This is a genomic window from Bacillus sp. RE35, from assembly GCF_052146655.1.
Lineage (GTDB): Bacteria > Bacillota > Bacilli > Bacillales > Bacillaceae_G > Bacillus_A > Bacillus_A cereus.
In genome coordinates this window covers 3,335,580-3,566,265 of the sequence record NZ_CP197377.1, presented here as the reverse complement: position 1 = coordinate 3,566,265, position 230,686 = coordinate 3,335,580, and the positions used below count along the sequence as shown (strand labels likewise).

Sequence of the window (230,686 nt, the reverse complement as noted above, 5' to 3'; positions counted from 1 at the left end):
TCATAACATTTTTCTATATTAAATGCTTTAACTGCGATTTTAGTTGGTTATGTAAATATGAAGGTAACTAATTAAGAAAAAGGAATGAAACTAGTTGGATAAAAAGAGTTCTTCAGTTGTTTCCGTCGTTTTTTCGTGTTACTATTAATCGAATTTTTCATAAGGAGAGAAAGCGATGAAATGGATTTATTTTCTTATTATTAACGTTATAGCTTTTAGCCTTATGGGGCTTGATAAACGAAAAGCAAAGAAGAAACAGTGGAGAACGCCAGAAAGTACGTTGTTTTTATCGGCGGCAGCTGGAGGAGCAGTTGGAGCTTGGATCGGCATGTATATGTTTCATCATAAAACTCATAAAAAGAAATTTGTTTTCGGCATACCGTTACTTGTTGTAATAACGGTATGTTTATTATTCGTTGTATGAGAAATGTCGAAAGAAATGCAGATTGATTATTGGTAAAGTGAGCATGTGAGACCGTATAATGGAGAAAAAATGAGAAGAGGAGAAAAAGGAAGATGGGGAGTCAATCAGCAGAGCAAAAAAAAGGGATACTATACGCGGCTGGTGCTTACACGATGTGGGGAATCCTACCGATTTATTGGAAATGGGTTGAGGAAGTTCCAGCAGATGAAATATTAGCACACCGCATCGTTTGGGCATTTGTTTTTATGTTACTCGTATTAGGTGTTACGAAGAGGTTTCGTCAGTTTATTGGGGAATTTGTGAATCTTTTTAAACGACCTAAATTATTAATGTCATTAACAATAGCTTCAGTCTTGATTAGCGGAAACTGGTTTGTTTACATATGGGCCGTTAATCATAATCATGTTATTGAAGCGAGTCTTGGCTATTATATTAATCCGCTTATTAGTATTTTACTTGGTACAGTCGTTTTAAAGGAAAAGTTAAACTTCTGGCAATATGTTGCAGTTGGTTTAGCTGGAGTGGGGGTTATCATTTTAACAGTGCGTTTCGGATCTATTCCGTGGGTTTCTCTTTCACTTGCCTTTTCATTTGGATTATACGGATTAACGAAAAAACTGTTAAACTATGATGCTACAATTGGACTTACGATGGAAACGATGTTAGTGACACCGCTTGCAATCATTTACCTTGTTATGACAGGCGCCCATGGTTTCGGCTCATTTGGATCTATTTCAATGTTATCGACATTACTATTAATAGGAGCAGGTATTGTTACAGCTCTACCACTTTTTTATTTTGCAAAAGGAGCCCAACTTATTCCACTTTATATGGTAGGTTTTTTACAATATATTGCACCAACAATTAGCTTAATTTTAGGTGTATTCGTATTTGGTGAACATTTCACATCTACTCATATGATTGCATTTTTCTGTATATGGGTTGCATTATTTGTATTCTCGGTAGCGAAGACTAAGTTTTTAGTGCAGAAACAACCGAAATTTATAAAAAATAAATCAGCAAAAGTATCATAATGCGTAGTATTTTCTACGCATTTTTCTTTATACTTATATTATATAGAATTTCCATTATAGTCAGTAAGGAGCTGAGAACATGGAAACAATTTTACATAATGATCCGCTTATGGCAGCTGTAATTTCATGGTTTTTACCACAATTAACGAAAGTAGTCTTCAAATTAGTTAAAACAGGTGAATTTGATTTTGCAAAGTTTTTTGCTTCAGGTGGGATGCCAAGTTCTCATGCTTCAACAGTTACAGCGCTTGCTACAGGAGTTGGAGTAGTGGAAGGTGTGGAAAGCTCGATGTTTGCGGTTGCTACAATTTTTGCCATTATTGTTATGTATGATGCTTCAGGAGTAAGGCTTGCAGTAAGTAAACAAGCAAAAATATTGAATGATTTTTTTCACGGTAGAGAAACAGAATATAAGAAGTTAAATGAACTTGTTGGGCATACACCGTATGAAGTAGTAGTCGGTGCTTTATTAGGGATTATTGTCGGAGTAGGGTATTGTTTATGAGCAGAACATTTTATATGTTCTGCTTTTCTTTGTTTTTATACATATTCAGCTACCTTTTTGAATATCGTTATACGGATTTCGAAAGGGTGGGTGAGCAACTTGTTATTATATGAAAAAGTGCATGAAGAAATAGCGAGAAGAACAACTGCACTTCAAACAATGCAACGGCAAGATGGTACGTGGCGGTTTTGTTTTGAAGGAGCGCCACTAACAGATTGTCATATGATTTTTTTATTAAAATTATTAGGTAAAGATAAAGAGATAGAACCGTTTGTAAAAAGATTAGCATCACTCCAAACAAATGAAGGAACATGGAAATTGTATGAAGATGAAGTGGGTGGTAATTTATCTGCTACAATTCAATCTTATGCTGCCTTACTTGCATCGGAAAAATATACAAAAGAAGATGTGAATATGAAGCGAGCGGAAATGTTTATAAATGAGCGCGGTGGGGTAGCGCGTGCTCATTTTATGACGAAGTTTTTATTAGCGATTCATGGAGAATATGAATATCCTTCTCTCTTTCATTTGCCAACACCAATTATGTTTCTGCAGAATGATTCCCCTCTCAGTATTTTTGAACTGAGTAGCTCAGCACGTATTCATTTAATTCCGATGATGTTGTGTTTAAATAAAAGATTTCGAGTAGGGAAAAAGTTATTGCCAAATTTAAATCACATTGCAGGCGGGGGCGGAGAATGGTTTCGGGAGGATCGGTCTCCAGTTTTTCAAACGTTAGTAAGTGACGTGAAGAAAATTATAACGTATCCACTTTCTTTGCATCATAAAGGATATGAGGAAGTAGAACGTTTTATGAAAGAGCGTATTGATGAAAATGGAACATTATATAGCTACGCAACTGCCTCGTTTTATATGATTTATGCTTTACTTGCATTAGGACATTCTATTCAATCACCAATTATTCAAAAAGCTATAACGGGAATCACATCTTATATATGGAAGATGGAGAGAGGGAGCCATTTGCAAAACTCTCCATCAACTGTATGGGATACAGCTTTACTCAGTTATGCTTTGCAAGAAGCTCAAGTTCCGAAAGCAAGTAAAGTGATTCACAATGCATCAGCATATTTACTAAGAAAACAGCAAACGAAGAAAGTAGATTGGAGTGTACATGCACCGGATCTCTTCCCGGGTGGTTGGGGCTTTTCGGATGTGAATACGACGATTCCAGATGTTGATGATACAACTGCTGCGTTAAGAGCATTGGCGCGAAGTAGAGGGAACGAAAATGTAGACACTGCTTGGGAGCGAGCGGTTAATTGGGTTAAAGGATTGCAAAATAATGATGGTGGTTGGGGGGCTTTTGAAAAAGGGGTAACGAGCCATATATTAGCAAATTTACCAATCGAAAATGCAAGTGATATGATTACAGATCCTTCTACACCAGATATTACAGGAAGAGTATTAGAATTTTTCGGAACGTATACGCAAAATGAATTGCCCGAGAAACAAAAACAAAGTGCGATAAATTGGTTAATGAATGTACAAGAGGAAAATGGATCGTGGTATGGGAAATGGGGAATTTGTTATATATATGGTACGTGGGCAGTGTTGACTGGTTTACGGTCACTAGGAATACCATCTAGCGATCCATCAGTGAAACGAGCAGCTTTATGGCTTGAACATATACAGCATGAAGATGGTGGCTGGGGAGAATCTTGCCAAAGTAGTGTGGAAAAAAGATTTGTTACTTTGCCATTTAGTACACCATCCCAAACAGCATGGGCGTTAGATGCCCTCATTTCTTACTATGATAAAGAAACGCCAGTCATTCGAAAAGGTATTTCATATTTGCTCTCCAACTCTTATATAAATGAAAAATATCCTACTGGAACAGGTTTACCAGGTGGGTTTTATATTCGTTATCATAGTTATGCTCATATATATCCATTGCTTACTTTGGCTCATTATGCAAAAAAATATAGAAAATAAACCGAGAGATGTCTCTCGGTTTATTTTGTTGGGTAGTAGGTCCCTTTTGAAAAGAATAAGGTTGTGATGTACCTTATTTTTCGGTTGATTGGCGCTTTTGACGTGCATCAGCGGCATTTGCACGTGCGTTTGCTTCTAAGTCATTGTGGTCAGCGAGTTCGCGAGAGAACTCAACATCAATGCCATCAGTTGCTTTGCTTTGTTTGAAATTCTTTTTGTTCATTCGACACAATCTCCTTGCGTTTATGCGACGTTGCAAAGTTAGTTTGACACAAATAGACTTTTTTATACAAAGAGGAATTGGAAAGCAAGGAGCCGAAATATACAGTATAAGTAATAGAAATGGGGGATAGGAATGGAGTTTTTAAATGGGAAAACAGCTGTTGTAACAGGAGCTGCACAGGGAATTGGAAAAGAGATTGCAAGGGTTTATGCAAAACTAGGGGCGAAAGTATTAATTAGCGATGTAAATGAAGAAAATCTACAAAAAACGACACGTGAGTTATCAGATGAAGGATATGAAGTGTGCTCATATCGATGTGATGTGAGTAATCAAAATGAAGCAAAGTCGTTAATTGAATATGCGGTTCAAAAATTTGGTACATTACATATTTTGGTGAATAATGCTGGAATTACAAGAGACGCAATGTTACATAAAATGGAGAAGTCTGCTTGGGAACAAGTATTACAAGTGAACTTAACTGGAGTTTTTTATTGTATGCAACCCGCGCTTCTTTACATGAGACAACAAGGGTATGGACGCATTATTAATATATCTTCAATTAGTAGAGAAGGAAACATAGGTCAAGCAAATTATGCGGCTACAAAGGCAGGAGTTGTAGGATTAACGAAAACAGCAGCGAAAGAAGTTGGAAGTTTCGGTATTACTTGTAATGCGATTTGTCCGGGGTTTATGGATACAGATATGACCAAAACGATACCAGATAAAGTGAAAGAAAAGATGGTTGGCGCTATTCCAGTTGGTAGAATTGGAACGCCAGAAGATATTGCGAACGCAGCAGCCTTTTTAGCATCAGAATACGCATCTTATATTACAGGTGAAGTATTAAATGTGAGCGGAGGACTGCAAGTTTAAAGGAATACATAATGAACAGAACCTGACCAGGTAGGTCAGGTTCTTTCTCATTAATTTAAGTTAAGCCAAACGCTCTTTACTTCTGTATAGTTATTTAATGCGTAAGATCCCATTTCACGGCCAAGACCAGATTGTTTAAATCCTCCAAATGGAGATGCTGCATCAAAGACGTTATAACAGTTTACCCATACTGTACCTGCACGTACTTTACTTGCAACATAGTGTGCTGTTTTAACATTTTCTGTCCACACACCAGCCGCTAAGCCGAATTGTGATTTATTTGCACGTTCAATTACTTCATCAATATCGTTAAATGGTATTGCAGAAATAACTGGACCGAAAATTTCTTCTTTTGCGATCGTCATTTCATCATTTACGTCAGCGAATACTGTAGGAGAAACGAAGTAGCCTCGATTGAATGGATTACTTCCTCCGCAAAGGACTTCAGCGCCTTCTTCAATCCCTTTTTCAATGTAGCCCATTACACGTTTTTGTTGTTCTTCGGAAACGAGAGGGCCAATTGTTGTTTCAGGGTTAAGACCGACACCTTGATTTAGTTTTTTAGAATAGAGGACGAGATCAGCCATGACATTATCATACATTTTCTTCGGAACAAATAAGCGTGATCCAGCAGAGCATACTTGTCCTTGGTTAAACATAACACCAGAAAGTGCACCAGGAATCGCGCGAGATAAATCAGCATCTGGCAATATGATATTTGGTGATTTACCGCCTAATTCAAGTGTAACGCGTTTTAATGTTTCGGATGCTTGTCGCATAATTTGTTTACCGACAGGAGTAGAACCGGTAAATGCAATTTTATCAACGAGTGGATGATTAACGAGAGCTTGTCCAGCTGATTCACCGAATCCAGGTACGATATTAATAACACCTTTCGGGAATCCAGCTTCTTCAATTAATTCAGCTAAGTATAGAGCAGATAGTGGAGTTTGTTCTGCAGGTTTTAAAACGATTGTACATCCTGTAGCAAGCGCTGCTCCCATTTTCCACATTGCCATAAGAAGCGGGAAGTTCCAAGGGATAATTTGACCAACGACACCAACAGCTTCATGGCGTGTATAGTTAAAGTAATCACCGGAAACAGGAATTGTTTGACCAACGATTTTCGTAGCCCATCCAGCGTAATAGCGCATATGCTCAATTGCAAGTGGTATGTCTGCTGCCATTGTTTCACGGATTGGCTTTCCGTTATCTAATGTTTCGAGCTGTGCAAGCTCTTCTTTATGTTCTTCCATTAAATCAGCTAACTTGTACATGAGACGGCTTCGCTCAGCGGTGCTCATACGAGACCAAGGACCTTCGTCAAAAGCCATACGAGCTGCGACTACAGCTTTATGAATATCTTCGCGACCAGCTTCAGAAACGACGGCAAGTGTTTCACCAGTTGCTGGGTTAGGTGTTTTAAATGTTTTACCGGAAGCGCTTTCAATGAAAGATCCATTCACATATAACTTTTTTGTACCTTGAAGAAATTTCTCTACCTTTTCATGAAGATTTACAGCTAGTTGACTCATTGTATAACCCCCTTGAAAATATAATGTAAACGCAGTACGAGACGGCGCTTATTCCGAAATCAAGGATGTGGAAACTAGATGGAAAGCCTCTAATTAAAATCATAATTAAGAAATACTGAAAATTCAAATTTCATTTGTGTTACAATTGTAAAAAATATGTAATGTAAGAGAATCTTCTATATGATTATAAAAAATCCTGCTTGTTTTTGCTTTCTAGTAGGAAAAACTAGAAGAACAATGGTACAATAATACATCGTGAGAGGAGGGGTAAAAATGAAAGATTATCATGATGATCCACGCTTTCGAATAGCCCATAGAGAAGCGTTAATTGGTCTTGGACTTGCTATTATTAATTTTATAATATGGTACGGATTTGCTTATGGGCTTGGTAGTAAAAATCCGAATGAATATACATATGTATTAGGTTTTCCCGCATGGTTTTTTTATAGCTGTATCGTTGGATTTATCGTTATGGTTATTTTACTTAGTTTAGTTGTTCGTTTTGTATTTCAAGATATTTCACTCGATGAGGAAGAAAAAAGTGAGGAATAATAGATGAATTGGTATGTAATCATTCCAATGATAATTTCGTTTATCGTTGTATTTTTAATTGGTGTATATGCTTCAAGACGTGTGCAAGCAACTGCTCATAATAAATTTTTACAAGAATATTTTCTTGGTGGGCGTGAGCTAGGCGGTTTATTATTAGCGATGACAATGATTGCTACGTACGGTAGTGCAAGTAGCTTTATTGGTGGCCCTGGTATTGCTTACAATATGGGTCTTGGATGGGTACTGTTATCTGCGATTCAAGTTGTAACAGGCTATATCGTTTTAACGGTTATCGGTAAAAAGTTTGCAATTATCGCTAGGAAGATGGAAGCAATTACTCTTATCGATTATTTAAAAGGGAGATACAATAATAAAGCAGTTGTTATACTTTCTGCGTTATGTATTATTATCTTTTTATTTTCAGCGACAGTAGCCCAGTGGGTCGGTGGTGGACGATTAATCGAGTCACTAACTGGTCTATCGTATACAACAGCACTATTTTTATTTACTTTTTCTGTACTTGTGTACGTATTAATTGGTGGATTTCGTGCAGTTGCTCTATCAGATACATTATTAGGAATCATTATGTTAGTTGGAACGACAATCATTTTAATTGCTACTGTCATTGCTGGTGGTGGAATTGAAAAGATTATGCAGGAACTTGTTCAAATTAATCCAAAGTTAATTACACCATTCGGAGCAGATGGCAGTTTAACGAAATCATATGTTACATCATTTTGGATTTTAATTGGAATTGGCGTTGTCGGCTTACCGCAAATTAGCGTGCGTGCCATGTCTTATAAAAATTCAAAAGCGATGCATCAAGCTTTAATAATTGGAACCGTTGTCGTTGGCACAATTATGATCGGTATGCATTTAACTGGTGTATTTGCAAGAGTAGTACTTCCAGGTATAACGGTACCAGATAAAGTAATGCCGCTACTTGCGATGGAAGTGTTACCTCCTTGGTTAGCTGGAGTTTTCTTAGCTGCACCGATGGCAGCGATTATGTCTACAGTAAACTCTTTATTATTACTTGTAAGCTCGTCAATTATTAAAGATATATATGTAAATTACATAAATAAAGATGCAGCAGACAGTACGATAAAAAAAGGAAGTTTGTGGATTACTGGTATTGTAGGACTACTCGTTTATGCAGCGGCGATTAAACCACCAGATTTTTTAATATGGCTAAATTTATTTTCTTTCGGTGGATTAGAAGCAGCATTCATTTGGCCAATCGTATTAGGGTTATATTGGAGGAAAGGAAATGCTACAGGAGCGCTTGCGTCTATTTTAGTTGGGGTAGGCTCATATATGTGTATTCATCTTTTCTATCCAAATCCGTTCGGTATACATACAGTTGTCTTCCCGATTTGTTTTGCGTTTATCGCTTATGTTATTGGAAGTATGAGTGCTGTAAAAAAAACAGTATAGGTTAGCTGAAGAACGTAGTCCTTATAAGACTGCGTTTTTTCGTATGAATTTGTTCTTTTTTATTCTGTATATCCACGGTTATTCATAAATTAATAACAACTGAGGGGATGGAGTTGAGGTCGATGAAAAAAGTGTTATTTTTAGGAGACCCAGGAATTGATGACTCTTTAGCAATTATGTATGGATTGTTGCATCCTGATATTGATATTGTTGGTGTAGTAACGGGATATGGAAATGTAACACAAGAAAAGGCGACAAGTAATGCCGCATATTTATTGCAAATGGCAGGACGGGAAGATATACCTGTTATTAATGGTGCGAAAATTCCTTTATCCGGAGATATTACGACGTATTATCCAGAAATTCATGGGACAGACGGTTTAGGGCCAATTAAACCTCCAAAAACTTTTTCACCAAATATAAAGCCTTTTTGTACATTTTTTGATCTTCTTGAAAAATATAAAGGAGAATTAATAATAGTCGATGCTGGTAGATCAACAACATTAGCGACAGCATTTATTTTAGAAAAGCCGATGATGAAGTATGTGAAAGAATATTATATAATGGGCGGTGCTTTCTTAATGCCTGGCAATGTAACACCAGTCGCAGAGGCGAATTTTCATGGTGATCCCATTGCGTCACAATTAGTTATGCAAAATGCCAAAAATGTGACATTAGTGCCACTTAACGTTACATCTGAAGCAATTATTACACCGGAAATGGTAAAATATATTACGAAACACTCTAAAACGAGTTTTAATAAGTTAATCGAGCCGATATTTACGTACTATTATAAAGCTTATAGAAAGTTAAATCCGAAAATAAAAGGAAGTCCAGTACATGACGTCGTTACAATGATGGTTGCGGCAAATCCATCCCTTTTAGATTATGTATATCGTCGTGTCGATGTAGATACAGCTGGAATTGCAAAAGGAGAGAGTATTGCTGATTTTCGGCCTCAACCTGATGCAAAAGCATTAAAAAATTGGGTGCGAATTGGTTGGTCGTTACATTATAAAAAGTTTCTTGAGGATTTTGTGAAATTTATGACGTAGACATAATAGGAGCATACAAGTTAAAATAATGGAGATGGTTATGTAAATGACCATCTTCATTATTTTGTTTTTAAATGATAAATAGAGAAGAGTTACACAATAGGAGAGGAATTTTACTTGAAAAAAACTATAGTATGCGCAGTAATTGTGGGTATTTTTGTTTTGCTAATATCGGGTAACTTTTTAGTGAAAAAAGTGTGGAGTTCAAATAATGATGATGCACAGTATATTGCATCTTTTATTGAAGAACATAAAGATGAAAAAAATAGTGCGCTTCTAGTAAAGAGAAATGATAAAGTTGTTTATTCTGTAAACCCAAATGTTGTATTGCCAGTTGCTAGTACGATGAAATTAATTGTGGCGCTTGAATATACGAAACAAGTTACTGAAGGGAAAATTGATTCTTCTAGTTTCGTGTCGATTAATGATGTGAATCGCTATTATGTGCCGAATACAGATGGTGGTGCACAAGATAGATGGCAAAAGTATTTGGAGAAAACGGGCAAGATAACTGAAGGAGCGGTTTCTTTAGAAGAAGTGGCAAAAGGAATGGTTAAGTTTAGTTCGAATGCAAATGCTGAATACTTAATGGAATTGTTAGGATTAGATAACATCAATCGAAATTTACAAAGTTTATCACTTCCTGCACATCAACCACTATTTCCAATCGTTTCATCTTTGTATATCCCGGGATATTTGCATAAAGAATTACATGTTCCAAAATATAAAATAGAGAAAAAGTTAAAAGAAATGTCTCAAGAGCAATATCGTGAATATGCGATGATTATTCATGAACGCTTAAAGAAGAAGGGACCATTATTACAGAAGGAAATTCCGCTTTATTTAGAGGAACGTTACGACAAAATTTGGTCAGATAGATTACCAGCAGCTTCTGCAAATGATTATATGGTATTACTTCAAAAGGCAAACCATAAAGGTGGCTTGACAGAAGCTGAAGAAAAAGTGTGGGCAAATATCGTTGAAACAGACATGAGTGCCAAGAAATACCGTAAAACATTTAGACATGCTGGGCAAAAAAATGGTTATACACCATGGACGGTTACAAAAGCAGTTTACGCTATGGATAAACGTGGAAACTGTACGGAGATTGTGTTTTTGGCAAATAATTTAAATGAAGACGATAGTGCAGAAATACGGAAACATTTAGCAAACTTACATTTCCAAGTGTTGCAAAGTGATAAGTATGATGCGACTTTTATTAAATAAACTCGGTGCAGAGAGCACCGAGTTTATTTTTATGTACAAGCACTTTTTTTCTATCTCTGGGTATGATGGGTAGTAATACTTAGGTGAGAGGGGAAAAGGTGATGAAACAAAGTAAAGAAGAGTTTATAAAGAGTGAAGGCGCTGATTTCCCTGGGAAAACATATGTGGATTGTGTATTACAACATGTATTTCATTTTCAAAGAAATTACTTATTGAAAGATATGTTTCAAGTGCATAAAGCACATATTACGATGCTGACGGAAGAAAATTTAATGAAAAAGGAAGAAGCTAAAGTTATATTACACGCATTAAAAAAGGTAGAGGGAATTCCAGAAGAGCAATTGCTCTATACAGAGCAGCATGAAGATCTCTTTTTTTTAGTCGAACATTTAATTTCTCAAGAAGCGAAATGCGATTTTGTAAGTAATATGCATATTGGTAGAAGTAGAAATGATATGGGCGTAACGATGTATCGCATGAGTTTAAGGCGATATGTATTACGATTAATAGAACATCATTTGTTATTGCAAGAAAGTGTACTGCAACTTGCCGTTGATCATAAGGAAACGATCATGCCAGCTTATACACATACACAACCAGCACAGCCAACAACATTTGGTCATTATACGTTAGCAATTTATGATACGATGCAAAGAGATTTAGAACGAATGAAAAAAACGTACCAGCTTTTAAATCAGTCTCCAATGGGGGCAGCTGCACTCTCTACAACAAGTTTCCCGATTAAACGAGAACGAGTTGCTCATCTACTTGGATTTACAAATGTAATTGAGAACTCATATGATGCTGTTGCTGGAGCGGATTATTTATTAGAAGTTAGCTCGCTACTTATGGTAATGATGACGAATACGAGTAGATGGATTCATGACTTTTTGTTGTTAGCAACGAAAGAATATGACGGTATTACTGTTGCAAAGCCATATGTACAAATCAGTAGTATTATGCCGCAAAAACGAAATCCGGTTTCAATTGAACACGCTCGTGCAATTACAAGTAGTGCTTTAGGAGAAGCATTTACAGTATTTCAAATGATTCATAATACACCATTTGGTGATATTGTCGATACGGAAGATGACTTGCAGCCATATTTATATAAAGGGATTGAAAAGGCAATTCGTGTTTTTTGTATGATGAATGCAGTGATCCGAACGATGAAAGTAGAAGAAGAAACGTTAAAAAGTCGTTCCTATAAACATGCAATAACGATAACGGATTTCGCCGATGTTTTAACAAAAAACTATGAAATTCCATTTCGGCATGCTCATCATGCAGCAAGTGCTATTGCAAATATGTCATTGGAGCAGAAAAAAGAACTACATGAATTACACTTCAAAGAGGTAAATATGTACTTGCAAGAACATTTTAAAATAAATTTATTAGAAAAAGAGTGGAAAGAAATTATATCGCCAGAAGCTTTTATTCAAAAAAGAAATGTATACGGTGGACCGAGTAAAAAAGAAATGAATCGTATGATTAAAAATCGACAAGAGTCATTTCGAAAAGAAGAAGATGTATTTGAAAAGGAAAAACAGAGAATTTTACAAGCTGAAAATGCTTTGAATACATTAGCTTTGAATATTATTGAATCGTAAAAGAGGGATTTAATGAATTAATCGCCAATACTTAATTAAAATATAAATAGAGAGAAGAGATTGTCGATGATTCAATTACATGTATATGAAGAGATTTTTCATTTTAAAGAAGATGTTACACCATTTCTAGAAAAGAATGAGCAGGAAAACAATCTCATATTAGGTGTATTACAAATGGTCCAACAACCAACATTTATGGGGATAGCGAAACAAGGAGAAGAAATTGCGGTTGTATTTCTGCAAACAGAAGAGAAGAAACAAATCATTGTTGCAACTTCTGAAATTTCGGGAGTAGCTATTGAGGAACTTGCAAAAGAGTTAACGAAAGTATATCCGGATATTCCTGGATTGATCGGTAATAAGAAAATTGTACAGAAATTAGCGGAAGAGATTGCGGTATTAGAAAATAAGAAAATGAATGTTGCAATGGAGCAAGGTGTGTATGAGTTGAACAGAGTAAAGAAGAAGTGTAATGCGAATGGACTTTTTCGAGCGGTAAATAATGATGAATTACCATTAATAGAACAGTGGATATATCAATTTTGTGAAGATGTAAAGCTTCCTACTACGAAAGAAGAAGCAAAACAAACTGCATATACATTAATAACTACAAATCGACTGTTTGGTTTGGAAGTGGATGGGAAACTCGTTTCTGTAGCTGCAAAAACGAGACCAACTAAAAATAATATAACAGTTAATTTTGTATATACGCCGAAAGAAGCAAGGAAAAAGGGATACGCATCTAAGTGTGTAGCGGCACTTAGTCAACGTATGTTAGATGAAGGGTACAAGACGACTACGTTATATACTGATTTAGCGAATCCGACATCGAATAAAATTTATCAAGAAATTGGTTATGAGCAAATTGCGGAGTCTGTGCTTATATTTTTAGAGAAGTAGAACAAAAAGGCGTGCTATTTTAGCACGCCTTTTTGTTATTCATCGATTCTAATAACCTCGCCTTGAGGGAAGTCCTCAGTTTCTAGTAAGTTACGAATAGCTTTCGCAACATATTCAGGTGATAATAGTTTTCCTTCTTCTTTTAATGCAATGAAGCGGTCCAAATTTATGAAATCTTCTTTATTTGTTTCGCGAATTTGTGATTGCATATTTGTATCAACAACGCCAGGTGCAAAAGCGACGATTTTTACTGGATATTCTTTTTCCACTTCTTCAGTTGCTACGCACTGTGTAAACATATTTACACCAGCTTTCGTTGTACAATAAGCGCCCCAGCCAAAGTAAGGGTTTTTTCCTGCACCAGATGAAATGTTAATAACGCGTTTATCTACTTTCCAGTCTTTCGTATGTTTCATAAATGTAGATGTAAGAATCATAGGTGCAAGTAAATTAATGTGAACGTTCGTAATGAATTGTTCACTTTCAGCTTTTTCAATTGGCTTCATAGGTGCAACTGTACCCGCATTATTAATTAAATGAATAGAGGATACATTGTCTTTTTTAATAGATGAAATGATCTCTTTAAAGTTAGTTTCTAAGTTATGTACATCTTGAAGATCTAGGGAATGAAAAATGCAATTGCTGTTATATTGCTCTGCAAGTTTTGTAAGCTCTTGATTTTCTCTTCTAGAAATAGAGATGACAGTTGTATTTTTTTCTAATAATTGCGTAGCGATTGCCTCACCTAAACCTTGTGAAGTTCCTGTTATGATAACGTAGCGCATAGTTTTATAAACCCCTCTCATATGTGCGGAATTTTGTTGGACAACGTACATTGTATAGTTTGTCTACATTTTATAGTATAGAGCACTTTTTACTATAATTGAAATGAGATGATTGTGTGCCTTTTATAAATAGGTTTACGACAACAGTACCTGGTGCCGTCACGTTTACTGGGAATACGCTGGGACTTAGCCCTACATCACCTGCACCAGGTAATATTTTTGGTACACTTGCTGTGTTTACGACAGTAAATACAGCATTGCAAGTACCAGGGTTCCCAGCAGGGACAACAGATGAATGGCAATTGAATTCTTCAAGTGCAATTTTAAATCTTCCAGCGGGAAGCAGTGTATTATATGCAGAATTAGTTTGGGCTGGTACTTTCCGGACTGATACGGAAGATGTGTTACCATTTTTAAATGATAACATTACATTTACAACGCCAGCAGGGACGTTTTCTGTTACGCCAGATCCTGCTACCGCGCAGCAAGGTTCAGTAGGAAATCAGTTTTATTATGCTCGCTCTGCCAATGTAACAAATCTTGTTAGTGCAGGTGGAGCAGGCACATATACAACGGGTGCTGTGCCAGCTGCAAGAACTTCAGCCGACCCGACAATCAGTCGTTCAGCTGGATGGACGCTTGAGGTTGTGTATCAAAATGCAAGTTTACCACTTCGAAATTTGTCAGTATATGCAGGTCAAGAAATTATCGATGCTTCATCCCCGCCAGTTGATGCTACAATTTCAGGTTTTGCTACGCCGGCAACAGGAGCTGTTACAGGAAGAGTGCTCGTAACTGCTCAAGAAGGTGATTCTAACATTGTTGGAGATCAACTTCGCTTTGGGCCGAATGCAAATGCTACAGTTGCATTATTCGGACCGAGAAATCCTGCGAATAATTTCTTTCAGTCACAAATTTGTAATGATAGTGGAAATTTAGATACGAGCGGCACGTTTGGAGATTTGAATCAGCCGTTAGGGGTAGCTTTGGCCGTCCGAAGACAAGGGTGGGATATTACGAATGTAGATGCCTCCTCATCTTTAGTAAACAGTCAAACATCAGCAACGGTTCGATTTGTTACAAATGGAGATGGATACGCAGCAGCTGGTTTTGGTGTTCAAATTGATGCAACAGGTCCAATTATTAATCCTGTTAAATCAGTTAATAGAACAGTCGCAGGGGTAGGGGATACCCTCACTTATACGATTACGGTCCCAAATACAGGAACAGGAAGTGCAGAAAACGTTGTATTACGTGATAGTATTCCGAACGGAACGACGTTTGTTGCAGGTAGTGTTACGGTAGGGGGAGTAACACAGCCGAATGCAAACCCTTCTAATGGAATTAATTTAGGTACAATCCCAAATAACACGCAAAGAATTGTTACATTTCAAGTTCGAATAATATCATTCCCGAATCCCAATCCTATTTTAAATCGTGCAATGGTGTCATATCAATTTCGTCCTTTCGTTGGTAGTCCTCCTATTACAAGTACGTCTTCTTCAAACACAGTACAAACGACAGTGAATCAAGCAACTATAAGTATGCAGAAATCTGTAGATTTACAGACGGCAACGCTTAATGATGTATTAACGTACACAGTTAATATCACAAATAATGGAAATGTCACTGCGAGCAATGTTATTTTTGTTGATAGTATCCCTGCTGGAACAACATTTGTCGCAAATAGCGTTACGGTAAATGGAGTAGCGCGTCCAGGAGCGAATCCAGCAAGTAGTATTAATCTAGGAAGTATTAATGCTTCGCAAACGACTGTAGTGCGCTTTCAAGTTCGAGTAACATCGAACCCTCTTGTCAATCCAATTCCAAACCGTGCAAGTGCAACATTTACCTTTACTCCAGTGCCTGGTCAACAACCAGTTTCAGGGCAAGCGACAAGTAATACTGTAGTTACGACAATTAATATAGCTGATATAACAACGAGAAAAACAGTGGATAGAGCTTTTGCAACGGTTAACGATGTTCTTACGTACACGGTAACAATTCAAAATACAGGAAATGTACTTGCAACGAACGTTATTTTTCAAGATCCAATACCAATTGGAACGACATTTATAGCAAATAGTGTGACTGTGGATGGGGTTTCACAACCTGGGGTAAATCCAGCGACTGGGTTTACAGTAGCAAATATATCTCCCGGCGGAAGTAGGACAGTGACTTTTCAAGTACGAGTGACATCAACGCCATCAGGAGGCACAATTGCGAATCGCGGAAATGTAACTGCTAATTTCGTCGTTATTCCAAATCAGCCACCAATAACGATTAATAGACAAACGAATACAGTTGTGACACAAGTTAATACAGGCGGTTTAAATGTAATAAAAGAAGTGAATACAACGCAAGCGGCAGTAGGAGACACTTTAACATACACAATTGCCGTTCAAAATACAGGGAATGTTCCGTTAACAAATGTATTTTTCCAAGACCCTATTTCTTCTGCTGTTTCATTTGTTGCAAATTCTGTAACAATTAATGGAGTACAGCAAAGTGGACTAAATCCGAATACAGGATTCTCTCTTCCGAATATTCCTGCGGCTCAAACGGTTGTAGTCACATTTGACGTAGTAATTGTACAGAATCCAGAAAATGAAGATATTTTAAATCAAGCAAATGTAACAGCAAGCTTTCAAGTGAATCCGAATGAACCACCAGTAACAATCAATGTACCGAGTAATGTTGTGAATACGACAGTACAATCAGGAAACTTTGAAGTTGTGAAAGCAGTCAATACGGATGTTGCAACAGTAGGGGATATTTTAGTATATACAATAGAAGTCATAAATGCAGGTAGTGTACCAGCTACGAATGTATTTTTCCAAGATTCAATTCCCCAAGGGACATTATTTATTGAAAATAGTGTAGTTGTGAATGGTGTTTTACAAGAAGGGGCAGATCCAGAACTTGGATTCCCATTAAATAATTTGCCTACTGGCGCCAGTGTTATTGTTACATTTGAAGTATTAATTGATGAAATTCCCCAAGGAAATAATGTTGTAAATAATGCGAATGTAACTGGAGATTTCCTTGTAAATCCAACAGAGCCGCCGATTACTGTAACAGTACCAAGTAATACTGTTATGACGATCGTGAATTCTTCAGGGTTAAATGTAATGAAAAGTGTAAGTGCTACTGAAGCCGGTGTAGGAGATACGTTAACGTATACAGTTCGTATACAAAATAGTGGAACGGTGACAGCGACAAATGTATCATTCCTTGATCCGATTCCAGTTGGAACCACTTTTGTAGCGAATAGTGTAACAATAAACGGGACGCCTCAACCAGGTTTAAACCCGACAACTGGATTTCCACTTGCTAATATTCCAGTAGGAGGAATGGTGACGGTCACTTTTCAAGTGACAATCACGAGTGTACCACCAAATAGAGTTCTTCCGAATAATGCGAATGTCACTGCTGATTTCCAAGTAAGTCCTCTCCAGCCACCAATTACAATTGTAACGATTAGTAATATTGTTGTGACGCGAGTGAATGTAGGATCACTTAATGTAATGAAGAGTGTAAATACACTACAAGCCGGTGTAGGAGATACGTTAACGTATACGATTCTTATTCAAAATACAGGAACTGTTCCTGCAACGAATATTGTTTTTCAAGATCCAATTCCGTCTGGTACTGCCTTTGTAGCAAATAGTGTGACGATAAATGGAGTCGTACAGCAAGGCGCGGATCCTATGCTAGGTTTCCCGGTACCAAATATTCCGGTCGGGCAAACGGTTACGATTACGTTTCAAGTTACAGTGACGAGTGTTCCGAGCGGTGGAAATATAAGAAACCAATCGAACGTTACTGCAAGTTTTCTTATAAATCCAGCAAACCCTCCAATAACGACTGTTACAAATAGTAATTTTGTAGTGACGCAAGTAAACACAGCACAGTTAAATATACAAAAATCTTCATCTGTACAACAAGCAGCACTTGGAGAAACTTACACGTATTCTGTTGTCATTCGAAATAACGGTACAGTAACAGCAACGAATGTCTCTTTCCTTGATCCAATTGCTTTAGAAACAACTTTTGTAGCAAATAGTGTAACGATAAATGGAACGCCACAACCTGGATTTGACCCAAATGTTGGTTTCCCGCTTCCTAATATTGCAGCTGGAACATCATTGACAGTAACGTTCCAAGTTACGGTAGTTGCACCGTCTACACGTGGAGCGGTATTAAATACAGCATCTGCTACAGCCACTTTCTTATTAAATCCTTTACAGCCACCTGTAACAACAACGAATTCAAGTAATACAACGGTAGTTACAATACCGTTACCTCCTCCTGGTGAAGTAACTGCAACAAAAACAGTTGATGTTGCAACTGGGGCCGTTGGGGATGTATTAACGTATACTGTGCTCATTTCAAACGTAGGAATTATCCCTGTTACAGATGTGTTCTTCCAAGATGTCATACCAGAAGGAACGACGTTTGTTGACAATAGTGTAACGATAGGTGGAGTGCAGCAACTTGGTTTAAATCCAGAAATAGGATTTACAGTTACTCCATTATTAATCGCTGGTGGAAGTATTGAGGTCACATTCCAAGTGACGATTACAGAAATTCCAGATAATGAAGTCATATTAAATGATGCAGATGTTACATTTACTTCACAACCAAATCCGCAGGAACCACCGATTACGGAAACGATATTAACAAATTTAGTCGTTACGACAATTAATATAGCCTTTATTTTTCCGTTGAAACTAGTAGATAAAGAAGTAGCGACGGTAGGAGAAATATTAACGTATGATGTATTGATTTTTAATTTCGGAACAGTGCCAGCGACGAATGTTCAATTTATCGATACTACTTCCGCGGGTGTAGCATTTGTACCAGGAAGTGTGAGCATAAACGGGGTACCAGCACCAGGATTAGATCCTTTCATTGGTTTTACAGTTCCAGATATACCTGTCGATGATTTTGTACTTGTCACATATCAGGAAGTGGTTACAAGCATACCAGAAGGTGGAACGATTGTTAATTTTGTAGACGTTACAGCTACATTTGCTGTAAGTGAAACAGAACCGCCTATTACGGAAACAACGACAAGTAATACGACATTAACAGAAATCAATGAGCCTGGTTTGAATGTTTTAAAATCAGTGAGTCAGCCGGTTGTTGCAGTAGGCGATACAATCACATATACAACAGTAGTTCAAAATACAGGAACAGTGCCAGCAACGAATGTTCAATATAGTGATGTATTACCTTCCTCTATAGCATTCGTGCCGAACACTGTAACGATAGACGGTGTGTTACAACCTGGATTCAATCCGAATAATGGATTCCCGCTTCCAGATATAAACCCAGGTGAAAGTGTAGAAGTCATCTTCCAAGTAACCGTTGTTAGTGCGCCATCAAACGGAACAATTGCCAATACGGCAAATGTAACTGGAAGTTTTGTATTAGTACCAGGAGAACCACCAGTTATAGTAACAGAGCCGAGCAATACAACACTTACAACTGTAAATAGAGGGCAATTTAATGTTATTAAACAAGTAAATAGGGTTGCTACTCTCGTTGGAGATATATTAACGTATACGGTTCAAATAACAAATACTGGAACAGTAACAGCTAATGCTGTTCAGTTTGTTGATACCATTTCAGCAGGGGCGTCATTTGTACCAAATAGTGTAACGATAAATGGAGCCTCGCAACCAAACTTAAATCCGATTACTGGATTTGGAGTTGGAGATATCCCAGTTGGTGAAACAGTTATAGTGACGTTTCAAGCGACAGTTACAAACATCCCGTCATCAGGAACAATTACGAACGTTGCAAATATAACAGGAAGCTTTACTTTAGTGCCAGGAGAACCACCAGTTGTAGTAACAGAGCCGAGTAATACGACGATAACTAGAGTGAATAGAGGACGATTCAGCGTTATAAAATCTGTAAATAAAGAAGCGACACGATTAGGAGATACGTTAACGTATAGTGTGCAAGTTACAAATACGGGAACGGTAACAGCAACGAATGTTCAGTTTATCGATGTTCCATCACCTAGTTTAGAATTCGTTCCTGGAAGTGTACAAATAAATGGGATTCCGCAAGTAGGTTTAGATCCATTTGTAGGTTTTGCATTGCCTGATCTTGCAGTAGGGGATAGTGTATTAATTACATTTGAAGTAAATGTAATCGCAGTTCCGCCTTCTAGTAGCATTATGAATACAGCAAGAGTAACGGGTGATTTCGAATTGATTCCAGGAGAACCTCCGTCTACAATTACAAATTCAAGTAATACGACGGTTACGCCGGTAAATAGAGGTAGCTTAGATATGCTAAAAGAAGTAGACCATTCAGTTGTTGGTGTAGGAGAAACGGTAACGTATACTGTTCGTATATTAAATACTGGTACTGCTGATGCAATGAATGTTCAATTTATCGATGTGCTATCTCAGGAAGCTGATTTCGTTCCAAATAGTGTAACGATAAATGGGGTTCCGCAACCGGGGGTAAATCCGCAGATTGGATTTACGATACCTGATATACCAGTTGGTGAGACGGCACTTGTAACATATGAAGCTACGATTACAAGTTTTCCGGATGGTGGTACAGTAGTGAACGTTGCTGGGGCGTTAGCAGAATATATTTTAGTACCAGGGGAGCCGCCAGTTACAGTGATGGATACAAGCAATACAGTTATAGTGACGGTAAATACTGCAATCTTATTTGTTGCAAAAGGAGCAAACTTTGAAGTAGCAATGATAGGGGATGTTGTCACTTACGGAATCGCTGTTATAAATGATAGTACAGTTCCTGTGACCAATATTGTGTTAACAGATATCATTGATCCGAATACGCTATTTATAAATGGTACGGTAACTGTAAATGATGTACCTCTTCCATTTGCTAATCCGAATACTGGTATTCCGTTAGGTGATTTTCAGCCAAATGATGCAGCAATTATTAATTTCCAAGTTGTAATAATAGGAGGGCAAGTAAATAATTTAGTTACAAATACTGCTACAGCGAATGGGCTTGCAACTGTAAATCCGAATGAGCCGCCAGTAGTAGTTGAAGGTGATAGTAATACAGTTGTTATCCCGTTTATTCCTCAAAATGTCTCAACGACAGTCGTAAAAACGGCAGATTTACAGGTAGCAACAATTGGAGATGTCATTACGTTTACGACAGTCATCACAAATACGGGTGATACTGTAATGCAAAATATTCGTTTTCAAGATATGTTAGATAGTAGTGTTCGATTTGTTCCTGGAAGTGTAACGGTTGATAATACGCCAGTGCCGAATGTAAGCCCGGCAGTAGGGTTTCTTATCGGAAGTTTAAATCCTGGTGAAGCAAGGACAGTTTCGTTCCAAGTAGCAGTACAGAGCGCGCCAAATGGTTCAGGAAATTATATAAATCAAGCGAGTATTCGTTTTGAACATCAAGTAGGCACAGTATTGCCACCTGTTACACAAATAGTAGAAAGTAACATAGTTGTCATTCCATTTGTTCCAACGATTGAACAAATTTGCGAAACAAACTTTAATTGCTTAGATAAGATTCCATTTCAATGTTCTCCGTGTAATCATTTGCATGGACATAAAAAATAAAAACAGAAAGAGCATCCTGAAAAATAATTGGATGCTCTTTCTGTTTTAATCATATAGATTCATTTTCGGGCGAGGTGAAAAATTCGTCGATTTTGTCGGAAAGTAGTAATGGAATAGCTCCTTTTATAACAGAAATGTCCCAGTCCCACCATGCAAGATTCTCTAGTTTGTCAATTGTTTCTTGCGGGAAACGATATCGAATAAATTTTGCTGGATTACCAGCCACAATTGCATATGGAGGGACGTCTTTTGTAACAACACTTTTTGCACCAATAATGGCACCGTTACCAATTGTAACACCAGATAAAATGCAGGATTGATAACCAATCCATACATCATTGCCAACTACGATATCACCTTTTGAAGAAGGGTGACCAGTAATATGTGCTCCTTCATCAAAAAGTGCATTAAATGGATAAGTTGTTATCCAGTCTGCGCGATGTTCACCGCCAAGTATGAAAACGACTTCTTCTGCTAATGAACAAAACTTACCTATTTTCAATTTTGTTTCATCGTTCCAAGAAAAAATGGTTGGCCCTACTTTACTATAAGTATAATCACCAATATCATATTTATTATATTCAGGTTTTTGATTTAAATATAACATGCTTCTTCAGCCTCCTTTCTCAATTAAGTGATACGTATGGAATATTATATGCAAGATGTAGTAATGTGAACTGTATTAATAGGTGAAATGAACAAAAGGGAGTGGGATGTATGCGATACGAAATGGGTTTATATAATAAACCGTTTCAGTCAATTCGATCAGGGAAAAAAGTATATGAAGTACGCCTATACGATAAAAAACGTCAACTAATAAACAAAGACGATGAAATCATATTTACGAATCTTAAGACAACAGAAATGATGACGGTAAAAGTAACGGAAATAAAGCGATACGAGAGCTTTAAAGCTATATATGAACAAATCGATAAAAAATTATTGGATTGTGAAAATGATAGTTTAGAGGAAATGTTAGAAAGTACATACAAAATATATACGAAAGAACAAGAAAAAGAGTGGGGAACAGTTGCGATTCGTATTGAGGTAATAAAATGATAAGAAATCGCGGAGCCGCTATCATTGTACAGGAAGGAAAAATCGCTCTTATAAAACGTATTCGAGAAGAGGAAAGATATTATGTTTTTCCTGGCGGAGGGATTGAGGAAGGTGAAACGCCTGAAGAGGCAACGAAAAGAGAGGTATACGAAGAATTAGGGGTACATATACAAGTGGAGCACCTTATTGCAAAGGTAAAATATAAAGGAAATGAATATTATTATGCTGCCTATATTACAGGCGGAGTGTTCGGAAGCGGAACAGCTGAGGAATTTCAGCTGGAAGGTAGGGGGAATTATATTCCGTTATGGCTACCGATAAACGAGTTGGAAAAGTGAATATAAAACCTTATGAAGTGGTCAGAAATATATTTAATCATTATAAAATATAACGTCTGACAACATACAAAAAAAACCATTGACATAGTCTTCTGATTTAAGTATTGTATTCGAGTATGTTTATAATCAGGAGGTTTATATGAGCAATCAAACTACTACACATCATGTGAAAATGACAACAGCGGATCCATCTGGAATTGGTCTATTTGGATTAGCGATGGTAACACTTGTAGCATCATCTCAAAAGTTAGGCTTAACAGATGGCGTTTCACTTGTATTACCGTGGGCAATCTTTTTAGGAGGATTTGCACAAATCTTTGCTTGCATTCATGATGCAAAGCATAACAATACATTCGGTACAACAGCATTCGGTGCGTACGGTCTATTTTGGCTAGGTGTTGGAATGACTTGGTTAATTCAACTTGGAGTATTTGGCGAAAAATTAGCACAAGCTGCAGATTCAAAACAGCTTGGTGTAGCCTTTATCGGATATTTGATTTTCACAATCTTTATGACAATTGGTGCAATGGAAACACATAAAGTATTATTTATGATTTTCGTCCTTATTGATTTCTTATTTATCGGTCTTTCATTAAGTACTTTAGGTGTTATGCCGCATGCAATGCATAATTTAGCAGCATATTCTGAACTTCTTATTTCATTATTATCTTTCTACGGTTCAGCTGCAGCAGTGTTAAATACACACTTCGGAAAAGTTGTTTTACCAGTAGGAAAGCCTTTTGGTATTTTTAAAAAATAATAAAAAAGCACAGATGATTGTATAGTCATCTGTGCTTTTTTATTTATTCCGCTCTTTGTGGGTTGTCTGAAAAAGCCTGATTGGTGAGGACTCATTAAACTTTCACTTTATCCCGCTATTTGCCGGGTAGTAAGCCCCCCGCCTCAAAATTCAGCGGAAACAAAGAAGTTAGGTGGGGGATGAATACCCTCACTGATTAAAGTTTCACCTTATTTGAAATAAGTAATGTGAAATGTAAATAAAAGTAGAAAAAATCAATTGAAATTGATTATCATTATTAATATAATGAGAATGAGAATCATTTATTGTTAGAGGGGGATGCCAAAGTGGCAAAAATTTTAATAGCTTATGCAAGTATGTCAGGAAATACAGAGAGTATTGCTGATTTAATTAAAGTTAGTTTAGATGCTTTTGATCATGAAGTAGTATTGCAAGAAATGGAAGGCATGGACGCTGAAGAATTATTAGCTTATGATGGAATCATTTTAGGATCTTATACGTGGGGCGATGGTGAATTACCATTTGAAGCGGAAGATTTTCATGATGACTTAGAAAATATAGATTTAGCTGGGAAAAAGGTAGCGGTATTCGGATCGGGTGATACAGCGTATGAACTGTTTTGTGAAGCGGTAACGATATTTGAAGAACGTCTTGTGGAACGCGGTGCAGAGCTTGTACAAGAAGGGCTGAAAATTGAATTAGCTCCAGAAGATGAAGAGGATGTTGAAAAATGCAGTAATTTTGCAATTGCATTTGCTGAGAAGTTCTAAGAATGGGAGTGTCAACGTGGAGACAATGTTAAGTGCAACTGCTATTACAAAGTTAAGAGATGGAAAACTGCTGTTAGCTACTACATATAATGGCTTATTTGTTGAACAAGACGGAGAATGGAAACGAATTTTAAATGGTTTTCAAAAACGAATTAGGGATTTACATAGCGAAGATAATGTAGTTTATGGTGTAGGTGACGAAGGGATTTTTATTCGCAGTATGAATGGTGGAGAGAACTGGACAATTCAGCGTTTTCCAACAAAAGCAACGAGTTGGAATGTATGTAGCAATGTACAAGGAACTGTTGTTGCTCATGGAGAAAAAACGCTGTATCTTTCTAATAATTTCGGTTTGACATGGGAAACTATTCATCCGTTTCTTGAGTATGGCAGTGCGGCACCGTCTATTCGATCATTATTTTTATATAAACATTACTTATTTATTGGTACGAAAATACATGCTAAATATGGTGGTGTTTGGCTCTTTGATTTGAAGACACGTAAATTAAAGAGGATTAAAATTGCGATGAATCAAATGATCTCCGCGTTGACTTTACACAATTCTTATTTAGTAGCGGCAAGTGGATCGTGCAAGGGAGTTAGCGGAAATATTTCTTATTGTAAAATAGATGAAAGTATTGCAAGTGAAAAAATATATTGGCATACATGTCAAAGTGAGCAGAAAGCAAGTAGTTATTTAGACTTAAGTGTAGATCAACATGTTTTATATACAACTTCAACGCAAAATAAGGCGGGGATTAGTAGTGTGTGCCGTGTGCTTCTTGAAGAAGGTATTGTTACAGTATGTGATTCAGTTAAAGGGCACGGATGGCGCATTGTTAATCAAAAAGATGGTTATGTAGTAGCCGGATCAGGTGAATTAAAAGCAATGCAGTGGGAACAAAAAATAATTTAAGAAAAAAACTTTACTTTTATTATATTGATATGATATAGTATATTTAAACCATTTTACTTTTAATAATATAGAGATTTAAATGAGCTGTAACTTCCGAGGAGGATAGCAATGTTAAATCTCCTCAGGGGTTGCAGTTTTTTAATATCTGGCTTATTATTGTAAGGTGGTTGAAAATGAATATGTACATATAGGTACATTGTAGGAGGATTTTTTTCATGCAAAACGGTAAAGTAAAATGGTTTAACTCAGAAAAAGGTTTCGGTTTCATCGAAGTTGAAGGCGGAGAAGACGTATTCGTTCATTTCTCAGCTATCCAAGGCGAAGGCTTCAAAACTTTAGAAGAAGGTCAAGAAGTTACTTTCGAAGTAGAACAAGGTAACCGTGGACCTCAAGCTACTAACGTAAACAAGAAGTAATTTTTGAAAAAAGAAGGGCTCGCCCTTCTTTTTTTTGCATTTTTATAGATGTCCTCCTACTTACATATCATAACAAGACTGAATTTTCATTTATTTATTCGGAGTATTTTTGTATAAAGTACATGAATAAATAAATACTGAAAATAAAGTGTTTGTGTGAAAAGGAATTTAGAAAGAGGTAAATAAATTGAAAAACGCTACACATTTCATTGTGTTTGATATTGAAAGGAATTTCAGACCGTATAAATCAGAAGATCCATCAGAAATAGTTGATATCGGAGCTGTAAAAATAGAAATAGGTACAATGAAGATAATTGAAGAATTTTCGGAGTTAGTAAAACCAAGTGCACGATTAACTCGTCATACAACAAAATTAACCGGTATTACGAAAAAAGATTTAATGGGTGTAGAAAAATTCCCTCAAATTATAGAGAAATTTATTCAGTTCATCGGCGAAGGTTCTATATTTGTTTCATGGGGAAAAGAAGATTATCGCTTTCTATCTCATGATTGTACATTATATGGTGTTGAATGCCCAAGTATAGAAAAAGAAAATAGAATTGATTTGCAAAAATTTGTTTTCCAAGCATATGAGGAATTGTTTGAACATACGCCAAGTTTACACTTTGCGGTAGAACAGCTCGCTTTAACGTGGGAAGGAAAACAGCACCGTGCTTTAGCAGATGCTGAAAATACAGCAAATATACTTCTTAAAGTATATAGCGAGAGAGATATTAATAAGCGATACAAAAGACATGGTGAACTTGAACTTGTAAAAAACGGAAAACTAACAGAAAAAGCGAAAAAAAAGATGCGAAAATGGGTATTTAAAGAACTAAAGAAAAATACAGAACGCCCTTTTGAATGGAGTACATTTGAAAGTAGTGACACGTGGGAAAGTATAACGGAAAGATATTATATAAGTGAAAATACAGTAGAACTCCTGAAAAAACATTTTCGTACAGCAGTGAGAAAAGCGGAACGGCAGATTAGGTATTTGGCTGAGATGGAGGAGAATACAGAGGTTAAATGAATTTCTCCTCCGCCTCTAACTACATACATGTAATAACAGCGTATTGATATTAAATAGGCATCAACTTGTTGTTGTGATTGTGCATTATAATTGCTTTGGGAGTGTTAAGACGTAATAAGAGCTTTAAACCGTATTAATAAAATAAATATATATATAAAGAAAAGAGTGTAGTTTAATGGAAACAATCTTTAACATTTTAACTGTTTTAGTTTTTGGGATAATATTTACCACACAATTAGCATTAACTACACTTTCTTTTATAGTAAAGAAGAATTGGAAAAAACTTAATATCTCTTTAAGTTGTGGTGTATTAAAGTTTAAAATAGAAGAGTAAGATTGAGCTTTGTACAAGGGAGGTGTGATAGTGGTAGACTTGGATATTAAAGATGTCACAGTAAAGATGGAATTAAACGGTGTCTTTTGGAATGAGGATCGGATTGCTGAAATGAAGGTGACTACAAAAGAAGAGCATTCTGTTATTCTTCGTCTAGTAGTTGATTTAGAAAGTAAAACTATTAGGGCGACGAGTGCGGAAATAGTGAATGGATTCTGCCCTCTGTGCAAACAGAAAAGGGACGAATGTAGTGAACTTAATGACTTGCAAAACAAAATGGAAATTTTAGAAGAAGCCTACGATTGGGTGAGAGAACATCCGGAATATCGTTTTCAATTATCTTTTTACGAGTACAATAAATTTGAGGTAGTAAAGTGAAATTTGCATCTTAACAACTTATAGAAGGACTTGGTCAAATAGAAATATTGAAGTAGATATTTCTAATGGAAATAAGCTTGTATAACAAGGAAGGGATGTATTTGATTCTGCAACAAATGTCATCTTGCATCAAAAAAATTTGAAAATAAACATGTTTTATTATAAAGCAGAAAAATCGATTCTTAGTAGAATCGGTTTTTAATATAAACAAAAGAGCGCTTATTATAAGCGCCCAGTAACAACAGTTATATGGAAGTATTTATCCCGTAAAAGCCCGATTGGTGAGGGTTAATAATTAGTGGGGGATGAACAAAACCCCACTGATTAAAGTTTCACTTTATTCAATACCGCTCGGATCAAACGAATACTGCTGCTTATTCTCAATCCGCTCAATCACATCTTGCAGCTCATCTGGCTTCAGAAACTCAATAGGAGAGAAGCCTTTTTCAAATGTAAGTGTGTCTGCTTCAATCATAAGTACATATCGATCATTTACCTTCGCAATATGTATTTGATCCCCGAAATCAGCAAGCAGGGCCTTCACAGAGATATGATCTGCTTTTAGTTTTAATTCGACTTCAGGAGCATGCTCGACGATTTGAGCAGTTGCTTCCATTACTTCTTCGGTTGAAAATTGTTCCATAATTTCGCGTTTCGGACTGGCAGCCCATACTTCCATCGCTTGGTCGAATTGTTCGCGTTCTTCCGTACCTTCTTCAAATACATCTTCAATTTGGTCGTATACCATGTCCATTACTTGTGTTTTCATAATTTCAGGCATAGAGCGTTCGTATTCGACGAATTTTAAGAAGTCTTCAAAGTAGCGGGCATGTGATGCTTGGTGTATTTTTAGTTCGCCTACTTCAACCATACCTTCTTCAGGCATGTACGGATATTGGATAGATTTCATATTCTTTGTTGTGATGGCCATTTCAACGTTACGAATCAGTGTTGATTCATCAGAAATAGAAGCAACCTTTGGTTCAAAGTCGCATTTCATTACGAATACGAATGGATCATCAAAGTATTTGCGTAGTTTTGCCTGAGCAATTAAAAATACACCACCACGTACAGCGCTTGTGTCAAGATATGTATAAACGAGAGGTTCGCTCATATCTTTAAAATTGTCCTTTGTTTCTGCAAAGCGAATACGATTAAAAAGGTTGTAATGAGGGTTTGAATCAAGTTCGTGCCCTTCTTCTACAATAAAGCGACCAATTTTTGTTGGGGCTTGTTCTGTTTTTGCATGACGTTCTACTTTTCGCTTCGATATTTTTAATAACTCACCATTCAAAAATTCTTTTAAGGAACTATCTTCATATTCTTCAGCGTCTAAAGTTTGAAAATGTTTGTAGCGTTTATCAACTGCTTCACCTTTTCCTTCTACTTGTACAACATAAAAGGAAAGATAATTTATTTCAAAATCCATATTTATCACCTTGTTTCATTTCATTAACTCTTATCAGTATAGAGATGGAAAAAACTTTCGTCAATTTATATAAGGAAGGGGAAGCCCCTTCCTTTATATAATCTTTATTTTCTCGATTAAAATCCGTCTTCTAATGCTGCGAATGGAATGTTTAGTCTGTTTTCTACTGTGCGTAAACGTTGGTTTAAGCGGTTTAGTCTACGTGTATGGCGCTCAACTGTATTTTCTAGTTGACGAACTCTTTGTTCAAGCTCATTTACGCGTCTTTCTAATTGACGATTTCCAGTGCCAGGAAAAGAGATTGGAAGTTGGAATTGTCTATTTTGGTCATATGGATTCGTGTGCTCTGCTTGATCTATATAAGATTGATATTGTGTTTGTAAGTCATACTGTGGTTGTTGGTACGCATATTGATTATATGGATCATATGGATTGTAGGGATACATAATAACATCCTCCATTTCTTTAAAATAGGTTGAATTCACCATAATGTATGTGCAAAAGCGGAGTGGTGGCACGGCAAATACCTATTTATGTTGACGGGATTTCTCTTTATCCCGCTATTTGCTGGGCAATAAGACCCCCATGTCAAAATTCAGCAGAAACAAAGAAGGTCGGGATGCCCGTAAAACCCCCACTGATTACAGTTTCACTTTATAAAAAATAGCTTGAGGGTTTTTGATTTGTATTTCTTTTGCTTAATGGTATATACTGGATAAAAGAGAGAGTTTACATAAAAGTTACAATTCTATCAAACTCAAACTTTTATGTAAATATGTATAGACATTTATAAAAGAAAAGAGTAATTTATATAGAGTGAAAAATAACTTGTAACATTTTATAAACATATTGTAAAATGATTGTAACAAAACATACATAAAAATGAAATAAATACATAATAGTGATGTTGGGGAAAGGGAGAGAGTATATTGTTCCGTAAAGTAAAGGGTATATTGGTTGGGGTGTTATGTGTAGCTATAATGAGTGGCTGTGGTGCAAAAGTAAGTGATGTTGCATTGGTAAGTGATATTGGTGGGCATACTGTAGAGGCTAAAGCAGAAGTGCAGGATACTATTAGTTTAGTTGATGGTCGAACTGGTACTGAAGTGAAAAAATTAGATTTATCTAGTTTAGGCTATTTTGAAGATGAAGCGAAATTTAAAAAGTCTGTAACAAAGGTTGTTGGTGAGGTTGGAAAAAGCGTCGACAAAAAAATGGTTCCTTCACGTATAGCACCTGATGGAAGTTGGCAAGAAGGAAAACCTTCTTATGAATTAATGGAAAAAGAATTAGTAGATAAATTGTTAAATGTTGGTATGTGGGATGCTACGTATCAGTTGCCGATCGTGGAGAAAAAACCAGTCGCAACATTAAGTGATGCGCAAGGAAATGGTACGGTAATTGGTAGATATGAAACGAACTTAGGTGGTTCAACAGGTGGCCGTATTGAGAATATTCGTTTGTCAGCAGCGAGCATAAATGGAGTTGTGTTAGCAAAAGGAGACCGTTTCTCTTTTAATTCATTAATCGGTGATACAACACCAGATAAAGGATATCAATTAGGGAAAGAAATAGTTGATGGTAAATTAGTAGATGGATATGGCGGTGGTGTTTGTCAAACATCTTCAACTTTATACAATGCAGCAGATCAAGCTGGTCTGAAAATGGTGGAGAGAACTACACATTCTAAAACGGTAGGTTATGTTCCACAAGGAAGAGATGCTACAATTGCATATCCATACTTAGATTTAGTATTTGAAAATACGAATGATGCACCTGTGAAGCTTTATATGGGCATTCAGGGTGGAAAGCTAGTTGCTGAAGTACATAAAATGAGATAAGAGTTAAAAAGCCATCTTTTCTAAAAGTTAGAAAAGATGGCTTTTTATTATGAAAATAAAAATGTATGTGAATTCTGACTTTTCTTATTTACATAGGATGATTTTAGTTGTATCCTTCATAGTAACGGTTATATGTAATGGGAAAATATAGGGATAAGGAGATGAAGTTATTCATGGTAAAAATTCATCCGAAAACACGTATTGGTCATGTTGAATTTAAAGTGAAAGATTTAGAGCGTCAAATTGCTTTTTATGAGAATGTTGTAGGATTAGAGGTAATTAAGCGAGAGGGGAATAAAGCATATTTATCTGGAAAAGGTGGAAAGAACGCGTTACTTGTTCTTGAAAGGTTAGAGGACGGGGTACTGCAAGAACCGCGTACGACTGGTATATATCATGTAGCCTTTTTAGTTCCGACTCGTGAAGCTTTTGCTTCTGCGCTATTTGGGGTTCTTCGTAATAAGAATGTAATTGACAGCCCGGATGAGCAAGAAGGGCGTTATACATATTCAAATGAAATTTTACCAATTTCAAGGTTTAATAGTGCAAGTGATCATACATATAGCGAAGCTTTTTATTTGCAAGATTTAGAGGGGAATGGTATTGAAATTTATGCAGACCGTCCGCGTGATCAATGGGGAGAAGGGCCAGGAGGAAGTACACCACTTGATTTAAAAGAATTGGCAACACTCGTTGATTATGAGTTTGATGGTTTGCCTGCTAATACTGTCGTTGGGCACGTACATTTACGAATAGCTGATGTAGAGAAATCACATGAATTTTATGTGGAAACAGTAGGTTTTGAAGTACAACAGCGTGAAGAGGATTGCTTATTTATTTCAGCAGGGGGATATCATCACCATATTGGTGCAAATACGTGGAACGGAGTAAACAATCCACACCCACCAGTACATGCAACTGGGCTAAAGGTGTATACGATTGTACTACCGTATAAAGAAGCGTTAGATGAAGTGAAAGAAAGATTAATAGAAAAACAACATGAAATAAATGAAACTACAAATGGGTTTGTGGTGGTAGATCCAAGTGGTATTACAGTGCAGTTTGAAATAGAAGCAGTGTAAAATAAGCGAGAAAGTGTATAATCACTTTCTCGCTTATTTGTGATCATTCATAGCTCAATCCAATATCTTCTTACTACATTCCCATCTTCCTCAGTGAAATCATCATCACGAAGCCCGCCGTTATGTAAAATCGTTTTTTCAGAAGCGGTATTCACTGCGTCGCAAACGACAAGTACTTTCGTGATGTCTAATTCCTTCGTTTTTTCTAATGATAATGCTAGTAACTTCGTAGCATAACCTTTTCTTCTTTCAGAAGGGCGAATGCCATAACCAATATGACCGCCAGCGTTAAATAAATGTTCGGTTAAACTATGACGTATATTAACAGCTCCCACAATTTTATTTTCATCTGTAACAAGCCAATATGTAGAGTCTGGTACCCAAGTTTCAGGGATATTTATTCCGTTATGCGCATCGAGAAGTTCTTGAACCATAGCTGGGAAGTTGGCAGGATTTTTTGAGATAACCCACGGGATCATTGTTTCACCGCTATCTTTCCATTCGTTATAGAAATCTAAGTATTCTTCTTGTAAATCAGTAGTAGGTGTAAGTAACGAGACGTTCATTGTTAGTAAGCTCCTTTATTTATGTATTTTTTATAAAAAATTATGAAACAAAATGAAAGCGTTTTCTGGAATTTCTCAACCTAATTTCATGCAATCCACCTTTGGTTTTTTAGAAAATTAGTGAAGGTTTAAAATCAGGAGTTATTTATTTTATGTTAATATTTAAAATATTAACATAAAACAGTCGGAGTATTAAGTGTATTTTAGTGGTATTCTTTCATGGTGATAAATGGATGTTTGTGATAATTTTTGTTTTATCTATCTATAATGAATGAAAGGGGGAAGTGCCCGTGAGTGTAGATTTTGATTTTATTATACGAATCGGTGTTGCTGGCTTGTTAGGAGCAATGATTGGTATTGAAAGAGAAATTCGATCGAAAGAAGCTGGATTAAAGACTCATTTCCTCGTAGCGGTAGGAAGTGCGTTAATAATGGTTGTTTCGAAATATGCCTTTTCAGATATTGTGTATGAAGAGCATACGTCTCTAGACCCAAGTCGGATTGCAGCACAAGTCGTTAGTGGAGTTGGTTTTTTAGGTGCAGGCACAATTATTATTCAAAAGCAGGCGGTGAAAGGATTAACGACCGCGGCTGGTTTATGGGCTACTGCCGGTATAGGATTAGCAATTGGAGCGGGAATGTATGTAGTAGGCATTGGAGCGACGATTCTCGTTTTAATTGGTTTAGAAATTGTAAGTCGTATTTTTAAGGTGCAATTTCTATTTCCACAAAATATAACAGTGCAAATGTTTGTAAATAAACATGAAGCGATACAACAAATATTAGAAACACTACAAGTGAAAGGCATCCCAATACTCTCATATGAGGTGGAAGCTTCACAGCAAGGTACAGAAACTGTTTATAAGGTAGGAATGCAGCTGAAAAATATATCGTCAGAAGAAAAGAATGAGTTTATTCAGCATATGCAAACATTACCGGAAGTTACGTTTATAAAGTTAAAATCATAGTGTTGAAAACGAGGATAGATGTAGCAGAAATTTTGCTATTATCTATCTTTTTTGATATAAAATGCACGGAAAGTCAAGCGTTAATTTTACATGGAATGGATACATGTGTGAACGTTACCTTATTTTTTCTCAATACAGGACAAAAAGTGAAAATAGTAAAATAATGGAGCGGGACACTATAAATGTAAGGTAGGGGAGAGCATGAAAGGCTATTCAAAGAAAATGTTAGTAGGGGTAAGTTTTGCTAGTTTAATGTTAGGGAGTTTTCAAGGGGTCAGTTTGGCAGAAGATACTAAGGGAGAGCAAGTTTCTTATCGAAATGTGCTCAAAATGGAGCCAGTCGGTGTACAACTACCAGTACAAGAATTAGCTCATTCATCGAAAGTGCTCGAAAGCGAGTCTTTTGAGAAAAGGTTACAATTTGCCGATTTATCACAAAGACCACCTGAGATGAAAAAAGAAAGTAAGCAATTAGCTGTAGCGAAAACTTATACAATTGCTGAATTAAATCAATTAAGCAATCAGCAGTTAGTAGATTTACTTGTAACAATTGATTGGGAGCAAATTACGGGGCTATTTCAGTTTAATACAGACAGTCTAGCATTCTATCAAAATGATAGTAGGATGCAGGCGATTATTGATAAATTGAAGCAGCAAGGACAAGCCTATACGAAGGATGATTCAAAAGGGATTGAGACATTAGTGGAGGTATTGCGTTCAGGATTTTATTTAGGATTTTATAATTCGGAACTTAGTAAATTAAATGAACGGAGTTATCATGATAAATGCTTACCTGCATTAAAAGCGATAGCTAACAATTCAAATTTCAAGCTGGGTACATTAGAGCAAAATAGAGTGGTATCATCATACGGAAAGTTAATAGGAAACGCTTCGAGTGATGTGGAAACGATAACATCAGCTGCAAAGATTTTTAAACAATATAATGATAATTTTTCTACATTAGTAGATAATCTTTCAGCTGGAAATGCTATTTACGATATTATGCAAGGTGTTGATTACGACATTCAATCGTATTTGTACGATACGAGGAAAGCACCGAAAGATACAGTATGGTATCAGAAAATAGATAGTTATATTAATGAACTAAGTCGTTTTGCATTAATGGGAACGATTACAGCAAAAAACGGTTGGCTTATTAATAATGGCATTTATTATACAGGTAGACTCGGTACATTCCATAGTACAGGAACGAAAGGGTTACAAGTTGTAACAGATGCGATGAAAATTTATCCGTATTTAGGGGAGCAATATTTCGTAGCTGCTGAGCAAATCGCAACGAATTATGGCGGAAAAGATGCAAATGGTAAAGTGGTGAATTTAGATCAAATAAGAGAAGATGGAAAGAAAAAATATTTGCCAAAAACGTATACGTTTGATGATGGGGCAATTGTTTTAAAAGCTGGAGATAAAGTGACAGAAGAAAAAGTAAAACGTTTATATTGGGCGGCAAAAGAAGTGAAGGCACAATTCCATCGTACGGTTGAAAGTGATCAACCTTTAGAAAAAGGAAATCCTGATGATGTACTAACGATGGTTATTTATAATAGCCCAGCAGAATATCAATTTAATCGTCAATTGTACGGTTATGAAACGAAAAACGGTGGTCTTTATATAGAAGGAACAGGTACGTTCTTTACTTATGAGCGTACGCCAGAAGAAAGTATTTATAGTTTAGAAGAATTATTCAGACACGAGTTCACGCATTATTTACAAGGTAGATATGAAGTACCAGGGTTATGGGGACAAGGGAAAATATATGAAAATGAAAGATTATCTTGGTTTGAAGAAGGGAATGCTGAATTTTTTGCAGGGGCAACGAGAACGGATAATGTTGTACCGAGAAAGAGTATTATAGGAGGATTATCTTCAAATCCAGCAGAGCGTTATACGGCAGAGCGAACGTTAAATGCAAAGTATGGAACGTGGGATTTCTATAATTATTCCTTTGCTTTACAATCGTATATGTACAATAAGAGATATGATATGTTCGATAAAATACATGATCTTATTAGGAAAAATGATGTAACAGCATATGATGCATATCGCTCTACATTAAGTAAAGATGCGAATTTAAATAAAGAATATCAAGACTATATGCAAATGCTAGTTGATAATCGTGAGAAGTATAATGTGCCATTAGTATCAGACGATTATTTAGCGAATCATGCATCGAAGCCAGTTTCAGATATTGCAGCAGAAATAACAGCGGAAGCAAAATTGAAAAATGTATCAGTGAAGAAAAATAAATCACAGTTCTTTAATACATTCACACTACAAGGAACATATACAGGAACTGCAGCAAAAGGAGAATATGAAGATTGGAAAACAATTACACAAAACGTTAATGATACGTTAAAACGTTTAAGTGTAAAGGAATGGACAGGCTATAAAACAGTAACAGCATACTTCGTAAATTATCGCGTGAATGCATCAGGACAATTTGAATATGATGTTGTGTTCCATGGTATTGATACGGAAGAAGGGGCAGAGAATAAAGCACCAGTTGCGGTTATAAACGGTCCGTATAGTGGAAATGTAAATGAAGCAATTTCATTTACAAGCAACGGATCAAAAGATGAAGATGGGAAAATTATTTCATATAAATGGGAGTTTGGTGATGGAGCAGTAAGTAATGAGCAAAATCCAACTCACGTATATACAAAAGAAGGAGTGTATACGGCTAAATTAACAGTAACAGACGATAAAGGAGCAACTAATACTGCTACAGCGACTGTAACTGTTCAAAAGAAAGAAGATAACAGTGTAGAAAAAGAACCGAATAACTCATTCCAAACAGCAAACAAACTGCAGTTAAATCAAGTTTTACGTGCTAGTTTAGGAAATGGCGATACAAGTGACTTCTTTGAAATTAATGTGGAGAATGCTAAAAACCTTCAAATTAACGTAACGAATGAAAATAATATCGGAATGAACTGGGTACTTTATTCTGAAGCAGATTTAAATAATTATGTTACGTATGCTCAGCAACAAGGGAATAAACTAGTAGGTAGTTACTACACGTATCCAGGGAAGTATTATTTACATGTGTATCAGTATGGTGGTGGAACAGGGAATTATACGGTGGAAGTGAAGTAGTAAAAAGGGAGTTGTCTTTTTCAATGAATGGCACAAGGTCTGTACTTTAATGAAAAAACAACTGCAGGAAATGTCCCTAATGATAATAACAAATTAAGTATCGCGAGATATTATATTTACATTAAACAAATCTAATCAGTAAATGAGATAAAATCGATGAACTAGTATTTCATCACGATGTAAGAAAAGTTATAAATATTAAGTGTTTTTAATTGAATTAAACTAAAGGATCAGAGTATATCTGTAACAATAGATAAGATCTGATCCTTTTATGTAATTAACTAAATAGAAAATTGTTATCACGTTAGCAAGGGATACTAATAGAAAAACGTGTCCCTTTACCTAATTCACTCTCTATCTCTATATCTCCGTTTAATTCTCTAATAATACTATAAGCAATCATAGTACCAAGCCCAGTTCCTTTTTCTGTTGTTGAATAGAATGGCAAAGCAATTCGTTTTATTTGTTGAGATGACATCCCAATTCCTGAATCAATAATATCAATTATGATATTTTCTTTTACTTTTTGTATATTTATTTGTAATAATCCACCATTTTTCATAGCCTCAATTCCGTTTTGGATGATGTTGTTTAGACAGAGTTTGAATTTTTCGGGGTCCCCATTTATATAAAAGGAATCTGTACTATTTTGTTTGATTTCAACTTTGTATGACAGAGCGAGTGGTGAAATAGTATCTTTCACCTGATTTAAAATGTGATTAATATCTATTTTCTCTTTTAGGGTGTTCTGTGGTTTGGTTAAAGATAAATAGTTATTAATAGTAGATTGTATTTGCTGCATTTCAATTAACATGATTTCTAAGTATTGCTCCTGAGATAGCTTAGAGGCATGTTTTTCATTTAATAATTGAGTGAATCCATGTACCGTGGTTAGTGGGTTGTGGATTTCGTGTGCAATTGACGCTGCTAGTTCGCTAGCTATATAAAATTTTTCAGCCCGTTGCAGTTTTTCTTTCATTTTATATTTCTCAATCATTTCCTCTATAAAATAAACTGATAATAATACTGTGAAAATATTAATGACTATATAATTTAATAAAAATTCTATGAGAGTAGAGTCTATTTTACCTCCTGTATTTATTTGAGTTACAATACCGCAAATAGAAAGTGAAGCTGTACATACTAAAATAAGAAGTAAGCTTAATAATATCTTTTTTTCTTTAAAATACATAGGTAATAAGTAACGAAAGAGCATTGTTATACCCAAAATAATAGTGAAGATAATAAATGATGGAAGAACGCCATTTCCTCCTAAGTAAAACCGGTAAGAAAGATATAAAATTCCTATAAAAACAATGTTTTTTGTATTTCCATATAGAAAAACTAATATAATAGGAATAAAACGTAAATCATAAATAAATCCCACATGTAAATGAAAAGGAAAAGTCATACAAAAAATAATAGCAATGGAGGAAAGGATAGAAAATAACATATTATTACATGTTATTTTTTCTTTAAACTCTAGCCAGAGTACGTGATAGCTAAGGATACAAATTATTATAATAAAGGTATTTAATAAAAGAGTAGAAATTCCCATAGTTTTGCATCTCCGATAGTTTGTAAGTAGAATTATGTATGAGTTGGACAAAGATGTTTAGTATTAGTAGACTTTTTATCTAAAAAGGAAGGGTACTTGAAAAGTGCTGTTATATTACTCGTATTAAAATCGATAAGGAAAATAGAAAAAATAATAGATAAAAAATCTATTTAAATTCATGTGCATATGAAATTATAAACTAACTTTTGTATAGGTAAAATTGGGATTGAGTTACTGATAAAATAAGGTCCTTTAAGTATGAATATTCTGTGAAAATGATATGTGTGGTGACTCCTGTTTTGTAGCCTTCGTTATATTAACATGGAATATATCAAATTACAAAGTGAAATTTTAGAAAAATTTTATTAGTACATTTTATCTGAAATAGAAATGCTATTTATTTGAGTATTTTGGTACTTCCTCGTATAAAACTTTGTTAGAAAAAGATTTTAAAATTTATAAGTTTTTTATGAAGTGTAATATTGTAGCTTTATCTATGTGGCTTTCTCAATAACTATTAAGGCAGAAAGTTAAAATATATAGGTTTATAGATATGAATTATTACATAAAAACGCACTTAAAAAAGGATGTATGATGGTAATAGAATACAAACATCAAGGGGGAACTTAAAATGAAGTTAAATAAACTAGTGCTTAGTTGTGGAGTAGTTTCAGCATTAACACTTGGTGTGTTAGGGAATAATACTTATGCTGAAGAAGTACACAAAACGAATGATCCAATTCATGTAGTTGAACATGTTTCTGCAGACTTATTATTAACCCAAACAATGGATTATAGTGGCGAGGCTGTAACTTCTTTCGTATATGATGGGAGTACTGACTTAAGCTTTTCTATGAAAAATAATGGTCAAAATACAATGGGATATAGTGTAAAAGGTCCAAATACAGAGCTAATTGTTGGTGGTTATATAAAACCTGGAGAACAACAAATTAATGTTACAAATGTACGGAATGCTTTATCTCCATTGCCGAATGGAACATATAAAATTTACGTTTCAAATGATGATGGTTCTAAGGGGCAATTCCAAGTTTCAGTAAGATCTATGAATTAAATTTAAAACGCTTTGTTTTTAAGTTAATTTAATCTTTACTTATTGGAAAGAAGCTAAAGTGAATTGAGAATTACCGATAAAAATGAAAACGAGCACCTTATCTAATTGTGAGAGGGTGTTCGTTTTTTGCTATTAAACAGAAAATAATTATAAATATATTTTGATATTCCCATTGCTAACCTACTAGATTGTGTCAACTAGAGAATGTCTACTATAAAACATATTAAAATAAAGATGATGTAACATTCCGCTAAATTATATGGGGAGATAGAAAAACCACCCTTATATGAGTGGTTTTAGTAATTATTTTTAGGTTATACATTTAAAATTAGGCTAAGTTATAGAAATAATAAACATTTAATCCGTTGTTATTATTTTGGTTCTGGATAATGATTGTAGTATGAGATTCTAATAAATTCTTGGTAGACATTTGTTAATTTTGCATCTCTAAGAGCATCGTTGAATTTTTGCATACGTACACTCCCTTGAGCGTAGCCTCCACCTGGAGTATAAGGGTTTCTTGCTTCAAAGTCATCCAAAAATACTTTTAATTTTTTATAGTCTTGAGATTGATAGAAAGCCACGGCCTCTTCAGGAGTGACATCAAAGTAAGAGGATGACGTTGAGTTATAAGAAGCTGCTTGAGCAGTAGGTGCCTCTAGCATAGTTGCAGCTCCACCGAACATAGTAAGCGCCATAGAAGATACAATAATTTTTTTAAACATAATAAAACCTCCATGTAGAATATTGGATTAATAGTAACCCTGTAATCATTATAGTTACGGTGAAAATGATTATCAAATGCAATATTGCATAATATATTCCGCTATTTTTGGGCAGTAAGACTCCCGCCCAAAAATTCAATGAAAGCAAGGAAGTTAGATGGGAATCGGGAGGATTAAAGTTTCACTTTATTCTTTGAACGAGAAGTCACCTTTATATTTAAATGGAGGAGTGTAATAGATTAGAAGAGGTGTATAAGTTACTCAGGTTAACAAGAAAATGAAGAAGATATTTTTAATAGGGGAAAGCTTAATAACTGGAGTAAAGGAATTGCTATTTATATATTTAACATACATATTTGTCTTTTAAATTGTAGACGTGTTTTAGAATTTGTATATAGTAAATTCGTTAAAAAACTTGATAAATAATAAAATGTGTAAATTTTTTGACTATTTTATTAAAATTATTTAATATTTGTAATTTATTGTTTTATAATGATAAATGGGTCGATCGTGAATGTTTTAGATATTGCGATATATACTCGGATTAATTTATTCTAGGGAGGTTACAAAATTGGGTAAGAGAGTCATTATAAGAGTTTTTACATTATTATCAGTACTGGCATTATTCCTTAATGTATTTTTACCTAGGGCTAGTGCAGAGGTTATGACGCATGAGAAATATTCAATGGACTGGAGTTATAGTAATAGTCTAGGTAAGTACATTCGCACTGAAATGATTAAAAATTCAAGTGGTCAAATTGCTTATTGCTTAACCCTTGGATTAAAATCACCAAATGGTGAAGATCTTCCTGAAATGGGGAAAACAGATAATGTAGTATATAGAGTCTTATTAAATGGTTTCCCGCAAAAAAGTGCTGAACAGCTGGGAGTGGCTAATAAAAATGAAGCGCATTATGCAACGCAACTTGCGGTTTGGAATGCATTAGGTCAACTCGATGTAAATGAATTAAAACATGAGAATAAAAATGTTGAAAAAGCAGCTAAGGCTATTATTAGTAATGCTAATAATAGTGAAGAGACTCAAGATGTTTTTATGAATGTGATTCCTGCTGAAAAGCAAAAAGCAGAATTAAAGGGTGAATTCTTCGAAACAAATCTATATTCAGTACAAACAAATGCTAAGAGTGGTTCTTATAAGGTAGTAGCGAAAAATGCACCTAATGGAGTTAGAATTGTAAGTGAAAATGGAGAAGTGAAAGATCAGCTTTCAGTTGGAGAAAAATTTCGTATCCAAATTCCTAAGAATACAAAAACGGGTGAATTTAATTTAAGTGTTGCTGCTAATTTAACTAAAGTTCAAGCAATTGCTTACCGTGGTACGGATACTGTTCAGAATGCTACAGTACTATTAGAGAGAAATGAAGAAAAGCTTAGTAGTGATCTTGCAGTAAATTGGGAAGCAGCTGGTTCTTTAAAAATTAAAAAGGTTGGAGAAAATGGAGAAGTTTTAGCTGGTGCAGTATTTGAGGTCTTTAATGTAAATAATGAATCAGTCGGAAAAATCACGACTGGTGCTGATGGTATGGCAGAATTAAACAACTTACCAATTGGTACTTACACATTAAAAGAAATTAAAGCACCAACAGGCTATGTTTCAGATGATAAACCACAAACTATTGAAGTTAAGACAGGAGAAACAGGAGCTGTCCAAATAGTAAATAACAAAGTAAAAGGTAGCATCGAAATTAAAAAGCTTAGTGATTCAGGAAAGATTTTACCAAATGTTGAATTCACAGTCTTCACTGAAGATGGAAAAGAAGTGAAAAAAGTAGTAACAAAAGAAAATGGAATTGCAAACGTTGAAGGTCTTACGTATGGTAAATATTATTTCTTAGAGACAAAAACACCTAATGGATATATTGGAAATAAAACAAAGTATCCTTTTGAAATTAAAGAGCACAATAAAACACTTACTTTTACAGTGGAAAATACCGAAGTGAAAGGTAGTGTAAAATTACTAAAAGTAGATAATGAAGATATTAGTAAAAAATTAGAAGGTGCAGCATTCGAGCTAAAAGATGCAAGTGGAAAAGTAGTTGGGGAATATAAGACAGATAAAAATGGTGAGATTAACGTCAAAGATTTAGCGTATGGTAAATATTCATTTGTAGAAAAGGCTTCTCCAAATGGTTACGTTCTTGTTAAAGAACCGATTATGTTCGAAATAAAGGAACATGGAAAGATTATTGAGCTATTGGCAGTTAATCATCTTATCAAAGGTGATCTAGAAATTACAAAGGTAGATGTAGCTGATGGAAATAACAAGCTTCCAAATGCAGAATTTACGATTTATAACGAAGCAGGAAAAGAAGTAGTAAAAGGAAAAACAGACGATAAAGGAATCGCTAAATTTGAAAAGTTACCATTTGGAAAATACACATATAAAGAAACTGTTGCACCAAAAGGTTATGTATTAAATGAAGAAACGTTCTCTTTTGAAATTAAAGAGAATGGTCAAATCATTAAACACATTGTCAAAGATGAAAAGATTCCTTCAATAGAAACAAAAGCTACTGATAAAACAGATGGTACAAAAGAAATGCACACGTCTAAGTCTGTAACAATCCAAGATAAAGTGGAATACAAAGACCTACAAGTAGGCAAAGAGTATACTTTAAAAGGTAAATTAATGAATAAAGAGACTAATAAACCATTAGTTGTAAATGGTAAAGAAGTAACTGCTGAAACGAAGTTTACACCAAAAGAAGCAAATGGTTCTATTACACTAGATTTCACTTTTGATGCAACTGGTTTAGAAGAAAAAGAAGTAGTAGTATTCGAAGAGTTATTGAAAGACGGAAAAGTTGTTACGACACATGCTGATATCAATGATAAAGGTCAAACAGTTAAGTTCGTTAAGCCATCAGTAAAAACGACAGCAACAAACAAAGCTGATGGTGGAAAAGAGATTCATTCAAAGGATTCTATCACAATCCAGGATAAAGTGGAGTACACTAACTTAGTTGTTGGTAAAGAGTACACTGTAAAAGGAAAATTAATGAACAAAGCTATTAACAAACCATTACTAATTGATGGTAAAGAAGTAACAGCTGAGACTAAATTTACTGCAAAAGAAAAGAACGGTTTTGTAACATTAGACTTTACTTTTGTTGGTGCTGAACAGCAAGGAAGAGAAGTAGTTGTGTTCGAAGACTTATTACATGAAGGGCAAGTAATTGCAACTCATGCTGACATTAACGATGTAGGTCAAACAGTTCGATTTGTAGAACCTTTTATTAAAACGACAGCAACAAACAAAGCTGATGGTTCTAAAGAGTTAGATGCTTCTAAATCTGTAACAATCCAAGATAAAGTGGAATACCAAGACTTAATCGTGGGTAAAGAGTACGTAGTAAAAGGTAAACTAGTGGATAAAGCAACAAACAAGCCATTATTAGTTGATGGTAAAGAAGTAACAGTAGAATCTAAGTTTACTGCTAAAGAGAAGAATGGTTCTATCACATTAGACTTCACTTTCAATGCTTCTGCATTACAAGGTAAAGAAGTAGTAGTATTTGAAGAACTGTATCAAGATAATATATTAGTAGCTATTCACGCTGAAATTGAAGATAAGGGACAAACAGTGAAATTTAAAGAGGGAAAATCGGAACAACCAAAACCAGAACAGCCAAATTCAGGTAAAAATACGACAACACCAGAGCAACCTAACGAGCAAGTAAAAGAACAACCACAACTTAAGAAAGAAATTCAATCTAAAATTGGATGGTTACCGCAAACAGGTACTAATCTTACAAGTTGGATCTCTATGGCTGCAGGAGCATTACTGTTAATTGTTGGTGGAGTGATTTTCTTAAAACGTAAAAATGCATAGAAATTAAAAAATAAGCACATCTGTTTTTATAACAAGATGTGCTTATTTTTATCATTTTAGCCAAGAAGACTCCTATATTTAAGCGTGAATGGCATTTAAAATAGCAACCATATTTTATAGGTAATTTTGAACAGTTAAAAGAAATATTACAGGAGGGTGAAAAGCAAGGAGTTTTTCATTTCTTCTCCATAAATCATACAATACATTGGATCACTTCTATTGTTTTATTTCCAAAGTTTAAAAAGTTTATTGATTTTTTAGGACCAAATGAAACGAATGATACAAATCATGAATGGATGCCAGAAAACTTAGTGGACAGGATTGTTACTGCATTAACAGATAAACCTAATGTGTAAATTATTCAGTGTTTATGAATTCTATTATTACTATTTAAAGCCTAATTTCTCAATGTATTGTAGAGAAATTAGGCTTTTTTTATCAATTCATTAAAGTTTTTATAATTCAAGGACTCAAGTTAATGATTATATTTTCAAGTATTCGTTTTGAGCTATATAGATATAGTTTTCGTTGCAACTGTTTGTTGAAATATTTTATCATGCTCAACAATAACCATTGTGGGATTAAATTGTTGAATAAGTTCTTCAATCTGCATGCGGGAATAGATATCTATAAAATTTAGTGGTTCGTCCCATATATATATATGAGCTTTTTCACATAAACTTTTAGCGATAAGCAGTTTTTTCTTTTGTCCACCAGAATAATGAGATATATCTTTTTCAAATTGAATTCGGTCAAAGTCCATCTTACTTAGGATGGACTTAAATAAGGTTTCATCAATCTTGTGCTCTTCAATAAAGCCTGATAGCGATCCCTTCAAATGAGAAGTATCTTGTTGGACATAGGAAATGATGAGTCCTGTACCTAAAGTAACTAAGCCTGTATGCTGTATCGGATGTCCTAGAATTAGTTTTAGGATACTACTTTTTCCGCTCCCATTCGTTCCATCAAGTACAATTCGGTCACCTTGTTCAACTATGAAGCTAATCGGCTCATTCACAATTTGATCATTATACTTAACGGACACGTCAACTAAAGTAACCAATTCATTTGATTTAAATTGCAATTGTTCCAATTTTAATGACTCAGTTTTTTCCACATTTTTTAGTAATTTTGATTTTTCCTCAATAGCTTTTTGTTGCCTTGATTCAAGGTTTTTTGCTCTTTTCATCATCTTGGCTGCTTTATGTCCTACAAACCCCTTATCCAACTTAGAGCCTGAATTCCTCGTTCCATTTTTTGAAGCTTCCACGTCATTAGACCAACTTGCTGAACGTTTGGAAGACTGTTTTAATCGCCCTATGTCTTTTTGTAGACGCTCATTTGTAGCCTTCTCGTGTTCTTGCTGTCTATCAAAATTTAACTTCCAAGAAGAATAGTTACCACTTTGAACTTCAATATTTGCTCTATTAATAGATAGGATATGGTCAACGCACCCATCTAAAAAGATTCTGTCATGTGAAATTAAAATAAATCCTTTTTTCTTCCTTAGATAATCGGAGACTATCTTTCGTGCATCTGTATCTAAGTGATTTGTTGGTTCATCAATTAATAGAAATTGACCCGCATTTAAAAACAGTGCAGCAAGCAACACTTTTGTTTGTTCCCCATTTGATAATGTTTTAAATGGTCTGTACATGACCTCAGCATCAACATTTAAATAGGATATCTCACGTAGAAGTTCCCAATCTGCGGCTTGGGGACAAATTTCTTCAAGGATTTCATGAGTGAATTTGTTCTTATCTGAAACAGAGTAGGGGAAGTAATTGAATTCTACTGAAGCAAGGATTTTCCCGCTATACTCATAATTCCCTAACAATAAATTAAAGAATGTCGTTTTACCTCGTCCGTTTCTACCAATAAATCCTAGCTTCCAATCCGTATCTATTTGGAAGTTTACACTTTCAAAAATATTATCAAAGCTACCTGGGTATGAAAAAGTTAAGTCTTGGACCTTTATCATTGACATAATAATTCCTCCTTTATATATCGAAACGTTTCATATAAAGTCGGAGCATCCATCCATTTTTTAATTCCTCTATATAAGTTTGATGGATATTAACGACTTATATAGAGCATTACATGTGTAACAATAGTATCTGAAGTACTCATTTTTCTCGCTCCTTTATTTGTGAAGTACATTTAACAATTAGTAAGTTTCAACTAAGACAAACGGGAATAAAAAAATCCCCCAATTTGTAATCGGAAGGATTAGTCTTTCGTCTATACTTAATAAGTACTTATTAATCATTTGAATCATGACAAATAAAGTATGAACTGAATTTTAAAAATGGATAGACTAACCCTATATTTTGTAGTTTGAAGTTATAAAATTCAACTTAAAATATAAATTAGTTAATCATTATTCATCCATCATTCCTTTCATAATTCTATTTTTAGAGTAACATTCTTTTTAGGGAGATGCAATATTAGCTTCAATTTCATCTAATTCTAAATCATTTATAATTCTTTGAGTAAGGAGATAAAACTTTAACGCCCTTTTTATAAACATCACATTTTTGTTCAATAGGTCATGTCTTTTGTCCGTTAAAAAGGGAGGATATGAAATTGACATCAACTTTTTGTGTAACTATAATAGTTACGGTTGGTTTCGTAAACTAATTTGAATTTCTATTTTAATGATAGTATATTTTCATTCCTTTTTAAGTGTGACAGATAGCAACTATAATCCAATAGAGGAGTAGATTCTATCTCATATGTAAAGAGTAGATAAGTTGTACCCGCCAAATTTACGATGCTCAAATACTTAAAAAATTACATTTTTCAGCTTATCCTTTTTAGAATCCTCAGTATTGATAATTGTAAACATCTACAAAAAGTTAATAAGATTGTTGTGTGTAGAAAGAAATCTTTTAAAAAGGTCATAATATGGATAATAGGTAGCACACATTTTAATTAGTAGGACTTGTGCCACCATCAAGTCATTTTTTAATAAAAGTATAGAAAAATCAAGAAGGTGAATCCATTGCGTAAACATGTATATGTGCAATTTTATGTATTGATATTGGCTTTAATAACTTATATAAGCTTTTGCTTTATATTTTTATTTGTTTTTCCGAATCATTATTTCGTATCAGATTTTAATATCCGACTATCATCTTTAGTCGTTGAAACTACTGTATTTATCTCATTACTGTATTCTATATTATCCCAAAAAATTAAGTTAGGAGTATTCTGGGTTTGCATTACTATTGCAATAGGGTGTTTTTTGATAGGGAATTTCATATCCGCTTTTCAAGTACTTAATGTAGAATTACCAATACAAAATTTTAATATTTCTGATGTATTTCTACTGTTTTTCTTATTTTTCTTTCTCTTTGCGTTCTTTTATAAAATCATGATGGAATGTAACAAATGGGAGAAAGCATATTTACTTTGTGATTTATATATTGTTGTTACTGCTATTTTTACATTAGAGTGGTACCTATTTAATAAACCATCTGCAAATATCTTATTCTTATCAATTGGAGATGTTTTTCTCTCATTTATTTTTCCAATTATAGATTTATTACTTCTATTACTTGGAGTTACACTAATCTTTCGACCTGCTATTTTCAATGCAAAAAGTAAATTGTTTATTTTTATCCTAGTATTAACTGGATTGGCTATTACGGACTACTTGTATTTCTACTTACAGGATGATTTGTCAGAGCGTTCAGTTATATTTTTAAGGTGTTTGTATAGAGTTTTCCTATTATTTATCGCTATTGCTGCTACAATCCCAAAGAATACTTCTTCTAAAAGAAATTATTTTATTATTAATCCGACATTTGGAGAGAAACTTCTTGGTATATTCCCTTATCTTGCAGTTGCAGTCTTAATTGGTTTTACTTTGAAAGAGCAAACTTCTTCAGCTACATTAATTACGGGAAATTGTATTGCTTTTGTATTTGTACTGATTCGTCATACAATCGTACGAATGCAAAACAAAGAGTTAACTAAAACATTAAAAGTGTTTAATAATCAATTAGAACAAACAGTATCTCAAAGAACAAGGGATTTAATAAATAAATCTAATGATTTAGTAAAAAATCAAGAGAGATTTAAGTCATTATATGAGTATCATCCGGATCCTATTTTAACGATTGATTCAAACGGTATCGTATTAAATATAAACCAGGCTGGAAGTATGTTATTAGGAAAAGAAAGTGCTGCATTAATAGGGAAAGAGTGCTTCTCTATTTTTTTAGATGAAGATAAATCTGAATTGGAAGCAGCTATAAAGAAAGGGAAACGATGTAGTTCATCTTCACTACAGTTACGTGTGAAAAATAACAATGAGAAGGATATACTCTTTTGGTATGTCACTATAGTTCCTATTATGATAGAAGGACAAACCTTTGGGAGCTATGTAATGGTAAAAGATATAACAAGGATGAAACAACAACAGGAAGAGATAAATTACCTTGCATTCCATGATACGGTGACGGAGATTGGAAATCGTATATTCTTCCAACAAGAATTAGATAGATCTATTAAGCGTGCACAAAAAACGCAGGATAAGTTTGGGCTCCTGTATATTGATTTAAATCGCTTTAAGACTATTAATGATACATTGGGTCATTCAATTGGTGACAAGGTTTTAAAAGAAGTTGCCAAACGTTTTAGGACATGTCTGTCACCGACTATTCCTCTAGCAAGAATAGGTGGTGATGAGTTTGCGATCATTGTCCATAACCAAACAGAGCAACAGCTATTGGATTTGTGTAAAACTCTATTTCGTATAACTGAAGAACCATTTGTAGTAAATCAGCATAGTTTTTACTTATCTCTTAGTATAGGAATAGCGGTGTATCCATTTGGAGGAATAAATACTACTACACTTTTACAACACGCTGATATCGCTATGTATAGCGCAAAGGAAAAAGGTAACAATGCTGTTTGTATGTATGACGAGACATTATCTCAAAAAGTAACTCGTCGATTACGATTAGAACAGGATTTACCAAATGCAATTGAAAATAATGAGTTGTTTTTATTGTATCAACCACAAATTGATAGTAAGGCAGGTAAGGTTATTGGTGCAGAGGCTTTAATACGTTGGCAACATCCAGAGCTTGGGCTGATTTCTCCTTTTGAGTTTATACCTATCGCAGAAGAAACGGCGCAGATTATTTCAATTGGAAAGTGGACGTTACAGAAAGCGTGTCGACAACTGAAAGAATGGCATTCTGCGGGTTTTTCAAATCTAAAGATGGGGATAAATTTATCAGCTATAGAGTTTGAACAGAAAGATTTTGTTCAAACAATGATATCTACTATAGAAGAGATAGGAGTACCTGCTAATTCGATTGATTTGGAATTAACAGAGCGAATTGCAATGGTAGATGAAAGAGAAACTTTATCAAAGTTAAAAGCATTAAAATCATTTGGTGTACATTTATCAATTGACGATTTTGGTACAGGTTATTCTTCACTAGCGTATCTGCCTCTTTATCCAATTGATACTTTGAAAATTCCAAGAGAATTTGTTAATAGGATTGGAACTTCTACTGATGGAGATGAAATTATACAAACCATTATTTCACTTGCTCATACTTTAAACATGAAAGTGATAGCAGAAGGGGTAGAAACGAAGGAACAATTAACAGTGTTACAACGTAATGTATGTTATCTAATTCAGGGCTATTACTACAGTAAACCTGTAAATGAAGATGAATTTATGGATTTCTTAATTGTAATGCAAAATGAATAAGTGAAAAATTGATATATGTATGAAGTAAAGTGAAAAGACGTTCTATCCATTTGGAGTAGAACGTCTATTTTATGTTTATTTTCAGTAGTTATGCAGTTATGTTTATGTTTCAGCCTTTGAAAGTAAAATAAGTATCTATATTCCTTGTGTTAGGGATAATTTTAAAAATATTTTATTTATAAAAATATGATGTTCATTTGTAGAAGATGGATAATTAATCAAGGGGCAAGAACCTCATTAGATAGGTGTTGGAAAAATAGTCCATATAAGATGCTACACGAGTTGTGTCCAGGGAAATTTAAAGAATGGGAATTCAGGTTCCACATAGACCCTAGTTGATTTATATAGTTGCACAGGTCTAGGTCTAGATAAGGAAAACGTCCATAGCAGGTGATTATTTCTTTGTTATATAGAAAATACACATTAAACGTGTATGTGAACAAAATGAACATTTGGTTAAAAAGAGTATATAAATAGAAAGCACCTAATTATTGGATTCATATTTTAGTCTGAGAGGCACAAATTCGATGCGACGTGAAAAGGATTTGTTGAAATAATGGAAGGCTGATCTGCAAGCTGTTCAAGAAGAGAAGAGGCTGAAGAAGAAGGCTAAGAAAAAGAATAAGAAATATAGCATTCCTGGTAATACAGCTGACTTCATGAATGGAAAGAATATTTTTCGTAGAGAGAATGGGGTATGGAAGCAAAGAAATAAATGATATGAGAATCAATAGTTTTGATTAAATGTATAGGAATTGTTGTAAGCGCTACTGCGGATTGGGTGGCGTTTTGTTTGTTGTTAAGAGAAAGTAAGGTGTGAGGGGATGGGGGTTTATGCCAACCTTCCTTTTGAAAAAAGATTGGCATTGTTGTTGCATACGTAATTTAATAAAACTTGTCTTAAGTGGTATAATTTCCACTATTACTTTTTCTAAAATACTATCTCTAAAATACGAAAATCTCACCGTACGAATTCCAAGAGAGTTATTATAAAGTGTAAGGCTCATTTAAGAGTTAAAAAACCATTTTGTTGAATCTCTTTCCAAAATGGTTTTATTATTAATTTTGTGAAAAGCGGGTATCAAGGTTACAGATTTTAAAGTAAAAGATTATTTATTTGCGTCTGGCAATATCATCTGCTAAACGGATTAATTCCTCCATAGTAATCTTTCTCCGTAACTTATCCTTTATGACTTTCTCCATTTCCTTTGTAACAGTCAATCCCTCAATTGCTAAGGTCGCCTTTGCTGCTTCAAAAGCTTTTTGCAGCTCTTCCTCATTTTTAAACATAATTTGTATCATCTCTTTCAATTTTAATTTATTTTTAATTGTTATTTCTGCCTACTAAACCTAAAAATATATAAAAATTAGTTGAATGGGGGTTGTGCCATTACAACTTTGTGAAAATAAAACGGGATTCAATATTTAATCATTAAAAGGATCAAGTTATATATATAGAATCTAAAACAGAGATATCTAGTACGGAATTATATTATGAGAACAGAGCATATCAAGTTGAAAAGGATGTATCTATGAAATTGCTTTTCCAGTACGTAAAATACAGGGTACTACATGTTTTTTGTCTGGTGGTAAATGTAAGAAGAATAAATCGTTTGTTAATAAGCGGGAATTTCCGGTGATTCATTACTTTCAAATGATAAAACAAGCACCCATTCGAGTGCTTGTTTTATCACGATTTAGAAGTTTCCTCATAACCATGATTTCTATAACTAGGATTTACTCCATCCCTATTTGAGTTTTACTTACTGCTAACTTTTGACCATCTTTTTCAATGAAACTAACGGTGAAATTAGCTCCTGTGCCACCTTTTGCATTTTTACTCCAACTAGCAGTATACGTTTTTACATTTTTACTTGTAGAATCAGATTTGATGTCAGGTTCGCCATATTTAGCAACTAGATCCTCGTATTTATCTCCACCTTCACCAGTTACAGGATCACCAGTTTTAATAGTATCCACATCGGCAACCGTTATCTTCTTTTTATCGTCCTTTTTCGTTTCTTGTTTTTGGTCTTGTTTTGCTTCTTTCTTAGCCTCTTGTTTTGGTTCATCTTTCTTTTCTGTAGAAGCTTTGTTTGACGAATCATCACAAGCAACTAGACTCATCGCTAAAGCACTTCCTAATGCAATGGTACTCAACTTTTTGAACATGTTTAATTCCTCCATTTTGAAAATTGTAAAATTCCACAGATGATTATACCAAATTAAGGTAAATGGTGATGTCGTATTCTGTCGAGATAAGAAAAAAACCATAACGCAAGTTCTACCGTTCACTCTAATTGGTAACGAACCGTTATTTGAAGTGTATTGGAAATACTACTATATATTGTTTTTTCTAAATGTTACAATATATAAAAGGGAGGTTTTCACATGGGAGATGTAATCGGTGATGTATTAGGAGGACTCTTTATGTCCATCCCTTCAAAAAGGGAAAAAGTCATTCGTAAAAATTTTAAGCTTTTGGAAAAAGAAGTGTGGTTTAAAGAAATAGAGCATAGATATGGTAGTTTAATGGTTTTTAACCATTCTATTAGAGATTTTGTAGCAAATGAGAACCTAGAGGATATCTTAAAGGATGTTGAGAAAACTCATACATTTCTTCATGAATTAGAAAAACTACTGCAGCAAGAAAAGATTTAATTGACGTAGTAGTGAAGGAATGTTTTATCCGTAAAGGATACTTCAAGCGTAGAGGTCTAAGGATATAGGTTTAGATGAAACAAGAAATCAATTATATGAAAAATTGCTTTATTGATTGATATATTCAGCTCTTGGAGAATTATTTCTTGTTTAGTGGATAGAATGATTCAATTTGCATGAACATCGTCAAATAGAGAAAATTAAAAAGGGGAAATTGTTTTGTGAAGTTGGAAGTGAAAATCATTGTCTATTTTTTGAGCCATTTAAAATAGCGTCAAGTTCTTACGTAATATATTAGAAGCTTGGTACTGATCTATACAAAGAAAAGACACCAAAGGCGCCTTTCTCCGTATGTAACCATCTTAAGTTTAATGTTATGGATAAGATTCCTAACCAAAATGATTGTTGCAATTTAATATATTTTGAATACATGGATGTGTGCATTTCTATGACAAATAGATTATGCACTATCATGCTAGTTCGTATATTATTAATAATCATTTTCATCTGAGTTACTATTATAACTAGAATTATAAGAAGGACTATCATACTTAGAGGAATCTTCATTTTTGTAACTAGAAGTGCTGTTATAATTGGAGTTACTATATGAACTTTCGGAACTTGAACTATTAGAAGAGCTATAATAGCTAGGGGAACTGTAGTCGTCATAATAGTTGTTAAAATCATCTTCATCATCCAAATCAGAATTTACAACTTTATTTGTATTTGCTTTCTTTCCAACTGATTGAACTCTATAAGACGCACTCCTTTTTTTATTTTGTTTTCTTTTTCCATTTCCTTTAGATTGCAATGGAGGTGTATACGTTATAGGTATTACTCTAGATAATCCCCTTACAAATAATCGAACAATACATACTAAAATCCACATGCAAATAATAAATACAAAGACATAAAGAGCAATGTTGTAAATCATATTGTTTATTGTATCTATCATCGCACCCTTTGAAATATTAAACATAAAATCAATCACCGCCATTTTTCTATAAGTTTTATATCAAAAACGCAATATTAATCTAAATAGAATTATAAAATATTTTTTCCGTTTTTTGTATAAAAAATATGAATTTGTTACTGCGGATTAGAATTAAGAAAAAGACACCCTGAGGTGCCTTTCAATGACCTTAGTATCATTTTTTAGTGTGAAAAGGCAAATTGTATACAGTTTGATACTCTCGCTGGATTATTTCATTTGTATATAAATTATTTTAAACTTTTTCTCATTTTCATGCATTTGAAATTTAATATTGAGGGATACCGCTACATGCCCATCAACTTAAGAAAAATAAATGTCCCAAAAATTATAAAAGGAACAAATTAATTTACTCCTTTTTTACTTGAATTCCACATGACATTTAGTATCAATGATTCCAAAAGCAACTTTACATGGGAACGGATTTTTTCCTATTGAAGCAGCGCGCATACATGAAAGCACCCAATCATCCAATTCTAAAGGTAAACGGAATACTTGGATACTACTATCATCGTTTTTTACTGTTACGATTGGTGTATTTACCCTATTTGTAGTGAAACCGTCAGTTGTTATCATTGCTACTGCATCATTATTATGAAAACCAGCGCTTAAAACCTCGTAAATTATTCCATCATTCTCATTGATAATCATAGGTATATTTAAATAGGGATAGTTATTTATATCATTATGAATAACTGTTCTTGCTGCATTCTTTTTTATCTGATTCCCTTGCATTTTATACACTCCTTTATAACAATACAAACGTTTAAATCTATTCTATTTTACATCCAGTATATCCGAAAATTGTAGTGTCAACTTATTATAAAAAGCATCCGTACATATGATAGCGCTATTTAGCGGATCTATATCGATGATGGTCATATAGTTAGTAAGTAAATAGCCGCCTTCATAATATGTAATTAGTATTTCTTCTTCGGACAATAAGGAACATAAAAGCATGTTCTTAATCAGTTCCTTTTCTTCAGAGGTTAAAATGGGAGATGCTACTTTATTTTTCTCTTTGATCATTTCACGAATTCCGGCGAATTGCGCCCATTTTACCATTCCTCGGCCTTGTTGCATATTAGCGTTGTTCATGCTTTGTGTCCCCCTAACAGTGTGTTTCTGTATCTTGCTGTTGCATTATTTGTATACGAAATTCCTCTTAATATGCTATTCTCTCCAAATTTTGTGCGTATTTCATCCGTTACTTTCGTTAGCTTTATTTCTTGTTCTCTTTGCGTGACATTATCAAAAAGTGAAATTTGTTCTTCTCCTTCTTGAAGTAGGTTTGTTAAGGATATGTTTGTGCTACGAATGGTTTCGCCAGTATATTGCTGATTTGAACTATCTCATTTTTACTTCGTTTAGAAGAAGGAATTCCTAAGTAAAGAGTTCTATCGAACTCTAATTTATTAGGCTAGTTCCACAGTTCTTGCGGTTAGAAGCCTTATCGTTGCATTCTTTAGAAGGAATCATCTTGGTTAAAATGATAAAAAATGTGAAAATCGACATCTAAGATGACCCTATTCAGTAGGATTAAATAATTGTACATTGTAATTCTTTTTAAAAACAAAAGAACATTAGTTCTCATTATACACGAACATTAGTTCTTTTATAAAGAGGTTTAAAAAATTTTTTAAAATTAATTTTTTTGTTAAAAAGAATATGTAACAAAGGGGTAAAATCCCTAACAATAAAAAAGTAGTGGAGAGATAATGATATTGATATAGCATATTTAAGAGACATAACTTTAGGAATTTTTAAACGTTTTATGAGTTCAGGAGTTGGTAGATATGATTCATATAGATATTGATATGTTGATTTATCAAAAAGTTCAACAGTTCATTAGCTCCAAATTATACATAAAGGAAAGATAATATTTTGTTCTGATGAAGAACGAAAGTTCGATTTTGAAATGCAGGCTTTAAAAATGTATTTAAAATTGAATGAGGAATAATAAATTAACGGAGCAACTTCCAGTGACTTCATAAAAGATGCACTAAGAGAAATTCCATTTACGTATGTCTAAAATACAGAATTTTACTTAAAGATTGTGAAAAAGTGTCTTTTTATTTTCTCAACTGTTGAATTGCTATAGAACAAGAACTCTTCCTATAGCAATTCATGAGTTTAGAGGAGAGAAAAGTATATAAATAATTAAAGTTAAATATTATAATAATATAGTGAAAAGGACCTCTGTTTCATTAAGAAATGTGTATGTTCTGATTTGAAATTTAAGATGTATGAAATAGCCACTTGTATATTGAACGGCGTTGAAGTTACGCAAGTAATGAAAGCCAACTTAACTTATAGGTGAAATCTATTTAAAATGAAGTTAGGTTCATACATAAGTTATTTGGAAGTGCGTCATAATCTGTCATTAAATAGGCTTTATTGGGTCTATATTTCTATCAAATGTTTTTTGCAACTGAACCCTTTTTTAATTTGCTTCAAGCCAATTGTAAGAAGAAAAATGAAAAGTGGTTTCATGGGTTTGTTGGTTTTCTATCTTTTTCAGTTTTTTTACTTCGTTTTGACGCTTAAGAGTATTCTCTCTAATACGGTCTACAAGATTATTAGCGAAAAATGCAGGTTCATATTCAATTACTTCGCCTTGGGATAAATACTTTTTGACGTTCATAGCATGTTTACCTATTGCATTTAATACATCTACCTTGTGGAATGTTGTAATTCCAGCTTCTGCAAGTATTTTCTTCACAACATTAATTGCCTTTAGATCGGGACAGATCCCAACTTGTTCAAGGATAGGATTTAATAAGGCATAATTATTCTTTTGTAAAACAATATTATTTTTAAGTTCTTCTATTGGTTCTTCATCTATTTTTGTTTTAGAAGATTTATTTGGATATGTATCATTCTCGTTGGGATAAATCTCACTAAGGTCAAGATAACTAGAATAAATATTATTAGGATGTACTTTTTCCTCCCCTAGGGGTGGAGTTTTCTCCTCACTAAGGGGTGTACTTTTTCCGGTACTAGGTACCGGGATTTCTCCTTCCCTAGTACCGGAATTTTTCTTATCTACTTTTTTTACACCGTATTTATCTATGGCAGTAGCTATACACTCTTCTAATGTTTTTAATGGTTCTTTCTTCTTTTTCTTACGCATCTTAACATGTTTGTAGTATTCTTTTTCACCTAGGAAATGTGCTAATGACGCTCCACTAGGATCGGGTTCATTCAAGTAGATTCGATTAGCGCCTCCATCTACTGATTCTGTGGATACAAGTTCTTCAGCTATAAGCTCTTCCATGAACTTCGTAACAGTTTTGTTTGAAATATTTAATGAGAATTCGATTTCTTGATTATCTAAAATACAATAAATATCACCTTTTTCATCTACGAAGGCAGGCGTGTCGTTTCCGTTATCAACTGAAATTTGTGTTGTATATATAGATAAATTAAATCGATCTCTTATTAACATGTATAGTAATTTCGCACCGATACTTAAATTCTCACGATATTGTTTTTTCCAAATGAAAACTTTAGGTAGTTTATAGAACTCTTCGTTTGGTATATCTTTTATATTAATTCTCTTTTTTAACATAAAAAAGCCTCCAGATTCATTGGTAGTATAATAGTTTGCAAAGGACAAAAGATTAAAAAGATAAAGAGCAGTATCTTTGTATTATTAAAGATGATAGATTTTCATAATAGAACAAATACAAATTGAAATATTAATTTACGCATTCCAATTTTAGACTCAAAACGAAAATATAAGTGTTCTTACTTTTAAATTTTGTCCTAGGCTCGATGTGGCGAACATCGCAGCCTATTTTTTAGGTTAATTTTTATGAAATGTCTCGAAAAGGTATTGACAAATCGGATTTAATGATGTTTATTTTTCTTGGTTTTATCATACAAGGGACAAATAGCGATTGCAATCACCTTTTTTACAAATACTAACTTTAGTTATTTAATGACAAAAATGTTATTTTAACTAAAAAACAATATTAACTTTGTTAATCTAGTGTTTATTCAACAAAATAGGATATATTTTTATTTGTTACATGAATGAAATATGTCGATAATGTCATTTATCTGAAAGATAGGAAAATTAAGTGAGATATGGTTTTTGTAATTAAGTAGGGGCTAAAGCTCCTACTTTTCTTGTGTTTTTAAAGTTTACAATTTTTTTCTGAAATGAAGTGGTGCTTTTGATAAAATTACTAGCATTTTTTAAATCAAGTGTTTATGTTACCTACATTAAGAAAACATTAGGAGGAATTATTTTTGAAAAGCCTTAATATTACTATTTATACAATTAACAGTGCAGAAGGAGAAAGGGTTGCAGAAAAATTAGCCAAGTACGATTTAATGGCGACAAATAAACATATTGTACGAGATCGTTTTACTTTTACCGAGTTCAAAGCTTTGTTAGCGTTAACAGACAACGGTTTAGATGACTTATTAACTCAACGTGGTAGTACAATTGATTTTCTTACTGAACAAGGGATTGATCTTGATGACTTAACGTTACGTGAAGCATACAATGTCATTCTTCAAAATCCGAAGTTGCTAAAAACAACTATCTTGACAGACTGGAATAGGATTGCATTTGGGTTAAACGGTACGAAGATGTTCCTTCCACGACATTTAAGAAAGCAAGAACAACGGAAGATGTACTTAAAACCAGAAGCACAAATCGAGTACGAGGAAGCTAGTTGAATATAAAAGTTACTAATCATATGTAGTAATTTTAAAAAAATTTCGACTTAACTAAAATATTTTAGTGTATTCCTAATACTAGTAGGGTTAAAGATATAATTAATCACCTTGTTAGTTATATAACATTACATACATTAAGAATTCATAAGGGACAAGTTAAGTGTGAAGATTAGTATGGCGAATTCTTGAAGAATATACCAAGTTTTTAGAAACAATTGCAATATTCTTTTGCATTGTATTGTCAATAAAGATTTTAACCAATCCTTAGTATGTGAAGGTTTTCTAATTATCTATACAGAATTGAAATCATTACCTAATAGGAAGTATTAGGTCTTTATTATTGGCAGGGTAAAACGGATGTTAGAAAATATTTCAATGGCAAAAGAACATGTGGTACTTCGGGACATATTAAGTGTAGTAACGAACTTGCTGTGATTGAGGGATTGACTAATGTAGTAAGTAGACTGTAATTACATACTTGATTAATAAGACATATTTAGCATTTGTTCGCAATTTTCAATGCATATTTGAAGTTATTAATTGGAGTAATAGATTGTAAAGGACCTGTTTTGATTGAATGAGAATTGACTTCTCGAATCAGTGGTCTTTTTTTATTTTTAGTGGATTCTACTGTATTCCTCTATAAAAATATAATCTAATCTATTGAAAAAACAAAAAACTATGTGATAAAGGATTTTTCAAATGACAAATATACTAAAAGAAATTTATGTAAATAACGAACTAGATGTACTAGTAGATACTAATACGGAGGTGTTAGAAGCAGCAAAACTAATGAAGAGACTACAATCTCATATTAGCGAATTCTCCTACAATTTAAAATCTAGTGGAATGCAGGAGAAGGAAATTGTTTGTGGTGGACAGATTCAGAGTATTGTAAACATGAATAATCTAAGTGATACTGCGGGTGCTAATATTGTCTATGTAACACTTAATGATGGTTTTGGTGAGCTATTAATTGTGGTACCAGTAACTTTATGGCAGAAACTCAGTGCTAAAAAAGGTGATGTTGTAATTGCGAGTGGGAAAATGTTTGCCTTAAAAAGAGATTGTAAATTCAAATCAAAGGCAAATACAGATATTATTGTTTCACATGGATTTGAACCTTTTCGTGTGTTAGTGAGAGAAATTAAATTATTACCAGAATAAAGCGTTGGATAACGTCTTATTGATTTAATGAAAATTACAAGTGTACAATTTTCTTCTGACCTATTGACTTTTTGTTCTCAAATGGTTTTGTTTGTACATGCAAAAAAATATAACGTCGAATCCTCTTAAAGCGACTCAAAATAAGAGGTAAGATGAGGTGGGCTGATGCACTTCATAAAATACAGTCTGTAGTCTTAAAGAATTCAAAAGGAATATGAACAGATTGACAACAGAAGAATTAGGTCCGGTAGAAGGTAGTGTTCTGGATGCAGTACCAGATGTAGTTGTTCCTCACGTATCTGGTTTTCTAGTTAGAGGAATTATACATTAGATTGCATTACATTAAAAACAAAAGAAGATTTCTTAAACACTAATGAACACCTCTTAATTAGAGTGGATTTTCATATTTTTGAAATTGCAGATAGCGAACGCTATATAAATCGAGTAACAAATAACTAAGCAAACTAAGACAATACAGGAGGATTTTAACTATGCAAAAAACATTAGCTAAAGAATACATTGAATCTGTAGCAAAGGCTTTATTAGAAACATCTCCAAGAGAGGTAATAGAATTTAAAACAGTATTAAATTCACACCCACAAGGTAATGAAACTCATGCAGGGATAAACGAAGTAATTTCTCGTATTTTCACTGATCCATTATTGACAGAACTCTTATCTATTGTAGGAATTGAATCTGAAGAGAAAACAATACAAGAACCAATTCTTGCTAGCTTATTAGCTTCTCAAATTTCAACTCAACAACTTTCTAAACAAATTCGTGAACAAGTAGCGAAAGTAGATATGGATTCTTCAGTAATGATTCCTTACATGAAATTAGAACCAAAGGCTAATCTTGCAGCTTTCATCAAGGAACAAGCTGCTTTCAAAAAACTTGTAGAAGATATAAAGGCTCAATCTGAAGTGAATACCAAAGAAGATTTTGCTGCAAATATTAAAAATCAAGTAGAACAACAAAGACCTGCTAAGACTACTGAGGGAAAAATAAAAAGTATCCTTGATGAAGTTGTTAACGAAATTATTGAAGACGGAGCTGCTAGTCAAACAGTCTGCTTAGACCCTAGTGGAATTAAGGTTTACGAAATTCTATTTTCTTCTGTTTTTTATAAAAAGGCAAATATGTTAGGTTTTAAAGAGTCTGTAGAGTACAAGCACGAATACACAGCATATATCCTAAGTGAACTTGCTACTTATTTAGTTGAAGAAGAAGGCTTTAAACTATCCTTTGAGGTGGTAGAAGATAAGGTAGTAGCAGGTTTAGCTTAATAGCCTGGTATTAAAGAGAATATAGGATGGAAAAGGCTACCCTTATTTTCTGGAAATAGTGTAGTAGACAAATGGTAAAAACAGTGCGGTACAGAAAAAAATAGACATATCAGTTCTCTTCATTTAGGAGCGCTCAATAAAGTAGATTAAGTTTAACCTTGAACTAAACATAGGAAGTGGTTAATTTAGTCGTGCATTTTAATCTATACGGAGGTGTACGACTATGGCCATTCCAGTTATACAAAATCTTGTGGCTGCAAGTAAATATCCAATCAAAGCTCCTTATTCTATGAACGCAGAGTATATTACAGTGCATAATACGTATAATGATGCTCCTGCAAAAAATGAAATAAATTACATGATTGGAAATAACAATGAGGTTTCATTTCATTTTGCAGTAGATGATATTGAAGTTATACAGGGTATTCCAGTTAATCGTAATGCTTGGCATTGTGGAGATGGCGGTGGGAATGGAAACCGAAAATCTATCGGTGTTGAAATCTGTTACTCGTTGTCTGGTGGTCCAAGATACGAAAAAGCTGAAAGTTTAGCAATTAAATTCGTCGCTCAACTGTTACGAGAACGCGGATGGGGAATTGATCGTGTGCGTACTCATAAGAGTTGGACAGAGATTGGTGTTCGAAACGGTAATTCTAGAGCAGTTAAGAATTGCCCACACCGTATCTTAGATGAAGGGCGCTGGAATAGTTTCTTAGCAGCAGTACAAGCTGAACTTACTGGTACGGGTGCAACTATAGCACCACCAGTAACTCAACCCCCATCTTCAGATGGTATTGGTGTTGTTGAGATTCTTGTTCCAGAACTTAATGTAAGGGAATTTGCTAGCTTTGATTCACGAGTTGTTAAGACAGTGAAAAAAGGTGAAATGTATCAAACTTGGGGACTATCTAATGGTCTATACAATGTTGGAGGAAACCAGTGGGTGTCAGCAGGTCCTGCTTATGTTAAGTTTACTCCTGCAGGAAGTTCTAATGGAAATCCAGAAAATTTAGCTGGAAAACGTGATCCAATTGGGAAAATTACAACTACTGCAAATCTAAACGTTCGTACACAATCTTCTACAGATGGGGATATTATTCGTACTATCCTTAATGGAGAAACGTGGAATATTTACGATATTAGTGATGGATGGGCGAGAGTGCATGATGGTTGGGTTTCTCTATCTTATGCAAAGCTAACAAGATATTAATTTCCAAAAAAGTAGGCACATGTTGTGTCTGCTTTTTTATTTAGATAATTTAAAAGTTATTATTGACTTTATTTGATTATAGGGTTTTATTAATAATCCAGCAAATATATTTAAAATTAAATTAATAGATTTTAGGATGGTCTTCGCTGTGAGGAAGAAGACCCTAGTATTCAATACTAGATTAGGGGAGTGGTAGGAGCCCTTAATTTAAATATAAAAAATAAATACCGGAAAATAAAAGAGAAGTACTTATGATTTTAAATATTATTTCTCTTTCGCTTAGCTGTTAGAGCGCTTATCTTACACACATAGAGTTACAGGTTCAAGTTTGTCATTTTAAAAAATTATAGTTCTATAGCTCTGCATAGCCTATGCGGTAGCACGGATTAAAATACCGTTTGGGTCGTTTGTTTTTAATAAAACGAAAAGGAGTTTGATATTAGTTGAAAACATTTTTAAGCAACTTAGTCCCCAGGGTTTATAAGACTAGAAATACAATAATTATTTATTGGCTAGGTTATGAATTAGTACTAGGTAACTAATGTAACGATAATACTACAGATAGATATACTAATGGTCGAAGAGGATTACTAGCTAGGTGGGTAGTAGTTGGTAAGGTTTACGCGATTTTGTAACCTGTTCTTTCTGGTAACTTATGATTATTCTCTCGCTCGTACTATTAACAGATTAGATATATTTAAAATAATATATACGCCTAATGTAAAGAGTTTACTTGTGTAGAAAAAAACTACGTGGGAAAGCTCTTTTTTTACCTTGATTTTTAATTTTTAAGTGCTTACGTTTTGAGAGGAGTTATTTATTAACAACTCATAAAAGCAGTTTGATGTTGTTTCATTAAAAACATTTTACTATAACATGAAATGTTTAAGAAGTACTTCTATTTTCATAAATCATGACACTACTAATGATAATCATATTTTAATAGAAATATGTAGGTACTTCTTTCAAAAAGATAGTAAATAAACTATCAACAATCTCCTTTTAATAAACTTATAGAGAAAAATTGGGGAGAAATGTAATCTTCACGTGTCATAAATAGAAGTAAAGTTTTTATACAGGATTTTAAAGAAAAGTAAAATCTCCACTAAATTGGCTGTATTTCTGTTGTTAAAACAGCTTCATGACCATGTGGCAAATGAAACATTTTTACCAAATTAATTAAACATTAGTTGGAGGTAATTTATTATGCATCAAATTATTACAATTACAGGTCGCTTAACTCGTGATCCTGAGAGTAATACGTATGGTGAAAAGACAGTTTGTCGTTTTGCTGTAGCAGTAGATGATGGGTATGGAGATAAAAAAACTACTGATTTCTTTAATGTATCTGTTTGGGGGAAAATGGGTGAAAAGGTACAAAGATACCAAAAGAAAGGTTCTGTTGTGCAAGTAATCGGTAAAATGAAATCTTCTAAGAAGGATAAAACTACGTACTGGGAATTACGCGCAAATAACATTGTATTTTTTACCTTTGATAATAATAGTAATCAACAACAAAATAACTTTGAAATGTTCACTGGTGACATAAATATCAGTGATGATGATTTACCATTTTAAAGTAGGTTATTTATTGGTGGAGGTGATTATATGAGTGATCAGAGAAGGTTACGGTCGGAGTTAAAACAAGGGCTCCATCAATTTACGATGACCCTTTATAATTCTTATAGACAAACTTTATCGCATGAAAAATCTGTAGAACAAATATCCAACTGTTTAATAGAAGAGTATGAATATGTAACTAAACAAGTCATGAAACAAGAACAAACTTTTAATCTTGGAAGTCTTGTTGAAAAGGTGGAAAAACGTGCTAAGGATGAAAAGGACCCCGTAAAACAGTTTGAGTTGTATGAAGATGTGGAAATTCTATTGCGTGCACAGGAACTTGTTACAAAATACGAAACGGGGAAGGATAATAAATGAATATTGCAAAATTAATGTGTGTAATTAATAAGTTTTGGTTTTGATAATAGAATGTTTTGTCGATTAAAAGATGATATGACCCATTTCATATCAACAAAGAAAGATAAATTTATTATGAATTATAAAAATTTTTTTACTCAGTCACAAAACATTAAAGATTGATTTAATACAGTACTTCCTATAAGAGAAGCCAATACCTTTGAAAATAGATTATTTCTATTTAATAGATGTAAAATTTGTTTTTGGAGGATTTGATTATATTCAATTTAGGGGTGAACAATTAAAGGATAAAGATTTTGTTGTTATTGTTAGTCAGCAAACTTATAAATTGTTCCTACCAATAGTTTCTCATCTTTATTCTACGCGCATTCATAATACACACAATGAAGTAGATTCATACTTTCCTATGTTAGACAGTTCGGAATGGTCAACTAAAATACATTTCTATTATAAAAAAGTGAGGATTACGACCATTCGTTCAGTATATATTTTTTGAAAGGAAGGGTTAGCTATGCTAAAGAATCGTTCATGTTCATGGTGTGATAGCACCGGTATTACGGAGAAAGGATTTTGCTGTATGTGTAAAGGGAAAGGGTATATGGAAGTAATTGATCAAGCAGTGTTTGCTGCAAAACAACAACCTAACTTATCATGTCTTATCCGCGCTATTTCTAAGCATACGACTCCGGAGCAATTTTCAAACATCATGAATGATTGCTAAGTCTTAGCCAATTAGTTCAAGAGCTCCTTGAAAGAGGCTCCCTTTTTTTAGAGTTAATACCCTTAACTAAAGTAAGGAGAAAGGTAAATGTACTAGGGTTAAGATGTTTGTAAGTCACTTGTTTGGTTTATATATGTATACAAGTTTAAATTTACCAGTTAATCATGATTATAAGGAACAAGAAAGGGTCTAACCTGGCCTCCTAAAATTATTAACAACAGCAATATTAAAAACCGCTACATTGAAATCCCTCGATTAATACTCTAAAGAGATGTTTGAAAGAGGGATTTCAAATTAGGGGATGAAGCTGTATCAGAGGATATAGTTCATAAGTTAATAGAAGCTTAAGAGTAATTAAAAATTCCTACTAGCCTTGAGAAAAATAGTGGATTTAAAAATTGTAGAACTTGGATATGTGGTTAAGGTAAATTATGATAATCGTATGCACCAATGAGTGAAACCTAAATAGCAACAATAATAGAACTTGTTTACTCTCCCTTAAGAACATGATTTTGTAAATGTGATTTAAGTTGGGAGAAGAAAAAGTAGGATATGGCTCTAATCTCTGTAATTCGTTATGGTGATTAAGTACCATATCTTCTTTTTTTGGGGTGTTGCATATGTTTAAAGATGTTTTAATGGATAATAAGGGGGCATTAATTCGAATTATTGTCTTTGTACTAGCTTGGTTGAATCAGTATTTGACTTCTAAAGGCTATCAACCTTTACCTGTATTAGGTGAAGCAGAAGTTGCTGCTGTTGTTACATTTATCGCATCGGTGCTGACATTGATAAATGATAACAAGGTAACGTCAAAGACAAAAGAACTTAAGGAATAATGTCATCTTGTAAGACGGGCTTAAATGCTCGTCTTATTTTTTTACCGACTTATTGACGTTTTCAAATTAACTGCTTACGTTTCTATTGAGAGTTGTGAATAGGGGGGATTTGCATTTATGAGTACTTACATTACCAAATGAAAATACAGCATTTAAATTGTAGCCACCAACTATAATAAATGTGAAAGTTAGGCGTTAAATCCATTTGAAGAAGTTGAGAGTTGTGAAGAAAATTTAATAGAAAATCAATTAGATAGAAAATATTTTTGTATAACCGAAAGGGGAAGCTCAAGATGATAATTACATAACATGCCGTCAGGAGGTATAAGCAACGTGTTGGAAAAAGAACTGCTTCTAAGAAACGTGTTGTAATGCAAATTAATCGAGATCTTGCTCGTGATGTAAAATACCGCAAACCTTCTAAGGTTAAAAATCATTATATATTAGTAACATCTAGATACCAAGCTGTTTGTTACAAATCTAGAGTTGTTACTATCACTGGTCCGAAAGATGATGTTACCAACTACAAGTATACCACTCGTTGTGATCAGGAGTTGGGTCTTGTTGCATAAGTGTAGTAAGAAACAAATGGCGAATATGAGAATGTAGCAATTTGTAATTATGTAAATAGATTCAGCTTTATAAGAATACTAAAGGAAGGGGCTAGAAATTAGAAACCAGAAAGAAAAGCAAACGGCTGGGAATGTCGTGTAGAAAAATAGAGATTTAAAACCCGGGATTACTTAATGGTAAAAGATAAAAAGGCTATAAATACACATTTTAAAAAATAATTATTAATCCTAAGTATTTGTTTTTAAATATACATTTGAAGTGTTTTGAGAAAATTGACCCCACTCCGTTATTTCGTTTTGATGAAAAATATCTACTTTATTTATCTAGTGAGATCATTCAATCAAGAAATAAGAAAATCCAAGAGGAAAATGAAAGGATAAATTAGTGAGAATGTTTAGAAAGATGACAATGATTTCATTGAATGTTTATGTAAAGTTAATTGGTATCTTAAAATGGAGTATGGCAAAATTATTAGAGTGTAATGCATATGTTTTTATATCTTAGGGGTGAAAAATTTGAATTCAGCAAACTTGGGTTGGTTTATTTTATCTCAAACAATTTTGGGAATTGGCAGTTATGCAATTATGTGCGCTATATTCTGTTTAAGGTTCCATCGAAACATTACGATAATTTCTCTACTTTCATTTTTGACTAGTATTATTAATTACTCCATCTACTTTAATAAACAAGAAGGTATTGGTTATTTAGTACCGATTATAGGAATGCTGATAACTTTCCTTTATTTAGCTGCTATAGAGAAGCTTTCTATTATTTGGGCACTTGTAGTGACTGTTGCAGGAGGTGTCATTATACCTCTTATTATTCAAATTATGATCATATTTGCTTCACTTGGATTTTTTAGTCCTTCTGAATTGAAAGAGCATATTTGGAGGAATTATGCAATGGATATTACATCTGGTTTTAGCTATGCTTTATTAGCATTTGTTCTTTATTCTCAAGAGTGGACTTTTAAATTTGATTTCGAAAAAATACGTTTTAAATATGAGAAATATATAGTGATAGGAATTTCTCTTGTTGCGGCAATTGTTCTACCTGCTTCAATGTTTATGACACATGTAAAAGGTACTGATTTGAATTTAATATTTTTAACTATTAGCTCAACTTTAGTATTTATTCTACTTTTAATATTTTCCATAAGAAAAGAACGGACAGAAAAACAGTTTGACAAAACAATTAAGGAGGTAAAAACGAATGCTCAAAAAAATGATGTTTAATCTTTCAATGGCTGCAACTAAGATGTCTATTACTAGTAGTATTTCTTGGTGGTGGCAATAAATAATTAATGAAGAGGGCAGGCATCTTTATGATGATGGCTTTCTTTTTATAGATAATAATCAGATTTATTTGTAAATAAATAAAATGTCATAGAATCTTCATTCTAATTTAATTAGTTTTTTTATGTATAATATGGGAAAATTAAGTGGTACCAGTAATTATATCCATGGGATAATTTTACAATAAATGTAAGCGGGAATGTCTATCTAAAAAAGATGTCCATGTGCTTATAATTTTTAGACAAGGTTCAGTTGGAAGAGTAGTAGGTTTTAATAATATTACTGAAAGAAGCCGAATTCACCATACTTATTCATATAACAAGGGAGTAGTAAATAAAATGTCAAACAAAGATAAATCAAATATATTTGAAAAAACATTTGGTGAACTACTAGAAAACAACAAAGAAGAGAATGATGCGGTGATTTATCAATCGAGAGATAAATTACAAGAGGTCTTGTTAAGAGCAGAAGGGAAAAAAATCTTATCGCATGAAGATAGGGAAAAATCAACTGAGGGGTATATTTCTCCTTCCATTAAAGATGAAAAGTTGGAAGAGTTTGTAGGTGAAATGCCATTACCTCCTATTAATAGAGAACAAGAATCAAGGGCTGTATCTATTGGTTTACAAGAAATTCGGGAAATGAAGGAGTATATGCTGTATATTCATCGTTATATGATTAATGAATTTAATCGAATTTATGCTTCATTTCCAATTCTGTTTGCAAAAGACTTTGAAGATAAATTCGGCACTGCTCATAAGGAATTAGCCACAATAATGGAAGATATCGAGCATTTCATTATTGGAGATATTTATAATGTAGAGGCAGTGAAAAATGATTTTAAACTCGTTCAAATCCTCGAAGGAAAGCGGCTTTCAATCCTCTATGATTTTTTAGAATATCAAAATAATAAAAAATACAATAAAGACTTGTAAAATCAAGTGTAAGTGCTTATATTCTGTTTGGACATTTTATATTATGGTGTAAATGATTTTTAAGGTAAAACAACTGTTACAAATTTTGCATAGGGATGAGGTAGTTTATATGGAGAACAAACAAATCGTATCATATAATGCACAGTCAAGAGGTCATAAGACAAAGGGGAATACATACAAAGAACGTTACGTCGAGAATACATGCCCGGAGTGTCAAAATCCTCGTGCATATAAAGATGAATGGAAAACAAGGATTAAGTATACATGCTTAAAGCGTGCTTGCCGTCATCAGTGGTTCGAAAAGAAAGAGTTTCCTGAAGTTAAAGAATAAAAATAATGTATAAAGAGTCCGTTCTTTTAGGAGGGCTCTTTTTTATTTTACTTCTCTATAAAAACTTCTAACCTTCTCACTACTGTAACAACAGAAATATAATAATGAGAGGACTTGATTCAAAATGAAAACAAAAATCAAAAAGGGAAAAATAATACAGAACTGTTTAAAAGTCACGGCAGCAACCGTAGTGGCTAGCGGTGTAGGATTTCAATTTTATGAGATTCAAGAGTTAAACAAAGAAGTGAAATCCTTAGAGAAAAACCATAAACAAACTGTCCTAGAATTAAAAACCGCGAATGAAAACAACAAAGTATTAGAAGAACAAAAAAAACAAATTGCAGCTAATACAGAACAGCTTTCTATTGAATTAGAAGAAATAAAAAATGAAAACGAAGCTATGAATGAGGGGAAACATCAGTCTCAAGAAGAGAATCAGAAACTTCAAGCAGAGAATGCAGATTTAGCTAAGCAATTGCGCGAAGCGAAGGAATCTGCCAGGCCAGTGATGCCTGAAAAAACATCATCAGACGAATCTGATCCTCCTACTGCTAAAGATACTAGTGTTTCTAAAACGATTATGGGGATTGGTACTGCTTATACATTAAACGAGTCAGGAGTTACAGGTATAACAGCTTCAGGTAAGACAATACAACCAGGTATGATTGCAATGGATCGCTCGGTTCCAATGGGAACAAGAGTAAGAATTACATGTGATTCTTATCCATATATTAACGGAATTTACACTGTCGAAGATCGAGGTGGTGCTATAAAAGGAAACATAGTAGACATTTATATGACAGATGCTGACAGAATGAATGACTTTGGACGAAGAGATATCAAGATAGAATTTCTTAACTAGTTGATGATATGGATATCATTGGGCACGGTTGCTGAGAAAATCAGGAGAACATTAGAAGGAAAAACAATTTTGGTATAACTATTATTTAGGTAAACAAACTGAAAGAAGTACAATGAATAGCGTAATACTTTATATTAAGAAAAATAGAATTAAAAAAGTTTTATAAAAATGGCCCATTGTATTATTTGATGGGCCATTTTTATGCATTCTTCAAAGAACGCGAAGTAAGTAGGAGAAGATGAGTTTGTTTCGGACAAGAGATGACAGGAACCATATTAATTTTTCCACGTACATAAAGTGGTACTATATACCGAATGTACGTTTGGTGTATAATAGACCTATATCGAAATGGAGGTGAAAGAAATGAGGCGCAATAAAGTATCTAAATTTTGTATCTAACCAAATTAAGCACAGGCACTGGTAACTAATAAAATAGTTAGCTATTTACATGTTATAGTCAATCACTTTCTATATTCTCTTTGGGATAACGTATACAAAGATACAGGGAAAGGTTTGACATATGGTATATGCTTTCATAAACTTTCTGCCATGAAGAAAGTGTTTATTTTGCAAAAAGAAGTGGATAGTATTGCGATTCAGTCGCCTATTTGCAACATTGCGGATGCAAATACACTTTTTTTCAAAAAATAAACAGTATCCTGGGTTTCAAATCTAATAAGAACGAAGGAATCTTCTCATTAAAATAAACAGCTAGTAAAGGTAGCTAGAATTGATTAATATATGGAAAATTATTTGGACAAAGTCTCAAATTAAAGAATGAAGCGATAAGGTTTCTAACTGCATGGACTGTGAAGATGGTCTAATAAATTAGAATTCTAGAGAAATCTTTATTTAGGAATTTTCTCTTCTAAACGAAGTGAAAGTGTAGGCAGTTAAGTATAGTATGTAACATAAATAGGAAGGAAAACGTTTTTCGACTAAATGAAATAAAAGTCTATACATCAGAAGAATTGAAAGATAAAATGGAACTTGACCTAAACCAACATTTAAAACAGGTAGTTGAAATGCCGACTATGCTAGGTGTTTCACTAAGAATGGATTATGAAAGTATTGCTTCTATTTCAGATTGGTATGTAAATAAGAAAAAGCTATCGATTATATGGGCAGAAATACTGAATTAATTAGATTTTTTCTATACGATGACGTACTTAAATGTAGGATTAAATTCATTCGTGGCAAATATGTCGTGAAAGATGATTGAAGTGTGTAAACATTTATAAGTATGCTTTCAATCTTGAATAGGTAGGGCAGAATTTTAGGAATACGACAAAAGTGAGAAAATGAAGCACAATGTAGAATTACTCCAAGTTTTAAAAGAGGATTTAAGCAGAAAAGTTAATGTACATGTAGTTATAAAAAGTGTTTCACGTATAAAGGTTAAAAAATAATATGAGGAATTTGGACGATACTTACAAGATTGAACGTTACTCGTAAGTAGTACCTTTTACAGACATTAATTGCATTATGTACAAAAAAATTATGGAAAGATAAACGAATTCACTGCTTAATTTCGCCTTCTAACAGGGGATTTTTTGCGTTGTTTTCAAACATTTCGCACTTAAAAGACCCGTGGGAGGGAGAAAATTGTACAGATTATTATTACTTGAAGATGAAGTTGAAATCGGTAGCACACTTGAAATGATTTTAAGAAGCGAAAATTATCATATTGATTGGTTTACTACTGGTGATGAAGCAGTGAATGCTGCTGTATCTAATGATTATGACTTAATGATATTAGATGTCATGTTAAAGAAAACAGTGGGAGAGTTAAATACTCGTATTTCAAATGGCCTTGAAGTTGCAAGGTTAGTGAATCAAAAAAAGAAAATTCCATATTTACTCCTGACATCAAGAAGCGAACCGCTAGATATTATGCAAGGCTTAGATATGGGAGCAGAAGACTATATAACAAAACCATATGACTTAACGGTGTTGCTTGCGAGAATCCGAACAGTTTTAAGAAGAAGTTGTAGTAACGATATTTCTAACGGAGGAATTACTCGATGCGGTAATATTGAGATTAATTTATTAACGCACAAAGTAATTGTTGAGGGTAAGCATGTTCATTTAACTAAACAACTTTTCGAATTATTACATTACTTCATCATTCATAAGGGACAAATTATTTCTAAAGAAGAATTATATAAAAATATTTGGGGATATGATCCTTCAGAACTTCAAGAAACAAATACTCTGGAAGTAAATATCCGTAGGTTAAGAAATTCACTTGATATTGATATAATCAAAACAGTTCGAGGTAAGGGTTATGTTCTTGAAGTCTCTAGTTGCTAGAAGGATAAAAAATAATAAATTACATATGAAGATAATGGCGGTGGCAGTCATTGCTGTTACCTTAATTACAATACCCATTCAGCTACTATTTTTTATTTCTGTTGTTTTAAAAAATGGGGAAGAAGCGTTTAGTCATATCAAGTACAGAGCGATTCAGATTGAAAATGAAGCTTGGAGAATTGGCGGGGTTGATAAGATACATCAGGAATTTTTTGATGGAATTCTATTAAAAGGTGAAGAAATAAAAGTTTCATCTGCAGCAAAAAACATTGAATACACTTTCTACATTAAACAAAACGAAGAAGCAATAAGTAGTGTAGATAAATATTTTGCAGCCTTTTTAATAGAAACTTTAGTTAAAAGACATCAAAAAGAAATAAATAAATTAGGTAACATATCAATTCGTAACGATGAAACAAATGGCCTTTATTATATGACTTATAAGCATACTTTTAAACATGGAGATAATAATGAAACGATTATAGTAAAAAGAAACGTAACACCAATTGTTATAAAGCTAATAGAGAAATATCAAAAAGAATTTTTTATTTACTTATTGTATTTCATTATTGCTATAAGCATATTTATCTATTTTGGGATTGGCCTAGTATTTCGCTTCTTTGGGAAAGCTCTTGATAAATCATTTGTGGAGTTAAAAGAAAAGGATTACAAGGCTAGAATAGACATAAAGGATAGTTATGGAAAAGAAATAAGCAATGTTCAGCATCAAATCAATGATATTCTTGAGCAAATGCAAAATCATATTGAAGTTAATATAGAGTCCATGCAGGATGTTTCACATGAGGTAAACAATAAGTTAACCTCAATTAAACAATCTATTGATGTGCTACGATTTTACGGAACAAATAATAAACTAATTGTAGAACAAAAATTAAAGTCAATAGATGATAATATTGAACAAATTACAAAAGTTATGTCTACATTTCTCGATCTTGCAAAATTAGACCGGGGAATTCATATGGATGCTACAAAATCTCGGGATGTAAAAGAAATGATTGAGAATTACCTACAATATATAAAAAAGGTTTTTCCTGATTTTGATTTTATTGGTAAATATGATGTAAGCTCGCCAATTATTCATTTTAATAAAGAACATTTTGTATTAGCCTTAAATCCTATCATTGAAAATGCAGTTAGGTATTCATTGCATAGTAATGAGATAGTCATTCATATTCGAGAAGGTAAATATTCAAACTATGTATATATTGATATTATTAATTGGGGTATTCAAATTGAAAAAGAGGAAATCCCACAGTTATTTAATAGATATTACAGAGGGAAGAATATTGAAAATTCAATGAAAGGGTTCGGAATGGGTTTAACAATATCCAAAAAAGTGATGCATTTATATAAGGGGAAAATTCATGTAAAGAGTTATGAAGATGGCAAAAACATTTTTACATTAATCATACCCTTGCATCAGGAATCGAGAGGTGATACCTAATGGGAAATAAGATTAGGAAATTTCTCAATAATTTTGTGAAACGTGATAAACTACGTGTGCAAGTAGTTTTATTAACCCTTATACTTGTTCTTGTTTCAGCAATACCAGTCAATTTATTTTCTATTTATAATGAGCTACAACTAACAACTCAAAGAGAATTTGAATCTATGTTTTCCAGGGTAGAGAAAATACAGGACAAAATAGTTTCTTCAGGAATAGGTGCATCACAGGAACTTGATTCTGAGTTCTTTAAGCAGATTAGCTATCCAGGTGAATCAATGAAAATTCGCATGGGTGAACAAGGAGCACAAGATTATCATTATGCAGCTGAGTATGAACAGAATGATAAATTTGGTATGTTTGAAGCTCAAATACTGACCTTATTCGTCCCAACCTTTTTTGATTCTATTAAAGCACATATGAAATCACTAGATGCTACTGCTGATAAAGATAGTTATAGTTTTTATATTGATGAAAAAAATAAAGCATATGGTGAGATTTTACATTCTTTTAAACATAAAGGTCATTATGACACGATAATCATAAAAAAAGATATAACACCTAATTTGAAGATGCAAATGGTTAATAGCATGGAAAACTTCTTATATATGTTCATTTGGTTTTTCTTCTTTTCAGTTGTGTCAGTATTAGTATGTTTAAAATTTATTTTTAAACCATTACAAAGTGCAATCGATTCAAGTTTTGAAAATGTAGTAGATAATAATTATCAAACAAGGATTGAAGATCCTTTGTATGGAGAAGAAATATCAAAAATTGTTCATCGTTTTAATGCAGTGTTAGACAGGATGCATGAGCTTGTACAAAACAATCTTAATTCCATGCAAGATGTATCGCATGAGATAAAGACATATCTTACGGCAATCAAACAATCTGTTGATGTTATTAAAATATATGGAAAAAGTGATGATAAACTAGTTGCTGAAAAACTAAATGCTATTGAAGATAATATAATTAGGGGAACGGCCATTATATCAACTACGCTGGAACTAGCCCGTTTGAAACAAATCCCAAATATTGATAGTGCCAATTACTATGACGTGAAATATTTAGTAAATTTCTTGTTAAGATTTAAGCAAGAAACCTATCCGAGTTTTATTTTTGAGACAGACTATGATTCTGAAGAAGTTGAGATATTTATAGACAGGAACCATTTTTTCTTAATGATGAATCCAATTCTTGATAATGCTGTTAAGTATTCAATGAATTCAAATATAGTTAAAATAGATACCATTTCTAAAAGAACTGATAATATGGTATATATTTCTATCACCAATACGGGGGTTGTTATTGATCAAAAAGAGATTCCTTTTCTCTTCGATCGTTATTATCGTGGGAAAAATTTGGGGAATTCAAAACAAGGATCTGGTTTAGGCTTGACCATAGCTCAAGAAGTAATGAATCTGTATAAAGGTCGAATAACTGTTCATGGCACAGCAGATGGAGTAACATCTTTTATATTAAGTTTTCCAAAGGCCATTAGAAGAGAAGACTCAGGAAATTTATCCTGAGTCTTTTTATTTTGATGGTGAGAAATAATAATTATATAGATACATTAATCTTAGGTGGCAAAGTATTTGTTAGAGTAATTTGAAAAATAATTTTTTGGGATTATAACTAGGGTCTGGACTATTTCTACCCCAATCTACTTCAAACTTGCTGTACATTCAAACAATAGAGATTGAATGTATTCATCTTGTGGAGCTTTAACGCTCGTATTTTTTTAAGTGGGCTAAGATATACTCCATTTTTGCAGTTGAGTTATTTGAATTTTGTTTGCGTTGGTACTCTGCAATTTCTTGGAATAGGCTTTCTTCAAGAGCTTGAATGTCATCTCTATTATAGTTCATTATTTCATCCATCTCCAATGTATATATGAGGTTGAGCAAGTCATCAATTTTCTCTTCATCTACTATAAGTCTGGAGAATTCTTCAAGAGATAAATCTACCCCTATATTACCACGGTAAATCTTCAAGCAACCACACCTCCCTTATGTAAGTCTACAAATACCTAACATAGACAGCATCTCTGAAATCATTGTATCTCTTAATTTATAGATGAAAATGATTTTATAGGAAGTGTCTTATTTCTTTACTTTACCGGTACTATAAAAGATTTTACGCTAACTAATCGTGTAGATAGGTTCTATCTCAGTCCTATATTTTTTTATATTCTCCAAAAGAGTATCAATTCACTCAATTCTTCTGTATTTTCTTTTTAGAGAGTTTTTAAGAAGAGAATTTTTAAATCTTAATTCAAAACGGTTATATCGTCGTTATCTGTCATTTCTATAACTTTTCACCTCAAACGTTAATAAATTTAAGCACAATAATTCCTTCCTGGACTAACTTATTTTAAGAATTTGAACCATTAGAAATGAGGGTGTAAAGTATTATCTCAAATATTTAAAGGTGAGTTAGCTCAATTTAGCATTTATAAGAAAAGGTACCTTTTAGCTTTTTAGCAAATGTGGTATAAAGGAAGATGGAGTGCTTGAGGGAGGAATTAGTCATGAATAAGCAAGAAGCGATAGAGATCATTAAGAATTCTTTTTATCATTTAATGTTCGAAGAAAATGTTAAAGTGGGTTCAATTAATGTTCTTTTGTATTTTCCATCTATAGGCATAGCAGTGTTAGAACCTAATAAAGATCGAAGACACTTACTTACAGAGGATAATATTGAAGATATGGATGAACTCTATATTAAAAAAGAATTAAAAGCTAAACCCATTTATTTAGATTTTGAAAACGATGAATTCAATATTGGATTTGTTATCAATGACATACTGTTGGAGGCAAGATTTGCACCAGCAGAGAATTTTTTGGAGAGTAGAGGTACCTAAGAGAAGGGGGTTAATTATTACATAACTCTTTTTGAAAGTCTCAAAATTTAATTATTGAGTCCTATTATAGGAGTATAAGACTTATCTTTCTTGATATGTACCTCACTATAAATGAACTATACTTGAAAGAAAGAGACGTATTTACGTCTCTCTTTTATTTTGAGGAAAATATAAGGTTTGTGAATTTCTGATATAACTCTAAGTTAGAATGTAACGTTTTAAAATCAAAAAGAGCTTGTTCCTCTTAATTATTAAATTGAAAAGTTAGGCGAACAAGTTAATTTACTAGAAGAAAGCACAGTGTTTTATAATCAAGTCCAACAGAGTGTGTTGTAATAAAATGTTTAGGTAATAGGTTTAAATATTTTATTCATTGTGAAATTAAAATAGTGGACACAGTAAAGAAGACTATGCTTCAAAAGGATTAAGAAAATTTGTATTCATAGAGTTTTTCCCTTCTTTAGAACATCTTAAAATTAAAGAGAGAAAAGAAATTTAAATTTTTATTTATTTGGTAAAAAATATCAAAATTTTGTTTTAATTTCTTATTATTTTTTATATAATAAGAACATCAGTTCGTAAAAGGTAGAAAAATCATAAACTAACAGAACAAGAGGGAATAGGAAAATGAGAGAAATGAGATATGGGTTATCGGGATATTTAGCACCGGATGGTATTTTCTATGAATGTGACTACGGTAAGCATAGCGAACTTGCCAATGAGCTTATTGAAAAATATAAAATAAAAAATAAAACGAACTATAACGAAATTGCAACTAGAGGAGAATTTTTAAAATTTGGCACATATCCTTGGTCAAGTAAAGAGGGGTGTAGTGGTTGCCACGTTTTTAAAAGTCTATTCCACCCATTATCTAATAAGCAATCTATATGGATAAATGAGAATTTGGATAAACTTACTGACAAGCAACGTTCTGAATTGAATAGATTACTTGATCAAGAAGAGCTCATAAGAAATAAATTAGCTATGGAGAGTAAGAAAGATGTGGAAAAAATACAGATTTCATATAGAGTTGGTACAAGATTATCAGCTGTTGGTGTTTAACGCTAACATTTTTATTAATTTTACTTAAATAGATAAAAAGTATTAATTAAACAGTTATTGATGCGGTCTTCGGAGTTAATAAATTTAGGGAAATGACAGCCTAGAAATACTAGGTTTAATCAAAAGGAAATTAAATTGTGGGGATAAGAACAATTAGAAAAGGAATTTGACTTATACTTTTCAGTTGATAACACTTGCTTGTTTAAAGCACATTAACTTTGTGTATTGAAGTAACTTTGAGGTTTCGAAATAAAATGTAACCGTAATGGATAACAAACTCATTTTGGTGCATTTACTAAAATTTTTGAATTCGATGAAGAAGTTTATGTTCCAACATAGCATAAATAACATATAGACGTGTATTTGACGTGGTACTATATGAGCATCATATAAAAAGAAAACACGTCAATTAAAAACATATTATAGTTAATCTAATGATATTAATTATTTCAGGTGTATACAGTAGATGCCAGAGGATATCTTCTCAAGATACGAGGTATTTGGGGATTTTTTAAGAACCTATTAAATGATTCCAATCTACATATCGATTAATTATGCTGGTGATGATGTATTTCTTTCGTATCTTACAATAGTGTATAACCTGTTTATAGGATTTGAGCTAAATCCTTAATATAGTATTACAATTCTTTGTATAAATGCAGGCCGTTGAGTTTGCGGACACGATCATATTCAAGGTAATTTTGGAAAAGAAGATATTTAATTTCATATGAATATAATTGGTTGCCCGAATTATTATTCTAATTACCTTAAAAAAATGTAATACCAGAAGGGGTGAAAAATGAACACAAATCATTTGGTATTAAAGCATTTTATAATTTAGGCATAATAAAAAACCACGATTACTCGTAGTTTTCTTTTTTACTAACTTTAATCTTAACACTTTCAATTTCTTTCTCTAGATAATCAAAGTTTTGAGTGACTTTGTTTTCTAAGCTAGTGAAATTGAATTGTACCTCTTTTAATGTTGTAGCAATACCTTCAAGCTGTTGGGTGTTCTTCTCTAAGTTTACGAATAATTCTCTTTCACGATTGTCAGAGCGAAGCCGATCTTCCGCTATCATTTTATAATGGTCTTCACGCTGTTCTTTCATGTTTTCATTCATAGAGGTGATTTGTTCCTTGTGACTATCACTAACGCTACGAACATATCCCATAACCTTTATGGACATAAAGATAACAAATAGCATGATAATCGCAAAGAGAACCATAAAAGGTTTATCACCCTCAGTAATGCTAACAAAAATCTTTTCGATAATGCCAATTTCATCCGGAGTCATGCAGCGACTACCTCCTTATCTGGAGCTAAATTTGTAATCCGTCGCAGTAGTTCATCATGGGGCAAGGTTTGCACATGAAACTTCACCTGCTTTTTTCGGTACGAACTCCTTTTAGTACGCCCTTAAGGCGTTTTGCTTTATTCTCGTCTCTATATAAAGACAAATGTTTATCTGTGCAATGTAAAAATAAAAAAATTAATCAAGCTTAGATTAGAATAGTTCATAAAAAGGATAATAGTAGTTACTCGTAGACTATGTTTGAGGGGGAATTTAGAGGAAGTATCTGTTTTGTTATTGTTGATTTTAAAATAAATAATTTGAATCAAGCAATAATTGTGTGATTCAATTGATGAACTTTCCAATCAGTTTAAATTCGTCTGTTAGGAATAGGTTGTCTTAAATGGGAATAGTTATTTCGGGATATCTATGTTTTCTTTGTAGAAAACATAGATAATTTCTATACCCGGATTTAAAATCTGTGATGTTTGTTGTTGGTTTATTCATATACGTGAAGGGAAGAAGTGTCTAATTGCTTCAAAAATCAAGTAATATTGGTACGTATTTTTTTTCAAACTATTCAATCGTATCTTCACATTGTTTTACTGTTGCTTCGTAATCAATCTCGCTCATCTTTTGTTCTTCTTCTATTAATGAAGAAATAGATTTTACCAATTTTTTAGCTAGTAAATTGTCGGAGTTTTTGAGTCGATACAATAATCGAACCTTGTTTTGAAAAGAATAGTTCGCCCATTCGTCTTCTCCAATATATATATTAACTTGTGGTTTATCTGAATTATTGTTTTCAATGTATTCGCTCATTTTTTAAGCGCTCCAATTGCTATATTCACTTGCGGGATCTTCATGAGCATAAGAACCACAAACGGGGCAACCTTTTGTATCTCGCTCATCAATTACATACTCAATTACGTACTCTTGGGAACAGTTTAAGCATTCTACCCATTTTTCTGAAAATTCATATTCTTTTCTTTGACTTTTCAATTTTTATCACCTCTCTTACACGTATACAACAACCTTTAGTAATGTATATTGTCAATTTCTTGTTTGGACAATTCCTAACTGTAGTTCATGTTTAGTATTGATTTTTTAATAAAGGAAAGGTTGTAATAAGTTATTGTAGAGAGGTGGTGTTGAAAATGAATTATATGAAGAAGCTTGATGAAGCGATTGAGTTATTCAAAAATTTAATTAGTGCAACTACAAATGAAGCAAAGTCGGCTGTTCTTGCAACTAACCAGGACAACGAGATTGCTGATAAACTTTTAGTTCTTTTAAAGAATAAAACGTTATATCTTCCAGCTCTGACTTTGTTGCCGTCCATTACTAAGAATGACAGCAATAAACGTTTAAGGAATTATGTTAGCTTTGTTAATGCTATTGATAAGTTAGAAGGCAAAAAGCTAAATGCATATGTCTTTGATTACGTACTTCGTCATATTGATGAGGAAGAATTGAAAATGTACAAAGCTATTTTAACGAATGCTGACTTAGTACCAGTTGTTAAAGAACCAGTTGATGAGACTGTGTTAGAAGAAAAAATTCAAGAAGAAGTGGCTCAAGGAGAAAAGGTTCAAGAAGACGTTGAGTCAGCATAATTCTATATTTATGAGAAAACAAGTGGATAAGAGTTTCGGCTTGTTTTTTTCTTGACTTTCTTCTAAAAAAGGTTATGTTACAAACGCTCCTGTGAGAGAAGCAAGACGTGAGACCAAAATGAATAATCAAATGCTTGTCCTTGCTCTAATGGTTATGGATGAAATTGTAAATTTAAAAAATCCTCACAGAAAAAACAACTATGACTCTAATCATGAATAATAAGTTATTAATGATATTGGAATTCGGCAAAATGAGTAGGGTTCAAGTGAGCAGGTGAGCGTTTCTTAAATCTGAATAGGAGGCATTTTTCTCTTTAAAAGCGTGATATAGTCTCAATTTGTGTAGTGAAATGTGGCTACACGTAATGGTGCGGGTTAGATGTAGTGAATCTACCTCAAGATAGTGGAATCCGTAAAGATTCTATATGAAGTAAAATTTGTAATGTTTTGCTACAAAGAAGTGTCTTGCTACGTGGTCAACAATCAATAGGTTATTAGCTGCGACCTGAAATCAAAATAAACAATCAGTTTATGAGGTTCATATTATTAAAAATAATTTAAGTAGTTTTGGAGAGAGACTTTTCTTCGAATTCATACCTAAAATGGCATATTTAAGGGAAGTTTCTGGAGCAGGAGATAAGCAACTACGCTTAAATGGTAAATAGAGAGAGAGGAAGAAATGAAATATGAAGAAATTTATTGAGTCATTAAAAAAAGAAATAAAAGAGATTCTTGACTGCTGCAAGCAACCTTTATGGAAATTAAGATATTTCTTTTATGGATGGGCATTGGGGGGAGTTATAGGTACGGCTTATTTTTACAAAATTGGTGAGCTAGATGAATATGGAGTGCTTCTTCGTATAACCGCAGCCATAATTTTGTTTATTTTCCCATTGGCTTATGGAGAGAAAAATGAGGTAGGGCCTGGTTGAATCTATTGTTTAATGTTAATTCTAATATCAAGACAATGGAATCATTTATGTAACAAAAGATGATTTGTGAGGCAGGCAAAGAAGTACTGTAGAGGAACTATAACAAGATAAAAGAATTTCCAGGCCATCTTTATATACATGCATTGGGATTGACAAGATTCCAAGAAAGAAAAATGGTATCTTTGTTAAGAAACAAAGAGTAATTCTATACCGCAGTGGTGCATAAGCACATTACTTGAAAGGTTTTTGAATTTTTAAATGGGTGACCTAAAAAGGAAATAAAAAGAATATATGATGAAGAAAAATATCATCACTTTAATTTGCATAGGTTTAGTTGCTGATGGAAAAGGGAAGAGAACCCTTCTTTACTGGGATAATATTGTCGACGTTATCCAGTCGAGAGCTCGTGGTTTAGAAGATTGAGTGTTATATAGCAATAGCTTATATATAATGTAGCGTTCATCATATGATTTTAATCCTCATATGTGCTTGTTATGTTATTTACTCCTTTTTACTTCTCTCTTTTCTTGGGGGCCTCTAATTAGAGGTCCCTATTTTTTTGCTAAAATTGGAAAGGTGGTTTGCAATATGATAGTAGGCGATATTATTGTCGTAAGTGGAAAGTCTCTTATCTCAAAGATGATTCAAAAGGTAGCAGGTTCTAAGTGGACACATGTAGCTTTGTATATTGGTGGAGGATATATCATAGAGATAGATTGGAATACTAAATCCTCTATAGTAAGGGAGACATATTCTATTAGTAATTTAGAATGCATGGTGTTAAGAAATAAAAATGCGTTAACGAAAGAACAACAAGATATTATTATCTCTACAGCGGTTTCATATCAGAAAAAAGGTTTTCAATATGATTGGCTCCGATTAATTTCTCTATATTTAAAGTCGAAATTTCCAAGTAGCAAACTAATAGATAAACTAGATAGAAGGAATAAATTTATTTGTACAGAACTGGTGGATGAGATTTTAAAAGAAGCAGGTATTGATCTTTTTCCAAACCAAGGTGGGGATATTTTCCCTCATGACTACCTCACTTGTGAACAATTAATAGCGTTGAACAAAGTTAAATGGTCGAGTTATAAAAAGGCTAACTGAATCTTTTTACCCAAGTAGTTGACTTGTAAGTTGCTAACTATTTATGTTTTATTTTTACTTTTGATGTTACTTTCTTAATGTTAATGACAAGAAGACCATCAATTTCAAGGTGCTCCTATTTATACTTTTATCTTGTAATGAAGTAGTTAGGAGATAAAATACTTTCCTATTGAACCTTCTAAAAAAAATGGTTATCTTTAGTAACTATTATAATTATAGGGGGATTTCAATGAAGTTTAAAATCCAATCAGATGTAATTGATATTCAATCAGTGGCACCTATACAAGTAATTGATTGGGGTGTTAATTTGATTCAAGCTCCTCAAATGTGGTCAATTACAAAAGGTGAGGGGATTAGGGTTGCTATACTAGATACGGGTATCGATGCTACCCATCCGGATCTTGCTGCCAATTACAAAAAAGGAATGAATTTTACTACAAATAATTTTACTGACATAATGGATAGGAAGGGGCACGGCACGCACTGTGCAGGTATAATTGCTGGGTGTGACAACTCAATTGGTATCATTGGGGTTGCTCCTAAAGCTGAGCTTTACATTGCTAAGGTATTAGCAGACGATGGTTCTGGTTTAGTTGAGGCAATTGTAAAGGGAATTGATTGGGCTATTTCTGAACAAGTAGATATCATTTCTATGAGTCTAGGTTCTTCGAATGATCCTGGTCCTGTCCTACATGATGCAATTAAACGTGCCCATGAGGCAGGTATTATTATTGTTGCTGCTACTGGTAATGAAAATACTCATGTTGGGTGGCCAGCATCATATGATGAGGTAATTGCAGTGGGAGCGATTAATAGAAATCTTGATAGAGCCACCTTCTCTAACTTCGGCAGTGAAACAGATGTAGCTGCTCCAGGTGTAGATATTTATAGTACATATCCTGTCAATCGCTATGCAAAACTATCTGGTACGTCTATGGCTACACCAATGGTAGCGGGGGTAATCGCCCTTATTCTAGCTTACTATCGTGATATTGGCAAAAAGTTAACTCCTGATCAAATCATGCAACTAATTCGTGAGCATTCGGTTGACCTTGGAGAAAAAGGTGTCGATGATATGTTTGGTAATGGACTAGTAAATGTTTGTGAATTAATGAAAATTAGTTGAAAAGAGGGGGCTTCGGCTCCTTTTTTTGTTTTTAAAATTTATTTCTAGATTTTATAAGAACCGTTTTATGTTATCTCAAAATTATCATATATCATAAGAGATGTAGTTTTAGTGTAAAAATATTTGAACCCTAACATAGACGGAATTACTTCTTTATAAAGGGATTATCGTGTTCTACGATGTGTTATGGATTTGAAATATAAAAAGGCTGCAAAGCTTTCCTGAAAAATCGCTTTGCAGCCTTTTAATTCGTTGTGTTGTTTAGGGGAAAATTAATTGTATTTCCTTTCGAATTAAGAATATCAAACAAATATATCTATTAAACTTTCACTTTGACATATGTTTCTTTCATTCTCCAAGAGTCATTTGTTTGAAGTGACGACGGATACGTTTATCCAATTCAGGTTCATGCTGACAATCTTAATGTTACCTATATAATTCATATTTATATAGGACCGGATCCATGTAACCAAGTTGTTCAAGTTTTCTATAAGATGCCGCAGCCTTTTCATAGGAAGAGTAGCGATGAGATATGTATTTTAATGTCATCCATGTATCAGAGTGATAGAATTGCAGTCCTATATAATAGGAACTATCATTCACTTTGATAACGTATACTCTCGTTGGATAGTTTTTCATGTAATCATCTTTCTATGTGTTTGTATGACAATTTGTTATTTTTCATAGTGACAGTAATGAATTCGTTCATGATAATCTCCTTCTATTTAATAGACGATTTAACCTAACCCTCTCACTGGAAAAATTATAGACTTGTAATATGGTTGAGAATGTGATATTGACATGGGAATTGGTAGTTATGTATTAAAAAAAGAGAGTGGTTATTCTTTAAATCTTAATTTTGTTTCACACCAGACGTTAGCTTAGTCCACATTTGTTTAATTGTTTCAATATCTTCCTTAAAAGTTCTAACCGAGAGTTATCCTCTAATGGGATTTCTGCTTTATATAATTAAGTTGAAAATAAAAAGAACGCAATCTGTTGAGAATGCACTCTTTGTTGTGAATTCATAGTGGTGAACTTGTTCAGTGCAAATTCCGTATACCATTTTGTAATTCAAAAAGTACAAAAGATTCGCCTGTGTACCAAGTTAGGTATAGGAGATTCGGTGATAAAGCTAACAGTATTTGATTGAGAAAATATGACAAATTGGTTAGGTTATGCCTGAAGTCATGAAAGGAGGGCGAGGACATGGAAGGACTTAGGTATGAACGATTTGAACAAAACTTACTTGATCATTGGGTGAAACGTAAGGAGTCAGCAAAGGTAGGACTAAAGACTACAGTTGTTTGTCTTCAAATGAACAATGGATTTGAAGTAGTTGGACAATCAGCTTGTATGAATCCAGATGAGTACGACTATGAACTAGGTGTCTACTATGCTACAAAAGACGCGCTTAAAAGAATCGCTGATATTGTAGCTTACATTGAACATGAAGGTACCTTTTAGGTGTTAAGTCAGACGAGAAGCGCGTGATGGGTAATATATGCTCTTAAGTGTTTTAACTTTTTCAAAATGAACCATACTTAAAAACCTTGAAATAACATTTATTTAAGTAACTCATCTACATGAGGAATTAAAATGAATTTCGGAAAGTATTAATTTTAGCTTTGGCAAAAAAACTTTAAGAATAGTGTTAATTGTGTCATAGGCAAATTTCCTTGATGAGGAGAATCCATTATTGCAGACGTTAGATCATTTGTTGGTTAGTAATGCTTAGTTGAATCATTTTTATCATACACAGAAAGTAGGTGCTATCTATGGCTACTAAAGAGCGTGAAATTGAAACTTACGATACATCTAGTTTTCTACAAAAGAACAAGTCAAAGGTTGCAATGGGTGCAGTTGGTAGTTTTGCTTATGAAGCGAAACACTTAATACAAACTCAACCTGTGCAAGGTTTAGTAAAAAGTGAAATTTTTGATGAAGAAAAAGGAATTTCCAAGAAAGCTAACAAGGAAAGTAGAATGCAATTTTCGAGAAAGAAGCTTGGAACTGCTATGGGCAAGGGACATTATGCTGCTACTGTTTTAGATGTAGGACGCCGAATTGGAGGATATCATGATACAGAAGAGATTAAAGGAGAACAAGAATTTCAACTTAGGAAAAAAATGAAGAAGCAAAGAGAGAAGAATAGAAATTTATATGGCAACATAAATCAAGGAGAAGTCGTATTTAATCTTTTCGAATCCAGAACAGGTCATCATAAGATGGGGAATGCTAAATTTAATTAGGGTGGAGCAGTATATGGTTTCAATTGCAGATAACTTGTTAAGAACCCTGAAAAATACGAATAAACTTCTTAAAAAAAGTAATTGATGTAGAGAAGTTTATTCGTTCTAAAACAACTTGTTCAAGTATGTTTACTATTGGATATGCGGATGCCAATAATTGAGTATCAAATATAATGGTTACCTAGAAGTTAAAAGTTGGTATAAAAAATCTTGAAATTTATCCATCTAGAAGCAAGAGTAAATAATTCAACAAATTCACCAGTTGAAAATTTTTAGAGAAGAAAAATTGGAAAATATTTCTTCGGTAGGGGCTATAAAACAGGCTGATATAGATACTCTTCAAGCAACAGGTAAAGTGATGACAAGTAGCGATTAGTACAAACGGGTGCTATACGTAGTTCTTTAGTGGTTGCTTGAAATTAATGATTAAATGCGTGTACATACGCAAATGTGGGGATTTGCTATTAGACAAATATGTAGAATTTATACAAAAGCAAGAAACATCGCAATAAATTGATGTATTTATCCAATAAAACCAAGAATTACATCAAAAAAATTTTCTCAAGTAACAAAAGAGATTTTTAAATCTAATAAATAGGAGGTTGAAAAATGGCTATTTTAAATTCACTCAAAAAATTAGCTGAACTAGGTGTTTTAAATACAAAAATCGGTTCAACGATGGCCGTGAATGCTGTTAAAAATGCTCCAAATAATATTATTAAGAGTACTTTTATTGATACAAAAAATAAGAAAAAGACACTGGCTAATCTCTACACTGGTAAAAAATTAAACCCAAAACACGTTGCGGTTGTTGGAGGAGGTTATCTTGCTTTTAATCAGGCTAAGATGGGCTATGAATATCAAATGGGACCTCTTAAACGAGCGACCATGAATGACTATCAGTATATTGGATTGCCAGAAATTATGATGTATGACGGTGTAGGACAAGAAAGAGGTTCTAAAAATTTAAACGTTGATGGAAGTATTGTATTTGATCTTCACAATAATAGGAAGGGGTAGTCTAGATGGCATTTGAAAAAATTAAAAATATATTCGGTGTAGCGACCTCACCATCAGTTAGATTTGGAAACAGAGTGGCATATAATTTATACAATGGTGACAGTCTTGGTACATCGGTGGCTAAAGCATCTGTTAAGGGTATGTTTGCAGCTTCCAACCCTTGGTTGTATAGAGGATTGTCAGGTGCATACTATGCTCAAAAAGGTTACTGGAAGCTACTAGAATTCAATCATCAAAGTGAGCAATGGTGGAAAGCTCAGTATGCAACAAGTAACGTAGTTGGGGGTAACTTTTTAGATACGCGAGGGGCTCAAACAATGAGACAAGCAGCTGTACAGGCTATCCAGGGAAGTAAGATGAATGCAAGAAGTGCACTTGGTGGAGAAGCTAAAATATTAAGCCCTTACTAAGTTGCTACACATCTAGAAGGTATTAGAGAAGAGGATTGGAAATATGAGTGAAATTATTAATCTTGAACGTGAAATGCTCCAAATTATTCACGATCCTGTTCAAAGGGGAGAACACCACCTAGGGGTGAGTTCAAGTTGGTATCAAGAGCAAATTATTCGACAGTCATATCATTGCAAAGGTTTACATTGTGGTGAGCGTGCAGGCAAATGTATAGAAGAAAACCAACGAATTATGAATCCTAACACGGGAGAATATAAGTCGATAGGAGAGCTTTATCAGTCCCAACAAGATAGTATCGCTACACCATTATTAACATTGAATGAGTTCTATCAATTAAAGAACAGTAAAGCTTTTTCCATTGAAGATAATGGTGTTCAAGATACGTTTGCTGTTGTAACAAAACATGGAGCACGAGTTACCCTTACAAGAAATCATCCAGTACTAACAGTCGATGGATGGAAAGAAGTAGATGCACTCCGTATCGGAGAAAGAATTGCTACACCTAAGTTCTTAACTGTGTATGGCACAAAACAAGTAGAAAAGAATAAACTTCGAATTCTTGCATATATGCTCGCTGCTGGGCGTTTAAATAAGAATAGCATTAGCTTCCAAATACGTTATGAAGGTGTTGGTGAGTCGTTGCAGAAATCTTGTGAGGCAATTGGTATTACAACGTATCATGAGCATCATAAGAAGTCGACAGTCTATCTAATGGACTTTAGAAGTTTTGAGTTTTATAGGGAGATAGAAGAAAAAAAAATCCCTTCATTTATTTACGAGTTGGATAGAGATCACTTAGCGTTCTTTTTAGGAAGTCTGTATTCTGCAGGTGGTTGGTTTTGCGCCGGACGTATTAGTGAAATTGGGTATGCTACTAAGTGTCGGCAATTTGCATTAAATCTAAAACACTTACTATTACGTTTTGGTATCCAAACGAATTTACTTCAAAAAGAAATGAACAATTCTGTTTATTACCATCTTATGGTTTATCACTGTTCCTCTATTTTATTATTCCTCGAACATTTAGCTACACCAGAGCGTAATTATGAAGAAGTCCAACAAAGAGCACTGAAAATGAATCCTTCTGAACCAACACTCCCTAAAGAAGTATGGAAATACATTGAAAAGGAACGAATTGTTAAAGGAATGACGAAAGCTGAAGTAGTAGGAAAGGGTAATCGTCGTTATCGTATAGAAAAAGGTATTTCTTTAAGTAATGCCCGTGAATATGCAGAGAACTTACAATTTGCAATGTTACATTATTTAATTGATTCTCATGTATTATGGGAAGAAGTAGTAGAAATCATTCCTTATGGTAAGAGACAGACTTATGATGTCTTTGTTCCAGAGACTCATAACTTAGTTGTTGAAGATATTTTTGTATTTAGTCCATGTGCAAATGTTTTGCATAGATAGAAATTGAATACAAAAATGAAAAAAAGAGTAAGTGTTGCTACTATGATTTCTAACATCTTTATGATATATAACACCTTTGTAATGTCCCTTCAGGTAATCATTCCTGCTGGTAACGTGGTGAACGTAGGGAAACTCTAATTTTTAAAAAAAGGAACCCCCCCCTAATCCGAGGCTATATTAAGTGCGTTCCTAATATAAATAACAAGGTGCAACGACTATTCCATTGGATGTGAAATGCGTCAACAAGAATTGAGTCCATACGGGCGGTTGAAGCACATTGATTCAGAGCATTACAATTTTCTTCTATATCTAGGGGAGATGATAGAGTCACGCATCATGTAAGAGTATGAACAGTTCATGAGGAAATAATAAAATAGTAGCGTGTTTTATGAAAATAGCAGAATTTGACTGCATGAGTGATAAAAATTTTGAATTTATATTTATCATTATCAAAGAAGCATCTATCATCCTATTTACTCCAATATGCAGAAGAGGGACATTCCTCAAAATATAGACTCAAATGAAAATGTATAAAGACGTAAAAATGAATAAAAAAACGTTTAGGATCTGAGAACATACTACCTTACTAGGGTTGCTTATGAACATGAGGTACTTGCTGAATTTTAAGTATTTAATAAAAATATATTGACGGAGCAGCAAGCAGTGGTTACAACTACACTACATTACTAACTCATAATAGTCGGTTGCTATAGATATTGAATGAATAAAAATTGAGCAGTTACATAAGTTGTTGTTACTCAATCCTACTTTACGATTTTCATCATGCAAGACTAGAATTTTAGAAAACAGATATATCATTTGGGAAATTTCAACTTATTAGCCGTGTTAAAATTTCTAAAGTGGAGTTTACATCAGGTAATTCAGCTAAGGAGATTATTGAGCAAGTAAGTCCACATTTACTTGCTTAGACGAACATGTTTTAAATGGATTATTAGTGTTCGTTAAGAAATACCCTAAATTAACTATAATTTTTATTAATAAATTAAACATTATGAAAATAACGAAGGTAAAGAAAATATCTATCAATTCGTGTAAACAGCAGGAACGTTCAGTTAGTTCTAATGATTTAGAACAAGTAGAGAAAGAAAACCCACCCAAATTAAAAAAGAGCTTGTAAAGTTTGGGGTTGAGGTATTCGTGGTTCCGATATGAACATGCCTTCCCGCGGAGGGTAGTAATAAAGGCGACAGGTATCCGCATTGGGCCTGTTGCTTTTTTTATAAGAAGGAGGACAACAATATGGATGAAGTATTAGGAAAAAAAGTTAAACTGGATACCGAATTAGAGCGTTCCATTATTGAATATAGACCACGCGTAAAGTATGAACCAAATAAACCTTTTACTGTTAATTTACCAACAGAAGAAATCATAGGGGAAGATCAAAAGGAATTTGATGAAGATGGTTCGTTTATTCCGGAAGAAAAGCCAGCTAAACAATATGATAAATTTGTAGGGACACTAGAGCTTATTAATGAACTTATTGAATATATTGAGAAAAAAATGAAAGGCTTACAAGTTCCTATTTCTATAGAAGAACTTGAGAAGGTATATGAGTCACAACCATTTTTTGAACAAGATATAGGGGACGAAGGTTTCATTGACTTTGAAACATATCAGAAAACTTTCGAAAATCCAGAAGCACCTGCAAACTCACTTATTCAAGATATTGTTCATTCGTACGCAGAAGATGTGGAGGGTAGCTTAGAGTTAGAATTTTATGAAGATCTAAAAGAGTTACATTCCATAGTAGAGGAAGGATATTTCTTATTTAAAGAAACTATTTTAAAGAATTACCTTGATGGAAATATTCCTAAGACACCAGAAAAGAATAACGGTTTTACTGAGCAAATTGAAAAAGCAGTCAAGAAGCAAAAACAATGGTTTGATCAAGTTACAAACCTCTATAGGAACAATGAGAGTAAATATTATGATGCCCTAAGAACACAGTACGGTTCACCTGAATTCTTCAAGATAAGTGATGAATATACAAAAACAAAGCGCCCTTATGACGTTGTGGTTCGTAAAGAAAAGACACTTAATGAGGTGAGTTCTCTTATAGATGGTCTTCTTATAGGTTCACAAGATTGTTCTGAATCTATTAAATTTGGATTAGCTATAGGTAGCGAGATTGATGGTGAAGGGGTTATGAATTTATTAGAAAATCAGGCTTCTACAAAAGAACAACTTACCGATTTGCTCAAATTAACTCAGCTATCATTGAAGTTACAACTTAATCAACAAATTGAAGATAAGAAACAATATCGAGACGTGTTAAAAAACATTAACAATCTTTCTCGTAAAAAGCGTGCGCATGATGAATTATTAATGGCATTGGAACTTCGAAATACGATGTACCTAAACATGTACGATTCATTGCAACATTTGGAATCTCCAAGCAAGGCACCTGGTGTGGAATCATTCCTAAATCAAATGGCTGGAGGATTAAGTCTTGTACAAGAACAGTATGACTCATTTCTACAAGATGTATATGCAATGTATATGTCTGAATACGAAGTAAGAAAAGAAAAAATCGATAAAACATTAAACAAGGAAAATGCAAGAGCAGGTTATTCTTTGGTATCAGAGTATCTATAAAAGAGGTTTACTTCATCCTAATCCATATAAGGATAGATGAGAAAACGCTGGCCAACTTATAGGAGGCTCTATTCCTTTTGAATATGGTGACTATTAGACAAAGAAAATAAAGTGACCTAAGAGGTGAATCCAGATTGTTCAGTTTATCTCGAGATGAATTATTTTTTTATCGTTGAAAAACATACTATTGGGATGTACTAAAAGTAAGTAGAAGGTGTTTTTGCAACAAAACTTAATAATTAGTAAAACAATTAAATGTAGAAGCAGATTGGGATAAATGCGGACAACCTTCTTATGAAAATGAAGGTATATGGAAATAACAAATGTGGGTCATACTTAAGATCTAGGAAAGTAATAAACTATCTACAAAATCTACTATACTAAGGTAGAATCTGTAAGAAGTAAGATGCGTGCTATCTGCATTTCAGAAATACAAGATTTTAAACAATACAATATTTTAATGGAGGGGTAAGAATGTATACGTACAATCAACTTATTTTCCCTTCTCATATGGAAAAGAATACTCGTTTTCTAGTATTAGCGGGCTTTTCTTTAAATGGGCCAGTAGGGACACCTTTTATTATTCGAGATAACATAGAGCCATCTTATATTCTTGGTGATTGTCGCCTGACGGAGAACGTAAGAATGGCAAAAAAATACGGAATCACCCCACTAATCCTTCGGTTAAATGGGTCTCATGGAGAATGCGTTGTTAATCATGATGAACTTAATACTCCAGTTTTCCGATTTAAAACATTTGAAGCAACAGATGAGTCAAATAACATAGCTATTCACCTATTTCCAACGTATATGATTATTAAAGGCATAAACACTAGTTATTCATACCTGTTTGCTGATTATAAAGGAGTAGATGACTTAGCTTTTGCTATCAAACAAGATCTTTATTTTGGGTCGGGAGAAGTTGATGTAGAAGTTATTAATCAAATTCCAATAAAAGGATTATGTACTTCTGAGAAATACGTTAGATTTACTGGAGCGGATGATGGCTTCCATTATGTAAGTAATCATAGCAATCCAGACTCAGAAGATAAGATTCAAATGCAATTACAGCTATTAAAAGATAGTTTTATTGCTGAAGATGGAAGTGAGGTTTTCTTTACAGGAGAATTAAGTAGTTTTCAAGTAGATACACTCCTATTTACAGATATACCTTACGAGAAAGCACCTGGGCAGCTATCCTCTATATTCGGGGAATTTGCCAAGACTAAGACAAATGAACAATCTATTTTCTGCTCAGTTGTTTTATGCTCTGATCTATTCTCTAAAAGTCGTTTTACGGTAACAGGAGAAGATACATACGAGACTCAAGTGCAATCACTTGTAGAAAAAGCCTCTATTAATACGGAAGAACATCGTCATTTAGAGCACATAGAAGTTGTAGTTGGTATACAAAACTCTGAGAACCCTAAATATTCCTCTATGCCAGTTGCAGCAAATTATGCTTGTATGCGATATAAACTGCCGAATTTCTATAATTCAGCTACAAATAAACAACTACTAAACATAAATACATTACAAAATAGAGAACTCAAAAAGGTGGAAGTTGCTAAATTAACAAGTAGTGGTTATATATGTATAGTACCATCAATTAAAAAAGGATTTGTTCCTTATTCCTCAAGAAATCTTTACCCTCAAAACAAATTTTATTCAAAACCTCATTATCTCCGGAGTATAGGTTACGATGTTAATCGAATTGCTGGATTCTTTAATCAATACATTGGGGAACCATTAAGCTTCGTATTACTTCAATCTATCATTACGCAAGTTGATGCCTTCATTGATAGTCTTGCAGAAGATCATCCAATCTACAGAGATATAAAAATGGAAGTCTTACATTATGATCAAGAAAATCTTACTCTATCTATTTCATTTGAGTTATATGGTGAGATTGAAACGGTTAGAACTTCCTTTACTTATATTTCGTCAAGTGAGGTGAGTGTTTCATGGCAGTAGAAATCAATAAGCCAACCCAAGCAAATGGTTCTATGGACTATGAAGACATGACAAAGACAATAAAGCATTTACTAGATGCTGCTTGGGGAACTCAGTGGGGAAGCTTTACCCCGGAAGAACCAACTGTGACAGTTGACAAGCCTGTAGCATATCCAGTTATCATTCATTACCTTAGGTTAATGCAACCAGGACTAATTGGTAAAAGCATCAGAGAAATTAAACCTCGTCAACGTTACCTTGCTTTTAATGAAGATCCTAAAGGAACTCTACCACCTGCAACTAAGGTTTATGGTCAGGTATTTGATGCAGAAGTTGTTTTTGAGATTTGGGAAGAAACCAATGCGCGAGTAGACAAGCTTACAAAGGAGTTTCGTCAAACGCTTGCAACATTCACGGGATTCCTTAAAGAGAAGGGGCTTAAAGAACTTCAATTCGTAAAGATGGAAACAGACTTATCAAAAGCAAATATAAGTAATGCTAGTAAGGTTCGTAGACTTGTTTATTTTGCTAAATTTGAAGAATTAACAGAAGTTCCTGTAGATATCCTTCGTGTGATAGATGTCGTAGAACAGAAACTTCAGGAAACCACAAAAACGTTAAGAAACAAAAAAATCCAACTGGATGAATAGCGCTTGTCGCTTTTCAAATATAACAAAATAAAGAGGAGGCAAACCTATGCTTTATGAAAATCTTCCTGGCATTAATGTCACACTAAAAGATGGTGGCTTAATTGTCCCAGAACGAGGCGGATCAGAATCGATCCTAATCATTGCTCCATCTCTTGCGAAAGATGCTCCTGAAGAACCAGTATTAATTCGTAGTTCAACTGAACTTGTACAAGCTGGATTCGGTGACTTCTATGTTGCAGGAGAAGTTAACCCAATTGCTGCAGAATGGAAATCTGCTACTGATGCAGGAGCTAGAATGGTTTACTTAGTAGCCCTTAAAGAAATCAGCTTAGAGCGTGCTGCTGAACTTGAGAAATATGCAATTGATGCCTATGTGGCTGCAGGAAACCAACTAGTAGAAGCCCAAGCTAAATTCAAAGACGTTTTAGTTGGCTCTACAGAAGCTGTTCGTATGCGCCGAAAATTCATCTATTTCTACGACATGCTAATGAGTGACCTACTTGATTTCACTGTGGATCACGTAGTTCTTAAAGGGGTTACACTTGAGGACGAAGCTACTAACTTAGTTGGTGAGTTTTTCCCTGAAGTTCCAAACTCTGAAGATTTCCCTTATATTAGTGGAATGGTTACTTCTTCTTATGTAATGGAGTCTCACGCTATTAATTACCCAGTAGAAATCAAAACTGGTACAAGCGATACGCTAGTAGTAAAGGTTGATGGCAAAGATGTAACGTTTACGCTTCCTGCTAAAACTTACAATGGTAGTTCATTAACAATAGCTGACTTGGTAAAAGACTTGAAGGCTGTTATCGATGAAGATGCAACTGGTATTAAAGTTAATGTAAGAGAAGACAGTGGTAAAATTGTCCTTTACTTCGATGCTCCTGCTTCTATCCAAGCTGGTACAACAGCGGCTGGTCTTCAATTAGATAAGCAAGTAGCAACATGGAAGAAAACAAGCTTTGGTGTAATTCACCGTGGTTCATTCGCTCAAACAGTTGCTGATTATTGTTCAATGAAAACTTTAATGAAATCAGCTGCGATTGGATACATTGGAGTTAAATCTCCAGTAGATACAAAGGTTTCTACAATCCGAAAATATGTGGAAGAACTATCTAAGATTGATACAGAAATCTCACCTTATCTTCAAGTAGTGGGATCTGAAGTGGGCGTAATCATGCCAACAACAAACTCAATCCACTATGTAAATGGTGCGACTCACTACGCTGCACTACTTTCAACTCTTCGAAAAGAAAGTGCACCTACAAATAAACCTATCAAAGGTGTTAAAGCTATCCGTTTTGATTACTCTCTTCGCCAACTTTCTAAACTAACTAGTAAGAAAATCGTTACATTCCGTTTAAAAGATTCAAATCAGTTAGTTGTTACAGACGGAATCACAACTGCGCCATCTATTGTAATGGCTGGAAAAGTACGTGAAAGTGACTTTGCTCGTTTATCTACTCTTCGTATTACCCAGCTTGCTATCCAAGTTGTTCGTGAAGCAGTAGAACCATTTATTGGTGAAGCAAATGAAATGCCACAATACAACGCAATGAACACTGCTATCAAGTCTGCATTAGAGAAAATACGCGAAGCAGGCGCTATTCAAGGATACAAATTCTCAATTGAAAACCTTGGAGTATACTTAGATGAGGTAACTGTAACTTTAGAAATTATCCCGGCATTTGAATTACGTCGTGTACAAGTTCAAGTTAACTTAACTCCTCCTGAGTATATGCTACAAGGACTTAGCCAGTAAGAACTATTAATGAGAAGAGGGGATCAAATGCCCCTCTCTTATATAAAAGAATAACAGGAGGTTATTAACCTATGAGTACAACAGCTTCTCGCTATAGTAAAACTTTCACTACTTACGGTGGCTCTGACATCGTATGTACATTTAATGGACAGGTAGTTGGCCAATTACAAGCTATTACTTACTCAGTTACTCGTGAAAAAGGACCTGTGTATGTAATGGGTGATCCAAACCCAAAATCTTTCTCTCGTGGTTGAGATGTAGCCACCTTTCTATGGTGACATAGAATGACAAACTCCGTGAACTGCTGGAAACCCCTAAAGCTTTTGTTACTACAACGTAACTAGAAATGGTAAGCGTGAATGTTAAAAAAACAAAAGATATTTATATTCATGTTATGAATTGAAAAATTTATGGCGTAGAAAATAATGGGCAATCAGCAGCCAAGCTCCTGTTCCGAAAGGATGGAGAAGGTTCAACGACTAGAGTGTACTACCTGAAATGGTAATGAGACTTATTAGTGCGGAGCAAGTTGAACGTCCATGTAAGATGACAATGCTTTAATGGGCGAATTCACACCAAAATATAATTACAAAAATAACCTTATTAAAAACATCAATTCACCAGAATACTGGTATATTGCAGAAATGCAAGCCTCAGATGTAAGAGACATCCTTTGTCCGGATAACCGATTGAAACAGAACTCCCAAGCAAAAAATTAAAATTTTTACAACACCATGATGGCTTAGTGTTTTAAAAAATGTTTTTAAAAAGGAAAAAAGAAAAGTATTTAGAGGTGTGTTATCAACTTGAAGATATAGTCTAGTCCGTCTGTAAAACAGAGTTAAAATATCTCGAAAGAGACGGTGTAAACGAAACGTGGTATTGCAGGAAGTTTAGTATTTACTATCTTCGACCGTGATGCACTATTTAATCTTAAGCAACAAGCTGCTGTTCACCGTCATGGCTTAAATCAAACGGATGCACTTGCTAGTAGCTCTACTCAGGTATTAGATGCTGATGCAAATGCTGCAGCTTTAACTCAGCGTAATGACTTAGTTCAGGGATGGCAGACAAAACGTAAAGCCAACTTCATCGACGAAATCCCTCCATTTGATATCACAATCAACTTCCTTAACGAATATGGACAAGCTAGTAAAATGGAAATCTACGGTGTAGAGATTCTTAACGAAGGAATGGGCTTAAGTGTAGATGACAACACTACAGAAAAAGCTTGTACTTTCATTGCTCGTAATATTGTTGAAATGCGTCCACAAGATGATTGGGAAGTAGAATAATAAAAACTTAAAGAGGTGCTTCGGCATCTCTTTTTGTATTTGGTAGCAAAAATATTATCGAGTGGTTATGTTCTATTTATAGAAAAATAGAAAGGCAGGTGTCTTCATGAGTAGTAGATATCAGAAGACTTATACGAGTTTTGCTGGTACAGATATTGTTGCTGTTGTAACCCCTGAAGGTGGTAAATCTGTAGTGCTAGGTCAATTGCAAACAATCTCTTATTCTGTTTATAGACCGACAGCTCCAGTATTTGCTTTAGGACAAATTGCAGCTAAAGGTGTTGTCCGTGGTGCAAGAACAGTAGCAGGAAGCTTAATCTTTACGGTGTTTGACCGCCATGTATTATACGAAATTATGAAAGATCATAATGTGAATGGGAACAGTTGTCCTATCAATAAAAGTGACGAGCTACCACCATTTGATATAACAATTAACTTTATGAATGAATATGGGCAATCTTCTAAATTGGTAATATATGGAGTTAACCTTATTTCAGAAGGTCAAACAATGTCAGTTGAAGACATGATTACAGAAAATACAATGGAATTCATTGCTCTAGATATCGAAACAATGAAACCAGATGTTTTTGATGAAGGGTGGTAAGAGATATGAGTAATGGGGCTTATACACCGGCAGGTAAATCTAAAAGAGGTTATGCAAATTATTACTCAGGAACAGATATCCGAATTTACTTTGGAGATAACTGGATAGATGAAATTGTAGAAATAGAATGGACAATGCAGGAACAATTAGCACCAATCTTCGGATATGCTTCTTATACCTGGGATAAGGTAGCTAGAGGGAACAGGTTGGTTCAAGGTTCTTTTTCTATTAACTTCAAAGAAGCTGGTTATTTACAAACGGTACTTAATAGTTTAAGTTCTGAAATGACAGAGGAAAATGAGTGGTTTAGCCTAGCAGAATTTAATGGTGAAAATGGTCAAAGTGCCCATAAAAATACAAAGGTTGAAGACCTTATAGGTAATTTTCAAGCATTAGCAGATGATTATGAAAATGCACTATGGGGAACAAACTCTAACTCTTCAAAGTTAATAGATAGCCGTAGAACTGATACATTCTTTTATAGCACAAATGAAAATGAAAAAAATAGGAATTTGAAAGAACATGGTTTTAATATCTTACTAACTTATGGAAATAATCCTTGTGCTGTTAGAGGGACTGGAAGCTACAAGACCGTTCAAACAATAGTTGGAGTGCAATTAACAGGTGTTTCTCAAAGAGTAGATCCGTCTGGGAACCCTATTTCTGAAGTATATACTTTTATAGCAAAAGATATTTCGGGGAATGTGCAAAAAGCGTACTAATTTTAATTATGGGATTTATATGACTAAATGATTTTAACTTTTAAATTTTTATATTAACGAGAGAAAGAGGAGGAAGTATAATGACAAAACATATTAAAAAAGAAGAAGCTTTAATGGAGGGTACTCAAGAAGAAACTTCGGTTGTTAAAGTAGGAGACAAATTCGATGAAGATGACGTTTCAAAAGCAGAACAAGAAATCTTCCCAGGTGGCCCGACTTATAACGAACTTGAAAAATGGAAGTCTATGTATGCAGGAGAAGTATACTTAACTGAGTTTGATGAGGAAAACATTTTTGTATGGCGACCAATTAAGCGTAAAGAATACAAAGATATTGCTAAAATTCCAAATGCAGATAATTTCTATAAAGAAGAGCGTATCTGCGAAAAAGCAGTTCTTTTCCCTGCTAACTATGGTTTCATGCAAATGACAAATGGTAAAGCTGGTATCCCGACACTATTACACGAATTGGTACTAGAGAAGTCAGGGTTCGCAGCAAAAACAGGCGCAATGCGCTTAAGCTAAGAGCGGAGGAGGCGTATTATCGCCTCCTATTTTTATTGTAGGGAGGAAAAAACATGCTAATCGATCCTAATTTATTAGATGACAAGGTAAAAGAATTACCTATTGAATTTGAAACATATGAAGAAGAGGTAGGTTTCAAGGAGCAATTACGTATTTGGCATGAGAAATATGGGCATATCTTTATGCAAGAAATAAACGATGTCATATTTTTCTTCCGTGCATTAAGCAAAGAAGAATTGAAAATTGCACAGGAAGTATACAATGATGACTTTGAAAGAACTGAGTATATATGTAAAACTTGCGTTATAGAGCCAATTATTGAAGATTACTCGTTAGATATTTTTGCAGGTGTTCCAGAAATTCTCTGTCTTTCTATCTTAGAGGAGTCAGGTTACACAAAAGCTCAAAAAGTTAAAATTATGATAGCTAGATGGGAAAAACATATGGAAGAAGTAGAAAATCAACTTCCATTAGTAATAAAAGAAGCATTCCAAGATATCCCATTAAGCGAAATTGAATCATGGACAATGGCTAAAACAGCAGAGTATTATGTAAAAGCTAAATGGTTATTAGAAAATATACGAGGATTAAAATTATTGGGTGAAGAAGAAACTCAACAACAGTAGCCGTAAGGTGGTGGAGACGTATGGTCGATAAACGTTATATGGGTGAAGAGAAAGAGAAAAATCATGTGCTTAGAAATATAGCCAAAACAAGTTCTTTTATAGGGGAAGGGGTAATGGAATATCGCGATTTTTCTATGATAGGTAAGTCCGTATCTCATTTATCTAGTAACGTAGCAGTTACAGGTAGTGTTGCGTTAAGTAAAGATAATTATAAATACAGTACTGTATCCGATGCAGGAGCATTTATGCAGAGGAAATCTAATGGTCTTGGTAAAACTGCTTATGTTAGTAGAAAGTTACGCGGTGGTTTTGATGGTTATATACAGGAGAAGATGTATAAAAAATTAGAAAATTATATCCGTAGAAATATTAAAAAGAAGCAGATACTTAATAAGCGTCTAAGTCAAAAGAATATGGAATTCACTACTCGTTATTATAACGAATTCCACAAAAGAAATATGTGGGGTTTTAACAAATTTGAATACGAAGCTACTCAATTATTCCGTCAAAATAAAATTCTTGAAAAACTTCAAAAACTATCTTCTATTAAAAACAATGGTGGGGACAAGATCCTCAAAGCCCTTATCCAATACTACAATCAGAATAAAGATATTTTCAATAGTCCTGGCGATTACATTAATGATTTTATAAAGCAACTGGAAAATGGAAAATATGCTCATAAAGTTAAATTCCTAGGTGATACGCAACGAAATGTATTTCAGAAGCAAATGCTTCAAACTCTTGGGTGGTACAAGGATATTAAAAAAATATTTGAAGAAAATAAAGGTACAATACTACCCCAAGCTAAGGTAATTGAAACCGCGTATGCTTACGAATTTATCAAAGATGCAATTAATCAGACCAACACATTAATGACTTATTTAAAGAAAACAGGCTTTAATTACACTACATTAAAAGATGCTGAAAAATTTGATATAGCTACTAAGCGTAGGTATGGGTTAATCATTAATGACATTGATGAAAAAGGAAATGAAAAATCTATTGATGTTACTGCAAAGTTACGAAATTTCTTAAATAACAATAAATACAATAACGATTTAAATATATTGTTAGATAAAAAGGGAATATCTTTCGACTTTGAAAATATAATTCTTGATAGTAATTTATACACGCATGCTAAAACAGGTGAAATGATTGAAAACAGGTATTTAAAAGCTGGTGCTATTAGTGCAATAGATTCTTTCCAGGAACGTGTTGAAGCTCCATCATTTATTACTAATTCGACGGATCTAACATCTTGGCAAGCTTTTTACTCTAGTCTATCTAAAGAAGAATTACAGGTATTAGATTCAGGACAAGTTCATAAATTCGCAAGCAACATAGGCGATAAAGGATTTGATAGTGTAACTAAAACGAATCAAGAAGAGGATATTCGTAATCCATTAAATAATAATGGCCATTTTTATACTAGTGGAAATGTTTTTCGTTATACAGAATCTGGCATAGGAGATTTAATTGAAACACCATTACAATTCGGTGCGTTCTCGCGTATGGATAAGTCTTATGCTCGTTCTGGGTATAAAGAAGAGGTAACGGATAGAGATGCCTCGCAACTTTACGAGGATAATTCTGTTGGAAAATTAGTAAGAGGGACATGGAAGTATATAAATCCCTCTAAGGGATTTATATCTTTAAATGAACCAGCAGTGGATAAAAGTTTATCAACCTTAATGGAATTCATGATTCCGACATTTGATGACGACGTAGTACGTATCTCTGCAATTGAAAAACTTAGACGTTCATTCCATCAATTCGATTTAAGAGCATTAGATAATGAAACTGGAGTTTTTACACCGAATGTCGTGAAGAAGTTTGCAAAAAATAAGGGGATTTTATCTGAATTAGATATAAAGAATATAAAGGGGTTAGAAACATTAAACGAGTTTCTGGGTTGTGACAATATTCATACTATTGATGCAAGGCTTCGTGAAGCAAGGGTATTCCTTGAAGATGTTATAAATAATGATAAAGATAAAGTTAGTTTTATTAGTACTAAATTAGTTTCAGATAGTAGCATAAGTAAAGTTGGAAAAGCAATTGCATCAGAGATTAATATTAACGACTTAAAGAGTTCTGGAGCCATTGATGATGAATGTGATCTAACATTTAATACAAAAATAAATACTATCGACGCGGTATCACCCCTAGTTGGGCAAGGGCTAGCTGTTTCGAAAGAAAGGTTAGCGGGAAGTCATATTAATAGAGATACTTTAGCAAACGGAAAAAAATCAATTCAAGTTATTGACGATATTAGTCGAATTGATGAGTTATCAGATTTTTTTAAAGAGAAATTTTATAGTGCTTCAAAGTTAGATGATATCTTTGGTTTCTTAACGAAAACAGGAGTTGGATGCGAAGATTCCGGACGTGGGGAAACACTTGTATCATCAATATTAAGGACTTCGCTATATCAAGATTTTTTAGTTGGGAATCATGGTAGTACCTTATCAGGTATTGGTCGACGTAATGTTTCTCGTGGTTCTAACAAAGTTTATTCTTCGCGAATCCTAAATAAGATGTTTGATGATTTGCCTAGTATAGGTGAATCACCAGACTCATCGCTTAATGATCAAATACAGAAGGATGAAATAAAACTTTTTGGTAAAGCACATGAAACACCTGATAAGTATCATTTGGATGGAACAGGTTCTGATGAGATTACAAGGCTGATTTACGATAATCAAGGTACATATCATTGGAACAATAAGAAGTTCTCAAATGTTGAAATTCGAGAAAAAAATGGAACAGTTCCTAAAAGTATCGATACACATACGTTTATGGTTCAAGAGTTTGACACTTCAGTTAAATTAACTCAGGAAGATAACCAAGGTGTTACTGATTGGATGGCACAGTATTTTAAATTCGGTGAGAAAGATAAAATTGGTTTTACTAGAGATTTTGTTGCTCGAATCAATAATACATACGCCTCGGTAGCTGATGGGAAATATATTGAAATGGTAACGCATGATATTCTTCCTAAAATACCTTTCACCGGAAAAATAGCCGATATGTTCTTACAGAAACGTACATCCATTGAAAGTTATAAGAGAGACCAAGTATACGATTCAGATTGGAGACTTTGGCCCCAGCTATACGAAGGTAATACGGTTGTTTCTCAAAATCAAGTTATTACTGGCGAGGAAATCACAAATATGGGTGCACGAAGAATTATTTCTCGACTAAATAATGTTTTTGTTCCTCAAGTGCGTGAAGACGAACGAGAAATTAATCAGTATTTTGATATTTTGGATAAATCTAGTAAAACTGTTCAAAGTAAAGGAAGTGCAAGTTTAGAAGCGTTCTTTGATGATACAGATGGAAAAGAACGAAAAAACAAAGGATTAAAAGGCTACTCAACAGATAAGAAGAAAACATTGTCCTGGGCTAAAAAAATGGGTTATGGTGACACCGAAGCCGTTAAATCACAAATTAATGAACTTTTCGATGGACTAGAAGATATTTCGTCTACAAAAGAAACTAATCAAGCAGGTAAGTACCTACCCTTGGCTATAAAGTCTCGACAAGAATATAAAGGTATTTTTTATAGCATGGGTGAGACTGAAGACTCTGATAGCACATCGTTAATGGGAGCCTTAACACCAAAAGGGCAAAAATATATTCCTCGATTCTTTGAGACGAATAGCAGTAAAGAAGGTCAAGAGATTCTAGGATATGTTCCTGAAGACACAAAAGGAATTTTACAGGACAGTTGGGGGCTTAAAGTAGATAAACAAGAAGGCATTGAAGATTATTTTAATACTCATTATCTACCAACTGAAAATTGGGCTGGATGGAACGCAAGCACAAATCTTGATGGTATAAAAATCAAGGTTATGCAGAAGAAGGGGGGAAATCCAATTACTTCTGGTGATTGGAGTAAGAATCAAACTAGAGCGGAAAAAACAGGAGAAAAAGTAATTCCAATACACTCTTTAAGTAGTTTGATTAATATCGGTCGCTTGCGTGATGTGTTATTAGGAATGGGACTATCAGATGTAGATGTTCAATTAACTACTTCTTATGGTGAAGGACCAGGTGGAATCAATACTTCCATCGACATCATGAAAGATGTGAAAAATGAAATTTTAGATGGTCTTAATGCGGGAGTACATTCCTCATTATTCTAGAATACATTAAGCGGCGTTCAGTCTTTTTAGACGAGCGCCGTTATTTATTAGGAGGGTATTATGGAAGATATTAAAAGAGTGCCTATTAAAAACAGGGTGTTAATACCCGATTATGAATCAGCAGAAGATTTTGGTGAAATTAGAATAGAAAATCAAACTGAACGTGCAGCGTTTAAATACAGACAAAGTGCAATAGCTCAAACATATAATGAATTAACGAAAGATAATCGTATAAGTTCGTTAGGTATTTGGGAGTTGGCTCGTACTCCAAATAGTTTTAATGTAAATGCTCAACAAGCATTAGACCCTTTTATAAAATTAAAAAATGAAGACAATGTAGTATTCTTTGATATAGAAGCAATTGGAGCGCCTGAACACATGAGAAGTAGTAAAGGATTAGACCTATTTGCTATGACTGGGTTATCTTTTGGTGGAACTAAGTTTAATGGAAAAGACTTTGTTAAAAAGAACGGGGCTATTCTTTCAATGGCAGTCGCTCCTGAAAAGGATGCGTATTCCCAATTAAAACAGCAAATTAATAAATTAAAGCAAAATCCGATCATGTCAGTTTCACAAGACATACATCGTATATTACTGGATCTAACTAAATATTCTGATGAAAGTAAATTTAAGCGTGCAACAAGTAATGGGAAATCCTATATGTCTCTATTAGGGCATTCACGTGTTCTTCCTACAGACACGGCTTTTACAAGAAATACAATAGAAGTAATTGAACGTGGTCTTAATAACCTGTTTCATAAAGGGACAAAACTTGAAGATGCCTTATCTATTTTTCAAGGCTATATTATGTCTAGTAATGCAAAATTAGGAGGATATAATATCCATCACTACGATTTACCAGCCATTCTTGGAATAATAAAGGACACAAGTACAAAAAAATTCTTTGCAGATGCAGCGAAAAGTTCACTAGACTTTTTTCATGGATACTCTGCAACAGTTGAAAATCCATATTCATTAACTGGTGCTAGTTTACGTCAAGAACATATTTACCAAGCTATTTTAGCGAAAAGGAAAATTAAAGCGGGTAAAGTAGCAATTGAAAGGAAAAGCCCTTCATATCTATATCATTTAGCAAAAAATGATATTCAAGCAAATATTGATATTGCTGGGTTTACTCACAAAAAAATCAAATCATTTATTGAGGGAGCAGAAAAGTCTGCTACTTATGATTTTTCTTCATCAGCAATAAAGAAAAATACTCTAGAAATAGGTAAGGAATTATTTTCTTATCAAAGAGGTTACTTTGACAAAGATAAACACAAATACAATCTTGTGGGTGAAATTGGTGAAAATAAGGAAAGCATAGTACCTCGGTTAGAAAATTTAAAGACATTACTCCCTTCAAATGAAACCTTCGTAATTCAAGAATTCCTCAAAGATGTAGCGTTAACAGGTGCAGATAAAAAAGGTTTTGGCGTAAGGCTTGATTCTAAAGATATAAAGGGGAAAGTCCTTTTATTAATGTCCGAAACGCAGGAGGGATTAGCACAGCAAATTCATAGTTCTTTCATGCCAATGGATGATGCAATTTCTAGAAATTTGCGTGACTTAAAGATAAAATATGACGCTTCTTTTCGTGAATATGAACGAATGTTCGACACTAATGGATGGAATAAAATGAAGGAGTACTATCACTATCTAGATAAAGCGGGTAGTGTTGAAGAAGATTTTGACTGGAGATTACACATTATCAAAAATGGTGGGACAGAAGAATTAGCTATGAAATTCCCTTATATGGTCGCACGATTAGAGGGAGAAAGAGATGTCTGGAGAACAGCTATTAGTACTCTCAAAGATTCAGGATTAAATGACGAACAGAAGTTAATTGCACTGCGCCACATTAAAAACAAGTTAGATGAGAAAGGAGATAATAAAGCTCAAGTAACTGCTAAAGGAAATAAATTTTTTAATTTTAATTTTGATAAAGAAGACAATACAATATTTAATGCAAAAGACACGAATTCAATTAAAGCTTCTTTCAGTTCTTATATTAACGACAGAAGAGGGAATTGTATTGGGGATCTGGAAAAGTCATATAAGCTAGCTCGTATTGATGAATTGCAAAAAATAATCATTAATAATTTCAAAATTTCACAAGATAGAAAAGCCTCTAATGATGTGAAATATCTTGTGAATCAGATGAAGAAGGAAGTTATGTCGGGAAATAAAACTGAAATAGCTCTGATTGAGATGTCAAACCTCGTTCGTGAAAAGATAGAAAACATGGGTACAGACAATTTTGTTCGTGAAGTAACCAATCAGATGACAAATAGCCGTGTAACTGCAATTAAAGGTTTGATGAAGCATCTACCAAATGTTATGCGTGAAAGTATTGAAAATGCTCGTTCATACAAAAATGCTAACGAATTATTAAACGGTAATAGTTCATTAAAGAAATTTTTAAAAGAGCAAGATAACCGTATTAAGAGATTATTTGAGAAAAAATTTGGTACACATGGAATAAATGATCTAAACGTAATTAGTAAGACAAGTGGTATGGCTGCTAAGTACGAAGAACTTGTTGATAAAATCATGTCAGCTTACAGCGAATACTTCAACACTCAAATTCGATTTATGGACGGTGGTAATCCTATACTTATCTTAGCTAGTAAGAAGAGTATTATGGATTTAAGTAAAGTAAAGACATATGAAGAATTGGTTCGAAACCCTAGATTAGCAACTATTGAGCTTCCATCCTTTGATAAGAACATGAAGGTGAAATACGGTGGAAACCCAAAAGCTTCTGTTATTCGTTCTGGTATTGGTGTAAAAGGTGCTTATCATAGTACATCGGTAACAGATGCTCTTAATATGATTCTTGATTATTCTAAGAAAGCCAAAGAGCTGTCTGAGAGAGCTGAAAGTATAGGTGGCAATAATGCATTTGTTCAAATAAGACAAGGGCTACGTTACCGTATTGGAAGACAAATAAATTCAGTGCCTACTGATGCAAGTCGTAAATTACACTTTGATAATAGGGAAATGTTTGATAGCAAATCGGTTATGAGTGACGAATTCCTTTCAAGCAAATGGGATATCACAGGATATGCAGAGTCATGGTATCGTGCAAATTCTAAACGATTAGGAATTAGTGCTTCTGCCGACATTATTGCTCAAAATGCAATTGAAAAAGGAATTACATTCTTTGAAGCGATGGGACAGAGGGCAAAAGATTACGCTATTGCCGGAGAACTTCTTGATTTTGCAAAAGGTGCTTCTGGACTAAAAGGAAGTTTGGTTGGGATTAATAACCGGTCAGCTTCAAAAGAGCTTGTTGGGACTACAAATGTAAACGCTTGTACTTACATGGCATTAGGTAACTACTATGCTAAAACAATAGAGAGTCCACATAAGCTAATCAATTACCGAAAGGTAGACCACGAAGTTGCATCAAAAGTGTTACGTAACTTGAGTAAAAATCAATCGTTCCGTACAAAAAATAGTTTTATTTCATCAGCTTTATTCAAAGCTCTTGATGATGCAAATGAGGTTCGTGGTATTACAATGCAAACTGGTTATATGACGAATGAAGAAATTGCATTAAAGCTGGAAGATGCTAACACTATTATGAAATATAAGAGTATGATTGACACAGCTCAATTAAAAAAACAAATCTCTCCTGTAGAAGCAAGACAAATGAAGGAGTCTTTAGACATAAGGATGCTTTCTAATAGTGAAGGTTACGCATTTATGGATTACAAGTTAATGAAGGCTTTTGATGGAATGGATGAGGTTCGTATCAATATGAACGCCGAAAAAGTAATGTTCAACAACTATATTGAGGTAGCTATTGAAAAAGAAGCTGAAAAACAAGGTCTTGGTAATGGTTTATGGAAAGAGAAAGGAATCGCTTTTAATAAACCATTAGAGATTGATATCAATTCTATGTTCAATGAGAGAAATCATCTTACTCTTGGAAAATATGAACTTAACAATATCAAAAATAAAATTATTGATAAAAAACGTTTTAAGAAAGGTGATACAGTATCTATCCTTGGCTTCAACGTAGATGACATCAATAAAAAATCGCTTGTATTAGGTAGACAACGTGAAACAGGACATGGATTTAAAGTGGTAACTGAGGGTGGTTTCCGTGCTACTATGACCCCAATGCTTGGTGATATTATGGGTGATTTATACGGCGTAGAAGGGGTAGAACAGGTGATTTCTCATCAAGTGGAAAAGGACGGTTCTACTGATTTACCGGCCTTAATCCGTGGTTACGATACTCAAATTCGTCAACAATTCAGTGGTTCTGTAATGAATAAGAAAATCACTACTGACTATGCTACTGAAGAAAGAGCGTTATCTTCATTCTATAAGGATATTGAACAAATGCTTGGTATTAAAACAACTAATAAAGATGGCCAGTATGTAGTGGATTCTAATTTTGGTTTAAATGGAAAACAGCTAGACTATAAAGGACGTGAGGAGCTTTCATCTAAGTGGATGAGGAAGTTAGGTCTTAACCGTGAAGTATTTGCTGACATCACAATGGCCTATGAGGCTTGGGATCGTCATGGTGGAATTAATCATAGTAAGAACACGGTTAAAGAGCCTGGGGTATTAGATGATTCTGATTTTCGAACAGGGTTATATGTTCCAGGAGAATCCTCTATATATTCTAACTTTATGCATGATATGGTTTATAGTTCTAAAGTAAAGCCAGAAATTAAAGCACAACAAAAAGTATTTAATGAAATGGTTAAGTTTGTTGGTAACTATGAAAATAATTGGGAACCTAAAACAGGAGATGTAGTTATTGATTACACTCCTAATAGTACGAGGCTAATGACTGATGTAAATGCAAAGATGAAAGATGGTGTACTTCATGTAAGTAAGGATTCTTTTGAAGCAATTCCACAAAAGTTTGATTATACCCAACCTTTCAATGTTGAGGATTACAGAAAAACTGTTATTAACGCTGGATTGATGGAATTTAATTTAGATCCTAGTGTTAAAGGTAAGAAAATCCAAGAACACTTACTTAGAACAAAAGGAACGGCATACTTGAAGCTTCCAGAATTTGCAGCAAATCAATACATTCCTCTTTTGGATATCAACTCAATAAAACTACCTGGTAATGTTAATTTTGTTGAGAAAACAGAATTCCTTGATACATTAAAAGGCTACTATACTTCTATTGTTAGAAAAACAGAAGAGTACAATGACTTGTTTACAACAGATAAGTTTTCCTCAAGCGATACAGTGACGCGACGTGGAGTTCTAGAAACGGAAATTAATAGAGAAATTTCTCAGCTTATTGCAAATTTTAGTGATTCAACTTCAAAAACGAGTATGGTTAAGCGTATTTCTGGGAATTTTAGTGGAGATAACTTAGCGGTGTTTTTAACTCCTTCCGGAATGAATGATGAGAAACAAAGAACTACTGTGGTGAATGATATCATAAGATTGCGTGATTCTGATAAGGAAAATAACAAATTAGCAGTTGATGTAATCAATGCTTCTGAAGCATTCTTCTCAGAAAATAGCGCTGAGAACCTCACTCTTGGAAATCTATATGGTGCTGGAGCATACGAAAAAAATCGTAAACCACTTAAAGGTACCAGTGTATATAATGACTGGAGAACAGCTAAGAATGATGAACCCGGGGTTGGTAAAGCCGAACAAGAAAAATCAATTCTAGCTCGTGCTATTTCTTCTACAATTGGCAGTATAGATAATACAAGTATGAGAATATCTGCGGAGTTTATGAAGATGAAAGAATCAAAAAAAGAACCATTTGATGAGGCAGAAGGTTCAAGTCAAAACGTAGAAGAAGTGATGGATAAAAGAAGAGCAGTTGAGCCAGAATTTTTCTTGAATGAAGCAATGCCACTTCATCATGCATTGCATAATGGGATGTATGAATCACTATCAGATATTGCGACTGTTGGTAAGAAAGTATTCAGTGGAAGTGCTACAAGTTTAGCTGGGAGGGGGTCTATAGGATTTGATGAATTATGGGCGACAAGTGCTCTAATGAAAGGTACACCAACACCAGAAGGCCTGCAAGAGATGGCACCAGTAGCACCTGAAACTTTAGGGTCTCCTACGGCCCGTATAACACCTAATCAAAATGGTGAGTACATTAACATCTCTGTAAAGGCATCAGCTAGTAAGAGAATGAATCATAATAATCTAGCAGCGATGATAAACAATGAAATCATGGCAATGTCGAATGTCAAAATGAACACGAGTGTTAACGTAAATGATAATTCGAAAAAAATTGACAGCAAGTGGTTAGAGAGCGCTATTGCAAATGCGATGAATAAGGGTTATGCATATTAATAGACAAATGAGAGTTAACATTTTGTTAGCTCTCATTTGTTTTAATACAGAAAAAGAGGTGACCAGATTGAAAGAAAAAATATTAATTACCTCTCTAACAAGAGTTAGAAAAAATGCGCCTTGGCGTGTTGGTATATACATAAATGAAAACTACACATTTATTAATGTAGGTGACAAAGGGAATGTAACTGCAAGCCCAAGATTTAGTGTGTTCCTTTCAGAAGTCGAAAAGAAAGTATCTCGGTACCCCGTAGACATTAGTTTTTATTCAATTGAGAATAATAGAGAGATGGAAGTCATAATGATGCGTGACCAAATTGTTTATCTGGATTGTGGTTACAATTCTCATAGGCTATTATCAAATGCTCGTTTTTACTACGAAAAAAAAGTGCGCTCTAACCCGTTAGAATTAGCTCAGCAAAAGGTAGAAGAAAATAGTGAATCCTTTAATGTAATGGAGAGACGTGAAGAGAAAATTGCTTCTTCAGACTACATTGCGGTTGGAAGATTAGAAAAAGTTATAGACGGTGATACAATTGATGTGAAGTTAGTAAAATTATCTAATTTTTTATCCGATTATTTGAATGTAGAACAAACAATTACAATTCGATATAACGGTGTAGAAACACCCGAAATATTTCAACCGGGAGCAGAGTCCTACAAAAACCCTAGAAATACTAAGTTAGGAAAAATATATGGGGTTACAATGCAGGATATGTACACGATTGGAGAAGAAGCGTATAAATACAACAAGGAAATCTTGGGGGGAGAAGCAGCTCAAAAACCACTTGTCCTTATTCATTTTGACCGTAAAAAAGGTGGAGATGCACCTTTAATGGATAAAAAAGCTGGTTTTTATATAGCTGATATTTATGCAACAAATGAGAAAAGTGCTGATATTTTGCTAGATAAGGTTAAGCAAGGTGAAAAGCAAGATGAAAAGCAAGATATAACATTTGTTCATGTAAACAAATCCCTTTTAGTAACCAAATCTGAGCAATTCCCCCATATTCCTCTTGGTCTCTATCCGTTTGAGTCTGCCAACACCTTAACAGTTCTTAATCCGTGGTATTGGATTGCTGAATTAGGTTTAAAAGCATATAGTATAGGAGTTGGTACTCCTTCAGCAGGCTCAAATAATGGAGATAGTACTCCTGATATTAGTAGTGACAAACCGTATGATGAAGACTTCAATCCTGAAACAAGCAACATCAAAGGTACAACAGGCCCAATTGATAACGCGCTAAATTTCTTTAGTCCTTACGATGATAGATTGCCTGTTTTTACAGATGGAATAAAAACAATAGATGATTTAAAAAGACATTCAAAGGTTAGGATTGGGGATGTTATCCTTACAATACCGCCTACTTCTATTGAGATAAACAAAACTTCGAATATCTCAAAAATAAAAGCACTTCGTACAAAATCCTCTGTATTAGTTAACAGTGGTCAAACACTTACTACTTTAAGTATGGATCTTTATTTCCACGATATTGAATCAATTAATGGTAAGAAATATCCGTGGAAGAAAGAATATGCAAAAGGAGAAGAAGCTAAGCACTTCTATGTCGATGGACTTAGACCATTACTTGGACAATTTTCTAAAGCGCCGTTTCTTCCAATTGATAACTACTACATTAATGATGTGTTAGGTATTCGTGATGTAGCTTTAATGAATATTGAAGTAACAACAGTCCCTAATTTCCCAGAGTCCTTAATCGCCAAGTTAACGCTTGTTGAATTTAATTCAGAAGCATACTTAATGGATAAAAGCACATTGGGAGACTCTATAAATTATCCAATGTTAAGATGGTATTATAATCAATCTCTATCGAATCGTGGGGACAAGTATCGTTTCTTCAAAGGGTTAGAAGGTCCAATTAAAAGTGATATCAAATTCACTCTTGCTGATGAAACTATCCTATCTACACGAAAGCACGCTATTGATTATATGAAAAATGCAGATTCTCCAGAGCAAAGACGAAGTGATTTAAAGACAAAGAATCAGGATTACAAAAATAAAAAAGAAGATGCATCTGTTGTTAACGAAATCTTGGATCAGTATAAACGTTATAAAGATTCTAAGTTTGGGGAAGAAATGATTATTGATGACCTTCGAAAAGGTTTCGGTGATGTTAACTATTGGTACATGGTCAAAGAACTCCAAAAGAAATACAAATTAAAAACAGAAAAAGCAGAAAATGTTCTAGTTAAAGGAGCGGAAATATTTTCTGAAATTTATGATGGTAAATACAAAGGTTCGTTTGTCAATCTTGTTGACCAGGAAATCTTTATCCCATATGAATCTCGTGTATACTTTAAGACTCGATTTGATTGGTCGGATGTATCCGCAATACTCAATTACTATGATGAAGACCCTCCAGTGGATTATTCAGAAGAACAATACAAGGGAAAAGAAGAAAGCGGTCTTATTATCTTAAAGAAACTTAAAGATGCAGGTAACCAAAAACTTCTTGAAAGTCAATTCAAGAAGTTTTATGAAAAAGGAAAATTTTGTATTCCTGCTGAGTCTAGTGTGATAGAGACATTGAAAAAAATTGCTAATGGTACAAAAGCGATGGAAGAAGAAATAAACAAGTACGAGGATGCTTTCAATGAAAATATGAAAATTATTGAAGCTACTGAACTTGTGATTCCAATGAAAGAGTACCCAATATCTGGGGGAGTTATCCCCATTTCTATCAATGCTCGTTTCTCAAATGAGTTTAGCATGTCTAATGTTCAATCCAGTGAATCTGCAACTTTACAATTTATGGGAGGTGGAGACCCATATATTGATTTAATCTTAGAAGTTGATGAAGGTGGTGCAAGAGATTTTAATAATCTTATTGCGATTTCTGATTACTACGCTAAGACATATAATCAGGGTATTACAAACGGATATATTGGTATTGAAAACGATCTTGCACAATTATTTGGTATTCGATATGTAATGTTTGAAGGTATTTCTGTAAATACAGTTCCTAACTATCCTGGAAGATATCAAATTATGCTTCAAGGTATTGGGTTTAATAAGACACAACGTCAAAGTGAGGAACTAAAAGATTTACCTGGTAACAGTAAACATATGGATTCTGAAAAGCTAAAGGCTAATAAAATGGCATTTATGAATGACCGTTTGATTGAAGCTAGACTTCACAAACTGGAAGTTTATCCAGATATGGAACTCCCAACTTACGCTGAAATTAATGCTGTATTACCAGAGATGGATGCAGGGGTAACAGAGTATCAAAACCTAACAAAAGGAACATATCTTGACCCAGACTTCTATTTCTCTACAGGTAGCACGTTAAGACAGTTAATTGAAGAGTCATACAACGGAAATCATCAGGTAAACATGTTTGATGCTACAGGTGTAGCTGCTTATACAAGCAATATGTCTGAAAAACTGTTTGATACTACCGAAGAAGACTGGAAAAAACTTAAGGAAATGCAAGATACTGAAGGTGTAGAGCCCCTTGATTGGAAGTTTAGTTGGGGCAAAGCGTTAGAAACTGTGAAATATGATACACCAAATACATCAGCAGGAACTGTTATAGCAGATCAAAGTGGTACTGCTGCAGTAAAGAACGCAGAAGTTCAAAAGTTTTTAACAGAGAAAAAAGATGATAAATTTGCGTACGAAACCTTCCCAACTATGGAAGAATGGAAAACACTTTTCCCTGATGGTGGAAATGATTATGGTACGTTGGCTAAAGACCCTAGTGGTGATGAAGCGCTTATCTACCAAGAGCTTAATAGTTTAGTTGATAAGTATTTCAAGAAGTACTATTCAGCCCCTGAATTCATTGAAGAGTGTCGTGGAGATTTAAAAGATGCGGATTCATCTAAAAAACTGGTTTCTTATGAACCTGCAGATGCTCTTTATTCTGCAAGTTTTGAAGCAAATCGTAATAAGCTACACAATTCTGATATGACTAGTGTTACTAAGCTAATCCAAAAAGACACTATTAAATCACCGCAAAAATCAGAACGTATTAAGTCGAATGATTTCCACAAAACAGATTTAAAAATCACAAAAGAGAGATTCATGACACTTATGAAAGCATTCCTTGATAAAACAAGTCAGTGGAAGCATTTCAAAGGAACAAAACCTTCTGTAAGTAAATCCGGACGTGTAGGATTAGCTCAAGTAGATGTTTCTTCAGCCGACATGAAGGTTGATGAAGTAAAACGCTTGATGTATAACTGGAGATACAATTTACAAACAGCAGTTAAGCAACTCGCAGAACATTACGAGAAGTTGATTAAGTTAGATAAAGACTATATGAATTTTGAAGCTTATTGTCGCCCTTGGGATGGAATGTTTGCTCTATATGAAAAGCCGGATGCAACAATTAAAACGGCTAAAGACATCGAAGATAACTCTATGGCAAGCGGCGTTATGAACCGATTTAATCATTATGCGACTAAGCCATTTAATACATTTAGTGGTTACAATAAAGATGTGTATAAGACATATGCAAATTTAAGTATGGACGAGTTCATTACAATTGGTAATGGAAACAAAGATGACTATGTTGATAAACTTCTTGAACTTGAATACTATGATTTATCAGTATTAAAAGAAAATAACTTAAAAGTTGATTCTAATAAGAAAGAAATTAAGAAGGTAATGAAAGCACACCTTGAAAAAATGGATAAGGAATCATTGTACACTACTTATGAAAAACATCTGAAGTTCTTATACGAACTAAAACAGAATGATAGCATGTTTGAGAAGGTTGTAGATGGAGTTGCTGGATCGAAATATAATCCACTGAACTGGGTAACTGGTGGCAAATCTGGTGAATTTGTTGATGGTCTTACAGACAAGGTATCGGGACCTAGAGCAGACAAAAATGGTTATAAATATTCTCAAGAAATCATGAAGAAGGCTACAAAGCTTTACGAGGCAATTCGTGGTGTTAATGAAACAGCTACTGCTTCAACACAAGCCACAGATACTCGTTTGTATAATGATGTTGATCCGCGTGTACTTTATGAAGAAATGTTCTATGATTTAAGGTACCATGATCAACGTGGAAGAATGCTTCGTGCGTTCCCAGGTTTCCAGATGTTTATTATCCATGAAGGTGCTTATTTCGGGAAGTATAAATTCTGGGATAACATGTACGGATTCAATGCTATTAAAAGTATTGATGTTCACCGTTCTCGTAAAATAACTGCAGATACAGCAGTCATCTCAATGACTAATGTTTATTCTAACTTAACAACTCGACGTACGGATGTGGACTATGTGGATCGTGAGTTAAAATTTTGGGATAATTATGTTTGGAATGAAATACCTCAAGATTTAATTGAGAAAAAAGAAAATGAAGTTAATAAGAATCTCTTCATAGAAACAGGAGCGCGTATCCATTTAAGAATGGGATATGGGTCTACAGCTAGTGCTTTACCAATTGTATTCAATGGTACGATTTCAGAACTTCAGATTGGTGACGTAATTGAAATCGTTGCTCAAGGTGACGGAATTGAATTAGGAAACGTTGTATCTGGTGATCCTGATGATAATAATGATGGATTATTCCAAGTAACTGAACCAAGAGACTTAATTTGTAGCTTTATGAGTTCAAAAGGAAGTTGGTTCAAAGACTTTATGAATGGCGTAGTAGATGAACGGTTGTTTAAAGACAATCCACTAGGAATCATGCACTTTGGTCAACCATTCGATGTAAACTCAAGTAGTTCAACCGATTCAAAACCCTTGGGTAATCTATTATGGTTCAACGATGAGTATGGAGAAGTTGCTCAAAATATATATTCTTCTAATGGAACCCCCACATTCTCACAATGGTTACATCCTAACGGCGAGCGAAATAATATTTTCGAAGATTTTAGCTGGAAACGTCTATGGGAAAATAAGTTTAAGATTTTTAACCCTGGTGATGAAGATAACATAGTTATTAAATTCTATAACAATACAGTTTGGGATATTATTCAAACAATTGCATATTCGACTCCAGACTATATGGCCGCTGTTCATCCATTTGAATTACGCTCCACATTATTCTTTGGAAAACCATATTGGCGCTGTGCATTTGATTATGATTCTCGATATGAATTTGATGCCGCAAATAAAACATGGAAAAGATACCTTATAGGTGAGGCAAGACGACCATATATGCAAAATAAATTTTACATGTCGGCTTATGATATTATTGAAAATAATATTAAAGCTAGTGAGGATAATGTTTTCACAAATGTTATTGTGAACTATGACGGAAAACAAACGCCTGTACTGTATGCAGATGCGGATATTCGTTTTGACAAGCAAAAAACAAGAGTAGTAGAAGCAGACATTGTAGCAAAGTTTGGAGACTTTTATACCTCGGAAGTCATGGCCACATACTTCGGACACTCTACACTTAGAGATAGTATGAAAGATATGTATAAAGGAAATCTATTAGTATTAGGAGATCCTACTGCTAAACCGTATGACATGATGTATATTAATGATGAAATTAGTGACATGCAAGGAAATGCTTTAATTAAATCAGTAACACATCATTTCAGTATGGAAACAGGATTCATTACTTCTATCGAACCTGATTTATTGGTAGTAAACGATGACCAAGTAATTATTGAAATGGGTAAGTGGTATGCGGGTTTTGGGCAGTCAATAGCTGCTACGCTGGCAATACGTGCTGCAGCAAATAAAGCCGGAAGAAACCTAAGCAAGTGGATCACAAAGTCTAAGAATATCCCTGCTAATGTAGGAAAATGGGTATCAACAAAAGGTTTCAGACATACTGTAAGGATGGCAAATAATAATGGGGATATGGATAAAATCCTAAAAACACTTGATGAGATCATCTCTAAAGAAGATGGTGATGTTAAAGCTCTCCAGCAGAAACTAGCAACAGAAATTGAAGAAGCAAATAAAAACTTACAAAAAGTCACAGGCAAAGTAAAAGATAAAATAAGATTTATCCAAAACACAAGTAAAAAGGCTATTTTGCAATCAGGAACAGCTTTTGCAAAGATTTTATCAAGCTCTAATGATATAGCAAAGATTGGTAAAGGAGTAGTGAATTCGCTTCGAGGAGCAGCTTCTTTCACACCACTAGGATTCATTGTTAATTCAGCAATATGGATTGGTACGGAAATGTTGTTTGAACACTATCGCCGTTTTAAGGAAAACCTTCAATGTGTTGTGGCAATGCCATTAACTTATAGAGGGAAAGAATTAACAGCAGGTATTAATAACCATGCAGGTATGATTTACGGTGATGCACCAGGTCGATATGATAAGATGTTCAATGCAACATTATTCCATGACGATGAGGATGCAGAGTTCTTCGGTAACGCATTTATAGAAATAGCTAACTTCTTTACCGATTCAGGGGGGGAAGAAGGTGTATATGCAAAAACTGAGAAAGCTCATCAACTTAATGAGTTAGCCAAGAAACAGCAATAATATAACGAAAGAAGAGGCATAGCCTCTTCTTTTTCTGTGTTAACTATAGCGAAAATCAAAATAAATGGTTAGTTTATCAAAATAAGGAGGAATAGCTATATGGCACAAAAAGACAAACAAACATATAATATCGAATTGTATATAAAGAAAATAAAAGCAGCGAAAGAAGTATATGCGGAACGTAAGAAGTTTCTAGAGGGTTTCTCACTTAAAAAGAAAAAAGACAAGCCCAAAGATGGAGGCGGAGAAGTTGCAGCATCAGGTGGTGGCGGTTCAGTAAACTTCAATGGAGAATTGCCTACGGTTGCTCAGTACACTGGACCAGATGTTTACACCGACAAACTCCTAAACGGAGCATTCTACCAAAATGGACTTAAAGGTAAAGTAGCTGGTACTGATCAATGGAATCAACATATTAAAGAACAAGCAGCAAAAGCTGGCGTTAACCCTCTTATGGTTAAGGTAATTATGGCAACGGAATCTGGTGGAGAACACAGTTCAACTCCAAACCCTTGGAACTGCGTTGGCTTGATGCAGACGGAAAAGGATATTACTGGCCAACTAAAGTTAGACTTTGGAAGAGCATGCAGTGATCCAGTCTATAATATCTATGTAGGTTGTATGATTCTTAAATTTAAACATGGTTATGCTGGGGATGTTATCTCTAGAGCTGGGGACAAATATTCACGCTATAAAAGTCGAGGGTTTGAACTAAAGCAAAACGTTCATGGGATTTCTTGGTTATATAACGGTTTTAGTGTACCTGATAGCGCAGCTGATAAGCTTTTAGGTGGTGGCTATGTTTATGCGAACCAAGTAGCCGCGATGTATAAAGGTTTTGGAAGAGACGCATACACAGATACAATTTTAACTTTGGACGTTTTATCTGGTGGCAGTAGTGGTGGTGGAAGCTCATCATCCGCTGGTGGTAAAGGAACCGGTGGTAAATGGGAGTACGGAAAAACATTTGCAAGCGGTGCGGAAGTGGTTAAATTCTTAGACACTGTAGATACAAGCATGATTAATGGGATTTATGTTCACCACACTTGGGACCCCGACCATACAAAGGCTAAAGGACAGACACTAGCAAAACTAAACGACGACATGAGAAGATTTCATACAAAAACTCAAGGCTGGGACGATATAGCACAGCACTTTACTATTGGTGTAGATGGTCAAGTAATGCTTGGACGCAATATTTCATCCGTACCATGTAGTGCAAAAAATTATAATGGTACAGCTGATAATCATCCAGCAATGTATGAAATGATTGGAAACTTTGATAAAGGTGCGGATGTTTTGCAAGGCAAACAGTTGGAATCAGCTGTTGCTATCGCTAAATATTTTGCTGGTAGACCAAATGGTGTGAAGTTCCACCGTGAAGGATTAATTAATGGTCAAGAACCGAAAAGTTGTCCTGGTACTGGAGTAGATAAAACTTGGTTCATGAATCTAGTTACAGGAAAGGCAAAAGTAAGTGCGTTTTCTGCTCAATCAGTACCTGTATCAGATTCAGATATTGAAGCGAATTATGCAGCCGGCTGTGACCTTCATCAAGATCCGATACAAGAAGATATCATGGTTACACCATTCAGGCTACCACCAACAGAAGAGGAATTAGCACAAGCTAGAAGTTTTGCAGTTAAGATAAGTATCCCTACTGCACAATTAAAAGAGAGCAGAATTATTGCTCCAAAGTACCCAAGGTCAAACTATGTGGAAGACTTTAAACTGTCATCCAGTTATAACATGAAGAAAAATTACTCCCCATTACCTCCAAATGAGTTTATTCATCTAAATGGCCCTCAAGAGAATCTCTACACAAGTGAAGCAAGACAAGCTTTTCGTCTTCTTAAAGATCGACTTGGATACAAAATCTTAAGAATAGCTAGAGGATTTGATCCTTCTGATGGAGAGTCTTCTCATTCTATTGGTATTTCTATGGACATATATGCTGATTCAACAGAAGAAGCAATCTATATAGCTGATACTGCATGGTTGACAGGATTCCGAGCTATTGCGGTTGGTCCTAAGTTTGTTCATGTTGATATTGGTCCTGAATCAGCTTGGGGATATGATAATCTACCACTTTATCAAGGGCCAGGTACGTTAAGGGCGGGTGAGTTTAGTTATGGCTACAAACAAAGAAACCTATAATCTCGAATCATATAAGAAGAAAATTAAAGCAGGTAAGGAAGAGTATCAAAAAAGAAAAGAGTACCTTGCTAAATTTGAACTTCCTAAAACTAATGATGAAGAGGAAGAAGAAGTAGAAGCTTCCGATGGTAGTAAAAAGCCTGAAGACCAAGGAAACGCCGTAAAAGAACCTGAGGGAGGAGTTGGTAACTTCACAGGTTCGGGCGAACTAGGCGTTCCTGCAGAACCAAAATCATATAGGTTCACTTCCGTTATGGGAGCCCGTTGGGGAACAAACCATAATGGAGTGGATTTAGCTCCAAACACACCTGGCGATACCAACTGCAAGATACTTTCCGCAGGTGATGGAGTTGTTCTGCAAGCTAGAAGTGGGGTAGGTGGCTTTGGTACTTGGATAGTTATTAAACATAAGGATGACTTATATACGATTTATGGCCATATGCACCCTAGTACACTAAAAGTAAAAACCGGAGACACAGTAAAAAGAGGACAGCATATTGCAAATATGGGTATGCAAGGGCAGTCAACGGGTGTCCATTTACACTTTGAGGTTTGTACAGACTTTAATAATAGAAAAGGGACAACAAAAAATCCTGAAGACTACGTTAATGTTCGAGGCAGCGCTTCAGCTATTCAAGTAGATTCTATTGCACCTAAGGCTAGCTTCTCAGCAAAAGCAGATGAGAAAGAAGAAGGTAATGAAAAACCAATGCATGCTCTTTATGAAAATGATGGAGCAGAATTATCGGAAGAAGAAAAACTAATTGATCAGACGTACAGAAGTTCTTTCCCATACCTACCAGTTCAATTTATAGGGGATTCTCTTAAGAAGGGTGACATGACAAGAGAGTACTTTCTCCTTAACCGTGTTGGCTGGGCTCGAACTACCAAGTATGAAAAGATGGTTCCTTTAAATAAGGAAAGGTTTATTCATAGTGAAAAATACGATGGTCATGAAGGGAATCTTTATTCTCCAGACGCAAAAAGGTTGTTTGAAAGCTTGCTTTTGAAAACACAAAAACCTTATTTTGAGATTATTAGTGGTTTCCGCTTTAGTAACCCTGGTCAACTTTCACCTCATGAGGCAGGTTGTGCAATTGATATTCTTGTCAGAAGCATAGACGAAGTAAGAGAAATTGCTGACTGTGCATGGCAATTAGGTGTGAGATCGATCGCGATTGGTGGAGACTTCGAAAACAATAAAGGGTTCATTCATATAGATATTGCTCCAAAAGGGAAAGACATTAAATATGATGGAGTTCCTATCTATGGTGGACCAGGAAAGTGGGTGACTCAATGAATTTCAACAGTCCAATTCACCAATCTATTTACAGTAAAGTAGTTGTACCGTCTTTAAATAGACTACAAGGAACCATTGAAGGTTATGTAATTCAAGTAGATTACACAAAACTAACCTGTGAAGTAGTCTACTCAGATGAAAACAGTCATGCTTTACGAACAATGAAAGAAGTATCTTTACCTAAAGATGGAGACGGTGTATTTACACAAGCTGTTAAAAACGGTGATAGAGTTTCAATTTCTTTTAAAAATAAATCTAAGGAATCACCTTATATTTCTACAGTATATAAATCAAATCACAGCGAAGAAAATTATCTTAGTCCATATGGTGGAAGAACAATTAGACAATCCCGTGTTTTTTAGAAAGGAGGATTCCAATGAATGAAGCATATATAAATAAAATATATGGAGATGGAGACAAAGATATTCATTATCCTTATTGGCGCCAAGTATTACAAAATGAACTTGTTAACTTTAAGGCCAAGAGTTTAGAAAAGGAATTAGAGAACTGGCAAATTATTAGCGAAGATGAAATTGCATTAAAACACCCAGTGACAGGTTCAACCTTTAAGCTCTGTGATGACGGATCAATCGAAATGTTTGTTAATGAGGATACTGGCATTCGTTTGGATGCGAAAGATAACACAATCATCTTTTATGGTGACAGTATTCATTTTGCTACAAAGGAAATGAGAATGCATACAAAACCATATGGTTTCATTTGGAATAATCATAACCTAAATCCTTATTTATATTATGGTGATAAGGTGGGAGAGAAGAGAAATATTCCAAAGGCTTCAATGATTTCTACAATAGAAGATGGACAATCCGACATCAATGTTCCTTTGTTCCAAGAGCAAAAGAGAAAACATTATTACGATGCGAAAGTTACATCTATGATTGAAGATCTAGGAATAGAAACTTCAAGAATAAAGAGAGGAGGATAACAAATGAAAGTGGATTTTCGTTTTTCACCTGAAGGGGATTTAGAGCTTGGTTCTCCTAGTTACAATGACTATGATGAATTACTCTATATCGATTCAGTAGGAAATATCTCAACAGATAGCTCAGAAGGATTATTAATAAGGGATATTCCATTGCAAGTATCGTACTTAAGCGAGAAGCAAGTAATACTCAATAGATTAAGAACAGACAATCCGGACTGGTTTATACATCGGGAGATAGGGGCTGATTTATCGGAATTAATTGGTCTTCCTAACACAAGAGAAACAGGAGACTTAGGGAAGTCCCTAATTGAAAAAAGTTTAACTGGCGACAAGTTTCTACTTCCTGGCGATTTAAATGTTAGACCCGTCCCTGTTAATTCGAGCGAAATACTCTTCTATATTACTGTTAGAAGAAAAATAGCAGATTTAGTTATACCAGTTCTATTTAATTTAGAACATGGTTTATTATCAGAATATGAGGTGAACAGTTAATGAGAAAATCAAAGGATGAAATGCTCGAAGCGGTTTTGACTCGACTTCGAACTGAAGGTGGAATAACTGAAACAAGTCCGGGTTCCATTGCTCGAATGTTTTCAGAAGTAATGATAGAAGAATTTAGTCCCTTCTATGATGAATTAGAATTAATTATTCAGATGGGCTTTATTTCAACATCAACAGGTGGATACTTAGACCTTATTGGTGAACTGTTAAACTGTACTCGTGATGGAGACGAATCTGACGATAACTATCGTGCAAGAATCTCTAATCAAGTATCTGTTGAACAGAATGCAAATTTAATTGCTATACGATTAAAAACACTACGAATTGATGGTGTTGCTGATGCTCAGTTTAAAAGATTTACAAGAGGAACAGGCTCGTTTACATGTTATGTTACTCCTCAAGTTTATCCAATTGAAAACGATCTATTAAGTCGTGTAGAAAGCGTTATATCTGAAGTAGCTGCTTATGGCATGAATGTAGAAGTAAAAACAAGTGAATACAACCCCGTGGACATTACTCTCAACTTAATTTTCCACTCCAAAACAACTTCTCTTGAAAGACAACATATCCGCAATAAAGTTGTTCAAAATGTTGGAGCATACATGAAACAATTAAACATGGGTTCTCCAATTATTATCAATGAAATTATTCAACGTGTAATGGAAACAAGCGAACAAATTCTTGATATGGAATTTAAAAAACTTGTTGTCGGTGAAAAAGAGTACTTCATTAAGAATGTAGAACCTTCATTAGAAGAACGATACTTCTTAAGAAAAATTAACGTAGCATAGAAAGTAGGTGGCACATTGTTAAACAAACATACAACGAGTATGATGTCCATGCTTCCTCAATGGATGAAGATGGCCAAAGATCCGAAATCGATAGGGGCCTTATTTTTAGATGCATTTGGTGTTGAATTATCAGAGATTGAACGTTACATAGAGCAAGCTTGGAACAACATGTACATCGGTACAGCAAACTTACAAACAGCCGATTACTGCTATAAGATTCCGCTTGCTACTCGTGACGTTGTGGATGTTGAAACACCAGATCTTCACGTTCGTTTAGTTATTGATGGTGTAAAAAGAGATTGTATGCCAGTTGATACTTTGCGAATATTTTTTGAAAGTGACGACAACTCCTACATGATTGATACTATCGAAGGTTATGTGTATATCAAAGTAATGGATTACTATATGAAGGATAATATCTTCAAACCATTCGATGCAATTGAGGTAGGAGATACTCTTCATTATGAATATATGCTTCATCATATCTGGAACGTATTTGACGAGTTTGGTATGTTGTTAGGTATTTCTAGATTACCAGGTGAAAGAAACGAAGACTTTAAGAATCGTATCTTAGATGTCTTTAAGAATCCTGGTGGAGCAACAAAGAAAGGGATTATTAATGGTATTAGTAGAGAACTTGGCATTGATAAATCTCAAGTTGAATTAGGCTCGCTATCTGATGATAAGTATGTTCAAACAAAACTTATGAATACAGATGGGACACCTTCTCAAACATATATCCAATACGTAAATCAGATTAATAGCAATCTAGGTTTCTCTTGGGATCATATGAACTGGGGAGAAGCTTATTGGCGTAGTATTGAAGAAAACAATATGGGGTTTCATTATCTACCTCATATCTGGGATGGTTTCTCTGCTTCATGGAAAGATAACGAAGTACAATCAGGTATTGGTAGCGGTGACGATTTATTAGTAACTGCTCCAAAAGAAGAGTCTTCTGTTCGAGAATTCAAAGCTTATGTTGGACTACATGGAACAGAGGAACAAATTGAAGAGAATCACCCAGAAATCCAATTCAAATACAAGATAGTTGCTAAAGGAAAAATACCAAATGATGAGTATGATTTAGAGGATTATAAATATACAGTAATGGCTTCTGAAATTATTCCGCTTCATTACGTATTAGTAGCTTTACGTGAATTCCTATATCAAACTCATATCACTTGGGACAATCGTTATGGTTATACATTTAGCGACAATACGTCCCCTGGTATGGAAATCGTTACCGGGGAAGATGCTCTTCATAATAATGAGGAGCCACAAATTAAAATTCATGTAGATATGAAAACTGCTGATAGAACAGTGACACCTGTTTTAGAAGAGCTTATAGTGGATTGGACCGATCAGAATGATACGCCTCAGTCTTACAAATTAACAACAGATGAAGACTTTACTCTAAATAATACAATGACCCAAACGACGTTAGCTGATGTAGAAGTAGACAGCGGTTCTGTAACTCTTGGTAAAGGTTCATTCTCTGCCGTTATAGATACAGAGGGATCATTCTCAAGAGGATCACAAGGTATATCAGTAAGAGTTAACCGAGAAGGTTCTTTATCTCTTAATCTACCAAATTAACAAGGAGTGGATAAAATATGGCTGAAACTGGCTCAGTACAAAACGCAGTTGGGAATAATGTTTACCCAGATTTAGTTCTTACTCGTTTCCCAGAATTATTCGACGAGCGAAGTGGTTCTAAATCGAACCCCAACCTGCAAAGATGGACAAACCTTAAAGATTATAATATGGCTGAGCATGTAAACTCTCTACAAGATGCTGTAATGGCAGTACAGCGTATGCTAGGAGAATTAGCTCAAATGCCAGCTGCACCAAAGGATGTAAACGGAAAACCTATTACGGACCCAAACGTGCTACTAAACCTTAAACGAACTTCTACCGTTAAGTCTCGTATAGACGCACTTGAGACTCATGATTGGTATGCTGAATTCGATAAACGATACGGTGGACCAGTATGGAAGTTTGATAAGGACAAGCCTACAAATCCTACAATTCAGCAACACCGTCACTTAGGTAGCACTTCAGGAATTCCTGGTATGCCAGAGAAGATTATGCTTACACAAGAAGTACAGGGTAAACTTCCAAAGGCAAACGTTGATTTAACAAAGACTGCTACGGGAATCACCGGTTCTGACATCTACGTAGAATCAACTTCAAATACGAAAGTAGCTGATGCGATTAATGACAAGATTTCTGAAACAACAGGTGGGACAATTGCACAAAATGCAGAGTTGAAAGTATTAGGGAAGACAAACACTCGATGGACAAGAGAGTTTGATTCAAATGATGCATCTTCAACTGGTAACACTGCAGTTGCTGACTCAAAAACATTATTAAATAAAGCAATTGAAAGTGGTGCTACTGCTGCTTCAGACTTGTTAAATGCTCCATTAGATGGTATGCATTATGGTCGTTATGTTGCGATTGTAAGATTATCAGCAAGTAGTCTTCCTTCTAATGCGGTTGTTGAGATTTCTGCAGTTAACTCAAAGACAAACCAAGTTATTAACAAAGCTACTTTAAATGGAACAGACTTCGATACAAGTGGACAATATAAAACATTCTACTTGATCTTCAATCATGATGGTTCTACAAAACTACGTGTTCGAAAACTAGCTACAACTTCTTCTGTAAAAGTTCGTTTCGATTATGCGATTGTTGAACCAGTTCACCCAGCGGTATTTGATCGCTAAGAAAGGATGTTGTACAAATGGCAAAACGACCAGAAGGATTATCTCCTAATTTTAACTCCATCGTTACTCCAGACATTCCTTCCTCATTGATTTTTTCATGGACATTCATTAAAGAAAACTCTAGTGATTATCAGAAAAATGCAGAAGTAAAGGTATATAATACGGGCTCTAACACAGCCCTTATTACATTCTCTACAGGAACAGATCAGGAAGCAGATATAACCTCTCATCAGGGTGTTCTTGACCTAGAGCAGACTTATGAATGGGAAGTAAAAGTAACAGCTGCTAACGACTCCACTGCTTATAGTGGAAGGAAAAGATTTAAATTTGGACCTGTATTTTTACAGGATGGACTTCTATGGCGAGATGGACCAGATGCATATGAATACATCGGAACTCGTCAATACTTTGAGGAAATTAGAGAAAATGCTGCCTCAGTATTAGAGGATTACGTAGTAGATTCTATAGAAGAAAACGATGCGTTAGAAAAAGCTTTAGCTTTATTTACTCGTGAAACTGTTCCTAGTCGTACCGATTTTGAAAACCTCGAAAGTATCCTGTGGTTAATTGCAAAAAAAGAAGATACATATCGAGATGAAATTCAAAAACTTATTGAGGATGGTCTAGGGGCTCAGGACATTCATAAGATATATACAATCTTTGACCGTCTTATTAGAATTCCACCAAGAGAACCAAGTAATGTGTACTTAACATTTGGAGGTTTTGAACCGCTTTATGTAAAAAGTGGACACGCATACAATAATGGTAAAGAGGATTTATCTGTTGATGTTAACTGGCAACCCTCAGATCTTAAACCAGGTACGTGTACGATTAACTTTTCAAATGAAATATCAGAAGATGTTTCGTATTATAAGGTTGAGCTAGAGGTTGGTTTCACTGATAAAGCTTGTACTCATACATTATTTTACCGAGTAGAAGATGTAGAATCATTCGGAAGAAAAATTAATATCCCAATGGATCACATCAATTTTGTACATCTTTCTTCCTCAAAAGAAACACGTTATGTTTTACGAGTTTCTGCAGTAGATAAAAGAAAAGAGCAATCAGTACCTTACTACAAACCCTACAAAGTGGATAACGTTCCCCTTGGTGTAGCAAGTTATAACCTACGTGTTCAACAATACGATTTATCAAATCAGTGGATCACCCAGTCTTACTACGACATTTACAACGGCCCAAATACAGCTTATGTTCATAATGTAACGGGCAATGTAGATGGTGTTTACCATTATGCTGTTCGTGTATTTGATAAAAATGGAAATGTAAGTGATTGGTTTTGGATCTTAGATTATATAAAAATTGATCCGTTAAAACCTCCTGCAGCTCCAAAACCTCGTATGGCGTGGTCTGGACAACATGAGCTGAATTTCGTTTGGGATGCTGTTCCTACTGCTGAGTATTATGAGTATTTACCTACATGGTGGTCAAACCCATCTATACAAAGAACAAACAACTTAGACTCACCTCATGAATGGTTAAATCCAGATACAACATATGTCGAAAAAGTAAGAGCTGTAAACCGAGCGGGTGCATCACCCTGGGCTACTGTTAGTGGTAAAACACAACCAAGACCAATTCTAGAGAAGGTTCAAAAGAATGTAGGAAGTAGAACATGGCGTACAGATTATGTCATTTTAATGCAGAGCGGTAGAGTTGTAAGAAATAAATCTGAATGGCGTTATGAATACGATGACAGAGAAGTTTTTCATGGGGAATGGATAGAGCTTCGAAACAAAGAGCAGGACGGTCTTTATGTTAAAAAAGGAACAAGATGGGGTAATAATAAATGCTTGTTCTTCCTTGATCACAATGACTGGAGACAAAAATTACAGGGGAAAGAAATCTTAGATGTTAAGTTTTACATTCGTAGAAGAAACACCGAACATGGGTATGATCAAGATGGACGCTTCCTTCATGTGTGGTCACACAACTATGCAGGGAAATGGGATTTACCCTCAGCATCTGATGGACCTACATTGGGTATTCACCAAAAAATTGAAAGAATAGACTTTGACCGAGGACAGTCACACTGGATTTCTCTTAATAAGTCGTTTGGTGAAGGATTACGTGACGGGTGGATTAAAGGAATTGCATTCTTTCATCCTCAAGCAGAGTATGGGCCATATTCTTACATGCGTTTTGACGCTTATACATTCCAATTTTACGTTAAATATCGATAGGGAGAGAGTAATCTCCCCCTTATTTTTTTAAGGTGGTGACACAGATTGGCGCAGTACCAAAGAAACTTTTATTCCAGTTCATTATATGGACGACTAAAAGCATTTTATGGAGATTATCTAACAGAAGAATTTGATGCTCAAGAACCTTTTAGCTATCATATTGATGCGAAAATCCAAGCACAATTACCTTCTACTTTTTATGCAGCAACAAGCAGAGAATTTACAAGAACCGATGCAACCAAATGGACAGTATCGGGTACTGATATTAAAACAAGAACTGCTAATACACCAGTGGAATTCTTAGCTACAGGTGACAATTTGGAAGTTCATGTACGACTTCAAAACGTGGGTACTCAGAACATCGAAGCGAAGTTATTTAAAGAGGAATTAGTATCAGAAACCTACCAATGGGTAGAGAAACAAACAAAGTCAATCAATACATTATCCCTAACAAATCCAAATAAAGTAGATAAAATCGCTTTTGATTCTTACGGTTTTGGTGATTATAAGGTAGTTATCCAAGCAATTGATACGACAGCAGATGCAATCATTGTTGGAGGTAAATTAAGAACAAGTGATTTCAATATTGAAATTCGTACCTCTGCTAATAAAACTACATGGTCGAAATGGGAGCCAATTACTTTAAACAAAAAACTTATTCAAGGGCAGAATTATTTATCTACAGGACAGAGCGTAACGCTTTACAAAAACGTTCGTTACGTTCAAGGAAAAATAATTTTATTATCTTCAGATAATGCAACTTCCCCTATTATTGATAGGGTTGAGTTACGTTCGGAAGATAGTGGATTATATGACCAAAATGGTGATTACACCGTTAAAATTGATATGACACAGGTGGCAACAAGTGTTGGAAAGTCATTCAAGCATGTAGATAAGATACGTTTTATTCAGAAGCAACCAGCTGGTACTGAAATGAATATTCGTTCTTCTTCTAGTCGAGACAACATATTCTGGGGGCCAATAACAGCACCTTATCGTCAAAACACAAAGCGTCTTCGGTTAAAACGTGAGGCCACAAACCATAGTGTAACGTTAGGCCCAATTAATGAAGGAAGTAAGTTCGATTTTAGTAAGACAACTGCGCTATTAAGTTGGGATACACAAGCATTCTCCCCGAAGGATGCAAGTAATACCAAGATAACTTATATTTTCTCTAAAACAAGAACAAATCAGAAGGATCCTCGAAACCTTCTTCAAGTAATTGATAATCCAATGAATGTAAAAGATCGAGCGATTAAGTTCTCCCCTCAACCATATTTCTTAACTGTAGAAATGACACGTTCTTCAGCAAGGGGAACACCTGTAGTTGATCTTATAGATGTTTACCAAAATATTTTATACAAAGAGGTAGTCAATATAATTAATAAAGATGTATCTGCTGTAGATGGTTTAAGTACAGGTAGAAAATCACTTCAGAAAATTAGTGACTATCCATTCAAATATCCTAGTATCTCAAATCAAATTCCATTTAATCAGCAACAAATTACTGCTGCTCAGCAAAAATATGAGCTTACAGACCAAACAAGAAGACCTTCGGATGTTATGCTGTACCTTAAATCAGAGGAGAATAAAGGGTCTAGAACTGGTAAATCTACATCTGCATCTGATGAAGTAATCGCAAAAGCTATACAAAGGAAATTGGAATTTGGAGATAAAACAGGAGTCCTTATGCATTATCAATATGGTGCAGGGAAGGTTCAATATCTAAGACCTTACGAAAGAGAGTTAGATTCTACATTTACACCATTTTTATTGCCGAATCTTAAGTACCGTTATTACATTAAAAATGGATGGCCAAACGAAGTACACAAAGTCATTAATGGACAAACATTAAATGATGTAGCTGAAATGTATAACACGACGGTAAATGCAATTAAAGGAAGCAATAAGGACATTCTGCTGAATGAAGATACAACATTGGTAAAGGATCAGCTTATCACAATTCCGAACACATCCAAGAACGACGATGTTTCTCTATTATTTAAGAACGGTACAGTTTATACACAGAAATCTAGTCATAACTCAGTTTATGATAAAAATCATGGCTTAAACGTTACAGACTTTTCAAGTGAACCAATAAGTATCAAGGTTCCGAACACTCCTCCAAGAGGGTATGTAGATTGGGCATCAGAAGAAAAGATTTATACAGGTATAATTAATGCCAATGATATCCGCGGGGAGTTTGTTCGTACACAATTTCATCTTTCAACTCTTTCGGATTTTGATCGTGAATATGTAGTAGCAAATGGTGACACATGGGAAAGTATTGCTTCTAAATATGATATATACGTACAGGATTTGAGGGCAGCTAATAATTCAATTGAGGAATTAAAAGTAGGTAATACAATTATTATACCTCCAAATATTATTCTGCCAGCATTAGCTCCTGAAGCAGAATTTGAAGATGCGATGCCTTATAAGATTTCTATTATTGAAGATTCTGTTCATAAGAAGGATGGAGTTAGAATTGATGAATCCTTTGTTCCTATCGATTGGAATGGAAAACATCTTCCTCTTGAAGTTACATACAGAACATCTGAACTTCTTACAGCTGAAATGGTAAGAGGTTCAGATGCTAATGGAATGGATCCACTGCCTTTAAGTGAGGTTATCGAGATTGTCTCTTGTAAGAAAAAAAACGGAAGTGTAACATATCACATTTGGAACGACACTTTAAAAACTGGTGACTTCAAATTAAAGAGTAATTATATTGATTGGTCTCCATCTCAGGCAGGAGTATTAGAGCCTGCACCAGGGGAAGAGTACGTTGTTGTTTATAAACGTCGTGAAGTAGATAGTGTGAAAGTTCATCTAGATACAACTTATTTTGAAAAGGTGGGGACAGACATTGTATGGCGTTCACCTGAAGTGAAAGTATTTGATGGGGTCTGTATACCAACGGAAGACTTTAAGCTAGAGCTTCCTACACCTCAAACTTTTGAAGGATATGATGGAATTTATAAGAATATTAGTTACATTATAGAGGATAATGACTTGTGGGTAGAAACAAGTGTCCAAGATATTGACGGTAAGAAGTTCTTGGTAGGTACCTTGAATGGAAAAGATCCAAGCAAGAATTGGCATCCTGAAATTCAGAAAGGTTACTACTATCTAAAAGAACAAGAGCATTATCTATATTCTGAGCCATTAAAAACAGTATTAGCTGAAAAAGAATTGCCGACAGCTGATGGTATCGAGTATGTTAAGGGGCCAACTGGAATGGGGGCAATGTTATTACCTGCTAGTAGCAACATAGTTAGAGATTCTGTATTTGTGAACGATGATTGGCAAAGGTCTAAAGTCTTTAATGCCACATCATTCTAAATGAGTTAGGGAGAGGAGAGATTCCTCTCCTTTTCTTATGGACATTAATAAGAAGTAAAGGTTAGATTGTCAAAAGAAATCAATAAAAAGGTGGTGCAGAAATGTTCACTAATCCGGGAACAATTATTAAACACGCTACAATTCCAAACGCGATTACGTTCCAAAGTGCAGGGTATGTTTCTATTTCAAATGAACTCTATGAAGATAGTAAAGTAATATTCTCGTTTTCCAAGCCGACGGAAAAGGTAGCATTAATCCCTAAATATTTAAGTGATGGAAACTATTTATTTACTTCTTTAGATAAAGAAAACAAGTTACATATAGGTGGAATTGTAAAAGATTCTGAGAAGATTTATGGAGTCGTAGATGTAAAGGATAATATTTTGAATTCTAACATTTTAACAATCTCTTCTAATGGATCTCATTTTACAGTTGACCTAAACAATAAAACGGTATTTAAATTTGAATCTGCTTTATTTGTAAATGGCCAAGTTCGTGTATGTGGTGAAGTAGGAGAAATTTTTTATTCTTGTGAAATACAAGAACCCCAATCTACTGCATGGAAAAGTAATGCAGAAAGTGGGGGAGTAGAGGTTAAGACGATTAAAATAGGAGATCACGAGTACATAAAGCTCTTAGGCTCTACTACTAAGAAAGCAACGTTCTCTCAATCTATTTCTTTACTTGCAAAAGACCATACACTTTCATTCAATGCTCAAGGAAATGGTGAGTGCTTAATTAAATCCGGGGAGACAATTTTAAAACAGATTGACATCTCACAAGGAGATTTGTCTTATATCTCGCAATCTTTTAATTTATTAACCCCGCAAACAATTACCTTAGTATTCCAAACAGACGAAATTCTTATTGTAGGAAAACATCAATTAGAAGACCGAGTTGATTCTACACCGTATATACCGAATTCTAGTATTACTGATTCAGTAGTTCGTAAGGGGTCATCATTAAAGTTCCCAGTAAAGAGCTTGTTTGATAAAAAAGCAGGGAGTATCTATTTAAAATTAACTACAAAAAACCGTATCGATAGAGACCAAACTCTTTTCCGCTCAGATACAAATGAACTATCTCTTGCAGTGCGTGGAACTAATTTATCCTATACTGTTGGTGCAAGTTCAATTACTATCCCTAAAACACTCGAAAGAAGTACGTCATATGAATTCCTTTGTAGTTGGAATGATGAAGGTATTGAGTTAACTATTAATGGTGAAAATGCGAAAGCTTTAAATACAGGGCTTTTACTTACAACTCCTCAAGAATTGATTTTTGCAAATGAAGAAACACCTATTCAGGAAGAAGTTATCTTAGAAGAGTGGGCACTGTTCAATAACAAATTACCAGATGCTTCTAATATTAAAACGCAGCTACCTTTTGCAGTTATGCAATCTTTATTTGATGGAGGAATTAGTGGCCAGAATGTTACTTGGTCTGAAATCCCTGTAGCGCCAATTGATCATTCACCGATCCTGGTTCAAAAAGAAAATGGAGACACGTTGCAAAAAGTTTCATTCTTTAATCATGAAACAGGAGCATATCAAACGTGGAATCAAGAACCATTCAAGTATGACGGCAAAAGTGATTACGTTGAGGTTGCTTACAATAACCTTGATGAGAAATTTAGAGATATTGCTATCCATACAGAGGATGGAGAAAAAATAGGTGAGCCTTACAGAATAGATGGTAAGAGGTTTTATTTCTCTTTCCACACAAATAGAAAGGCAGTATTAAAAAACAAAACCCTCTATGCAACGTATCAAGTAAACGATACCTACACAGTTGATTACAATATCAAAGCTGTTGATGGTTATCGAATTGATTTCGCTAAACACGATGGTGGGAAAAGAATTGTGTATCAAGAAGGAAACCGTTATGGTGAACCGAGGAAACTAGCAACAATGATTGATATGAATCCAATTCAAAATCAAAATCATGAAGGGTTCTTATATATTACGAACACAATAAATAAGACAGATAGCTTTAGAATCACAGCTACACCAGATCGATTACATGCAGATGGAGCAAGTTTCTCAACACTTATTATTGAACCGCTTGATTATGAAGGAAACTTTTTATCTCACTCTAATTTAGAAATTATTGCTTCTAAAGGATTTATTTCTAGACATATCTCAAGGGATGCAGTTGAGGCACAAAAACGTTCGGGACAGTATCTATATCAATACCATGCTCCATATATCCAAGCGAAGCGTACAGGTGAGATTATAGAGGATTATATTTGGATTATAGACAAAGATAACAATATCGGTGTTTGCTACAAGATGCTGTTGAGTCCTGTTTCAAAGCCAGATAAAGTTCAATTAACTCAAGATGAAAAGAACTTATTAACTACAAAAACAAAAATCATTAACTACCTCCTTATGTATGAGGGAGTAGAGAAATATGAAGATGAGGAGCTTTTCGCTATTTTAGATTTTAACCAAGACGGTCGCGTTACAATGGACGAGATTTTAGTCCTAGAAACGAATCAGAAAGATAATGAATTGATTGTTATCTTAAACAAGTTAAAAGAATGGGAGGATACAAACCATGCAGATGCAACCTCATAAAGATCTCGTTCGCAGTGGTCAAAGAAACCGAGGGTACGCTATTCGTATTGGTAATAAGGTTCCTAAGAATAGTGCAAACCTTGCATATGTACAATCAAAATCTGTATCACCCGAGGAGAACATCTTATTAGAGGATGTTTCTTCTCAAATTCAAGAAAACGGATTATCTAATTTCATAGAAAGAGATTACATGGTTTATCCAAATCACAATTTCTTATTAGAAACTGAATCCGGGCAAGCTATTTTTCCTACTGATGCAGTCTATGTAACGGATGAATTTACTATTCGTAAAAATCGTCAAGATACTCCAAAACCGGTATTCTATCAAATGGAGTTGAAAGGACGTTTCGATGCAAGAACTGCTCAAGTTATTCCTTATCTAGGCGGCTTCTCTTCTGAGACCGAACAAGAGGCTATCCCCTTAGAAGAAGTTGTGATAGACAAAAGAAATGACTTAATTTATATAGGTAATAGTATACGCATAGAAGCAAACAGTGGACCTTTACAGGACGGTGATGTGTTTAAGGTTCAATTAATTCGTGAAGACAACTTTGTATACCGTATTGTTGTATTTACAAATTTCCGTAACAACAAAGATGTTACATACAAAGTAGTCTATCCTAATTACAAAAATGACAGTAAAGAGAGCGAATTAAAGGAGGAAGTCCTAAACGCATATCCATTCTTCGAACAAGTAACAATGGACAAATTTAAAGATACTGTTTCTGAAATAGAATCAAATCCGGATAAATACAAACATTTGAAAGTCTATGCAATTGAGGAGAAGGGGAATGATTTTTCTTTCTATGCAACATCTGATGTTATGATTGCAAACTATCAAACTCGAACACCTCAACTATTTAAACATCGCGTCGAAGCAAAATTGAAAACCAAATTAAGTGAAACAAACCCAGGTAAGATGAACATTGGATTTAGTTTTGTTCAATCGGTAGTTAATGTTGAAAATTTATCTTCTATTGGTAAAACAATCAATGAGCACCTGTCGCTTCCAAAATATATAGAATTACAAAATCCGCATCCAACAGAAGTAGATCTTTTGAAAAAAGATGTTCGATATTGGGCAGTTAACCTTGATATGCCAGATCACCATTATGAGGATTATGATTTACTCGTTATAACTGGTTACGGTAAAGCCGACTTATCTATGTTTAAAGACAAGTTTGAGCATTACTTAAAAAATGGAGGTACGATTTGGATAGATAATGCTGGTAGTGGAATTAATATTCTTGATTTCAAAACGAGCAAAGGGAATACATTTATTTCTGATATCGGGTTTTCGTCAAGTAGTAATGAATTTGGAGTTAAGGAAATTAAAAAAGACTCTCCATACATTAGTCGCTTGCTACCAATTCAAAACGTTGGAGATTTAGGCTATGCGGACATTTCTCCGGCTATCCTATTTGGACAAGATGAGGAAAGTAACCAGTGGGATACAATTGTAAAACACTTAAATGGTGGCCCTTCAATTATTAAGAAAACACTGTTTGATAAAGGTACTGTTCTTGTTTCTAACTGTGGAATATTCAGAGCATTTTACCACAACCAAAAAGAAAGTGTAAACCTTGTTTTAAACTCGATCCTTTATCATTCAGAAGAACAATGGGTGTTTACTCCTTGGAGAAATGACTTCGTATATCACCGAGATAATTTATTTGCTCAGGAATACAAAGTGAACAATACGGATGTTTATATTAATGACAGAAGTGATTACAATGCAAATCAAATTGTCGCAAAAAAAATTCTTTATAAGAACTGTAAAGAATACGTGAAAATCTACTGCAAACCTTGGTTCTATAATGCTACAGGAGTGTATGAACATGCTGTAGATGGTGATAAATCAATTCCAATTAACAACAGTGGATTTGAAAGTGGTCAAGTAGATTCAGGTGGACAGCCTATTACTTCTTGGACAAATGATACAGTAAATGCAATCCCTTCATGGAATACAAAGAAGTTAGCTGGTCAAACAGTTACATTCACACATGATTCCACAAAAAGCTTATTCGGTGTTCGTCAGGTATCCTTAGACTCATCAAACGGAACAACAGGAGCTCATGCTTTTTGGGAAAGTGAAGATATCTATTTATCTATTGATGATTACAAGGTGACAGCATGGGCAAAAATTGATCAAGTACGAGGGATTACAACAGATGGTGTGAAAATCGGTATTTATAACTTACAGGGTGAAAAAGTTTCTTCTTCTATTTCTATTACAGGGAAAAAAGATTGGGTTAAGTTAGAAACGAATTTCCACATTGATAAACCCCAAAAAATTAAGATTCGTTTAGGCTTTGTAGATGGAAATGGTTTTGGTAAAGCAAGCTTTGATGATGTTACATTAGATACAATCGGAGCAGTTAGAGGTGTTGCACAGAATGAAGGAGAGAAAACTCTCTATGCATTCAGTATTAAACCGAATGCTACAACGATTGATATTGAAGCAGAAGGCTTTGAAAATGCAGACATCACTAGAGCTACACCGGAAATTCCATTCACATATACGATTATGCCATTTATTCATCAGTGGATTTCCTTCGGAGTAGACCCAGGAACAGGACTAGAGTTTGGTCGTTATGAGCGAATGTATGGACCACCAGTTGCTTATTCTAAATCAATTCGTAAAACAGAAGGATTAAAGAATCTAGGCTACTTACATACGCTGCTTCCTCCAGTGCCAAGTGGAAAAGAGTGGTATGACAAGAACAAAATTTTCTACAAGATTTCACTTGGTTCAGAAAACTTAGAGGAAAACAATTTAGTTAACCTAAAACTGTTTGACCGTAAAACAGGCATGGAATGGTTCTACAGTGGAGATCTTGTTATTGGCCATAAAGATATTTTTTGGGCAACAGACAAACCAAGTTTTGTTCTTCATGCTGAAACTGGATTTGAAACAATAAGAGCTTCTAAGCGAAACTTTGGATTGAAGTTAATTGATGACCGTCGTATCTATAGTGAACTTCCTCAAACAAAGGATGCTAAAGAGAACTGGTATTTAAGAATTCATAACGGACAATTCATTAAGGATGACCTTGGATATAAAGAGTGGTCAGAGATGCATGCTAGTAATAATCTTGCTGTAATGAATCAATACAAAGAACGAGTTATGAAAAAAGAGAAGTATCAAGTCAACGAATACGCTTCTCAAATTTTTAATCCTTCTATCGGAATTATGACAGTAGAGAACGAGATGGAGTACATTACTCCTTCTACAGTAAAAGTACCTCACAATAATCTGTATGTAAGCCAAGGCTCTGTAGAAAAAGAACAGCTTTTAGTTGAGGGCTTAGCGAATTCTGCAGGAACATTGTTCCGAGCTAAACAAAAAAACTGGATTCGTAACGATAAGGTTCACATCTTTATAGATGCTGCAAACAATGGAAACATCGTGGAGATTTTCGAAGAGTATCCATTGGAGATTAATCATGACGAGGGTACTGTTTTCTTCCCAGGTAGAAATATAACTGGTAAAGTGTACGCTACTTATGAACATCGTAACTTCCGCCTTTATAAGCGAATCTACAAAAATACAAAAATGTCTAACGACTTATTGGAAGATAAACGTATCGATCCGGTTACGAAAGAAGTAATCATGTATGGTTCAAAAGAAAATTGGTTAATCCAACCAGTGCCAGTTCTAAAAACTACTAAAGGCAAGGCAACATCAGCTAATACAATTCCTGCTACAAATTATCGAATCGATTATGAAAAAGGGAAAGTGGTCTTTAAATTTGAACCAGTTGGGCCAGTTTATGCAGACTATGGTTATTTCGAAAACAAAGAGCTAGCAGCAAATGATTATGATATCCAAAACGGAATCTTCTTCTTAAGAGAAAACATTTCATTTAAAGATGATTTATTTGCTAAGTATTCTTATTTTGATAACTTCTACGAATACAAGGGCTTCTATAGTGAAACACTTCGAACATTCCTTCATTTAGACCTCAATCCATCAGTAGGACATTACTCAACTCTTCCGATGACAACTTATGTGAATGGTGTTCAAAAGGTAGAGTACAAGAAAGTTCCATCTTCAAAGCTTCTCAATAAGCTTATCCATATTTACATTGTTCCTGATTCTGAAAACGGAAACTCAATCCGTCACTGTTTCAGTAGGGAAGAGTGGAGAAGCATTCAGCAGTCAAACCCTATGTATCTTCTTCTTGCTAAAGTCCAAGTAAGAGAGCATACGAGTGTTAAAGATGTAGTTGTTATGGATGCACGTACTCGTGGTGGTGGCATTTCTGAATCGCTACCAACTAAGATAATTGATGAGAGAGTGCAAGGAAGACAGCGTTATTGGGACATTGGTAATTGGGATGGAAAAGCATTCTACCGAAATGGCGTCCTAATTGTCACCCTTCCTAAATCCATATTAACCGAATACGGTGGTAACTTATCAGAAGAATATGCAAAAGAAGTTATTGATAAGTATGTTGCTTTTGGAACGCACTGCATTATTGAATGGGAGTGATTGGTTTGAATTATCCATTAGGAGTATTCCAGTATTACGACAAGGATACTAATACAACCCACGTACAGTGGAGTTATGTTGATGATCCAAATCTTACCCATTTCGAAGTTGAAATCTATGATCAAAACTTACGCAAATGGGTGAAGTGTGATGGGCGAAATGGAATTATAGAAAAGCAACCGAAAATAGGAAGTAATTATTAATTAATGGGGCGGATAATTCCGTCCCGTTTTTATGGCAAAAGTAATTTGTAATGGTTATAAAAGAAACATACTAAAGACAAAGTAGGTGAATGTATGAAAAAGGAATTAATTTTCCCTGTGCCTTATTCTGAGTTTGTCCGTAAGAAGGATGCACAGTATGACGGGGATCCCAATGGAGATTACGTCATGTCTGAAGATGTTAATGAACTTCAGGAATCTATTGAACGAATAGAACGTGTCATTAACTTTAAGGAACTAGGAAGCACAGTTTCAAATGAGCTTAATAAAAAAGTAGATAAGGCAACCATATCTGATTTTGGTAGCCCGTTATTCGTTGGTTATAGAGGTGCATCTATTAACACGTATGATTCTATCGAAAAACGAATCAATGCCTTTAGTTACATTCCCCATGTCATGATTAATAAAGAAGAATCTACTAACTTTAATTTCTTTGTAGATGAAATTAAGAAGAGTGGAACGATGCTATATGGTATTATCAACTCTCCTAATGTTGTTTTAAATAACATTGAGGCTGATATAACATGGTTCGAATCTAAAGGTTTTCATGGAGTGTTACTATCTAGTTTTGGATTTGAAAGCGGATGGAACAGATCGCAACAAAACCAAATTCTTCAATATATTCATGAAAGAGGAATGGCAGCAGTTATCACTGGTGAAATAGAAACCACATTATTTAATAAGCCTCATAAAAACAATCCTCAACAAGTAGACCTTAAAACATTAAAAGACGACATCTATCTGGCGCAGGATGTTTTTGTTTTAAATGGTGCTAAAAATAATTCCACGGTAATTCCTTCCGTTGTTTTCAATTTAAACAAAGCTCAAAAAGAAAGAGGAATTCAGATTTTCGTTGAAGATACAGCAGATGCAAGTAATGATAACAACAAGCTTTATCTATACGGGAAAATGTTATCTACACTGTACAACTTAGATGGATACAGTCTCGTTCCTCAGAGTCGATATGCTTTAAATGAAAAGGTAGAAAGATATCTTCATGGATTTGAGTTAGGGAAATGGAAAGCGCAGAATCCAGTCTACGTAGAAGAAGCAACTGCTACATCACGTTCTTTCTCTAAAGGAAGTCTTGTATTCGATAAAGTAAAAAACGAATGCTACATAAAAGGGGTAGGGTTAAATCCTTCAATCTACACATGGCAAGATAAACAAATCCCTGGTAGTGCAATTGATTTCGCGAGTGCCATTTATGGTTCTGAAGGTATTGAAACTCTTGTTGATGCAATTAATGACAATAATCATCTAATTCACTATTCGAAAATTGCTGGATTAACTGGAAGCGGTGCAACTCCGGATTCAATCAAGGATACTGTTATTAGGGCAATCAACAACTCACCTGCTGCTGTATCTAAGAATGGTCCTGGTGGTTATGATGCAATAGCAGGAAACAACTTTTTACATGGTGGCGTTATTGACTACATTGACGCAGGATCTATTAAATCAGGGGTACTGAACATTGAAGCAATCAAGACCAATATCATTGAAGCAATTAATGCTTATATTGGTACAGCTAAAATCAATACAGCTGTTATTGGTGAGTTATCTGCAGAGCACATTGCAGCAAATGTTATCGATGCAATCAATATTTATGCTTCAAACATTTCTGCTGGACAAGCAAAAATTAATAATGCAGTTATTGGTGAACTATCAGCAGATAAAATCAAGGGGGCAGTTATTGAAGCTGTTAACTTGTATGCAGGGGAAGCTGTAATTGATTCAGCAAAGATCGGACAACTTGATGCAGACCATATTAAGGCAGCTGTAATTGAAGCAATTAACGCGTCCATTGAAACTGCTGTAATTGACTCTGCAAAGATTGGTACGTTAACTGCAAGTCATATTAAAGGTATGGTTGTTGAAGCTATTAACCTTTATGCAGGACAAGCTAAAATCGATGCTGCACAAATTGGTGCTTTAAAAGCTGAAAACATTTCAGCCGGATTAATTGAAGCTTTAGAAATCTCAGCAGGTAGTGCGGACTTCGATAGATTACAAGCTTCTGTAATTGAAGCAATTAACGCAAGTATCAAACATGCTTTTATTGATGGAGCGATTATTGGTGAAGGTACAGTTGACTCTGCTCAAATTGCTGACGGTAGTATCACAGATGCAAAGATTGTTAGCTTAGTAGCTAATAAGATTGTTGCAGGTACTATTGATACTGGGCAAGTTACCCTACAAGGAACAAATGGTCATTTAAGAATTACAGGTAATAGATTACAAGTTTTTGATAATCAAGAAACACCTGTTGAGCGTGTATCTATTGGTGATGTTAATGCTGATGGATCCCTTTATGGGTTACGTGTTCGTGGTGCTGATGGAGTAACTGTTCTGTACGATGAAAAGGGTGTTTACTCAGAAGGTATTACAGACGGGGCCATTACGAATCCGAAAATCCAAGAAGGAGCAGTTGATGGTAAAAAGCATATTGCAGCCAATACAGTAACCGCTGATAAGTTGGTAGCGGAATCTATTACTGCAAGAGAGTTAGCAGCGAAATCTGTTAATGCTAATCATTTACAAGCAAACTCTATTGTTGCAGGTAGTGGAGTTATTGAGAAAGGTGCTATTGGTGAAGCTGAAATCGCACAAGCTAGTATCACAGATGCTCACATCAAAACGTTAAGTGCCAACAAAGTAACTGCTGGTTCTATTCAGATGACGAGTAGAAACTTAGTATCCAATGCAACATTTAGAAGAGGGACAATAGATTGGATTCTTGATTCAAACTTTAGCACTTATGAAGTAAATGAAATTGTTCGTTTAAATACTACAAATAGTCTTCACTTATTTACCACTGGAAAACCTCTGCAAAATTCAAGTGCATATTCTAAGTTTATTCCCGCAAGTGTAGGAGAAAACTACTCTGCTTCTGTATATGTCCTCACAAAAAATCTCTCCGCTTATGATGGTGGACATCCTAGAGTGGAAGTCGAATACCACAACGACTCAGCTCGTATCACATCAAAAATCACCACATCTATATTAACAGGAAATGATATATGGCAACGTATTAGTGTTACAGAAACTGCTCCTGCAGGAACGACAAGAGTTCGTTTACGAATCTATCATCCTAAAAACGGAGATTCTTATTTCTGTAGACCAATGCTCCAAAAAGGAAACATCGTAACTGAGTGGACTGGTGACGGTTCATTTATGACTGAAGATGGTTTCTATACAGGAGAATTACATGCGGAACAGATAACTACTGGAAGGATCAAAGCTGGTATGGTTCAGATTGGACCAGGTACACAGTTTGAACCAGGTTATAGCCCCGGTGAGCTTCTTCAAGAAATAGAAAAACGAACTCCTTATCGTGTAGAAATAATAAGTACAAATGGAATGTTCTTTAAACAAGGTGTTGTTTCAACGACATTAAAGGCTCAGGTGTACAAAGGTTCTACTGACGTAACAAGCCAATTACAAAACAATCAGTTTCTATGGAGAAGAGTAGATAAAGATGGTAATGAGGATATTCCTTGGAATCAAGCACATGCAGGATTAAAAGAAGTGCCTATTACCAGACAGGATTTAAAACAAAGAGCAACATTTCTATGTGAGATTATTAATAATTAGGTGTTGCGATTCCATAATGTAATAGATTACTTTGATTGGGTAAAACAAAGTAGTCTATTACTTTTTTTAATAAAACATAAAACAGAAAGAAGGGAAGAATATGGAAGTATTAGCAACTGGGCACATATCACTTGTTGATATTAACGATGCGATTGTATCAGATGTACCGCCCGCTGACCCTTCATTAGGAGCACTTTGGATTGACACAACTAAAGATCCTAATACATTAAGTAGTTGGGACGGGACTAATTGGGTTGAACAATCATTATCTATTTCCTCATTAGATCCATCATTTTATCGAGACGTAGAAAAACTAAAAGATTTTGCTGATAAAGCAGGAAGTGACGGTATCATTTCTTCAGGCGAAAAAGCAAATATTAAATTAATTCTAATGGAAATCACAGGTGATGTTCTTTCTGGACAAACTCTTCCTACTCTTGAAACGATTGATAAGGCAAAGGGCGGACAAGTTTATTTAGCAAGAGCAGAAGCTAGAGCTTCAGGTATTCCAATAACTCATGCGGATTATACAGCTTTTGAAACAGCCTACATTGATTTAAAAACATATTTAGAGTCATTAACTCCGAGACCTTGGTTAACAGGGGATACAACAATTGATCCTGTTACATGGACAGCTAAATGGGATGCTTATTATGAAAAGCTTTCAAGATTAGCAGTTGCAACATCTACATATCTAGCAAATAGTATTAGACCAGGAGAAGACTACAACGGTGTTACTATCAATACTGATAAAGGTATTGTCGTTTTAAGAGGTGATGGTCTTTTTAGAACAATCCTGAATGCAACTGAAGGTATTTCTATTGAGAAGAACAATGCAGGTACATGGAACAAGATGTTCTATACAAACCTAGACGGTAAAATCTATGCAAACGGATTAGTTATTAGTTCTGATTCTAAAATAGCCGGAACAGATGCAAGCACAATCAAAGATAATGCTGCAGCTGGTAAAGCAGGTATTGATGATCTAACAAATGACTTAAAGGTTACTCCGTCAGAGAAAACAACACTAAGTCGAGAATGGGAAGCCATTAAAGCAGAATACGCACAAGTTTTAGCACAAGCAACTGCTCTTGGTGTTACAACTTCTACTTATACGACATCTTATACAAACCTAGATGGCGTTACTCCGAAAATAGCAGCTGAAGTATTAGCTACTATGACAACCACTTATACATTCGCTTCCGCATCTGCGAGAGATGCATTTAGAACAAAGATAAGCTCTTATTTTGCCGAGTCTGAAAAGATTAAGAAAGCAATTAACGACGCAATCAATAAATCAGCAAGCGATGCAAATAGCAAGATTACTAATCTTCAAATTGGTGGTCGAAATTTAATTATCGAAAATAGTGATATAAGAACGTTGCCTCCAAGAAATAATGGAGATGCAGCCGACAACTACAACTACGAAAGAATTTATGTTGATATGGAATTAAATAAAGAGTACACAGTATCAGCTAAAGTTGAATTTACTACTCAAGCACCGGATACTGATACTCATATTTCCATATACCCTTATCCTGAAGGTAGCGACACGTTCGTTCCAATTATTGATGGTAAAGTTGTCTTTACATTTACTAAGAAATCTGCAAATACAAATAGTGTGTTAATGTATGCAGGTAAGGCAGGGAGTACAAGAAGTAAGGGAGTTATCTTTAGGGAGATCCAAATCGAGCAGGGAAATAAAGCTACGGCTTATCGATTGGCTCCAGAAGCTGTAGACAAAATGATTAACAGTATTTCATTCGGCGTCAGAAATCTAATAGATAACAGTCAGCTTTTTGGCATGCAATCAAACCATGCTACGAATTACCCAATAGATGTGACAGAGACATTAGAAGGAAATACTAAGTTTTTAAGAGTAAAAAATTCTAAAAAAGGAACAGATACTGTCACGTTTAGTGTATACAATTCAATTCGATTCACAGATATTCCAGAAAATCTTGCAGGTAAAGAGATTACGGTATCTCATAAAGTAAGGGCATCTAAGAATGTCGATATGACTTTGATGGCACTAGTCTTTAAAACTACTGGAACGCCTGACTTCAAATTCCTAGACTATGGGAAAATATATAATATCACAACTGAATGGCAAACGGTTTACTCAACTGTAACTCTACCAAGTGATTTATCTCAGTATGGTGGAATTAGATATATTATTTCCAGTCCAACAACACCACAACCTGATTTATATGTTGATTATAGAGAGTGGAAATTGGAATATGGAAATAGAGCTACCGACTGGACTCCAAGTACAGGAGATATTGATAAGTTAATTACTGACGTTGACAAGAAAGCCGAAGCGAGTAAGAGTGCTATTGCTGATATGACAAGTGATATGAAGATCACTCCTCTAGAAAAAAGTCAATTAAGTCGTGATTGGGAAGCTATCAAGGCAGAATACCCTCAAGTTTTAGCCTTAGCTCAATCCGCTGGTGTTTCTACATCTGCATATACAACCGCTTATACAAATTTAGATGGGACATCTCCAAAAATTGCTTCAGAAATTTTAGCAAAAATGAGCACAACATATTCATTTGCTTCAGCTGCTGCTAGGGATTTATTCAAAACACAGATGAACGTTTACTTTAGTGAATCTGAAAAAATCAAGAAAGCGATTAGTGATGTAATTAATAACTCAGCAAATACAGCTAATGATAAAATCGACAATTTAAAAGTCGGTGGACAAAACATCGTTAGAAAAAAACAAATAGTTCCTATTAATGCAGCATCTTCATCATTTGATGATTCTACAAATACATGGACTCTTACAATTAATGATGGTGCTGGTGGAACATGGGGAGCAGGCGTGCGAATCACTGAAAAATTTTCTGTTATCCCTATTGGGAGTTGGTACACAGTTAGCTTCGACGTGTATTCACCTGTTGATATCACATGGAATAATGACACTAACAACTTCCCTGTTGGTACAACATCTGGAACGAATGACAACGATGAAGTTGCATTAAGAAAGAATTCAGGTAGAAACATAAAAGCAAATACATGGACAAAATGTTGGTTCTCTTATAAAAACAAAGATAGTTCAACTACAGAGTTATATGACCAATCTAATATTGGGATAGTTAATAACACTGGTGCTCCCCTTACATTTAAAATCAGAAATGTAAAAGGGGAGTTGGGTAGTGTCGCTACCGATTTCTCTTTATCTCAAGCTGACATTGATGATTCAATTGCTAAGGTACAGGATAATCTTGATAAGCTTTCTGTAGGTGGTAAAAACCTGTTATTAGAATCTAATACAGATTACTCAACAACAGATTATCTTATTAAGATGTATAACTTATCAGAGGATTGGATTGTGGGACAAGAGTACACATTTGTTATTAAAGGTACTGTTCCGGCTGGTCAAAAGTTCGGTATTTGGATGAATGGTGGTTCCGATATCATTGGACATATCACAACAACATATGTAAGTGGCGTAACTTATCTAACATTTAAAGCAATAGCCCCCAAAACCGGACACGTAAGAACATTGAGTTTATATAATTATCCTCAAAACACAACACTATCTACTGTAGATTGGGTTGCTCTATACAAAGGGAATAAACCAATGGACTGGTCTCCTGCTCCGGAAGATATTGAAAATACAATTCTCGGACAACTTAACAGTGGTAATAATTTACTTAGAAACTCTGGAGACTTTAGAAATCTAAATGGTTGGGTATTAAATGGTGGTACATCCCTAAACATTGTCCAAAAGGATGGTTTCTCTGTATTAGAAGCAGTCGGTTCTATTGCTTCTACTAATACAGTTAATGTCCCTGTAATTAAAGCAGGAACAGAGTATGTATACACTACAGAAATTATGTTTAGTGAAGATACAACAATAGCTAGTACAACTCCAATGCACTTTTGGTTCTTTGACACAGGCGGAAATAACAATGCAATAGAAAGAAATGCATTGATTTCTAGTGAGACTGTTGCTAAGGCAAACACTTGGACACGAATCTCGATACTCTTCAAGACGAAACCTACTATCAGTTCAGCAGCTTATTTCAAAGTCTTTATCTATGGTGCTCAATTAACAGCTACTAACAAGTACTGGGTTAAAAATGTTATGTTTTCTGAGGCTAACCGAATTGTTAACTGGTCTCCATCGACTCTTGATGTTTCAGATATGATCACAGACATACAAGTTGGTGGAAACAATATAATTCCAAACTCTTTATTCAAAACAATGGGTAAATGGAGAGGCTTTGGTACTGCTGGTGGAACAAAAACGGCAGGTGTAGATGTTGACCTAGCAGGATTCGGAACTGGTTTTCAATTTGAATCAGTCGTAAATGGTGAATATGGTCTTGCATTAGACAGTGTTAAAGTAACTATAGGAGAAACCTACACACTTTCAGCTTGGTTTAAATTAACTAAAACTGGTGTCATTAAGATGCAAGAAGGTAACTCGAATGTAAAATGGACATATACAAAATCCCAACCGGAAGTAGGTAAGTGGGTTCGTGTAGTTCATACATTCGTTGCAAAAGACAGTACATTAAGTGTCTATGCTGGGGCAGATTCATCATCAGTAGCAACTGCAGGATTCGTTACTGGATTCCAATTAGAAAGAGGGAATAAGGTAACAGACTGGAGCTTAGCTACTCAAGACATTAATGATTTAATCGATGCAGCAAATAAAAGATACGATGATATGAAGATCGGCGGCACTCAAATGCTGACTGGAACAGACTTTAAAGATGCTTCTGGTTGGAGCCGTTGGGGAAACATTGGATCTGTTGGTCATTATGTGCAAACGCAATTGCCGACAGGAAAAGCATTATTTATGGAAACGAGAAACGGAACTACTCAGTTACCTGTTCCTTTAGATACTAAAATCGGGATGGCAAGTGATGGAAGAAAGTTTGCAGTTAAAAGCGGACGAGAGTATACACTTTCTATGAACGTTGCAACAAGCGAATTGGGTGACTTACTAGATTACATGTATTTAATGTATACGGTAGAAGGAGGTAACCGTCGTTTAGGTGATATCAAAACAACAGATTTCCCTAAGTTTGCTCCAATCGCAACAGGAAGTGCCACAAATTATTATAGTGTTAAGCTAACATTTAAAGCCGATCGTGACGACGACAATGCGTATATCTTAATTGGTGGTAGTACAAAACGAGAAATGACAGGTTCTAATGGTTATGCATGGATTCGTGTTAACTCATTAAAAATCGAAGAGGGGAACGTTGCTACATCTTGGGAGTTAGCTCCAGCAGATATCGATAAAGCTATTTCTGATACGGATAAAAAAGCTCAAGACGCAGCAAATAATGCAAACAATGCATTGAAACAGGGACAAGTAGTTGTAAACTCAACATTCTCCAACTGGACTCAGGCCTTCCCTGCTGGACTTGGTTCATGGACTAGTTCAAGCGTTTCAAAGGAGACAACTCTAACAAGAACTGGAAGCGCAATGAGATTTGATGTTCCAACAGATACTGCACAAATAGGAGCACAAATTACAACAGGATACTTTATCCCAAACCTTCCAAATAACAAGTACTATGTAGTTGAGTTAGACTTTATGTTAGTTAGTGGTTCAATAACAGGAGCGTGTGTCTTATTAGATTGGAATGGAATGAGTCCTTCTAGGGCATCAATTCATCTTTCAGATGTAGTATCTGCTCCAACATTAGGTAAGTGGTATACGGTTCGAGCAGTTATGAAAAGACCAACAGACAATCTATCTGGCTATTCAGCTATGGCTGGTTATTTACTTGCTAACTACTCTGGTTCTACAACAAACAAAGTTAAGAACATTGTCTTTGACAGACTTGTGTTTAGAGAACCTACACAACAAGAAATAGATGCTTATGAAATCACTACTATTGAAAACGGAGTAACTGTTATTGATGGTGGCAAACTTAAAACTAACTCTGTAAAAGCGGAATCAGTCGATGCAAGACGTTTAAGAGTAACAAACAATAGTGGTACTGTTACTTTAGAAATTACCAACACAGGGGAAGTAACTGTTAATGGTACAGTTTATATTAATAGTAGCTCAATGTTTGCCGATGGTTATGACCCATCAAAAACAGATGGTGGACGTAATATTGTTTTAAACTCTCGCTTCTCTACTGCAGATGCAACAAGTTGGACAACCTGGGGATCTCCTTCTGTAAAACAGGTAGAAGATATTACAGACTTGCCTGGTTTTGATAAAGCAGTTAAATTTACAACAACAGGAGCAAACCAAGGATTATACCAAACGCTTTCTGTTGAAAGTGGTAAAAAATATACTGCTTCTTGCTATGTGAAATCTTCATCTGGGCAAGGAATTATCCAAGTGAATGATGGTGCATCAGGTTATCCAGGCGCAACTATGGATCCAGGTGATGCGGGTAAAAATAAATGGGTCAAGTTGTACTTTACCTTTACCGCAAAAGGAAACACCGCACAGGTATACATCGGTAGAAGTGGTGGAGGTACAAATGGAACCTATTGGTTTACTGGTGTTAAGTTAGAAGAAGGATCAAAGTTGACAGCTTGGAATCCTGCTAATGAAGATATTGATGGATTAATCGGAAAAGTAGTAACTCCAAATGGAGACATTAAAGCACTTGATATTGCTTCTTCTATGTCTGTCACACCAGGAGCTATTGATGTAGTAAGTAAAAATATCAACTTAAAAGGTAAAGTAACCTTCTCTGATTTTGCTTCTGGATGGGCACTTGATTCAAAAGGAAACAAGATTAGTAACTCTGACCAACCGGGTTATGACCCTGCAAAGCCGCTTTATCTAGATATGGATGGGAACTACAGACCTTTATCAGATGAAAAGAATTTCATGTCGAACCTATTTACTAAAGACGACACAAATGGAGTTACGGTTATTGACGGTAACTACATTAAAACAGGAACAATTCAAGCAAAATACGCCAACTTTAGGGATGTCCAAGTATACAATGATTCAGGTCAACAGACCTTCCATATTGATACAAATGGTAACCTATCTACATCTGGTACCTCTCAATCTATTGGATATGAAAGACAGAAAAAAGGTTGGAAGATTGATGCCGATGGTTCTGCTGAATTCAATGCTGCTACTTTCCGTGGAGATATTGAATTAGGGTACTACAATGCACCAACAGATTCTTTTATTGTTACTGGTGGATTATTAAGTAGTATTGGCGGAACTGGTAAAGATTTAAGGTTCTGGGCAGGCCCCAATAAATCTACTGCTCCATTCAAAGTATTCTCAGATGGTACTTTAGAAGCGACTAAAGGATACTTCACAGGAACATTCTCTGGTGAAGTAGTGGTAGGAAATATCTCAATTCAAGATAGTAATTTAATAAAAGGTGATGCAAAAATCATCCTTACTGATGATTCAAAGATTCAGAAAGTTGTTCTTGGAGAATCAGCAGTAGAATTAAATACAAAAACGACTTTCGGTAACTTCTTAACGATAGATATCACTAATCAAAAACTCGATTTCGGAGCGAACGATTTCGGAATTGATTACAAAAACAATACAATCAGAATGAAAAGCTTCTCATTAAAGGGAACGACAGCTTTAGAATTTGTATCAGATGGTTCATCTGGTGATGATTTCATATTTAAAAACGTAACTGGTGATACATCGGTTAGAGTAGATGGTAGTTTTATTGCTAGGGACGATATTGAGATTACGAACGTCTTACGTATGAAAAAGTCTACAGATTCCGGCAATAAGGGTATAGACTATGTATTCATTTAGTAGATAAATAAATTAAGAGAGGAGTAAAACATATGGAGTTATTTTCAGCGTTGGCGTCGGGTTCATACCCGACCATGCTTTATACAGTTTATGCAGAACAGACAAGTCGTTCTGCAAATTCAGTTACATATAGCTTTACATGTTGGGCTAGGTTAGATAACCAAACTTACGATTATTTTAACGCACTTGTTTATCCTAAGATTAATATAGGTGGTACTACTGCTTCTTTTGCTGCTTTAGGTAAATTCCCAAAAGGGGCAGGAGCTAAATTTAGCACAATCAGCGTAACTGTATCTGGAATATCAGCGGCAACATCTAGCTTGTCATACACATTCTCAGCAACGTCACAACTTGGTGGAACATCAAGTAGTACAACAGGTTATGTCGGAGGTAAATCAGGAACCGTACCTGTTTCCGTTTATGCTACGACTCCCTCATTAGGTGGCTCTGTTACCATTAGGGATGGTTCAACAGTGGTTTCTTCTTATTATAGAGAAAATCTTGGGACAGGCTCTTTTAATATTAGCTGGCCAAGCGCATCAGGTGCAAACGGAACTCTTGTTTATGAGCTACAAAGAAGTATTAATGGTCAAAACTGGACCATCGTAAATAGTGCTATAAGTGGTACGTCTATTAATGATGCTCCAGGAGCAGGTGCAAACTCGGTTCGATATGCTGTGCTGGCAAAGAACCGTGTAGGAACAGACGAAATGATGTCTGGGTTTATTTACTCTCCAACAGTAAATAAAAATGAATTAAAATCACCGTCATTAACTTCTAGTGCTAATGTTACTTACAATACAAGAACCTTTGTTGTAACACTTGGAGCTGCTTCTGACAATTTGGGTTCTTCAATAAGTTACACCATTAGTGGGATATCAAGTAAGTACACAACTATTAATGGAACTACTAATGTTTCTCCAGGGAACATTACAATCAATGCAAACAATGGTACGGGCGGTACTTATATGACGTTAGACAATCTAAAGGCCGCAGCATTAAATGGGGCTGCCCATTCAGATAATAACCCCTACAAAGGAACCATTGATTTACAGGTAACTGCTACAAATGGTAAAGGTTCATCGAGAACTGAAACAGTAGCTATTCCACTCAATTTAGGAATAGACGCTCCTGTAAATGGAACTCCTAGTGTATCTATAGCAGCCACTTCTTACTACTCAATAAATTCAGTAAACTATATCTTCCCTGAATATAAACCACTTTCACTTTCGATTGCCGGCTCAATTAAGGACATGCTTGGCCGAAATTGTAGCTATGACATAATAATGGAAGAAGGAGAAGCATTATGGGTTCTTAAAAATACAGGTATTGTTACTGCCGCAACTACAGCAACTCTCAACCACACTGAAGTCGGTTTATTAACTAGTAAGAAAAATGTTTCCTTCTTTATAGAAGCTAAAACAATAGGTAACGCATCGAAACTGTCTGCAAAAACCCAAAAAGTAGATCTTCACTACTACAAAAAACCAAGTGTTACTTCAAGTGAACTATCTCGTATAGTTGGTAAAGCAACCTTCAAAGTTAGTATTACTCCTAATACTTCATTAGCAGGAGCTACAAATACCTCAACAATGCCATCAGGATATACAAAAGGAACTTCAGCTATAACTTCCGGAACAGAGTCTTACACAGTAACAAGTAGTACAACTCTTGCTGATTCGTATACTGCGACAATTTCTGTTGTAGTTCGTGATTCAATAGGTTACATATTAAATGGTTCAAATGATGTTACCCTAAAAGTTACTATTCCTACATTTACACCTGCATTATCTATCCGTCAAAGAGGGGTAGGTATTAATGGTTTTGCAGGAACTACGGAAAAACTTTATGTTGGTGGTAATGTAAAAATTACTGGAAACTTAATTGTTGGTGGAATAATTGACATGGGTAATACGAACATCGAAAACGTAAACCATATTACAATCACTGATCCAGGTGGTGGAGAAGGGATAGAATGGAAAGACCCTACAAACAATTGGAAAATTGTAGTTTCACCAGATAATCTTTCAAACGCTACAGGGGATTTACAGTTCGCTCGAAATGGTGCAAGAAGAGCTACGGTAAGAGCAAACGGTGAAGTTGCTGCAACAGGTGGTTTTGCTGCAACTAACCCTGGTAATACCGCAGCATCAATCTCATTAAACTTCCTTAATAATATCGCAAGACTTCGTACTGGTGGAACAGGTGCTGGCGCAGATAATGGATTGGAAATTCACGGAACTGGTGATGTTGTTAGGTGGAAAGTAGACGGTGCTGGTAACGTAACAAACTATGGAAACCTTAATATTGCTGGAGGTAGAGGAATTTACTTCTTAAACGCATCAGGAATGATGATGGATTCATTTGGGAACATCAAGGTTAGAGATGCAGCTACACATTCAACCGATGCTTCCTGGAGTGTGAGCGATAAAAATGGTTCTATTCCTTTAATAGTTTGGACTGGTGCGAATGGTGGTGGATACACGGAAGCAACAAGTAGGCCATTTACACAAGTTACAGCATTCACGAATGGTTGGCAGGATTACGGTGCCTTTGGTCCGGTTGCTTATACAAAAGACGTTGCAGGATTTGTTGTGTTACAGGGATTGTTAAGAGGTAATAGCGGTACTACTGGGTCTGCATTTCAATTGCCTACTGGATTTAGACCAAAAACAACACTTATCTTTAATGCTATTAATGGTGTTAATGGTAACTCCCGTCTTGATATAAATGCAGATGGAACTGTTGTAATGCAGGGTGGCGCTCATGAGTTCTGTTCTCTAAATGGAGTTAGGTTTCTAGCTCGACAATAAAAAGGGGGGGTTGTTTATGGGAAGTTTAGAAAATATTGAAGTCGTAGGTGAAGTAGGAATTATAGGGGAGCCTATTATAGAAGAACCTGTTAATGATTTTCCACTTACCTCTATAGATATGGGATTACCATGTTGGGAAGTAGATGAGGAAGGTTATGTGATTGAGCACTACTTAATGTCAGAGGACAAAATAGAAAAAGCTTTATCTGCAGGAAGAAGAATTATTAAGTTTTGCTGGAAAGAAAGTTATTACAAACCCCGATTTGATAAAACTTTAAATGAGTGGGTTGAGGGTGCAGATATGGAAGTTGTTTTAAAGGATGTTAAGGCAGTTAAATTTAATCAACTAAATGATGCATGCAATAAAGATATCTTAGGCTACTTTGATGCTTCTGTTGGCTCAGAGACATATACATTCTCTTTTGATACAGAAGCACAGTCTAATTTCATTGGTAGTTTAGCATTATTTAATGAAGGTCTTATGACAGAAGTTGAGTGGACTGCATGGAAAGGTGATACACCCCATAGAGTTACTTTAAATAGAGAGCAGTTTATGAGTGTTGCATTTGTAGCGTACCAAGAAAAGGATGCGAAAATATCTAAACTAAGAAATGTACTTCAGCCACGAATAGAGGCATGTACAACTATTGAAGAAGTAAATGCTATTCAGTGGGACGAAAAACCAACACAACTAGCTTGATATTTTAATAAGTAGTCCTTATGATTTGTTCAGAAAATAATATGTTCCAAATATTCAATAGGAGGAAAGACAAAATGAATCAACAAGGGAATACAACAAATTTAGATGTAAATCTACTAATCAAAGAATATGAAGCAACAATTACTACGTTAATCAGTGAAAATGTTAAATATAAAACACTTCTAAAACAAAAAGCTATCGAAGAGCAGCAGCTTCAGGAAGAAATGATGCGACATGCAGCACCCCCTGCGCCACCTGCGGTTCCGACAAAAGAAATAGTAGAAACTGAAGTCGTAGCATAACAATAACTTATATATTGACTGGTCATATACGAATGGTTACGTTCATGAGGGAGCAATAGCTCCCTCTTATTATATTTTGGAGGTGTTTCTGAATGACACAGGTACGAATCCGAATTCGTTCTATTACAACAGACGAAAAATCCCCTTGGGTTTATATTCAAGAAGAGACCAGACAGGAAACTCCAAAAGCAAATGCATTCCAAGTGAAAGCGGAACCTGTTATGAAACGAATCACTAAGACAAATCAATATGGACATTTTCATTACAGCGAAATGCAATATGGAAGAATTGAAGCAATCTTAGCTTCTGCTTTAGAGATAGGTAAATCTCCTATGAGAATAAGAAACGAAAAAGGAGAATGGATTTATATTCAACAAACAACCATCGATAGTGCTTGTCCTGCTATTCGGATACGAAATCGATATAGTGAACAGGCAGGTCCTTGGGTTTATATCCAACATAAGGAGGTGTAGGCATGGAATATTTGAATAATTATTTATCTGTTCTACCTAATTATGATCGTAAAGAAGTAGAGCAGCTATTACAAGAAAATATGGATTTGTTTGATGTAAAAGTCATAACAAAAGAAGAGTTCGAAGCACTTATTCAACAACTTGCAAATAGAAAAGAAAAGGTTACGACTCTTACGACAACGGGTGAAAAAGTAGATGCCGAACATTTTAACCAAATTCACTCGAATGTAGCTTTGGATTTAAAGAGACTTTATAACTCACATCTTATTATTGAGAAAGTAATTGCGAATTACGACAGAATTCTTCGAGGAACATTAGATGATGTAAAAAGAGAAGTGGACTCACTTTCTACTCGTGTTGAGGAATTAAACCTAAAAGCAAAAGGAGAAGATGGTTTAGTCGTAAAGACATACGGTTTTGAAGAAAAAGAAAAGAGTTTGTACATGGAAACAGATCATGATCAATATGCACATTTATTCTTAGACCGCGACGGTAAATCTTTACAAAGCGCATCATTGAATCGTAGTTTTCATCAACACTATTTATCACTACCTATCAGAGAAGTGGAGAACACAATGCAAAATTCAAATGGGGCGACAACTGCAAAGATTGAAGTTATGTATCAAGCACCAAATAGCATTTCAGATAAAAACCATCCATTGGAACATGCAATAGATGATTCACTTGAAACGTATTGGGCGCAAGCAGTTAAAACGAATGCACCTACTTATACGGAAATAAAAAAACTATAGAAAGGAGGAAAGAGAATGCCTACTCCCATTTATATTGAACAACATTATTCATTATCCATATCTGAATTTGAAGGACTATGGGAAATGACATTTATGCACCCATACAATCGACAAGAGCATTTTAGTATCTATCTAGTTGCTCCTAATAGTGATTATGAACATGCTGAGCTTGATGATCGCCCGATTGTAGAAGCTGGACCAAGATTAACGGAAGTATTAAAACGATTACTTTATAAAATCGAATACTATCCTTATTCTTGGGAATTCGCGGGAAAGAAAATTGTTTCATATGGGTATGATTTTGAAACAGACTTTACAGGTACTAGCTTGACCTATATTGATTTAACGGAAATCGCCCTTAAAGAAGTAAATGAGTTTTATAATTTCTTCTCCGCGTTAGAAACAGATGTAGTAGATGAAACAGAAAAGGTCAGCGGAAAAGGTGTTATGGCCAAGCTAAAAATCACGTTAGACAAGCCTAAAACCGTAAATCATTTGTTCATTGATTTCTTTACAGAGTATCCAATCGAGTTACTTTCATTGATGTATCAAGTTGACCAGAATGAAGAATCGACTACTTACGAAATTCCTCTTTCAAGAGCAGTTCAAACAAATGAATCGATCTATCTCCATTTCTCTCCTGTATTTGCAAAGACATTCTATTTAATCATTAAGCAAGAGTCTTACACATTACTAGACCAAACAATGAAGGAAGAAGAAGTAATGAAAGCAGAGCTATGGGATCAAGCTTCAACAAGAAGCCAATCTATTTATGAGTCTGCAGTTGGAGAATATGTAGACCAATTATTCTCTTCTAAATCTGGTATTCAGCTGCATCAAGAAATCTTAGATAGTTACCAAAACATTAATGTAAGTCACTCATCTATTTCATCGGACCCTATGAATTTATACCGTAGTGATTTTGAACAAGCAAAAAAATCTTTAGATAGCCAACAACGATAGAAAGGAGGATTTAGATGGTTAACAGTTTTGAAAGTGCAAGTAAACCAAAAACAACTTTACTACAAAGTCAAAGTACTACAAGTAGCACAACACCTGGACCGCTTCCTCCAATCGTAGAAGGAATTGGTTCAAGTAATCGTACAAATAGTTCAACAGAATATGTTTACCAGTATGGAATAAAGAACATTCAATTAAATCATTCTCTGTATGAACAAGCTGGAATTTTTGTTACAAAACCAATTGAAGTAGAGGGGAATATTGTAGAGGTTTCATTATCTACCTTTGAAGACCATCCGCTGTTTAATGAGCTAAATGGGATGGCAACAGATCGAGTCACTTCTATTGAATACTACATCTCATTAGAAGAAAATCCTTCACTTAATGATTGGGTTTCAATCCTTCCTGAAGGTACAAGGAATGTGAAGTGTGAAAAGCTATTCTTCCGTGGCTCAAGTGCGGGACTTCGATTCCATGCAGACATTAGTGATGAAGATAATACAAGAGTATACCGCAATAATATTTTAATGAATAGGAGTGACTGGTACTTTACAGAAAGAGGAGCTGCTATTCAGTTGGCTGTGCCTCATGATAATAGTTCAATTTACACTATTGATTATGTACCAAACGCAAACTTATTTGACCCTTGGACAGTTAAGGTAGGAGATCGATTTTCTAAAAGGGTTCGTAAAGTGGAGTCTTTCCCAAATGGAACTGATTATAACAATACAATTAAGCTGTCTAAGTATCCATATGTTGATTATAAACAAGTGAACAGTGAAGAGAGTTATGATCCGAATACAAGTGATTACAGACCAATTGATGTATTTCTAACGAATGGTTCAATTGTAGTAGAAGGGGGAAAGACACAAAAAGAGTTCTTCCCAATCTCTTATTCAAGCAAAAATGAATTTACAACAAAAAACCGTACAGATTATAAAACTAACAAAGATGTGTTTTTAAATAAGTACAGCATTGTTCCGGATTCTGTTTACAATACATTTGAGTATAAGCAAGAGAAGAATAAACTTATTTTCACAGAAAGCTTTAATCGATCGGACCTTTATTATAATGAAGCAACAAATCATGGTAATGCTACAGTGGTTGTACACTACGATTACTTAGTGACAAACTTTCGATTAAAAGTTATTTTGCGTAAAAACGTTGGTGATGAACTAGTAGTAACGCCAATGGTCGATAGTTACCAATTAAAATTTAAAGTCATGAAGTAGGGAGGTGCAAGAATGAATGCCCCTGTTATTGAATCTAAAATATTAGAGAAACAAAGAGAATATCTTTTGGAGCAAGCGAAAATACGATTAAGTAGTTCTGCTACAAAAGAAGAAGTATCTCAATTAGCAGATGAAATCTTTTACAGGTATCAATCTTGTATAGGTAAGCCTTTATTCCAGGCACGTAAAGTTGTGTATGGAGAACTACCTTTTCTTGAGGATTACTATGATAACAACAAGGAAATGGAGAAAGACTTAGGTATCTTATTCTCAGAACTAAATACCATTGCTACATACCTGGTAGATTATTTTAATTATTCTCAGAGTGAGAAAGATAGAATCTTATCTATCGTGCGCAGTATTAATGGGGTCGTATCAGACCTTCAAATGTTAACTGAAGAAACAACCCCTAACACGGTTTATTTAAAAGAATCGTTTACGAATTACGATAATGTGGATTCTGCTTTAACTCCAGTAGAGAACAGAAGCATGATTCATACACAAGAAGGCGTATTAACACTGCGTCGTACAAATGCTTTAAATAGAAGCATAGGAAGTAAAGTTCGAGCTATTCAAGGTAATGGAATTGCAGGAACTTATTTTCTATCTCGTAAAGTTCAATCAGATTCAGATTTCGAAAATTACCAGTATGTTTCTTCTCAAATTAAGAATGATGATCCAAAAGCATTAATCGACGGAAACCCGGATACTGTATTTGAATATGAAATGGTAAATATCCCAGAAAGTTATAAGAAACAATCATTCTATTACGACGTTGAATGGGCAAAGGGAAAGGAACATGGTGACTTACTACGTGTAAAGATTGTTGTTCAATTACCTAAGAACGAGACAATCAACTGGATTAATTTAAATCCTTATCATGCTGCAGGTAGCCCAGGTACAGTTAATGTATATTCTATTCGAACGTCTAATGACGGTATTGAATACCAAGGTCTTTTCGAAAAAGACCAATTTGTATTAAACCAAGAAATCAATAAAACACCTCAAAGCTATCGAGCTGAGGATTTATTCGATGGTAGTGAAAACTTTGCTAAAACAAAATTTTCTGGCCAAGGTGTTTGGAGCTTCCCATCAAGAGAAGCAAAATATATTGAATTCGTACTAGAACAACCAAATTCTTATAAAGAATTATTAGGACAAGAAGCATTCTATAGAAGAAAAAAAGATTCTACTTCATTTACACGTATTCGCAAACAGGAGGTGCCTAGTAATATTGTTGATGAAAAATACGGCATCCATACTATTAATAGCGACTATGAGATTAAAAAGGTATTAGAAGCTGTTGAAGGTTGGCGTTACGCTATAGGAGTTCGAGACATCGACATTATGAGTTTCGAATTCGCTGAAACGAGTGAATATATTAGCAAACCATTTCTATTTGAAGATGGTATTAAGAAAGTACTTCTATATGCAAATGAAAAAGTTCCTGCTATATACAAAGAGAAGGTAAGTGAATCCAATGATTGGATTCAATACTTTGTTTCTTTCGATGATATAGACTGGCATAGAATCTCCCCACAACATCAGCAACCAGTAAACGATAAGTTCCCTGCAAAGGTGCTTTCAGTTAATGATAACGAATCTGATATTGAAAATGCGTTTGCTCTTTACAAACAAAACCTTCAATTAAAAGAACTTCCAAAGCAAGTAAGGTTAAAAATCATTATGAAGAGACCGGAGAAAACAACAGAAGATGAAATACCTCTTCTTCATACAACACCACTCGTTGAAGACTTCGCTTTAAAAATTCTTACCGAACAGAAAGGGGTGTAGGGGATGTCTATCAATATTCGTCAAAAACGTTTTACTGTAGCGGTAAACCAAATCCTTCAAGAAGAACTGAGAAAGGGAAATCTTCCTACATCCAAGGAATTCGCTTCTCGTTTAAATAAACTATTAAGAGATCAAGAATTAAGTGCTCCTGAGTATACATTTAAGCGTATTCGTAATGGTGAATTAGCTGAGTCTGATTTTTTTAATGAAGTTGTTGGAAAAATTCAAAAAGATTTGATGATTCTTTACGAAAATACAATTGCTGTTCATAACCAGCTAAAGGGAAAGTTTCATTGGTTTGAAGTAGAAAAGAATCGATTAGAGTATGAAGCTAGAAGATTAGAATCGGAATTAAAAGAGAAAATTTTGCTATATGGAAAGACAGGTTACTTAGCTAGTATCTTTGATACATTGGATGATCTATCTAAAATTGATTCAGAAGACAATGTATCTATCGATATAAAAAATCATCAAATAACACTTAAAAAACAGGAGAATACCTCATTTGTAATTAATCCTGCTAGTGAAATTAAGTTCGTTATGCCAAAGAGTTCTGTAAGTACATTTAAGAAGATTCCCATTTCAGGGAAGATTGAACAAGCATTAAATGTAAATACAAATGAAACATTCCAAGAAGTATGGTTGTCTAAAACGGAAGGGCCAGCTGATGGATATCTAGATATCAAATTTAATGATAAACAGGTATTGAATCGAATTGATTTAAGCCTACATACAATTAAAAGTGCTACTGTGTATATTGAATTCACGCTAGATGAACTGAATTATTTCCACTTACCATATTATCCAGATGGTAAGCAGACGGGGAATAATGTATCTTTTTATTTCCCGACAACAGAAATGAAGAATATGCGAATTTGGATTCGCAAACAGGAAAGTGATAAAGAAATTGTCCATCCTGAAGGTTATTCATATCAGTACTTGTTTGGAGTTAAAAAAATTCAATTTTTCCAATTAAGTTATCCAGAAAGAGGAGAGGTTGTTACAAAATTTCTTACGCCAAAAACAGATGAGACATTCTCTATTGGGAAAGTATCATTGGTTACAGAAGAAGAGATTCCGGACGGTACGGATATCGAGTACTTTGTACGAGTAGATGATAGGGAAGAGAGTTGGAAACAGATTTCTCCTGTTAACAGGGATACTGCACAAGCGCCTAACCTAATTGATTTTAAATATGTTGTTCATGCTAGTCCAACAAACTTGGGCATTAGAAAGAATATCGGTGGCCAAGAATCTGAGATTATTGAACTGCAAGCAAATGGAGTTGCATTCTACTCATTAGGTTCTATTGAGAAGCGTAAAATCGTTCCGCGAACAGAGCGTTTATATATGGGTAAAGATGCTTGGAGTGTTCAGAAGACAGTCGAGAATTTTGGTGAAACCCATATCCCTTCTCTCGATGATTGGAAGAAGCCATCAAATGATATCGTTCGAAATGTAATACCAATCAAGGAAGGGAATCGAGGACTGATTTTACAAGATGAACAATTCACACAACATACGCAACTGTATTATGGAATGGGTATTTTCTATGAAGGAAAAGAACAAGTGCTTTCTACAATCCCATCATCTACAGAACCGATTGCCATCTTCTTAAATGGAGAAAAGTTATTTGAAGGAATCCCTTCTTCTCAAACTAATGTAAACTACAAATTTAAACAGGGATGGAATGATCTAACTGTGTTGGTGTATGTACAGAATTTGAATAAGGACTGTACGATTGATTTAGGATTTGATCCGATTCGTGTAAGTACTCATTGTTATTCTTCAAGTCAGTTCCTGGAAAAGGTATCTGTATTCGACTTACGATATAACACAAAGAACAACGATTGGTCTAAGTACGCCCTTTATGAGAAAGATGGAAAGGTTTATATTGTGGTTAATCATTCACTACCGGGTGTAACATATGATTTTTACTATGACTATGTGGATGAAGTAGAGCACCGAAATATTCAATTAAAAATCGTTATGAAACAATTCTCAGTAGGGCAGTATACAACACCTGTATTACGTCGATATACATTACAATTTAGTTAGTGAAGAGTTATCAATGGGTAAAGAAATGCTAAGACATACTTGTTACAAGTCTCAGAATAAAAATAGGTAAGTACTGTCCCAATTAGAAATGACAAAACGTATGTGTTGGTAATTTACAAAACTGTATTAAAGAAAAATACCTATCTAAAGCTTAAATAAATGAAAGGGATGGCAAAGAGATGAAAATAGAAAAGAAATATAAACCTTCTTTCCATAAAGCCAATGCTCGTTACCGTGGTGTTACTGAGCTTTCCCAATATACGAATTTTGTTCTTGAATCTGCCCACGACCTTTTATTATTAGGAAACATTACAGAAGGAAATGAAGCAACACATAAAGATGGACACAAAAAAGAAATGTACAATAATTTCATTTCTATCATGACAGGTGATCGGGAAGTAGGGAAGTCGAGTTTATTTACGGCTTCCACACTTCAAAAAATTGATTACTCACGAACAGTTCCTATTCCTGAATTAGATAGTTGGAGCCCTTTAAATGGCTGTACAAAAACAGCAGTGAGTGACGCAATTAAGCTCTCTTCAAATGGATTGCTAGATCCAGTAGGAATGTTTAGTACTCTTTATGTAGAACCAGGAGACAAGCTTTATATTCGAATGAAGGTAAGAAGTACAGGTGGTGCTTCAGACTTTTCCTTTGGTTCGAACAATATGCGTATGGGACCAGATAAGAATGGTGACACAAGGAAGGTTCCTTTAGCGAAAAGTAATGAATTTATCACTATCGATTACGTGTTACGTTTCCAATATGCTGAATCGGTATCAATTAATATAAACGTTCATGAAAAACCGAAAGAGTTAAAGGCTGAAAATGTTGAAATAAAAGATCTTGAGATATATTACTTTAATGAAACACCAATTCAAGCTTCATCTATCGACATGGTTATTAAACCAAATGTTGATGAACTAGAAGAAAAAATTAATTCGATACGATAGGGAAGGTGAGTACATGCGCCCGATTACATTAAGAAATCCGAATCTAAACAAGGGGCCTAGCTCTTCTGAAGAGTTTAATAAACTACGTAATGACATCCAGACTGATATTACAAATTTGTTTGATATTGTTAATAGTCATGATGGCACAATCTCTGAAAATATGGATCATATTTTACGTGAAAATTACTTCTTACAAAACCGTCTAAAGAAGTTAGAAGGACGGGTATATGAGCTAGAAAAGGATTACCAAAATAACAGTGTAGACGGGGAGAGTATCCTAACTCGATCCTTCTATCATGCAAGCAATATTATTTCCTCAAATGCAAATAATCCCATTAATATAGATACACTTCACGGAATTGTTACCCCAGTTGTTGTTAGATCTCATGATAAGATTGCTTATAAGAATGACTTAGGGGAATACATATTACCTAGCAACCTAGAAGTAAGTGTATTTGAGTCCTCAGATGTAGAGCCAATTGATGAAGAAACAAACCAACGCAAGTTCTATGTAGTAGATTCTAGTGGTATTACTAAAGCATTTGATGGAGATAAGAACTCATTCTGGGTTCGTCAATCTGAATCAAACGAAAACAAATGCGTAACAGAAGTGTATGGATTAATTCATGTGAAAATTCCACAAAATATTTCTAATAACATTTATACAAACACAATTACTATTCATCCATCTCCGGAGTACTCTATGAGTATTCTTGATATTCAATATAAGAATCAAAATGGAGAGTGGAGGCGTATTGAAACCTATCCAATTAAAAAGGTAAACAATACAGAAATTCCAGAAGAGATTGTTGAATCTGGTAAGTTAGTATTCTCATTCCCAAGAAGACAAGTAACAGAATTACAAATTAAAGTAAAACAACCTTACTGGTTTAAGCATGATAACAAACGAATTTTTATGTATGGATTCCAAGACATCGTTGTTGAATACCGTGAATATTCCCAAGATACTGCGGAATTCACAACAAAGTTCTCTTTAGAAGGAACAAATCGTCGTTTTACAAATGTAAACACGCCAAAGGTAACAGTACCCGTTGGATGTCCATCATTTAATGATTACACTGTAAAACATGAATTGTACTTTGATGAAGGACTAATGGAGAAGTTTGATTTTTCAACAGATATTTTCCAACCAATTCAAACTGTATATGTAAAAACGCTTTTAAAAACAGCAGGTGCTCAGGTACCAATCTTACGCGAGATTGAATTGCCTTACCGACATGAAGAAATAGAATAGTTATAAAAAGAGAAAGAAGCATAACAAAAATATTGTCTTAAAGATTTATGAATTTAAAAATCCGTTTCTATTTTAGAAACGGATTTTATGCATTTAATTTTTTCATTTTTTATTAGGTTTGTATTATTCAATGTGGGGTTACAAACCTTTTACTTTTATCACAATTCGGATTACTAGTATCATAAACTAAGTTTTCGAATTTTGGAAATTTGTTTCCTATTAAAAATACAAATTTTCTTAAACGTTTTCTTTCAGAATCATTTTTCTCTTCCTGTAATCAAGTTTTTTCACAATTATGTGTTTTTGGTCGGTTAACTTTATTATCGGAGTCTATAATCATACGAATATTAAATATAACCCACCGATTAGAAGTGCCAGAGCTAGGATTAATAATATTACTCCATCAGGGCTATTCATAATCTCTTTTATGTTTTTTTTTGCAATTTGCTTAGTTTCTCCACTTGAAAAAAGATAAACAATAGAATAAAGAATTAGTAAGAAAAATGCACTGACGACCTCTAACATTACTTATGTTCCTCCTTAATTTAAATGATCTTATAAATTATACCAGTTAGAACAATTTAAAGTAACAAAATTTAATTTAAATATTATATCCTTCTTAAAGTTTAATTTTTAAATTTTTACTAGAGGAAGGACCTTTATCTTTTTATTTTTAACTACACGGATTTTGGGATTAATACTCCAATATAATTGTTTACTATTCAATAAATACATTTGTTGTTATTCTATTGTATTTTATAAAAGAAAAAGACAGCCTAGGGTGGCTGCCTTTTTCTTTTAGGGAGGAATTTAAATAATTAGGTAAGATAGATAGGATTAAACAAGTTCAAATTCACGGGAGATGTGAAAATACAAACTTGCGAGGTAACTTACATTTTTAATAAAACCTTTTCACCGTGAAAATGCAAACTTATATTGTAAAAAAAATTAGGAAGAAAGGGATTAAAGTTAATTCCTATGTATTTTAATGTAATATAAATTTAGTTGAAAGATTGCCGGAAAAATAAAACTATGAGAAAACTCATAAGTAAAAAATAATAACGTTATTTAGTAATCTTTCCGAAATCGTTAATATATAGTTGCAAATTTCTTATATGTTGTAGTTGGTGAATGGGCACCAAAAATACTTGCGATTCAAAAGGATGAGAAGGTTCCATTATTGCTTTCGGCTCTGCTTATCTGGTCTTGTGAAATCTTATATTCTTTATATAATGATAATAAACTATCTGAAGAATTCGAGAAAGCAAATAATATAATTATAGACGTACTGAGTACATGGAAACCAATTTTTGATGAAATAGACAAAGATTTCTCCGATGCGAAACGTAAAGCAGAGAAGAAAGTAGAAAGGAATTTAAGTGATGATACAGAAGGTAGATTTCGTATTCATAAATTAAATCCTAAAAAGGTAAGTAGAGAAGAAAATAACAACGATTATTAAAGGGGGATGACGTATGAAATCAAAGAAACTAATCACATTAGCGATTCCGCTTATATTATTAGGTGGTTGTGCTACGACTCAAGGTTCACCAAAGATAGAAGCAAAGCGAAAGCTACTGAACAAGATAAAAAGTCTGCTAGCTTAAAAGATAACGAGAAAGATATTTAAAGGATTCGAGTTTTAGAAGAGGAATACCCACAATACATGTTAGACATGGAGAAAGATTTAGTGAAGCGGTTAAGTTTTTATAAAGATTCAATAAAATACTACCAAAAAGGTAGTAAATCAAGGAAAGAAGTCTTAGTTTCCATTAAAGACTATATGAAAGTACTGGATAAGATAGAGTCTATAGATGCCTCTTCTAAATACAAGGAAGATCACAAAGAAGTCCTTAAAGTAGTCAGTAAGTATAGGGAATCTTTTGAAGAAGTAGAAAAGGTATTCAAGAAAACAGACTTCTCAATGGAAGCTGATAAGGAAGTACTTGAAAAGGCAGACAGTAAGCTATCAGAAGGTAATCGTATTTGGATACCAGTGTTTGAAAAACTAAAGAATGAATCAAAAAAAGTAGAAAGTTCTTCTGATTCGTCTAGTGAAGACGTTTCATCAAGTTTTGTTCCAAAATCATCTTCACATAACTCAAGTCAATTAGAATTAGACAAGAGCCAAGCTGAAACAGGTATGTTCAAAGGGATAGTTGGTACTGATGAAGAGTTAGGAATAAACGATTCTAATACATCGAGGTATATTAAAAATGAAAGGTCTATTGTAGGTAAGTATGGTATTGATTTAGGAGAAGGAGTCAAAACAATACTCGATTTAAAAGATGATATGACATTTGCTTTTTATAAGTATGGGGATTTCTCAAGTAGAGATAGTCTAATGAAAGGAACATACGAGTTAGACGTACCTTCTTTACAATTAACATTAAAATTAACAAGCGTAACTGAGAATGGTCATAAGACTCAAAGAACTGAGAGTTTTAGATATCAGGTATAAAATTATGATTTAAATATGTTACAACTTTATAGTGCAGACGAAGATGTCCGTATGAGATTGATTAAACAAGGGTAAATATATTAGTAGGGTTAGGTGAAAAAGCCTAGCTCTTATTTTAGGGGGATATTGCATAAATGGAGCGAGTTATACAAGAGTTTTTTTCTTCAAGTAAAAACTATAAGGTTCAAATCATTAAAAGGAAGGATGGTCTTTACACAACAGAAGCGTATAGGTGGATGGAGGATTGTGGATATGAATTTTGGAGTTATATATCACAAGGATTGACTTTGATAGATAGTAAGGAACATGCGCAAAAGATTGCTATGGAACAACTAAAGGAATGTTCAAGGGATGAGTATTAAAAATATGCTATTTTATCTGTAAAATTATAAGTAATTATGATGTTTTATGAAAATATAGAAGTGAATTTCAATTAATCTTATTTATTTTATGTGAATTATAGGTTATAATAAAATTGGGTGCAAAGATGCACTATTTGAAAAAGAGTGCAAGGCAAAAAGGAATCCGTAAAGGATTCCTTTTTTGTTTATTAGACAATGAAACAACTTTGTAATTATCTCCCTCTATTTTAGTATAAATAAAATTCTACTTTATAAACATAAAAGATTTTTTGGGGAATTGCCATATTCCTGTAACAAAACAAAGGTATGCTATGTGTGTAAAATATAAAGAGAAAGAAGGAAAAGTTGTGAAGAAAATTTTGCCAATTGTCGCGTTATTAGGCATGATGAGTTTTGGAGTACAGGAAATGAATGTGAGAGCTGATACCTATCATAAGAGCGATTCAAAAATTAGTTTTTGGGATTCGAAAAGAAAGGGTACTAATTTCATGAATAGTACGTCATTACCTGAAAACTATAAAAGTACAAAAGAAGCTAATATTGAATATGTTCGTTTAGCGCCTGATAAATGGGCGAAAGATAAAGATTTTCTATTTGAAGATAAACCAGATACTTCTGGAAAGGATTTTCTGATAGGTAATGCAGATAACTACCAGGGATTAGTAAAGGAAGATCTAGAAAAATTAAAGGCGGATTTAGATGCCGCACAATCACAAGGAATGAAAGTTGTTCTTACAATGTTATCCTTACCTGGTGATCGATGGCGTCAATTTAATAATAATAAGAATGACGACAGAATATGGGAAGAAGAGAAGTATCAAGAACAAGCAAGTCAATTTTGGAAGGACCTCGCTCTGGAACTAAAAGATCACCCCGCGGTGGTTGGTTATAATATTATAAATGAACCACATCCAGAAACAGCTAAAAATAATAGATATAATGATTTTTGGACGGAAGATTACGAGAAATGGTATGCAAAAGTGGAGGGAACGACAGCGGATTTAAACAGATTTTATCAAAAGGTAATCAATTCCATTCGTGAAGTAGATCAAGAAACACCGGTTATTTTAGATTCAGGTTTATATGCTACTCCATGGGCCTTTAAATACTTAAAGCCAGTAAAAGATAAAAAAACGCTTTACGCATTTCATATGTATGAACCATATGAATTAACGAGTCAAGGTGAAAAGAAAAATAAAGAATATCAATATCCAGGATTAGTAAAAGTAGGAGACTTAGAGAAACCTGTAATGTGGAATAAGCAGGGATTAGAGAAGTTTTTGAAGCCAATCCAACAATGGTCTAAGAAAAATCATGTACCATCTAATCGAATTATTGCAGAGGAGTTTGGAATTAACCGTACTGTTCCAGGTGCTACCCAATACATGCAAGATCTTATTTCTATCTTTAACCAAAAAGGGTGGCATAAATCATTCTATGCATTCCGTGAAGACACATGGACAGGGATGAATTATGAATTGGGAACAGGAAAAATAAAATGGGATGAAGAGGGTAAACCGATGCGTCAAGATAATTCACTCTGGGACGTAATAAAAAAAGATTTACAAACGCGTAAATAGTTTAGAATATTAGGCCTAAGGACTAAATGTAAGCATCTAATTCAAATAGAATTAGATGCTTTTTATTTCGAAAAAAGGTGGAGTTGAATAGAAGATTCTATCTTTTCTTTTGCATAAAGAGTACCAATCAGGTTTATTTACAACGAAAAATAAGATTTTTAGAGAATAGCTTAGAAAAAAATGTGGAGGTTCAAACAAATGTGGTCACAATTGTTTAAACCTTTAAAGTAAAATGGAAGTTGGACAGTTGCTATACAGGCAGCAAATTTACAATATGTTTCGGCTGAGCCTTCGGGAAATATAATAGCAAATCGTAATGCAGTTAATGAATGGGAGAAATTCGAATTAATTCCGACTGGGGAATTATATACGTACGCTTTAAAAACTAAAAGTAATGGGAAGTATGTTTTGTTTGAGCCAAATGGTAGAGTAGTAGCAGATCGTACATCAATTGGTGCATGGGAAAAGTTTATCTTATATAATGGTGGAGACAATAGGATATATGTATTACAAGCACTAAGTAATGGTAGATATATATCAGCAAATGGTGATAGAGAATTAACAGCTACTAGTTATGTAGCTGGAAGTTGGGAAAGATTTGTTATTGTATACTTCTAAACTTTGAAGTGTTATATATCTAAATGATAATGGCATGTTTAGTTGGTATAAATACCTAATACAATAAAGTTTTAAGCATGTAATACAAGTGTATATTAACGTGTAAAAGGGCTGCAAATAATTAGCAGTCCTTTTTGCATGGACTTACTGAGGTTATAATGAGAAGAAAAAGAACCCTATAGGGTTCTTTTTCAAGGCATATTAACAGTAAGGAGAATCATGAAATGCTACTTCAAATCTTTATTAGGGGAAAGATTTTGAAAAAGCTTAACATGTATTTATTTTTACATAAATGTAAGATGTAGTAAATTGATAATATTTATACTTACTATTACTAATATTCAATTAAGATAGTTAATACTATTTATATAGTGTTAACTGGTGTATAGTACAGTATAGATTTAGAAATTTAATATTAGATTACATTTGTTAAAAAAGTTAATAGATATATTATTTCAAATTCTAACTAACATTTAAACAATTTTAATTGAAATTGGTTGTGTATTAACCCTTATAAGCCAATAAAAGTAAATAAAATAAACAAAGACCCTGTAATAAATACAGGGCCGGATACAGGGTTAAGGGAACGCATAGTTTCTTAATATCATAGTAGCATATATTCTTTGTATAGCTACATGAGGATTTTGACAGAATTAAGAACAAGACAGAAAATCTGTAGGAAAGCAAATATAGTGCTGGAAATGTGATTTTAAATTAAGCTATAGGTATATTGAAATGTATGAAAACTCTTGAGTACCATGATTAAATTGCCTTTAATTATGAGGTTTAGGTTAGAGGGATAATTGGATCTTACTGAAAAGAAAAAATGTTTTTTAGATTAAAAGAAGAAAAGACACCTTTTGGGTGTCTTTTCTTTAAGTAAACAGTTCACATATTGCTGAATTAGATACGAAACTATAATTCGACTACGAAGTAAATCCTAACATAATCTGAACAGAAAAAATATGTAATATTACATTTTTAGTTTTTAATTATTTTATTCAATATAGAGAAGCAACGTAAATAAAAGGGCATGCAGTCGTATCTGCAACCCTTTTTAGGAGGAATTCAAGACACCATTAGGACACGTATTGGTAAACAGGTTCAAAAATAGTATGTGTGAAAAGAAAAAGTCCTATACCAAAAGTAGACAGGACCTTATCTTTTTTACATTTTAAAAAATGAAATTCTGTCCTTTTGAAATCAGTACAGCACACACTTGGTTTGAAATGAAATTAGAAAAAGTATACATGAAAATGGCAGACAACTATTTTGTTGCCTGCCGGTGCCAGTGGGTTGAATGAGTTAGTCAATTCAATAAATTGTGCTATCCCATTACCAGAAGAGTGAAGCCGCTAGTTCAAACGGCTTAGACATAGTTTGTCTAATAAAGAAAAAATTATGAGTAGAAATTTTGTTTGCTCTATATGAAAAGATAAATAGATATTCATCAGACAAGGATAATTTAGCATATCTTGAATAGGGTGTAGGAACGAATTAAAGAAAGGGATATTTGTTTAGGAAGGGACTGACTCAGGAGTGGGACTTTCGGACAGGGTTTGGGGAGCGGTGATTGCCTTTGGCATTGCGACTAATATCGTTGCTTGTATAATGGCAGTATCCATTCAAAAATATGAGCTAATGATAAATCATCTTACAAATATTTTATTTTTAATAATTATCTCTTTAACGTTTATAAAGATGAAAATTAACAGATGGGTGGCTTTAGGATTTACATTAGTTGTAATAGAGAAAGGTATTAAAGCGGGCTATGACTTCTACACACATAATTATTATAGTGTCAGTTGGAGTTTAGCTATCATTGTCTATTGCATATACGAGATGGAAAAGTATCATATTGAAATAAACGAATAGGCGCAACAAAAAGGTGTTAGTAGGTGGAATTCTTTTTAAAATACTATAAAAAAGACACTACAAGAGTGTCTTTTTTTTGAAAATACTCTATAATTAACTTTGGGGAAGGTAATGTTAGAGTATTCGTTTAGCATTATCTTTATATTTGATAAACCATGAAATCGAAAGATTTTGTGGTTTATTTTATGAACAATAGATATTAAAGTATTGGCAGTGAGTTATTAATCATTTTAAGCATTAGGGGAGAATGGATTAAAAGTCTAACATCGAATAACGGTTCCGGAATATAGTGTTGCGAAATGATCTCCCATATCCCAAACGGTACTTGCCTGTATATAGCCCTTAAAGCCTTCTGAAGAATAATAAATCTCTTTTGGTATACTTTCTTTAGTTTGGAAATGTGCTTTAGAGTACTTTACATAATGGTTTTTAACAACTTTTGCTTCTGGAACAATAGTGTTTTTTTGTTCCAATTTTGGCCTAGCACTAGAAGGTGGTATGAATTTTACATTGTCTTGGTAATTAGGATCTAAGGTGTCAGCTTGTACACTGTGTGACGAAACAAAGGTGCTTAGACTACTTCCCGCGATTAAAGTTGCAAATACTAACTTTGAGAATTTTGTTAATCTACTCATTCTATAATCTCCTTTTTATTATTTTGTAAGGTATCTCCTTACACCTCACAGTCTATATCCACTACAAAAGGGTGTACATACATATTGATAGACAAAATTCTACAAAATACCGCATGTTTTTGGGTTTATGTATAATAATCCAATGTCTAATAATCTACCAAAAGTAAAAAGGTAGGTCTTATATAAAAGAAAATGAATAATTTATGCAGGTAATGTATATGGAATTATTGTTTAAATATTCTAAAATGAGTTGATAAAGATGTTGGTAGGTTTTTTGGAAAACAAATAATTCCCTAGGTGAAATTTGGAGGGAACATTCTCTGTTAGAGTTTTTATAAGGGAATTCATTTTCGTAGATTCAAAATGTAAAAATAACTAAAAGAGCAAGTGTTTCAATGGGTAAAAAGCTATGTTGAGTCTTTTTTCTCTGTTGGTGGTCGTCTAATCAATGAAATGACGGATGCTTATGATAGTTTGTGTCTAGCAACATTCGTGTATAAACGAATGAATTAAGAAAAGGGTGAAATATTGGATAACTCGAAATGGATGCCTTTAAGTAATGTTGATGATGATGAGGAAATTTGGGTAGGAGCAAGAGTTAGGTTGTACAATGTTGGTATGAATAGAGAAGATAAAGAAAATAATTTCTATGAATATATTATTTCTTATATCTACGACAACACTAACTACTTACAACTAACTAATTTAACAACAGGAAAAGCAGGTTATATTATTTGTGTCATTGAAAAAGAATTACCAAATAATTATGCTTTGGGCAGAACATTAAAGCAAAGAATAGGTTTAGAAAATACCTATTTTAGATTTGAATAATCAACAAATAAGGGAAGCACCAACTCTAAGGTGTCTTCCCTTATTTAATACTTTTTATCAATAATCAATATTAACAGAGCCTAAATAAAAAAGTGAGAAAAATGATAAACACTCTTCTCACTTTCATCAATTAGGGTGGCATATACATAAATATGCGTTTGGGTGGATTTTGGATGAAAAATCCACATGCATAGTATAACAAAAAAATTATGGCTTTTCGCATGTAATATTGCATATGAAAAATAGTAAAGTTTTAAATTTTAATATTAACAACTTATATATATGTGTTACAATGTAATTCTCTAATTTATTTTATTCTCCTATTTAGAATTTATAGTTTAGTGATTCAATAAAACAAAAGTGGTTGTAATAAATAGATAAAACGATGAAATAATACAGTTAGAATGGTTAAAAGGCAGTTAAATATAAGTATTAAAAGAAATAAATTTACTTATTTATGTTTAGTGAATGTATTATGGTAAGAATTTCATCCGATTGGATTAGCGCTAAACTAGATTTTTATCCAAACAAATCCAATAATTATTTTTTAAATGAAGTATATGTTGCATCAAGTTTATTTGGAATAATTCGTAGTCTAATAATTGCTGAATCTAGAAAAATAACATATTCGAAAGGAGGACAGATAAAACTCTGTCTGTGAAAATTAAATCTCTAAATTATAAAGTGTGGATAATAGGATGTAATTATGGTTTCATTTCGAATGGTACCATAAATGAATGTGGAAAAGTAAAGGAGAAAAATTTAAATAAACTATATAAGTAGTAAAAATGAAAAGGAGAAGTAGCTAGTGTTTAATATAAAAGAAAGATTGGGGCAAATAAAGCTTAAAACGAAGTTGTCTATGGCATTTATAGCAATATTAATTATACCAAGCCTTATCGTAGGAGTATCATCTTATAATAAATCAAAAACAGATCTTAATGAAACAATTCTACAATCAGCAAAAGATAATATAAGTATTTTAGATAAGATTGTTGATGATGAATTAGAAAATAAGCATACAGATATCACTCATTTTGCAAAGGTACTCACACAAGGGGATTATAATCCTGAACAATCGCAAAATGTACAGAATAAATTTGATCAATATATACAGTTACATCCAGAGATAGAAACGATTTATACGGCATCCAGTAACAATCAATTTATTCATGCACCTGTTGGAAAAATACCAGAAGGGTTTAATCCGCTAGAAAGCAGTTGGTATAAGGATGCAGTAAAAGCAGATGGAGAGATTATTGTTTCATCTCCATATAAATCAAAGTCTACAGGAAATATGGTAATTGCAATTGCAAAGCAGAATGCAGATAAAAGTGGTGTCATTGGCGTAGATTTGAATATTAAAGATATCGTAAAAACATCCAAAATGATAAAAATTGGGAAGCAAGGATTTGTATCTATAGTTAGTCAAGATAAAACTATAGTTGTTCATCCATCATTAAAACCTGGAGAGAAATTAGATAAAACTTTAGTGGATGAATTGTACAAGACAGAAGATGGAGTAATTACTTATAGCCTCAATGGTGAAGATCGAAACATAAGCTTTAAGACAAATAAAAAAACAGGTTGGAAAATAGCTGGCGTAATGCCTACGAAAGAAATTGAAGAAGCTACCAATCCTATTTTTTATAAAACGCTCACTATAATAGGTGCTTCATTATTGTTAGGTGGAATTGTAATTCTATTCATACTCAAATCTATAATTACTCCACTAAGACAATTAGTCATTTCAGCTCAAAGAATTAGTCAAGGAGATTTAACCGAGAAAATAGATATTCGTTCAAAGGATGAACTTGGTCAATTAGGTGGTAGTTTCAATACAATGGCAGAGTCGTTACGTAATATTATTTCTCAAATTAACACATCTGCAGGACATGTAGCTGCGTCTTCTGAGGAACTAACTGCTAGTGTAGAGCAAGCAAGTGTTGCGACAGAACAAATTACAAAAGAGATGGAAGAAATCTCGAACAGTGCAGAGGTTCAAAATAATGAAGTTGAGTCTGGAGCTGAATTAATTGGTGAGGTAACACGAAATATTCAATACGTAGCTGAGAATGCTTCTGAAGTATCGGCTTCATCCATATACACTAAACAAAAAGCCAATGAAGGTGAACAATTAGTAGAACAAACTGTAACACAAATGCAGTCTATCCATCACTCTGTTTCTCAATCCGATAATGTCATAAAATTATTAGATAAGAAATCACAGCAAATTGGCAGTATATTAGAAGCGATTCAAAATATTGCGGAACAAACAAATTTATTAGCATTAAATGCAGCGATTGAAGCAGCTAGAGCTGGGGAACAGGGGAGAGGGTTTGCAATTGTTGCTGATGAAGTTAGAAAGTTGGCGGAGCAATCATCCGAATCTTCAATGGAAATTGGAAGTTTAATTAAGGAAATACAAGCAGACGTACATGAGACTGTAAAAGCTATGAATGAAGTAGGCGTAGAAGTACAGTCGGGAATTAAGGTTGCGAATGATACAAAACAAAGTTTTTATGAGATTTCAAAATCTGCAAATGATATTGTATCAAAAGTGCATGGTATGGTAGAACTATCAAATAAAATGACAACTGATGCAATGAAAGTTGATACATCGATTGATCAAATAGCTATGGCTGTAAAAGAAAATTCTTCAAGTATGCAAACGATAGCTGGTTCATCTGAGGAACAACATGCTTCTATGGAAGAGATAAATTCTTCAGCAATACAATTAGCACAGATGGCGGAAGAACTTCAAGAGTTAATTGGTGGATTTAAGATTTAAGTTGAGATTCTAGGAGAGAATGCTAGAATCTTGTTACAGAGTGGAAATGAAAAATCTTATAACATAGTAAATAAGTATAATATGTACTCTCTATGCGTATTGAACAGGCAGATAAGCCATTTAAAAACCCTCCATTTGGAGGGTTTTTAAATACATTTACATTAAATTTGTGGTGGTGCACCACCATAATCGCCAACACTATATGAAGGAGCAGGATAATGCCCATGAGTAGCAAGCTGATCTGTTTTAGAAAACTGAAAAATTCCCACCGTTAATACCCCAATAAAAGCAATGCCTGATAATAATAAGCTAATTTTTTTCATTATTTTAACACTCCTTTTGCGATTGATTTTTGTCTTGCTTGATAACAAATATGGAAATAGTCACTTACTTTTTGGTGGTTCTCTAATTGTCTACATTTTGTGGCAAATAATTCGGCGTATTCGACAACATATTCCCATAATTCTTCTTCCTCAAAGTATAAGATTCCTTCTTGAATGATTTTTTCTAATTCTTCCAATGGAATATTTTCGTTTAATTTTTTAAAAATAGAGAAGTGGTGTGTGTATTCTTCGTTATGAATTTCTCTACAAATCTGTAGTCCCTTATCAATGAGTTGGCTGGCCGTTGATTGTTCTCCTAACTTATAATGTTCCTTAGCTTGTAGGAAGATGGCCTTGAAGTGTGTAGGGATTTTCTCTGTTACTTCTGAAAGGTGACGAATAGCTAAAGTAGACATACTTTGATCAGAATACAGCCACCCCATAGTATTTTTTACGTATAACAAGGAATCTTCTTCCCTATTTTTTTGTAGTAAATCAATTGCGCAATGTAGATATTCTTCTGCTTGTTCGTACTGTTTTAAATAGATGCAGCAACCACCTAGCAAACTATTACAAAAGGCTGTTTTTACTTCATAACCTTCGTACTTTGAAAAGATTGCCCTCGATTTATTTGCGTACTCGATAGAAGCGAGATTGTTATAGGTATGGTGATAGAAAGTAGCAATTCTATAGTAAAATTCAGCATGTTCAATTTCATCTGGTATAGCTACCAATATTTTTTCTGCTAGTTTATAATGTTCCTCTGCCTCAGTATAATTAGATATAAAAGTGGAATGAATGGATTTGAAAAAATGATAATAGAATTGTAGAAATTGATCTGTAGGCATATCATAATCGCTAATAGTATCAAAACTATTTTGTTGAATACCAAGGCTATCTGTTAAGACCTTGTAACGAAATTCGAGTAGTGAATAGTATAGTAACAAATTTTGATCCTGATGTTCTTGATCCGGCTCAATGCTTAACTTATTAATTTTTTCATCAATTTTCTTTTTTAGATTAGTAGCTTTTATAACTTGTTGAGATAGCATAGCTCGATACCAGTCGTTCAATAGAGAGGTTAATTGCTCATTTCCCTTTACTGAAACACTCATAATATACGCCCCCATTTTCTAAAAAAATCCCAATCCAATTTAATTATAAACATCATAACAAAATAGAAGAAAAAATGGAGTGATATTACAATATTTTTCAAGAAAATTCATAAAAAACAATCAATTTGTGTCGAATATACTTAGAATAAAACATCCAAAAATTATCAAAAGATGATATGAGTCTTTATACGTTCTATCAGGTGAACTTAGAAACTGTGATTGAAGATTTATGAAATTTCCTTTTCTTAAAACGGATCAATTACATATTAATTTTTAAATTATTTTATCGGATACATATAGTATGTATCCGATAAAATATATAAATCTTGCGTATGTAAATAAGAAGACAATAAAGAAAACAAAAAAGAACTTGTAAGAATTCCTACAAGTTCTTTTTTAGATAATGTAAAAAGGTGAAACAGAACATCTCATTATTTGTAATAGTGAAATTATCTTACTTATGGTTTTGTTTTATAGAAGATGTACTATATTGAAGATTTGTTCTTATTGTTGATTAAAGGCAAATTAAAGACTGGTAGGGAGGAAGTGCATAAAAGAGAAAGCCTTCTTTACTTATTCTGAAAAGATAATTCAAAAAGCAATTTGTGTATAGAATAAGCAATGCATGAATTCATCAACATTGGTGATAATAAATCAGAGAATCAATATATAAGCATGAACTTTAGTGGAATAGCTACAAGAAGGGGATAATTCTATAATAGTAGATATAATTATCAAAATTTTCATCTTAGTTACTTTTCGGGTAGGATAAGTAGAAGAAAATAGGAAGTTTTTCTTTGAAGAAAGCTCTTTTGACAGGAATAGATTTTTTCATAACTAGAACAAATAAATTAATAATCGCATATACTGTATTGTCGTTAAAGCAAGACATTATTTTCTCAGAACAAGGGAATCACTAGAAAAATATGTGATTCCTTTATGCTTAAGTATAATGTCAATAGTTGATTTGAAATAACCGAAGAAATAAAATCTTTGTTAATGGACAATCACATAATTTTAGGTATAGTAGGTTTATAATTTAGACTATAAAAATTAATGTATCTTTTATTATTTTAACCAAGAAGACTCCCTCCATAAGGAACTCACAGCAAGTATGGGGAAGTGGGAGTAGTTCAAAGCATACAATATTGTTTGATTTGGCTAATACATAGATTTATCATCTCAGAACTGGTGTAAGAATTATAATGTTTATACCATTCTATTGTATTTTCTAAAGTCTGTTGTAGGGACCATTTTGGCTGCCAATTAAGATTGAATTTTGCTTTGCTAATGTCAAGATTTAGTAAATTTGCTTCATGAAAATTTATTGGACCTATATTTTCTGCTGTCCAATCCCCGCAGCCCCAAATATCTAGTAAACTGGTCACTAATTTTTCTACTGGAACAATATTGCTTAGGGATGGCCCGAAGTTCCATGCTCCTGAATAAAGGATACCATTATTTATAATTTTTTCTGTAAGGAGTAAATACCCGCTTAAAGGTTCTAGTACATGTTGCCAGGGTCTAATAGCAGTAGGGTTTCTAATAATAATGTTTTTGTTTGATTCTAATGCTCGTATACAATCAGGAATAATTCTATCTATTGACCAATCACCACCACCAATTACATTACCAGCTCGAACGCTTGCAATTATTTTCTTGTGTTGAGAAAAGTTTTCTTCTGAAAAGTAAGAATTTCGATAGGAAGAAATTAAAAGTTCACAGCATCCTTTGCTTGAGCTATATATGTCATGGCCGCCCATAGGGTCAATTTCACGATAACCCCAAGGCCATTCTTTATTTTCATAGCACTTGTCACTTGTCACCATAATTCCTATTTTAGCTGATTCATGTAATCGAATTGCCTCTAGTACATTCATAGTTCCTACAACGTTTACCTCGTATGTTTCTCTAGGATATTCATATGAATAATTAACTAGAGGTTGGGCAGCTAAATGGAATACAATTTCAGGTTTATAATCTGTAAAAACCTTATTTAATTTATTAAAATCTCTAATGTCTCCACGAATATCAATTATATTATTTTGAAGGTTAGTAATGTTAAAGTTATCATTCTTATTTTTAGGATCTAATGAATATCCGATTACAGTAGCACCTAATTCATTCAACCATAGGGATAACCAAGAACCTTTAAAACCAGTATGTCCAGTAATTAAAATTGTTTTTCCGTAAAAAGCATTATTAAAGTTTTGGTTTAACAATTAGTCCACCTCCTTTAGTACCCTATTTTTAGGGGGTTAGGTATAAATGTTTATTATTTTTATACCAATTAACAGTTTTTATAATTCCTTCTTCAATATTAATTCTAGGTTCCCAGGAAAGAGAGTTTTTTATTTTTTGCACATCCGCTTCAGGAACCCATCTTTCATTTGTTCTAGAGGAAATTGCACCGTAATTTGGTCTGGAATTGGTTTTCAAATGTTTGAATAATAATTCTACATAATGTTTCAAGGGGTGAATAGTGCCGCTCCCAATATTAAAAATTTCATTTTGTACAGTAGTATTTTCTACTGCTAGGATACAGGCATCTATTACATTTTCTATATAACAATAATCTCTTAATTGATTACATAAAGTTAAATTTACATCTTTGTTTTGTAATACTCGCAAGATTATATAGCTAAAAATTTTATGCGGCTCTTCGCCTTCTCCGAATATGCCAAAAGGTCTTAATGTTATAAGATTAATATTGTTTTCGCTAGCAATTTGATGGGCGAGTATAGTAGCAGCAGCTTTGGTACTTCCATAGATATCCACAGGAGTTAGTAACATATTTTCATGAATAGGTTCCATCTTGTTACCGTATTCAGAACTACTCCCAAAATTGATGATTTTTTTACAATTCACCAATTTTGCTGCTTGAATAATGTTACAAGTCCCTATAACATTTGTTTCTATAGCATGGATGTAATCTGTATGGGCAGAATTTACACCATAGGCTGCCAGGTGAAAGATATAATCGGGATTAATTTTCTTTATTGCATCTTGTACTTGTTTTTTATCTCGTATATCTATTTCATAGGTTTCAATATATTTTAGAATATCCTTTAGTCTCCAAGAGTTTGATGGTGTTCTTATGAAAAGAACAATTTTTGCTTGTAAATTTAAAAGTCTTCGTGCCAAGTGAGAACCAATAAAACCGTATCCACCAGTAATAAGGAAAGTTTTATTTTTAAATGAAGCAATCATAGTGATAATCTATCCTTTATTAAGATGTATTTTTAGTTGCTGAAATAAATAGATTTATTTTTAAATAAGGAAAGTATCAGTCTTAATTGTGATGAGGGGAGGGGTATTTAAAATAATTTTTTATTGTTGTTGTATCAATTTGATCAGCAAATAAAGAGGAGGAAGGTTTTTGAAAAGTATTATGAAGGGTATGACATGTCTTATTCAATTGTTCAATATAAGGAATGTATATATAATCTAAAACTGCTGGAGGTAATTCTAAAGTTTCGTGTTTCCATAAATCGAACTCATTTGGATTAATAATTTGCATACTTCCAAAATGAAAAGCTATTAATTCATCTTGATCAATAAAAACTTTATTATCTGTTTTGGATATAGAACTGCTATTTAAAATGACATTCCAAGGTGCTGCATCAATACCTCTATGAGTCATGATTTTTATATTAGAAAAGATGTTAGGAATGTGATTTAAATATTTTTGATCACCCCATCTATCCATTTCAACATCATAATGATTATTACAATATTCTAGGCATTTATCTTTCCACCATGTTAAAATTTCTTTACTATTTTGATCGTTTTTGAAGCCTACTAAACCAGCTTGGTATATACCGTGTATGCTTTCAATTTCAGTAGAGCTTCTTTGAGGGCAAAGGAATACAGAGTATTTCCACCACTCATCAAGAATGATATTAGGTGCTGTAAAGAAATACATATCAGCATCACAATATATAATGTGATCAACTTCCGGATAAAGACTAAGGACATGTAGACATAGGGGCGCTTTTAATGTCCAACAATACTCTTGTAAACTTCTATCATTTTTTATACTGAGGAGTTCATGATTTTCAATTTCTTTTACCGGAATTAGTATGGCGTGCTTTAATTTTAATTGCTCTAATATTTGATAAGTTAGATCATCCATACAACAGATCCATACAGTAAATTTAGCGTTGAAATTTTCTAAGGAATAATAAGAGGTCAATCCTTGAATTAATCGTTCTTTACTTATAATCATGGAAAAGTTCATAAAATGATTGGATTGATTCATTTTTCTTCTTAATTGTGAATCTTTATATAAAGTTTGAGCTTTATTTATATCTTTTTTACTTAAAAATTGTTTAGTATCTTTATTGAATTTATCCTTTAATTGCTTTAAAACAAATTGAATTCTCTCTAAATACGGAGTGTAAATATGGTTTAATATATTATTGGGTATTGAAATTTCTCCCAAAGACCAAAGATCAAAATCATTTTCAGTAAAGATAGTAATACATGCAAAATGGTAAACAACTAGTTTGTCGTTTTCAATAAATATATCATTTTTAGTCTTGTCAATTTTATAATCGTTATTATATATACAGTTCCAAGGCGCAGCATTTATACCTAAGTTATTTGAAATTTTTACTTTTGGAAAATATATAGGGATATAATCTAAATACTTTTGGTCTCCAAATTTCCCCTCTTCAGCCTCGGCACTGCACCAATCTATACATTTATTTTTCCACCATCTTACACTTTTTAGTCCATAGAGATCATTCTTAAATCCAATTAGACCAGCCTGATATTTTCCGTACATTTTTTCTACCCAATCACGATCTCTTTGGGGGGTTAGGAAGATAGAATGGTCACCCCATTCCTCAAAAATAATATTAGGGTCAGAGAAAAAGCATAAATCACCATCACAATATAGAATAGATGGTAAATCATAATTGACCAATAAATATTCTATCAAGACAGATTTTAAAGTCCAACAATATTCATTTACTTTTCTTTTTCTCTTAATTGCTTTTAGTTCACGATCTTCTAATTCTTCAACTTGTAAAAGGTTTACATTAATTAAACTCATTTCTTTTAATAGTGAATATGCAAAAGGATCTATACAACAAATCCACAATGTGAATTTTTCTGAGTACTGCATTAATGATTGCTGTAAAGCAATAATTTTCAAGACATACTCACTACCTACAATGACGCAGAAATGATTATTTAGATCATGTTGTTGATTATAGAATTGGGGATTAATTCTTTTTTGAGTATTTTTTTTGGAGAGATTTGAAGCTTTAATTCCTGTTGAAAGTGGGTTAACTATTTTCTCATTAGAGGGGATGTACAATCGAGGTAAACTTATTTTTTTATCATTAGAGTTCAATGCTTATTCAGTCCTCTCCACTAAAATTTATTTGGATTCCAACTTTCATTTACAGTTTTTAAATCTTTAGGTGTATCGACACTAGCCCAAAAGTCATTGTGTTCATAGACGGCGAGCTCATTGTCTTTTATTAAATTTCGAAGAGGATCTTCTTCTAGAACACAATCATCATTATTACTTAAATAATTGAATATTTCTTTGTTAAATACAAAAAAACCGCCATTAATTACTTCATCAAGTAATGGTTTTTCTTTAAAATCAATAGCAATTCCATCTTCGACCGCCAATAGGCCGTATTGACTATTTTTTTTAATTCCAGTTAATGTAGCAATTTTTCCTTTTTCTTTATGGAATGCTATTAGTTGATCAATATCTATATTGGCTAATCCGTCACCATAAGTTAATAAAAAGGTTTCACCCTGTACAAAGGATTCAAGTTTTTTTAGTCTTGCCCCGGTCATTGTATCAATTCCTGTATCTATAAAGTGTATATTCCAATTTTCTAATTTCTGAAGTAGCGTATATTGACTGGTTTTAAAATTCAAACTAAAGTCATTCTCTTTCCAGCTAAAGTCCATAAAATATTCCTTAATTTTCTCACCTTTATATCCTAAGGGTAAAATGAAATCAGAATGTCCATATTTTCTATACCAATTCATTATATGCAAGAGGAGAGGCTTTCCTTGAACTCGAACTAATGGTTTGGGAATGTCCTCTAAAATTCCTTGCATCCGAAGCCCTTTTCCGCCACACAAAATTATGACTTTCATAGATTTATTTCCCTCCTCTCTATATATTTTACTAATTTAAACTATGTAGTTTGTTTGGTAAATGTATACACGGTTGTACCATAATGACAATCAACTAAAAAAAATATGTTAGATTTATAATTCAGATGCTGATTAAACGTGGAGAATACACACTGTAGTTTATCATGAATTATATGTAAATTAGGTTCTTTTAAAATCTATGCTTTAGTTTATTTAATATTAATGAAAGAAATTGCTTATTCTTAAGATAAAAGAAGGGGAAGGAAATCAAGGGAATTGAAGAAGCTTATAATGAAATATCCAAGAAGACAAAATATAAGATAAAGTATGGAAGTAAGTAGTCGTGAATGCACTACATAAGCAGAATATGCTGATCGCATAAATGATTATACAGAAATCAATAGAAGAATAACAAAGGGAATTAGCCATTTAAAGGAAAATGGAACAACTATTTTTACATTTTATAAATTCAAAAAAGAGCACCGCATAAAGGTGCTCTAGTGATGGAACTAATTTTGTAAAGAACTATTTATTCAATAAAGAAGGACTTACGAATTATTATATGAACGTTTTGTTAATTAAGTGTGTATCAATTAGACAGGAATTTTATTTTTCTACACCTATTTGATTTTACGGGCCAAATCATGTTAAAAGTAAGAAGAAAATTATTAAGTTAATGTTATTTTGTTTAAAATAACATCCCAATCGGAATCATCACCTTCCCATCTATCCTGATAACGTGGGAGTTCAATTGAACAAACCCTCGATATTCCCCAATTTTGTTCAACAATATTAGATATACCCTCCTTGAAATTAACAATAAGAATATTAAAATCCTTATTTGTAATTTTAGATAATACGTTTTGTAATTCAACCGCTTCATCTCGATTTCCCCAAATTCTAATGAATAAAATGGATTCACTACTATTTATTTTTTCAAGGAATCGATTAATTCTAGTGTCTAATTTAGCTTTAAAAGAAGGATAGGTTGATTTCAAATCCTTTTCGGAATTAATAGGAAAATCATGCATTGAAAAACAATTATAATAAGTGTCCTTTATACAGTAGGTAATTCGTTCTGCCCATTTAATTTGATTATCAAATTCTGATTCAATAAGACCGTAACTTTCTGAACCTTCTATAACCATATTTTCCAACTTCATGAATTTTTTAAATCGATTTTGAAGTAATCTGTTTACATCTGAAAGTGATGGATAATAAAACCAATCTAAAGGTCCAGAAAATGTTCTTAAATTGTGTCTTTTGATTTGGTTGGTGACTTGACACAATCCTCCTAAACTTACGATTACGCCATAGGATTTTTGTATATCTTCTAGGTTCATCCTCATCATCCTTTATAAAAGTAATTTAAATTATCTGTTCAGTATATGATGCAATAACATATTGATGTGGACCTATATATCACAGTACATAGAGCTAAGACATTTGTATAAATTTAAAAAGTCAAATACCTAAGTTGAGGGATTTCATCTTTGACGTTATATCATGGAGTTATTATTGGAATGAAAGCTGGTAGGGATATTGCGCCAGAGTTATATATTCTCCAGTAACTTAATTTAGAAACCTGTTCTTGATTACTGTAGTAAAATTGTTGTTCTTTTAAAAGAATCCTTAGATAAAAAAGAAAAATCTATTGGCTAGCATTTAACCAGTAGATTTTTCTTTTCATCTTCATAGTTTTCCTGCCTCTCTTAAAGTTATGATATATAATCTTTTAAAGACTGACACGGTGCATTTTTTTTCATAATGCACGCAAAAAAATCAGTTTAAGAATTATGTGAAATCGTGTCAAAAAATTAAAGGTAATTATATATGTATTTAAGATGATATCCATCTGCGTGTATTTTTTAAAATTTTTAGATAAATGCAATGATAATGGCTTCTTAAGAATTAATTTAGCACCTTGTTTATTTAGAAAAGCCCTATAAACCATTTAGTTCATAGTAAAAGTAATATATTTAATATTAAATGTCTTGCATAATGCGATAAAATTTCACAATTTTTTATCAATATATACAGAAAAAGGTAACGAAACTTAAGCGATATTTAATACTTTTCATATTTGTGAAGTATGTGAATTTGTTTATTTTAACATCTAAGATGTTAGATGTTGTTTTTTAAACATTACTTATCCGGATTCATGAAAAGTATTTTAATGCATTATTTTTATTTTATATAATAATATTTAGTTTTAATATTAAAACTAAAATATGGAAGTAACATAGGGGATTTACGCATATAGTAATGTTGATGGTAAAATTAACAAAATTTTCATTTAAATCAGATAAAACTATGATGTTTTTAACTTATAATCATGTTACTACGATGAAAAAATGGCTACTAATTAGTTAATTTAAAAATCAATTTTAGATAGGAAGAGGATAATGAAGACCAGAGATAGTTATAAAATTATTGTAATTGGTGCTGGGACAGCAGGACTATCTTCTACTGCACATTTATTACGAAATGTACCCCTATTGAAAGAAAGTATAGCAATTATTGATCCATCAAAAAAACATTACTTTCAGCCACTATGGAGTTTAGTGGGGGGAGGAATTGTTTCAAAGGAAAGTACGATGCGTAATCAGGAATCGCTTATTCCAAAAGGGGCAACGTGGATCCCTAAAAGTGTTGTTGAGTTATTTCCATCTGAAAATAAGATACTTTTAGATGACGGACTGCTACTTGAGTATGAAATTCTTATTGTAGCAGCTGGTATCCAAATAAATTGGGACAGTATTAAAGGCTTAAAAGAGTCTATTGGCACTAATGGGGTATGTAGCAATTATTCTTATACATATGTTGATTCTACTTGGAGAGAAATCGAAAAATTTAAAGGAGGAAATGCGCTTTTTACCCACCCTAATACTCCTATTAAATGCGGTGGTGCTCCACAAAAAATTATGTACTTAGCAGAGGAGTATTTTTGTAATAGTGGTGTAAGAAACAGAAGTAAAGTAATATTTTATTCTGCAAACAATAACATATTTCAGGTTCCACGATATGCAAATACTTTAGAACAAGTACTAGAAAGAAAGCAAATTATAACGAATTATAATAAAAATCTAGTGGAAATTATCGCCGAAAAGAGAGAGGCAATTTTTGAAGATACGCAAACACTAAAAAGAGAAACCGTACCATATAGTATGATACATGTTGTTCCGCCAATGGGGCCACCTAATTTTATTAAAGAGAGTGAGATAAGTGATCATCAGGGGTGGGTGGATATAAGCCCTTATACTTTGCAGCATGTGCAATATAAAAATATTTTTGGACTTGGAGATTGTACCAATTTACCTACCTCTAAAACTGGAGCAGCAATTCGAAAACAAATACCCGTCTTAAAACAAAATATTATGGACGTACTTAGCGGAAGAGATTTACAGGCTAAATATGATGGATATACATCATGTCCGATTGTTACAGGATATAAAAGTCTTATACTTGCTGAATTTAACTATGAACATGAGCCTCAAGAAACGTTTCCATTTAATCAAGCGAAAGAACGGTATAGTATGTTTTTACTTAAAAGATATATGTTGCCATATATGTATTGGAATTTAATGTTGAAAGGGATTCTATAGGAGAAGATAAAAAGTGGTTACAAAAATTGAAAATTAATTTGAAATAACTAATTGGAGGGAATAGCTATGCTTTTAAAATATTTTTATGATGAAAAATTAGCACATGCTTCCTATTTAGTCGGTTGTCAGAAAGAAGGCGTAGCAATCGTTATTGATCCTAGTCGCTATATAGAACAATATATAGAATTTGCTAAGAAAGAGGGGATGGAAGTAATTGCTGCGGCTGAGACTCATATTCATGCTGATTTTCTTTCTGGGTCTAGAGAACTTTCTAATCTTTACCATGCAAATTTATATGTATCTGATGAAGGAGATTGTGATTGGAAATATCAATATCTTAACGAAGGTCGATACAAATTGGTTAGAGAAGGCACAGAGTTTAAAGTAGGTCATATAAAATTTAATGTAATTCACACCCCAGGGCATACGCCTGAAAGTATTTCTTTTTTAGTAACTGATACAAGTCAAAATAATTATACGAATGATAAACCGATAGGAATATTCACAGGTGATTTTATATTTGTAGGAGATATAGGAAGACCGGATTTATTAGAAACTGCAGTCGGTATTAAAGATACTGCAAAAATAGGAGCGAAACAATTATTTGATTCTATACAAAAAATAAAAATACTTCCTGATTATTTGCAAATATGGCCATCACATGGTGCGGGAAGCGCATGTGGAAAAGCATTAGGAGCAATTCCAACTTCTACATTAGGTTATGAAAAGATGTTCAATTGGGCATTTCGGTGTAATGAAGAAAGTGATTTTATATCGACTTTATTGACGGCACAGCCAGAGCCTCCAAAGTATTTTTCATTAATGAAGAATTTAAATAAGTATGGTCCGCCAATTCGTAAGAAGAGAAAAAGTACTGCTATTAATACAGTAGAAGAACTTCAAGAAATTTTGAAGAGCGTTTATCAAATAGTTGATATAAGGGATGTAGAGAGTTTTGCTGCAGGTCATATCGAGAAGTCAATTAACATACCTTATAACAATTCTTTCACAACTTGGTGTGGATGGTTATTAGATTATAAAAAAGAAACTTTAATAATTCTAGATGAGGAAAAGGTTAAAGTAGAGGCAGTTATTAGAGAATTTGAATCTATTGGGTTAGATAATATTATTGCTTTTGCACCCTTAAAAGTAATACAAAGACTTGATAGATTTGAAAGTTACAAAGAAAAAACATCGATTGAATTATATCCGCATATAAAAGGTGGAAGCGTTAAGGTTATCGATGTGCGTAGTAAAAAAGAGTGGGAGGAAGGACACCTTCATGATGCAATACATATCACTTTAGGTAATCTATTTGAACAACTAGATTATATACCGAAAAATTTTCCAATAGTTTTGCAATGTCGAACCGGATTACGTTCCGCTATAGCAGCTAGTATTTTACAAAGAGCTGGTATAAAGGAAGTAGTGAATTTAAAGGGAGGATTTCTTGCATGGAAAGAAGAAGGGCTTCCTTATACAACATGCAATCTCAATGTGTAGGAAAATATTATATGCTAGGTAAGAATAATTAAAAGAAGTTATAGATGACGTGTTAGAAAAGGGAATCATAATTGTCGCAGATTCAGGAAATACATTAGGATTATTAATTGATTATCCAGTTAAATATGAAAATGTAATATTTGTTTTAGCATTAAATAATTTAACATTGGATCCATCTTTTATGGAATGGCAGTGTTGGAAGTACTTAGGTATTATCAATAAGAACCCAATTTAAAATTCTCTTGGATGCAAGAGAATTTTTTTATTGGGAATAGTAAGGGGGAGGGGAGGTGCATTACATATGGGAAAAGGTAGAAGTAATAATGCTGGTAAAAAGCAACCGAATTTTGATGATTCATCTAATTTTGCTAAACAAAGCCAGCCGACAGAAAAGAAGAAGAAATAAGAACAGGAGCTCTCTTGATAAAGGGAGCTCCTGTTAAAAGTGGACTGACGTTTCAGAATAACATATCGATGGATTAACCCAATAGCCATAAATACAAGGTTTTAATTTTTCGAAGGGCATCTAATTTAATATTATTGTCCCGCTTTTTTATACTTATTGACGCGTTAAATCCATTTAAAATGCTCCTTAATGGCGTTGGGCGTGATCTTCATTAAAATTTTTTAAACCTAATGGGACTTACCATTAAGAGGGCGAGGATTAAAGTAATCCATGCATTACTATATGAAAACAATGCCATACCAGCCAATGATAATCCTGCAGCTGGAATAGGTAATCCCTTAAAATATCCAATAGTTGGTTTAATACTAAATTTAGCTAATCTTAAAGCACCCATTGTTGGGAATAGAATAAATGCCAAAGAAGTTAAAATAGAAGGTGTTGCTATCGTATGAAATAAAAGCGCAGGAGCGACGCCGAAACTAACAATATCAGCTAAGGAATCCAATTCTACGCCAAACTCACTGTTCACTTTTAATTTTCTTGCAATTCTTCCATCAAGAAAATCTAAAACAGCTGAAAAGAAAATGAGAATGGAGGCTGCTCCTAAATATTCACTCATATTCAAGGTGATTGAGAAAACACCGCACAATAAATTTCCAATCGTAAATAAATTCGGTATAACTTTTACAAGCTGATTAAACAAGTTTGTTCCTCCTAAATTAATTAAACTTCACATTTCTGTAGCAATTTCTATATATTCTTCCGTTATTCTTAAAAATATATGACCACTGTATTACTGTAAGCTAATTAAATTTCGATAAGAGAAAAATTGATTTCTTAAATGTTCCACTGGTTTATAAAAATGTTTAATCATTTTCAGTACGCGTTATTGAATATTAGCACCTGATAGTTGATATTTCGAGTAGTCAGGGATTTTCCGGTTCTGGTGCAAAAAATTCAAGGTAATTAAAAATAATCTCTAAAAAGGAGACATAATGATATTATTATTTTAAAAAGGTTCGTGGTTGGTATCGAATATAAAAAAATAGAATTTTTATACAAAAATCACCCGAAAGGGTGCCTTTTGTACCTCTTAAAATGACTGAAGATGTGTTTACTTGAGTTCATTAGGTAGTTAGAGGTTGATAGACTATCTTTAACGAAAATGTTGAGTAGTTCATCTTCATTATATATCAATTTAATAATGATCGGGGATTTAGAAAGTTCCATGGAAAGTACATATCAACCTGATTGGAAGATTGGAAATTTAATAACTGGTGATACATGTTACTTAACGCAACATTTTGGTGCGCAAATGAAAATTTTTAAAGTCCACACAAATGGTACCCTAGAACGATTCCAAACAATAGAACCAGAATTAAAATAAAATTTTTGTAGCATCAATTAAATTCATTTCTTTTTATGCAAACACACTTTCAGCGGAACTAACTTCTTCACTATTTTGCGCTGGAAAGACTTTATAAAAAATGGTTACGTTTTCTGATCTTGAAATAACCCTCTCAAATTGCAATCCTGCTTTTTCTAAAAGCTTTACTGCATCAACAATAGAAGTAATTGCTACAAAAGTTTTTCAAATAAAATTTATAAAAGCTTGATAGGTAATACCAAGGGAAAAGACCGTAGCTACTATATGTGCAGTCCATTTAGGCATATTTAAATTTAATACGGTATTGTACAACATTCCATATACGATACAAATGATTAATATGAATGCAATGAATTGAAGAACTAATAAAAATAGAGGTTGTTCCATTTATTCTCACTTCCTTTATTTGATATATTAATATAATTTATTTAAATGTGAAAGTTTTATTTCTATGAATTTCCAAAAAATGTGATATGAAAGGCATAGTAGTAATCACAAGAATTACTGCAAAACTATAATGGAACTAAAAGTATTATGACGAGATCAGTAAAATAGTAAAGAAGGTCACCATTCACGGCGACCTTCTTTACTATGCGTTATACCCAAATAATTTTAAATCTTCTCCTGAATCTGAAATGATTTTCTCAAATCGTAATCCTACTTTTTCTAAAAGCTTTCCTGAGGCGATGTTATCTATAGAAGTAATTGCTACAATTCGTTTCATGTTGAGCTTTTGTACACCGTATTCGATTATCGCAGAAGCTGACTCGTAGCCGTATCCTTGTGAACGGAATGTCTCTAAAAAGGCAAATCCGATATCAACATCTTCTAATGAATCTCTTTTAATAAGGCCACACATACCAAGTGGAGTGAGATCTTCTTTTCGTTCTACTAAGTAAAGGCCAAATCCGAGTTTGTTATACATATCGATGGGACCGTTTACAATATAATTTTTTGCATCTTCTAAGTTTCTAACTCCTTTGTCACCGATAAACTGAATCCATGCAGGATCGTTTACTAACTCAAGAATAAAAGGAGCGTCTTTTATATCAAACCAACGAAGGTTAAGACGTTCGGTTTCAAGAACTATCAATTATTACACCACCTTTAAAAAGTTATAACAATTAGTATGGATTGTGTAAAACAAAAGTGCAACATATTTTAATGGAGCTTTGTTTGTTCACATAAAGTTCGTTTGTTTTGTATAGAGAGATATTTTATAATTAGGATTGATTGTAAAGAGTGAGATGCTTATACAATGACTCCTAGGTGACTAGGAGTTTTTACTATATAACTATCATTATTACTAAATATGACACACTACACATTCTACTCAAGGAGGTACATAATGAAGAAATTATATAATGCATCGTTTACGTATTTGATTATCGGTTTATTATCAGGGATTTTCGCTAGGGAGTATGGTAAGTATAAAGGGATTTTAGGATCTACTTTGTTAAATCTTTTGCATACACATACACTTGTACTTGGCTTTTTCTTCTTTTTAATTGCTTTAGGATTAGCAAAAGTATTCGCGTTTCATGAAGTGCAAGGGTTTAATAAGTGGTTTGTTTTACATAACATTGTATTAACATTAATGTTAGGTTCGCTAGCAGCGAGAGGGCTTCTTCAGTTAAATGGAGCTGACTTTAAAGGGTTAACTTATATTGTAGGATTTTCTCATTCGTTGATGGCAGTTACTTTAATTTGGTTTATGTTGTTAATAAAGAAATCGTTTAAAATGTAGTGGAAAAGAACTTGTAGCGTGTGCTGCAGGTTCTTTTTTGTATGTTTAGGTTTAAAAATCTCATTTTTCTAATTATTTTGTATAAAGATGGTATACTTGTTTTAAATTTAAAAAGGAGAGTTGATTATGGAAATAACAATTGAACATGTAGTAAATGAATTAAAAGGCATACTTCCTGAAGATCGAGTAGTAATAAATATGACAGTACGAGAGTTACATAGTAAAGATGAATCTTACCATGTTAGTAGTTTACCTGATGTAGTTGTTTTTCCAAAAACGACCGAAGAAGTTAGCGCGATAATGAAAATAGCGAGTCAGCACGGAACAGCTGTCGTTCCATTTGGAGTAGGGTCCAGTTTAGAGGGACATGTAATTCCTTACGAAAAAGGAATTACAATGGACTTTTCTCTTATGAACAAAATACTTGAAATAAGAGAAAAGGATTTTCTTGTGAGAGTACAGCCAGGGGTGACGCGCTCTCAGCTTAATAAAGAATTGAAAAAGTATGGATTATTTTTTAGTGTAGACCCAGGAGCTGATGCAACGTTAGGAGGAATGGCTGCTACAAATGCGAGCGGAACGACAGCGGTAAAGTATGGAGTAATGCGTGATCAAGTCCGAGATTTAGAAGTCGTTCTTGCTGATGGAGAAGTAATACATACCGGGAATTTAGCGGCGAAGTCATCATCAGGTTATCATTTAAATGGTATTTTCGTAGGCTCAGAAGGAACACTTGGATGTTTCACGGAGTTAACTTTAAAAGTATACGGTATACCAGAACATGTTATGGCTGCGAGGGCATCGTTTCCAACTATAAATGATGCAGTAGAAGCTGTAATTAACATATTACAGGCAGGTATTCCAATCGCGAGAATTGAACTCGTTGATGAATTATCTATGAAACAAGTAAATCATTACAATGAAACAAGTTACAGAGAAGAACCGACACTGTTTTTAGAGTTTCACGGTAATGAAGCAGGGTTAAAGCAAGATATTGAATTTACGAAAGAAATCGTTCTTGATCATAAATGTATAGAAATTGCATTTGAGATGGAAACAGCAGCGAGAAATAAACTGTGGGATGCAAGACATAACTTAGCGTACTCTTACGTGCATAGTTATCCTGGTAAAAAGCTAATGAGTACAGACGTATGTGTGCCAATTTCGGAATTAGCTGGAGCGATTCAACATGCGAAAGAGGTATTAGATAAAGTAGGGCTTATTGGCGGTATTCTAGGTCATGTTGGAGATGGGAATTTCCATGTACTCTTAATGATTGACACAAATGATAAAGAGGAAGTAAAGAAGGCAGACGAAATAAACGAAAGTATCGTTTTGTATGCTCTTAAACGAGGAGGAACGTGTACAGGAGAACATGGCGTTGGAATCGGAAAACGAAAGTATCAAGAAGAAGAACATGGGGCGGCATTATTTGTAATGGAGAAAATAAAGAAAGCTCTTGATCCGCAAAATATTTTGAATCCGAATAAGGTGTTTCAATTAAAAGATAGGGGCTGAGTGGATGAAAGTACTAGAAGCGATAAGTAATATAGCTGGAAAGTATTTTGCATTTTGGACCGGCTGCTGCACTCCCAAGTGTATTAGCGGCAGTATGGCATAACATTGCAGGGCCAATATTAGCAACCATCTGGTCAAAAAATGCAAAGAATACTTTCAGCGATGAAAATGTATTAATAAATATAGAAAAATAGGAATGATAAATAATGCAAAAACGTATTGTACATTTTGAAGGAATGGTTGTATTTTTAGCCACGATTTATATGTATTCAATATATGAGTTTAGTTGGATTATATTTTTTGTATTCCTTTTAGCGCCGGATTTCTCCATGTTAGCGTATGGGATCAATAATCACGTTGGTGCGAAAATATATAACGTATGTCATACATATATCATATCCATATTAATTGTTCTAATAGGTGTCTATTTTAAGATAGATACCGTTATAATGATTGGCTTAATATGGACAGCACATATTGGAATGGATCGAATGTTTGGATATGGATTGAAATATGAGACGGATTTTAAGGATACTCATATTCAGAGGTTATAGTTGCTTTTGAGGAGAGGGATACTTTGAAACAGAGAATTACTATCGAAGGGTATAACATCCAATGGGAAAGTGAATTTAATAAGCTACACACTTTCATTAACGATGTAATGGAAGACCGCATTTTATCCATTGAACATGTTGGGAGTACATCTATTAAAGGACTTGTAGCAAAACCAATATTAGATATTGATATCGTAATAGAAGATTATGAAATCTTTCCTGAAGTAGTAACAAAGTTTGAAGCGATAGGATACTATCATCAGTTAGAATGGAGCTTTAAAGGAAGAGAGGCGTTTGGAAGAAAGGATACGTTCGTTCCATGGAACGAGGGAAATACAGTTTGGATGGAACATCATTTATATGTGTGTGATAAAAATAGTGAAGAATTGAGAAGGCATATAGCGTTTCAAGATTACCTTCGTGAACATACTGAAGTAGCTAATGAGTATGGAAACTTGAAGGAAGAGTTAGCAAGAGAGTCGAAAAATCGATCTAGTTATATTGAGGGTAAGACCGTATTTATTAAAAATATATTAGAAAAAATAAACTAAGGTAGCATGGAATACATGCTGCCTATTGTTTTGAAATAGAAAGCTGCCATTATAAAACAAATACAAACTGGCCCTGTTGATTGATGCGGTTACTAAATATAATAGGAAATAAAATAGAAAAGAGCGGAAAAGAGGGAGCTTATGTACATACCAAAATATTTCGTAATACAAGATGAAGAGATGAAGTACGAAATAATGGAACAAAATAGCTTTGGGACATTATTTTCTCAACATAACGGAGAACCATATGCAACGCACTTGCCGTTGTTATTAAATAGGGAGACCCTTACTTTACATGGTCACTTCGCACGGCCGAATGAACAGTGGAAAGATATTGGGACTCAGCAAGTACTAGCTATATTTCAAGGACCACATAGTTACATCTCTCCGTTATGGTATGAAACAAACAATGCAGTACCAACATGGAATTACGTTGCAGTGCATGTATATGGTGAATTAGAAATTGTTGAGGATGAGAAGACATTAGTAGATTCTCTTCAAGATTTAGTAAATAAATATGAAGATCCAGAGAGCACCTACTCACTTAATGATGTAGATCCAAATTATATGGGAGGATTAAGTAAGGGAATAGTTGGATTCAAAATAAAGATAAATAAAATAGAAGGAAAAGCGAAGTTAAGTCAAAATCATTCTGTAGAGAGACGGAATTTAGTTGTGGAGAAACTTGAGAAAGTTGGTAGTGAGGAGAGTAAGAGGATTGCGGAGTTGATGAGAAAATAAAGCCTACATGAAAGGGAAATATTCTAAATAAGCGTATTTAAAAAGACCTTCTTAATTGAAGGTCTTTCATTTTTTAAAGTGCTTTTTCAGTTGTTGTTGAGTTGTAGTCTTTACTTACGTCAATAGATTGAACAAGGTCAGGTCTTTGTGGTGCAGGGGTGTCCCCAATGTTTAATGCTACATATCCTAACTGTGTTTTCGGTGTTTCTGAGGTGAAGCTTAACCCAAGAGTTGTGATGCTAATAACAGCTAAGCCAATGATGCTCAATTTAATCTTTTTCATTATATCAAAGCTCCCTTTTCTTCATGTTTTTTTCTTGCTTGATTGGCCATGTAAAAGTATTGACTAGCTTTTATATGGTCTTCTTTTTCATAAAACATATTTGCTAGAACATCAGTGTACTCTTGTATACATTCCCAAAGGTTTTCTGTTTTAAAGTAAGAAATTCCTTCCAAAATTATCATTTCTAAATCATTTATAGAAGTTTTATTATTTAGTTCTCTTAAAATCATGAAACGATATTGAAACTCTTTGTTTTCTAGTTTATTTGAGATGTTTAATCCTTTTTTTATAAGTTCTTTAGCCTGGGTATATTCTCCAAGCTTGTAGTATTCACGTGCTTCAACAAAAAGTGCTTTAAAGTGATTTGGTTGCTTAGTTGTAACCTCTGAAATATGACGCATTGCTAACTCTGAAAGGTTTTGACTTGCATATAGCCAAGCTAAATTATGTCGTACTCTTAATGATAAAGTCTCCTCTGAATACTTCTGTAGAATATTTAATGCTGAATCAAGTCTAATTTCAGCTTGTTCAAACTGTTTTAAATCAATACAAGATAAACCAAAGATGTTATCACACAAAGCAACATTAATTTCACAGTTTATATGTTTTGAAAAAATCGCTTTAGCTTCATTTGCAGATTGGATTGCTACTAGTGGTTGATATGTTTGATAATAATAGGCAGCTAAGCGGTAGTTAAATTCAGCATTCTCTAGTTCGTCAGATACGTGTATTAGCAGCTTTTTAGCGTTCTCGAAAAGGTGTTTTGCTGCATTATAGTTTCCAATAATTGTATTGTGAATAGCCTTAAAAAAATGATAATAATAAGAAAATAGCCCATTCTCTGGAAGTGGGAAAGAATCAATTTTATTAAAATCATCTTTATTAATATTTAAACCATCTGTTAAGATTTTGTATCTGAAATTAAAAAGTGAATAATACAATTGTAGGTTTGTATCTTCTTCTGAATTAGAGATGGTATTTTCAATATCTTTTTTTATTTTTGTTGCATGGGTAGTTTGATGCTGTAACATAGCTCTATACCAGTCATTAAATAATTTTGTAATTTGTTCATTACCTTGTAGTTGAACGTTCATGAAATCCCCTCACTTTTTGAATATTCTTATAAAATATAGTATCAAAAATAAAAATATTTAGAAATGATGTTTTATATTTCTCAATATTTGTTTAACAAGCTTACGAGTAAGTCTATTGGAATAGTGTAGAATTTGTTTTGGATTAAAGAAATGGCATCGGGGGATGTGTATTTTAAAGTTTTAGTTGAGTGGGGGGATATAAAAAGGGTGCGTTCACACAAATTATATGAACGCACCTTTTTACATATTAAACAATCAAGTTCCACAAAAAGTACGATAAGGACGATTCGTAGGCGCAGGCGGAATGCAGTATTCTTCTTGATCTGTAGAATACGCATAAGGGTTTGATAAAGCTTCAAGAAGTTGCTCCATTACGCTATAGTCGTCATTTGTAACAGCTGCTTCTAGTGCTTCTTCTACACGGTGGTTCCTCGGGATGATTGATGGGTTATTATTTTTCATCATCTCGTAGGCGTTTTCTTTCGATTGTTCTTGTCTTTCTAATCGAGATTGCCACAGTTTGTACCATTCTTTAAATTCAGGACTTTCAAATAGAGCTGTATTTTCGATAGCATCAAGAGTTAATGAACGGAATGTATTTGTGTAATCCGCTTTATATTTCTCCATCATTTTTAAAAGTTGCTCAATAAGTGAGTGATCTTGTTCTTGTTCTTCGTTGCTAAATAGTCCTAATTTCTTTTTCATTCCAAGGAACCACTGTTTTTCATACTGTACGCTAAATTTCGAAATTTCGTCTTGAGCGATTTTTAATGCTTCTTCTTCATCTTCGTGCAGAATTGGTATTAAAGATTCAGCTAGTCGTGCGAGATCCCATGCGGCCATATATGGTTGATTTCCATATGCATAACGACCTTGTGTGTCAATAGAGCTAAATACAGTTCCTTGGTCGTAATTGTCCATAAATGCACAAGGACCGTAATCAATTGTTTCGCCACTGATTGTTATATTGTCAGTGTTCATTACGCCGTGAATAAATCCAACAAGTTGCCATTTTGCGATAAGACTGGCTTGTCTTTTAATGACTTCTTGTAGTAATGCAGTATATCGGTTTTCATGAGCTTCAATTTCTGGATAATGCCTTTTTATCGTATAGTCAGCTAGCGATTGAAGATCCTCGATTGAGCCACGAGCTGCAGCATATTGAAATGTACCGACGCGAATATGGCTACTAGCTACTCTAGTTAAAATTGCTCCAGGTAACTTTGTTTCACGATAGGTTGGTTCACCGGTTGTGACAACTGCTAAACTGCGGGTAGTTGGAATATCGAGTGCATACATTGCTTCGCTAATAATATATTCACGTAGCATCGGACCGAGTGCAGCACGACCATCTCCTCGGCGTGAATAGGGAGTAGGGCCAGAACCTTTCAGTTGAATATCGAAACGCTCACCTGAAGGAGTAATTTGTTCGCCAATTAAAAGAGCACGACCGTCGCCTAACATATTAAAATGTCCGAATTGATGGCCAGCATATGCCTGAGCTAATGGATGAGCTCCTTCTGGGAGTGCATTACCAGCGAAAATAGCAATTTCAGCTTCCTTTTTCAGTTCTTCAGGGGTCAAGCCAAGAGATATCGCTAATGAATGGTTTAGTTTAACTAACTCCGGTGAACTTACGGGAGTAGGGGGGATTTCTGTATAAAATGATTGTGGTAAAGTCGTATAACTATTATCTAAATTCCAACCTGTTTCATTATTTTTAGTCATTGTATCTCCTCCTTTTTGTATTTTAAGTTATGTATTTGTACGTATGTATTCTTTGTAAAGTTAACTAAAAGTATAATATAATATTTCCCCTTGCAATCTATTGTAAGGACTTCATTGCACTATGTCTATTTAACAGCAAATTTAAAACCTCCATTTTAAAAAAATGGAGGTTTTATTATTATTTAATTTTTACAATTATTTTTCCTTTTGCTCTTCCAGCCTCGGAATATTCCATTGCTTTTTGCGCATCTTCAAAAGGGAAAACTCGATCGATTACCGGTTTGATTTCACCAGCTTCAATATAGTTTGCAATAGTACGTAATTGATCCCCACTTGGCTTCATAAATAAAAATGAATATTGAGCATTATGCTTTTTTTCAAGTGCAGTAAGTTTTTTGCTGGCTAATGAAAATAAGAGAGTTTTAAAGAATCCTGAACCAAATTCTTTACCGAAGCGAGCATTCGGCATGCCTGAAACGGAAACAATGTTTCCTCCCCTTTTTATAATATTGAATGATTTTTCAAGTGTTGCACCGCCGATTGTATCAAATACGGCATCATAATTTTTTAGTATATCTTCAAATTTCTCTGTTTTGTAATTAATAATTTCATCTGCGCCAAGAGACGTTACTAAATTCGCACCAGCTTCACTAGCAGTCGTTGTAACAATGGCACCCATTATTTTTGCTAGCTGAATAGCGAAAGTACCAACACCACCGGATCCGGCGTGAATTAAAATCTTTTGTCCTTTTTGTAATTGCATGATGTCATGTAATGCTTGATATGATGTTAAGCCAACGAGTGGAATCGAAGCAGCTTCCTCAAAACTTAAATTTTTCGGTTTTAAAGCTATATCATCTTCATGAATGGCTATATACTCCGCGAAAGTACCAATCTTATTTTTTCTTGGACGAGCATATATTTCATCACCAACTTTAAAACGAGTTACTTTTGATCCAACCTTCGTGATGACACCGGCAAAGTCGTTACCAAGGATTAGGGGCATTTCATATTTCAGTAACATTTTTACTTTTCCGTCGCGTATTTTAAAATCAATTGGGTTAATGCTAGCTGCATGAATTTCTGCGAGCACTTCATACTCATTTATTTCAGGAGTAGGTACCTCTGCCATACGCATTGGGACTTTTCCATATCTATCAATTATCATTGCTTTCATTTCTTATACCTCCAAGTTTTAATAAAAGTTCTGCAATAGCTTCTCAATATCTAATACAAGATTTTTTAATAAACCTAATTTTGTACGTATATCAATATAATAAAAATTCTTTGTACCTTCTTTTCTCATTAAAATAATGCCAGCTTCTCGTAAAATCTTAAGGTGATGTGATACTGCTGGACGGGAAAGGTGTGTTTGCTTCGTGATTTCTCCTACACGTAATCCTGTTTGACATTCCGTTTCCATTAGCACTAATAAAATAGCTTGACGCGTTTCATCACCAATTGCCAATAATACTTTTTGAGAATCAATAAAATCTTTTTTTATAATATTTAATTGTTCTTGTTTATTCATTTCAATCACTTTGCCTCCAGGTAATTAGTCGAAAGGTTTAAGATGATGAACCATTACTTCGATACGGTAATGCTACATGATTGTTGTATGAGGTGCAATATTGAGAAAGAAAATCGAGACGAATGAATTTTTTATTGTTGAAAATTATAGGGAGATAGAAAAGGGATTGGAAGGACTACATAACACAATAGATGAGGTTTTAAAAACAAAAAATGATGTAACAATAAAATAAGCGGTCGTAACCTTGTATAATCCATAAGGTTACGACCGCTTATAATGTTTGTATTATTTTTGAATTTTACGATAGAACATGGTTCAACGTAAAGTACGTTCTTTTGTTTTACACTTTCATACAGACACAATTCAGGTGGATTATAGATGTATGAAAAGGTAAAAGGAATTTTGGGGCGTAATCTATCTATATGATAATTCAAAATGAAATATAAGTCTATATTTTAATGTTTTTTTTGATTATATTTATGTCACTGAGCTCAGAACAATGATTTGGAGGGGAAATATATGAAATCGAATTATGTACCAGTTTTAATTGTTGGAGGGGGATTATCTGGGTTAGCGTCTGCGTTATTTCTTGCAAAACATAACATTGAGTACTTACTTATTGAAAGGCATCCGTCTACTGCCATTCATCCGAAAGCAGGCGGTCTTACTTTACGTACAATGGAGTTATTTCGAGAATTAGGCTTGGAAAAAAGAATTAAATTGGCAGGTAAAGCATTAGAGAACTGCCGAGGAAGAATAGCGGTTCATACAATAGCTGAGGCGAATAAAGAAGAATTGGAACAAATGAGAGCGACACAATACGGAAACGATGAAGAGTTACTTCAAAAAATAGAAAAGATTAGTCCATCAAAACAAACTGCGTGTTATCAAATTATTTTAGAAGAGATGATGTTACAAGAAGCGAAAACATTAGGCGGGCAACTATCTTTTTATCATGAATTAGTTTCATTTGAACAAAATGAAAACGGGGTAAAAGCAAAGATTCGAAATCGTGAAGCAGAAAAAGAAAGTGTCATACATTGTGACTATGTAATTGCAGCAGATGGAGCGAAAAGTAAAATACGTGAGCAGTTAGGGATTAAAACTGAGGGGTGTGGAACCATTGGTGGCTATTATATGAATATTTATTTTGAAGCAGACTTAAGTGAGTTTATACAAGGAGACGCATTCGGTTTTTCTATGGTACTTCATCCAGAGGTTCTTGGTGCACTGATCCCAGTAGATAACGTGAAAAAATGGATTTACCATGTAGCCTACGATCCATTAAAAGGAGAGGGACCAGAGGATTTCACGATGGAACGTTGTAAACAAATTATTGAAATAGCAATTGGAAGTACAAATGTTGAGTCAAAAATATTAAGTGTTTTACCGTGGGAAGCGGCCGAAAGTACAGCAATGAAATTTCAAGGAAATCGAGTCTTTCTAGTTGGAGATTCAGCACATATTATGCCACCAACAGGCGGATTTGGTTCAAATACAGGAATACAAGATGCGCATAACTTAGCTTGGAAATTAGCGGCTGTTATAAAAGGGAAGGCAAAACCAAAATTGTTAGAAACATATCATGAAGAGAGACACTCTGTTGCAAAATTAACGACAGCTTATGCAAGTAGTTTACTGTTTCGTGCTGCGAATAGAGAGGAAGGCAGTTTGAATAATATGGATGGTTTAGCTGTTACAGTTGGATATCAGTATTGTTCAGAGGCAATTATAGATAATTCAGTCACTCCACATAGAATGGATAGCATAGAGTTGAACGGAAGACCTGGAACGCGAGCGCCACATTTATGGGGAACGTATGAAGGGAAGAAAGTTTCTACATTAGACTTATTCGGTAACAGTTTTGTATTACTTACAGGAGTAGAAAATAGTTCTTGGGCTGAGGCAGCACATACTGTTTCAGCTAAATTAGGAATAAATATAAAAGGGTATCGTGTTGGCTTAAGTGGAGACTTTATTGCTCCAGAAGATATTTTTAGCAAATTATATGGTATAGAGAATGGAGGTGCTGTATTAATTAGACCAGATGGCTTTATAGGATGGCGTTCAGAAAAAGCGGTAGTAAATCCAGATATAGTATTGGACGAGGTAATGGGAAATTTATTATGTGATTTTTAAGTAACTACGGAAATATTGTTTTATGTGCTTCACTGCACTGAAAAAAATATTCACAAATTTCAATAGGTTTGATATGATTAAATTCGACAAGTTAATAGAGGCCGGAGATATTTGAGAAAAGCCATAAATTTATTTAGGGATACAGGAGTGTAGCCTAAATAATTTATGGCTTTTTTTATTGAATGAACCGTACAAAATAGGGAGTTACATGTGAAAAGGAGGGCTATAGAAATTAAATAGGATAATACTAGTTTTCTATATTAATAATATAGAAAACATTTGTAAGATTGGAATTTTAATATAGGTTTATAAAAATAATGAAAGTGTGTCTTCTGTTTCGTGTAAATCTCATTAGCTTGTTGAAATTTGCAACGTAGGAAGGGTTAGAAGAATGAGAAAGATTATTAGCGTTTTAGTTATTTTCTTTATGACTGGAAGTATCTTTGCTGGGGGAGCTGTTCATGCGAAAGCAGAAGGAAAGCATGAATGGAATACGAATAAGTTTTTAAATATTGCACATCGCGGAGCAAGTGGACATGCACCTGAGCATACTTTTGCTTCTTATGATTTAGTGAAAAAAATGAAAGCGGATTATTTAGAGTTAGACATTCAATTAACAAAGGATGGCCAATTAATTGCAATGCATGATACAGCAGTTGATCGCACTACAAATGGAACAGGCGAAGTACGCGATAAAACGTTAAGTGAAATAAAGAGTTTAGATGCTGGATCATGGTTTAATAAAGCGTATCCAGAAAAGGCTAAGCAAGAGTATGTTGGGCAAAAGGTTCCAACTCTTGAAGAAATCTTCCAAAAGTATGGAAGAAGTATGAAGTATTATATTGAAACAAAATCACCAGATGTGTATCCAGGAATGGAAGAGAAATTGTTGGCGTTGTTACAAAAATATAATTTAGTAGGCCAAAACATGTCTTCTAGCCGTGTTATGATTCAATCATTTAGTAAAGATAGTTTGAAAAAGATTCATAGTATGAATGAAAATATTCCGTTAGTTCAATTGCTTTGGTATTATCCAAATGAAAACAATGAAATTGTTGAATGGTCTGGCATTACACATGAACCGAAAAGTGTAACAAATGATGATTTTCAAGAAATTAAAAAGTATGCAGCTGGTATTGGACCAAACTTACGTAATGATAACGGGGAACTAATTATTGATGAGTCATATATGAAAATGGCTAGGAAAAATGGACTGTTAATTCACCCTTATACAATTAATGAGAAACCAGATATGAGACTGTTAATCAAATGGGGTGCTACAGGAATGTTTACAAATTATCCGGATCGATTACATAGTGTATTGAAGGAAAAATAAGTGGAAAAGGGTATACCAGTGTTTTAGGTATACCCTTTTTAATTTAACTCTCCGATAAACAGAATCTCTTTTTCATAGCATTCATCTACATCATAAATAATTTCTTGAAAGTGAAGCGTTTTGAAGGTATGACAAACTGAAATTTCCCATGTCTCCCAAAAATCAATTTCATTTGAAAGAAGAATCCATTTTTGAAATTCACTATTTCTATTAAAGAAATTATGAAAGTAGTCCTCATTTTTAAATGTAATGATTTGCGAATCCCACAAATTATTTATAGGAATCAAAACAACAACTCGATATGTATGTGTATCGCTCGGTTTCATATTTATTAAATGATTTGCTTGATTTAATAAGGTTTGAATACATAATCGTTTTACTTTTCTAGGTGTTTTACGAGAGGCAATAAAAGCTTGCGAAACTGACAATAGCATATTCCAATATTCATCGTTATAGAAAGTAGAAGGGAATGTTTTTGTATGTTCCTCAATTCGCTTTATCATAGTGTTTGTTTTTCGTTTCATACCACGTATTTTCTTTTCACGCATTGCGAGTCATCTCCATAAATTTTTGTAATGCAGCAGAGTGATATATATCTTTTCTAGTAATAAAAGTAGTAGGAACTTTTTTGAAGCTATTTGGTAAAGGGTTGAATGATACGTCATGTTGATGACCATTTAAAATAGACTTCATCATAATTGCTATGCCCATACCTGATTTTACACATGCGAGAATCGCTTCAATTGTTCCAAACTCTAATACTCGCTTAGGTGAAATTCCTTCTTCTTGAAGCCAATCTTCTAATAAATTTCTATAATAGCACCCATGACTAAATGCAAGTAAATTCATGTCTCCTATGTCTTTAAAGGAAGATAAAGGCTTTTTGCTAATGAGAACTAATTCTTCTTCACGAAATATATTTGTATGAAGTTCAGCATGCTGAGTAGAGCCAGCTATAAACGCTCCGTCCAGTTTTCGTTCTAGTACAAGCCTAATCAATTGTTCCGTCGTATTTGATTCTAAAATCAATTCGACTTTTGAGTATTTCTCATAATAGGCCGTTAATATAGATGGAAGTCTTACAGCGGTTGTAGATTCTGTACATCCAATTTTTAAAGTGCCTCTTGGTTCGATCCCATTACTTTGAACTGCTTTAACAGATTGATCCATTAAGTAGATAATTTGTTTGACGTATGTTAATAAAATCTCACCATTAGAAGTTAAAGTTACACCTTTTCCGTTTCGGTAAAATAAAGGCACACCTAATTCGTTTTCTAGTTGCTTCATACGCATTGTTACGCCAGACTGTACATAGTTTAAATTTTTAGCTGCGTGAGATATGTTTTTTTCTTTCGCAACTTCGTAAAATACAGTTAAATCTTTTATATCCAAGTATCATCCCTCCAGAAAAGGTATCATTTTTTTTGATGAATTACATGATAAATCTTTATTTTATATGATATCAGAACTTTCATACAATGGAAGGGGATGGAGGGATTATTGTGTTAATGGAAGAAAGGGTAAATAGTACTTATAAGTGGGTTATGTTAATTTTTGCGACGGTTGCTCAAACAACAGCGACACTTATAACGTATGGTGTTGGAGCGTTTGCTTTATTTTGGAAAGAAGAATATGCACTTACGAATACGGAGATTGGATTGTTAGTAAGTGTTGTAAATATAGGACCGCTATTTTGTATGCTTTTTGTCGGGCGGCTACTTGATCAATACAATGAAAAGTTGTTAATTTCGATAAGTTCATTTTTACTAGGAGGTTCGTTTTTACTGACTAATATGGTCAATGGATTTAATGGGTTACTCTTTGTACTTTTATTAGTAGGAACGTTTTATAGTGTTTCGCAGCCAGGAGGAAGTAAGGTGATAATGAAGTGGTTCTCAAAAGAAAATCGCGGGTTAGCGATGGGGGTTAGACAAGCCGGTATACCGATTGGTGGTACATTAGCGGGAGTATTGATCCCGTTTCTTACAATAAAATATAATATGGCCTATGCGGTAAATAGTATTGCATGTATTTGTATAATTGGAGGGTTTTTATTTTTTATATTTTATAAGGAACCATATATTCAAGAGAAAGTTAAACAAGAACGTAGTAAACTTTCTTTTTGGATGCAGTTAAAAGAAGTGATGTGTAAAAAAGAGTTATATGCAATTTATATAACTGGCATTTGTATGATTTCATTGCAAATGGTGTTAGTTGCGCACTTTATAAAATTTTTAGTATTGGAACAATCAATCACGCCAATTTTAGCTGGAAAAGTATTTTCCGTTATGTTCTTTTCTGGAATGGTTGGTAGGGTTATATTAGCAGCTACTAGTGATTTATTTTATAAGGAGAATAGGCGTACCCTCTTATTTATAACTGTTTGTATTTCTATTTTCTTCATTCTAATATTAGTAATGAGCATACATACAATAACGAATGTATTGTATGGTGTAAGTGCATTGTTAGGGTTCTTTGCAATTGGATGGTTTAGCCTTTTCATAACTGAAGTTGCGGAATCAGCAAGTGAAGAATCGGTAGGGATGACAGTGAGTTTTGCACTTACATTAAATCAAATTGCCATTATTGCTGCGCCTGCTTTATTTGGTTATATTGTAGATAAGAAGGGATATACGTATGCGTGGTTATGCATAGTTGTATTACTAACTATTTCAGCGGTTAGCTTATATAGGGAGTATAGAAAATGAAGGAATGTTAGCAATGTAAATTTTTTATGAAGAAAGTCTAAAGAAATGTTGAATGAGCGACATTTCTTTTTTTATTTGTTGTATAATCAAAATGTAAATGAGATTCGTTTTCAATTTCGTTCATTACCTCTTTTGAAATTACCTGTAATTTTAGCCATAATTAGCTGTTTTTCTTTATCGTTATTTGCATGATTTATTTTATTTAAAAATTTTTCAGCATCATTTCCTTTTAATACCATAATCTGTTTTCCGTAATATTCAATTAATACCATGTTATTTTTTGTTATCCGATAATGAAACATCTTATCATCTAAACGATTGCGTTTATCGGTGTTTTTCATATTACATCTCCATTCTTTTTAGTATGTAACAAATGTTACAAAAGAATTTGAAATTATAGTGTAATGCATCCGATTGTATGTTGGAAATTTTGCAAGAAAGAAATACAATAGAGAGTAGTCAAAATTGAAAATGAGAAAAAGGAATCTAGTTTTAACAGAGTGAATATTAAATAATATTATAATATACTTGATAATTAAAAGATATAAAATAGAATGGATGTACGTTAAGTGAAACTAGATAAAAGAGGGTCCCTAGTATGTTAAAGAAATGGTTAATCGTTTTCTTTATTTTTGCAGTTTTTTGTGGAAGTATTGTTACACTAATACATGCAAATAAAGGAAAAAAATATGATGCAAAGGCATTTTCTAATGTAAATAGTAAGCAAAAAGATGTTAAGCAGGAAATTGATGCGAATGAGAAAAAGCGTTATGAAATTGCAGCTGGAAAACTAGATCAGTACTTAAAAGATAAAGGATTTAATGGAAGTGTTCTTGTAGCAAGTAAAGGTCATGTGATTTTACGAAAAGGCTACGGTTATGCGAATGTGAAAGATCAAGTATTAACAACGCCAAGAACGAAATATCGCATTGGTTCTATTACGAAAACAGTTGTTGCAATATCTATTATGCAACTAAAAGAAAAAGGGAAGTTGAACATTGAAGACAATGTAAATAAATATATCCCATCGTTTCCAGCAGATAAAAATATTACGTTACGAAACTTGTTAACACATACGTCTGGATTACCAGAACAGGGACAAGGTAGTGTTGACGCAGCATCACGGTTAAAATTAGTAACGTGGATTGGGGCACAAACGTTACAATTTCCAGCAGGGACAGGATGGAAATATACAGATTATAATTATATGGTGCTTGCATATATTGTAGAAAAAATATCGAATAAACCACTTGCTGAATATGTGAAAGAAAATATTTTGACTCCCGTTGAAATGAATGAATCTGGAATGGGCGCAACACTTCCAGAAGATATTTTCTTAGCGGAAGGGTATACGAAAAAAGATAATAAGTTAATAGCCACGCCGCGCTTAAAAATGAACTGGCTGTATGGTTGTGGTGAAATGTATACGACTGTTGAAGATATGAAAAAGTTAGATGAAGCTATTATGGATGGTAAACTACTTTCTAAACAAAGTGTATCAGATATGTTTTCTGCATCACCTGCAAGAAAATATGGATTTAGTTTCTATATTTACCCAGATTATTATCATAACCACGGTGTATTAGCTGGCTGGAACACTTTTAATAATTTTAACTGGGATAAACGAACGTTTGTCATATTATTTTCTAACGTCCAAAATGGTATGAATGACGCATTTAATCAAGAATTCAGGAAAATGGCGAATGATTTAATAGAAGGAAAATAATTATAAAAAATCGGTATTGATATGTAATTATCAATACCGATTTTTTTATTTTGTAAAGTTTTACTTACTGAATAAAGTGAAACTTTATTCAGTGGAGGGGCTTTGTTCATCCCCCACTGAGTAGAAGCCCTCATCAATCGGGCTTTTACGGGCAGCAGGGCCCCCACCTAACTTTTTTGCTTGCGCTGAATTTTGAGGTGAGGGTCTTACTGCCCATAAATAGCGGGATAAATAGGTAAGAAAGGTGATTGGCATATGAATAAATCTAAATAGGTAGTTAAATGCTAAGTAATGCAAAGAACAATTGGTAATTTTTACATTGATAAAAAAGCTTGAGCTTCACACTATGTGAAGCTTTATATTATTGGAGACAAGAACAGGAGGTTGAAAAAATGAAAAAAGCAATAAAGTTTTGTTTAATAGCTACATTATCTACAACAATTATTAGTGGATGCTCTTTTGAGGGTAACAATGAAAATGTTAAAGGGAAAGAAGGGGAAAAAGTAGAGGTACAGAAAAATGCTGGGAAATATACGATGCCAGATGAAAAAGATAAACATGAAGGTACATGGCTGCAATGGCCACATGAATATACATATGGTGAAGAGTATAAGAAGGAAGTTGAACCTATTTGGGTTAAGATGGCAAGTGCTTTAACTGAGGGTGAGAAAGTCCACATTGTTGCATATGACCAGGAAGAAAAAGAAAGAATCAATAACCTTTTAACAGATGAAGGGTTAAATATGGAGAAGATTGATTTCTTTATCGCGCCTACTGATGATGTATGGGCAAGGGACAGTGGACCAATTTTCGTTTATGACAGCAATAAAAATCTCAAAATATTAGATCCAGCATTTAATGGTTGGGGGAAGAAAACACCTTATAAAAATGATGCTCAAATACGTAAGAATGTTAGTAAACAATCAGGAATTGAAAGAGTTGATTGGGGGAAATTTGTCCTTGAAGGCGGCGCAATTGAATTAGACAGCAATGGGACTGCTTTATTAACTCGAAGTGCAGTAACGAATAAAAATAGAAATCCTGATTTATCAGAAAAGGAAATTGAAAAATATATAAGTGACCTTGGGGTATCAAACTTTATTTGGTTAGACGGAGTACCTAATTTAGATATTACGGACTTTCATATTGATGGATTTGCTAAATTCCATAATAAATCTACCATTGTAACGATGAAAGAAGATGACCTAGCCGAATGGGGTTTATCTAATAAAGATATGGATACATTGTTAGATGCAAAAAATGCTTCAGGACAGAAATATAAGTATGAATACTTGCCGCTTAGTAAAGAAAAGGTTGCTTTAGAAAATGGAAAAACTCTCGATTATAAGGGATCGTATATCAATTATTATATCGGAAATACAGTTGTATTAGTGCCTAATTATAATGATCCGAATGATAAAATTGCAAACGATACGATTCAGAAGTTATACCCAGATCGTAAAGTAGTCGGTATTGATGTGAGAGAGTTGTATAAAAACGGCGGTATGATTCATTGTGTGACACAACAACAACCAATTGCATTGAAGTAATTAATTTTAATTTCGTTGTGCTGCTATATAGACAAAATAGGTGGAATCTTATTACCTATTTTGTCGTTCCTTATTATTTGTAATAATAAAATTTCAATATAATGATAAATGAATTTTAGTGTATGTTCGCTTTTCGTTTTATATGGTAAAGGAGAAAAATGTTTGTGTTAAAGAATTTTAAAATAGTGTTTTCGTATTTCCCTATCGTTTTGCAGTACATTTTAAATGTAGCTTTAATTTGCTTAGGGGTTGTTCTAAGTGTGTTTCTTATGAAAGAAGTCATTCAGTTTATACAAGAAATGAAATTGGATAGTAATGAATCTAGTTATCATTTAATTGATAGTATCGTTGTATTCTTTCTGTACTTTGAATTCATCGTAATGATTATAAAGTATTTTCAAATGAATTTTCATTTTCCATTACGATATTTTATATATATAGGTATAACAGCTATTGTGCGTCTCATCATTATAGATCACGATAGTCCGTTAGATTTATTGTTATATGCCTGTGCAATCTTTGTATTAATTAGTGCATTGTTCATTGCGAATTCTAAAATGATGCGTCGGGATTTAGAATAGTGGCATTTGTTGTTGAATTAAATAAGATATTTTATCTTTTTGCAAAAAAGGAGTAACGGTATTGAAAGAAATAATCTTAACCAGCCTCATAATGATAGGGTTTATGATTCTATTATTTAATTGTATACTTTCATGATTTAAAAGAATAAAAGGTTAATAGAGAAAGAGGTTTTTGTAAATATGGTTCATTACAATAATCAAAATAGTTTACATCAAATATTTACATTAAAAGGGACAATTATAAGAGATATTTTCCCACAAATCGTATTATATACGTGTATTTCAACGATAGTAGCTGTGATTAATTATTACTATACAGAAATAAATATAAATCAGACTCCTTGGGTAATCGTCGGAGGAGCTTTAGGATTACTATTAGTGTTTCGTACGAATACTGCCTATGATCGGTACTGGGAAGGTAGAAAGCTGTTTGGCACGATTGGTGCTTGTACTAGAAATTTAGCAATTAGTTTTTTGTGTCATTGGGATTCTAAAGGGAAGAGTATGGAGCAGGAAAAAATAAAATTTTTACATCTATTAATTGCATTTCCAAAGTTAGCGAAAGGACACTTGAGAGAGGAAAAAGATTTATCTGAAGTGAAATCATTGCTTGCTGTCTGTTCTGAGAAGGAAAAAGCATTTTTGGTTGAGTCCAATCATTTACCGATTAGTATAGTTTTTATGTTGAAAACTATACTATCAAAAGGTTTGAAAACGGGGCAAATTCATCCAAATGCGATAATTAGTATGGAAACAGATTTGAATACGTTACTTACATCTGTGGGTGGATGTGATCGTATCAAAACAACACCTATTCCTTTTGCATATTTTGCTCATATAAAAATTTTATTGATTATATTTTGTGCAACTTTACCGATTGGTCTTGTTGATAGTCTCGGATGGTTTACAGTACTTGCGACTACGTTTATAAGTTTTGCATTCATAGGTATTGAAGCAATAGGGGTTGAAATTGAAGATCCCTTTGGTCAGGATCCAAATGATCTTCCGCTAGAAGGAATTTGTATAGGAGTAGAAGCGCATTTGGTGAATCTATATAATCAAAATGATCTATTAGAAGTAATGGGTTTGAATCTTGATAAAAAAATCATTTGATCATTTATTGTTGTTTTAAAATAGGTTATTTAAAAACTTGTCAAGAGTCAATTTAAGGCTTAACGTCAGCTTTATATTTTTTATATAAATATATAATATTCCTCCATGCTATAATCCATTCATGAAATGTACATGTTGCATGAGTTGGAATAAAAAAGACATGAATTGAGGATTAGTTGGCTTTGTGAAATCAATTATGTAACTACTATTAAAAAGCGAGGTAAATAATATGGAACAAAAACATAATGGAATTATTTTTACTGCAATACCAGACGAATCGAATGAATATTATCAACCATTTTATGAAGACTTGATTTACTTTAATGAATGTTTAAATGAAAAGAAATCAATTGCGGATCAACTTATATCTTTATCTGTTGAAGAACAAGACTTTCATACGAGCTGTTTTGAGTATGATGATATTTGGCTAAGAGATGTTGCACCGGTTGTCACAAATCATCTAGTTAAATTTAAATATCGACCAAATTATTTGCCAGATGATCAAGGGCGATATTTAGATCAACAGTTTAATAAATGGTTGAAAAAGAATGACTTTGAATATGTGAAATCCCCATTAATATTAGATGGTGGTAATCTTATTTGGAATAAAAAAGATACCGTAATATTAACAGAACGTATATTTGATGATAACGATGATTGGACAGAAGAGGAAATTATTGAGCAGTTAGAATGGGATTTAGATGTGAGCCGAGTTATTATTATTCCTGCTGAAGAAGGGGATGTACTAGCACACGCAGACGGAATGGTTAAATTTATTGATGAACATACAATGTTTATTAGTGATTTTTTAGGGGATCATGAATTTAGATATAGTGTTCAAGAGATTATTCAAGAACAAATGCCAGAAGCTGAATTTATAGTTGTTCCTTCATCATATACAGAGAAAGGACAATATGATCAAGAGATAGCATCAGCAAAAGGGTTGTATATAAATATGTTAGAATCATGTGATGCTCTTTATGTTCCTAAGTTTGGACTAGCTAAAGATGAGGAAGTTTTACGATATATTCAACAGTATACGGAGAAGCAAGTTATTCAAATTCATGTAGGAGAAATATCAACAATGGGAGGCGCAATGAATTGTTTAACGTGGTATTGTCCAAGCCATTTGTTACCTTCAAAAATGAGAAGATTAAAAAATCAGAATGAAGATTTTTCAATGAAGAAGATTTTTGATTGGTTTTAATAAATAAGTAATGAAAAGAAAATCTATTCAAGGAGTATTGATATGTATACCATCGCTGAGTTTTCTCGGATTTGTAAAATGAGTACGCGGATGTTAAGACATTATGACAAAGAGGAGATATTAAAACCGGCATATGTGAATCCGGTTAATGGGTATAGATATTATGAACAAGAGCAGCTGGAAGTAGCGTTGAAAATCAAAAAGTTAAGGGAGTATAAATTTCCTCTTCCAAAAATTAAAATTGTTTTGCAGTCATCAGATCAAGATTCGTTTGTTCAACATATACAATCACAAATTATCGAGTTGTCTCATGAAGTGAAGCAAAATTTACAGGTTATTTCAGAAATGAATGAAATGGTAAAGGTGAATAGTAGTCTAAATATTGCTCGTCATAGAAATTACGATATATTAATGGGAATGAGGAATGAAGTAACGATAATTACTCAAAGAGTAAAAATAGATATAGATGATATGGATGATTATTTTTATGACTTATATGAAGAGGTACAAAAAAATAATTTTCAAATAGTCGGTTCACCATCTGCAGTCTTTTATGATGAAGAATATATTCCAAGTAACAGTGATATTGAATTAAGAATCCCGGTTATGCAGGGGAATGATGAAGACGTAGCACAAGAGTATGAAATGAAACAACTAAGTCCACATCATATCGTTACTACTATGCATTATGGAAGTTACGACTATATAGGTTACGCTTATATAGCGTTAGAAGAATGGATTGAAAGAAATGGGTATGTGATAATTAATTCGCCATATGAGGTTTATATAAAGGGACCTGAATGTGATTGTTTAGCAGAAGAGTATGTGACACAAATTTGTTTTTTAGTTACGAAAATAGAATGAGAATAAGGATTGACATTAACATTATGTCAATCCTTATTCTATGTATGAAAGCAATTTATCATAATAAAAAGGAGAGAGAATATGAGAAGAACAATCATGATTATTTGTCTCGTTCTAAGTATGGTATGGATTTCCGCATGTACTGCTGGAGTAGGAGAAGGTGAGAGTGGTAGCGCTGTACTACCAAGTCAGTTACCTAAAAATGTAGTGTTTAAAAATGGTACAATCTATACTTCAAATGAAAAGCAAGACATCGTAGAGGCTGTAGCCGTTAAAGAGGGGAAAATTATATTTGTTGGTTCAAACAAGGATGTAGAGGAATTTATAAATGAAGATACGAAAGTGGTGGATTTACAAGGACGTTTTATCCTTCCTGGTTTTGTGGACAATCATAATCATATATTTGAAGCAAAATCACCAGCAGCAGGAAATTGTAGTGTCTCACCAGATGCTTCTCTGCAAAAACAACGCTCGTATTTAAAGGCTTGTAAAAAAGGTGTGAAAGATGGCGAATGGATAAGTGGAACGGGGTTCAGTTTGGAAGCGTTGTTAAAAGATATGGACGAAAAATCAGAGCAACAAACCCCATTACAAGTTCTTGATGAGTTATTTCCTAATAATCCAGTATTAATTATGGAAAGAACCTCCCATTCTGTATGGGTTAATTCAAAGGCACTCGAGTTAGCTGGAATAAATAAAGATACAAAAGATCCACAAGGTGGAAGGATTATTCGGGATTCCGAGACAGGAGAACCGTTTGGTATTCTTTATGATACAGCAGGAGATATCGTGATGGAAAAAGCATGGAATTCTCAACCAAATCTGTTTGAAAAAAATTATGAAGGTTTATTAGACGGTTTAGATGAGGTTGCAAAGAATGGTATTACTACAGTTGGTGATGGACGTCTTTATTGGAAGCGAGGCTGGTTAGACGTTTGGAATAAAGTAAATGACGAAAAAAAGCTAACGTCACGCGTAGTACTTCGACCATGGGTATATCCAAATTTAAACGAAGCAGAACAAATGGAGTATTTCAAAAAAATTAAGCGTGATGATGTGTCATCCCGTATGCTTATTAATCAAGTGAAAATGTATAGTGATGGAATTAGTATTAATAGCACTGCTAAAACACTAGAAAAATATAAATTTGAATGGTTTACAGGAACTCCGTATGGGTTGAATTATATTCCAGAAGAAAAAATGAAATGGTGGTTAACCGAATTAAATAAAATTGGTTACGGTGCACTTATTCATACAATTGGAGATGCTGGGGTAAGAGAGAGTTTAAATGCGATTGAAGCAGCGAAAAAAGAAGGTGCAAACCAGCCTTATACACTTACGCATGTGGAAATGGTAGAAGATAGTGATATAGATCGTTTTGCTAAGTTAGGTATTAGCGCTGATTTTCAAGTAGGTCATGATTTTGCGGAAGATCCAAAACAAAGCTGGGCAAGTACGTATTTTACAAATCAGCAAATGAAACGAATTATGCCGTTAGGGCGAATTTGGAAAACCGGTGCGAATGTATCACTTAGTAGTGATTGGGATGTAAACGAACTGAATCCACTTGTGACGATTTCAAATGCATTAAGCATTGATGAAAAGGGCTTGTCTGATGTATACGCAGCTATTGATGCCTATACAATTAAGCCAGCTAAAGCGTTAGGTCTTGATAACATTACAGGTTCGATTGAAGTAGGCAAATCAGCTGATATGGTATTACTAAATGAAGATATTACTAAAATGAGTGCCGATAAGATTCCGAATGCGAAAGTTTTAGTGACGGTTTTACAAGGAGAAGTAGTGTATCACAAGGAGAAATAAAGAGTCACCTTATAAAGTTGCTACAAGTAAATGAATATATTCCTGTTGACCTTAACACGATGTCAAAGTATAGACTGGACATACATTCATATAAGGGGTGAACACGTATGAGAAATATAGAAAATAGTTTGTATTATATGCCTGCGGAATGGGAGAAACATGAAGGTACATGGCTCCAATGGCCACATGATAAAACACATAGGGGTGAAGGTTACAGAGCTAAGTTAGATGATATTTGGATATCGATGGCAAAGGAGCTTCACTATGGAGAAAATGTCCATATTGTTGTATGTGATGAAGAAGAAAAAATACATGTCCAATCGAAGTTAATGGAAGCTAACGTGAATATGAATAAAATTGATTTCTTAATTCAAGAAACTGATGATATTTGGATAAGAGATAACGGACCAATCTTTGTAAAAGATAAAGAAGGGAACCGCTATCTAACGCACTGGATATTTAATGGTTGGGGAGATAAATATCCGTACGAAAACGACGCTAATATTCCGAATAAAATAAGTGAAATGTATCGCATTCCAAAAGTTGAATCTAGTGTCTGTCTAGAGGGCGGGGGAATTGAGACAAACGGAAACGGGACCTTAATGGCGGCGGAAACGTCTATTATAAATGAAAATCGAAATCCTACACTAAGTCAGAAAGAAATTGAAATGGAGTTAACGAAATATTTAGGAGTAACAAATTTTATATGGATAACTGGTATACGTGGAGAAGATAATTATGATGAAGATACGGATTATCATATTGATGGCGCAGCACGGTTTGTAAATGAAAATACGATATTGTATGAATATGATCCTTTCGGTGAAGGAGAGTCATATCTTTTGGAGGCGTACGAAAAGCATTATCAAGAATTGCGACAAGCAAGAAATATAGATGGCAAGCCATTTCAGCTCATTCCAGTACCAGTAACAAGAAAATTGGTAAAAGAAGCAGATTGTAAAGGATCGTACTTAAATTTTTACATTGGTAATGAAGTTGTATTGGTACCTATATACGGTGATGAACATGATAAATTAGGGCTTCAAATCATTGAAGGTCAATTTCCAGGGAGAAGAATTGTCGGTATATATGTTAACGAATTGTATGCATACGGTGGTATGATTCATTGTGTGACGCAGCAGCATATAGAATAGAGTAATTCAAATAAAAAGCATGCAGAGCATATACTCTGCATGCTTTTTATAATGTTGAAAACTCCTCAACAAGTTGAGTGAATTGTTTCAATGCACTTTCAATCGGTTCTGGCGTAGTTAAATCAACACCAGCTTTTTTCAATAAGTTTAGTGGATAGTCAGAACTTCCACCTTTCAGGAATTCAATATAATTTTTCTGAGCATTCGGATCACCACTTAATAGTTTATCAGCGATTTGAATGGCAGATGCGAATCCAGTTGCATATTTGTATACGTAAAACGGGCGATAGAAATGAGGGATTCTAGCCCATCCGTATTTTACTTCTTCATCAAATACAAGTGAATCACCGTTATATTCTTTAAATAGCTTTTCATAAATTTCACTGAAGACTTGTGCATTTAATGGTTTACCTTGTTCAGCCATTTCATGTGTGATTTTTTCAAATTCTGCAAACATAATTTGTGTAAAGAAAGTACCTTTAAATTTCTCAATAAAATGGTTAATTAAATGGTTACGCACGTTCGTTTCTTTTGCTTCTTTTAATAAATAGTGAATTAATAACACTTCATTTACTGTAGAAGCGACTTCTGCGACAAAGATAGAATAATGTGCAGAAATTCTTGGTTGGTATCCATGTGAATAGTGCGTATGCATACCGTGACCGCATTCATGAGTAAGAGTGAACAGGCTGTTTAAATCATCGTGATGATTTAAAAGAATGAAAGGATGAACGCCGTATACACCAAAGTTATAAGCACCAGAACGTTTTCCTGGTGTTTCTCTTACGTCTATATATCTTTTATCTTTAAAACTTTTTAATGTCTCAATATATTCTTTTCCTAAAGGAGCTAGTGATGCAATCATAATGTCAAATGCTTCACTATATGGGATGTCTTGTTTTGCACCTTCTACTAAATCGACGCCTAAGTCGTATTGTCTTAGTTCATCTACGTTTAATTTTTCTTTTCGAATTTCATTGTATGTATGTAATGTTTGAATGTTTTTTTTCGTTGTATCAATTAGGTTTTCGTATACTTCTTTCGGAACCATATCGCCAAATAATGATTTCTCTAGCGCTGATGGATAGTTTCTTAATTTCGAAACAGTAACATTATTTTTAATAGCAGCGGATAAAGTAGATGCGATGGAATTCTTTAACTGAACATATGGTTTGTAATATGCTTTATAAGCTTCTTTACGCTTTTCACGATTCGTATCTTCTATTAACTTTGCATACATTCCGCGTGTTAAGTTCACTTTTTCTCCATCGTCAGTCGTCACTTCACCAAATAATATATCTGCATTATTTAACATACCAAATGTGTGCTGTGGAGAAGAAAGAGCTTCACCCATTTGTGATAAAATTGCTTCTTGGTCCTTATTCAATACGTGTTTTTTATAACGATATAATTCAAATAAGTCTTCTTTATAATATTGTAAGCCTGCTGTATCTTCTATGTAAGAATGTAATGTGTTTTCGTCTATGCTAAGTAAGAAGGGGGAAAAGAAAGATTTCGCTGCACTTACTTTCACGTGTAATTGTGATACTTTATCGACAAGAGATTGCGCGTCAGTATCGCGTGTATCAAGGTCAGATTGTAATCGTGCATAAGCGAACATTAAAGATATTATGCTAGAAATTTCTTCACTCTTCGTTAAATAAGCTAATAAACTATTGCCATCGTGAATATTGCCATTAAATTCTTGTAATTCCTTCGTTAATACTTCAATTTTATGAAAATCACTTTCCCAATCTTCAATTGTATGGTAAATGTCTGTTAAATCCCATTTTTCTATATCAGCTACTTGTAATCGATCTTTAAGTTCTGTCATAATCATTTCCTTTCTAAACATGTAGTTATATTTCTATATAACTATGAAATACAACAAATTGCAAAAAATCCCTGCTGAAAATTGAAAAGCCTTGCTAAAATAACAAGGCTTACTTACTTATAGTGTAATTCCGAATTTTGAATGTAAAAGGTTTGTATATTGCATGTCTGTAACGGTTTCTTTCGTTTTTTTACCATTTTTCGCTACTGTAAGGCTATCTTTCGTTAAAGAGGCATGCCCATCTTCAGTTAGTTTTACAATAAGAGGTACTTTATTAAAGGGTGATCCTTCATGTTCAACGATAATTTTTTGTGCTGTATTTGCTTTTTCTTCATCCACTTCTTCTATATAAAATGCATAGCCTAACGTCCAATCATCAGCAGAAGATTGATCCAAGAACTCATTGTTTTTCCGCATCTCTAAAATGTAGTTTCCCTTTTCGGTCATTTCTTTACGAATACGATAATCTCCTGTAGCAGAGTGAATGACTTCACCTGAGAAAGGGACAGGGGCAAGAGGTAAGTATGATCCGAATCCTACTTCAATTAAATAAAGTTCATTATGATGTGTTAAAACGGTTGCGATATGGCCAGAATCAACAGCCCATATGGAGTTTGCAGCGTTATAAACTGTTCCTGAAACGAGATGAACATCGAATCCAGAATCTTTCAGGAAGTAATACATAGTAGGATTGAGTTCATAACAAAGACCGCCACGGTTATTTACTAAAATTTTCTCTTTCAAATTTTCTTTTGATATTTCTTTAAAATTCTTTTCGAGAATATTTAAGTTTTCAAAAGGAACAGTTTGTGCCATTGCGTACATAATGTTAGATAAATCTTCAAATGAAACTGTGTCTTTTTCTTCTATATGTAATCGTGCGAAAAATTGTTTTTGAAAGTCTGTCATCGAAATCCCTCCGTTATGCTTTTATAGGTAAATTGTAAACAATCTTGAATAGGATGTGAAATGAAAACTACGTTGAATATTTGAAATTAGATTAAAAATAATATGGGAGAGTGAGAGATTGCTACTTTACTAACGGTGGGACGAATATTATAATAATTCTGATAAACTATGCAAACGCTTTCTTGGAAGGGGATGGTGTACAGATGTTTAAAAGAATAACAATAGTCGGATTGTCAGTTGTTATGTTTTTACCTAGTATATATGAGGGGAGTAAGGCATATGCAGACACAGTTAACAATGGAACGTTAATGCAGTATTTTGAGTGGTATTCTCCGAATGATGGGAATCATTGGAATCGTTTGCGTACTGATGCTGAAAATTTAGCGGAAAAAGGAATTACATCTGTTTGGATACCACCTGCATATAAAGGAACTATGCAAAATGACGTAGGATATGGAGCATATGATTTATATGATCTGGGGGAATTCAATCAAAAGGGCACAGTGCGGACGAAATATGGGACGAAAGCACAATTGAAATCTGCAATTGACGCTTTACATAAGAAAAACATCGGTGTATACGGTGATGTAGTTATGAATCATAAAGGTGGGGCTGATTATACAGAAACTGTCACAGCAGTTGAGGTAGACCCGAGCAATCGAAATAATGAAGTATCAGGTGATTATGAAATTAGTGCGTGGACGGGATTTAACTTTCCAGGGCGTGGAGATTCTTATTCTAATTTCAAATGGAAATGGTATCATTTTGACGGAACGGATTGGGATGAAGGAAGGAAATTAAACCGAATTTATAAATTTAGGGGCATAGGTAAAGCATGGGACTGGGAAGTGTCTAGCGAGAATGGGAATTATGATTATTTGATGTATGCGGATCTTGATTTTGATCATCCAGATGTTGCGAATGAAATGAAAAAATGGGGAACGTGGTATGCGAATGAATTAAATTTAGATGGTTTTCGTTTAGATGCTGTTAAACATATTGATCATGAATATTTGCGCGATTGGGTAAATCACGTTAGACAGCAAACAGGGAAAGAAATGTTTACAGTAGCTGAATATTGGCAAAATGATATCCAGACTTTAAATAATTATTTAGCGAAGGTTAATTATAATCAATCTGTGTTCGATGCACCACTTCATTATAATTTTCACTATGCTTCAACAGGAAATGGGAATTATGATATGAGAAATATTTTAAAAGGAACGGTAGTTGCGAATCATCCTACACTTGCGGTTACTCTAGTTGAAAATCATGATTCACAGCCTGGTCAGTCATTGGAATCTGTAGTGAGCCCTTGGTTCAAACCGTTGGCATATGCATTTATTTTAACGCGTGCAGAGGGGTATCCTTCTGTTTTCTATGGTGATTACTATGGTACAAAAGGAAATAGTAACTATGAAATTCCAGCGTTAAAGGACAAAATTGATCCGATTTTGACGGCACGAAAAAACTTTGCATATGGTACGCAGCGGGATTATTTTGATCATCCAGATGTGATTGGCTGGACAAGAGAAGGTGATAGTGTACATGCTAATTCTGGTTTAGCAACATTAATCTCTGATGGACCAGGAGGGGCGAAGTGGATGGATGTTGGAAAGAATAACGCAGGGGAAGTATGGTACGATATTACGGGTAATCAAACAAATACTGTAACAATTAATAAGGACGGGTGGGGGCAATTCCAAGTAAGTGGAGGATCAGTTTCCATATATGTTCAGCAGTAATTTGGTGATGAAAAAGAAGAGGTAGACTGAAATATAAGTTTTCCTCTTCCTTTTTACATTCTGTATAGTTATAAAAGTATGACACCTTTACTTCTCACGTAACATATAGTATGATGATTTCAATAAATTAGATTTCAATGACTATAATATAACTTAATGAGAGGTGCTTTTTGTGAGTGCGGTAGGTATTAAATAGGAAAAATTTAATGAAATAAATCGGATAAGACCAGGGGATTTTTATGTACATCATAACCCTAATTTTGTCATGCATTTATTTCAAAACCTATGAAGATACCTACAATACTTTATAAAGCGTGTAATAAGGGACTGCCATCTATTTTTTATGGTTTATTTCCTCATATGTTATTACACATGCCTTGTAAATGTAAAAGCTGCGGTATCCCCGCAGCTTTTTTGTATATGTTTTTATTGTATAATTATGGAATTTTATATATGACTCATTGGAATCTAATGAGTAGGTATCTTCATTTATGATAAAAATCAATCATAGTGAGGAGAAACAAAATGAATACGATGACTTTTGAAAAGTTACAATATAACGAATTAAAGGATATAGTGAAATCTTATTGTGTAAGTGGATTAGGTAAGGAATTATTAAACAAATTAGAGCCGAGTACGAGTCTAAAAGTAGTGAGAAATCGCTTGAATGAAACGACGGAAGCACGAGCTATATTAGATGCAGAGGGGCATGTTCCTTTCTTCGGCATTTCTAATATTGCTAGTACAATTCAAAAATTAGAAAAAGGGATGATTTTAGACCCAGAAGAATTAGTAAGTGTTTCAGACTTTTTACGTGGGTGTAGAAAGATTAAAAAGTTTATGTTAGATAAAGAATTTTTTGCACCAGTATTAGCTTCTTATGCAAATTCAATGACTGAATATAAAAGTATTGAAGAGGAAATTAACTTTTCAATTAAAGGAAATAGTATTGATGTAGCTGCAAGTAAAGAGCTAAAGCGAATTCGAAATAATATCGATTCTGTAGATGGGAAAATAAAAGAACGTTTAACGAAGTTTTTAAATAGTAGTGCAAATAAGAAATTCATTCAGGAATTCTTTATTAGTAAAAAGGATGACCGTTATACGATTCCAATTAAATCTTCCTATAAAAATCAAGTTGCTGGAAGTATTATTGAAGCCTCGGCAAAAGGTTCTACTGTATTTATAGAACCGCATACGGTTACGAAATTGAATGCAGAATTAGCAGGTTTGAAAGCAGAAGAAGCGGTTGAAGAGTATCAGATTTTAGCAACTTTATCAGGAATGGTGTTAGAAAACATTTATAGTATAAAGATTAACATGGAGCTAATTAGTCAGTATGATATGGTATTTGCGAAAGCGAAGTTTAGTAAATCGATTGATGGAATAGAACCGAAGTTAAACGATCATGGCTACATTCATTTAGTGAATTGTAAGCATCCGCTTTTAACAGGGCAAGTTGTACCGTTACATTTTAAAATTGGTCAAGAGTATCGTAGTTTAATTATTACAGGGCCGAATGCGGGCGGAAAGACAATTGTGTTAAAAACGATTGGATTGTTAACATTAGCTACAATGTCAGGTCTTCATATTGCAGGAGATAAAGGTACAGAAATCGCTATTTTCGAAAATGTATTCGTAGATATTGGTGATAATCAAAGTATTGAAAATGCACTAAGTACATTTTCGTCTCATATGAAAAATCTTTCTGAGATTATGAGGATGTCAAATAATAATACGTTACTTTTATTTGATGAAATAGGGAGCGGTACAGAACCAAATGAAGGTGCAGCACTTGCAATTTCTATTTTAGAAGAGTTGTACTTTGCGGGATGTATTACCGTTGCGAGTACGCATTACGGAGAAATTAAACGATTCTCAGAAATGCATGATGACTTTATGAATGCAGCGATGCAGTTTAATAGTGAAACGCTAGAGCCGCTTTATAAATTAGTTATCGGAAAATCAGGAGAAAGTAATGCACTTTGGATTGCGAATAAAATGAGCGTAAAAGAACATGTACTGAAAAGAGCGAAAGAGTATATGGGAAATAAAGAGTACGCTTTAGAAAAAGTGAATGAAAGTAAAATTAGAAAACCGAAATTTGTACAAGAAAAAAGAGAATCTCATTATGAGTACAAAATAGGCGATCGTGTTAATTTATTGGATCATGATGATTTTGGTATCATCTATAAGGAAAAAGATAATTTTTATAACGTTGTTGTATATTATAACGGTGAATTCGTTGAAGTAAATGTAAAACGTATTACTTTAGAAGTAGCAGCGAAGGAGTTATATCCAGAAGGATACGATTTAAATACACTATTTGTTGATTATAAAGAAAGAAAAATGCAACACGATATTGAGCGCGGATCGAAAAAAGCACTTCGTAAAATTCAAAAAGAAATAAGAAAGAATAGAGGATAAGTTAAAATGGTAACGATTAGACAAGAACAAAAAAACGATTGTAGAAAAACAGAAGAAGTCGTAAAAGAGGCATTTTCACTTGAAGAATTTAGTGATAAAACAGAACATGAACTTGTAAAACGTATTAGAGAATGTGACGCGTTTGTTCCAGAGTTATCAATTGTTGCGGTAGATGAAGATATAGTTGGTCACATTATGTTATCGAAAATTACAATAGAACAAGATGGAACTTCTGTAGAATCGTTAGCGCTTGCACCAGTTTCAGTTGCTAGGGGTCATCAGAAAAAAGGAATTGGTGGAAAACTGATTGTAGCTGCATTAGAAAAAGCGAAAGAACTTGGATACGGATCAGTTGTAGTATTGGGACATCCAGAGTACTACCCGAAATTTGGTTTTAAGAAAGCAAGTGAGTGGAATATAAAAGCACCGTTTGAAGTGCCTGAAGAGGTATTTATGATAATGGAATTAACAGAAAATGCTCTTCGAGGTGTAAAAGGAATTGTACAATATTCGAGTGCTTTTGCTGAGTAGGAGTACCGGTTAAGAAATGTAATCATAAAAGATGCTATCTTTTTGTATGGATATACAGAAAGATAGCTTTTTTTATTAAGCGGATCTACTGACGTATATTTTGCTCAATGAATAATTGAGGTGGTAAAATTGATATAGAAACGTAAAGGGAGAGAATGAAATGAATAAGCGAGAAACAGATAGCAATGAGAATGCAGTTACGTTATATGTTACAAGACACGGTAAAACAATATTAAATACGAATCATCGCGCGCAAGGTTGGGCTGATTCTCCATTAGTAGAAAAAGGTGTTGAAGTTGCCACAAATTTAGGAACAGGATTAAAAGATATTCATTTTATGAATGCATATAGTAGTGATAGCGGCCGCGCAATTGAAACTGCTAATTTAGTATTAAAATATAGTGAGCAATCAAAATTAAAACTTGAGCAAAGAAAAGATTTGCGAGAATTAAATTTCGGTATTTTTGAAGGTGAAAAACTTGAGAATATGTGGGATGTGGTTGGAAAAGCTGCAGGCGTTGCATCACCAGAAGAACTTATGAAGTTTTCTATTCAAGAAGTGATTAATCTTATTAGAGTAGCAGATCCTACAAAACAGGCGGAAGATTGGGAATTATTTTCTACTCGCATAAAAGCTGAGATAGATAAAATTAGTGAAGAAGCTGCTGGAAATGGTGGCGGTAACGTTTTAGTTGTCGTTCATGGGCTTTTGATTACTACCTTAATAGAAATGTTAGACAGTAGCAAAACAAAACTTGGGGTGGAAAATGCTAGTGTGACGAAGATTGTATACCAAGATGGAACATATACAGTCGAGTCGGTTGGAGATATGAGTTATGTTGCAAAAGGGAAAGAAAGTGTGGAAATATAATTAAATCTCAAATAGAAATAAGAAAAGGAAGGTAGATAAATCTAGCTTCCTTTTCATTTTGTGAATTATGGGATTAATAAAATCTTCCCTGTGCTTTTACGGCTCTCTAATAATTCATGAGCAAGAGCACCGTCTTGTAAAGAGAATGTAGTAGGATTTGAAATGTTTAATTTTCCAGTTGCGATCCAATCGAATAATTGAGTAGATCGTTTTTTACGTTCTTCATAAGTGGTAAGCACGTTCCAAAGGTCTCCACCAGTTAAAGTTTTTGAAGTATCCATAAGCATACGCGGATCAACTGGCGCAGGATTACTACCAGCCATTCCGTAAAATACGACAGTACCGCCAATTTTAGTAGCGTTAAAACTTTCCCCTAATGTAGAACCTACTGATTCATACACAACATTTACTCCAGTTCCATTAGTCATTTCAAGTACTTTCATATGCCATGCTTCGGTATATAAAAATACGTGATCGGCACCAGCTAATGTAGCTATCTTTGCTTTTTCTTTTGATGATGTAAGACCAATTACTGTTCCGCCCTGTAGTTTAATCATTTGAATAAGAAGTTGACCAACGCCACCAGCTGCAGCGTGTACTAAAGCTATATCACCTTGTTTTAGTTGATAGCTATCGTGCGTTAAATAATGTGCAGTTAATCCTTGTAATAAGACAGAAGCGGCTGTTTCAAAAGAAATAGAATCTGGTAGTGGGATTACTTTTTCAGATGGAACGGCAACTAGTTCTGCATTTGCAAATGGGACGTCCGCAAATGCAATACGGTCTCCTAGGTTGATAGTAGTAACGTCAGCTCCTACTTTTTCAACAATTCCAGCTCCTTCATAACCTAATACATAAGGCGGATTGCCAGCAAGATGATAATCGCCGCGGCGTCTATAAATATCAGCGAAGTTTAATCCGATTGCTTTCGTGCGGACAAGAATTTCATTTGGACTTATGATTGGATCGTGTATTTCTTTATAGTGTAGAACATTAGCGTCTCCGAATGTTTCGAAACAAAGTGCTTTCATATGGAATACCTCCATTTATATTGTTTATAGATGTTCTTTATCATACAATACAAATATCAATAGACAAAGAGGATTATTTCGATGGAATCAATCGGAAATATCGATTGAAAAGAGGGATGATAAATGGAAATAAAACAGTTAATTACATTTAAAGTAGCGGCACATACTTTGAACTTTACACAAACTGCGAAGAAATTAAACTTTGCTCAATCGAGCGTGACAGCGCAAATTAAAACGTTAGAAGCTGAGCTTGGTACACCTTTATTTGAAAGATTAGGAAAACGTCTTTTCTTAACTGAAGCAGGTAGGAAGTTTCAACTATATGCCGACAAGATGATTGCACTTAGTAACGAAGCAAAGACGGCTGTGAAAGATGATGAAGAAATAGCAGGTACGTTAATAATTGGTGCACAAGAAAGTCAATGTACATACAGACTGCCTTCTATATTAAAGAGGTTTAAAATACAATTCCCAAAAATAAAACTTATATTTAAACCAGCACATTCCAATAAAGATGCGAAGGAACAATTGATGGAGGGAAAAGTAGATCTTGCATTTATTTTGGATGAGTGTAAAACAGAAGATGTTTTACATGTGGAACCGCTTATGAAAGAAGAATTAAAAGTAGTAGCTGCTCCTACACATCGTTTACTTGAACAGACTACTGCTTCTATAAAAGATTTAGAGAGTGAAACACTGTTACTAACAGAATTAGGCTGCTCGTATCGGACTTTATTTGAAGAGCTATTTCGCTGGGAAGATGTATATCCAGCAAATAAAATTGAATTTGTTAGTGTTGAAGCAATTAAACAATGTGTTATTGCAGATTTAGGTATAGCCGTTTTACCAGCAATAGTAGTAGAAAAAGATATACGAGAGGGGACGATAAAAGAGTTACATTTAGAAAATACAATCTCTCCGATTTATACGCAAATCGCTTGGCATAAAGACAAATGGATGACAGTGCCACTGCGACAATTTATTGATGTAACGAGGGAGTTTTTTGTAACGGATTAAGTGGAGAAATATTTATTTTATATAAAAGAAAAAATGGCAATTTTGTATAAAGAACCGATGCTTGAATATAACAAGTATTGGTTCTTTTATGTTTTAAATATAGAATGCTATAAAATGTGTATTTCTCAACTTTTTTTCTTACAAGGATAAGTAAAATTCTTCGTATATTCCAATAATCATAAGGGAATTTACAACGTTTATTCGTTTCTGTAAGATGCCTCTAGGAAGCGTGAAAGGAGGACTTACATAGCAGTATAGCTTGTCTTTAGTATACGTACTTATTGTGAGGAGGAATTTAAAATGTTTAAAAAGTTAATGAAAGTATGCGTGTTAAGTGCGGCAAGTATAGGTGTATTATTTAGTTTTCAAGGAAGTACATTTGCAGCTACTGATTTAAGTAGTTATTATGACGGGAAAAATCCAGCAACAACGAAAGTATACGGGGGAAGTACAACGTGTGATGCAGATGGATTTAATGCAAAGTCTACAGCAGTTTATGAAGGTAGTAAAAAAGTAGGGACAGTGTATTTACGTTACAGTAATAAATGTCATGCAGCGTGGTCTAAGCTTGTTTTAGATCAACCAGCTCCTTCTGTTTCTGGAGGGGTATATGCTTACGCTGTTATTAATAAATATAAAAATGGTGTATTCCAAAAATCAGTAGACTCTAATAGTGGCAATGGGGCAATTAAAACAGGACAAACGAGTACGTATACAGGAATGGTGTTTGATTTAACTGCTGATTTTGGTTATACAGCTGATGCCGAAGCGGTGACGATTAATAATGGTTACGGGAAAACAGCACGTTATTAATAAAGGAGTGGAATTCTATGAAGTTTTTTAAAAAGGTAAGCGCATGTCTTTGTCTGGCATTGCTCATCGTAACTAGTGTGTTTAGTACGACCAATAATGATAAAGCATACGCGGAAGACCATTCATATGATGGGAAAAGTCCTTATTATAATAGCTGTGATCAATCCGCAGTAACGAAAGAAAAGAAGTGGATTGATTCAAATTCTTATGTGGAATTAAAATTTAGCACGACGTGTAAGACAGCATGGGCAAAAGTTACTGTAACTCGCCTGGCAGTTTATAATAATGAAGCTGATGCAAGGATTGTTAGAAAAACAGATGGAAAGGCATACACTTGCGGAAGTGCTGGAGGAAATGGTGTTGTAAATAAAGGGCAAACATCATGCTATACGCCAATGGTATATGATTTAGATCCAAGAAAAGCGCAAGCGCAGGGGAAACATGCAATTCCGAATAGTGATGCATATAATTATGCGGAGACTATTTGGTATTGATACGATTATACATGTTTTAAGAGCTGTTATTTGATATAAAAATGAAAGAGCCTTACTGCATTTTATTGTGGTAAGGTTCTTTAAATTTGTTTAATAGATTAAGTGCATCCATTTACAAAGGTCTCTCTATATAATCGCTTTTAAGTATGGCCATAATAATTTCATCTGAGTATGTATCGTTATAAAATAAAGATTGACGTAAGGTTCCTTCTTTTACAAAACCAACTTTTTCATAAGCTTTAATTCCGCGTAAATTATGGCTAAATACTTCTAACTGTAAACGATTTAATGATAGTTGTTCAAAAACAAATCTTAAAACTATTTTAATAGCTTCAGTTCCATAGCCTTGTCCTGTTAATGCTATTGAAAGCATTGATATTCTGAATCCTGCTCTTTTGTTCTCCTCATCGATATCTAAAATCGACAACTCTCCAATCATCTTGTCAGTACTTTGTAAACAAATAGCGAAATCATAGCGACTTGAATCATTATTTATATGATCTATATGTTTCGTAATTTGCTCCAATGAAAAAGTGGACTTAGTTCCAGTCATATATCTTATTTCATCAACCATTGTACTTTCTAATATAATAGGAGCATCTAGCTGACAAAGAGGCCTTAAATAAATTCTTTCGCTCTCTAATCTCATTATAATTTTCTCCTTTAGTTAGTAATTGAATGTATAAATACTTAAACTTTCTTCAATGAGTCACATAAAAAATATGAATCTTAATTCGATGTTACATGAATTTTATAATGGCATGGTATACCTAAAACAAATAATAAATGTTTTATACACAACAAAATGTATCAACGAGTTTTTTGATCATACTATTATTCTTGCTGCTCATTCCGCTTTTAAATGAACACGAATGTATTAACTAAGGTCTGTATCAGGAGGAGTATATCCAAGATGCCTAGCCATTGATACAATTTGTCCTTTATGATGAAACTCATGAGTCTCTGTATGAGTTAAAAGCCATAGCGGAGTTGTACTCCAAGGCTCTTTTTGCCACTTTACTTCATTTGCAATATTTTCGAGCCAACGGTCATTGTATTCATCTAAAAAACGTTGTACAGTCTCATCTATTAATTTAAATCTAGCACGGACTTTCGCGACATCTGCATGCTCAATTTCGTAATCGCTAGCAAATGAAAAATCTGCTCTTTTTTGCTTGAATGCGAATGATCCAAGCCAGTATCGATAGCAATCGGCTACATGAATATGAGTCTTTATAATGCTACCGCTTCCGAAATTAGAAACTGTGCTATGTAATTTTTCTACTGGGATTTCTTCCAAAAACGAAAATAGAGTTTCTCTTGTAGAGCTAATAAGATTATATTGTTGTTTTAAAATATGTAACATGCAAGTACACTCCTCTTTTATTAACATAGTAAGTAATTCTATATTTACGAGGAGTGAACCTTTTTATTATTTTTAATAAGCATATTAGATGTATTTCTTATTTGTTTCTGATAGATTAAACAAGGTGAAACTTTAATAAGTTGAACATTCTTAGTTCATAATAAATTGTACATCAAGAAGGGGAACGATAAAATGAATAGACTAGTGGGTTTAAAACAATTTGAAATAACGCGCGGGGCGTTACTTAAATTTATGGAAACGTTAGATGATAAAACTGTGGATACGCAGCCAGAGGGTTTTAACAATACAATTCGTTGGCATATCGGTCACGTGTTAACAGCAGCAGAGACTTTCATGTTCGGAAGAGAATTTAAACAATTGCCAACTGAATATCCAGGTATGTTTGGATATGGATCAAGACCATCTAAATGGACGACAGAAGGACCATCGTTAGAAGTGTTAACGGCTCAATTAAAAGAACAAGCAAAACGTATTAACGAAATTCCAGCAGAAGCATTTGAAAATAAACTGCCAGAGCCATTCCTAGGATTGGAAACAGTAGGGGAGCTTTACGGTATGATGCTTTATCATGAAGCTGATCATATTGGGCAAATGAAAGCGATGGAACGTATTATTAAAGCTCTTTAGTCTTAATTGCATATAACAAGCAATACAGTTGTAATGTTAAATAATATATACAAAAAAGGTAGATAAATTATTATCTACCTTTTTTGTATAACTTCTTGAAGGATTAGAGAATTTTATAATTTTTTATGTTGTGATTATTAATTATAGTATTCCTAAATATGGAATATACGTATAATGATAGAGAAGAACTAGAAATAGGGGTGAATACTATGATTACATTAGAGAAAAAGTTGGAGCAATATAAACATACATATGTACAGTTAAAGGGAGAACTAAAATGGAAAACGAGTGATTCTCGAACAGGAATGATGATTGCTGCTATGTATGCAGGTAGTGATAAATTGTTTGATCTCGGACGTTTTTTAGAAATTAGTAGTTATATTAAGAATCAGGTAGGGATGTTTTCATACTTAAAGTCTTATCATCGTTTTGTAGTGGCCGCAACATTAGATATTCACTTTACAGATTACAAGGAAGCTTTTCGGACGTTTTTAGATTTATATGAACAATTGGTCACTGGTGGCTTTAGCCGGAGTATATTTACTTATCTCGCAGCAGCTGTGCTTTTAACAGAAGAAAATGAACAGCATGGCGCGCACATTCAGCGTTCGATGCAAGTATATAAACGCATGAAAAAGGATCACCTCTTTCTTACAAGTACAAATGATTATCCGCTCGCAGTTTTATTAGCAGGACAATCAGAGCATGTAGAAACACTTATGGACCGAGTGGAACGTCTTTATCAGAAACTAGCGACAGCTGGTTTGCGTAAAGGGAATGATCTTCAATTTTTGAGTCATATTCTTTCACTAAAGAAGGAGGTCAGGGAAGAACTATTAGTTGCAAAATGCACAAATATATGGAATTTGTTAAAGCAAGAAAAGGTAAAAGTAAAACAGATGCATTACCCAGCTATCGGGCTACTAGCGTTACTCGAGGATGGAGAAAAAGAGATTCATTCTATTCGAGCATTTATTGAAAAATTGCAGGGGGATAAATTGTTCCGTTGGCATACAGATACAAATATTCTTATTGCTATTCAACTGTTCGTAAGTCAGAAAGGTGAGGAAAGTAAAACTACCAACACAGGTTTACAAACAATGATAGAAGTCCTCATACAAGCACAACAGGCTGCTATGATGGCAACGATTGCCGCTTCATCTGCAGCAACATCTTCTGCTAGTAGTAGTTCATAATGTGCAACTGCTTATACTCTTGTAAATTATAATTCCTTTGATAAGGTCGGTTTAAAAAATATTACTAAAAAAAGCCCATCACTCTCTAATGAGTGATGGGCTAACTGTTTTTACATAATTAGCATTATCTTTTTGATTGCTTCAAATATTTGAGTTGCGTAACAATCATAATACTAATAACAACGAGTAAAAACCATGAACTAATTTTGCTTAAGTGAACGAGGTTCCATGCTTCCCGTTGATTTGGATATTGCCATGCACCGAAAAATGTTGCGATGTTCTCTGCAATCCAAATGAAGAAACCGATAAGGAAAAAGGAGAGAACCAGTGGTATTTTATATGTAACGCCTCGTAATGAAAATTCCACAAATGTCCGAAAGAAAACGATGAATAGAAGTAAAGCTAAGAACCATCTAAAATCGTATAGAAAATGATGCGTGAAAAAATTGAAGTAAATCATTGCTCCTAATGGCACGGTAAAAATAACTTTCGGCCAATAATGCATTTGTAAATACAACCTTCTCCACGCTTGGCATATGTAACTTGCGACACTTGCGTACATAAAGCCGCTGTAAAGCGGGACTCCAAAAATCTTTGAATGCGCCTCTTCAGGATAACTCCATGAACCGAAATGAACTTTATATATTTCTAGTAAAAGGCCGATGAGGTGAAAGACAGTAATTACTTTTAATTCGTCTTTCGTCTCAAGTCCAGTCTTGTACATAATCCACTGCATAAGAAGACATGCGATGAATATGAAATCATAGCGATATAACCCTGGAATAGAAACGATTTTTGAAAGGGCTAGTGTTAAGAAAATAACGACTGGGAATAAGCAAGATAATGCTTGCTCGTAAGTGAAGTATAGTAGTTGTTTTATATAGAACATTGTGTCACCTTTGGAATTTTTATTAGAAAAATCAAAATAATGATTAAGTATACTACACTTTTAAAAATAAGCTAGTAGTCTATTTTGCGTGTATTTGTAAGTCTTGGAAGGGAATTGTAATGAGTATTTTAATATTTAGCGAAGTGAAAAAATAGTTTGCTATTTAAAAAAAGTGGCGATATAATATCTAAATGAAAATGATAATTATTATCAATAATAATTACAAATAAAAAATAATTATAAAAAACAACTGAATATAAAGGATGAAATGAAACATGTTACATAAGTCTACTGTACATGCTGGTAATAACCGCTGGATACATATTAAGTTCATATGTTTCATGAGCTTAACAATTTTATGTTTAATTGGATCTATATTTTTAGCCATTTCATTTGGTGCAAAAGATATTCATGTACAAACGGTGTGGGCAGCGGTTTTGGATTATAATCCGAAACTAACACAGCACCAAATTATTTATGAATTAAGGCTCCCGAGAGTAATTGGTGCAGCAGTTGTAGGGGCAGCTTTTGCGGTTGCTGGTGCTGTTATGCAAGGTGTAACACGAAATCCTTTAGCTGATGCAGGTGTACTCGGAATAAATGCAGGTGCGATGTTTGTAGTAGCACTTAGTTTTGCTTTTTTTCCGCATATGCCGTATTCCTATTTAATGATTGTTTCCTTTATTGGAGCAGTCTTAAGTACAGTACTTATTTTTGTTATTGGGTCAGCAACATCAGGCGGGTTAACACCAATGAGATTA

179 protein-coding genes and 8 pseudogenes (1 of these 187 running past the window's edge) are annotated in these 230,686 nt (G+C 34.0%); 140 read left to right on the top strand and 47 right to left on the bottom strand.

What is annotated here, in order from left to right; translation table 11 throughout:
* Positions 1–175: 175 nt before the first annotated feature.
* The 4 genes from ACTL4X_RS18115 to ACTL4X_RS18100 all read left to right on the top strand — a co-directional run bounded on the left by ACTL4X_RS18115 (position 176) and on the right by ACTL4X_RS18100 (position 3,916).
* Positions 176–424, top strand: coding sequence for a DUF1294 domain-containing protein (locus ACTL4X_RS18115; protein ID WP_000871349.1), 249 nt, complete (start codon positions 176–178; stop codon positions 422–424).
* Between the two features lie 92 nt (positions 425–516).
* On the top strand, positions 517–1,458 hold the full coding sequence (gene rarD, locus ACTL4X_RS18110; RefSeq protein WP_000535539.1) for an EamA family transporter RarD: 942 nt from the start codon (positions 517–519) through the stop codon (positions 1,456–1,458).
* A gap of 79 nt (positions 1,459–1,537) precedes the next feature.
* The gene (locus ACTL4X_RS18105; RefSeq protein ID WP_441394936.1) at positions 1,538–1,963 is read left to right on the top strand and encodes a divergent PAP2 family protein; all 426 of its coding nucleotides are present in this window, start codon (positions 1,538–1,540) and stop codon (positions 1,961–1,963) included.
* Positions 1,964–2,062: 99 nt separating this feature from the next.
* Positions 2,063–3,916, top strand: coding sequence for a terpene cyclase/mutase family protein (locus ACTL4X_RS18100; protein ID WP_137396605.1), 1,854 nt, complete (start codon positions 2,063–2,065; stop codon positions 3,914–3,916).
* Positions 3,917–3,989: 73 nt separating this feature from the next.
* Here the strand turns inward: ACTL4X_RS18100 and ACTL4X_RS18095 are convergent, their stop codons facing one another.
* A complete protein-coding gene (locus ACTL4X_RS18095) occupies positions 3,990–4,139 on the bottom strand; it encodes a YfhD family protein (protein WP_001035815.1) in 150 nt (49 codons plus the stop codon).
* Positions 4,140–4,271: 132 nt separating this feature from the next.
* Between ACTL4X_RS18095 and fabG the strand changes: the two genes are divergently transcribed.
* Positions 4,272–5,012, top strand: a complete 741-nt coding sequence (fabG, locus tag ACTL4X_RS18090) for a 3-oxoacyl-ACP reductase FabG (RefSeq protein WP_000395038.1) — start codon at positions 4,272–4,274, stop codon at positions 5,010–5,012.
* 50 nt (positions 5,013–5,062) lie between these two features.
* Here the strand turns inward: fabG and dhaS are convergent, their stop codons facing one another.
* Entirely contained in the window at positions 5,063–6,547 is a 1,485-nt protein-coding gene (gene dhaS / locus ACTL4X_RS18085) for an aldehyde dehydrogenase DhaS (protein WP_086401819.1), read from the bottom strand.
* 273 nt (positions 6,548–6,820) lie between these two features.
* Between dhaS and ACTL4X_RS18080 the strand changes: the two genes are divergently transcribed.
* The 6 genes from ACTL4X_RS18080 to ACTL4X_RS18055 all read left to right on the top strand — a co-directional run bounded on the left by ACTL4X_RS18080 (position 6,821) and on the right by ACTL4X_RS18055 (position 13,328).
* A complete protein-coding gene (locus tag ACTL4X_RS18080) occupies positions 6,821–7,099 on the top strand; it encodes a YhdT family protein (protein ID WP_000656239.1) in 279 nt (92 codons plus the stop codon).
* 3 nt (positions 7,100–7,102) lie between these two features.
* Positions 7,103–8,536: a sodium/pantothenate symporter gene (panF, locus tag ACTL4X_RS18075; RefSeq protein WP_001104820.1), complete on the top strand. Its 1,434-nt coding sequence runs from the start codon at positions 7,103–7,105 to the stop codon at positions 8,534–8,536.
* A gap of 122 nt (positions 8,537–8,658) precedes the next feature.
* Entirely contained in the window at positions 8,659–9,591 is a 933-nt protein-coding gene (locus ACTL4X_RS18070; protein ID WP_000756458.1) for a nucleoside hydrolase, read from the top strand.
* Positions 9,592–9,708: 117 nt separating this feature from the next.
* Entirely contained in the window at positions 9,709–10,818 is a 1,110-nt protein-coding gene (locus ACTL4X_RS18065) for a serine hydrolase (protein ID WP_000751366.1), read from the top strand.
* 101 nt (positions 10,819–10,919) lie between these two features.
* Complete coding sequence (gene argH, locus ACTL4X_RS18060) at positions 10,920–12,428, top strand: argininosuccinate lyase (protein WP_000813988.1); 1,509 nt, start codon at positions 10,920–10,922, stop codon at positions 12,426–12,428.
* 66 nt (positions 12,429–12,494) lie between these two features.
* Positions 12,495–13,328, top strand: coding sequence for a GNAT family N-acetyltransferase (locus ACTL4X_RS18055; RefSeq protein ID WP_000615384.1), 834 nt, complete (start codon positions 12,495–12,497; stop codon positions 13,326–13,328).
* Positions 13,329–13,363: 35 nt separating this feature from the next.
* On the opposite strand, the gene ACTL4X_RS18050 is transcribed toward ACTL4X_RS18055, so the two are convergent.
* Complete coding sequence (locus ACTL4X_RS18050; RefSeq protein ID WP_001271070.1) at positions 13,364–14,113, bottom strand: (S)-benzoin forming benzil reductase; 750 nt, start codon at positions 14,111–14,113, stop codon at positions 13,364–13,366.
* Positions 14,114–14,229: 116 nt separating this feature from the next.
* Here ACTL4X_RS18050 and ACTL4X_RS18045 point away from each other — a divergent pair, with 116 nt between their 5' ends.
* Complete coding sequence (locus tag ACTL4X_RS18045) at positions 14,230–21,702, top strand: DUF7507 domain-containing protein (protein ID WP_336458670.1); 7,473 nt, start codon at positions 14,230–14,232, stop codon at positions 21,700–21,702.
* A gap of 49 nt (positions 21,703–21,751) precedes the next feature.
* Here ACTL4X_RS18045 and ACTL4X_RS18040 read toward each other — a convergent pair whose 3' ends face one another.
* Positions 21,752–22,309, bottom strand: a complete 558-nt coding sequence (locus ACTL4X_RS18040; protein ID WP_000966303.1) for a CatB-related O-acetyltransferase — start codon at positions 22,307–22,309, stop codon at positions 21,752–21,754.
* Positions 22,310–22,419: 110 nt separating this feature from the next.
* Here ACTL4X_RS18040 and ACTL4X_RS18035 point away from each other — a divergent pair, with 110 nt between their 5' ends.
* The 8 genes and pseudogenes from ACTL4X_RS18035 (at position 22,420) to ACTL4X_RS18000 (ending at position 27,706) form a co-directional block, all read left to right on the top strand.
* Entirely contained in the window at positions 22,420–22,761 is a 342-nt protein-coding gene (locus ACTL4X_RS18035; protein ID WP_441394935.1) for an ASCH domain-containing protein, read from the top strand.
* Positions 22,758–23,152 (top strand): annotated as a pseudogene (locus tag ACTL4X_RS18030) (NUDIX hydrolase). Before ACTL4X_RS18035 ends, ACTL4X_RS18030 begins: the two are co-directional and overlap by 4 nt.
* 86 nt (positions 23,153–23,238) lie before the next feature.
* Positions 23,239–23,859 (top strand): acetate uptake transporter, encoded by a 621-nt coding sequence (locus ACTL4X_RS18025; RefSeq protein ID WP_000070938.1) that lies wholly within the window; start codon positions 23,239–23,241, stop codon positions 23,857–23,859.
* A 326-nt stretch (positions 23,860–24,185) separates the two neighbouring features.
* Positions 24,186–24,629 carry a flavodoxin gene (locus ACTL4X_RS18020; protein ID WP_001062752.1) on the top strand — a complete coding sequence of 148 codons (444 nt, stop codon included), beginning with the start codon at positions 24,186–24,188 and terminating at the stop codon, positions 24,627–24,629.
* A 16-nt stretch (positions 24,630–24,645) separates the two neighbouring features.
* On the top strand, positions 24,646–25,545 hold the full coding sequence (locus ACTL4X_RS18015; protein ID WP_000449496.1) for a WD40/YVTN/BNR-like repeat-containing protein: 900 nt from the start codon (positions 24,646–24,648) through the stop codon (positions 25,543–25,545).
* Positions 25,546–25,760: 215 nt separating this feature from the next.
* On the top strand, positions 25,761–25,961 hold the full coding sequence (gene cspB, locus ACTL4X_RS18010) for a cold shock-like protein CspB (protein WP_001179150.1): 201 nt from the start codon (positions 25,761–25,763) through the stop codon (positions 25,959–25,961).
* A gap of 187 nt (positions 25,962–26,148) precedes the next feature.
* The gene (locus ACTL4X_RS18005; RefSeq protein ID WP_000786414.1) at positions 26,149–26,994 is read left to right on the top strand and encodes an exonuclease; all 846 of its coding nucleotides are present in this window, start codon (positions 26,149–26,151) and stop codon (positions 26,992–26,994) included.
* Between the two features lie 364 nt (positions 26,995–27,358).
* Entirely contained in the window at positions 27,359–27,706 is a 348-nt protein-coding gene (locus tag ACTL4X_RS18000) for a hypothetical protein (protein ID WP_000227983.1), read from the top strand.
* 337 nt (positions 27,707–28,043) lie between these two features.
* On the opposite strand, the gene ACTL4X_RS17995 is transcribed toward ACTL4X_RS18000, so the two are convergent.
* Together ACTL4X_RS17995 and ACTL4X_RS17990 are read right to left on the bottom strand one after the other, a co-directional pair.
* The gene (locus ACTL4X_RS17995) at positions 28,044–29,135 is read right to left on the bottom strand and encodes a DUF3900 domain-containing protein (protein WP_000345034.1); all 1,092 of its coding nucleotides are present in this window, start codon (positions 29,133–29,135) and stop codon (positions 28,044–28,046) included.
* Between the two features lie 116 nt (positions 29,136–29,251).
* Positions 29,252–29,581 (bottom strand): hypothetical protein, encoded by a 330-nt coding sequence (locus tag ACTL4X_RS17990; protein ID WP_000283715.1) that lies wholly within the window; start codon positions 29,579–29,581, stop codon positions 29,252–29,254.
* A gap of 483 nt (positions 29,582–30,064) precedes the next feature.
* On the opposite strand from ACTL4X_RS17990, the gene ACTL4X_RS17985 reads away from it, so the two are divergent.
* Positions 30,065–30,976 (top strand): VanW family protein, encoded by a 912-nt coding sequence (locus ACTL4X_RS17985; protein WP_000488973.1) that lies wholly within the window; start codon positions 30,065–30,067, stop codon positions 30,974–30,976.
* A gap of 137 nt (positions 30,977–31,113) precedes the next feature.
* Complete coding sequence (locus ACTL4X_RS17980; protein ID WP_121868208.1) at positions 31,114–32,058, top strand: VOC family protein; 945 nt, start codon at positions 31,114–31,116, stop codon at positions 32,056–32,058.
* 47 nt (positions 32,059–32,105) lie between these two features.
* Here the strand turns inward: ACTL4X_RS17980 and ACTL4X_RS17975 are convergent, their stop codons facing one another.
* Positions 32,106–32,624: a GNAT family N-acetyltransferase gene (locus ACTL4X_RS17975; protein ID WP_001103118.1), complete on the bottom strand. Its 519-nt coding sequence runs from the start codon at positions 32,622–32,624 to the stop codon at positions 32,106–32,108.
* 290 nt (positions 32,625–32,914) lie between these two features.
* Between ACTL4X_RS17975 and ACTL4X_RS17970 the strand changes: the two genes are divergently transcribed.
* Positions 32,915–33,592: an MgtC/SapB family protein gene (locus tag ACTL4X_RS17970; protein WP_000109728.1), complete on the top strand. Its 678-nt coding sequence runs from the start codon at positions 32,915–32,917 to the stop codon at positions 33,590–33,592.
* 201 nt (positions 33,593–33,793) lie between these two features.
* Positions 33,794–36,709 carry a collagenase ColA gene (colA, locus tag ACTL4X_RS17965; RefSeq protein WP_441394934.1) on the top strand — a complete coding sequence of 972 codons (2,916 nt, stop codon included), beginning with the start codon at positions 33,794–33,796 and terminating at the stop codon, positions 36,707–36,709.
* Positions 36,710–37,013: 304 nt separating this feature from the next.
* Here colA and ACTL4X_RS17960 read toward each other — a convergent pair whose 3' ends face one another.
* Positions 37,014–38,267, bottom strand: a complete 1,254-nt coding sequence (locus ACTL4X_RS17960) for a sensor histidine kinase (RefSeq protein WP_000513034.1) — start codon at positions 38,265–38,267, stop codon at positions 37,014–37,016.
* A 631-nt stretch (positions 38,268–38,898) separates the two neighbouring features.
* Between ACTL4X_RS17960 and ACTL4X_RS17955 the strand changes: the two genes are divergently transcribed.
* Positions 38,899–39,339, top strand: a complete 441-nt coding sequence (locus tag ACTL4X_RS17955; protein WP_000773522.1) for a hypothetical protein — start codon at positions 38,899–38,901, stop codon at positions 39,337–39,339.
* A gap of 371 nt (positions 39,340–39,710) precedes the next feature.
* On the opposite strand, the gene ACTL4X_RS17950 is transcribed toward ACTL4X_RS17955, so the two are convergent.
* Positions 39,711–40,064, bottom strand: a complete 354-nt coding sequence (locus ACTL4X_RS17950; RefSeq protein ID WP_000473483.1) for a hypothetical protein — start codon at positions 40,062–40,064, stop codon at positions 39,711–39,713.
* Positions 40,065–40,635: 571 nt separating this feature from the next.
* On the opposite strand from ACTL4X_RS17950, the gene ACTL4X_RS17945 reads away from it, so the two are divergent.
* Together ACTL4X_RS17945 and ACTL4X_RS17940 are read left to right on the top strand one after the other, a co-directional pair.
* Positions 40,636–43,917, top strand: a complete 3,282-nt coding sequence (locus ACTL4X_RS17945) for a VaFE repeat-containing surface-anchored protein (RefSeq protein WP_100655036.1) — start codon at positions 40,636–40,638, stop codon at positions 43,915–43,917.
* A 104-nt stretch (positions 43,918–44,021) separates the two neighbouring features.
* A pseudogene (locus tag ACTL4X_RS17940) lies at positions 44,022–44,273 on the top strand (TetR/AcrR family transcriptional regulator); the annotation flags it as partial.
* 152 nt (positions 44,274–44,425) lie between these two features.
* On the opposite strand, the gene ACTL4X_RS17935 reads toward ACTL4X_RS17940, so the two are convergent.
* Entirely contained in the window at positions 44,426–45,904 is a 1,479-nt protein-coding gene (locus tag ACTL4X_RS17935; RefSeq protein WP_000061798.1) for an Lsa family ABC-F type ribosomal protection protein, read from the bottom strand.
* 1,017 nt (positions 45,905–46,921) lie between these two features.
* Here ACTL4X_RS17935 and ACTL4X_RS17930 point away from each other — a divergent pair.
* Both ACTL4X_RS17930 and ACTL4X_RS17925 read left to right on the top strand, forming a co-directional pair.
* A complete protein-coding gene (locus tag ACTL4X_RS17930) occupies positions 46,922–49,651 on the top strand; it encodes a sensor domain-containing protein (protein ID WP_001225602.1) in 2,730 nt (909 codons plus the stop codon).
* Between the two features lie 201 nt (positions 49,652–49,852).
* A pseudogene (locus tag ACTL4X_RS17925) lies at positions 49,853–49,963 on the top strand (DUF4046 domain-containing protein); the annotation flags it as partial.
* An 801-nt stretch (positions 49,964–50,764) separates the two neighbouring features.
* Here ACTL4X_RS17925 and ACTL4X_RS17920 read toward each other — a convergent pair.
* The gene (locus ACTL4X_RS17920) at positions 50,765–50,941 is read right to left on the bottom strand and encodes a hypothetical protein (protein ID WP_000475744.1); all 177 of its coding nucleotides are present in this window, start codon (positions 50,939–50,941) and stop codon (positions 50,765–50,767) included.
* A gap of 447 nt (positions 50,942–51,388) precedes the next feature.
* Complete coding sequence (locus ACTL4X_RS17915; RefSeq protein ID WP_000473787.1) at positions 51,389–51,823, bottom strand: hypothetical protein; 435 nt, start codon at positions 51,821–51,823, stop codon at positions 51,389–51,391.
* A gap of 219 nt (positions 51,824–52,042) precedes the next feature.
* Here ACTL4X_RS17915 and ACTL4X_RS17910 point away from each other — a divergent pair, with 219 nt between their 5' ends.
* Positions 52,043–52,312 carry a hypothetical protein gene (locus ACTL4X_RS17910; RefSeq protein WP_000503057.1) on the top strand — a complete coding sequence of 90 codons (270 nt, stop codon included), beginning with the start codon at positions 52,043–52,045 and terminating at the stop codon, positions 52,310–52,312.
* A 490-nt stretch (positions 52,313–52,802) separates the two neighbouring features.
* On the opposite strand, the gene ACTL4X_RS17905 is transcribed toward ACTL4X_RS17910, so the two are convergent.
* From ACTL4X_RS17905 to ACTL4X_RS17890, 4 genes and pseudogenes are all read right to left on the bottom strand, one after another.
* Positions 52,803–53,309, bottom strand: coding sequence for a hypothetical protein (locus tag ACTL4X_RS17905; RefSeq protein WP_225989757.1), 507 nt, complete (start codon positions 53,307–53,309; stop codon positions 52,803–52,805).
* A 354-nt stretch (positions 53,310–53,663) separates the two neighbouring features.
* On the bottom strand, positions 53,664–54,038 hold the full coding sequence (locus ACTL4X_RS17900) for a hypothetical protein (protein WP_001161877.1): 375 nt from the start codon (positions 54,036–54,038) through the stop codon (positions 53,664–53,666).
* 42 nt (positions 54,039–54,080) lie between these two features.
* The gene (locus ACTL4X_RS17895; protein ID WP_001057826.1) at positions 54,081–54,401 is read right to left on the bottom strand and encodes a YolD-like family protein; all 321 of its coding nucleotides are present in this window, start codon (positions 54,399–54,401) and stop codon (positions 54,081–54,083) included.
* Positions 54,398–54,646, bottom strand: a pseudogene (locus ACTL4X_RS17890) (DNA repair protein); the annotation flags it as partial. The pseudogene ACTL4X_RS17890 and the gene ACTL4X_RS17895, both read right to left, overlap by 4 nt.
* Before the next feature lie 371 nt (positions 54,647–55,017).
* Between ACTL4X_RS17890 and mntA the strand changes: the two are divergent.
* Positions 55,018–55,263: pseudogene (mntA, locus tag ACTL4X_RS17885) on the top strand (type VII toxin-antitoxin system MntA family adenylyltransferase antitoxin); the annotation flags it as partial.
* Positions 55,264–55,746: 483 nt separating this feature from the next.
* Here mntA and ACTL4X_RS17880 read toward each other — a convergent pair.
* Positions 55,747–56,874, bottom strand: coding sequence for a replication initiator protein A (locus ACTL4X_RS17880; protein ID WP_086401401.1), 1,128 nt, complete (start codon positions 56,872–56,874; stop codon positions 55,747–55,749).
* A gap of 686 nt (positions 56,875–57,560) precedes the next feature.
* Between ACTL4X_RS17880 and ACTL4X_RS17875 the strand changes: the two genes are divergently transcribed.
* The 18 genes and pseudogenes from ACTL4X_RS17875 (at position 57,561) to ACTL4X_RS17790 (ending at position 74,462) form a co-directional block, all read left to right on the top strand.
* Positions 57,561–57,995: an ArsC/Spx/MgsR family protein gene (locus ACTL4X_RS17875; protein WP_000838805.1), complete on the top strand. Its 435-nt coding sequence runs from the start codon at positions 57,561–57,563 to the stop codon at positions 57,993–57,995.
* Between the two features lie 702 nt (positions 57,996–58,697).
* A complete protein-coding gene (locus ACTL4X_RS17870; RefSeq protein ID WP_000181810.1) occupies positions 58,698–59,162 on the top strand; it encodes a hypothetical protein in 465 nt (154 codons plus the stop codon).
* Positions 59,163–59,653: 491 nt separating this feature from the next.
* On the top strand, positions 59,654–60,448 hold the full coding sequence (locus ACTL4X_RS17865) for a hypothetical protein (RefSeq protein ID WP_001172955.1): 795 nt from the start codon (positions 59,654–59,656) through the stop codon (positions 60,446–60,448).
* 223 nt (positions 60,449–60,671) lie between these two features.
* Positions 60,672–61,658 carry an N-acetylmuramoyl-L-alanine amidase gene (locus tag ACTL4X_RS17860; protein ID WP_086401400.1) on the top strand — a complete coding sequence of 329 codons (987 nt, stop codon included), beginning with the start codon at positions 60,672–60,674 and terminating at the stop codon, positions 61,656–61,658.
* A 1,206-nt stretch (positions 61,659–62,864) separates the two neighbouring features.
* Complete coding sequence (locus ACTL4X_RS17855) at positions 62,865–63,236, top strand: single-stranded DNA-binding protein (RefSeq protein ID WP_000553952.1); 372 nt, start codon at positions 62,865–62,867, stop codon at positions 63,234–63,236.
* Between the two features lie 30 nt (positions 63,237–63,266).
* Positions 63,267–63,599: a hypothetical protein gene (locus ACTL4X_RS17850; RefSeq protein WP_001283602.1), complete on the top strand. Its 333-nt coding sequence runs from the start codon at positions 63,267–63,269 to the stop codon at positions 63,597–63,599.
* 199 nt (positions 63,600–63,798) lie between these two features.
* Positions 63,799–64,095, top strand: coding sequence for a dihydrofolate reductase (locus ACTL4X_RS17845; RefSeq protein ID WP_002098167.1), 297 nt, complete (start codon positions 63,799–63,801; stop codon positions 64,093–64,095).
* A 15-nt stretch (positions 64,096–64,110) separates the two neighbouring features.
* Positions 64,111–64,320 carry a hypothetical protein gene (locus tag ACTL4X_RS17840; protein ID WP_000916955.1) on the top strand — a complete coding sequence of 70 codons (210 nt, stop codon included), beginning with the start codon at positions 64,111–64,113 and terminating at the stop codon, positions 64,318–64,320.
* 638 nt (positions 64,321–64,958) lie between these two features.
* Positions 64,959–65,159, top strand: coding sequence for a phage holin (locus tag ACTL4X_RS17835; protein WP_227069120.1), 201 nt, complete (start codon positions 64,959–64,961; stop codon positions 65,157–65,159).
* Positions 65,160–66,238: 1,079 nt separating this feature from the next.
* Positions 66,239–66,967, top strand: coding sequence for a hypothetical protein (locus ACTL4X_RS17830; RefSeq protein ID WP_225989755.1), 729 nt, complete (start codon positions 66,239–66,241; stop codon positions 66,965–66,967).
* A gap of 398 nt (positions 66,968–67,365) precedes the next feature.
* Entirely contained in the window at positions 67,366–67,962 is a 597-nt protein-coding gene (locus tag ACTL4X_RS17825) for a hypothetical protein (protein ID WP_431154590.1), read from the top strand.
* 109 nt (positions 67,963–68,071) lie between these two features.
* Positions 68,072–68,293 carry a hypothetical protein gene (locus tag ACTL4X_RS17820; RefSeq protein WP_000428645.1) on the top strand — a complete coding sequence of 74 codons (222 nt, stop codon included), beginning with the start codon at positions 68,072–68,074 and terminating at the stop codon, positions 68,291–68,293.
* A 190-nt stretch (positions 68,294–68,483) separates the two neighbouring features.
* The gene (locus tag ACTL4X_RS17815; RefSeq protein WP_225989753.1) at positions 68,484–69,155 is read left to right on the top strand and encodes a 3D domain-containing protein; all 672 of its coding nucleotides are present in this window, start codon (positions 68,484–68,486) and stop codon (positions 69,153–69,155) included.
* A gap of 417 nt (positions 69,156–69,572) precedes the next feature.
* Positions 69,573–69,838: pseudogene (locus ACTL4X_RS17810) on the top strand (hypothetical protein); the annotation flags it as partial.
* A gap of 300 nt (positions 69,839–70,138) precedes the next feature.
* Positions 70,139–70,297, top strand: coding sequence for a hypothetical protein (locus ACTL4X_RS17805; RefSeq protein ID WP_161945469.1), 159 nt, complete (start codon positions 70,139–70,141; stop codon positions 70,295–70,297).
* A 463-nt stretch (positions 70,298–70,760) separates the two neighbouring features.
* Positions 70,761–71,468: a response regulator transcription factor gene (locus ACTL4X_RS17800; RefSeq protein ID WP_000286076.1), complete on the top strand. Its 708-nt coding sequence runs from the start codon at positions 70,761–70,763 to the stop codon at positions 71,466–71,468.
* Positions 71,443–72,933 (top strand): sensor histidine kinase, encoded by a 1,491-nt coding sequence (locus ACTL4X_RS17795; protein WP_086401398.1) that lies wholly within the window; start codon positions 71,443–71,445, stop codon positions 72,931–72,933. Before ACTL4X_RS17800 ends, ACTL4X_RS17795 begins: the two co-directional genes overlap by 26 nt.
* The gene (locus tag ACTL4X_RS17790; RefSeq protein ID WP_071741016.1) at positions 72,933–74,462 is read left to right on the top strand and encodes a sensor histidine kinase; all 1,530 of its coding nucleotides are present in this window, start codon (positions 72,933–72,935) and stop codon (positions 74,460–74,462) included. Before ACTL4X_RS17795 ends, ACTL4X_RS17790 begins: the two co-directional genes overlap by 1 nt.
* 195 nt (positions 74,463–74,657) lie before the next feature.
* Here ACTL4X_RS17790 and ACTL4X_RS17785 read toward each other — a convergent pair whose 3' ends face one another.
* The gene (locus ACTL4X_RS17785; protein ID WP_025966539.1) at positions 74,658–74,927 is read right to left on the bottom strand and encodes a hypothetical protein; all 270 of its coding nucleotides are present in this window, start codon (positions 74,925–74,927) and stop codon (positions 74,658–74,660) included.
* A 536-nt stretch (positions 74,928–75,463) separates the two neighbouring features.
* Here ACTL4X_RS17785 and ACTL4X_RS17780 point away from each other — a divergent pair.
* Both ACTL4X_RS17780 and ACTL4X_RS17775 read left to right on the top strand, forming a co-directional pair.
* Complete coding sequence (locus ACTL4X_RS17780) at positions 75,464–75,796, top strand: hypothetical protein (RefSeq protein WP_001041141.1); 333 nt, start codon at positions 75,464–75,466, stop codon at positions 75,794–75,796.
* 636 nt (positions 75,797–76,432) lie between these two features.
* Positions 76,433–76,858 carry a hypothetical protein gene (locus ACTL4X_RS17775; RefSeq protein ID WP_232291853.1) on the top strand — a complete coding sequence of 142 codons (426 nt, stop codon included), beginning with the start codon at positions 76,433–76,435 and terminating at the stop codon, positions 76,856–76,858.
* An 860-nt stretch (positions 76,859–77,718) separates the two neighbouring features.
* On the opposite strand, the gene ACTL4X_RS17770 is transcribed toward ACTL4X_RS17775, so the two are convergent.
* The 3 genes from ACTL4X_RS17770 to ACTL4X_RS17760 form a co-directional block, all read right to left on the bottom strand.
* On the bottom strand, positions 77,719–78,156 hold the full coding sequence (locus ACTL4X_RS17770; RefSeq protein WP_000186692.1) for a hypothetical protein: 438 nt from the start codon (positions 78,154–78,156) through the stop codon (positions 77,719–77,721).
* 573 nt (positions 78,157–78,729) lie between these two features.
* Positions 78,730–78,975, bottom strand: coding sequence for a hypothetical protein (locus ACTL4X_RS17765; RefSeq protein WP_086401396.1), 246 nt, complete (start codon positions 78,973–78,975; stop codon positions 78,730–78,732).
* Between the two features lie 3 nt (positions 78,976–78,978).
* Complete coding sequence (locus ACTL4X_RS17760) at positions 78,979–79,155, bottom strand: hypothetical protein (RefSeq protein ID WP_000842045.1); 177 nt, start codon at positions 79,153–79,155, stop codon at positions 78,979–78,981.
* Between the two features lie 164 nt (positions 79,156–79,319).
* On the opposite strand from ACTL4X_RS17760, the gene ACTL4X_RS17755 reads away from it, so the two are divergent.
* From ACTL4X_RS17755 to ACTL4X_RS17520, 48 genes are all read left to right on the top strand, one after another.
* Positions 79,320–79,769 carry a hypothetical protein gene (locus ACTL4X_RS17755; RefSeq protein WP_241747371.1) on the top strand — a complete coding sequence of 150 codons (450 nt, stop codon included), beginning with the start codon at positions 79,320–79,322 and terminating at the stop codon, positions 79,767–79,769.
* A 686-nt stretch (positions 79,770–80,455) separates the two neighbouring features.
* Positions 80,456–80,701: a hypothetical protein gene (locus tag ACTL4X_RS17750; protein ID WP_000713421.1), complete on the top strand. Its 246-nt coding sequence runs from the start codon at positions 80,456–80,458 to the stop codon at positions 80,699–80,701.
* A gap of 588 nt (positions 80,702–81,289) precedes the next feature.
* Positions 81,290–81,811 (top strand): hypothetical protein, encoded by a 522-nt coding sequence (locus ACTL4X_RS17745; protein WP_000634972.1) that lies wholly within the window; start codon positions 81,290–81,292, stop codon positions 81,809–81,811.
* Positions 81,812–82,040: 229 nt separating this feature from the next.
* Entirely contained in the window at positions 82,041–82,937 is an 897-nt protein-coding gene (locus ACTL4X_RS17740; RefSeq protein ID WP_086401395.1) for a S8 family peptidase, read from the top strand.
* Between the two features lie 1,209 nt (positions 82,938–84,146).
* Positions 84,147–84,404: a Gp49 family protein gene (locus ACTL4X_RS17735; RefSeq protein ID WP_000398755.1), complete on the top strand. Its 258-nt coding sequence runs from the start codon at positions 84,147–84,149 to the stop codon at positions 84,402–84,404.
* 311 nt (positions 84,405–84,715) lie between these two features.
* The gene (locus ACTL4X_RS17730; protein WP_086401393.1) at positions 84,716–85,189 is read left to right on the top strand and encodes a hypothetical protein; all 474 of its coding nucleotides are present in this window, start codon (positions 84,716–84,718) and stop codon (positions 85,187–85,189) included.
* A gap of 609 nt (positions 85,190–85,798) precedes the next feature.
* Entirely contained in the window at positions 85,799–86,209 is a 411-nt protein-coding gene (locus tag ACTL4X_RS17725; protein WP_086401392.1) for a hypothetical protein, read from the top strand.
* Between the two features lie 5 nt (positions 86,210–86,214).
* Positions 86,215–86,619: a hypothetical protein gene (locus ACTL4X_RS17720; protein WP_086401391.1), complete on the top strand. Its 405-nt coding sequence runs from the start codon at positions 86,215–86,217 to the stop codon at positions 86,617–86,619.
* Positions 86,620–86,662: 43 nt separating this feature from the next.
* Positions 86,663–88,036, top strand: coding sequence for an LAGLIDADG family homing endonuclease (locus tag ACTL4X_RS17715; RefSeq protein ID WP_086401390.1), 1,374 nt, complete (start codon positions 86,663–86,665; stop codon positions 88,034–88,036).
* A 1,260-nt stretch (positions 88,037–89,296) separates the two neighbouring features.
* The gene (locus ACTL4X_RS17710; protein WP_086401389.1) at positions 89,297–90,652 is read left to right on the top strand and encodes a hypothetical protein; all 1,356 of its coding nucleotides are present in this window, start codon (positions 89,297–89,299) and stop codon (positions 90,650–90,652) included.
* A 474-nt stretch (positions 90,653–91,126) separates the two neighbouring features.
* Positions 91,127–92,626, top strand: a complete 1,500-nt coding sequence (locus ACTL4X_RS17705) for a hypothetical protein (protein WP_000288992.1) — start codon at positions 91,127–91,129, stop codon at positions 92,624–92,626.
* Positions 92,617–93,255: a hypothetical protein gene (locus ACTL4X_RS17700; RefSeq protein WP_086401388.1), complete on the top strand. Its 639-nt coding sequence runs from the start codon at positions 92,617–92,619 to the stop codon at positions 93,253–93,255. The genes ACTL4X_RS17705 and ACTL4X_RS17700 overlap by 10 nt, the downstream gene beginning before the upstream one ends.
* 46 nt (positions 93,256–93,301) lie before the next feature.
* Positions 93,302–95,017 (top strand): phage tail sheath protein, encoded by a 1,716-nt coding sequence (locus tag ACTL4X_RS17695; RefSeq protein WP_086401387.1) that lies wholly within the window; start codon positions 93,302–93,304, stop codon positions 95,015–95,017.
* Positions 95,018–95,088: 71 nt separating this feature from the next.
* Positions 95,089–95,271: a hypothetical protein gene (locus tag ACTL4X_RS17690; RefSeq protein ID WP_000108095.1), complete on the top strand. Its 183-nt coding sequence runs from the start codon at positions 95,089–95,091 to the stop codon at positions 95,269–95,271.
* A gap of 903 nt (positions 95,272–96,174) precedes the next feature.
* Positions 96,175–96,312, top strand: a complete 138-nt coding sequence (locus tag ACTL4X_RS17685) for a hypothetical protein (RefSeq protein WP_000409223.1) — start codon at positions 96,175–96,177, stop codon at positions 96,310–96,312.
* 106 nt (positions 96,313–96,418) lie between these two features.
* Positions 96,419–96,916, top strand: a complete 498-nt coding sequence (locus tag ACTL4X_RS17680) for a hypothetical protein (protein ID WP_000098836.1) — start codon at positions 96,419–96,421, stop codon at positions 96,914–96,916.
* A 5-nt stretch (positions 96,917–96,921) separates the two neighbouring features.
* The gene (locus ACTL4X_RS17675; RefSeq protein ID WP_000064652.1) at positions 96,922–97,638 is read left to right on the top strand and encodes a hypothetical protein; all 717 of its coding nucleotides are present in this window, start codon (positions 96,922–96,924) and stop codon (positions 97,636–97,638) included.
* An 80-nt stretch (positions 97,639–97,718) separates the two neighbouring features.
* Positions 97,719–98,162 carry a hypothetical protein gene (locus tag ACTL4X_RS17670; RefSeq protein ID WP_000160472.1) on the top strand — a complete coding sequence of 148 codons (444 nt, stop codon included), beginning with the start codon at positions 97,719–97,721 and terminating at the stop codon, positions 98,160–98,162.
* A gap of 53 nt (positions 98,163–98,215) precedes the next feature.
* Positions 98,216–98,788 (top strand): hypothetical protein, encoded by a 573-nt coding sequence (locus ACTL4X_RS17665; protein ID WP_000904181.1) that lies wholly within the window; start codon positions 98,216–98,218, stop codon positions 98,786–98,788.
* Positions 98,789–98,808: 20 nt separating this feature from the next.
* Positions 98,809–102,936 carry a hypothetical protein gene (locus ACTL4X_RS17660; RefSeq protein WP_151639760.1) on the top strand — a complete coding sequence of 1,376 codons (4,128 nt, stop codon included), beginning with the start codon at positions 98,809–98,811 and terminating at the stop codon, positions 102,934–102,936.
* A gap of 60 nt (positions 102,937–102,996) precedes the next feature.
* The gene (locus ACTL4X_RS17655; protein ID WP_086401384.1) at positions 102,997–109,248 is read left to right on the top strand and encodes a hypothetical protein; all 6,252 of its coding nucleotides are present in this window, start codon (positions 102,997–102,999) and stop codon (positions 109,246–109,248) included.
* 67 nt (positions 109,249–109,315) lie between these two features.
* A complete protein-coding gene (locus ACTL4X_RS17650; RefSeq protein WP_086401383.1) occupies positions 109,316–116,689 on the top strand; it encodes a nuclease in 7,374 nt (2,457 codons plus the stop codon).
* Between the two features lie 99 nt (positions 116,690–116,788).
* Complete coding sequence (locus ACTL4X_RS17645; RefSeq protein WP_086401382.1) at positions 116,789–118,846, top strand: N-acetylmuramoyl-L-alanine amidase; 2,058 nt, start codon at positions 116,789–116,791, stop codon at positions 118,844–118,846.
* A complete protein-coding gene (locus ACTL4X_RS17640) occupies positions 118,821–120,146 on the top strand; it encodes a M23 family metallopeptidase (protein WP_086401381.1) in 1,326 nt (441 codons plus the stop codon). Before ACTL4X_RS17645 ends, ACTL4X_RS17640 begins: the two co-directional genes overlap by 26 nt.
* The gene (locus ACTL4X_RS17635) at positions 120,143–120,508 is read left to right on the top strand and encodes a hypothetical protein (RefSeq protein ID WP_001010563.1); all 366 of its coding nucleotides are present in this window, start codon (positions 120,143–120,145) and stop codon (positions 120,506–120,508) included. Before ACTL4X_RS17640 ends, ACTL4X_RS17635 begins: the two co-directional genes overlap by 4 nt.
* Positions 120,509–120,522: 14 nt before the next feature.
* Positions 120,523–121,092 carry a hypothetical protein gene (locus ACTL4X_RS17630; RefSeq protein WP_001001209.1) on the top strand — a complete coding sequence of 190 codons (570 nt, stop codon included), beginning with the start codon at positions 120,523–120,525 and terminating at the stop codon, positions 121,090–121,092.
* Between the two features lie 3 nt (positions 121,093–121,095).
* Positions 121,096–121,584 (top strand): hypothetical protein, encoded by a 489-nt coding sequence (locus tag ACTL4X_RS17625; protein ID WP_000861692.1) that lies wholly within the window; start codon positions 121,096–121,098, stop codon positions 121,582–121,584.
* Positions 121,584–122,384, top strand: coding sequence for a baseplate J/gp47 family protein (locus tag ACTL4X_RS17620; protein ID WP_001232163.1), 801 nt, complete (start codon positions 121,584–121,586; stop codon positions 122,382–122,384). Before ACTL4X_RS17625 ends, ACTL4X_RS17620 begins: the two co-directional genes overlap by 1 nt.
* Before the next feature lie 15 nt (positions 122,385–122,399).
* Positions 122,400–123,983 carry a hypothetical protein gene (locus ACTL4X_RS17615; RefSeq protein ID WP_000932581.1) on the top strand — a complete coding sequence of 528 codons (1,584 nt, stop codon included), beginning with the start codon at positions 122,400–122,402 and terminating at the stop codon, positions 123,981–123,983.
* A 17-nt stretch (positions 123,984–124,000) separates the two neighbouring features.
* Positions 124,001–125,116, top strand: a complete 1,116-nt coding sequence (locus tag ACTL4X_RS17610) for a hypothetical protein (RefSeq protein WP_000852185.1) — start codon at positions 124,001–124,003, stop codon at positions 125,114–125,116.
* A 17-nt stretch (positions 125,117–125,133) separates the two neighbouring features.
* Positions 125,134–127,317 (top strand): hypothetical protein, encoded by a 2,184-nt coding sequence (locus tag ACTL4X_RS17605; protein ID WP_441394933.1) that lies wholly within the window; start codon positions 125,134–125,136, stop codon positions 127,315–127,317.
* Positions 127,318–127,362: 45 nt separating this feature from the next.
* Entirely contained in the window at positions 127,363–130,662 is a 3,300-nt protein-coding gene (locus tag ACTL4X_RS17600) for a LysM peptidoglycan-binding domain-containing protein (RefSeq protein WP_000090032.1), read from the top strand.
* 101 nt (positions 130,663–130,763) lie between these two features.
* Positions 130,764–133,241: a hypothetical protein gene (locus tag ACTL4X_RS17595; protein ID WP_086401379.1), complete on the top strand. Its 2,478-nt coding sequence runs from the start codon at positions 130,764–130,766 to the stop codon at positions 133,239–133,241.
* On the top strand, positions 133,222–137,736 hold the full coding sequence (locus ACTL4X_RS17590; RefSeq protein WP_086401378.1) for a hypothetical protein: 4,515 nt from the start codon (positions 133,222–133,224) through the stop codon (positions 137,734–137,736). The genes ACTL4X_RS17595 and ACTL4X_RS17590 overlap by 20 nt, the downstream gene beginning before the upstream one ends.
* Positions 137,737–137,741: 5 nt before the next feature.
* Complete coding sequence (locus ACTL4X_RS17585) at positions 137,742–137,939, top strand: hypothetical protein (protein WP_001108868.1); 198 nt, start codon at positions 137,742–137,744, stop codon at positions 137,937–137,939.
* 93 nt (positions 137,940–138,032) lie between these two features.
* A complete protein-coding gene (locus ACTL4X_RS17580; protein WP_000711888.1) occupies positions 138,033–141,551 on the top strand; it encodes a hypothetical protein in 3,519 nt (1,172 codons plus the stop codon).
* A gap of 100 nt (positions 141,552–141,651) precedes the next feature.
* Positions 141,652–149,289 (top strand): phage head spike fiber domain-containing protein, encoded by a 7,638-nt coding sequence (locus ACTL4X_RS17575; protein ID WP_086401377.1) that lies wholly within the window; start codon positions 141,652–141,654, stop codon positions 149,287–149,289.
* A 32-nt stretch (positions 149,290–149,321) separates the two neighbouring features.
* Entirely contained in the window at positions 149,322–152,102 is a 2,781-nt protein-coding gene (locus ACTL4X_RS17570; protein ID WP_012593301.1) for a beta strand repeat-containing protein, read from the top strand.
* A 16-nt stretch (positions 152,103–152,118) separates the two neighbouring features.
* Positions 152,119–152,802: a DUF4376 domain-containing protein gene (locus ACTL4X_RS17565; protein WP_000535029.1), complete on the top strand. Its 684-nt coding sequence runs from the start codon at positions 152,119–152,121 to the stop codon at positions 152,800–152,802.
* A gap of 74 nt (positions 152,803–152,876) precedes the next feature.
* A complete protein-coding gene (locus ACTL4X_RS17560) occupies positions 152,877–153,104 on the top strand; it encodes a hypothetical protein (RefSeq protein ID WP_001075733.1) in 228 nt (75 codons plus the stop codon).
* Positions 153,105–153,196: 92 nt separating this feature from the next.
* On the top strand, positions 153,197–153,577 hold the full coding sequence (locus ACTL4X_RS17555) for a hypothetical protein (protein ID WP_000195545.1): 381 nt from the start codon (positions 153,197–153,199) through the stop codon (positions 153,575–153,577).
* A gap of 2 nt (positions 153,578–153,579) precedes the next feature.
* Positions 153,580–154,329, top strand: a complete 750-nt coding sequence (locus ACTL4X_RS17550; protein WP_000456149.1) for a hypothetical protein — start codon at positions 153,580–153,582, stop codon at positions 154,327–154,329.
* A 15-nt stretch (positions 154,330–154,344) separates the two neighbouring features.
* Positions 154,345–155,292, top strand: a complete 948-nt coding sequence (locus ACTL4X_RS17545) for a hypothetical protein (protein WP_001142990.1) — start codon at positions 154,345–154,347, stop codon at positions 155,290–155,292.
* A 14-nt stretch (positions 155,293–155,306) separates the two neighbouring features.
* Entirely contained in the window at positions 155,307–156,521 is a 1,215-nt protein-coding gene (locus ACTL4X_RS17540; RefSeq protein WP_000248228.1) for a hypothetical protein, read from the top strand.
* 12 nt (positions 156,522–156,533) lie between these two features.
* Positions 156,534–158,315, top strand: coding sequence for a hypothetical protein (locus tag ACTL4X_RS17535; protein WP_000993511.1), 1,782 nt, complete (start codon positions 156,534–156,536; stop codon positions 158,313–158,315).
* A 3-nt stretch (positions 158,316–158,318) separates the two neighbouring features.
* Entirely contained in the window at positions 158,319–160,373 is a 2,055-nt protein-coding gene (locus ACTL4X_RS17530) for a hypothetical protein (RefSeq protein ID WP_086401376.1), read from the top strand.
* Positions 160,374–160,552: 179 nt separating this feature from the next.
* Positions 160,553–161,326, top strand: a complete 774-nt coding sequence (locus ACTL4X_RS17525; RefSeq protein ID WP_000687646.1) for a hypothetical protein — start codon at positions 160,553–160,555, stop codon at positions 161,324–161,326.
* Between the two features lie 13 nt (positions 161,327–161,339).
* Complete coding sequence (locus ACTL4X_RS17520; protein ID WP_086401375.1) at positions 161,340–162,581, top strand: hypothetical protein; 1,242 nt, start codon at positions 161,340–161,342, stop codon at positions 162,579–162,581.
* Positions 162,582–162,917: 336 nt separating this feature from the next.
* On the opposite strand, the gene ACTL4X_RS17515 is transcribed toward ACTL4X_RS17520, so the two are convergent.
* A complete protein-coding gene (locus tag ACTL4X_RS17515; RefSeq protein WP_050822026.1) occupies positions 162,918–163,106 on the bottom strand; it encodes a hypothetical protein in 189 nt (62 codons plus the stop codon).
* A gap of 655 nt (positions 163,107–163,761) precedes the next feature.
* On the opposite strand from ACTL4X_RS17515, the gene ACTL4X_RS17510 reads away from it, so the two are divergent.
* The 7 genes and pseudogenes from ACTL4X_RS17510 to ACTL4X_RS17480 all read left to right on the top strand — a co-directional run bounded on the left by ACTL4X_RS17510 (position 163,762) and on the right by ACTL4X_RS17480 (position 169,477).
* Complete coding sequence (locus tag ACTL4X_RS17510) at positions 163,762–164,043, top strand: hypothetical protein (RefSeq protein WP_151639769.1); 282 nt, start codon at positions 163,762–163,764, stop codon at positions 164,041–164,043.
* A 13-nt stretch (positions 164,044–164,056) separates the two neighbouring features.
* Positions 164,057–164,188 carry a hypothetical protein gene (locus tag ACTL4X_RS17505; protein WP_260631956.1) on the top strand — a complete coding sequence of 44 codons (132 nt, stop codon included), beginning with the start codon at positions 164,057–164,059 and terminating at the stop codon, positions 164,186–164,188.
* Positions 164,189–164,256: 68 nt separating this feature from the next.
* Complete coding sequence (locus ACTL4X_RS17500; RefSeq protein WP_225989744.1) at positions 164,257–165,042, top strand: DUF3994 domain-containing protein; 786 nt, start codon at positions 164,257–164,259, stop codon at positions 165,040–165,042.
* Between the two features lie 134 nt (positions 165,043–165,176).
* On the top strand, positions 165,177–165,404 hold the full coding sequence (locus tag ACTL4X_RS17495) for a hypothetical protein (RefSeq protein WP_048538663.1): 228 nt from the start codon (positions 165,177–165,179) through the stop codon (positions 165,402–165,404).
* A 311-nt stretch (positions 165,405–165,715) separates the two neighbouring features.
* Entirely contained in the window at positions 165,716–166,984 is a 1,269-nt protein-coding gene (locus ACTL4X_RS17490) for a glycoside hydrolase family 5 protein (protein WP_240835031.1), read from the top strand.
* A gap of 231 nt (positions 166,985–167,215) precedes the next feature.
* Positions 167,216–167,602, top strand: a pseudogene (locus tag ACTL4X_RS17485) (fascin domain-containing protein); the annotation flags it as partial.
* Positions 167,603–169,141: 1,539 nt separating this feature from the next.
* The gene (locus tag ACTL4X_RS17480; protein ID WP_136363562.1) at positions 169,142–169,477 is read left to right on the top strand and encodes a hypothetical protein; all 336 of its coding nucleotides are present in this window, start codon (positions 169,142–169,144) and stop codon (positions 169,475–169,477) included.
* A gap of 260 nt (positions 169,478–169,737) precedes the next feature.
* On the opposite strand, the gene ACTL4X_RS17475 is transcribed toward ACTL4X_RS17480, so the two are convergent.
* Positions 169,738–170,112, bottom strand: a complete 375-nt coding sequence (locus tag ACTL4X_RS17475) for a hypothetical protein (RefSeq protein ID WP_000088960.1) — start codon at positions 170,110–170,112, stop codon at positions 169,738–169,740.
* Between the two features lie 387 nt (positions 170,113–170,499).
* Between ACTL4X_RS17475 and ACTL4X_RS17470 the strand changes: the two genes are divergently transcribed.
* The 3 genes from ACTL4X_RS17470 (at position 170,500) to ACTL4X_RS17460 (ending at position 173,734) form a co-directional block, all read left to right on the top strand.
* Positions 170,500–170,625, top strand: a complete 126-nt coding sequence (locus tag ACTL4X_RS17470; RefSeq protein ID WP_002026153.1) for a hypothetical protein — start codon at positions 170,500–170,502, stop codon at positions 170,623–170,625.
* A 33-nt stretch (positions 170,626–170,658) separates the two neighbouring features.
* Positions 170,659–170,943: a hypothetical protein gene (locus tag ACTL4X_RS17465; protein WP_002024558.1), complete on the top strand. Its 285-nt coding sequence runs from the start codon at positions 170,659–170,661 to the stop codon at positions 170,941–170,943.
* Between the two features lie 808 nt (positions 170,944–171,751).
* Entirely contained in the window at positions 171,752–173,734 is a 1,983-nt protein-coding gene (locus ACTL4X_RS17460) for a methyl-accepting chemotaxis protein (protein WP_000481869.1), read from the top strand.
* A 161-nt stretch (positions 173,735–173,895) separates the two neighbouring features.
* Here the strand turns inward: ACTL4X_RS17460 and ACTL4X_RS17455 are convergent, their stop codons facing one another.
* The 7 genes from ACTL4X_RS17455 to ACTL4X_RS17425 form a co-directional block, all read right to left on the bottom strand.
* On the bottom strand, positions 173,896–174,057 hold the full coding sequence (locus ACTL4X_RS17455; protein WP_000724107.1) for a hypothetical protein: 162 nt from the start codon (positions 174,055–174,057) through the stop codon (positions 173,896–173,898).
* A complete protein-coding gene (locus tag ACTL4X_RS17450; RefSeq protein ID WP_151639768.1) occupies positions 174,057–175,172 on the bottom strand; it encodes a Rap family tetratricopeptide repeat protein in 1,116 nt (371 codons plus the stop codon). Before ACTL4X_RS17450 ends, ACTL4X_RS17455 begins: the two co-directional genes overlap by 1 nt.
* Before the next feature lie 1,133 nt (positions 175,173–176,305).
* Positions 176,306–177,394, bottom strand: a complete 1,089-nt coding sequence (gene rfbG / locus ACTL4X_RS17445; protein ID WP_000934347.1) for a CDP-glucose 4,6-dehydratase — start codon at positions 177,392–177,394, stop codon at positions 176,306–176,308.
* A 28-nt stretch (positions 177,395–177,422) separates the two neighbouring features.
* Positions 177,423–178,382: an NAD-dependent epimerase/dehydratase family protein gene (locus ACTL4X_RS17440; RefSeq protein ID WP_000561952.1), complete on the bottom strand. Its 960-nt coding sequence runs from the start codon at positions 178,380–178,382 to the stop codon at positions 177,423–177,425.
* Positions 178,383–178,464: 82 nt separating this feature from the next.
* On the bottom strand, positions 178,465–180,534 hold the full coding sequence (locus ACTL4X_RS17435) for a glycosyl transferase (RefSeq protein WP_001087530.1): 2,070 nt from the start codon (positions 180,532–180,534) through the stop codon (positions 178,465–178,467).
* 20 nt (positions 180,535–180,554) lie between these two features.
* Positions 180,555–181,304, bottom strand: a complete 750-nt coding sequence (locus tag ACTL4X_RS17430; protein WP_000864434.1) for a sugar phosphate nucleotidyltransferase — start codon at positions 181,302–181,304, stop codon at positions 180,555–180,557.
* Positions 181,305–181,972: 668 nt separating this feature from the next.
* Positions 181,973–182,647, bottom strand: coding sequence for a papain-like cysteine peptidase (locus ACTL4X_RS17425; RefSeq protein WP_001047153.1), 675 nt, complete (start codon positions 182,645–182,647; stop codon positions 181,973–181,975).
* A gap of 1,062 nt (positions 182,648–183,709) precedes the next feature.
* Here ACTL4X_RS17425 and ACTL4X_RS17420 point away from each other — a divergent pair.
* From ACTL4X_RS17420 to ACTL4X_RS17410, 3 genes are all read left to right on the top strand, one after another.
* Positions 183,710–184,909, top strand: a complete 1,200-nt coding sequence (locus ACTL4X_RS17420; RefSeq protein WP_000857313.1) for an FAD/NAD(P)-binding oxidoreductase — start codon at positions 183,710–183,712, stop codon at positions 184,907–184,909.
* 66 nt (positions 184,910–184,975) lie between these two features.
* Positions 184,976–186,412 (top strand): MBL fold metallo-hydrolase, encoded by a 1,437-nt coding sequence (locus ACTL4X_RS17415; protein WP_000925318.1) that lies wholly within the window; start codon positions 184,976–184,978, stop codon positions 186,410–186,412.
* Positions 186,413–186,461: 49 nt separating this feature from the next.
* Positions 186,462–186,647: a hypothetical protein gene (locus ACTL4X_RS17410; RefSeq protein ID WP_000890300.1), complete on the top strand. Its 186-nt coding sequence runs from the start codon at positions 186,462–186,464 to the stop codon at positions 186,645–186,647.
* Positions 186,648–187,029: 382 nt separating this feature from the next.
* Here the strand turns inward: ACTL4X_RS17410 and pssA are convergent, their stop codons facing one another.
* On the bottom strand, positions 187,030–187,521 hold the full coding sequence (gene pssA / locus ACTL4X_RS17405; RefSeq protein WP_000483080.1) for a CDP-diacylglycerol--serine O-phosphatidyltransferase: 492 nt from the start codon (positions 187,519–187,521) through the stop codon (positions 187,030–187,032).
* Positions 187,522–188,022: 501 nt separating this feature from the next.
* On the opposite strand from pssA, the gene ACTL4X_RS17400 reads away from it, so the two are divergent.
* Positions 188,023–188,205 (top strand): DUF5065 family protein, encoded by a 183-nt coding sequence (locus ACTL4X_RS17400; protein WP_002041581.1) that lies wholly within the window; start codon positions 188,023–188,025, stop codon positions 188,203–188,205.
* Positions 188,206–188,409: 204 nt separating this feature from the next.
* On the opposite strand, the gene ACTL4X_RS17395 is transcribed toward ACTL4X_RS17400, so the two are convergent.
* Both ACTL4X_RS17395 and ACTL4X_RS17390 read right to left on the bottom strand, forming a co-directional pair.
* Positions 188,410–188,592, bottom strand: a complete 183-nt coding sequence (locus ACTL4X_RS17395; protein ID WP_000437513.1) for a hypothetical protein — start codon at positions 188,590–188,592, stop codon at positions 188,410–188,412.
* A 202-nt stretch (positions 188,593–188,794) separates the two neighbouring features.
* Positions 188,795–189,298, bottom strand: coding sequence for a GNAT family N-acetyltransferase (locus ACTL4X_RS17390; protein ID WP_000636203.1), 504 nt, complete (start codon positions 189,296–189,298; stop codon positions 188,795–188,797).
* A gap of 255 nt (positions 189,299–189,553) precedes the next feature.
* Here ACTL4X_RS17390 and ACTL4X_RS17385 point away from each other — a divergent pair, with 255 nt between their 5' ends.
* The 6 genes and pseudogenes from ACTL4X_RS17385 to ACTL4X_RS17360 all read left to right on the top strand — a co-directional run bounded on the left by ACTL4X_RS17385 (position 189,554) and on the right by ACTL4X_RS17360 (position 193,316).
* On the top strand, positions 189,554–189,952 hold the full coding sequence (locus ACTL4X_RS17385) for a DUF2871 family protein (RefSeq protein WP_086401486.1): 399 nt from the start codon (positions 189,554–189,556) through the stop codon (positions 189,950–189,952).
* Between the two features lie 126 nt (positions 189,953–190,078).
* A complete protein-coding gene (locus ACTL4X_RS17380; protein WP_000406579.1) occupies positions 190,079–191,470 on the top strand; it encodes an FAD-binding oxidoreductase in 1,392 nt (463 codons plus the stop codon).
* 50 nt (positions 191,471–191,520) lie between these two features.
* Positions 191,521–191,664, top strand: a pseudogene (locus tag ACTL4X_RS17375) (bile acid:sodium symporter family protein); the annotation flags it as partial.
* Positions 191,665–191,676: 12 nt separating this feature from the next.
* A complete protein-coding gene (locus tag ACTL4X_RS17370; protein ID WP_001172061.1) occupies positions 191,677–192,024 on the top strand; it encodes a DUF4260 domain-containing protein in 348 nt (115 codons plus the stop codon).
* Positions 192,025–192,047: 23 nt separating this feature from the next.
* Complete coding sequence (locus ACTL4X_RS17365; protein WP_071741079.1) at positions 192,048–192,575, top strand: GrpB family protein; 528 nt, start codon at positions 192,048–192,050, stop codon at positions 192,573–192,575.
* Positions 192,576–192,716: 141 nt separating this feature from the next.
* Positions 192,717–193,316 (top strand): FMN-binding negative transcriptional regulator, encoded by a 600-nt coding sequence (locus tag ACTL4X_RS17360; protein WP_000275841.1) that lies wholly within the window; start codon positions 192,717–192,719, stop codon positions 193,314–193,316.
* Between the two features lie 73 nt (positions 193,317–193,389).
* On the opposite strand, the gene ACTL4X_RS17355 is transcribed toward ACTL4X_RS17360, so the two are convergent.
* From ACTL4X_RS17355 to ACTL4X_RS17335, 5 genes are all read right to left on the bottom strand, one after another.
* Positions 193,390–193,599, bottom strand: coding sequence for a hypothetical protein (locus ACTL4X_RS17355; RefSeq protein WP_000721430.1), 210 nt, complete (start codon positions 193,597–193,599; stop codon positions 193,390–193,392).
* Positions 193,599–194,693 carry a response regulator aspartate phosphatase gene (locus ACTL4X_RS17350; protein ID WP_016125000.1) on the bottom strand — a complete coding sequence of 365 codons (1,095 nt, stop codon included), beginning with the start codon at positions 194,691–194,693 and terminating at the stop codon, positions 193,599–193,601. Before ACTL4X_RS17350 ends, ACTL4X_RS17355 begins: the two co-directional genes overlap by 1 nt.
* 255 nt (positions 194,694–194,948) lie before the next feature.
* Positions 194,949–196,421, bottom strand: coding sequence for a protein adenylyltransferase SelO (locus ACTL4X_RS17345; RefSeq protein WP_000164920.1), 1,473 nt, complete (start codon positions 196,419–196,421; stop codon positions 194,949–194,951).
* 178 nt (positions 196,422–196,599) lie between these two features.
* Positions 196,600–197,598: an NADP-dependent oxidoreductase gene (locus ACTL4X_RS17340; RefSeq protein ID WP_000646436.1), complete on the bottom strand. Its 999-nt coding sequence runs from the start codon at positions 197,596–197,598 to the stop codon at positions 196,600–196,602.
* Between the two features lie 18 nt (positions 197,599–197,616).
* On the bottom strand, positions 197,617–197,961 hold the full coding sequence (locus ACTL4X_RS17335; protein ID WP_000571870.1) for an ArsR/SmtB family transcription factor: 345 nt from the start codon (positions 197,959–197,961) through the stop codon (positions 197,617–197,619).
* 510 nt (positions 197,962–198,471) lie between these two features.
* On the opposite strand from ACTL4X_RS17335, the gene ACTL4X_RS17330 reads away from it, so the two are divergent.
* Both ACTL4X_RS17330 and ACTL4X_RS17325 read left to right on the top strand, forming a co-directional pair.
* On the top strand, positions 198,472–200,091 hold the full coding sequence (locus tag ACTL4X_RS17330) for an FAD-dependent oxidoreductase (RefSeq protein ID WP_441394932.1): 1,620 nt from the start codon (positions 198,472–198,474) through the stop codon (positions 200,089–200,091).
* A 391-nt stretch (positions 200,092–200,482) separates the two neighbouring features.
* Positions 200,483–201,427: a glycerophosphodiester phosphodiesterase gene (locus ACTL4X_RS17325; protein ID WP_001226340.1), complete on the top strand. Its 945-nt coding sequence runs from the start codon at positions 200,483–200,485 to the stop codon at positions 201,425–201,427.
* A 38-nt stretch (positions 201,428–201,465) separates the two neighbouring features.
* On the opposite strand, the gene ACTL4X_RS17320 is transcribed toward ACTL4X_RS17325, so the two are convergent.
* Both ACTL4X_RS17320 and ACTL4X_RS17315 read right to left on the bottom strand, forming a co-directional pair.
* The gene (locus ACTL4X_RS17320; protein ID WP_071741081.1) at positions 201,466–201,975 is read right to left on the bottom strand and encodes a DUF3916 domain-containing protein; all 510 of its coding nucleotides are present in this window, start codon (positions 201,973–201,975) and stop codon (positions 201,466–201,468) included.
* Complete coding sequence (locus ACTL4X_RS17315) at positions 201,968–202,819, bottom strand: LysR family transcriptional regulator (RefSeq protein ID WP_441394931.1); 852 nt, start codon at positions 202,817–202,819, stop codon at positions 201,968–201,970. The genes ACTL4X_RS17320 and ACTL4X_RS17315 overlap by 8 nt, the downstream gene beginning before the upstream one ends.
* An 86-nt stretch (positions 202,820–202,905) precedes the next feature.
* On the opposite strand from ACTL4X_RS17315, the gene ACTL4X_RS17310 reads away from it, so the two are divergent.
* Positions 202,906–204,135 carry an MFS transporter gene (locus ACTL4X_RS17310; RefSeq protein ID WP_130055599.1) on the top strand — a complete coding sequence of 410 codons (1,230 nt, stop codon included), beginning with the start codon at positions 202,906–202,908 and terminating at the stop codon, positions 204,133–204,135.
* Between the two features lie 110 nt (positions 204,136–204,245).
* Here ACTL4X_RS17310 and ACTL4X_RS17305 read toward each other — a convergent pair whose 3' ends face one another.
* Positions 204,246–204,476 (bottom strand): hypothetical protein, encoded by a 231-nt coding sequence (locus tag ACTL4X_RS17305; RefSeq protein WP_000798794.1) that lies wholly within the window; start codon positions 204,474–204,476, stop codon positions 204,246–204,248.
* A gap of 257 nt (positions 204,477–204,733) precedes the next feature.
* Here ACTL4X_RS17305 and ACTL4X_RS17300 point away from each other — a divergent pair, with 257 nt between their 5' ends.
* From ACTL4X_RS17300 to ACTL4X_RS17265, 8 genes are all read left to right on the top strand, one after another.
* Complete coding sequence (locus tag ACTL4X_RS17300) at positions 204,734–205,861, top strand: serine hydrolase domain-containing protein (protein ID WP_000915192.1); 1,128 nt, start codon at positions 204,734–204,736, stop codon at positions 205,859–205,861.
* Between the two features lie 392 nt (positions 205,862–206,253).
* A complete protein-coding gene (locus tag ACTL4X_RS17295) occupies positions 206,254–207,411 on the top strand; it encodes an agmatine deiminase family protein (RefSeq protein ID WP_000709181.1) in 1,158 nt (385 codons plus the stop codon).
* A 164-nt stretch (positions 207,412–207,575) separates the two neighbouring features.
* On the top strand, positions 207,576–207,992 hold the full coding sequence (psiE, locus tag ACTL4X_RS17290) for a phosphate-starvation-inducible protein PsiE (RefSeq protein ID WP_006923430.1): 417 nt from the start codon (positions 207,576–207,578) through the stop codon (positions 207,990–207,992).
* Positions 207,993–208,172: 180 nt separating this feature from the next.
* Positions 208,173–209,105 (top strand): bestrophin family protein, encoded by a 933-nt coding sequence (locus tag ACTL4X_RS17285; RefSeq protein WP_000233822.1) that lies wholly within the window; start codon positions 208,173–208,175, stop codon positions 209,103–209,105.
* Between the two features lie 229 nt (positions 209,106–209,334).
* A complete protein-coding gene (locus ACTL4X_RS17280) occupies positions 209,335–210,312 on the top strand; it encodes an agmatine deiminase family protein (RefSeq protein WP_000435519.1) in 978 nt (325 codons plus the stop codon).
* A 42-nt stretch (positions 210,313–210,354) separates the two neighbouring features.
* On the top strand, positions 210,355–211,176 hold the full coding sequence (locus ACTL4X_RS17275; RefSeq protein ID WP_000287978.1) for a MerR family transcriptional regulator: 822 nt from the start codon (positions 210,355–210,357) through the stop codon (positions 211,174–211,176).
* 81 nt (positions 211,177–211,257) lie between these two features.
* Positions 211,258–213,000 carry an amidohydrolase gene (locus ACTL4X_RS17270; protein WP_001254972.1) on the top strand — a complete coding sequence of 581 codons (1,743 nt, stop codon included), beginning with the start codon at positions 211,258–211,260 and terminating at the stop codon, positions 212,998–213,000.
* Between the two features lie 107 nt (positions 213,001–213,107).
* Positions 213,108–214,154 carry an agmatine deiminase family protein gene (locus tag ACTL4X_RS17265; RefSeq protein ID WP_001244204.1) on the top strand — a complete coding sequence of 349 codons (1,047 nt, stop codon included), beginning with the start codon at positions 213,108–213,110 and terminating at the stop codon, positions 214,152–214,154.
* Between the two features lie 46 nt (positions 214,155–214,200).
* Here the strand turns inward: ACTL4X_RS17265 and pepF are convergent, their stop codons facing one another.
* A complete protein-coding gene (gene pepF / locus ACTL4X_RS17260; protein WP_086401975.1) occupies positions 214,201–215,988 on the bottom strand; it encodes an oligoendopeptidase F in 1,788 nt (595 codons plus the stop codon).
* Positions 215,989–216,105: 117 nt separating this feature from the next.
* On the bottom strand, positions 216,106–216,897 hold the full coding sequence (locus ACTL4X_RS17255) for an arylamine N-acetyltransferase family protein (protein ID WP_000129193.1): 792 nt from the start codon (positions 216,895–216,897) through the stop codon (positions 216,106–216,108).
* A gap of 203 nt (positions 216,898–217,100) precedes the next feature.
* On the opposite strand from ACTL4X_RS17255, the gene amyS reads away from it, so the two are divergent.
* From amyS to ACTL4X_RS17235, 4 genes are all read left to right on the top strand, one after another.
* The gene (amyS, locus tag ACTL4X_RS17250; RefSeq protein WP_000476410.1) at positions 217,101–218,642 is read left to right on the top strand and encodes an alpha-amylase; all 1,542 of its coding nucleotides are present in this window, start codon (positions 217,101–217,103) and stop codon (positions 218,640–218,642) included.
* A 525-nt stretch (positions 218,643–219,167) separates the two neighbouring features.
* Positions 219,168–221,069, top strand: coding sequence for an endonuclease MutS2 (locus ACTL4X_RS17245; protein ID WP_086395296.1), 1,902 nt, complete (start codon positions 219,168–219,170; stop codon positions 221,067–221,069).
* Between the two features lie 6 nt (positions 221,070–221,075).
* A complete protein-coding gene (locus tag ACTL4X_RS17240) occupies positions 221,076–221,600 on the top strand; it encodes a GNAT family N-acetyltransferase (RefSeq protein ID WP_086395297.1) in 525 nt (174 codons plus the stop codon).
* A 160-nt stretch (positions 221,601–221,760) separates the two neighbouring features.
* On the top strand, positions 221,761–222,471 hold the full coding sequence (locus ACTL4X_RS17235; protein WP_001042044.1) for a histidine phosphatase family protein: 711 nt from the start codon (positions 221,761–221,763) through the stop codon (positions 222,469–222,471).
* Positions 222,472–222,536: 65 nt separating this feature from the next.
* Here the strand turns inward: ACTL4X_RS17235 and ACTL4X_RS17230 are convergent, their stop codons facing one another.
* A complete protein-coding gene (locus ACTL4X_RS17230) occupies positions 222,537–223,502 on the bottom strand; it encodes a quinone oxidoreductase family protein (protein WP_086395298.1) in 966 nt (321 codons plus the stop codon).
* A gap of 123 nt (positions 223,503–223,625) precedes the next feature.
* Between ACTL4X_RS17230 and ACTL4X_RS17225 the strand changes: the two genes are divergently transcribed.
* The 3 genes from ACTL4X_RS17225 (at position 223,626) to ACTL4X_RS17215 (ending at position 225,826) form a co-directional block, all read left to right on the top strand.
* Entirely contained in the window at positions 223,626–224,519 is an 894-nt protein-coding gene (locus ACTL4X_RS17225) for a LysR family transcriptional regulator (protein WP_086395299.1), read from the top strand.
* Between the two features lie 300 nt (positions 224,520–224,819).
* On the top strand, positions 224,820–225,332 hold the full coding sequence (locus tag ACTL4X_RS17220; RefSeq protein WP_000473735.1) for a DUF2690 domain-containing protein: 513 nt from the start codon (positions 224,820–224,822) through the stop codon (positions 225,330–225,332).
* 17 nt (positions 225,333–225,349) lie between these two features.
* The gene (locus tag ACTL4X_RS17215; protein ID WP_086395300.1) at positions 225,350–225,826 is read left to right on the top strand and encodes a DUF2690 domain-containing protein; all 477 of its coding nucleotides are present in this window, start codon (positions 225,350–225,352) and stop codon (positions 225,824–225,826) included.
* Between the two features lie 112 nt (positions 225,827–225,938).
* Here the strand turns inward: ACTL4X_RS17215 and ACTL4X_RS17210 are convergent, their stop codons facing one another.
* Together ACTL4X_RS17210 and ACTL4X_RS17205 are read right to left on the bottom strand one after the other, a co-directional pair.
* Entirely contained in the window at positions 225,939–226,475 is a 537-nt protein-coding gene (locus ACTL4X_RS17210) for a GNAT family N-acetyltransferase (protein ID WP_086395301.1), read from the bottom strand.
* Positions 226,476–226,703: 228 nt separating this feature from the next.
* Positions 226,704–227,192 carry a DinB family protein gene (locus ACTL4X_RS17205; RefSeq protein ID WP_086395302.1) on the bottom strand — a complete coding sequence of 163 codons (489 nt, stop codon included), beginning with the start codon at positions 227,190–227,192 and terminating at the stop codon, positions 226,704–226,706.
* A gap of 192 nt (positions 227,193–227,384) precedes the next feature.
* Between ACTL4X_RS17205 and ACTL4X_RS17200 the strand changes: the two genes are divergently transcribed.
* Together ACTL4X_RS17200 and ACTL4X_RS17195 are read left to right on the top strand one after the other, a co-directional pair.
* Positions 227,385–227,840 carry a DinB family protein gene (locus ACTL4X_RS17200; RefSeq protein ID WP_001081123.1) on the top strand — a complete coding sequence of 152 codons (456 nt, stop codon included), beginning with the start codon at positions 227,385–227,387 and terminating at the stop codon, positions 227,838–227,840.
* A gap of 158 nt (positions 227,841–227,998) precedes the next feature.
* Positions 227,999–229,036 (top strand): DUF4003 domain-containing protein, encoded by a 1,038-nt coding sequence (locus ACTL4X_RS17195; protein ID WP_140161670.1) that lies wholly within the window; start codon positions 227,999–228,001, stop codon positions 229,034–229,036.
* Positions 229,037–229,160: 124 nt separating this feature from the next.
* On the opposite strand, the gene ACTL4X_RS17190 is transcribed toward ACTL4X_RS17195, so the two are convergent.
* Positions 229,161–229,925, bottom strand: a complete 765-nt coding sequence (locus tag ACTL4X_RS17190; protein ID WP_441394930.1) for a DUF817 domain-containing protein — start codon at positions 229,923–229,925, stop codon at positions 229,161–229,163.
* A gap of 275 nt (positions 229,926–230,200) precedes the next feature.
* Here ACTL4X_RS17190 and ACTL4X_RS17185 point away from each other — a divergent pair, with 275 nt between their 5' ends.
* A protein-coding gene (locus ACTL4X_RS17185; RefSeq protein ID WP_000902730.1) for a FecCD family ABC transporter permease crosses the window boundary here: on the top strand, positions 230,201–230,686 show its 5' end (the start). 549 nt of this gene lie beyond the right edge of the window; the window shows 486 of its 1,035 coding nt (coding positions 1–486); the start codon lies at positions 230,201–230,203; the stop codon falls past the right edge of the window.

Bases quoted from the DNA above. Each gene is read 5' to 3' on its own strand.
- ACTL4X_RS17355 (WP_000721430.1), bottom strand. From the start codon at position 193,599: ATGAAAAAGATTAAATTGAGCATCATTGGCTTAGCTGTTATTAGCATC.
- ACTL4X_RS17740 (WP_086401395.1), top strand. From the start codon at position 82,041: ATGAAGTTTAAAATCCAATCAGATGTAATTGATATTCAATCAGTGGCA.
- ACTL4X_RS17555 (WP_000195545.1), top strand. From the start codon at position 153,197: ATGACACAGGTACGAATCCGAATTCGTTCTATTACAACAGACGAAAAA.
- ACTL4X_RS17790 (WP_071741016.1), top strand. From the start codon at position 72,933: ATGGGAAATAAGATTAGGAAATTTCTCAATAATTTTGTGAAACGTGAT.
- cspB (WP_001179150.1), top strand. From the start codon at position 25,761: ATGCAAAACGGTAAAGTAAAATGGTTTAACTCAGAAAAAGGTTTCGGT.
- ACTL4X_RS17190 (WP_441394930.1), bottom strand. From the start codon at position 229,925: ATGTTCTATATAAAACAACTACTATACTTCACTTACGAGCAAGCATTA.
- ACTL4X_RS17210 (WP_086395301.1), bottom strand. From the start codon at position 226,475: ATGAGATTAGAGAGCGAAAGAATTTATTTAAGGCCTCTTTGTCAGCTA.
- ACTL4X_RS17215 (WP_086395300.1), top strand. From the start codon at position 225,350: ATGAAGTTTTTTAAAAAGGTAAGCGCATGTCTTTGTCTGGCATTGCTC.
- ACTL4X_RS17860 (WP_086401400.1), top strand. From the start codon at position 60,672: ATGGCCATTCCAGTTATACAAAATCTTGTGGCTGCAAGTAAATATCCA.
- ACTL4X_RS18055 (WP_000615384.1), top strand. From the start codon at position 12,495: ATGATTCAATTACATGTATATGAAGAGATTTTTCATTTTAAAGAAGAT.
- ACTL4X_RS18070 (WP_000756458.1), top strand. From the start codon at position 8,659: ATGAAAAAAGTGTTATTTTTAGGAGACCCAGGAATTGATGACTCTTTA.
- ACTL4X_RS17955 (WP_000773522.1), top strand. From the start codon at position 38,899: ATGAAGTTAAATAAACTAGTGCTTAGTTGTGGAGTAGTTTCAGCATTA.
- ACTL4X_RS17590 (WP_086401378.1), top strand. From the start codon at position 133,222: ATGCAGATGCAACCTCATAAAGATCTCGTTCGCAGTGGTCAAAGAAAC.
- ACTL4X_RS17570 (WP_012593301.1), top strand. From the start codon at position 149,322: ATGGAGTTATTTTCAGCGTTGGCGTCGGGTTCATACCCGACCATGCTT.
- ACTL4X_RS17820 (WP_000428645.1), top strand. From the start codon at position 68,072: ATGGAGAACAAACAAATCGTATCATATAATGCACAGTCAAGAGGTCAT.
- panF (WP_001104820.1), top strand. From the start codon at position 7,103: ATGAATTGGTATGTAATCATTCCAATGATAATTTCGTTTATCGTTGTA.
- ACTL4X_RS17545 (WP_001142990.1), top strand. From the start codon at position 154,345: ATGCCTACTCCCATTTATATTGAACAACATTATTCATTATCCATATCT.
- ACTL4X_RS17720 (WP_086401391.1), top strand. From the start codon at position 86,215: ATGGCATTTGAAAAAATTAAAAATATATTCGGTGTAGCGACCTCACCA.
- ACTL4X_RS17275 (WP_000287978.1), top strand. From the start codon at position 210,355: ATGTATACCATCGCTGAGTTTTCTCGGATTTGTAAAATGAGTACGCGG.
- ACTL4X_RS17495 (WP_048538663.1), top strand. From the start codon at position 165,177: ATGGAGCGAGTTATACAAGAGTTTTTTTCTTCAAGTAAAAACTATAAG.
- ACTL4X_RS17670 (WP_000160472.1), top strand. From the start codon at position 97,719: ATGACAAAACATATTAAAAAAGAAGAAGCTTTAATGGAGGGTACTCAA.
- ACTL4X_RS17565 (WP_000535029.1), top strand. From the start codon at position 152,119: ATGGGAAGTTTAGAAAATATTGAAGTCGTAGGTGAAGTAGGAATTATA.
- ACTL4X_RS17310 (WP_130055599.1), top strand. From the start codon at position 202,906: ATGGAAGGGGATGGAGGGATTATTGTGTTAATGGAAGAAAGGGTAAAT.
- colA (WP_441394934.1), top strand. From the start codon at position 33,794: ATGAAAGGCTATTCAAAGAAAATGTTAGTAGGGGTAAGTTTTGCTAGT.
- ACTL4X_RS17345 (WP_000164920.1), bottom strand. From the start codon at position 196,421: ATGACTAAAAATAATGAAACAGGTTGGAATTTAGATAATAGTTATACG.
- ACTL4X_RS17535 (WP_000993511.1), top strand. From the start codon at position 156,534: ATGAATGCCCCTGTTATTGAATCTAAAATATTAGAGAAACAAAGAGAA.
- dhaS (WP_086401819.1), bottom strand. From the start codon at position 6,547: ATGAGTCAACTAGCTGTAAATCTTCATGAAAAGGTAGAGAAATTTCTT.
- ACTL4X_RS17425 (WP_001047153.1), bottom strand. From the start codon at position 182,647: ATGAACCTAGAAGATATACAAAAATCCTATGGCGTAATCGTAAGTTTA.
- ACTL4X_RS17370 (WP_001172061.1), top strand. From the start codon at position 191,677: ATGCAAAAACGTATTGTACATTTTGAAGGAATGGTTGTATTTTTAGCC.
- ACTL4X_RS17280 (WP_000435519.1), top strand. From the start codon at position 209,335: ATGGAACAAAAACATAATGGAATTATTTTTACTGCAATACCAGACGAA.
- ACTL4X_RS17935 (WP_000061798.1), bottom strand. From the start codon at position 45,904: ATGTCAATGATAAAGGTCCAAGACTTAACTTTTTCATACCCAGGTAGC.
- ACTL4X_RS17995 (WP_000345034.1), bottom strand. From the start codon at position 29,135: ATGGATTTTGAAATAAATTATCTTTCCTTTTATGTTGTACAAGTAGAA.
- amyS (WP_000476410.1), top strand. From the start codon at position 217,101: ATGTTTAAAAGAATAACAATAGTCGGATTGTCAGTTGTTATGTTTTTA.
- ACTL4X_RS17490 (WP_240835031.1), top strand. From the start codon at position 165,716: ATGTGTGTAAAATATAAAGAGAAAGAAGGAAAAGTTGTGAAGAAAATT.
- ACTL4X_RS17560 (WP_001075733.1), top strand. From the start codon at position 152,877: ATGAATCAACAAGGGAATACAACAAATTTAGATGTAAATCTACTAATC.
- ACTL4X_RS17595 (WP_086401379.1), top strand. From the start codon at position 130,764: ATGTTCACTAATCCGGGAACAATTATTAAACACGCTACAATTCCAAAC.
- ACTL4X_RS17270 (WP_001254972.1), top strand. From the start codon at position 211,258: ATGAGAAGAACAATCATGATTATTTGTCTCGTTCTAAGTATGGTATGG.
- ACTL4X_RS17205 (WP_086395302.1), bottom strand. From the start codon at position 227,192: ATGTTACATATTTTAAAACAACAATATAATCTTATTAGCTCTACAAGA.
- ACTL4X_RS17905 (WP_225989757.1), bottom strand. From the start codon at position 53,309: ATGGCGGTGATTGATTTTATGTTTAATATTTCAAAGGGTGCGATGATA.
- ACTL4X_RS17870 (WP_000181810.1), top strand. From the start codon at position 58,698: ATGACAAATATACTAAAAGAAATTTATGTAAATAACGAACTAGATGTA.
- ACTL4X_RS17725 (WP_086401392.1), top strand. From the start codon at position 85,799: ATGGCTATTTTAAATTCACTCAAAAAATTAGCTGAACTAGGTGTTTTA.
- ACTL4X_RS17325 (WP_001226340.1), top strand. From the start codon at position 200,483: ATGAGAAAGATTATTAGCGTTTTAGTTATTTTCTTTATGACTGGAAGT.
- ACTL4X_RS17235 (WP_001042044.1), top strand. From the start codon at position 221,761: ATGAATAAGCGAGAAACAGATAGCAATGAGAATGCAGTTACGTTATAT.
- ACTL4X_RS17765 (WP_086401396.1), bottom strand. From the start codon at position 78,975: ATGAGCGAATACATTGAAAACAATAATTCAGATAAACCACAAGTTAAT.
- ACTL4X_RS18035 (WP_441394935.1), top strand. From the start codon at position 22,420: ATGCGATACGAAATGGGTTTATATAATAAACCGTTTCAGTCAATTCGA.
- ACTL4X_RS18105 (WP_441394936.1), top strand. From the start codon at position 1,538: ATGGAAACAATTTTACATAATGATCCGCTTATGGCAGCTGTAATTTCA.
- ACTL4X_RS17950 (WP_000473483.1), bottom strand. From the start codon at position 40,064: ATGTTTAAAAAAATTATTGTATCTTCTATGGCGCTTACTATGTTCGGT.
- ACTL4X_RS18050 (WP_001271070.1), bottom strand. From the start codon at position 14,113: ATGCGCTACGTTATCATAACAGGAACTTCACAAGGTTTAGGTGAGGCA.
- ACTL4X_RS17505 (WP_260631956.1), top strand. From the start codon at position 164,057: ATGAAATCAAAGAAACTAATCACATTAGCGATTCCGCTTATATTATTA.
- ACTL4X_RS17525 (WP_000687646.1), top strand. From the start codon at position 160,553: ATGAAAATAGAAAAGAAATATAAACCTTCTTTCCATAAAGCCAATGCT.
- ACTL4X_RS17245 (WP_086395296.1), top strand. From the start codon at position 219,168: ATGAATACGATGACTTTTGAAAAGTTACAATATAACGAATTAAAGGAT.
- ACTL4X_RS17455 (WP_000724107.1), bottom strand. From the start codon at position 174,057: ATGAAAAAAATTAGCTTATTATTATCAGGCATTGCTTTTATTGGGGTA.
- ACTL4X_RS17840 (WP_000916955.1), top strand. From the start codon at position 64,111: ATGCTAAAGAATCGTTCATGTTCATGGTGTGATAGCACCGGTATTACG.
- ACTL4X_RS17715 (WP_086401390.1), top strand. From the start codon at position 86,663: ATGAGTGAAATTATTAATCTTGAACGTGAAATGCTCCAAATTATTCAC.
- ACTL4X_RS17220 (WP_000473735.1), top strand. From the start codon at position 224,820: ATGTTTAAAAAGTTAATGAAAGTATGCGTGTTAAGTGCGGCAAGTATA.
- ACTL4X_RS17735 (WP_000398755.1), top strand. From the start codon at position 84,147: ATGGAAGGACTTAGGTATGAACGATTTGAACAAAACTTACTTGATCAT.
- ACTL4X_RS17360 (WP_000275841.1), top strand. From the start codon at position 192,717: ATGTACATACCAAAATATTTCGTAATACAAGATGAAGAGATGAAGTAC.
- ACTL4X_RS17795 (WP_086401398.1), top strand. From the start codon at position 71,443: ATGTTCTTGAAGTCTCTAGTTGCTAGAAGGATAAAAAATAATAAATTA.
- ACTL4X_RS17780 (WP_001041141.1), top strand. From the start codon at position 75,464: ATGAATAAGCAAGAAGCGATAGAGATCATTAAGAATTCTTTTTATCAT.
- ACTL4X_RS17655 (WP_086401384.1), top strand. From the start codon at position 102,997: ATGGAAGATATTAAAAGAGTGCCTATTAAAAACAGGGTGTTAATACCC.
- ACTL4X_RS17960 (WP_000513034.1), bottom strand. From the start codon at position 38,267: ATGGGAATTTCTACTCTTTTATTAAATACCTTTATTATAATAATTTGT.
- ACTL4X_RS17895 (WP_001057826.1), bottom strand. From the start codon at position 54,401: ATGAACAACGCTAATATGCAACAAGGCCGAGGAATGGTAAAATGGGCG.
- ACTL4X_RS17575 (WP_086401377.1), top strand. From the start codon at position 141,652: ATGGAAGTATTAGCAACTGGGCACATATCACTTGTTGATATTAACGAT.
- ACTL4X_RS17420 (WP_000857313.1), top strand. From the start codon at position 183,710: ATGAAGACCAGAGATAGTTATAAAATTATTGTAATTGGTGCTGGGACA.
- ACTL4X_RS17395 (WP_000437513.1), bottom strand. From the start codon at position 188,592: ATGGAACAACCTCTATTTTTATTAGTTCTTCAATTCATTGCATTCATA.
- ACTL4X_RS17305 (WP_000798794.1), bottom strand. From the start codon at position 204,476: ATGAAAAACACCGATAAACGCAATCGTTTAGATGATAAGATGTTTCAT.
- ACTL4X_RS17880 (WP_086401401.1), bottom strand. From the start codon at position 56,874: ATGTTAAAAAAGAGAATTAATATAAAAGATATACCAAACGAAGAGTTC.
- ACTL4X_RS17755 (WP_241747371.1), top strand. From the start codon at position 79,320: ATGAAGAAGCTTGATGAAGCGATTGAGTTATTCAAAAATTTAATTAGT.
- ACTL4X_RS17630 (WP_001001209.1), top strand. From the start codon at position 120,523: ATGAATGAAGCATATATAAATAAAATATATGGAGATGGAGACAAAGAT.
- ACTL4X_RS17550 (WP_000456149.1), top strand. From the start codon at position 153,580: ATGGAATATTTGAATAATTATTTATCTGTTCTACCTAATTATGATCGT.
- ACTL4X_RS17675 (WP_000064652.1), top strand. From the start codon at position 96,922: ATGAGTAATGGGGCTTATACACCGGCAGGTAAATCTAAAAGAGGTTAT.
- ACTL4X_RS17450 (WP_151639768.1), bottom strand. From the start codon at position 175,172: ATGAGTGTTTCAGTAAAGGGAAATGAGCAATTAACCTCTCTATTGAAC.
- ACTL4X_RS18080 (WP_000656239.1), top strand. From the start codon at position 6,821: ATGAAAGATTATCATGATGATCCACGCTTTCGAATAGCCCATAGAGAA.
- ACTL4X_RS18095 (WP_001035815.1), bottom strand. From the start codon at position 4,139: ATGAACAAAAAGAATTTCAAACAAAGCAAAGCAACTGATGGCATTGAT.
- ACTL4X_RS17195 (WP_140161670.1), top strand. From the start codon at position 227,999: ATGGAATATACGTATAATGATAGAGAAGAACTAGAAATAGGGGTGAAT.
- ACTL4X_RS17330 (WP_441394932.1), top strand. From the start codon at position 198,472: ATGAAATCGAATTATGTACCAGTTTTAATTGTTGGAGGGGGATTATCT.
- ACTL4X_RS17750 (WP_000713421.1), top strand. From the start codon at position 80,456: ATGAAGAAATTTATTGAGTCATTAAAAAAAGAAATAAAAGAGATTCTT.
- ACTL4X_RS17200 (WP_001081123.1), top strand. From the start codon at position 227,385: ATGAATAGACTAGTGGGTTTAAAACAATTTGAAATAACGCGCGGGGCG.
- ACTL4X_RS18040 (WP_000966303.1), bottom strand. From the start codon at position 22,309: ATGTTATATTTAAATCAAAAACCTGAATATAATAAATATGATATTGGT.
- ACTL4X_RS17350 (WP_016125000.1), bottom strand. From the start codon at position 194,693: ATGAACGTTCAACTACAAGGTAATGAACAAATTACAAAATTATTTAAT.
- ACTL4X_RS17705 (WP_000288992.1), top strand. From the start codon at position 91,127: ATGTATACGTACAATCAACTTATTTTCCCTTCTCATATGGAAAAGAAT.
- ACTL4X_RS17380 (WP_000406579.1), top strand. From the start codon at position 190,079: ATGGAAATAACAATTGAACATGTAGTAAATGAATTAAAAGGCATACTT.
- ACTL4X_RS17295 (WP_000709181.1), top strand. From the start codon at position 206,254: ATGAAAAAAGCAATAAAGTTTTGTTTAATAGCTACATTATCTACAACA.
- ACTL4X_RS17255 (WP_000129193.1), bottom strand. From the start codon at position 216,897: ATGACAGACTTTCAAAAACAATTTTTCGCACGATTACATATAGAAGAA.
- ACTL4X_RS17635 (WP_001010563.1), top strand. From the start codon at position 120,143: ATGAATTTCAACAGTCCAATTCACCAATCTATTTACAGTAAAGTAGTT.
- ACTL4X_RS17465 (WP_002024558.1), top strand. From the start codon at position 170,659: ATGCCTTTAAGTAATGTTGATGATGATGAGGAAATTTGGGTAGGAGCA.
- ACTL4X_RS17240 (WP_086395297.1), top strand. From the start codon at position 221,076: ATGGTAACGATTAGACAAGAACAAAAAAACGATTGTAGAAAAACAGAA.
- ACTL4X_RS17695 (WP_086401387.1), top strand. From the start codon at position 93,302: ATGCTTTATGAAAATCTTCCTGGCATTAATGTCACACTAAAAGATGGT.
- ACTL4X_RS17900 (WP_001161877.1), bottom strand. From the start codon at position 54,038: ATGCAAGGGAATCAGATAAAAAAGAATGCAGCAAGAACAGTTATTCAT.
- ACTL4X_RS17620 (WP_001232163.1), top strand. From the start codon at position 121,584: ATGAGAAAATCAAAGGATGAAATGCTCGAAGCGGTTTTGACTCGACTT.
- ACTL4X_RS17440 (WP_000561952.1), bottom strand. From the start codon at position 178,382: ATGATTGCTTCATTTAAAAATAAAACTTTCCTTATTACTGGTGGATAC.
- ACTL4X_RS17300 (WP_000915192.1), top strand. From the start codon at position 204,734: ATGTTAAAGAAATGGTTAATCGTTTTCTTTATTTTTGCAGTTTTTTGT.
- ACTL4X_RS17500 (WP_225989744.1), top strand. From the start codon at position 164,257: ATGGAGAAAGATTTAGTGAAGCGGTTAAGTTTTTATAAAGATTCAATA.
- ACTL4X_RS17400 (WP_002041581.1), top strand. From the start codon at position 188,023: ATGATCGGGGATTTAGAAAGTTCCATGGAAAGTACATATCAACCTGAT.
- ACTL4X_RS17915 (WP_000473787.1), bottom strand. From the start codon at position 51,823: ATGTTCAAAAAGTTGAGTACCATTGCATTAGGAAGTGCTTTAGCGATG.
- argH (WP_000813988.1), top strand. From the start codon at position 10,920: ATGAAACAAAGTAAAGAAGAGTTTATAAAGAGTGAAGGCGCTGATTTC.
- ACTL4X_RS17580 (WP_000711888.1), top strand. From the start codon at position 138,033: ATGAAAAAGGAATTAATTTTCCCTGTGCCTTATTCTGAGTTTGTCCGT.
- ACTL4X_RS17430 (WP_000864434.1), bottom strand. From the start codon at position 181,304: ATGAAAGTCATAATTTTGTGTGGCGGAAAAGGGCTTCGGATGCAAGGA.
- ACTL4X_RS17540 (WP_000248228.1), top strand. From the start codon at position 155,307: ATGGTTAACAGTTTTGAAAGTGCAAGTAAACCAAAAACAACTTTACTA.
- ACTL4X_RS17530 (WP_086401376.1), top strand. From the start codon at position 158,319: ATGTCTATCAATATTCGTCAAAAACGTTTTACTGTAGCGGTAAACCAA.
- ACTL4X_RS17515 (WP_050822026.1), bottom strand. From the start codon at position 163,106: ATGTTAGAGGTCGTCAGTGCATTTTTCTTACTAATTCTTTATTCTATT.
- ACTL4X_RS17625 (WP_000861692.1), top strand. From the start codon at position 121,096: ATGAAAGTGGATTTTCGTTTTTCACCTGAAGGGGATTTAGAGCTTGGT.
- ACTL4X_RS17225 (WP_086395299.1), top strand. From the start codon at position 223,626: ATGGAAATAAAACAGTTAATTACATTTAAAGTAGCGGCACATACTTTG.
- ACTL4X_RS17745 (WP_000634972.1), top strand. From the start codon at position 81,290: ATGATAGTAGGCGATATTATTGTCGTAAGTGGAAAGTCTCTTATCTCA.
- ACTL4X_RS17645 (WP_086401382.1), top strand. From the start codon at position 116,789: ATGGCACAAAAAGACAAACAAACATATAATATCGAATTGTATATAAAG.
- ACTL4X_RS17855 (WP_000553952.1), top strand. From the start codon at position 62,865: ATGCATCAAATTATTACAATTACAGGTCGCTTAACTCGTGATCCTGAG.
- ACTL4X_RS17415 (WP_000925318.1), top strand. From the start codon at position 184,976: ATGCTTTTAAAATATTTTTATGATGAAAAATTAGCACATGCTTCCTAT.
- ACTL4X_RS17980 (WP_121868208.1), top strand. From the start codon at position 31,114: ATGGGAAAATATAGGGATAAGGAGATGAAGTTATTCATGGTAAAAATT.
- ACTL4X_RS17775 (WP_232291853.1), top strand. From the start codon at position 76,433: ATGAGATATGGGTTATCGGGATATTTAGCACCGGATGGTATTTTCTAT.
- ACTL4X_RS17605 (WP_441394933.1), top strand. From the start codon at position 125,134: ATGGCAAAACGACCAGAAGGATTATCTCCTAATTTTAACTCCATCGTT.
- ACTL4X_RS17685 (WP_000409223.1), top strand. From the start codon at position 96,175: ATGGAAATCTACGGTGTAGAGATTCTTAACGAAGGAATGGGCTTAAGT.
- ACTL4X_RS17610 (WP_000852185.1), top strand. From the start codon at position 124,001: ATGGCTGAAACTGGCTCAGTACAAAACGCAGTTGGGAATAATGTTTAC.
- pepF (WP_086401975.1), bottom strand. From the start codon at position 215,988: ATGACAGAACTTAAAGATCGATTACAAGTAGCTGATATAGAAAAATGG.
- ACTL4X_RS17910 (WP_000503057.1), top strand. From the start codon at position 52,043: ATGGGAGATGTAATCGGTGATGTATTAGGAGGACTCTTTATGTCCATC.
- ACTL4X_RS17990 (WP_000283715.1), bottom strand. From the start codon at position 29,581: ATGTATCCCTACAATCCATATGATCCATATAATCAATATGCGTACCAA.
- ACTL4X_RS17835 (WP_227069120.1), top strand. From the start codon at position 64,959: ATGGATAATAAGGGGGCATTAATTCGAATTATTGTCTTTGTACTAGCT.
- ACTL4X_RS17320 (WP_071741081.1), bottom strand. From the start codon at position 201,975: ATGCGTGAAAAGAAAATACGTGGTATGAAACGAAAAACAAACACTATG.
- ACTL4X_RS17520 (WP_086401375.1), top strand. From the start codon at position 161,340: ATGCGCCCGATTACATTAAGAAATCCGAATCTAAACAAGGGGCCTAGC.
- ACTL4X_RS17475 (WP_000088960.1), bottom strand. From the start codon at position 170,112: ATGAGTAGATTAACAAAATTCTCAAAGTTAGTATTTGCAACTTTAATC.
- ACTL4X_RS18115 (WP_000871349.1), top strand. From the start codon at position 176: ATGAAATGGATTTATTTTCTTATTATTAACGTTATAGCTTTTAGCCTT.
- ACTL4X_RS17385 (WP_086401486.1), top strand. From the start codon at position 189,554: ATGAAGAAATTATATAATGCATCGTTTACGTATTTGATTATCGGTTTA.
- ACTL4X_RS17680 (WP_000098836.1), top strand. From the start codon at position 96,419: ATGAGTAGTAGATATCAGAAGACTTATACGAGTTTTGCTGGTACAGAT.
- ACTL4X_RS17865 (WP_001172955.1), top strand. From the start codon at position 59,654: ATGCAAAAAACATTAGCTAAAGAATACATTGAATCTGTAGCAAAGGCT.
- ACTL4X_RS17850 (WP_001283602.1), top strand. From the start codon at position 63,267: ATGAGTGATCAGAGAAGGTTACGGTCGGAGTTAAAACAAGGGCTCCAT.
- ACTL4X_RS17805 (WP_161945469.1), top strand. From the start codon at position 70,139: ATGGAACTTGACCTAAACCAACATTTAAAACAGGTAGTTGAAATGCCG.
- fabG (WP_000395038.1), top strand. From the start codon at position 4,272: ATGGAGTTTTTAAATGGGAAAACAGCTGTTGTAACAGGAGCTGCACAG.
- ACTL4X_RS17730 (WP_086401393.1), top strand. From the start codon at position 84,716: ATGGCTACTAAAGAGCGTGAAATTGAAACTTACGATACATCTAGTTTT.
- ACTL4X_RS17230 (WP_086395298.1), bottom strand. From the start codon at position 223,502: ATGAAAGCACTTTGTTTCGAAACATTCGGAGACGCTAATGTTCTACAC.
- ACTL4X_RS17825 (WP_431154590.1), top strand. From the start codon at position 67,366: ATGTCAAACAAAGATAAATCAAATATATTTGAAAAAACATTTGGTGAA.
- ACTL4X_RS17340 (WP_000646436.1), bottom strand. From the start codon at position 197,598: ATGAAAGCAATGATAATTGATAGATATGGAAAAGTCCCAATGCGTATG.
- ACTL4X_RS17690 (WP_000108095.1), top strand. From the start codon at position 95,089: ATGAGTACAACAGCTTCTCGCTATAGTAAAACTTTCACTACTTACGGT.
- ACTL4X_RS17700 (WP_086401388.1), top strand. From the start codon at position 92,617: ATGGCAGTAGAAATCAATAAGCCAACCCAAGCAAATGGTTCTATGGAC.
- ACTL4X_RS17285 (WP_000233822.1), top strand. From the start codon at position 208,173: ATGGTTCATTACAATAATCAAAATAGTTTACATCAAATATTTACATTA.
- ACTL4X_RS17975 (WP_001103118.1), bottom strand. From the start codon at position 32,624: ATGAACGTCTCGTTACTTACACCTACTACTGATTTACAAGAAGAATAC.
- ACTL4X_RS17710 (WP_086401389.1), top strand. From the start codon at position 89,297: ATGGATGAAGTATTAGGAAAAAAAGTTAAACTGGATACCGAATTAGAG.
- rarD (WP_000535539.1), top strand. From the start codon at position 517: ATGGGGAGTCAATCAGCAGAGCAAAAAAAAGGGATACTATACGCGGCT.
- ACTL4X_RS17640 (WP_086401381.1), top strand. From the start codon at position 118,821: ATGGCTACAAACAAAGAAACCTATAATCTCGAATCATATAAGAAGAAA.
- ACTL4X_RS17920 (WP_000475744.1), bottom strand. From the start codon at position 50,941: ATGTTTAAAAATGAGGAAGAGCTGCAAAAAGCTTTTGAAGCAGCAAAG.
- ACTL4X_RS17660 (WP_151639760.1), top strand. From the start codon at position 98,809: ATGGTCGATAAACGTTATATGGGTGAAGAGAAAGAGAAAAATCATGTG.
- ACTL4X_RS17665 (WP_000904181.1), top strand. From the start codon at position 98,216: ATGCTAATCGATCCTAATTTATTAGATGACAAGGTAAAAGAATTACCT.
- ACTL4X_RS17265 (WP_001244204.1), top strand. From the start codon at position 213,108: ATGAGAAATATAGAAAATAGTTTGTATTATATGCCTGCGGAATGGGAG.
- ACTL4X_RS17770 (WP_000186692.1), bottom strand. From the start codon at position 78,156: ATGACTCCGGATGAAATTGGCATTATCGAAAAGATTTTTGTTAGCATT.
- ACTL4X_RS18025 (WP_000070938.1), top strand. From the start codon at position 23,239: ATGAGCAATCAAACTACTACACATCATGTGAAAATGACAACAGCGGAT.